The organism is Paenibacillus sp. WG02, assembly GCF_055396115.1.
This window is the reverse complement of record NZ_AP036016.1, coordinates 6,197,628-6,428,313: the sequence shown is the minus strand read 5'-3', so window position 1 is coordinate 6,428,313 and position 230,686 is coordinate 6,197,628. Positions and strand designations below refer to the sequence as shown.

Sequence of the window (230,686 nt, the reverse complement as noted above, 5' to 3'; positions counted from 1 at the left end):
AAATGAGCAAGAGCTATTACAATTTATCGTAGACAAAACGAAGGCTGATCCTAAGCAAATTCAATTGGTATTGAAGTATGAGAAGGATTTTATTGTCAAAGCAGAAGAAAATGCCAAGGGGGAAGTTGATATTGACAGCGATGAACTGATCGATCATATTTTAGGCAGACCTGATGTGAAATTGACAGAGCTTGCGGTAGATACCATTTTGGAAGCTGAGATGGACTATTTAATGAAAAAGGGATTTGCCGGATACATCGATTAACTATCTGATAAAAAGGAAATGGACACCTCTGAGATGAGGTGTTCTTTTTTTTGTGTAACTTGAATGTTAATTAAATAACGCATATTGACATTATGAGAGCTTGATATGATAATAATCTAAGAGTTATTCGTGTTATTTAGTTAACTTTTAAATTAATTATATGGAGGCAATGAATTCCGATGACCAACCAACCGCGAGCTGAGTACCCTAGACCTCAATTTGTAAGAGATAGCTGGATCAACCTGAATGGCGAATGGGAATTCGAATTTGATGATGATCGTGTTGGCAATAAAGAGAAGTGGCATTTGGGGAACAGAAAGTTATCCAAGACCATTCAAGTGCCCTTCGCTTTTCAAAGTAAATTGAGCGGCATTGGGAGCAATGAGTTTCACGATGTTGTCTGGTACCGCCGAGATCTAACTTTACCCGAAGCTTTCCAGAATAAGCGGATTCTGCTTCACTTTGGAGCGGTGGATTACGAAGCCTCAGTTTGGGTGAATGGCGTGCTGGTTGCTAAACACGAAGGCGGGCATACCCCTTTCCATGCGGACATCACGGATGCGCTTCAAGCTGGAACGAACAAGCTGGTTGTCAAAGCGGTCGATTATAGCAGAGATGTTACGCTGCCGAGAGGGAAGCAGTACTGGCATACGGATTCCGCAAGTATTTTCTATACAAGAACGACGGGCATTTGGCAAACCGTATGGATGGAAACGGTAGCTGCCGAGGGGTATTTGGAGAAAGTGAAAATTACCCCGGATATCGATGAGAAACAAGTCGAATTCCAGTTCTTTATCCAGGGTTCCGATTCCAATGCCAAGCAACAGCTGAAAGTAGAGATTTCTTTTAATGGAGAACTCGTTTCGGAAGATACGTATGGGATGAGAAGCAGCTCTGGGGCGAGAAAAATTTGTCTGAATGATTTCAACGATCATGGGCTGGGTGCATGGTGGACACCGGAGCATCCGAATTTATATGATGTCACGATTACGCTGCTGGTGGATAATAAAGCTGTAGATGTAGTAACTAGCTATTTCGGCATGCGCAAAGTATCCATCGAAGATGGTAAATTATGCTTGAACAACCGCCCTTATTTTTTAAAAATGGTTCTGGATCAAGGGTATTTCCCAGATGGCAATTTGACGCCTCCAAGTGATGAAGCGATCAAGCAAGATGTTGAGCTAACGAAGGCAATGGGCTTTAACGGCGCGCGGAAGCATCAAAAGCTGGAGGATCCAAGATTTCTGTACTGGTGCGATAAGCTCGGATTGGTCGTCTGGAGTGAGGCGGCGAATGCGTATGAGTATACAGAGAAGTATGTTAGTCGATTTACGAATGAGTGGATAGCTTCTATCGAGCGCGATTACAACCATCCTTCGATTATTGCTTGGGTTCCCCTCAATGAGAGCTGGGGAGTGCCTAATATTCAAATCGATAAATTGCAGCAGCAGCATGCCCTGACCATGTATCATTTGACTAAATCGCTTGATCCGATGCGTCCGGTTGTGTCTAACGACGGGTGGGAGTTAGTGAAAACGGATCTGTTCACTATTCATGACTATGAATGGCGTGAAGGTGTGCTGGAAGATCGCTACAGTTCTAGTGATAAAGCTGTTCATGCGATGCCATCGAATCGCCGCTTATTTGTTGAGGGCTTCCCTTATGAAGATCAGCCGATTCTTGTTACCGAATTTGGCGGTATTGCTTACAAGAAAAGCGAATGGGAGGGCTGGGGATATTCAGGGGCGGATAATGACGAGGATTATGAGAAAAAGCTGCGTGCCGTCATACGTCCACTGTTAAACTCCGGCGTTGTCCAGGGTTATTGTTACACGCAATTAACGGACGTTGAGCAGGAAATTAACGGCTTGCTCACGTATGATAGAAAGCCGAAGATCCCTGTTGAAATCATTAAAGCTATTAATGATCGTAAGTAATTGACTTATAAGGATTAAAAGCTAAGGGAATCCTTCGGGATTCCCTTGTTTGCTGTTGATAGAAGAAAATAATGGGAATGATTCCAGCCAAGGAAGCATACAGCAAACTTAAAGCAACTCGTTCAGAATGGGTAATTTCTTGAAGGCGTGGTGTGGGAAGTATCTACAGTAAATTAAAGAGGAGCTGGGAACTTGAAAAAGAAGAATAACAAAACGCTGAGGAATGTGATTATTTTCTCGCTTGTTGCATTAAGCTGCGGCTGGATCGGACGACTGGTTGATTTGCAGGCTGGAACGGATGCGAATGGCAGTCTGGGACAGTTGATTTGGATCGTATCTCCCCTCCTGACGATGGTCATTATGCGCAGTTGGATGGGAGATGGGTGGAAAGATTTCGGCATTAAACCTCGAGTCAAAGGAAACGCATTTCTCTATCTATTCAGCCTGTTATTCTTTCCCTTCATGACAATGGTGATTGTTGGTATCAGTTCAAGCTTAGGGTGGACGGATATGTCCCCCATGTCTTCTCACTATCTAACGGCAGTGGGCATAGCTCTTGTACCAAGCCTCATCAAAAACATTTTTGAGGAATTTGCATGGAGGGGCTATTTGGCTCCAAAGCTTTATACGCTTGGTTATCATCGTTTTATCGTTCATATTGCCGTTGGATTAATTTGGGGTATGTGGCATTTTCCTTATTTATTTCTATTCGTGGATACCACGGAGAGCATGATCACCTATATCCCTCGCATGATGCTTGGTGTGATCGTTATGGCGGTTCTGTATGGTGAGATTCTGCTAATGACTCGAAGCGTTTGGCCAGCTGTTCTCATGCATACTACAGGAAATGCCTTTATTGATACTTTGATTCTTAAAAAGTTCGTACTTGTGCATGCAGAATTTAGTTATGTGGCTATGCCTAGTCCGGAAGGAGTCATCGCCATTGTTTTAACGGCACTTGCCGGTTTATGGATGTATCAAAGAAGAAACAGAACAAAGCTTCGGCAAGGACCTCCTAGCTTCCAGACACAGCCGCAGCGTCCGGTGTAAAATTGCGTAGGTGTGGCTTTTTTTTCCTGCCTGGAAAGGCTAGAAGCTCAATCGCGTTGGAGGATTCTCAGATACGACGGGCCTCAGTGAGCTGAGCGAGTTGAAAACGACCGCTCGGCGGGTGAGGCCGCCCAGAATGTTCGTCGGCTGGTCTGAGAGGTTGCAAAACGACCGCTCAAAGTTGAAGCGGAAGAAAAAGTGAGCTGAGCGAGCCGAAAACGACCGCTCAGCTGAAAAGACGTATCGCCGTCACCTCGTTTAAGAGGCGAACGGCGATTTGTTTTTACCCTTTGACGGCGCCAATCATGACACCTTTGACGAAGTACTTTTGCACGAATGGATATAAGATCAGAATAGGCACCGAAGCCACCATGATCGTTGCATATTTAATCGTTTCCCCTATTTGAAATTGCTCGGCCGCATTCGCGCCAGACGACATGGAATCCGTATTATTCGCAATCAATATTTCGCGTATGGTGAGCTGAAGCGGGTACAGATCCCGCTCTCTCAGGAAGATAGAAGCATAGAACCAACCATTCCATTTCTCAACGGCATAGTACAAAATCATCACGGCAATGACAGGCATGGAGAGTGGAATGATGATGCGAAAAAGAATCACAAAATGATTGGCGCCGTCCATTTTCGCTGATTCCTCTAAGCTTTCAGGAACAGCCATGAAGGCTGTACGCATGATAATCAAATTAAATGTGTTTACGGCAAAAGGTAATATCGTCGCCCATAAAGAGTCAATGAGCCCGACGCCTTTAACAACGAGATAGAGGGGGATGAGTCCACCGTTGAAAAACATCGTAAGTACGACAATGAAAATGAATACACGATTCCACATGACATTTTTGCGGGAAAGGACATAAGCACCCAAAGAGGTTACAATTAGGTTCGTTATGACTCCGAATACGAGGATAAACAGCGTGTTTTGGTAGCCTTTTAGAATAGCAGGATTATGAAAAACGCTTTTGTAAGCTTCGATGCTAAAGCCCAGAGGCTTATATAGAAATCCTTTGTGCGTAATTAATTGGCCAGCGTCGCTGATTGAAGCGAAGGTGACATAGAGGAGCGGATACAAGGTAATAACGACAAGGATAAGCAATAAGACATGAATCAACGTAACGAATAATCGATCCGAATAACTCGCTCTCAAATCAGCACCTCCTTCATCACCATAAGCTGTTTTCACTTATCTTTTTACTTAGTTTGTTAGCTGCAATGAGTAAGGCTAAATTAATGACAGAATTGAACAAACCAACAGCGGAGCTGTAGCTCCAACCAAATTCGATAAGCCCTTTGCGATAAACGAAAGAAGAGATAACGTCCGCCGTATCGTAGGTGCTGGGATTATAGAGTAGAATAATTTTCTCAAACCCTACGTTCAATAAATTTCCCATGCGTAAAATGAACATAATCGCAATCGTCGGTAGAATGCCGGGCAAGGTGATATGCCAAATTTGCTTCCACCTGCTGGCGCCGTCCATTTTCGCCGCTTCGTACTGTTCTTGATCAATACTCATTAGGGCGGCTAAATAAATAATCGATTCCCACCCTATTTTTTGCCATATTTCAGATAAAATATAGATCGTTCGGAACAATTCAGGCTTCTGCAGCATGGCGGTGTCATTAGCACCAAAATAAGTGAAGAAGGTATTGATTAAGCCGCCGTTGTTCGTGAAATCTTTGACCATCCCGGCAATGACGATGAGCGAAATAAAATACGGCATGTAAGTGACGGTCTGAACGAAACGTTGAAAGCGTTTATTGGCTAGCTCGTTAATCATAATCGCCAGAGCGATTGGAGCAGGGAATTCAAAGCATAAGGAATATAGGGAAATGACGACGGTATTTTTGAGAATTCGCCAGAAATAATAGCTGCCGAAGAAATCCTTGAAGTGCTGGAATCCGACCCACGCACTGCCGAGAATACCCTTGTTGGGGGTATACTCTTTAAAGGCAATGATGGCACCATACATGGGGGCATAATGGAAGACCAAGTAGTAAGCGAGAACGGGAACCATCATCAGATATAAATATTTATTCAGTAGAAAATCGCGCTTGAAGCGTTTTTGGAAGGTGGCTTCCGCTGCATGACGCATGATATCTCTCCTTTCGCCACGGGGTTCTAGTAAAGCGGGGAGAGCTGTCTGCTGCTCTCCCCCAAGCGTCATCTATCTTTTGGAATAACGATCCAAAGATGCCTTTTTAATCTCAAGAGCGCGGCTTAGCTTAACGGATTTGAATTTATCCAAGTATTTATCAAAGCTATCAACGGGCTCTGTTCCTAAAATTATTTTAAGCGTCATTTCATCGACCAATGTATTGAGGTCTGTCATGATTTTGGCAAGCTCTGTGCTTTCTTCCGGTGTAGCGGTAATTGGCGGTAGTTTGTGTTTATCAACATCTGTTTTCTGCCATGTGGAAACAGCATCACGTTGTGTCTGCAAGGCAAGATATTGCTCAATATAACGTTTATCCTGCACGAAAGGTCCATTGTAGTTACCACGGATATAAAGGGAGAGAGCTTGCGCTGGAGCCAATTTATCCGGATTTTTCATGAGCAGATCCGTATATTTGGGGTAGCCGTTCTCTAGCTTGTAAGATACGCCCTCTGTTCCAAAATTGAAGAACATGTGACCTTCTTCGGAGTAGCCGTAGTCTAGAAGTTTCGCTGCGGTTTCAATGTTTTTGGAAGATGCTGTGATGGCCACCATTCCTCCCGCGCATTAGCCGGATCCTTTTGGCCGTACATCGCGATGTCGCCTTTTTTGAGAACCGGGTATGGAGCCCCGATGAGAACGCCTTTAGGATCTTTGGCTGTAACTAGCGGTTGCCATTTCCCGATGCCTCCACCGGCATTTTGTACGGTCACACCTGTAGCACCTGAGGCCATGTTGGCGTCTAAGGCTTTGCCATCTGCTGTTGCGAAGTTTTTATCAATCAGACCTTCTTCGTACCATTTGTGGAAGGTAGCCAGGAAATCTTTGTAGCCTTTTTCAGCTGGACCAAACTTAATTGTGCCATTGTCGATGAAGAAATCACGCGTCACACCGAAGGCGCCGGCAAAAGCGCCGTTTGCTAACTCGTTGAAAGGTCTAGGAACACTTACGACAGAGAAGGCCGCCGTTGCGCCTTTCTTCTCCTTAAAGGCTTTGAGTGTTGTGTACCACTCATCGATGGTTTGCGGAACAGGCAGTCCAAGATCATCGAGCCAATCCTTCCGTACGATGGGCCCCTGGAATACGCGCAGGTAATCATCACCCCGGATGAAAGGGAAAGAATAATAGCTGCCATTATCGGTTTTTACTTGTTTATCAACTTCTGGATGCTCTTTGAGGAATTTCTTCAAATTTGGTGCAAATTTATCTATCGTATCATTCAATTTAAGAATGTATCCGTCTTTGATTGCTTTTTCAGGTCCGCCTGGGAATGCACCCTGCCAATCAAACTCAATCATATCCGGCAGCTCTCCGGAGGCTAGCATGACATTTAGGGTTTGTGCAGCTTGATTCGTTGGCGGAGCACTGAACTTCAAATTGACGCCTGTCTTCTTCTGCCAATCTTGGAAGAAAGGGACATCCGCGTGAGCTGCTTTTACACCTGTTAAGTTGCCTGTTACTTCGCCCCAGTAGGTCAATGTTTTGTCCACTTTGAGCGGATAAGTAACAGCGGCTCCACTCGGAGCAGTCGTGCCCCCAGTCGTTGCTTTGGGACTAGCGCTGTTCACTGCTGTCGGGGTATTGGATGAGCAAGCAACGACTAAGCTCCCCATCAAAGATGTTGCAACCAGCATGGTGAACATTTTTTTTCTGTTCTTTTTCATAGGTTGACCTCCTAAGAGTTTTTCGCCAGAAAAACTGGCATCGAAGTGGTAGTGAGTTTTTCGTAGAAAAACGGGTGTTGAAGTGATACTGAGTTTTTCGAAGAAAAACGGGTGTTGAAGTGATACTGAGTTTTTCGTAGAAAAACTGGTGTTGAAGCGTTACTGAGTTTTTCGTAGAAAAACTGCAGTGTAAGTATTGCTGTGTCTAGAAACCTGGTATCGAAGTGTTACTGTGGTTCCCTGGAAAACAGTATGATTTGTGCGAGCTAAGGAACCTTATGTCTAACCTAACTATATGACAGCGCTTCCAATTCAACTATCAGCAAAATATCCAATTGGTTCTCTAATTCTGCGCGTAGACTCAACAAAATGTCCAATTGGTTCATCAAATTAGCCAATTTGCGCTTGTTGCACGGCATAATGTCGCATTAGGATACACGGCGTTGAGGGAATTTCTAGGGTAAGCAGTCACGTTTGCAACAAGCCTGTTTGCTTCCTAGTTGCAGCCAAGCTAATCGGCACTAGTCGGGCGATTGTTCTGGATGAATGAATCGTCTACTCTCGGTAGAAGATGTTGCAGAAAGTGCAACAATTGCTGCCTAGAACCCGCCTTTTTCCCTTAGTTGTTGCATAATGTACAACAATTTGGCTCTGTAAAGGCCATTTCGTAACAAATGGGTTAGAATTGTTGCAGAATCTACAACATTAGCTCGCAAAACAGCCTTTCTGCGAGTGAATTGTTGTAGAAAATGCAACATTGGCAGCCGCTATAGCCTATGTACCCTCGTGAAGCCGCATGAACGACTTTATTTTTGCGGTATGTTTACCAGTTGTGAGGAGGCGGGAGGCATGCAGCTTAGTGAGAACAATTCAACTAAATTGTTGTACGCTATACAACATTCCCTATGTTAAAAATGGGGCAACCCAATGGCTACCCCAATCCAATGTGTGCGTTATCGCATCACATCATTTATCAGCTCTTTGTATTTCCCGGTGTGATGCCCTCCACTTTTTTGAAAACACGAATAAAAGCATTAATATCATTGAACCCAACCCCGTAAGCCGCATCGCCGACTGATTGTTCTTGCCGCCCTAGCAGCTGCTTGGATTTCTCAATTCTGACTTTATTGATGCGATCGAGCAGCCCCTCTCCCACATAATCCTTGAATAGCTTCGATAGGTAGGTGGCTTTGCGGTTAAAGTGGCTGCCAATCATCGTGACATTCAAATTAGCATCTGTGTAATTATGTTCGATGTAGTCCGTCACTTCATTCACTAATTGCTGCAGTGCTTTTTGACGTGTAAGTGAAATCGTATGCTGCCGTTTGGCGGACGTATAGGCACACACTTGCTTGAGCATATCACTCAGCTGGAGCTGCATGTCTTGAACGGTTTTACTGCATAGAAGGCGGTCGAGGAGCTTAGGGTTGCGGATAAAGAAGCTTTCCTGGATATCACCGGTTTCGCTAATGCTTTTCATCATGGTGCTTACCAGATTGAGCATGAGGCACTTCGTTAAGGAGACCGAAATACCAGGATGATCAAAGTTTTTATTCATAATATCAGTAAGAATCAGCTGCGCTTCTTCAAGCTCCCCTAGCTTCACGGCATACATGAATTGCTGCTCAATCTGCGTTGGATAATAATAGCCGGTAGTAGACTCGCAAGTGACATTTGCCTGCAAATCGTCATAGGATAGAATCTCTGGTCCACCCATAACAAGCTTAAAGGCCATGGAATCTAAAGCTTCTAAGAAAGCTTGCGGTACATTAGTGATATGATCATGGATACTGCTAATTGAAATTGTAAGATGAATGTCGTAGGTGGAAGAGAGGAAAGTTTGCGCTTTGTCTGCGATTCTAAGTAACTCCAGCTTGGAGCTATTTCCATCTTCCATACTTAAATTGACTAGACAGGCAAGGGTATCATCAATCTCGGCTGCATAGCCGCGGTGCCGCTCCGATATGAGCTCCTCCACGACATTCATAATAATAAATTGAAGAAGCTTCCATTTATCCCCTTCAGACGTATGGTTAATTCGTTCAAAAAAAGGTGTACTCTTATCAACCACAAATAGCATGACGGCAAAATCCTGCCGATCTAATTTCATTTCAAAGGTCGTTAAAGCCTCATCGATAGGAAGCTGGCTGTCCAGTTTTCCTTTTAGCAGCTTTTCGATAAAGTGGGAGCGGACAATATACCGCTGCTGCTCCATTTTACTCTTGAAATTGGCAATTTCGATCAACGTACTGTCTACGGCTTCTTGTAAAAAGTGAAATTCATTATATCGTTTACGAGATTGTAAGGTTTGTTTTTTGGAAAATGCATGTACCAACTGACGAACGGGGTTGTAATTTCTTCTGAGAAATACGTAAGTCAGAATACCTCCGCCTAGCAAACTGATCCCCATGCTCATATAAGTGAGGTTACGGATGTGAGCGGCTTTTTTCCAATATACGGTGCTGGGCATCATAGACACATATTTTAGTTTGGAACGTGGTGATTGAATGTTGAAAACTTCATATTTTTCGCCACTAGAGTCCGTGTAAAAGAAGTTGGATGAGCCCTCTAATTGATCGAAAGGAAAATCGGCAGGAAGTGAGTTTGTAGAGTTGGAAGCCAGAATTTGATTTTCACTATTTAGGATGAGTACATGACCTTTGTTGAAAATTTCCATATTTTGAATGGCGCCAATAATGCGAGATTGATCGACCATAATGACATTGGTAGCAAGTGGTTTATTATGCTCTTCGGGGTATGTGCTGACGTAGGCTACCGTTTTTCGCAGCTTATTATCGTCGCCAATCCGGTACATAGGAATAAAGCCTTTGAAATTGCTTCGGGTCACAATAGCTTGCCATGCTGAGAACGAGAAAGCATCGCTCATATGTAAAGTTTCATAGGCAAAGCTATTTGTTCTAACGGTCGTAGGAAGAATAGCGGACTGATCATTATTCAAGTAAATATAAAAAGAATCGATCAAGGGATAGGAGGTTTTGTACATAGAAAGAATACGTGAGATTTGATAAGCGTCATATCTATATTCTTTGGGAAATGCTTCATACTTATTCGAATAGAGCAGCTCCTGGACGCTTACATTCCAAGTAATCTCGAAATTCAGCTGTTCCATGGTTTTAAACTGATTATCCATAATTTCCCGAACTTGTTTTAAAAGCGAATCATTGGCTTGCTGGATTTCTTCCTTCAGTGTTTTACTGGATTCCACATACAATAATAAGCCGATTGCCACGGGTAAAAGCAGAATGACGATATAGGAGATCATCCACGTTAAGACGATACTTTGTCCATTAAAGAAGATTTTATTCCGCATAAACAAATCCATCCCCTCACAATCGATCATCGATAAGGAGCACTAGGATCTTGAAATGAATGCGCTCTCATGTATTGTATTTCCTTTCCATCGTTTAAGTCAACGATAGAAAGAAGCATTTTTTTAGGCAGATTCCTCAACGGGTTTAAACCGATTTTTCCCGAAAAAGAAGTAGAATAAATAGGAGATTACTGTATAGACTACTGCTGTAATGCAGAACGCATATGCGTAGCCGTAGTAAGAGCCATAGCGGAAAACAAGGCCCGTACTTATTGGCGAAGCAAGGAACCAACCTAGATTAAAAACGGCTTCACCCGAACTGGACGCTAATCCCCGGAGCGATCGGTTGACGTAACTCATTTTGATCGAATTATAAAAAGGATTAGCAGCATTCATTAAGGCTTGCCGGAACAAGTATCCACCCGATGATAGGTAAAAGTTAGCAGAAAAAGCGGTTAGGAGGAGGAAAGGAATGGAACATAACTGCAGGTATACGACAGATTTAACTTCTCCGAATCTCTTCACAATCATGGGGCCAATCAGAAAAGCAATCGCAGTTGCGGCTTGACCTAAAGCTACCACGATGCCTATTGCGGATTTCGAAGCGTCAAAACGATCTTCAAAGTACACATTTAGATAGGGGACAATCATACCCCCGCCGATGGATGATAACAAGCCTAATAAACAAAAAATACCAATAACCTGTAAAGATGGTTTATGTACGCTCCACACTTGCTTCCACTTAAGTGATTCGCCACGGGGCTGTATTTCTTGCTCACTTTTCTCAAAAAAAGCGATAGGTATAAAACCAAGTGCTGCGATACCGACTCCAATTAATAAGGTAAATCTCAAGCTACGAATTTCGTCTAAACCGATAATAAATTGAAATAAGTCACTAAGAACGCCCCCCAGTGCAATACCAACTACATTCGCTAACATGACAAGAGCCATGTTAAAGCTGAACAGGTGAACGCGCTGCTGTGGGGTTGAGTTGTTGGCCATAAACGGTAGAATGGTTGCAGAAACAACAGCGAGAGCCATGCCGCCCAAGAATGATGAGAAGAGCATACCCTCTTTGACTTCAATTAGAGAGCGAACCGTCAATGCTACGATGGTAAAAATGAGACCAAATGTAATGACACGCTTAGGTCCGAATCGATCATTCATTAGACCAGCAGGAATAAGAATAATTGCCGCTGCCAGTGACGCCATGCCAACCATGCTGCCAACCGTTGTTTGGTCATAGCCAAGACTTCTGACATAAAGGTTATAGACGAGTCCAAACATACCTAAACCTAAGTTCCATACAAAATTAAACCAAAAGAAGAGCAGAATATTTCGGCTGTAGCCATGAAACTGTGACTTCCATTCACGTAATAAGTTTGTCATTTAGTATTCCTGCCTTTGTATTCTGTGTCTAAATTGTAACCGCCTTATCCATTCTACCACCGGTAAATAATTTTGAACACGGGAAAGACTTGATATTCGATCTGATCTGTATAATAATAAGTAGTCTAATCTACGAAGCAGGGAGCACATAATTGAAATGTCTACACCAACGAGTACCGTGACCGAAGATAACAAGCCAGAAGTCGAACAGATTGAAATTTGGAAATGTAAAGAGACAGATTGTAAAGCATGGGTTCGCAAAGAATTCGTTACGGAAGCTTTACCAACTTGTCCATTATGTAAAAATCCGATGGTGCGCAGCTATAAGCATGTGCCTGTGACAGCTAAAAAAGGAAATAAAAAGTTTTTAGTTGGAAAAAAACGATTCTAGTAAAAATTCAAAAGATCAATAGCATCTTCGACCTAGTGTGAAGAGAGATGCTCTTGGTCTTTTTTTTTGGAAAGAATAGTAGTGCTCAAGCATAGGATGGTAGAGAGGGGGAATGTCTAATGCAGTGGCCTGAGCTTAATCTAAGTGACGATGCGACCAAGATGCTTTATAAACTTCGGGATAGGAAGCAGGAATGGGACAAGCTCAAAAATACGCAGCCTTTATTCGCCATTCTAACAGGCGGACTGATTCTTTATTTTATGATCTCTTTCTATCGAAAGGTAATAGTAGTTTCAGGCGGCAATGCATTAGCCATCCTCGATTTGCTTATTTCTAATAAGCTTCTAACAGGTTCGCTTCTGGCTTGTATATCCTTGTTCCTATTTACACAAAATCGTGTGTCTAGGATTGAAAAAGCGAAGACAAAATACGAGAATTTAAGAATAGAAGTCATCGAGAAGTTTGACGCTTCCTGGCTAAAGGACGTGAAGTCGGAATCTCGGGATCAAATTTCTAGCTTTCTAGATAACGAATATGATATTAATATAGTGTACAAGAGTAAGTAGAGAGCGAGGATGACAGAACGGATGAGGTATGAATGCCGCTATGTTGATGCATTGAACGGAATTGTGAAATGGGAAGAGATCATAGGCAATGATTTAAGGGAAGTTGTCACGGGGGAGAAGCCTCGGCTCAAGACTCGCTTTCGCGCGTGTTGGACAGCCGATGCTCTTCATATCCGATTCGAATGTGAGGATGATCACGTCGTGGCAACGATGGAGCGGCGAGATGATCCTATTTATTTGGAAGATGTGGTTGAGGTGTTTCTCGATAAAACCGGTACCGGAGAGGTTTATTACGAGTTCGAAGTGAGTCCACGCAATGTCGTTTTCGATGCTTTGATCCACTACAATGGCGGGGATAAAGCGGTGGATGTTGCATGGGATGCGAAGGGATTTCACACCGAGGTTTTGGATGGTGCTGATGGATGGAAGACTTACGATCTAAGGATTCCTTTTGCTGATTTGGATTGGGAGTTGGAAGAAAACCGGACACCACATCATGGCACTGAGTGGCGTTGGAATTTATATCGAATTGATGATGATTTCGAAGGGAATCGACATTACTGGGCTTGGTCACCCACAGGTAAAGTCGATTTCCATATGCCGCATCGATTTGGGACACTTGTTTTTGTAAAAGAGTAGATAGTGCAGAATAGCCTGGGGGCTGTAACGATGTTTTTCATCGCTAAAGTGGCAGAGGCGCGCGGAAGTGGCTTCTTAACGATGAAAAAGAATCTAAAACAAATTAAAACAAAGCCCTCTAGCTTCAAAAAAAGCTAGAGGGCTTATTAGCTTATTCTACTTAATTGCTAAGCTTCACTCAGTACGTCATTGACTTGCTGCCAAGCCCAATCGAGCTCTTCCTTCGTAATCGTAAGAGGCGGTGCCAAACGTATTATGTGCTCATGTGTTTCCTTGCACAGGAGACCCTTCGCTTTCAGCTCTTCACAGAATGGACGAGCTGAAACCTTAAGGTCAATACCGATAAACAGCCCGCGGCCGCGAATCTCCGTAATCTGCGGAGATTGGATTTCCTGAAGTCGCTTCAGGAAATAAGTGCCAAGCTCATCCGAGTGCTCTGCGAGCTGCTCGTTTTCGATGACCTCCAGCGCCGCGATCGCGACGGCGCAGCCGAGCGGATTACCCCCGAACGTCGAGCCGTGGGAGCCCGGCTCGAAAACATCAAGAACCTCTCGATCGCCGGCGACCGCCGAGATCGGGAACACGCCGCCGCCGAGGGCTTTGCCCATGACGTACAGGTTCGGCGTTACGCCCTCCCAGTCGCAGGCGAAGCGGCGACCCGTGCGGCCGAATCCCGTCTGGATTTCGTCCGCGACGAACAACACGTTATTCGCCTGACATAGCTCATAACATTTCCGCAGGTAACCGGCCTGCGGTATCACTATACCAGCCTCGCCTTGAATGGGCTCGAACAGGAAACCCGCCGTGTTCGGCCCGATAGCCTCACGCAGCGCCGTCGCATCCCCATAGGGAATGATGCGGAACCCCGGCGTAAAAGGCCCGAAGCCACGCCTATATTCCGGCGACGATGAGAAGGAAGTGATCGTCACCGTCCGACCGTGGAAATTTCCTTCGCAGACAATAATTTCTGCTTGATCCTCCGGGATTCCTTTCACATCGTAGCCCCAACGACGAACGGCCTTTACAGCGGTCTCGACCGCTTCAGCTCCTGTATTCATCGGTAAAATCATCGGCTTACCGGTGTAATTCGCTAACTTCTCATAAAACGATCCTAATGTCTCGCTATGGAAAGCTCTAGATGTCAGTGTAACCTTCTCGGCTTGCTCATGAAGCGCTCTCAGAATATGAGGATGACGATGTCCTTGATTTAAGGCGGAGTAAGCGCTAAGCATATCCATGTAGCGGTTGCCTTCCGGATCCTCGACCCATACGCCTTCCGCTCTCGATATCACGATAGGCAGCGGATGGTAATTGCGGGCCCCGTATTTTTCCGTTTTTTCAATAATCATCGAACTCGTTGTATCCATAAGTATTCCTCCCTGATGTGCAGCTTGTAAGCCAAACTCGCCGGCATTCCCTGTATCTTTTTAATTGTTTCACATAGCGAGCTTGTATAATTCATTGTATTCTTCAACTCCTGAACGTTGCAATATAAATCCTATGAGGTAAATCCCTTTGCGTTTGTGCTGCCCCTAGCATATATAAATAAATAGCTTTAGACATTGATACAAGTCTTAGCCAATTTGGTCAAGTTCAATCAAGATGTGCAAAACCTTATGAGTTGTTGCATAGATGAGAAGACTTGAATTATCAAAATAGGAAATATTAAGAGAAGCGGTCAAAATTGATCAGTGGTCAAAAAAAATATTACAGAACGTGTTAGATATTGCAGGAATATTGAAAGCGGTCGCGAATTCTTCAGATGAGCGCTTATGAATGTCATTGCATGGCATGCAATGGGTCTAGCGGCAGAGAGTTAGAAGGATTTTCGAAACACCTACTTCGCAACATCGAGCTATATACTTTGTAGAAAAAAGGAATGGTGTCTACGATGACTCATCGCATTGAAAAAGACTTTATTGGAGAAAAACAAGTTCCAGCCCAAGCTTATTACGGCATTCAAACGATGCGTGCATTAGAGAATTTTCCAATTACGGGAGTTAAAATTCATGCAGAGCTCATTACAGCTTTGGCAGAAGTAAAGAGAGCAGCTGCAATAGCAAATATGGAAACACATATGCTGCCCAAAAAAATCGGCGAACAATTAGTCAAAGCAGCCGAAGAAGTGAGACAAGGTCAGTTACTTGAGGAATTTATTGTTGATTCTATTCAAGGCGGAGCGGGAACTTCGATCAATATGAACATGAACGAAGTGCTTGCTAATCGGACGTTGGAGCTGCTGGGCGAGGAAAAAGGCAATTATTTTCATTGTAATCCGAACAATCATGTCAACATGTCGCAATCGACAAACGACGTTATCCCTACTGCAATCAAAATTGCCGCCTACCGTTTATCTGAGCAATTGACAGAGACTATGACTTCACTCCAAAGTGCTTTTGCCCGTAAGGAAACGGAATTTGATGATGTTATTAAAATGGGGCGAACGCATCTCCAGGACGCAGTTCCTATTCGTATGGGCCAAGAATTCGGCGCTTATGCTCGTGTCATCCAGCGTGATATCAATCGTATCCGTCATGCTTCTAAAGGGCTCTTGACTGTAAATATGGGGGCTACTGCCGTAGGAACAGGGCTTAATGCGAAGCCTGAGTATGTGGAACGCGTAATGTTTCATCTAAAAGCGCAAGTGGGAATCCCCATTGAACTAGCCGAGCATTTGGTCGACGGCACCCAAAACATGGATGCCTACACGGAGCTATCCGCTTCCTTGAAAGTATGCGCCGTTAACCTTTCAAAAATATGCAATGATATCCGATTAATGGCTTCAGGTCCTCGCGTAGGCTTAGGGGAACTGAAACTGCCGCCGAGACAACCGGGATCTTCCATTATGCCAGGTAAAGTAAACCCTGTTATGCCTGAAGTTGTGAATCAAGTGGCGTTCCAAGTCATTGGCAACGATCATACGATCTGCTTGGCCTGCGAAGCAGGACAATTTGAACTTAACGTAATGGGACCCGTACTTGCGTTCAACCTTCTACAATCGCTGAAAATATTGCGGAACGCAGCAGACGTGTTCGAGCGCTTTGCGATTGAGGGCTTGGAAGCCGACCGCGAGCGCTGCGCAACTTATGTCGAGCAAAGCTTTGGCATTGTCACAGCTTTGAACCCGCATCTCGGCTACGAAGTCGCCGCGCAATTAGTGAAGGAAGCTGTGCGCACAGGCATGACGCTCAAAGAGCTTATCCTAGAGCGCGGGCTGCTAACTCCTGAGGAGATTGAAGAAATCCTCAATCCCATTCAGATGACCACGCCGGGTATCGCTGGCGAGAGATTGCTGCAGCCTGCCGACTAAGGCTGCTGGATGAAGTAAGCCTTGCAGTCTACGATAGTAGGCTAAAGCCTGCTCATAAAACGAACGCCCCCGACCCATCGATAGATGAGTTAGGGGCGTTTTTAACATTCGAGGACGAAGATGTAAAAAGTGCAGCAAATCTCAGTCTTTTTTTCATTTAGACGAGCGATGATGTATTATGTGCATCAAATATGCTCATTTTTAACCAATATTGTCTAAATGGTACCTGATTTGATGCACTTTTTGCAGTAAATCCAAAGAAAACGCTGAGAACTGCTTGGATTAGCTGCACTTTTTACATCAACTTCCTGTACCACCTGCGACGACTTAATCCAAACGGTCGCTCAACGATTCAAAAAAGGTTAGCTTATTCCCGAACGGATCCGTGACGCATACTTCTTTGGTATGCCATGGGTTCGTTTCTATACCGGGGCGAGAATACTTATATTCCTTTTTCAATAAGCCAGTATGAAATGCTGTTATGTCCACGATTTCAATTCGAACAGCTGCGCCCGGGCTGCAATCCCCATAATGCTCGGATAAGTGCAGCTTACACTCGCCTAATCGTACCTCCATGTAAAGCGGCATATCATTCTCAAAACGATGCTCCCACTCTAACGAAAAACCCAAGTAATCTAGATAGAATTCCTTCGCCTTCTTCTCATCGAACATTCTAAAAATCGGCGTGACGCCTTTAACAGTTGTTATAGCAATCATCTCCTTGATTTTTCGTTTGTGTTGTAAGGACTTGAATGTCTTGAGCTGCCTATGCTATTTACGAGTATATAAAAGGTTACGTAGACTGTCATGATAACAAATCCGACTAATAAGCAGAAAACGAAGGCTTCTTGATGCAGAGTTTCTCGCAGGATTTCCAATATTCTGTCCGCGTGTAAAGCGTCCCAGCTGTTTAAGCGGTATTCTCTTCCCAAAAGTATGCCGTACCCGCATAGCAACGCGGTCAATACCATGATCAACCATGAAACAAAGAGATTGAATCGCTCTTTCCATATTTTTTGAATGATGTACATGGAGCTGCATCCTAGCAATAGACCGTTCCATGCAAATAAGAAGATGACGAAAAAATCATACCAATAGGTAAAGGAGAGTGCTCCTTTTTCTACATAGGAGTCCTTCAAAATCGTTAAATGAATGAAATCCGTCAAGACATACGGAGAGTTAGGCAGGAATAACAACCAAGCTAAACCGACCGCGATTAAAATGATTTTTCTCAAAATCATATATTTACTAGTGTGTATAAATTGAGCTATCACGGCAAGGATGTACGGAATCCAAGCGAGAAATAAGTTCCAAATTAGAAATTCAAAATAGGTCTGGTTTTTGAACAAAAAGTAGACCCCAACTGTGGAAAGCGAGAGCAAGATCAGAAAGAGATGCAGGTACCATTGATTTAAGTTCTTCATTATAGGCTCCACACTTGGTCTATGTATTTGGCAGTGAGTGATGCTGCCCCATCCAAGATGATGTCTATATCTTACATTTATTTACTGCGTGTAACAAGCAAATAACCCGTTATCCTCGCAGTAAAGCGGAGAGTAACGGGTTATGTTTATTCGGACATTTGGTTAGCCTTGCCAATTCGTCTTTCGTCTTTCAAAAGTATCCACCTATAGAATCTGCTTGCCCAACAAGGAGCTAATTAAGCCGACGGCTAATTGGGATGTTTTGTTATTGTCGTCGAGAAGAGGATTCACCTCAACGAATTCGGCTGAAGTTATAATGCCTGCTTCGTGCAGCATTTCTACGGCCAAATGAGCTTCGCGGTAATGAAGTCCGCCTTTTACAATTGTGCCTGTTCCAGGTGCTTCAAGCGGATCTAGAGAATCGACGTCAAAACTAACATGTACGCCGTCTGTTTTACTGCTTATATAGTCAATAGCATCTTGCATAATGGAAGCCATCCCTTTGCGATCAATGTCATACATGGTATAGCATTTGATCCCCAAAGAGCGTATGAGCTTCTTCTCGCCCTCATCAAGGGAACGCGCTGCAATAAGGACGATATTCTCTGCTTTCACTTTGTCATGATTACCCATAATGCTGGTTAATAAGGGGTGCCCCATCCCTAGACTGACAGCCAACGACATGCCATGGATATTACCCGACGGGCTTGTATCGGCTGAATTTAAGTCGGAATGAGCATCGATCCAGATAACGCCTAAGTTTTGATAATGGCTGGATAACCCTGCTAATGTCCCGATCGCTATACTATGATCACCGCCGATGACGAGTGGAAAGTGTCCTTGCTCCACAACCTCAGAGACTTGCTCAGCGAGACGTGTATTTATCTCGATTACCTCCGCCAAATACTTGAGGTTGGTTTGATCAACTTCAGCTGCCAAGGGAGTCGCTGTATCGTTCGGCAGACGGATATCAGCAACATGATCGATCGTGATATCCATTTGCTGTAAACCTCGAATTAATCCTGCTTGTAAAATGGCTTTTGGCCCTTTGCTCGCTCCGCGTCGACCTGCTCCAAGATCAAATGGTACAGTAATCGCAGCAATTGTTGGCTTGGTTCTCATTCGATCAGCTCCTCTATTTCGGGCTTCAGATAAAGCTTCGCTTGTAATTAGATTATCATAACCTAGCTCATTATTGGAGATTTTTCATTTAGTTCCTGTGTCAATTGCTCCCGTAATCAACAGCTTAACTCATTTACCATCAAAATCAAAATGATGTAAGTAAACATAACATAATATAAAAAAAGAATGAAAAAAGCGAGTGGAAATCGTCATTATTTATCGTTAAAAACAAAGATGACGTGATATATTGTTTGATATTCTAAAAGATGGGGCTTTTAGTGTTATGTATATTGACATGAAAACCTATTTTCATTACGATCAGGGTGAATTAAACAATTCATCAGGGGATTGGAGAACAGGTCCTTATGCTACAAGCAAATGAATTAGATATGTATACCGCGATTAAGGATGCTATTATCGAACAAAAGCTGCGTCCCAATATGCAGTTAGTGGAAGAAGTGCTGGCAGAGTCTTTTGGAGTGAGCCGCACACCTGTACGCAATGTACTCCGCCGACTCGCAAGTGAGAAGTTGGTAACTGTCATTCCTTACAAAGGAACTTTTGTTGCTTGCCCATCCACACATGAGGCTAGAGAAGTTTTCGAAATGCGCAGAGTAATTGAAGCGGCGGCGATCCGCAAAGTGTGCGGTACGTTGACAGATGATCATTTTGGGCAATTGCAAATAATGCTGGATGATGAGCATGAAGCACATAAGCAGGGTGATTTACTGGGGGACTCTACGAATTACGGGTGATTTCCATCTCCGCATTGCTGAATTAGCGAGCAATTATTACTTCTATCGCTATTTAGAGGAGTTGATTGCTCTCACTTATGTGATTATCGCCTTTTATGGGATGAAGAAAAATAGGTATTGCCTTGATCATGAGCAAATTTTAGCGACCATTAAGCAGGGAGATGCGGATCTAGCTGAACGATTGATGGTTGAACATTTGAGTGAGATTGAAGCATCTTTGGATTTCGAAGAGCATGGTGCGAAGCCGCATTCACTTACTGATATATTCAAGTCCAGAAGTTATGCATCTGTCAAAAGATAAGGGAGTTGCGCCCATTTTTTTTACAGTAGATTGTATACAATCTTGTGTGTGATTTTTAGTGTTAATTGCATACAAACAAAGTTGAGAGCTATGGAGGGGGTGAGGGAATGAAATTAACGGCGAAGCAAGTGGGAAAAAGCTTTGGAGATCGCGTCGTGCTTAAACAAGTAGACTTGACGGTGTATTCTCATGAATTTATTTGCATCTTAGGGCATAGCGGCTGCGGGAAATCAACACTTTTGAATATGGTGGCCGGATATTTGCTCCCTGATGAAGGTGAAATAAAGGTCGATGGTGAGACGATTAAAGGCCCATCCAAATCAAGGGGAATGGTTTTTCAGGATCATGCTTTATTCCCTTGGTACAATGTTCTCGAAAATATTTCATTTGGGCCTGAAGTACAAGGCGCATCCAAGGCAAAAGCCAAAGAAATCGGCAAGGAATTCCTGAGTCTGGTTGGACTTGAGGCCTATGCGAATCATTATCCAGCCGAATTGTCTGGCGGTATGAAACAGCGAGTGGGAATTGCTAGAGCACTTGCGGGCTTCACCGGACATATTGTTGATGGATGAACCTTTCGGTGCTCTAGATATTTTGACCAGAGACATGATGCGTAGAGAACTTAGACGTATATGTGCAAAGCTAAGACCGACGATTCTATTTGTAACGCACAGTATTAGCGAAGCGGTCTATTTAGCTGATCGGGTCGTTGTGATGAAGGGCGGCGAAATTGCAGAGACGTTCTCCATCCAAATTGAGCATCCCCGTACGTTTGAATCTCCTGGATTTAGTGAAGCGATGAGCAGCATCGAGCGGATTCTGATGGATGATGAAACAGAGGAGGCAATCTGATGAGTAAAACATTGGTAACGGTCGTTGCTGAAAGGGATTTGCTTCCAACGGAGACTATGAGTGTCGAGCATCCGAAGAAGCGCATAAGGTTCAAAGAAAGTTTTATGCAGAGATGGAACATCATGCCGTTCGTTACCTTCTTCGTCCTTTGGGAAGTATTTTCTCAACTAAATGAGAGATTTGCTTGGTTTAATCCGATATTCCTGCCTCCGCCGTCCCTGATCGTGTCGGATGCGTGGTTACTGGCAAAGACAGGGATCGTTTTAGAAAGTCTAGTTTCCAGTTCTATTCGTATAGCTTTGGGATTCGTCATAGGCTGCTTATTCGCTATTTTGTTCGGGGTGTTAATGAGTAAATTCCGAACGTTTGAACGATGGATGTCGCCAATCCTCAATCTCGTAAGCCCGATTCCAGCCTTAGCTTTGCTGCCGCTATTCATCATCTGGTTCGGTATCGGAGAGTTTCCCAAAGTTCTGCTCATCGCTTGGACAACATTCGTTCCTGTGCTTGTTTATACGGTTGACGGTTTTAAGTCTGTGCCATCTACACTCATTCGATCTGCCCTTAGTTTAGGCGCTTCAGAGCGGCAAATCTTTACCCGGGTTATGATTCCGTCGGCGATTCCGAATTTTATTGTAGGTGCGCGGGTCAGTCTGGGTCTGTCTTTCTCGGCTTTAATTGTCTCGGAAATGATGGGCGCAAAATCAGGGCTTGGTTATATCATCGTGGATGCCAGAAATTATTTCAAAATTTCCAACATGTTTGTCGCCATTATTTTAATTGGCTTTTCATACAGTTTGTTTTCAGGATTAATGAAAATTGCGGAAAGGAGGGTCTTGGCGTGGCGTAAGGGAGGCATGAGAGATGCTGTTGAGAAATAAAAGCAAATGATGACCCCAAAAAAAAGAGAAGAAAAGTGGAGGGAAACACATGAAAAACAAAAGAATATGGGCTCAATCTTTCTTGGTATTCGTAACGGCAGCCATGGTAGTGACAGCATGTAGTTCCAAACCAACGACGACAAGTACAACGGCTCCCGCAGCAACAACAGCTGTTACAGCAACGACAGTACCTGCAGCTACAACTGCGGCCGCTACAATTCCGGAAGTGAAAGATATTACGTTAGTCGGCGTACGCGATGCACAGATTTCCTCTCAACAAATTATTGCAGATAAGCTTGGCTATTTCAAAGAAACTGGATTAAATGTGACCAGTCAACTGATTGAAAGCGGACCGGATATCGGACCGATGGTTGCTGGTGGCAGCGCGCCACTCTCAATTCAAACGAATTTTATGGATATTATTTTAAAATCATCGAATGTTCCTGTGAAAATTGTTACACCCCTAGCGCAAATTGCGGGTACGCAAGCTGTCGTCGGTTCCAAGAAATTAGAACTGAAGACATCTAAAGACCTTGAAGGCAAGACAATTGGGATCCCTAACGGAGCAGACGTGAAGATAGCAATTGATAATATGGGTAAAGAGCTTGGTGTAGATGTAAGTAATATAAAATACGTCAATATTGCGCCGAGCGATGCGGTAGTTGCTTTGCAAAAAGGTGATATCGATGCCCTGGCTTGTTGGGAACCGTTCATTACCAAGGCGATTCAAAGTGGAGGCAAATTCTTGTTCAGCGGAACGAAGAGTGAGCTGCCTGACAAAAAAGGCGACGTGAAATGGATGAGCGTTCATACAACGATGCAGGTTTCTGACGATTTTATTAAGAAAAATCCGAATACGATTAAAGCTGTACTAGCTGGTCTCAAAAAGGCGACAGATTATATTAACAAAAACCGCGATGAAGCGATCAAGATTCTTGCTCCTGAGCTTCACTTAAGCGTTGAAGAGCTTACACAAATTATGAGCCGAAATGTGTACTCGATGGAAGTAGATGATACTTACGTGAATGGCAGTAACGGTACGGCAGTAGGGGAATATCTAAAAGCTGTTGGTAATATTAAAACCGTTCCAAAACCAGATACTTACCATGATTTGAGCCTGTTGAAAGCCGTAGATTCTACACTAGTTAAAGTTGAATTTAAATAAGTAAGTACATGTTCAGGGCCGAGACAGCAAGCTTGTTTCGGTCCTGAAGATTATGAATGTGCGTACAGCCGAGGTGAACAGGGTGAGCGAACGATTAGATGTGATCATTCGAAACGGCTCCGTTGTTTTGCGAGATGAAGTCCGTTTATTGGATATAGGCATTAAAAATGGCAAGATTTCGCAATTGGATGAGCGGATAACGCTGGAAGCAGAGCAAGTTGTTGATGCTTCTGGCATGGTCATCATGGCTGGTATGATTGATGTTCATGTCCACTTGAATGAACCGGGTCTGGGGGATTGGGAAGGATTCGCCACGGGTTCTGCCGCATTAGCCGCAGGAGGTTGTACCACGTACATCGACATGCCGCTTAACGGTATTCCGCCAACCGTTACCGTCTCCGCGATGGAGATGAAGCTGGAAGCTGCCCGCGAGCAATCATCGGTCGATTACGCCATATGGGGTGGACTGGTGCCGGGGCATCTGGATGATTTGGAGCCTATGAGCGAATCTGGTGTCATTGGCTTCAAAGCCTTCATGTCTTCGCCGGGTGACCCGGGTGAGGAGGCATTTCGTGAAGTAGATGACCTCACATTGTGGGAAGGGATGAAACGCATTGCGCGAATGAACCGAGTGCTGGCGCTTCATGCTGAAAGCGAGTCACTTGTTTCACGCTTAGGGTGGGCGAAGCAAGCAGAAGGCAAAGTCACAGCTAGAGACTACACGTCCACACGCCCAATTCTTGCTGAGCTCGAAGCGGTGAATCGAGCGCTGTTCTATGCAGAGCAGACAGGGTGTCCGCTGCATTTCGTTCATATCAGCAGCGAGGCAGCTGTGATGATCATTATGGAGGCGAAGAGGCGCGGCGTTAATGTGACGCTTGAGACTTGTCCGCACTATTTAATCCTAACGGAAGATGACTTAGATCGGATAGGGCCTACGGCCAAATGTGCGCCTCCACTGCGTAGTGAAGAGGAGAAAGAGAGGTTATGGGAGGCTTTGCGCCTTGGTTATATTGATATGATTTCATCAGATCATTCTCCTTGTCCAAGCTCAATGAAGGAATCCCGCAATTACTTTGAAGCATGGGGCGGCATATCGGGAGCGCAAAGCTCACTAGAACTTATGATTGATGAAGGACATTTGAAGCGGGGGATCGGGCTTAGTCAGTTAAGTCGTATGCTGTCCTACGCGCCGGCTGAGCGATTCGGTCTTCTTCCTGACAAAGGAGAAATTTGCCTAGGCGCAGATGCAGATCTTGTCATGATTTCACTGAATACCCCCTATGTGCTGCAAACCGAGCACTTGTTGTATCGTCATAAGCATAGTCCTTATGTAGGGATGGAAGTGGGGTGCAAAGTGTGGGCTACCTGGAGCAGAGGGAATCTTGTTTATGAAGAAGCGAAGGGTATCCATGCTGTGAAGGCTGGCAAATGGTGTCGTTACAAAACAAAAGTAAACTTGACATTCAACGAAGTTGATGTGAAAATAAATTAACTGTATTTTAATTAACTTTAAATTCACTGACGAGAACGAGTACGCTATCCCCCTTGATTTCCAGAGAGTTGGCCATGAGCTGAAAGCCAATATTCAAGACTTAGCCGAAAATCCCCTCCGAGAAGGAAAGCTGAAGGATATAAGTAAGCTGACCCGGGATCCCGCCGTTACAAGGGCCGCGTATGATAGTACGTAGATCGAGAGCTATAATGATCATATTCTTATGATCGTTACGGAACTAGGGTGGTATCGCGAGATGTAATCTCGTCCCTTACGGGGCGGGATTTTTTGTTTTTCTTTAACATCGTTTCCCGACTAGCCTATCATTTTATTAGAGGAGTGTGTGACACATGAGAAAAATTGATGTGAAAGAAAAAGCGAGAACCCGCGAACTGCGCGTTTTAGAGCAATGGAAATTGAATGGTACGTTCCGCAAGTCGATCGACAACCGTAAAGGCAAACCGAATTTCGTCTTTTACGAAGGACCGCCGACGGCAAACGGATCACCCCATATCGGACATGTGCTTGGTCGTGTTGTGAAAGATTTCATCTGCCGCTATAAAACAATGTCCGGGTACCAAGTCATCCGCAAAGCTGGGTGGGACACGCATGGCTTGCCCGTCGAGCTAGGCGTGCAGAAGCAGCTGGGCATCTCGGGGAAACAAGAGATTGAAAAATACGGAGTAGCCGAATTTGTTGAGAAATGCAAAAGCAGTGTATTTGAATATGAAAAGCAGTGGCGTGAGCTAACGGAAGCCATCGCATACTGGACGGATATGGATAACCCTTATGTTACGCTCAATAACGGCTACATCGAGAGTGTTTGGCACATTTTATCCAAAATCCATAACAAAGGACTGTTATATAAGGGGCACCGTGTAAGCCCTTATTGTCCAGACTGCCAAACAACGCTCAGTTCTCACGAAGTGGCTCAAGGCTATGAAGATGTAAAGGATTTAAGCGCCACCGTGAAATTCAGAAGTAAAAATGCGAGTGAAATCTTTCTGGCTTGGACGACGACCCCATGGACGCTGCCTGCGAACGTAGCGTTGGCGGTAAATAAAGATTTGGATTACGTCAAAGTGAAACATAAAGGCGAAGTATACATCGTCGCCAAAAATCTCGCGGAAAAAGTCTTCAAAGAAGACTTCGAAATTTTAACTGTGCATAAAGGATTAGAATTCGTCGGCACGGCCTACGAGCCTCCTTTCGGCTATATAAGTCCAAACAGAGGGCATATCGTCGTAGACGCTGACTATGTTATGGATACGAGTGGTACGGGAATCGTCCATATAGCTCCTGCCCATGGTGAAGATGATTACCGAACAGTCCGCCAACACGAGCTGGATTTTGTGAATGTTGTGAACTTGGCAGGACGTTACAATGATCAAATCACTGACTTCGCCGGACGCTTCGTCAAAGATTGTGACGTTGATATCGTGAAAAACTTGTCGGAACGCAGCCTACTATTTTCCAAAGAGCGCTATGAGCATAGTTATCCTTTCTGCTGGCGCTGTAAATCTCCACTGCTTTATTACGCGATGGAGAGCTGGTTTATCAAAACGACCGCAATCAAAGAGCAGTTGATCGAAAACAACAGTAAAATCGACTGGTATCCTTCTCACATTCGCGAAGGGCGCTTCGGCAAATTCCTTGAAGAGCTTGTCGATTGGAACATCAGCCGCAATCGGTATTGGGGTACCCCGCTTAACGTTTGGTCATGCGGGGATTGCGGAGAAGAATATGCACCGGGAAGCCACCAAGATTTGCGGGAAAAATCAGTAACCCCAATTGACGAAAGCTTGGAGCTGCATAAGCCTTACATCGATGAAGTGAAACTGCGCTGCTCATGTGGCGGCATCATGGAAAGAACTCCTGAGGTGATCGACGTGTGGTTCGATAGCGGTTCTATGCCTTTTGCGCAGTATCATCATCCATTCGAAGATGAGACGTCGTTGTTTGGTGGGCAGTACCCAGCGGATATGATCTGCGAAGGGATTGATCAAACAAGGGGCTGGTTCTTCAGTTTACTTGCTGTTTCAACGTTGTATAACGGTAAATCGCCATACAAAGCCGTTCTTTCTACCGGACATGTGTTGGATGAGAATGGGCAAAAAATGTCTAAAAGCAAAGGCAACGGCATCGATCCATGGGAAATCATCGATGAATTTGGCACGGATGCGTTTCGATGGGCTCTGTTGTCGGACAGCGCACCTTGGAACAGCAAGCGGTTCTCTAAGCAAATTGTTGCCGAAGCGAAATCCAAAGTGGTAGATACGATCAATAACACACATGCTTTTTATGCGTTATATGCAACGATTGACCACTATAAGCATGAAGATCATCCGCCTCAAGAGCACGCGAACGAATTGGATCGGTGGATTTTATCAAGATTGAACAGCACGCTGCAAAATGTAGGTAAGGGCTTGGAAATTAACGACTTCTTAAACCCGGCGAAGCAAATCGAATTGTTTGTCGACGAGCTGAGCAACTGGTATATCCGTCGCTCTCGCGACCGTTTCTGGGGCAGTGAAATGACCGTTGATAAAGTGTCTGCGTATCAAACACTGCGTGAAGTGCTGCTGACAGTCTCGCGGATGATAGCGCCGTATGCGCCGCTCATTGCTGAGGACATATACGGTAACCTCGGCGGCGAAGGCAGCGTGCATTTGGCTGACTATCCGAGTGCGAACCATTCAGCTATCGATACAAAGCTCGAAGGCGAAATGGAAACCGCACGGCAGATCGTTGAGTTGGCTCGAACAATTCGGAATGATACGGGTATCAAGACTCGCCAGCCGCTCTCGGAGTTGATCGTTTCGCTAGATCGTCATTTCGACATAGGCCGTTTTGGAGAAATCATTAAAGATGAAATAAACATCAAGGAAATCCGCATAGAACAAAACGACAGCGGCTTTGTTGACTTCAACGTGAAGCTAAATCTTAAGGTCGCCGGGAAAAAGTATGGTAAATTCGTTGGTCCGCTGCAAAACCGCTTGAAGCAATTGTCTACAACAGAAACCAAGCGAGCGGTCGATAACGGTTTGCTTGAAGTAATGATCGACGGAGAGGAATTCCATATCACGCTTGATGAGATGCTAGTGGAAAAACTAGCCAAAGAAGGGTTTGCTTCGGCTTCCAGTAATCAGATCACGGTAGCCTTAAACACAGCAATAACAGAAGAGTTGGAACAGGAAGGACTAGTACGGGAAATCATACGCGCCATTCAGGATTACCGTAAAAAGCTGGAGCTGCCGATTGATAAACGAGTCCATCTTGTTCTCGATGTCAATTTAACGTTGAAAGAAGCGTTGGAGCGTTTTGATTATGTTCTGCAAGAAAACGTACTGCTTGCTAGTGTAAGATATGCGAAAGAAGAAAAAATGGAATCCATCTTGATTGGGGATAACCATTTACGCCTGCTTATAGAATAATCGAAAAATAGGGGCAGCACCTAGAGACATGATGATCATGACTTTCGGTACTGCCCCTTTTTCATTTCTAGAATGCCCAATTCCCCTTGCGGAAAATGGGTTCAATCGTGCCGTCTGCATGTTCGCCGTCAATATCCATTTCGGCAGAGCCGATCATAAAGTCTACGTGGATCAAACTGTTGTTAAGGCCGGCGCTTTCTTGCTCCTCCTTGGACATCGAAGTGCCGCCATCTATACATGTAGGGAAGGCTCTGCCTAGTGCCAAGTGATTAGAGGCATTCTCATCATACAGAGTATTAAAGAAGATCAAGTTGGAGTTCGAAATTGGTGATACGTGCGGCACAAGTGCGATTTCACCCAGATAATGTGCTCCTTCATCCATTTCGATCATGGCTTTAAGAGACTCGAAGCCTTGTTCAGCGGTGTAGTCAACAACACGCCCGCTTTCGAAAGTGATCGTGAAATTGTTGATTAAATTACCACGATAGCTTAAGGGTTTCGTACTGCGCACTTTACCCTGAGTACCCATTCGATGAGGAGAAATAAAGACTTCCTCCGTCGGGATATTCGGGTTGAAATCGAAGCCGCCAGTCCCATTGGTGGCGGAGCCGCCTCGCCAAATATGATTATTCGGAAGCTCGACAGTTAGTTCTGTGCCTGGGGCACGGTAATGAATCTTCCGAAATTGTTTCTCGTTAAGCTGTTCTCTTTTGCTCCGAAGCGTCGCGTTGTGATCGATCCAAGTCTGGATTGGATTTTCTTGATCGACGCGTGTTGCTCGGAAAATGGCATCCCATAGGGCGTTGATCGCGGCCTCCTCTTCCAAATAAGGAAACACTTTCTTCGCCCAAGCAGAAGAAGGTGCCGCGATGATCGACCATGTCATCCGATAGGAGGACATGCTTTCTCTCCATTTCTCTAATTTCGCGCCTGCGGCTTTGGAATTTGCGGAAATGCGAGCTGGATCGATATCCTTCAGCAATTCAGGATCATCGGCATCGATAAATAAATAGGCGCCGTTAGTATCGGCTAGCTCATCGAGCGCCTGCGCTCTCCATGATGGATATTCATGAAACGCTTCATCAGGAGCATAGGTATATTTAATTTGGGTGCAGATTTCGTCCTGCCATTCAATATGTACGTGTTTGGCCCCAGCTTGATAAGCTTTACGGGCAATGAGTCGAACGAATTCGGGATGATGAATGGGTGCGTTAATCCAAAGTGTTTGGCCGGATTGAATGTTCACGGCGACGCGGACGGTTAGCTCCGCATATTTATCAAGATTACTTTCAAAAGTCATAGGAAACCTCCTTTTTATTCTTGAACTTGCTAGCAGTTTATCCTGCCAAGAGTCAACTGTCAAATAAATTTTACCGTCGAAGCGCTCTGCCCAGTCATGATCAAAGGGTCCCTCTCGTCACATGTGGCAATTTACCACAAGTATATCAGGAAATAGCAGGATTGTATGAGTATTTAGCATCATCCTTACTTCAATGTCAATGGCGCTTTCGATATGATGATGTCATAAGGGAATACATCCTAACTTACTCGTGGAGGGGACCGATATGTCACGGACAATGCTTAAGCTTTCAAAAGAACAAAAACAGCACTTCGAATCAGAAGGATATTTAATTGTAAAAGGATTGTTTTCTGAGCAAAATTTGGCCGAAATCGATGATATTTTTGAGGGAATTAGCCATCATGCGGTACCAGGCTTTTTTGAGCCGGATTTACAAGCGGATGGATCTGATCCGTTAAAAAGATATCCGCGAGTTATGCATCCGCACCGCTTTAATGAAACGGCAAAGAAATATATGCTGCACCAGCCGGTCATGGAAGTGTTAGCAGATTTGTATGATGAAGAGGCCTTAGCCGCGCAAAGCATGTTTTATTACAAGCCGCCGGGCTCTCGCGGCCAAGCGCTCCATCAGGATAATTTCTACCTGCAGGTCGAGCCTGGTAATTGCATAGCGGCGTGGACAGCAATTGATGCCGCAGATGATGAGAATGGCGGCTTACTTGTTGTGCCCAAAACGAATACGTTTGAAATCGCCTGTCCGGATATCGCGGATGCCAATGAATCTTTCACAAATCACTACGTGAAGCCGCCGAAGGATGAAAAAGCCATGCCAGTCATCATGCAGCGAGGCGACGTTCTCTTTTTTAACGGGAATCTCATCCATGGCTCCTATCGAAACAAAACGAAGGACCGATTCCGTCGGGCGTTCATCTGCCATTATGTGAACGAATCGGCAACCCATATTAGCAATCACTATCGACCTTTGCATCGCCAGAATGGAACGACCGTAGATTTAGAGGTCAACCCTAATGGGGGGCCTTGCGGCGAAGAATTCCAAGCGGTTTATCCTCATTAATCTTTTCGTTTAGCCATAAGGGATCAGTCTAACATCCATGGATGTTGGCTGGTCCCATTTTACATAGTATGGAATCATTTCAATTGTTTACACTAGAGGAGGGGTGATTGAATGCATGAGTTATAGTTGGATAATGGGTTTGTTGCTTCTTGCGCAGCAGAGTGATGTACCATTTCGAATAACGAATGACAATATGGGTCATAGCATAGCAAATGTGCAGCGGGAATCGTATACGGTCAATCTTCTTGATGTACCGATCATTGATAACGAACGATTAGAGCGGCTTACGGACGTGATCGATAAGAATATGTATCGCAAACCGATTAATGCAACCATTAATGATGAGGGAGGAATCGTGAAGGAGATTGCAGGCGCAAGGCTGAATCGTCAAGCTTTTGTGGAGCAATTTTATGAACATTACTATCGAGAGGGTCCGATGAAATTTGAAGTGCCCCAGTTATCTGTATATCCCAAAGTGGACAGCGAGTTGCTAGCGAATATACGTGTGCGACCCATCGGTTATTATGTGACCTATTTTAATGCGAATAATAAATATCGCTTTACGAACATCAAGCTTGCCACCCAAGCGATTAATAATTATGTCGTTCAACCGAATGAGACGTTCTCCTTCAACCGTGTTGTTGGTGTTCGGACGCGAGGCAAGGGGTACATGCCGGCGAAGATCATTGTAAGGGGTGAATTCTCTGAAGGGATTGGCGGCGGCATTTGCCAAATTTCTTCTACATTGTTTAACGCAGTGGATCGCGCTGGTCTCAAAATCGTAGAAAGATATTCGCACAGCCGATCTGTCCCCTATGTTCCGCCAGGTAGGGATGCTACTGTGAATTGGGGAGGTCCTGACTTCAGCTTTAAGAACAACTACAATCAACCTATTTTGATAAGGGCTCAGGCTTTACCTGGCCGGGTTTTCGTTAGTATTTCGTCTTCCGATGTCATAAATTATAAGCCGCGGCATGTTCCGAGTGCATCTGATGATCTGCCAGAGGAAATACAAGCGGGGACCAATGTAGGTCAGCCTGTTCCATAAATGAGAAGCTCCGTTCCAACGTGATTGTTGGTGTATGGGGCTTTTTGTTTGCCTAGGATCGAGTTATGGCGAATTTGAGGTCAATATATGCATATTTTACAAAATGAAAGCAAAAAATCACAAGATTTTCGAGTCGCCTTTCGCTAGAATAGAGGGCAGATCATTCAGCTTGAGAAGGGTGGAATTTAGCTTTATGAAAAATTTTTTAGATGAGAATTTTATGCTTACGAACGATACCGCGGTTCATCTATTCCACGAATTTTCCAAAGATCTGCCGATTATTGATTATCACTGTCATCTAAGTCCTAAGGAAATTTATGAAAATAAACAATTCAATAACATCACGGAAGCTTGGCTGTACGGCGACCATTATAAGTGGAGAATGATGCGTGCCAACGGTGTGGAGGAAGCGAAAATCACTGGTGGCGCTAGCGATTACGAGCGCTTTTTGGCATGGGCTGGAACGGTTCCTATGGCTGTTGGCAACCCGCTGTACCACTGGTCTCATATGGAGCTTCGTACTTATTTCGGTGTTTATGACATCATTAACGAGCAGAATGCACCTGCCATCTGGGAAAAAGTGAACGCAAAGCTCGCAGAAGGCGGTTCCCGCGCTAGAGATCTCATTACGAATTCCAAAGTAACGGTCATTTGCACAACGGACGATCCGGTGGATTCGCTAGAATATCACATCAAAATTAAAGAGCTTACAGATTTTAACACACAAGTTCTGCCTTCCTACCGTCCAGACAAAGCGCTTGAAATCAATCGCGCCACTTTCCTTCCGTGGATCGGCCAATTGGAGCAATCCGCTGGCATCACGATTAGTTCCTACGATGACCTGCTGGCTGGATTAGAGAGTAGAGCGCTGTTTTTTGATTCAGTTGGCTGTAAGGTATCTGACCATGCCTTGGATTATGTGCCTTACGCTGCAGCTACCAAAGAAGAAGTAGATCAGATTTTTAAAGCAGCTCTGGCTGGCAACGCGGTTAGTTTGGAAGACGAGAAGAAATATAAAGCGTTCACGTTGTTGTTCTTAGGGGGCGTGTACAAGAAGCTGGATTGGGCGATGCAGTACCATATTAATGCTTCCCGCAATAATAATGGACGAGCTTTCGCTCAGCTGGGTCCTGACACCGGATTCGACTCTATTAATGATAGCCCGGTAGCAAGCGCCTTAACTGGTTTGTTATCCTCTCTGGCTGTTGCTGATTCGCTGCCTAGAACGATTCTGTACTCCTTAAATGCACGCGACAATGAAATTCTCGCTTCCCTCATGGGCAGCTTCCAAGGCGATGGTATTCCCGGCAAAATTCAATTAGGATCCGCTTGGTGGTTCAACGATACCAAAGATGGTATGGTTTCGCAGATGAAATCGCTGGCGAATTTTGGTCTGCTTGGCCGCTTCGTCGGTATGTTGACCGATTCCAGGAGCTTCTTGTCCTACACAAGACATGATTACTTCCGCAGAATCCTTTGCAACATGTTAGGGGAATGGGTCGAAGCGGGAGAATTCCCGAACGACGAACAGCTGCTGAAACAGCTGGTTCAAGGGATTTCTTATAATAATGCTAAGCAATATTTCGGGTTTTAAAATAAAGACCTTCGAGCAGGTTGTTGCCTGCTCGAAGGTTTTTTTTGAGATGTGACCTTCTGGAACATTCGAAACGTATTCTGCTTGAAATGAATACTTCCATTGGATTAATCCAATGGAAGTAGCATTCAGCCTTCGAAATTCTCAACCTGGGGGCTGAATTTCCCATATGGCATTTTGGACAGCCCCTTATTTGTTTGAGCGCTCCAGATTAAGATCGTTTTCCTCGCTTATTCAGCGTGGAAGCGCAGGATGGTCTGCTGAGAAGTCAATTTTCAGCTTCTCAGACTCTGTCGGCTCGGCGACTCTCACTGAAAGCGCGTTTTTCGCGCTTATTTGTTGTGGTGGAGACCTGGTTGGCTGCAGAGAGGTACATAGCTGGGCGTGAGATAAGCTCGGAAAACGAGCTTAAGTCTGGCGGCAGGTTGGAATAAGCGCGGAAATCGCGCTTACGGCGACGGTGAGTAGTGGGTGTAGGTGTCTAATCTCTTTTACACGCTATGGCGCATAAATTTGCGGCATTCCAGCGGTGTCTGTGTGGTCACTTGTTTGAACACGCGGCCGAAGTGAGCGACGCTATCGAAGCCGGATTGCTCAGCGATGTGAATGACTTTCAACTTCGTTTCCCGGAGCAGCCGCTGAGCTTCACGGATGCGAACGTTGTTCAAGTATTCGATGAACGAAAAGCCGGTCGTTTCTTTGAAAGTACGGCAAAAATAGCTTGGACTGATATGAAAGCTTTCGGAGATCGAAGTTAATGTCAGGCGGTTTCTATACTGTTCGTTGATATAAGCGACGATTTCGAATATTTTGGGATTGTGCGCTGGCGGGTTTTCCTGAGCGGAGCTTATCTTATCGGTGAGACGCGAGCAGAAAATGAGAAGCTGTGTTAGCAGGGCTTTGCTGTTCAGCTGCCAGCCGCCTAGGGCCTGTTGCTGTTCACGCAATAAGCTGAATAGAAGGTTCTCAACAAAAGTGCGATTCATACCTGTTAGGGAAAAGATATGCTGTTTCTGTTGAAAAGGAACAAGTAAATGTGTCGATGCGTCCTCATCGATAGAACGTATCCAACTATCATCAAAGCTAAGTAGAATGCGCTCGTGATGAAGTGCATCCGCATTTCGTGTTTTATGAAGCTCATTTTTATCAATAAAGACGAGGTCACCCTCTTGAATCAGATAGGAACGGTCTTGTATAAAATAGTAGCGTTTTCCACTGAGTAAATAATAAATTTCATAGTGATCATGAAAATGATTCACAGTCATAGAGTAGGGGCGATCTCTGCGCAGTCTTTCGATTTCGTAGAGTAGCAAAGTAAACACCTCTTCGTTCGATCTTTTATAACTTATTATAGCAAGATATGCAAGGAATAAAAGTCATTAAGCAAGATTTGATTAGAAACGCAACAAATATTGTATTAATCTTGAGGTAGGACATTCGAACATGAAAACATATCCATATACGCGAGAGGGGCTCACTTTTATGAAAAAGCGTTATGCACTAGTCGGTACCGGAGGAAGAGCGGAGTTTTTCTATGGCGCTATCGTGAAGGATTTTCAAGAAACATCAGAGCTAGTTGCGATTTGTGATATCAATCAAACGAGAATGAATTTCACGAATGGTTTACTCGTCAATAAATATGACTATAAAGCTGTTCCCACATATAAAGCGGATCAGTTCGAGGAAATGATTCGTAAAGAAAAGCCTGATTATGTCATTGTCACATCAGTTGATCGCACACATCATACCTACATTATTAAAGCGATGGAGCTTGGTTGCGATGTCATTTCTGAGAAACCGATGACAGTGGATGAAGAGAAATGTCAAGAAATTCTTTATGCGATTAAACGCACAGGGCGGCAGCTTCGCGTGACATTCAATTATCGTTACGCTCCGCATAATACGAAAATTCGTGAGTTAATTATGGATGGTGCGATAGGTGATGTGCATTCTGTCCATTTCGAGTGGCTGTTGAATACGGAGCATGGGGCAGACTATTTCCGCAGATGGCATCGCGATAAACGTAATGGCGGAGGCTTGCTTGTTCACAAATCAACGCATCATTTTGATCTCGTGAACTTCTGGTTAGGGACGCGTCCGGAGACGGTTTTTGCGATGGGCGGCTTGATGTTCTATGGCAGGGAAAATGCAGAGAAGCGCGGCGTGACCAACTTTTATCAACGTGCGACAGGGAATGAAAATGCGAAGGATGATCCTTTTGCGCTTCATTTGGATGAAAATGAACATCTCAAGGGTCTGTATTTGGATGCGGAACATGAGGATGGCTACCAACGCGATCAAAGCGTTTTTGGAGATGGAATTAGTATTGAAGATACAATGGGCGTTATGGTTCGCTATAAAAACAAAGCCATTCTCACCTACTCGCTTAATGCATATATGCCTTGGGAAGGCTTCAATGTGCAATTCAATGGCAGCAAGGGGCGTATTGAAATGAGAGTTGTCGAGAAATCATACGTCAATTCCGGTGGTCTTAAAGAGGACGAAGGTGCTTTGAAGGAAAAGACGATCAAGGTATTTCCGATGTTCGCGGCTCCTTATAAAGTTGAAATTGAAGAAGGCGTCGGCGGTCATGGCGGCGGGGATCCGGTCCTCTTGAAAGACATTTTTGATCAGCCATCCGATGATCGCTTCGAGCGAGCTGCTTCTCATGTTGACGGGGCAATGTCGATTTTGACCGGTATTGCAGGTAATATTTCCATGCGTACGGGGCAACCGGTTGCGGTGGATAAGCTTGTTACTTTTTAAACGATAGTTGGAGGTGGGGTTGGTTGTGGAATCCAGATTCAATCATGGAAAATCTCTATCATTCCTACGAGAATAAACGTCGGCAGCAGAAACGGGCCGAGAATGCCGAACAGACCAAGATTAGATTGAAGCAGCGCCTGATCAAATCGCTAGATATAGCTTTGGAAGAAAAGGATGAGCTTCGTCCTGTTCTCCTGGAGCGCATTGAGCTCGAAGATCATTTTCGAGAGCGTATCGAATTCGGCACGGTCTGGGGATTGCGAGTTCCGGCCTATGTGTTATTACCTAAAAGATTGACCGAGCGAACTGCAGCGGTACTGGCTCTGCATGGACATGGTTACGGTAGTCGCCAGATTGTTGGACTCCATCCGGATGGAACTGATAACACAGGTAAGCCGGATCTTCATGGCAATTATGCCTTGGAATTAGTGAGACGCGGCTTCATCGTGGTCGTACCCGAGATCATCGGATTCGGGGATCGAAGACTGGCTGCGGATCAGAAGGATGGGAAAGTCGGGAATTCATCCTGTCAAACACTTGCTTCACATCTGTTTTTATATGGCATCTCGCTGGCGGGGGTGCGTGTTCAAGAGGCGCGGCGGGCGCTCGATTATGTGTTGTCGCGAGAGGATGTGGATCCAGCAAGAGTGGGATCCTTTGGTTTCTCGGGAGGCGGGCTTATCGCCGCATATACCGCAGCGATAGATGAACGAATCAAAGCCACGGTACTCTGCGCCTTTGTAAATACGTTCAAAGGAAGCATTATGCATGTTCGTCATTGCATTGACAATTATTTGCCTGGTGTTTTGGAATATTCGGAACTCCCCGAATTACTCGGGTTACTTGCTCCTCGTCCGCTGTTCATTGCATCTGGCCAGCAGGATCCTATTTTTCCGATAGAAACAGTGGAAGTGGCGATTCAATATTTGCGGCAGGTGTACGATGAATCGGGTGCGGGTGAGAAGCTGGGGGTTCATCTCTTTGAAGGAGTTCATGAAGTGAATGGGAGTCAGGCCTACCCTTGGTTGGTTGAGGCTTTAGAATCTTAATCGTATAGAAAAAGAAGAGCTGCGGCTCTTCTTTTTGCGTTACTCACATGCTCGAAGTTTCTTTCTATCGAGGCATAACTATGCTAACCTGTTAGGTAGAGTCAACAAGGTGGTGTACCTCTTTTGAAACGAGTCTTAATAACGGGTTATAAAGCATCTGAGCTGGGCATTTTTTCTTTAAAGCACCCAGGCATTCCAATTATCAAAAAAGCGATCAAGAAGAGACTCATCGCACTTATGGAAGAAGGACTAGAGTGGGTCGTTGTCAGCGGACAATGGGGGGTTGAATTGTGGGCGGCTGAGGCTGTGCTTGAACTTCGAGATGGTGCCTATCCAGAGCTGAAATTAGCTGTCGTTACCCCTTTTCTTGAGCAAGAAGAAAAATGGAGCGATGATAAGAAAAATAGCTATAATAGCGTCATGGAACGCGCGAATTACGTGAACAGCGTGACGAAGACTAAATACGAAGGACCGTGGCAGTTCAAGGAAAGAGACAAGTTTCTGCTGCGTAATTCGGACGGCATCATTCTTGTTTATGATGAAGATACAGAGGGGTCACCCAAGTTTATGAAACAGCAGGCAGCTCAGATTGCAGCGAATCATGCCTACCCGATTATCACGATTAATGCTTATGATTTGCAAAATATCGCCGAAGATGAACAAGGTGACCAGTCGGGAGATCTTGCTGGTGACCTCGACTTCGCCGACAACGGTAACCATACGGATTTTGATGAGATATAAACAATAAATGGCCGTCTCAAAAGGTGATCGACCTTGGGAAACGGCTATTTCTCATAATTCACGATGTAATTTCTAATCTTCAAACAATATGATAAAATATACATATCATTGCACGGTTGTCGGGAGATTTTCGTATTTGGTCGTTCAGTCGTTAAGCATCAGGGGGTAAACACATGGCATTTTCCTGGAAACGTAATCTCATCACTTTATGGATCGGTGTATTTTTCTGCGGCATGGCGTATACGATTTCAGTTCCTTTCTTACCTATCTTCCTACATACGGAGTTCGGTATTGATAAAGGCCTGGAAGCATGGTCTGGTATTACGTTTGGCATCACCTTTTTGGCTAGTGCTTTAATTGCGCCTTTTTGGGGCTCTTTGGCGGACAAGTATGGCCGTAAACCGATGTTGATTCGCTCGGGATTCAGCTTAAGCGTGCTTTATTTTGCGACTTTTTTCGTTCATGATCCTTACATATTTCTTGTCGTCCGGATTCTTCAGGGGCTGCTTGCCGGTTTTGTTCCTGCTTCCATCGCTTTAGTGGCCACGAACACGCCTGAAAAAGAAGTTGGTTATGCGCTGGGGGTCATGTCAACGGCAGGAGCCGCCGGAAGTGTCATCGGTCCGCTGGTTGGCGGATTCGTCAGCCACTGGGTAGGGAACCGAGAATCGTTCCTGGTCTCTGGGTGTGTCGTCTTAGTCGCAGCCTTTATCGCGCTGTTTGGGGCGAAGGAAACGAACTTTAATCGCTCGGCTGTGAGGTCGGGCGTAATGGATGATTTGAAGTCGGCTGCTCATAATCGCCCCTTCATGATAATACTAGGGGTCACCATGCTGGTGGCAACTTCGGTCATGATTGTCGAGCCGCTGCTAACCATCTATGTGCTGCAAATGGGCGGCAGCAAAAGCTCAGCTTCGCTGAGCTCAGGCATTATTTTCTCTGCGGTGGGCATCGCAACCGTGATTGCAGCACCGAGATGGGGGAAACTCGGACAGAAAATCACCTACTCCAAAACCTTATTCATCGGCCTAATTGGCGGAGGAATAGGGAATCTGCTTCAGTTGGGTACTCACCATCTGTTAGCCTTTGGCATTCTGAGGTTTAGTTATGGGTTGTTTTTTGCTGCGGTCTACCCAGCGTTAAACGCGCTCATCGTGAAATATACGGACTCCAGCTTTAGAGGCCGGGCGTTTAGCTTAAATCAATCCGCTACACAGCTCGGGACCATGAGCGGTCCGATTATCGGCGGATTTTTGGGCGGCTGGATCGGTATTCCGCTCGTTTTTGCCATCAACGGCTTGGCGCTTATCTGTGTGGCTTTCTTCTTCAAATATCGCGGTCCCAAAGTGGCGGCTGTTCCATTATCTTCACCAGAGTAAGGCAGAAGGCTAAATATACTCCGTCATTCCTTTTTCCTTCAGCAGGTCGACGATATCTTTAACGGATTGCGCTTTGTCTTTGGGACATATTAAAAGTGCATCCCCAGTGTCCGCAATGATGAAGCCGTCAACGCCGATTGTTGTGATTAGTCTGCCATTCCCGTATATGATGGAATTTCGTGTATCTATGCCCATATGATTTGCTTTAATAATATTTCCTGATGGATCCGGAGGGAAGATCGCGCCGAGCGCATCCCAGCTGCCGATATCATTCCAGCCAAATTGACCAGACAAAACAACGACTTCATCTGACCGCTCAAGGATTCCGTAATCAATCGAAATGTTTTGAAGCGTTGGATAGATGTTATTAATGATTTCCTCTGCCTGATCCGTGCCCAGATAATCGCTGATTGGAAGCATTGTCTTATACAGTCGAGGCAGGTAACGCTTGAAATTATCAATAATGACGGAAGTTTTCCAAATGAAAATGCCGCTATTCCATAAATAATTACCGGATGACAGATAGCCTTGTGCTTTCTGAAAGTTCGGTTTTTCTACAAATTCAGCTACTTCGTATACGGCAACAGGATTTGAAGAAATGGATTCTTTATCAAAGGCGATATAACCGTACCCAGTCGATGGAAATGTCGGTTTAATTCCGATGGTAACGATTTTGTCCGTCTTCATCGCGACTGTACAGGCTTCGTCTAACGTAAGGCGAAATTGTTCTTCATCGGTTATATAATGATCGGAAGGTAACACAACCATCAAGGAATCACCGTGTGATTTTTCTATAGATAACGCTGCGAAAAGTATGCTTGCAGCCGTGTTTCTGGCAACGGGCTCGATCAAAATATTGCTTTTCGAAACACTGCTATGCATGATGCTCTCCAGAAGCACTGCTTGAGAGCGATTCGTAACAATAACGGTATTTTCTTGAGGGATAATGCCTTTGAATCGTTCGATCGTATCGTTTAGCATAATATCATTCCCGCTAATATTTAGAAGCTGCTTTGGAATCTCTTGTCTAGACAGCGGCCAGAAGCGGGTTCCGCCCCCGCCTGCAAGGATGGTAGCAAATTTATTCATGATGCATCACCAAATGGGCAATGTTGAAGGAAATGATGCTCTCAGAGCCTTGATTAAGGTTCAGCCCTGTGGCATGGATGCCATCATAACAAGCTCCTGTTTGAGGGTCAATGAGAGAGATTTGTAATGAATTATGGCCTAAATACCATTCATAGCATAGGGCAGCTTATCTTCAGATAAGCTGGGTCTTGGAGCACGATCGCGGCTTCTTTACAAGCAAGAAGCATTTCACATGCCTCAATCGGCTGTTCGTCGTAGAGAGCGGCCTTCTGGTCTCGCAACTGCCAGCCATGACTGCCAATCGGCTTATAATATCCTTCTTTAGCAAAGGTTTTGGATACTAGAAAATCCAGGCTTTCCTTAGCTGTTTTCTTCAAACTAGCGTTATCCGAGATATGTGATGCTTTTAAAAGTGCCCATGGTAGCATGGAGTTTCCGTAGGTAAGGCTGTCTTCAAACCAGTTCCAACCGTTTCCCTTATTGCGAACATATTGATCGTGCAGTCGGAGCGCTATTTTTTCGATCACATTGAGGATGAATGCTCTTGGTAGAAAAGCCTTTTCTTCTACGGTGCTTGGCGTGTGGAGATAGGGGAAGGAGTAAGTTAAAGCACCAGGGGTTTCTATTAAATAACTTAGACCGATTATGGCATAGGCTCCAGCACGAGGAGAACCTAGCTTTTCGATATGCGGTAATGCTTGATTGATTAAATAACGACAAGTATTAAGTACATTATCGGGCAGCAAAGAGGAATGGGCGAGCGCGAATCCTAATGCCCATAGTGTGCGTCCTTGACAATCTTCAGAGCCGCTATCCTCCGTGAATGAACGGTTATAATCCATGAAGTTTCTAAAATTTCCATCTGTATTCTGTGCATGGTGAATGAAGGAAACGTAAGTATGAATGAGGTCTAACGTGCTGGAATCTTTATTACTGCTGTACAATAAAACGGCTGCGATTAATGCCCGTGCGTTATCATCCGTCGTATAACCTTTCGAACGGTCGGGTACGCCAAATTTGGTATGTTGAAAGATGCCTGTATCATCCGTTATCCTGCGCATATAATCGGACTTAAACTGCCGTATCGTTTGTACTTGCATTAAATCACTCCTAAGTGTGTTACTTTAGCAAAACTGGCATCGTAAGCTTTTACTTTAGTAGACTCTGAATCTATTATTTTCTCTTGGAAGATGGCGGCATAGGTTTTGGCAATTTCGTTCCACAGCATGGTTCTTCCGAGTTCGAGCGTACGACTTTCCATTTCAGCTATTCTAATAGGGTCATTCAGTAATTGAAGGATGCAAGCTTCCAAAGAGGCTGAATCGCGGAAATTTGCAAGTAAACCCCTGCCCTCTGCCAACATTTCTTCGGCATATCGATAAGGTGTGGAGACAATAACCCTTCCATAGCCGACCCCGTATGCCAAAGTTCCGCTAACAGCCTGATCCTTGCCTAAATATGGAGTCATATAAATGTCTGACATGACCAGTGATTGAATGACTTCATCCTGCGTCAAAAGCTTGTCAACGAAGCGAACATTACGAGTTAAATCAAATTCTTCCACAAGACCCATCAGCTTTTGTCGGTATACCTCGCCTGTTTCTTGTTTAACGACCGGATGTGTTTTCCCCCAAATGATATAGAGAGAATCCGGATGTTTTTTGACCACCCCGCGCATGGCCTCAATGCTGTATTCAATTCCTTTACCAGGACTTAAAAACCCAAAGGTGGATAAAATTTTTCGATCTGCAAAGCCATATTGCTCTTTAAGCTCTGATCTTGATCTGGTTTGGACATGAGGTACGCCATGATGAATGAAAGCGATTTTGGCAGCATCAACGCTATATATGGAGATCAAATCGGTTACTGTAGATTGCGCCATCGTGACAACTTTAACACTCAGCTCTGCAACTCGATTCATGATGTGACGCTGCTTAGCAGAAGGTTTGGTTAACACGGTATGAAAAATGACGACATACGGAATAGTCAGTCTCTCGACGAATGGAATCAAGTGTTCACCGCTTTCTCCGCCGTAAATACCGAATTCATGCTGGATAACGAGAAGATCAACGTCTGACGAGCTAAGATAATCGGCCGTTTCTATATACTCGGATAGCTTATGTTGGTCAATTTCCCTCATCACTTGCTCCTGATAGTCGTAAGCTTCGTTGTTATTGATGGCAATGATACGAGGCTTGTTAAAGCCTTTGATGTGCTGGAGTTCATCTAATAAATCTTGTGTAAATGTAGCTATGCCGCATTCTCTCGGCAGGCTAGTACCTAGAAAAACGATATTCCGATTGCTGCTTGTATACTTCATATAATAAGCCTCCATGTTGGTTCGCGATTTTTGGAACACAAAAAAAAGAATCTAAAGATAGGTCTTTAATTCTTTTGGGGGAAGGGGTATTTTATTTTCAGAAAATTCCAAATTATTTCCTGTTTTCACTATACCATGACCATTTTTTCTTGTCAATTCATTGACTCTCCATCGCGTACCCTATATATTTATGGAGGGGGTGTATGTGTGTCAGTCATACGCAGTAAACTAAAAGAAGTCATGGAGAATCACGATCCTAAATTATCGATACGTAGGCTCGCTAAAGAGATTAACTACCACTTTGACTCCGTTCGTCGTATGTATAAGGATGAGATGGTACAGTATCCTAGGGATTTATTGCTAAAGCTTTGTCTGTATTTTAATGTCCAGCCTGGGCAGCTCATTGGCATCGAAATGGATGAGGAAAGTGATTGGACGATAGATGCATCGATGGATTATCAGGAGGACGTCAATGACAAGGAAATCGATTACAACGGAGAGCTGTAAACAGCTTCTAGAAACCTTTTATGCAAACCCTAGAATAACAAAAGTGCAGAAACTAACGTTCTCCGGGGTTGGAAATCGCGATGTATATAATATAACGGCCCCGTTTCAATACGACGGGGAGGAAGTCCTATTAGGAAGAGTTGAGGAACGGGATAGCGAGTTCTCTCAAGTCTTCTTTTTTACATGCAAGAATCAGGTTTGGAGTCCCCGTATACATACGCACACTTATAACTTGCAGGATCCATGTATGACCATCATCAAAGGTGAACTAATAATTGGTGGAGTTGAAGTCATTACGGCTGTCGATAATCCGAGTAAGATTGTGTCGTGGGTTACCCAATTTTATCGTGGTTTTCACATAGATTCATTATGTCACTTCGCTTCTGGACCTGGTACGATGAAAGATATTCGTATAATTGAGCTTAACGATGGTAGAGTAGGTGTATTTACTAGACCGCAAGGAGCAAGAGGTGGAAGAGGGCAAATCGGATTTACAATCATCAATTCTCTGGAGGAACTCAATGAGCAAACCTTCATCAATGCGGAAATTCTTACAGAGCAATTTGTCTCCGAAGAATGGGGAGGTGCGAATGAAGCACATTTACTGGGGAATGGTCATGTGGGCGTTCTGGGGCATGTAGCTTGCTTTGATACAGTAGGAAACAAGCATTATTATTCCATGGTCTTTGCGATAAACCCTGAGACCTGTGAGAAAACACCCATGAAAATTATTGCGGCTAGAAGTGATTTTCCAAGAGGTCCTGGTAAACGGCCTGATCTTGAAGATGTTATTTTTAGCGGTGGGCTTATAAGGTCAGGCAATGGTCGAGCCGTGCTTTCCGTTGGCGTTAGTGATGCAGAGGCTTATCAGATTGAAATCCCTGATCCATTTATGGAGTATGAATAGGAACGCGTGGGTTTTCATCAAAGTTTGACTAGATTTTATGGTCATGTTATAATTCGTTTGACAAGAATTTATGGTCAAAGAGAGCAGGAAACAAACAAATGAGTAAATTTATTCAATTGAACAAGCGCACTGGTGAAACAAAGTCCCACATGAATCAAGCAAGAAAACAGGGGCGCATCCCGGCTGTGATGTATGGGATTGGTAAAGATACTTTATCCGTAGAAGTAAATGAAAAAGAAATGCTGGATATTTTGAAAAAAAATCCACGAGCTATCCTGCAAGGCAACACATCCGATGAAAAAGTCATTCCGGTCATTGTTCAGAGCGTCCAAAGGGATGCGATGTCGGGCAATCTGCTGCATATCGACTTTCATCATGTAAACATGACTCAAATCATGGACAGTAAAGTTACTATCCAGTTTTCTGGAGAAGCAATCGGAGTCAAATCCGGTGGGGTTCTACAGATCGAAATCTATGAAGTAGAAGTCCGTTGTATGCCTGGTGATTTGCCGACTTCAATGGAAGTGGATATCAGTGGCCTTGATACGGGAGATAAGTTTCTCGTTTCCGACCTGATTTTCAAAGATGGCATTGAAGTGTTGACGGATGCGAATACGGTTATGATTCAAATCAAAACAGTGCATGAGGAAGTCGAAGCAACAGCCTAGTAGAAATCAATAAAAAAAATTAAATATAGAGTATGATTAAATCCCCTGCAAGTTAAGGTGTCTACGTTCTTGTAACTTAGATTCCTCAGCTTGCAGGGGATTTTTTGCTTTCCCTCAATATGCCAAATGAGGCAGAATAGAGAATTTTATCCCTACAGTCTCGAAATGTCAGACTATAATTTACCAGTCCCCATTTCTATAATCAAAGTGTAAGCAAATCGTTAACGAACTGTAGGAGGTCAAGAATGAAAAAGACGAAAAGTGCATTATTTTTGGCAATGGTTATGGCAATGGCAGCAACATCCGTAGCATGCGGTTCGGGCGGGGACACAAAGACAGCATCCGCTCCTGCTTCAGCTACTCCCGCTGCATCGGTTAAACCGGCGGAAACGGCAAAGCCGAAAGAATTCAAGATGGTACTGCGCCACATAGAAATCAAAGATACGGCGAAAGCGAATCTTGCTATCTTGCAGGATGTTGTAAAAGCAACAGAAGCTGAGATACCTGGATTGAAATTTGAGCTGGATGGCGTGGAAGATGTTGTCAACCGCGATACGAAGCTCAAAGCTGAGATGCAAGCGGGCAGCCCGCCGCCTATTTTTGACCTTTTCGGTGGAGCAGATACTCAGAACTATTCCAAAGCGGGTCGTCTTCTTGACCTGACGCCGATTCTCTCTGAGCTTGGATTGAAAGACAAATTCATGAACTTGAACGAGTTCACCGTTGATGGCAAGATCTATGGTCTTCCAAGAGCGGGATATGTTGAAGGTGTATTTTATAACAAAAAAATGTTCGCGGATGCAGGCGTACAGGTTCCAAAAACGTGGGATGAATTCTTGAAGGTTTGTGAGGCGATTAAAGCAAAAGGGATAACACCGATTGCCATGGCTGGAGGCGCTGGTGATGGCTGGGTCATTAACATGCTTGCAAACACGCTCTTCGTACGTCTGGGCGGACCACAAATTCAAGAAGGCTTCGCAGCAGGTAAAACGAAGTGGACGGATGCTCCTGTCGTCGAGGCATTCAAGAAGCTGGATGAGTTGAAACAAAAAGGTTATATCGATAAAAACGTGATCGCAACGAAATATTCGGACGGCCAAGCTAAATTCTACACAGGTCAAGCGGCAATGCTGTTCGATGGCAGCTGGGCTGCAGGTGGAATCATGGGTAAAAACTCCACGGTCGCTGCAGACGCAAGCTTCTTTAACTTCCCGAACCTGGGCGGTGCAGGGGACGATATGATCAACGGCGGTTGGTCAAACGGTTACGGTTTCTCTTCCAAGCTGAACGACAGCGAATTGAAAGCGGTTAAAGCGTTTATCAAAAACTTCTATACAGAAGCGAATCAGAAACGCGCTTTGAAAGAATCCGGCAACATTCCAGCCATGAAGCTAGGAGATATCGGAGATGCTTCAGGTTTAGTCGCAGAAGTCGTGAAAGGTCAGCTTTCCGCTAAGAAAGGCGCTTTCCCAGCATTCGACGCACTGGTTTCACCAGCTGTTAAGAAAACGCTGGAAGGTACAATGGAAGAGCTGATGGGCGGTAAAGTAACGCCGCAGAAAGCTGCAGAGAAAATGCAAGCGGCACAAGATGCTAAATCATAAAGATTGAATAAAAGCGCAGGGCACCACACGTAAGCGGTGGTGTCCTGATTTATGGTCATTGAAGCTGCGCCTCCGTGACAGATTAAGTCATTATTATCGAAAGATGGGGGATAACATGAATAAAGTATTACGCAATCCGCTTGCCTACGCGCTGTTCGTCGTTCCGGGCGTAGTGCTCTACATGATCTTTTACATCTTACCCATGGTCAGCTCCTTGAAGTACTCGGTAACAAGCTGGAACGGAATTAACGATCCGATCTTCAATGGCTTGGATAATTTCATGAAGGCTTTCCATGATGAGAAGTTTTGGATCGCCCTCAAGAACAATATTTATTTCGTCCTCTTTTCCGTGTTTGTACAAATCCCAATCATCATCTTATTTTCGATTTTGATTAGTGGAGCTCGCAGGTTTCTGGACTTCTACAAAACGACCGTTTTTTTGCCGAGCGTGCTTTCGACGGCCATTGTCGGCGTGATCTGGCAATTCATCTATCATCCTGATGCGGGTTTAGTGAATCAGTTGTTACGCGCGATGGGGCTTGAGAAATGGACACATCTATGGCTGGGTGAAGAAGGCTATTCGATGCTAGCCATTCTAGTTACGAATGCCTGGCAGTGGACCGGATTTTATATCGTTCTCGTTTTGGCTGCGATTTTTGCGATATCCAAAGATGTTCAAGAAGCAGGCGAGATCGATGGTGCTGTCGGTTGGTTGAAGGCGCGCCATATTACAGTTCCTCTTATACGTCCGGTCATTCTCGTTGTGTTGATGCTATCCATTACAGGTGCGATGAAAGCCCTGGATATCGTATTTATTATGACAAAAGGCGGCCCTTTCGGAAGCTCGGAGGTTATGGCTACTTACATGTACAAGCAGGCTTATTCCATGTCCTTATTTGGTTACGCCAATGCGATTTCAATCATCATTTTCGTATTCACTGTCCTGTTGACATTAATCTTCCATTTCATTACCAAAAGGTCAGAGGAGGTCGAATACTAAAATGAGAAGAAATGCATGCGGCATATTCCGGCATTTGATTCTTTTGGTTTACCTGCTTATCGTTTTATATCCGCTCTTATTTATACTCAATTCTTCATTCAAAAACAATTCAGAGGTTTTTCTTAATCCATGGGGCTTCCCGAAGAAATTCGAATTGACTAATTACATCGACGCATTCACAAGCTCTAATATTGGGATTTATTTTGTTAATAGTTTTTACGTGAGTACGATTTCAACAACGGTAGCTATTTTGCTGGCGACTTCCATCGCTTATGCCTTAACGAGAATGAATTTTTCTAGGGTGAGCAAAATCGTTTATGGTATTTTGTTGTTGTCGCTGCTCATATCGCCGGCGTCACTGCTCATTCCTTTGTATATCATGATCAAGAATATGGGGATCTACAATACGCCTCTTGCCTTGATTGTTCCTTATACAGCTTTCGGTATTCCACTCTCCGTGTTTGTCATTGCGGCATTTTTGAAGTCCATCCCCAGGGGGACTGGAGGAAGCAGGCATTATGGACGGACTTCGTGTATATGGCTTGCTTTCGCGCATCATCATGCCGCTTACCATGCCGACGCTTGTGACGGTATTTATTCTGAACTTTATGGGACACTGGAATGAATTTATTATGGCAAATCTGTTTTTGTCCAGTACAAACCTGCGGACCTTGCCTGTTGCGGTTGTTTCTTTCATGGATAAATTTCAAATGAACTATGGAGCTCTTACAGCGTCCGTGATGATCAGTGTCGTTCCGGTCATTGCGATTTATAGTGTTTTGCAGCGGCAAATTATTCAAGGTGTTACAGCAGGCAGCGTGAAGGGCTAACAAGTCGAAAAATCCTGTATATACTAATAGGAATGCAGATTTCCTGGCTTTTGAAGAAGGGAGATGTCTTTGATGTTGAAAGCACTGCTTATTGACGATGAAATTAACATTTTACGCAATTTTCAAAGTGTTATTCCATGGGAAGATATCGGGATTGAAATCGTTGGGTTAGCTGAGAATGGCGCCAAAGCATTGGAGGTAGTGGACATTTATAAGCCTGACATCGTGCTGTCGGACATCAGTATGCCTGTCATGGACGGTATCACCTTCGTTCAAAAGCTGCGAGAGCGAGACACTTCTTGTGAATGTATTATGCTGACAGGCTATCAGAGCTTTGAATATGCGAGATCGCTTATGCGCTACGGGGTCAAAGAATATTTGATGAAGCCTATTAATTATGAGGAGCTTGAGCGAGTAGTAAGACGTGTTGCGGAATCCATCCTTGAAAGACGACAGAAAGCTAGAAATGAGGAGAAGGCATGGGGGAACGTCGTCAGTCTGGTCTACGAAAAAATACTATATGACTATCTGATGAATTACACGTCCATTACAAACCATCCCCTTTTAACTGCGGAAGTACCTCATCTGGATGAGACGGAATACATGCTGCTTCTTGTTGATCTTGAGCACTATGCCAAGCTGTCTTTCGGTTGGGATGAGAAGGAACAGAGACTGTGGAATTTCGCGATCTGTAATGTGCTTCGGGAAGCGCTGATCTTGGAAAAGCGAACCTACACGGTCCTGCAAATGCGTCAGGGAGAATGGTGTTTGTTGATCGAACAAGCCCGAGGCGAGAAGTCGGATGTGGAGATCGATCAGGCCAAAAAATGGGCAAATCACATACGCGAGTGTGTTAAAAGCAATGTTAAACTGGAAGTAAGTGTAGGCATTTATTCGCATTGTTTACCCATTTCTGGTTTAGCGGCAGCATATAAGCGTGTTCAATGGGAAATTCACTTGTCTCCTGGCTGCAATACCATTGTGACATCAACGAATCCGAACTGTACAACGCAACTTCAGATTGATGTATTGTGGCAAATAACGGAGGATATGATCTCTGCGCTTAAACAATTCAACCGTGTTAAAACGGAAGAAGCGATGGAAGCGCTCAATGTTCATTTGAAAACCATACCCGATTCACTTATTCTGCGTGTACAGCAAATTTTGCATTATCTGGTACTCAATCTTCTTCGCGAAATGCGTGAATTCAACATGTTTAAACAGCTCGAAGAGGAGAGCATATGGGATAAGCTCAGTTACAGCATCAGTGCGAAAGACTTACTCGTTGTGATGAATGAAATGGTCAACCAGTGTCTGGACGTATTTGTCAGTAAAAAATCAAGCGTCGCTCTTATGGAGTCGGCCAAGGCTTATATCCATGAACGAATGGCCAAGGATCTTGGCATTGATGAACTTGCGAGCACGTTGGGCATCAGTAACAGTTACTTTAGTCTGCTATTCAAGCAGCATTTCGGAGTCACGTTTGTCGAGTATTTGACGAAGTTGAGAATGGAGACGGCCAAGTCCATGCTCGAAGAAAAGGAGCGCAGGGTCGCACAAATCAGCGAGTCTGTCGGTTACTTGGATGGTCGCTATTTCATTAAAATATTTCACAGATATACGGGAATGACGCCTTCCGAATATCGAGCCAGCAGGAAGAATATCGGCTGTTTCCACAGATGAAATGAATCATAGGGGTTGTTTCACAAATGAAATAAATCTTAGGGGCTGTTTCAAAAGTAGATAAATCTACTTGAGGACAGCCCTCTTCTATTTAAATTTGACGTGTCCTCAATAGCGGGGATGCAAGCCTATACAGGCCGGTATGTCTTCTCTTTTTGTAAGCAGCTGTTTTTCTAGAAGATTTTGGGGATGGAAAGATTACCCTAAAAAGCAACCCAACCCAACCCAACCCAACCCAACCCAACCCAACCCAACCCAAAGATCACTTTGACCAAGCCGCTTAGCTGGAATCGTCGAAGTCTTCGATTGTTCTTCATATCGTCAAAGACACTCTCGGGCTCAAGCATACGCCTTAGGAATGTGCAAAGCCATCCTCGCTCCGCAGGGCCTGATCCAAAAATAATAAATACATGGGATGGGTAGTTTCTTCATGGATACGTGCATCCATCTAACAATAGTAGGCTTCCGCTAAGGGAAGGGGAACGTAGTGACGCTATTTACGCGAAATATGTGCTAATTCAAGCAAACGCGGAACGTAGTGACGCTATTCCGTTGTTTTTAGCTGCTGATAGCTCAAATTTCATCAAATAGCGCCCTCACGTTCCGCTAATTTCAATTTTAGCTCATTTCATCCAATTTAGCGTCTTGTCGTTCCGTTAAGATCAACTTTGCCCCCAAAGGACCTCCCTTTATTGGCGGAAGTCCTCATGGATACATATAACCAATTTTAGGTAGATGCTCCTCAAGGTGTAAATAACCCTTTTGGAACAGCTCCTTTTTGCTTTTGTTTGAATGTAAGTTTCAAAGTCCGTTATGCTTTGTTTTGTATCTAAAACAAAAATAAAAATAAGTATTCAAAAATAAACAAAGATGTGTTACGATGAAACCATCAAGAACAAACACATACTCATGGGATTTATGCGGAGACTTTGAGCTACGCTGAAAGATCCCAAAGCGGAGAGACTTTGAGCTACGCTCAAAGATCCCTATATTAGGAGGATAAGTATGGTTGCGAATTTGTGGGAAGCGGAAAAAGCGAAGTCAGTATCAAAAGGCGTAGAGGAACTGGTGTACCGTTCCAATTTATTGGGGACAGATCGTGCAGTTGCCAACTGGGGCGGCGGTAACACATCGTACAAAACAATCGAGAAGGATTTCCGCGGTCGTGATGTAGAAGTGATGTGGGTAAAGGGGAGCGGTTCCGACCTTGCTACCATGAAAGCAAAGAATTTCACAGGTCTTCGCATGGAGGACATTCGTCCGTTGTTCGAGCGAGATGAAATGTCTGACGAAGAAATGGTTGCTTACCTTGTGAATTGTATGATCGACAGCAAACATCCGCGTGCTTCCATTGAGACGCTTTTACATGCATTTTTGCCTTTCAAAAATGTGGACCACACGCATCCTGATGCGATTATCGGTCTCTGCTGCGCACACAACGGCCGTGAGTTGGCGAAAGAAATTTACGGCGACCGTTTCGTTTGGGTTCCTTATGTACGCCCTGGTTTTACACTTTCTAAAATGATCGCGGAAGGCGTTAGAAACAATCCAAAGGCTGAACTCGTACTAATGGAGAAGCATGGTCTTGTTACTTGGGGCGAAACGTCCGAAGAGAGTTACCTCAAGACGCTCGCTATCATTCAAGAAGCAGAAAGCTTCATTGAAGCTCGTGTGAACGAGGGCAGCCTGTATGGCGGAGCGAAATATGAATCTCTCACTGAAACTGTACGAAACGATATATTGGCGCAAGTCTTGCCTATCGTTCGTGGAGCCGTGAGCAACGAGAAGAAAATGATTCTGACAACAGACAGTGCAGATGATGTATTGAAGTTTGTAAACAGCAGAGATGCTGCTGTGTTGTCCCAAGTGGGTGCAGCTTGCCCGGATCACCTGGTTCATACGAAAATGAAGCCACTTTATATCGATTGGAATCCAAACTCCGGCGATACAAATGCGTTAATTGATGCTCTTAAATCCGGTATAGCAGCTTACAAAGAAGAGTACAAGGCTTATTTTGACCGCAACAAAAATGAAGGCGACGTCATGAACGAAGCGGCACCTCGCGTGATCCTGATCCCAGGTATCGGGATGATCAACACAGGCAAAAGCTGGTCCAATGCCCAAGTTAGCGGAGCTCTCTATCACCGTGCAATTGCCGTAATGAGAGGCGCAACAGCTCTCGGTACGTTCGTTTCCTTAAGCGAAAATGAATCCTTCAATGTTGAGTACTGGCCTCTTGAACTTTATAAATTAACTTTGGCTCCGGCTGAAGCAGAGTTTTCCCGTAAAATTGCTTTCATCACAGGCGGCGCAGGTGGAATAGGGAGCGTAACGGCTCGTCAATTTTTAAAAGAAGGCGCGCACGTCGTTCTAGCTGACCTGAATCTTGAAGGCGCACAAAAATTAGCTGCTGAACTGAACGAGCAGTATGGCGAAAACAGAGCCATTGCCGTTAAAATGGATGTAACGAAAGAAGAGGAAGTGGAAGCCGCATACCGCGAATCGATTCTCAGCTATGGCGGTATCGATATTATCGTGAATAACGCAGGTCTTGCGACTTCTAGTCCTTTTGACGAAACATCACTCAAAGAGTGGAACCTGAACATGAACGTGCTTAGCACAGGTTACTTCCTCGTAGCAAGAGAAGCTTTTAAAATTATGAAAAAACAAAGCATCGGCGGCAGCATGGTATTCGTCGGCTCCAAAAACTCAGTATTTGCAGGCAAAAATGCCTCCGCATACTCGACAGCCAAAGCGGCTGAAATTCACTTAGCACGCTGTATCGCTGCTGAGGGCGGGGAATTCGGCATTCGCGTGAACTCGGTATTGCCAGATGCGATTCTTCAAGGCTCCGCGATTTGGAATTCCGGCTGGCGCAATGAACGGGCTGCAGCTTACGGTATTGAACCGGATCAGTTGGAAGAGCACTACCGCAAAAGAACGACGCTGCTCGTCAACATTTTCCCGAAAGACGTTGCGGAAGCCATCGTGTACTTCGCTTCTTCCAAAGCAGACAAAACGACAGGTTGTATGATCACAGTTGACGGTGGCGTTCCGGCTGCCTTCACACGTTAATTCACCTAATAGGAGGATACAAATCCGATGAGCGATAAAGCATATGCATGGTTTGAAGAGCAGCAAGCAAATAGAGGTATTGATTTGGCTACCGTAAAAGCTAAGATCAAAGCACTGAAAGTCGAAACCCCTTCATGGGGTTACGGCGATTCAGGTACCCGTTTCAAGGTGTATAAGCAAAACGGTGTTCCGCGTAATCCCTTCGAGAAGTTCGAGGATGCTGCGCAGGTTCACAAATTGACGGGTGCTTGCCCGTCGGTTGCGATCCACATCCCTTGGGACAAGGTGGATGACTATGCGAAGCTCAAGCAGCACGCGACTGATCTAGGCGTATCCATCGGTGCGGTGAACCCGAACCTGTTCCAAGAAGATGACTATATCTTCGGCAGCGTAACGAACTCCAACGCAGCGATTCGGCGTAAAGCAACGGATCATTTGCTTGAATGTGTAGACATCGCGAAGACCGTTGGCTCTGATGTATTCAGCCTCTGGTTCGCGGATGGCTCGAACTATCCGGGTCAAGTGGACATTCGCGCTCGCAAAACTTGGATGTATGAAGCGCTCAAAGAAATGTACGGAGCAATGACGCCAAGCATGCGTATGCTGATTGAATATAAGTTCTATGAGCCTGCATTCTATCACACGGATTTAGCGGACTGGGGAATGGCATTCAATTTGGCAAACAAATTGGGGCCGCAAGCTGAAGTGCTTGTGGATACAGGACATCACCCGCAAGGAACGAATATCGAGCACATCGTGACGTACCTGTTGGACGAAAATAAACTCGGCGGCTTCCACTTCAACTCCCGTAAATATGGAGACGATGATTTGATCGTCGGTTCTGTGAACCCGTATGAGCTATTCCTGATTTTCTACCAAATCATTGATGCAGCCAACGATAAAAACCCACAAATTCGTCAGGCATCTGACAATATTGCTTATCTGATCGATCAAAGTCACAACATCGAGCGTAAAATTCCAGCGATGCTGCGTTCCGTGCTTAACGTTCAAACACAGTATGCAAAAGCTTTGCTGATCAATCTTGATGAAGTTAGAGACGCTCAAGAGCGCCAAGACGTTCTAGGCGCAGAAGACGCAGTGCGTAAGGCATTCGAGTTCGACGTTACTCCGCTTCTGCAAGCTGTGCGTGAAGAGATTGGTGTACCTGTAGATCCGATGAAAGCCTACCTGGAAAGCGGCTACGACGAAAGCATTAATGCTCGTGGCAAAGGCGGTGCCAGCTGGTGAGTAAGCCCTCCTGCGTACTGGCCTTTGATTTGGGAGCAAGCAGCGGCAGAGCGATCGTCGGACGACTTGATTCCGAAGCGGGCATCGTTACGATCGAGGAAATTCACCGCTTCTCGAATGATCCGGTGAAGGTGGGCAACCACCTTCATTGGGACATTTTGAGATTGTTTCATGAATTGAAACAAGGCATTTTACAGATGAAGCATCTGGGTTATACGGATATCGAGAGCCTAGCCATCGATTCTTGGGCGGTAGATTTCGGGCTGCTTGCCGCAAATGGTGAGCTTCTCGGTAATCCTTATCACTATCGGGACCATCAAACGGACCATGTCATGGATAAGGTCTTTGATCTTGTTGGTCGTGAAAAGCTTTATGCCAAAACAGGTCTTCAGTTCCTTCAATTTAATTCGATTTTTCAACTATATGCGTTAAAAGAAAGAAATCCAGAGCTTCTGCAGCGCGCAGATACGTTCTTGATGATTCCTGACTTGCTCAGATACTTCTTAACGGGAGAAAAACATAGCGAGTACACCAATTCCACAACAACACAGCTTTTCAATGCGACAACGAAGACATGGGATACGGAGCTCTTAGAGCAGCTTGGTCTTCCTGGTGAGCTATTACTTAAACCGGTTTCGTCAGGTACTAGAGTTGGTGCGTTAACCAAAGAGATTTGTGATGAACTTGATGTTCCTTCGATTCCTGTCATTGCCGTGGGCGAGCATGATACAGCATCTGCTGTTGTCGCGGTTCCCGCTTTAGAAGAAGATTTCGCTTTCTTAAGCTGCGGTACTTGGTCACTTCTCGGAACGGAGACGTTAGCACCAGTGCTTAGTGAACAGGCATTAGCTTGGAATTTCACCAATGAAGGCGGCGTTTATGGTACGAACCGATTGCTTAAGAACATTATGGGCTTATGGTTAGTTCAGGAATGCAAGCGTACATGGGATAAAGAAGGCAAGAACATCAGCTTTGCTGAGTTAGTCAAACTTGCCGAGCAGGTGAAACCATTCCAAAGCTTCATCGATCCGGATGATGACATGTTCTTGAATCCTGAGCATATGCCGAAGCAAATTCAGCAATACTGCCGGGATACGGAACAGGTTGTACCGCAAACGGAAGGTGAGATAGTTCGTTGTATGTTGGAAAGCCTGGCTTTGAAGTATCGGTTTATTTTAGAAAGAACGGAACAGCTATCGGGGAAGAAATATCAAGGTCTTCACATCGTTGGCGGCGGCATCCAGAACGAACTGCTTTGTCAATTCACGTCAAATGCTACTCAGCGCGAAGTTTGGGCCGGTCCTGTTGAGGGTAGTGCCTTAGGTAACCTTGTAGTACAATGGATATCACTAGGGTATATCGCGAATTTGCGCGAAGCCAGAAAGCTGATTAGGAATTCGTTCCCGGTCAAAACGTACCTTCCTGAGGATGGAGCGGGTTGGCAGGAAGCGTATGTAATATTTTGTCAGGTGGCGTCCTGTAGGGCGGTGAAATGAGGGAATACGATGCTGGTAGCGGAAAGATGGCAGAGAATCGTTCAGTTGGTGAATGAAAGAGGAAGTATTCGTGTAACCGAACTAAGCGAGCTGTGTCAAGTAACGGAAGAAACGATACGACGTGATTTGGATCGGTTAGAAAGCGAAGGCAAGCTGATGCGCAGTCATGGCGGCGCTGTCAGCGTGAAGGAAGCGCAGTCGGAAGTCCCTTTCATGGAAAGGGAAACGGCGCAGTCTGATTTCAAGAACAGCATCGCGAAGGAAGCGGTATCGCATATTCAGGAGCATGATCGGATCATTTTAGATGCAAGTACAACGGCTTGGTATATGGCCAAAATTATTCCCGATATGCCGCTGACGATCATTACGAATTCGATGAAGGTTGCGCTTGAGGTGAGCGGTAAGGAGAAAATTCAGGTTATTTCCACAGGTGGACTCCTATCGCCAAAATCGTTGTCCTATGTAGGACCACTCGCGGAAAGATCCTTGGACATGTATCACGTTCATAAGCTGTTTTTGTCTTGCAAAGGGGTTCACATCCAACGTGGAATTAGTGAATCTAACGAGCTGCAAGCGCTCATTAAACGTAAAATGATCAGTATCGCTGATGAAACGTACCTGCTTGCTGACCATAGTAAATTCGGCATGCAATCTTTGACGCAAGTAGCCGGCTGGCCTGAGATCAAGCATTTGATTACAGACGGGCAAACCAACAAGGATGATGTGGAGCAGATTCGCGAAAAGGGTGTGCACGTCCTACAATTAGATAAAGATTAAAAAAGATTTCCTCCCATCACCAGTATGTTCTCTCGTACTGAGGATGGTTTTTTGTATAACCAATTGCCTCTGCGGAGGGAACGATTAAGGAAGGGAGTTAGCTGCAATCATGAAAGTATCCTTATTCATTACGTGCTTGAGCGACCTTGTTTATCCCAAGGTTGGTGAGTCTATGGTTCATTTACTTGCCAAATATGGCGTCAAGCTAGACTTCCCTGCGACTCAGACATGCTGCGGTCAGCCTGCCTTCAATAGCGGCTATTGGGATGAGGCCCGAGGTTCCGCGATGACACTGCTTCAAGCTTTCGAAGACAGTGATTTTGTGATATCACCTTCGGGTTCATGCACAAGTATGATTCATCATTATTATCCGAAGCTTTTTGAAAATGATCCTATCAATCTAGCAAGAGCGAACCGATTAGTAGAAAAAACGTATGAATTCACGCAGTTCCTAGTACAAGTATTGGGTGTGACTGATTTGGGGGCCGTGTTTCCGCACAAAGTTACCTATCATCCGTCCTGCCACGGCAGTAGATTGTTAGGCGTTAAAGAGGAACCGATGCAGCTGATGAAAAATATCCGAGATTTGGAGCTTGTCCCTCTTCCTCATGCGGAGGATTGCTGTGGATTTGGCGGGACTTTTGCGGTGAAAATGTGTGATATTTCAGGTGCTATGGTAACTGAGAAATCAGATCACGTGCTGGAAACGGAAGCAGAAGTGCTTGTTGGACTAGATATGGGATGTTTAATGAATATTGCAGGCAATTTATCCTACCGTGGAAAACCCGTGAAGGTCATGCATCTAGCGGAATTACTGGCCGAGGGAGTGAAGCTGGCGCATGAGCGATCATAAACCTAGTGGGACCGTCAAGGAAAGATCCAAAGTCGCGCTGAACAATGACTTTCTTCGCAATGCGGTGAAGTTCACGACCGAACGGCTGAAGAACGGGAAGCTGGCAGCGACTGAAGAGCATGGGAACTGGGAAGAGTGGCGTGAACGAGGCAGGCAAATAAGGCTGCATACGATTGCGCACTTGGACTACTATCTTGGCAAATTCATTGAAAATGCGAGAGCGCAGGGAGTTCATGTTCACTTCGCAGCTGATGCAGCTGACGCTGTTCGCTTGACGATGCAAATCGCCGAGCACAAGAAGGCTAAAAGTGTCGTTAAGTCCAAGTCGATGGTTTCCGAAGAATTGCATATCAATCATGCGCTGGAGCAAATAGGAGTCGAGGCGATTGAAACGGACCTTGGTGAATATATCATTCAGCTGGCCGGCGAGACGCCTTCGCATATTATTATTCCGGCGATTCACAAAAATCGCTACCAGATCGCCGATCTGCTTTCTGAGGATGCAGGCGAGAAGTTAGAGCCGGACACGGGGATATTAGCTGGCTACGTAAGAAGGAAGCTGCGCGAGAAGTTCCTTGAAGCCGACATTGGAATGACGGGCTGTAATTTTGCAATTGCGGAGACGGGATCTATTGTTCTTTTCGAAAATGAAGGCAATGCGCGGATGGTTAGTACCATCCCTAAGACACAGATCACTTTCATGGGTATGGAGCGAATCATTCCAACGTTGGATGATCTTGAAGTGATGGCAACCTTACTGCCGCGCTCAGCTACAGGACAGAAGCTTACTGTGTACATGTCTGTGATTTCTGCACCGCAGCGTGAGCAGGATGGTGATGGACCGGAAGAAATGCACGTCATTATTTTGGATAATGGACGTTCCTTGCAGCTCGGAGATCCGCAATTCCAGGAATTGCTGAATTGTATTCGCTGTGGGGCATGCCTGAACGCATGTCCGGTTTACCGTCACATCGGCGGCCACGCTTACGGCGGTGTATACAGTGGCCCTATTGGGGCTGTGCTTACGCCGGCACTGAACAAAAACGTCGACCAATGGGACGACATCGCGAGTGCTTCAAGCCTATGCGGTGCCTGTTATGAGGCATGCCCGGTGAAGATTCCCCTGCATGATATGCTTATTTATCTCCGTCAACGCAAAGTGGAACGAGGGTCGACGGATTTTGTGGAGAAGGTCGGCATGAAAGGCTTTAATTTCTTGATGTCGGACTCCAAGCGGGTTAAGGCGTTAATCAAACTCGGTCGCATTGGGCAGAAATTGTTAGTTCGCGATGGTCATATTAAAGCGAAGATAGGTCCGTTAAAAGGTTGGAATTCGTATCGCTATGCGCCAAGCATGGCGAAGAAGACATTCCGTGAGTCATGGAAGGACATCGAGCAGGGACTAGAAGGGACTTTCCCTGAACTTGATTCTGTGATGAAAGCTCGGATGGAGAAGCTTGTGGCGGATCGCAAAGACGGCGGAGGAGGACATCATCATGGCTAAATCAGATGCAGCATTTCTCCAGAAGCTTCACCAAGAAGCCCTGAAGGATCAGGAGGCCTTCTTTGCTAATATTGCTAACCGACTAGGCAGAGCTAAGCCATTGCAAACAACTCCTTCGCATAGCACGAAGGGTGCTCCTGAGTTCTGGGAGCAGGTGGATCTCCCGCTCGAACAGCGCATTCAGATGTTCATGACGAACTGGCAGAAGGCTGGGGGCCATACGAAGCGTCTTGCGAGTATGTCCGAAGCAGAGGATTTCATTGCAAACTTCATCGCAGAAACACAGGCAAAGCACTTGATCCTTCAAGACCAACCTGAGCTTGAGACGCTGCGTATCGCTCTTGCTGAGACGGAAACCAAGATCACGGTGTGGAACGCAGAAGGTGCTGATCCTGCTGCCAAAGATGAGCTTGTCGCGAAAGCGGTCTGGAGCGGACATCGGCATCGTGGCTGTTGAACATGCTGTCGCGTACACTGGTTCACTAGTGGTAACTTCAGATGCGACGAGAGGCAGAAGTGTCAGCTTGCTGCCAACCACGTTCATTGCCATCATCCCGGTTGATCGCATTAAAACAAAGCTAGGCGAAGTATTGCGCCCATTCGATGAACTTCCTGCCAAAGATAGACCGGCAGGCATTCATTTCATCTCGGGTCCGAGCCGATCGGCCGATATCGAAAATGATTTGACCATTGGTGTCCATGGACCCGGCATCGTATATGCACTTATCATTGAGTAACCAAAGAGTTGTGAGAGAATGATTTCTCTTGCGGCTCTTTTTTTATTATATAGTGAAGTATGCCAATGTTTTGCTTAGTTAGATGCGGATATTGCTGAATTGAGACTGTGGAGACATACACCATCACTTGGAAATTGATGGTTTTCGTGTTCTTTATTTGCTGGATTTTTGAGTGGGAGTGGGGAAGATGGAATTGTGGTAGTGGTGGAACTGATGGAACTGATGGAACTGATGGAAGTAAAGTGGAGGAAGTTGGAGAAGCAGAGAACAGTTGAAGTTGTACTCCGTACAACAATTTCCTTGATTTCTTCCTAGAAAGCTGAAGATGTTGTATGTTGTGCAACAATTTATCCGTATTTCCTGCTATTGAGCTACTTTCTCGTGAAATTGTTGTATTTTTTGCAACATTCGCGGTGAAAACGTGGATTAGCTTGCCAAATGTTGTACAAAATACAACTCCACACGTATGGAAGCATCGAATACAACGAATATTTAAACAAGTGTTGACCACCGCGCCAAACGGCGTTGCTACAACGTGTGCCCTCGACGTGTTTGAGAATTACCTTCGGTTGTAACTTGCTTTGCATCAACAATGAAAAAACACGCTCATCCAAGGATAGTGTAAGCCCATACAACACGCGGCTTAAAATGTTGTCAACATTGTTCATGACGAAAAGGGATTTTGATTTGATTGAATATGTAAGCGCTTTTGCATTACGATAAGAACATGAAACAGACAAAGGGAGGTTATCCTAATGAGTGCAATTGCTGCACAAAAGAAAGAAGCGTCCGGAGGATTCCGGGTAAAAGTACAAAGTTTCGGCCGTTTCTTGAGCGGTATGGTGATGCCTAATATTGGCGCATTTATCGCTTGGGGATTGATTACGGCTTTATTTATTCCGACTGGTTGGATTCCAAATGAATATTTGGCTAAGCTCGTTGGCCCCATGATTACTTACCTACTCCCTGTTCTAATTGGTTATACGGGAGGGACGATGATACACGGGACACGCGGCGGCGTCATCGGCGCTGTAACCACGATGGGGGTTGTCATTGGAACGGATATCCCCATGTTTCTTGGGGCGATGATTGTAGGTCCGTTCGCCGCTTGGGTGCTCAAGAAGTTCGACAAATCGATTGAAGGCAAAATTAAATCCGGTTTCGAAATGCTCGTCAACAACTTCTCCTCAGGCATCCTCGGCGCTATACTTGCCGTTCTTGCCTACACGGTAGTTGGTCCTGCCGTTCAGGTCGTGAGTAAAGCTCTTGCTTCGGGAGTTCAAGCACTTGTGAACGCAGGTCTGCTCCCCTTAGCGAACGTTCTGATTGAACCAGGTAAAGTTTTGTTCTTGAACAATGCGATTAATCACGGTGTGCTAAGTCCGATTGCTTTGGATCAAGCCTCCAAAACAGGCAAGTCGATCTTGTTCATGCTGGAGTCCAATCCGGGTCCAGGTCTTGGTATCCTGCTAGCGTATTGGTTGGTTGGACGCGGCGCTGCGAAGCTTTCCGCTCCTGGTTCTGCTATTATTCACTTCTTTGGCGGAATCCATGAAATCTACTTCCCGTACATTCTCATGAATCCGCGTCTGATCTTGGCAGTTATCGCAGGTGGCGTAACCGGTACGTTCACGTTCTCCTTGTTCAATGCAGGTCTGGTTGCTCCGCCGTCACCGGGAAGCATTTTTGCTTACATTGCCATGGCTCCTAAAGGCGGTATGCTGCCGATTTTCACTGGGGTTATCACATCTACGATTGTCTCTTTTGCAGTCGGTGCCTTGTTGTTGAAAACGACGAAGCAAACCGAGAACGAAGAAGATTTGGAGCAGGCTACTGCGAAAATGAAAGAAATGAAACAAGCGCCCGCTGCTGCGGCAGCTGAAAAAGTTAGCGCCTCAACGTTGACTCCAGCTTCTGAGGTACACAAGATTGTGTTCTCCTGTGATGCTGGCATGGGTTCAAGCGCGATGGGTGCTTCCATTTTAAGAAAGAAAATGAAAGAAGCTGATATCGATGTCATCGTGGTCAATACAGCTATTAGTGAGATTCCACCCGATGCAGATATCGTTATCACCCACAAATCATTAACCGATCGAGCGCGTAATAAGGCTCCAGAGTCTGAACACATTTCCATCGACAATTTCATGAAAAGTCCAGAATACGATGAACTTGTGAAACGATTATCTTAATATACCTTTCTAACGCTGGCTATTTGCCGGCGTTATCTCCATTTTGTTCGCGAGGAGAAATATCATGAGCCTGTCTAACAGGAATCGTCAAATCCTAGAGCTGTTAATGAATCGAACGGATGATATTACAGCAGGAGAAATCGCTGCCGAAATCAATGTAAGCACAAGAACGGTTCATAGGGAGCTGTCCGAGTTGGAGACGATTTTGGCAGCTTATGGATTAACGTTGCAAAAAAAATCGGGGAAGGGAATACATCTACAAGCAGAACCTGAAAAACTTGAGGCGTTTCGGCGCTTGTTATATGGGATGACGGACATTGAATTTTCTGCCGAGGATCGCAAAATCATGATTCTGTGCACCTTGCTGCAAGAAGATGAGCCTGTCAAACTATTCACTCTGTCTCATGATCTGGGTGTAACGGTTCCAACCATCACGCACGATCTCGATGAGCTGGATAGCTGGGTACAAAAGTCTGACCTAATCCTTGTACGAAAAAGAGGGTATGGTGTTGGGTTGAGCGGTTCAGAGGCGAATAAACGCAGGATGATTGCTCAGCTGGCCAAAAACGGTCTCGATGAAGCGGATCTATTTGGGAAACATGTGAATTCGCAATCGCCCGTAACACAAAGACTGCTGGAGCTCATTGGGAAAGAAAATTTTACTAAAGTGGAAGCCGCTCTTTGGCTTGCTGAAGATGAAGGCTTAAGTGAACTATCCGAGCAGGATTACACCAATCTGCTCATTCATATTTCGATAACTATTGCTAGAATTCAGCAGGGGAGACAGATTGAACTTCACTCTGAGCCTTACTCGCTTCGTCCTAATAAGCTGCTTACGCATACGATTGAACAGTTATCAAAGGTCATTCCAATAGAAATAACAACACCGGAAATTTTCTATATAGCCGATTTACTGGAGCCCAAGTCACTCAAACATCCGAATGAGCTGCTTCCTACGGAAGAACTAAGCTATATGGAAATTGTGTGGAAGCTCATCCGGTACATGGAGAGCAGTATTGCGGTCCGTTTCAGTGATGATCGTTCCTTACGAGAGGGGCTGCTTAGCCATTTGGAATCCGCTTTGAGGCGGCTACAAGCAGGAGCAACCATTCGTAATCCGCTTTTATCGCAAATCAAGAAAGATTATGAGGCTCTATTTGATGCTATACGAAGAGCTGTAGATAAAACGATAACCGAGATTGCTGTGCCAGATGAAGAAATTGGTTTTCTGGTCATGCATTTCGGAGCTTCAATCGAGAGACAAAAGCAGTTTAGGCGCAATGTAAAAGCGATTCTCGTATGTACAAGTGGGATCGGGACTTCCAAAATGCTGGCCGTAAGACTTACGAAAGAGCTTCCGCAAATTGATATAATCGGTCATGCATCTTGGTTTGAAGCAGCGCGCATCCCCGAAAAGGAATACGATTTGATCATATCTACGGTAGATCTGCCTTTGGATGAAGATCAGTACTTGAAGCTAAGCCCGCTGTTAACGAAGGAAGAAGCCGAGCGGCTAAGGCTATTTATTCAAAATGTGACGCTGCAAAAAGAAGCAGGGGAACGCAGTGAATCGCTTCAAGACACGGATTCAACGAACAGATTACATCGTATTCAACACTATATAAACGAAATTGTCAGCATCATCGATCAATTCACGGTGTATAACATCGAGCAAAGCTTTCACAGTTTGAGAGAAACTTTAGAGGTCATTTGTGGATATGTTAAACACTCGGGTGTGATCGACGATGTTGAACCCATTGTCAACCTGCTGCTTGAAAGAGAACGGTTAAGCAGTCAAGTGATCCCAGACACGGGCCTCGCTCTCTTTCACATTCGAAGCGAACAGGTTAAGAAGCCATCTTTCACCTTGTTTCGATTAAAGGAAGACCTGCTGTTAGACCAAGGTATGGGGTCAGATGTAAAGCATTTGCTTCTCATGCTTGGTCCGAAAGAGCTTCCGAAAGAAAGCCTAGAAGTGCTCAGTGAAATAAGTTCTTTTCTATTGATTCCAGAAATGATAGACCTGTTGAAATCGGGGACTCAGTCTGAGATCAAGCACTTTCTATCCCAGGAACTCGCTGCCTTTTTAGAAAATAAAAAATAAATTGGATATAGGGAGAGATAAACATGACTATCTTATCAACGAATAAAATTAAACTAAACGCTAAGCCAAAGGATAAATTCGAGGCCATTCGGATGGCAGGTCAATTATTAGTAGAAGCAGGTCATGTGTCAGCTGCTTACATCGATAAAATGCTGGAACGAGAACAAACTTTATCCACCTATATGGGGAATGGTTTGGCTATCCCGCACGGTACGCAGGATTCCAAATCACTGATTTTATCGACAGGATTGTCGATCGTACAAATTCCGGAGGGTGTGGATTTCGGCGAAGGCGAAAAAGCCAACTTAGTCATTGGTATAGCTGCCGCAGGGAATGATCATTTGGATATCTTAACGAATGTCGCGATGATTTGTTCCGAGGATGAGAACATGGAGCTGATCATGAAAGCGGCGACTCCGGAAGAAATGGTGAAAATTTTTGAAAGCGGGATGGCGTCATGAGGGCTGTCCATTTTGGTGCAGGAAATATCGGCAGGGGGTTCATTGGTTTAATTTTGTCCCAAGCCGGTTATGAGGTGATCTTCTCCGATGTGAATGATAGCTTAGTTGAGCTGCTGCAGGAGAGAAAGTCATATACCGTACGCTTAGCTAATGAGGAGCAAGACACGTTCACGGTTTCAAATGTTAAAGCGGTTAATGGGAAGAACTTGGAAGATGTAGCTAGAGCCGTTGCTGAGGCTGATCTCGTTACAACCGCAGTTGGCGTAAACATTTTGAAACATATTGCCGCTGGCATCGCCAAAGGGATTGAAATTCGGATCGAACGCGGCGCGGCGCCACTGCACATCATTGCTTGTGAGAATGCAATTGGTGGAAGTACGCAGCTCAAAGAACACGTGTACGCTCATCTTAGCGAAGATCTGCGTGATAAGGTAAATGCAAGCATTGCGTTTCCTGATGCTGCTGTTGATCGGATTGTTCCCATCCAACATAATGAAGACCCGCTGCAAGTGACAGTCGAGCCTTTCTACGAATGGGTTGTTGACGAGTCCCAAATGATGGAGGGCTTCCATCGCATTGATGGCATCCATTATGTGAAACATTTGGAGCCGTACATTGAGCGGAAGCTGTTTACTGTCAATACAGGGCACTGCAGCGCAGCTTATCTTGGATATTTACATGGCTTCACGACGATTCAAGATGCGATGGCGAACTCGCAAATTGCCTCGCTAGTGCGTCATGTGATGCATGAGACCGGTGCACTGCTTATCAAAAAGCACGGCTTCGATCTTGCTCAGCATGAGCAGTATATCGATAAAATTTTGAACAGATTCATAAACCCCTATTTGATCGACGAAGTTACTCGGGTAGGCAGATCGCCTATTCGTAAGTTATCCAGCAATGATCGTCTTGTTCGTCCCGCTTTGCAGGCCTATGAGCTTGGGATGAAACCGACCTATTTAGCGATGGCGATGGCCGCTGCCTTCTTATTTAAGGATCAGGAAGATCCTGATGCGGTAGAGATTCAAGCGGATTTGCAAAAGCTTGGAGTTGCCCAAACGATTACGAAGTATACGACCATTGGTGAAGATCACCTGATCCATGAGATGATTAAAACGCAATATGAACAATTACAGCAATCAGATCGATCTTGAGAAAGGGGAGTTCCCTATTGGCTAAAATGATGACAAAACGACTAACCGGCATTGCTGCTTCCCCCGGCATTGCGATAGCGAAAGCTTTTCGGTTGAACAACGATCATTACGAACCTGCCCGTGAGAAGGTGGCAGACGCTCTTATAGAAGTAGAACGTTTCCGAAAAGCTGTCGAGGAAGCGAAACTAGAGTTAGAAGTGATTAAAGATTTGACTGAACAGCGCATGGGTGCAGCAAAAGCTGAAATTTTTGAAGCCCATTTGATGCTTTTGGAAGATCCCGATTATATAGATGCCATTATCGAAGGTATTGAAGGCGAAGGCTTGAATGCTGAATTTAAGCTGCATGAAGTTGCAAGCAGCTTCATCGAAGTGCTTAGCTCTATGGATAATGAGCTGCTCCGTGAACGCGCTAGTGATGTGCGCGACGTCACAGGCCGAATCATGAGCAGGCTCCGTGGAGTCTCCTATGCGGCGATTGCGGCAATCAACGAGCCGTGCATTTTGATAGCGGAAGATTTGAAGCCATCCGATACCGCACAGTTAAATCTCGATTATGTGCTCGGCTTTGTAACGGAGATCGGCAGCCGTACTTCTCACTCGGCGATCATGGCTCGCTCGCTGGAGGTCCCAGCTATTGTTGGTGCTGGAGCAGCGGCAGCGGAAATCATAACAGGCACAATGATAATTATGGACGCTGTAGAGGGCACTGTACTTATCGCTCCAAACGATGAAGAGATGGAGACCTACCAGGCTCGTAAAGCAGCATACGATGAGCGAAGAATCGAACTGCACAAGCTGTTGGATCAACCTACGATCTCTTCTGATGGACGACGCGTAGAACTGGCTGCCAACATCGGCAGTGTGGAAGATTTACAGAAGGTGTTAGCTAACGGGGCGGAAGGCATCGGTTTGTTTCGGACGGAATTTCTTTATATGGGGCGCAGCGCTTTCCCTAGTGAAGAAGAGCAGTTCCAGGTTTATAAGCATGTGTTGGAACGAATGGACAATAAGCCCGTCGTTATACGTACACTCGATATAGGCGGAGATAAAGAGCTCCCTTACATGAAGCTTCCTGTTGAAAGTAATCCATTCCTTGGCTTGCGCGCGGTGAGATTATGTCTGAGCAAGCAGGATTTGTTCCGAACACAGCTAAGGGCGCTTCTCAGAGCAAGCAGCTATGGACAATTGAAGATCATGTTCCCGATGATTGCCGTTATGGATGAGCTGCTGGCTGCCAAACAACTGCTTCAAGAAGAGAAAGAGAAGCTAGCTCAAGAAGGCATTGCCGTGTCCTCTAAGATAGAGGTCGGTATTATGATTGAAGTGCCGGCTGCAGCGCTAGCAGCGGATTTCTTGGCGAAAGAGGCTGATTTCTTCAGTATTGGAACGAATGATCTTATCCAATATACAATGGCAGCTGATCGGATGAACGAAACGGTTTCATACTTATACCAACCCTGCCATCCAGCTATATTACGATTAATTCAAATGGTTATTAAGGCAGCTGCAAAAGAAGGGAAATGGGTTGGCATGTGCGGAGAAATGGCTGGTGACGAAACAGCTATACCGATTCTTCTTGGCATGGGACTCCATGAGTTCAGCATGAGTGCCAGCTCGATTTTGCCGGCGAGAGCTTTAATAAAACAAACTTCACATAGGGAGTGGGCAGGCTACACGGAGCAGATTTTATCCATGAGCAGTCAGACCCAAATTAAACAATTCGTAGAACAGAGAACAAGGAGTGATTTGAAATGATATCTCAAACATTTACTGTCCTTAATCCATCTGGTTTTCATGCCCGTCCGACGAAAGTATTCGTCCAGAAGGTTGGCACATTTCCTTGCAAAGTAAATGTGATCAAAGGCGATAAGAAGGTCAATGGCAAAAGCTCGCTTAGCATGCTCACACTTGGCATTCAACAGAATGACGAAGTCACTTTGGAAGTGGATGGCGAGCAAGAGGAGCAGGCAATCAAAGAGCTAGGGGCGCTTTTGACTCACATCTTCGAAGAATAAACGAGTGGCGAACTCAATCCATATCAATTGAAAAAGCCAGCAGGTTAGTGCCGATAATCGTGGCACTTAACTGCTGGCTTGTTTTATTTAATTACGAACGTACCATTCACCAGATACCCAATCGGTTGTTTTCCAACGCAAGACATCTGGCGTTGCAAGATGGGCAATCTCTTTGAGGAACTCGAGTTGCTCCAGCTCAGTCATTGGCTTGAAGTCTTCGCAATGGCCAGATTTTGTTCCAGCTGCGCCATGGATTCCATGCCGACAATCGCTGTAGATATCGGCAGCGAGAACGTATATTGGAGTGCTTTCTCGTACCAAGGAGCCAGCTTACCGAGTGCCATAACCTTCATCCCAATGACAGCGACACCTTTCTCGTTGGCTCTTGGCAAAAACTCATGAGCGAAACTGTAGATGAGATGATCCGCTGCGGATAAAGCAACAAGTGCGCTGTCGAACGGAAATCGTTCAATCGCTTCCAGCTGAACTCTAGGATTCGTGTGACCGCTGATCGAGATATGCTTGATTATTCCTTGTTCCTTCGCCTCAAGAAGCGCTTCTAGCGCTCCCCCTTTGGCGAAGCACTGATCAAGCTCCTCCGTGGTCATGATATTATGCAATCGCCATTCTTCGACATGATCCGTTTGCAGACGCTTTAGACTGGCTTCCAGCAGCTTCAGGGAACCGTCTCTGGTTCGATCATGCGTTTTGGTAGCAATCCATACCTCATTCCTTCGTCCATCGCGTGCTAATGCTTTGCCAAGCCGTTCCTCGGATTGTCCGTCCGAATAGCTAGGTGCTGTGTCGTAATAGGTGATCCCTTCGTCAATCGCACGATTCACAATTTGAATCGCTTCTGCTTCGGTACAATTGTGCTCGTCGACAATACGCTGAGCACCGAAGTCTAGGACAGGAAATTGCTGCCCGGTCGAACCAAACGAACGCTTCTCCACATGATTCACTCCTTGTATGTATAATGGCTAATTTCATTCTTTCCTATCGTTTCCAAAAGGGATACCAGGTCATACCAAATTTAAAAATGAAAGTTGTTTTCTTCACACTGATATCGGTTCAAGCAGGAATTCGTTCATCTCAAGTATAAAATAAGTAAGAGAAGGACGCTAGCATTCGTCAATTTGTTATCTGTATTCACAAAAAAAACATGACTTTAGTCCTAGTTTTCGACAAAAAACGATTGTATAATAATAAATATATTTATTATATGTACATATACCATTTTTTTGTTGAATTATCGGAGGGTCAATGACAACGGAACACGAAAAGCCTTATGACAGCCCAGGATTTCATCTGTGGCAGGTTACGAATCTATGGCAAAAAAATCTTCGTCATGCCCTGCATGAGTTGGATCTCACACATGTTCAATTTATTTTGCTGGCCACCACAGAGTGGTTAAATTCGCAATCCCCTTTAGGGGATGTGACACAGGTTCAAATTGCCATGCATGCGCACATTGATCCCATGATGGCATCACAAGTACTTCGTAACTTAGAAAAGAAAAGGTTCCTCATTCGCAAGGAACATCCGACGGACACGCGAGCCAAATCAATTTCTTTAACTCCAGCTGGAGAGAGACTGATAACCAAGGCGATAGATGTTGTCGAGCAAGCCGATCACCGCTTTTTTTCTAAACTGGGGGAAGAACAGGAAACGTTGACAAGCTTGTTGAGATCTTTAGGAACTATGACAACTCAGGAAAATTAAATCATTGGGAGAGGTGCCTCGAATATGGAGAAATCATCACTAATCGGAATCATTTTAGCTATTATATCCATTGGTGTGGGTATGGTATTGAAAGGGGCAAGCCTGGTAGCACTGCTGAATCCTGCTGCTGCCTTAATTATTTTTGGTGGTACGGCATCGGCCTTATTTATCGCTTTTTCAATGGAAGAAATAAAGAAGATTCCGACCTTGTTGAAAATTATTTTTACCGAACAGAAATTAATGCCTAAAAAAGAACTGATCGAAACTTTCATCGACTGGGTATCCATTACACGCCGTGAAGGGTTACTTTCCTTGGAGAAGCAAGCAGAAGAGCTGTCAGACCCTTTTATGAAAAGCGGCATGCGCCTCATTATTGATGGGAATGACGCAGATTTTGTACGTGACGTATTACTCGAAGATATTGCTGAAATGGAAACAAGACATAAGAAATTTGCAAGCATTTTTACGCAAGCTGGTACATATGCACCGACACTCGGCGTACTTGGAGCCGTAGTTGGACTCATCGCAGCTCTTGGTAATTTGAGTGAAGTAGAGAAACTAGGACATCTGATTTCAGCGGCATTCGTTGCAACGATGTTCGGGATTTTCCTTGGTTACGTTATATTTCACCCATTTGCAAATAAGCTGAAGCAGAAGTCTAAGAAAGAAGTGGAAATTAAGCTTATGATCGTAGAAGGGTTGCTCTCCATTCAATCCGGTGTATCTGCCAATTCCGTGAAGCAAAAAATGATGATCTTCGTTGCCAACAATGAACGTGCGTCGTATGACGAAGATTCGAAGGGGGCTGCTCCACAGTGAGTAAAAAGAAGAGGCATGAGGATCATGAAGAGCATATTGATGAAACGTGGCTCATTCCCTATGCGGATTTGCTTACCTTGCTTCTAGCCCTCTTTATCATTCTGTTTGCATCCAGTCAGTTGGATTCTAAGAAATACGACTCGATTATGCGGTCCTTGAACAATGCCTTCACCGGTGGAGAAGCGCCCTTTGCAATGTCAAACTTGATTCCAATTAATGATGCAGCGAATGCTACAAAAAACAATAATAAGAGCCAGAATCCTCCTACGAAAGAAGAGAGTAAAACTGACAGTCAGCTGGCTGCCAAGCTGCAGAAGGAAGAGAAGGATCTCAAAGAGTTAAAGCAAAGCATGGATGCTTACATCAAAGAAAACAACATGAGTGAGCAACTAACCACAAAGCTGGATAATGAGAAGCTGACCATTACGATTAGTGACCGTGCGCTATTTGATTCAGGATCGGCTACAATTAAACAAGAATCACAGAAGCTGGCTGTTTCAATGTCTAATTTGCTGGGCAGTTATCCAGGATATGAGGTTCAAGTAGCCGGTCATACGGATAATATCCCGATTCGCCGGGCGGACTTTGAAACGAACTGGGATCTAAGCGCCAAGCGTGCGGTCAATTTTATGAAAATACTTCTGAATAACAGTAAAATTGAGCCTGCTTCCTACTCTTCGGTCGGATTCGGTGAATACCGGCCGATCGCTGAAAATGATACAACAGAAGGTAGAGCAAAGAACCGCCGTGTCGAAGTGAGCATTTTGCGTAACATTAAGGCGACGGATGAGATTGCGAAATAAGTGCAAATACCTATAAGATTTATCATGAAAGATAGGCTAAGAGTCGCTGGACTCTGGCCTTTTTTTGTTCAGTAACGTATGACATAGCGAGAAATACGGAGTAATTTAACAGCGAAATGGGGAAAGTAATGTGGAATTTGCAATGACGAGGAGAGGTTTACTTGGAGATTATGGAGCATAAAGAACTTACATATGAGCATACGTATATCCCGCTAACGACATTATCCAGCGGTGAAGGCAAGGAGATAGCCATTGATATATACGGTTACTGCATTCAGATCGTGAATATTTGTTTCATTGGCAACCCAACAAGCAGAGATAAAGATTGGTGTTTAGTTGATGCTGGTATGCCGCAATCGGCAGATGAGATCATTCGTGTCGCTGAAGAGCGGTTTGGAGCACAGAGGAAGCCTACGGCGATCATTTTGACGCATGGACATTTCGACCATGTCGGGGCTATAGAGAGTCTTTTGGAATATTGGGATGTTCCGGTATATGCGCATGAGTTGGAAATCCCTTATTTGACGGGAAAATCCAATTATCCTAAAGGGGATTCTACCGTAGATGGCGGGCTAATAAGCGAATTGTCCCCCCTGTTTCCAAACCACGGTATTGACATAAGTAATCATGTTCATCCTTTACCTGCTAATGGTATTGTTCCAGGACTGACGGGATGGCAATGGATTCATACGCCTGGACACACCCCAGGACACATTTCTCTTTTTCGCGCCAAAGATGGTTCATTAATAGCCGGAGATGCTTTCGTTACCGTTAAACAAGAGTCGCTTTACAAGTTGTTCACACAAGAACAAGAAATAAGCGGACCGCCTAAGTATTTCACGACAGACTGGCAAGCAGCCGGGGATTCAGTTAGAAAGCTTCGAGATTTACATCCGTTATTAGCGATAACGGGACATGGCAAACCGATGAATGGTGAAGAACTAAGCAGAGAATTAGGCCGTCTTGCGGAGGATTTTGAGGAGTTAGCGATTCCTAAGGATGGTCGGTTTGTGCATTAGACTATAATTATTGGATTCCTGCAAGTGAAAGCCATTGAACCTTTAGTTAGCGGAACGTCGATCACTTATTTCGGAAATTCTGCTCATGAAATCGAATAAGAGGAACGTGAGTCCAAATAGCGAATCGACGTTCCCCACGGTATACTAGCTAATCTTTTCCTACGAGAGCAGGCTCTTTGTTTTCTTTCTTAGATTCGTCTTTCTTAGATTCACTTTTGTTCTGATCAACCGGCAATGTTTCAGCAGCTGATCTTTCCAGCTCAACTTCAAACAATTCCATTTCAGTTTGCGAAAGTACCTCATTGCTGTTATTGGTTGTCAAACCTTCGTCTGTAACTGTCAAAAGTTCATTATGTTGCGGCTTATGGCTGCTAACTTGATTATCTTCAAAAACCTCGAATTGCGCCACATTCTTGATCGGGGCTTGCTCCGATTGAAGTTCAAAACTCTCCTGATCATTCATCTCAGCAGTCTCACTAATCTGGAATTTGCTGATCTCCGCAAATAATTGCTTCGCAAGTTCAAGGATATCATCCGACTCTTCGGCGATACGGCGAATGGATGCATCTTGCTGAATCGAGGTTGAGCTAACTTCCTCGACACCGGCTGCTGTTTCTTGCGCAATGGCTGCCACGAACTGAACGGAATTTACTAATCGGTCATTCTTCGATTGTACCTGTTCAATTTTCACATGGATTTGTTCAATTTGTCCGATAATTCCTTTCATCGATTGCTCGATGCCCTCGAAAGAACCGAGTGTATCTGCTACTCGATGGTTTTGTGTAACTGCAGATTCGCGAGCTTCGATCAGTGAACTCTGTAAATCTTTGATTTGCTTCTGAAGCGCTTGAATGATGCCGCCGATTGTCTTGGAGGAATCATTCGTTTGCTGCGAAAGCTGACGAACTTCATCGGCAATTACCGAGAAGCCGCGGCCATGTGCGCCGGCTCTAGCTGCTTCAATTGCTGCGTTCAAGGCAAGCACGTTCGTCTGTGTCGAAATTTCCGTGATCGAGTGAATAATAGCGCCAATTTGCTTGGAGCTGTCAGACAAGGACAACATGGCAGTATCGACCTTCTGCAGGACAGCCTGGGACTGGTCTGACGAAGATTTCAGAGCTCTTACGGATGCTGTCCCTTGTAATGTGCCAGACGCAGCTTCTTCGCTGGAACGCTTCATTTCATATGTATAAGCTGAAATATCTCGAATCTCCGCTTCTAGTTCTGCTATGATCATAGAACTTTGTTCTGTTTTCATGGCTTGCTCATCAGCACCCGTCGATATCTCTGTTATTGCCTTCAAGATGTCCGTATTCGCTGATGCTGTAAGCTTGGAGAAGCGATGGAATTCATGGGAATGCTCTGATAACGAAGAAGCAATTTGCATGGTAGCACTCAGCATCTGACGAACCTGAATGATCATATGGTCGAAGCTGTTGCTTAGCCTTCCAAGCTCATCATTGGATTTGGAATTAATCGTATGGGACAAATCCCCAGCGGCAATGAGAGATACAGCATTTTGTAAAATTTTAATAGGACGTGTGAAGGAACTTATGATTAGAAAAGCAATAATAATGGTTACAATAACGACGATAGCAAAAGCAATCAACATCACCTTGCTGCTTTCATTGAGTGCTTTCGTTGATTGGGCTATTGCTTGTTCGGCGGAATCAGCATAAGTGACATAGAATTTATCAACTAGATCAAAAATCTTATCTTTCAAATCCTGAGACTCATTATAGAGGTAAAGGAGGTTAATTTGCAGATCCGTCGGTTTCAAGTTAGGATCTTGGACCATTTTGGCTGCAGAGTCGAAATTATTAATGTAATCAACGGATAGTTGAATTAATTGGCTTCGCCACTTCTTTTGATCTGTTGTGGAAGCCGTATCGCCAATTTTTTGAATGTAATCGTTATAAGGCTTTCGTTTTGCATTGTATTTCTCGATGTATTCCGGTTTCTTGGAAATCTCCAGACCTGAAGCAATGATATTCATATCCTGAACCATATTTTTAAGCTCCAACGCAAGTACCTTTAGTTCGACTTTATCGTTCTGATCCGTCATGTGATTCTTGATCTGATTAACTTGATTCAGATTAAACAAAGCAACGGAAAGAAAAATGAGAAGCACTCCGCTGAAGCTGGCAATTAATTTAAGGCGCATGGTCATTTTGATTTTGATTTTGATCTTCTTCATAAGACATTCCTCCTATACATGACTAGACAAAATTCGACTGTTTTCGTGTTGATACCTATTAATATAGGATACTTCTATTAACTAAAGCATCTAACTATGTTAGAGATATGTAAAATTACCCATACTTCTTACGAATTGAAAGAAAAAATAAAAGTTTTACATTACGTTTACGTTTCGTGGGTGTGGATTTTACATTCGGTTGTTACGATAGGTAAGTAAGTTAGTTCGACGGACAATCATGTGGGAATCGATACTAACATAACAAGTAACATACAAATCAAAGGAGGACATGCTAACTATGTTTAAGTTCATGTCGAAAAAAGGAATTACATTTACACTTTCCGCGGTATTAATGATGGGGTCATTGGTTGGTTGCGGCGCTAAAACAGATACTAAAAATGCTGCTTCTGCAACACCTGCTGCTAGTGCAGCTGCTACTGTTAAGCCAAGCGAAACTCCAAAAACAGAATTAAGCGGTACGGTTACAGCTTCCGGCTCAAGCGCGCTTCTTCCATTAGTTAAACAAGCAGCACAGGAGTTTATGGACAAGAACCCGAAAGTAACGATTCAAGTTACAGCTGGCGGTTCAGGTACAGGAATTAAAAACGTAGCAGACGGCACATCAGACATCGGTAACTCCGACGTTGAGCCAGCTGCTGAATATAAAGATAAAGATCTTAAAGATCATGTTGTTGCCATTGCTCCATTCGCATTGATCGTAAACAAGGATGTTAAAGTTGATAATCTTACAAAACAACAAGCTGCAGACATTTACATGGGTAAAGTAACGAACTGGAAAGAAGTTGGCGGCAATGACGCGAAAATCGTTCTTGTTCACCGTCCAGATAGCTCAGGTTCCCGTAAACTTGTTCAACAAATCATTCTTGATAACAAAGAATTTACAAAAGACGGTATTACACAAGAAAACAGCGGTGCAATGAAAACGGCTGTTGCTGGTCAGTCCAGCGCCATTGGTTATGTAGATACACCTTACATTGATGACACTGTTAAAGCGTTGAAAATTGATGGTGTAGCGTTCTCCGAAGATAACATCAAAAATGGTACTTACAAATTGTTTGGTGTTGAGCATATGTACACGAAAGGTGAAGCGAAAGATCCTGCTAAAGCATTCATCGCTTACATCTCAAGCAAAGAATTCCAAGGTAAACAAGTTCGTGACTTAAAATTCTTACCAGCAGACTTATTAGGTAAAAAATAATAAATAGAACAAACTAAGAGCGCTGGCATCCTATGCCGCGCTCTTTTTTTACCTTAAAAATCGAAACTTTTACATTCCCTTAACAATTCATTGATGATCCAATTACAATCATCCTCTATCATAAGAGTAATGTGTATTTAAGAGAAAGGGGAATTACCCATTGAATTCCGTAGCAGACAAACTAACGAACGCGAAATCAGACGAAAGTCGTCCAATCGTCACGAAATGGACCCAAGGACAACATAGACAAGATAACATCATGAGGTGGGTGTTTGTTGGAAGTGCTGCTCTCGTGTCTGCCATCATTTTTTCTATCATTGTATTTGTGGGAATGCAAGGGATCAAGACTTTTCAAGGAGTCAATCCTATAGAATTTTTCTTTTCAACGGATTGGACACCAGGTCAAAATAAATTCGGAGCTTTTCCTTTTTTATACAGCACGCTGCTCATGACATTGGTTGCGGTTGTGTTTTCAGTGCCGCTTGCTTTGTCAGGGGCATTATTCATGGCTAAAATTGCTCCGAAATGGATGCGTGAAATTATGCGACCTGCTACAGATCTGTTCGTAGGTATCCCTTCGGTTGTTTATGGACTTATCGGTATGACTGTTGTCGTCCCTGCGCTTGGTAAAATCACAGGCGGGGTTGGATACGGTATTCTACCAGCTTCCATTATTCTCGCTATCATGATCTTACCAACCATTCTCTCTATCTCAGAAGATGCGATCCGCGCATTGCCAAGCCGTCTGGAGGAAGCATCACTCGCATTAGGTGCAACACGTTGGCAAACGATGTGGCGTGTCCTTTTGCCTGCCGCTAGACCAGGTATTCTAACAGCAATCATCCTTGGCATGGGGCGTGCGATCGGTGAAACCATGGCTGTTTTCATGGTCATTGGTAACTCCCCGCAAATGCCGAAATCACTCCTTGACTCAACGACGGTATTAACGACCGCCATTGTGAAGGATATGGGGAATACGAATTACGGAAGTACTTGGAATAATGCGCTTTATTTGATGGCGCTATTATTACTCGTGATCTCCTTGTCCTTAATTCTTATTATCCGAATCGTAGCCAAAAGGAGTGAACTTAAATGAAAAGCAAAACGACAGATCGTTTGGCCACGTTGTATTTCTGGGCATCGGGAATTGTTATTATATTGATTTTGGCTTGGTTTCTATTCCGTATATTAGGTGATGGCATTCCGCATTTGTCATGGAATTTCATCTTTGGGAAGTCGGAAGAGATCAAAGCTGGCGGCGGTGTAGGTCCACAATTGTTCAACTCTTTCTACGTCCTATTCTTATCCCTTTTGATATCCATACCAATTGGTTTATTTTCAGGGATCTACTTGGCGATATATGCACAAAAAAATTGGTTCACTGATCTCGTTCGAATCTCTGTGGAAGCTCTGGCTTCTGTTCCTTCTATCGTATTTGGATTGTTCGGTTTCTTACTATTTGCCAATTTGTTAGGCCTGAAATTTTCCATTATTGGTGGGGCCGCGACGGTTGCCCTGCTTAATTTACCCGTTATGGTAAGGGTCACAGAGGTGTCTATCCGTACAGTTCCTGAATCGTATTGGGAGGCAAGCCTTGCACTTGGCTCAACCAGATGGCAAGCCATTCGCAAAGTGCTCATCCCTGCGTCGCTGCCAAGCTTAATTACGGGGATTACATTGATTGCAGGACGCGCATTAGGCGAATCTGCCATCCTAATTTACACGGCCGGCTTATCGGTTTCTCGCTTCTTTCCAGATTTCAATCCACTGAAGATGGGGGAAACATTATCTGTTCATCTGTGGTATGTTGGCGCTGAAGCGTTAGTTCCAGATGCCAAGGAAATTGCTAAAGGAAGTGCCGCGCTGCTCTTGATCGTCGTACTCATCTTTAACCTACTTGTCAGTATTCCAAGCCGAATTTTACAAAAAAGACTTTCCGGGGGGAAATAAATCGTGGCGACCAAGCATAAGATTAAAGCGGACAAATTAAATTTATTTTACGGAGATAATCATGCTCTCCACGATATTGAATTAGCCATTGAAACGGGTACAATCGCCGCTTTGATCGGTCCTTCAGGCTGTGGGAAATCCACCTTCCTGCGCACCTTGAACCGTATGAATGATCTCATTGATAGTGTACGAATTACTGGGAATGTAGCCGTGGATGGTCATAATATCTATGATTCTGATTCCGATGTTGTTTCACTCCGTAAGCGCGTAGGGATGGTATTTCAACGTCCGAATCCATTTCCGATGAGCATTTATGACAACATTGCCTACGGCCCTCGCATTCATGGCACGAAGAAGAAAGCGGTCCTAGACGAAATCGTAGAACGCAGTCTTGTACAAGCGGCTTTGTGGGATGAAGTAAAGGATCGTTTGCATAAATCCGCATTAGGCTTGTCAGGCGGACAACAGCAGCGTTTATGCATCGCCCGTTTACTAGCTGTAGAACCAGACGTACTTCTTATGGATGAGCCTACATCCGCGCTAGATCCAATCTCAACGCTCAAAGTTGAAGAGTTGACACAAACATTGAAAGAGAAATACACCATCATCATCGTTACGCACAACATGCAGCAGGCGGCAAGGATTTCGGATATGACTTCCTTCTTCCTAAATGGATACTTAGTGGAAACGGACAAGACAGATAAAATATTCACTAATCCTAATGATCAGCGTACGGAAGATTACATTACGGGAAGATTCGGTTAACCAACAACTGAGGGGAGAGACACGAAATGGATGCAAGACCTGGGTTTCATCAATCATTGTCAATTTTGCAAAAAGAATTGCAAGACATGGGGGAAATGGTTAAGGATTTAATACTCAAGTCCGTGGAGTCATTGGCCAAATTCGATGAGAATACGGCGCGGCAAGTTATTAAGAATGATGATCTCATTGATGATTATTTAACGAAAATCGATGAGCTTTGTCTTCGATTAATTGCTTTACAACAACCAATGGCAAGTGATCTGCGAATCATCGGTACCGCACTAAAGATTGCTACAGACTTGGAACGAATTGCTGATCATGCTGTAGACATCGCGAAGATTACGATCCGTCTCGCTGGAGAAGAGCTTGTTAAGCCGCTTGAAATCATTCCTGAAATGGCCGATATTGCCATTGAGATGCTGCATGAGAGCCTAATTTCTTATACGGAGCGCGATGTTCACAGGGCTGCAGCGCTTGCCGAGAAAGATGACCGCGTGGATAAGCTATACAGCTCGGTGATGCAGGAATTGATGGGAATGATGGGTTCGGATTTCAATCGTAACCGTCAGTTGACTCATTTATTGTTTGTTGCCCATTTCTTAGAGCGTGTAGCTGATCATACAACGAATATCGGTGAAGGTGTTATTTATATGGTGACGGGAAAGCGTAAGGATTTGAATGTATAGTTAAAAGCAATTGAAAAAGAAGCATATGCTATTTAAAAACAGATGTATTGGAAAACTGTTTTTGGATACATATGCTTTTTTACTTATGCAACTTTGATGCGGGCAAGAAAGACATAAACCATTCAAATTGTTCTTATGATTTCAAAAGTTTCAGTGAGTAAGAATGAACCATTCTATTTCATACTTCATACCCTGCCACTCTAAACAAGACAAGTGTATGGTTCAAAGTACAAATATAATGGGATTATTTATCAAATTCCTAAGATGTAAGAGTTTATAAATGTTCTATTGAACATTAAAGTTCTTAACAAATTCTTCTTTACTCAGAGTTTGTAGTTTTGTTGGAATTCCCCCTACTTTTGAGTCAATATTAATAATATTCCATTTATTTTGGTTATCTTTTTTTAATTGAATTATATGGTTTGTTTTATCATCTATAGATACATATACAAAAGAAACTTCATTTATAGGTTGATCTTTTTTTACAAAAACTCCAATAGCAGTATCACCACTTTTTGCTAATCCTGATTTATTATAAGTTTGATATAATAAGTATAAAAGTTCATTATTATCTTTCTCTGATAGCTCAACAATTTTTTTTTCATTCAGAAGATTATGGTAATAGTAATCATCCTTATCTAATTGATAAGTTCTGATTACATTTGCATGTAATTCCGATAGCCACAATTTGACTTGATCTTTTTGATATTCTTCAAAAGCAATATTTAATACTTCTTTCTCTTTGGTATGAAAATAATAATTAGTCCCTAAAATAACTAAAATTGTAGCAACTACAAATATAAGAATATATTTACGAAATTTGAACATAACTATTTTCCTCACAGACTTTTGAATTATAAAACATTAATACGGTATGAAGCCACGATAGAGAAAGAGTACCCTTTTGGATTTCCAGAAGAGTACTCTTTTTAGTTTAATGAAAATTAAAGATTTAGGGAATCTGAGCCACTGCTGTAATAGACGGCGCTAAAGTTTTCAAGTATCCAACCTGTAAGGTTTGCTTGAACTGTTTGACCTACAGAAGCAGTAAAAGTTGAATTTAAAAGACCTGGGTTATCTGTACCATTACGAAGTTGAACTGTAGTCTTTAAAACTCCTCCTACGTATACAGACATATTTCCTTCGATTTTTTGACTTGATGTTAAGGAACCGCCATTACCTTGGACTGACCCACTCACATTTACAGTTTTCATTCCGCCTGATGGGCCTGAAGCACTAATACTGACATAAGAGCTAGTACTTGTGGAGGCAAAAGCAGGTACTGCTAGTAATAATGCTGCACATGAAGCTAGTAAAACTGGAGTTACTTTTTTTGTAATTTTTTTCATCGAAATAACACATCTCCCTTAATTTGGTATGTAGTACATTTTTTATATTAATGATAGAGTGTTATCGGAGTGTTAAATTAAAGTTAATTTTTTGTAAACATTTTCCTTTTTATGAACTTTTATAGAAAATAAAGACAGAGTTGAAATGAATACTAGTTTGAGGATTGAGTGATGATGCATCGCGTCTTTGATCTAATCTTCTGGCTGATGACAATTCTGTACAAATAGAATCACATTAATAAATTGATAAAAGCTTAGGCACCACCTGATATGTTCACTTGTTGACTCCAATTCACGAGACAGAAGCATTGGGCTGCAATACTAGATAAGCAGTATGACCTTGCCAAAGGATTTATTGAATGGCAAGGTGAATTGCGTTTGTCATCGTAATCATCAATTTACCATTGTGCTGTTGGTTGTCCACTTTCATAATAGAATTGAAGTTCCCCAACAAAAAAAGCCGATCCTATTTAGAATCGGCGGCTTTCTCAGGAACGGGGAAGCAAATATAAAAGGTCGTACCCTCCGGACTGGACTGAACCTCAATCGAAGCCTGATGCCTGGCGGCAATACTGTAGCAAATAGCTAAACCGAGCCCTGTACCTTCGTCTTTGGTCGTGAAGAAAGGTCTTCCTAGCTTCTCTAGATGTTCTTCATTAATTCCTATACCTTCATCAGCAATAAGCAGGACGACGTGTTCTGCCTCCGTGTAGGTTTCAATTCTGAGCTTACCGCCGAGGCTCATGGCTTCCAGACCATTCATACACATATTCAATATGAGTTGACGCATTTCTTTATCGTCGAGTTGAATGACAGGACAATCCTTCAATTGGAAATGAACATGCTTGCCGAACATGACGGCTTCTGCTTGGATGAGGGGGAGGAGCATTTCGATAATTCGATTGATATTTTCAGGCTGTTGGTGGGACTGCTTATTTTTGGCTAGGGATAAATATTCGGTAATAATTTCGTTCGCTCGGTCCAACTCTTCTAGCATAATAGGAATGTATTCTTTTTGCATATGACGATCGTTCTCGCGAAATAATTGGAGGAAGCCGCGAATGGTCGTCATCGGGTTGCGAATCTCATGGGCAATACCGGCGGCCATTTCCCCAACTAGATTAAGTTGAGCTAGACGAGCCATTTCCGATTCAAACCGCAAGCTTTCCGTGATATCGACAGCAACTTCGAGCAAACAGCTTTCATTTTCGATATCAATGATTTCCGTTGAAAGCAGAGCTGTTCGAATTTCCTTGGACTTGGTTTCGTACTTGACCTTGCAATTATGGATGACATCATTAAAGTTCATTGAATCCCCAGCTTCCGCAGATAAGAGATCTAATGTGGTTCCAATGATTTCATCGCCGTACCCTGTATATTGTTTCCAGCTTTCATTAATTTCGAGATAGGTGAGGTCTGATAGACGACGGATGGCCATCAAAGAAGGAGAGAGCATGAACATTTTCTTGAAATGTTCTTGTGATTTTATCAGCTTTTCATGGGCGTCCACTAATTCGGAGGTTCGCTCTTCCACCCATTGCTCCAAAAGAAAATTTTGCTGCTTTAATTTCTCTTCCGCTTCAGCTAATTTGCGATTCGTCTCTTCGAGATCTAACGTTCGCTTATGCAGCAATTCACTTTGGTATTTGATTTTTTGATGATTGAGGTGCATGTTGACGAAGCCATCGACTTTCATGCGAAGCATTTTAGGATGAATAGGTTTGAATAAATAATCAATAGAGCCCACATGGTAACCCTTCAAAACATGCTCGATAGAGGTGCTGAGCGCTGTTAGGAAGATGATGGGAATATCCTGACAAGCTTTACGCTGCTTGATCAGTTCGGCCGTCTCAAAGCCGCTAAGTCCAGGCATTTGCACATCCATCAATATAACAGCGATGTGATCAGCGGGTTCTTTTAATAAATATCTCAGAACTTCCTCGCCTGATTGCAAAGAAATAACGTCATAGTTGGAAGAGGCCAGAATGCTATTCAGAGCCAGCAAGTTCTCGTAGCGGTCATCTACCGCCAAGATTTTTACTTGTTGTTCCATTTCAAATCCTTTCCGTGCTTGTACAAGCTTGTACGCACCTAACAATCCATCCCTCTCTTTTTCGGGAAAAAGATTGAATTCCCTCTTTTTTTTTTGAAGTCTTTACATACATTTTACATTTGGATAATAAAGCCAGTCATTTGGTTTAATAGACTAGAGAAATAAGTATATTCAGGTAAGGGATGATGGACATGAGTGCTCAGTCAGAAATGCTGGAACAATTCTATAAGATGATAGATAAAGAGTACATTTATTCCGTTTATCAACCTATTATCTCACTGCAGGATGGTGATGTAATGGGGTATGAAGCGTTAACGCGAGGTCCCAAAGATAGTCCCTTTCATTCACCTTTGACCATGTTTCAATTTGCTGAGCAGCAAGGTGAACTTTATATGCTTGAACAGCTTGCTCGTGAAAAAGCGATTAAAGGATCCATTTTGGAGCATCCTCAGCAATTGCTTTTTATCAATATTTCATCCCAAGTCCTTTACGATCCAGGGTTTGTTCCTGGTAAAACGCTTGAGATTTTACAGAAGTACGGACTTCGCCCAAGCAATGTCGTTTTTGAAATTACGGAAAGAAGTTCGATTGAGGATTTCTCCTTAGCTCAAAAGATTCTGGAGCATTACCGTAAACAAGGCTATCGAATTGCCATAGATGATGCGGGTGCGGGATATTCCTCCCTACAAGCCATTGCGGAGTTCAACCGGATTTTATTAAAATAGATCGTTCCCTCATAGAAAATATACATAAAAACAAAGTGAAAGAGTATATCCTTGAAACGTTCGTTACTTTTGCCCATAAAATGAACATTTCCCTTATTGCTGAAGGCATTGAACATGCGGATGAACTAACCAAATTAACACGGCTCGGCGTGCACTATGCCCAAGGCTATTTGCTTGGAAAGCCAAATGAATCTCCTGCGAAGGTGCAGGACATTCATAAAATGTTGATTTGGCAGCATCGCAAAGTACAAGGAGGCAGTATGACTTGGAGCATTGGCGACTTGAAAACTCCTGTGAAAGTGTTTGATAAGAAAAAACTGATTTCGGAAGTGGCAGATTACTTCAAAAAAAATCAAGAGGCAGTGGGTGCCGTCATCGTAGACGAAGATGTACCGGTTGGCCTCATGATGAGAGATCGTTTATTTCAACAGCTAACCGGGCAATACGCTTTCTCCTTGTTCTGGAATCGAACCATTGACAGCATTATGGACGAATCGCCGCTAATTGTGGACGAGTTTATGCCAGTTGAGGAAGTGTCGCAAATGGCTACTTCACGCGCAATAAACCACTTATACGACCTTGTCATCGTTACAAACAATGGGAAGATGGGAGGAGTAGCATCCATCCGAACGATTCTTGAGAGTATCACGAATGTACGGATGGAGTCTGCGCGTGTGGCTAATCCACTAACAGGACTGCCAGGGAATTTGCAAATCAATCGCGAATTGAATAAGAGGATAAGTGAGAAGAAACCTTTTCAGGTGGTTTATGCGGACCTGGATTACTTCAAATGGTTCAATGATCGGTTTGGATTTCAAAAAGGGGATCAACTGATTCAATATACAGCGGATGTCATGCAGCAATCTATCGCGGTTTGTGGGACACCGCATGATTTTGTCGGGCATGTGGGAGGCGATGATTTTATCGCGATCTCTGCCACTTTATCTCCAAAACAACTGTGTCAGGAAATCATTCGCCGCTTCGAACAGGGAGTGCAGATGTTCTATGAGGATGAGGAGTGGGAGTATGTATGGGATCGGAGCGGCAACAAGGTGAAGAGCGAGGGAGTAACGCTTTCGCTCTCTTTAGTCGTCTGTGAATGCGAATCTCCCATTTCACTCGAACACATTTCTCAAACGGCCGCTTTACTTAAAAAGAAAGCAAAAGCGCATCAAGGAAGTATTTATTATTTCGAAAAAATTGGCTCAAGTGGACTTGAACTAGAAAGTGTATAACAATTGTTTAAAAGAACGGATAATAATGACCTTCTGTTTGCCGATTCGGCGCTCGGAAATTTTCTTGATATTCCCCGGATGTATCCAGATCGCATCCATACCGCTTGACGCGGCCCCTACGACATCATTACGCCACGAATTCCCAACCATGACACTTTGGTTCGAGGCTGTGCTCATCGTCTTTAAAGCTCTTTCGAAGATAGCGGGGTGAGGCTTTCGCGGCCCATCCTTCTCCGAACTAAATAAACGATCTTGATCAATCCACCTGGTGAGTTTCATTTTCTCCAAATTGTTCAGCAGCCTTTTTCGATTTCCGTTACTAATAATAGCCAGTTTATAGTTATGTGATAGTGCCTCAAGTGTGTCTTCAACGCCGGGAAAGAGAGCAACGAAATTATCTTCTTGTTCTTCCACCTGTTCGAAAAAAGACCGTGTAAAAGCAGGTGTAACGCTTACTGGCATAGGCTGAAGAGCTTTACGCAAACAAATGTGGCGCAGCTCATCAGGGGATATGGGACTCCGGATCGGTGCCTTTCGGTGACGGCTCCACTCCATCTTATAGCTTTGTAGGGCTTCTTGGGAGGTAAAAAGCATTTCGCCTGGATCCCATCTCGCCGTAAAGTCGTTCATGACTTCAAGGAAGGCCGAATCAAAGCATTGTCTGCGATCCAGGATCGTATTATTCATATCGAAAAAAATAACCTTTTTGCGTATTGGTGAGAAAAAAGGGCTCATATGGAGAACCTCCTTCTGAAGACCTGCCCATTGAATAATGGATTCCATACATGTTTATGTGCGGAACCGTTTTTTTATTTTAATTTCGTATGCTATGATGAAGGAAGTATGTCAAAAATCGGGGTGCGAACTTATGGATAAGCTAATTATTATTGATGGTAACTCTATCGCGAATCGAGCTTTTTATGCTTTACCTTTGCTCAGTAATTCCAGTGGTTTACACACGAATGCGGTTTATGGATTTACAACGATGCTGCTAAAATTAATAGAAGAAGAAAAGCCTACGCATTTTCTCGTTGCATTCGACGCTGGGAAAATTACGTTTAGACACAAAGAATATACGGAATATAAAGGTGGACGTGCCAAAACGCCATCTGAGCTCTCCGAACAGTTTCCGCTGATCAAAGAGCTGCTTAAAGCGTTCAAGATCCCACAGTTTGAGCTAACAGGCTATGAGGCTGACGATATTATTGGAACCTTGACCAAAGCTGCCGATGAAAAAGGCGAGAAGGTGCTTCTCGTTTCGGGAGATAAGGATATGCTGCAGCTGGCTTCCGAGCATGTGACCGTTGCGATCACACGGAAAGGAATTAGCGAAGTTGATCTTTATAATCCTGAAGAAATAAAAGAGAAATACGGGCTTACGCCTGCGCAAATTATCGACCTCAAAGGGTTGATGGGAGATACGTCGGATAATATCCCAGGCATTCCGGGTGTTGGGGAAAAAACGGCACTCAAGATGCTGCATGAGTTTGGAACGGTGGAAGAAGTACTTGCTAATGCAGCAAGCCTCAAAGGCAAAATGAAGGAAAAAGTCGAGGAGCATGCGCAAAGTGCCATGATGAGTAAAGAACTCGCGACTATTTTCCGTGAGGTTCCGATGGAAACAGAATGGGACGTTTTCCGCTATGATGGCTTTGATGGACAAGCTTTATCCAGTATGTTCCGTAAGCTGGAATTCAAATCACTCCTGGAAAAGATGGATTTCGGCCCAAGCGTTGTCGAAGAGGGACAAGCTGTCGAAAGTTTGGAAGCAGTTGTTGTAACAGAAAACAACATGGAAGAGCTAATTGGCAAAATAGGCGATAACGCAGCCATCCATGTTGAGGCTATAGGGGAAAATCCGCATCAAGCTGTAATGGTTGGCGTTGTCTGGTTTACGTTTGATGGGGAAACAAATACATCTTACTTCGTGCCTATAGCGCTGCTCAAAAGTGAAGCGGGCGAGCCGTTGCGTACTTGGCTAAGTGATGATACCAAGAAGAAACAGCTCTTCGACCAGCACCGTGCCCAGCTGGTGCTCGCTTGGCAAGGCGTCCAACTCAGAGGTGTGGACTTCGATGCACTGCTGGCCGCTTACTTACTCGATCCGACAGAGTCGAATCTTAGCTTGAGCGGCTTAACGGGCAAGTACGGCCTGCCGGGCGTCAAGACCGACGAGGAAGTGTTCGGCAAGGGAGCGAAGTTTCGCTTGCCTGAGCTTGAAGCGCTTAGCGACCACTTGGGTCGCAAAGCGATGGCCATTGCGCGCATCGTGCCGGTGCTGCGCGAAGAGCTGGAGAAGAGCGAGATGCATAGCCTCTTCTACGAGCTGGAGCTGCCCCTCGCGGGCGTGCTCGCGGAGATGGAGCTGCGCGGCATTGCGCTGGATGCCGAGGGGCTTAAAGCGTTCGGCGTGGAGCTTGCAAGCAAGCTGGATGCGATCATGACCCGCATCTACAACCTCGCCGGCGTAGAGTTCAACATCAACTCGCCGAAGCAGCTTGGTGAGATCTTGTTTGAGAAGCTGGGGCTGCCAGCTTGGAAGAAGACCAAAACCGGCTACTCGACGGATGCCGAGGTGCTTGAGCGCCTTGCGCCCCACCACGAAGTGGTAGGGGAGATTTTGAACTACCGCTCGCTTGCGAAGCTGCAATCGACGTACGTTGAGGGGCTGCTCAAAGAGGTGCGGCCGGAGACCGGTAAGGTGCACACCTATTACCGGCAGACGATTGCCGCCACAGGCCGGCTCAGCAGCCAGTTCCCGAACCTCCAGAATATTCCTATTCGTCTGGAGGAGGGGCGTAAGATCCGCAAGGTATTCGTTCCATCCGAGCCTGGATGGTACATGCTTGCTGCGGATTACTCGCAGATCGAGCTGCGCGTGCTGGCGCACATCTCGCAGGATGACAATCTGAAGGAAGCGTTCCTTCAGAATATGGACATCCACACGAAGACGGCGATGGATGTCTTCGGGGTGGAAGAGAGCGCCGTCGATTCGAACATGCGCCGTCAGGCCAAAGCCGTCAACTTCGGGATCGTTTACGGCATCAGCGACTACGGCTTGTCCCAGAACTTAGACATTACCCGCAGGGATGCAGCGCAGTTCATTGAACAGTATTTTGCTGTTTTCCAAGGGGTACGCAAATATATGGATGAGATCGTGAAGGATGCTCGCAGAGACGGTTATGTCACGACCTTGCTGCAGCGCCGCCGCTATCTTCCTGAGATCACGGCATCGAACTTTAATCTGCGTTCCTTTGCCGAACGTACAGCTATGAATACGCCGATACAAGGTACGGCCGCAGATATCATTAAACTAGCCATGGTCCAGATGGCTGACCGTTTGAAACAAGATGGACTCAAAAGCCGCATGCTGCTTCAAGTACACGATGAGCTCGTCTTTGAGGTCCCTGAAGAGGAGCTTGAGACTATGCGGCGCGTCGTACCGGAAGTCATGGCTGGAGCTCTTAAGCTGGATGTCCCGCTGAGCGCAGATGTTGACTTCGGCCTTACTTGGTACGATGCTAAGTAAGTCATGGATCGGTCCGTAAGGTCTATGTTTGGAATTTGAAGTTTGATGTAAAAAGTACATCTAAATTACCCTGAATCGGCGTTTTCAAGAGAAATAATGCAAAAAGTGCAGCAAATAAAGCCAAAAGTACCTAGTTCCAGTTTAAATGCCAATATTTGATGTACAAAATGCAGTTAACATACCAACTGGAAGCAATTCAAGTAAAACTTGCTGCACTTTTTGCATCTTATTACATCACACAAAAAGAGGTGAACATCCGTGCCTGAACTACCTGAAGTCGAAACGGTCAGACGTACGCTGAACCAATTAATCACCGGAAAAACGATTGAGCATGTTCAGGTCAGACTGCCTCGCATTATCCAAAAGCCTGACGATATTCGTATGTTTGAGGTTTTGCTGCAAGGTCAAACGGTCGAGACGATAGAACGCAGAGGGAAATTCCTGCGCTTTATACTTACCGATTACGTCATGGTTTCGCATCTGCGAATGGAAGGGCGGTACGGTCTGTATGACGGTGAAGATCCGTTAGAGCCGCACACCCATGTGTTGTTCCGCTTCACCGATGGCAGCGAGCTTCGCTATAAGGATGTTAGACAATTTGGAACGATGCATCTGTTCCCCAAAGGCGAAGACCTGACGCAGCCTCCGCTCCATAAGCTCGGACTTGAACCGCTGGATGAAGGCTTCACCTTCGAGGCTTTTCGCGACAGGATTGCTCATCGTTCGACGAAGATTAAACCGCTGCTGCTCAATCAAGAATATATCGTAGGAATCGGGAATATTTATGTAGACGAGTCCCTTTTCTTGGCTGGCATCCATCCAGAGCGCGAAGCCTCCTCGCTAAGCAAGAAGGAGCTCGAACTCCTTCACTCCGCGATCATTCGCACACTTAGCGAATCGGTTGAAGTGGGAGGATCCTCCATTAAATCGTATGTGAATGGACAAGGCGAAATTGGCTTGTTCCAGCATCAACTGAACATCTATGGCCAACAGTCCAAGCCCTGTAAAATATGCGGGAGCGAGATCTACAAAACCGTTGTTGGCGGCAGAGGAACGCATATTTGCCCAACCTGTCAACCGTTAAAGCAGACGAGAACCCGAAAGAAGTTAGAGAAATAGGCACGTGAAGCCTGACCTCCCCATATGATAAGGAGTACTTAGCCTAGAGAATCGGCTTACAAGCTGGTTTCTAGGTAAAACTCTTAGGAGGGGTATTATGCTTCCTGTAGTTTCACTACTTATTCTTGCTTTCGCAGTTTCTTTGGACGGTTTCGGCGTTGGAGTGATGTATGGATTACGTAAAATAAGAATTCCGTTCGTATCCATTGCGATTATATCACTTTGGTCTGGTATCATTATCTACAGCTCGATGCAGATCGGTGTACTGATGTCTTCCTTCATGTCTCCCTTGGTAGCTAAGCGTTTCGGTGCTCTTATATTGATCGGGATTGGCATCTGGGCATTGGCACAAACGAGACAACAAAAGTCGCAAGAGCATCAGGAACGAGAGGGAACTTCCACTTTGGATCAAGCATCAATAAGCAGTGTTCTTCCTTCATCAGAGGGTAATCAACATGGATCTGGAGAGGTTCTCACATTTGATACTTTGCAGCGAACGAAGGAAATACTGAATATCGAACTGAAACGCTTCGGACTGGTTATTCAAATTTTGCGCACTCCATCCATTGCAGACGTTGACAAATCGGGTAATATTTCCGCTTCAGAAGCTACATTGCTTGGTTTGGCGCTATCTTTGGATGCGTTCGGAGCAGGCATAGGCGCAGCATTAATTGGTTTCGTTCCACTGCTAACAGCTACCGTCATATCGATATCCAGTGGTTCATTTATAGCGCTAGGTTTGCGGTTTGGTTTACGGTACGCGGGAATGAATTGGATGAAGAAACTGTCTGTTCTGCCGGGATGTGTACTCATTATTATGGGGCTTTTGAAAATGTTGTAGTACGTCCATTATGCAAAGAAATCATTCATTTCGTAAATCATTGGGATATGAGAAAGTTTTCCGAGTGGAAAACGATTAGGAGAGATCTGCCCATGAATATCGGGTTAACAGGAGGAATCGCTTGCGGCAAAAGCACGGTTAGCGCCATGCTGGTCAGCCGCGGCGCCCTATTAGTAGATGCGGATACCATAGCACGCGATGTTGTTGAGCCCGGCAGCCCTGTTCTTGAACAGGTTGCTGCACATTTTGGACAAGCCGTTCTTCAGGCAGACGGCTCGCTTCATCGCAAGAAGCTCGGAGAGATCATTTTTGGGAATACAGAGGCGCGCAAGCAGCTGGAAAGTATTCTGCATCCGCCAATTCGTGCACAAATACGTGAACAGATGGAAGCCTATGAACGGCAATTTCCGACTAAACTGGTTGTGGTGGATGTCCCTTTATTAATCGAATCTAATTTATCCTACCTGTTTGAAGAGGTTATGGTTGTTTATGTGCCGCGTTGGGTACAGTTGGAGCGGCTTATGCAACGCGATGGACTGACGGAAAGTGCGGCGAATAATCGCATAGAAGCTCAGATGTCCATTGAGGAGAAACGTAAATTCGCGGATGTTATCATTGACAATAGCGGTACATGGGAAGAAACGAACGCTGAAGTGGAGCGGTTTTGGCTAGACAAGGGGCTTTCATGATCTTTTTACGTAAAAAACGAGTCTTTGCCCTGCTTCTTGTCTGTTTTGTTCTGGTTCTCTTTATGAATAGTGATTTTATCGGAAGAAAGCTGTACCCGATCTACTTTGAGCAGGAAATTAGGCAGAGCGCGGCGAAACACAATATAGACCCATTTTTAATTGCTGCGATTATTAAGGTTGAGACGAATTACAAGTATCATTTGGAGTCAAGAAAAGGCGCGTTAGGCCTTATGCAGCTTATGCCTGACACAGCAGAGTGGATAGTAGAATCCACGAATTTAGGGCCTCACATGCAGGAAGATTTATTAAAAGTGGACGTAAATATTAATCTTGGTTCTTGGTATTTGAGCTGGCTTAAGAAGCATTATAATGGTAATTTAATTTATGCGATTGCGGCTTATAATGCAGGCCAAGGGAATGTGAATAAATGGAAGCAAAATAACGTTTGGGATGGTTCGGTAGCGCATATTAATCAAATTCCATTCGGAGAAACACGTCATTATGTTCAGCGGGTGCTCTATTATTACGAGAAATACACGATGCTTTATTCGGAACAATGGGGGGAATAAGAATTAGGATTCCTTCACTTCATAAACAAAGAAGCATTGGACTAGCTCCTTGTGGGGGCTTAGAGTCCAATACTTCCTGTTTTGGAGCATCAGTAACTAGGATTCAAGATTACTTGAATTGACCAGCCAAGGATTGCTCTGCAATTTGTACTAAGCGACGAGTGATGTTACCACCAATGGCACCAGCATCACGAGTAGCCATATTACCCATATAACCATCTTGTGGGATGGCGATACCAAGCTCTTGTGCTACTTCATATTTTAGCTGATCCAAGGCTGCGTTAGCTTGAGGAACAACTAAAGTATTGCTGCTACGGTTTTGTCCTGCGCCCATGTCTGTTCACCTCCTTGTCGTTTGGTAATAGTATTGTGTGCATATCTCCTAAGTTCATGACATGTAACATATGGTAATAGATCAAAAAAGAGAAAGGAGAGATAGCGAATGAAGTGTCCGTTCTGTGACTATTCCGGTACGAAAGTTCTTGATTCACGTTCAGCTAATGAAAACAAATCGATTCGTCGTCGTCGTGAATGTGAGAAATGTGCGAGAAGATTCACCACATTTGAGATGGTGGAAGAAACGCCGTTAATCGTGATTAAGAAAGATGGAAGTAGGGAAGAATTTAGTCGAGAGAAAATATTAAGAGGCTTGATTCGAGCTTGTGAGAAGCGCCCGGTATCGATGGAGAGGCTTGAGATGATGGTATCAGAAGTGGAAATGCAGCTTCGCACCACGGCTCATGCTGAAGTGGATAGTTTAAGCATTGGCGAAATCGTCATGGAACAGCTGTACCCCGTCGATGAAGTGGCGTACATTCGCTTTGCCTCCGTATACCGACAGTTTAAGGACATCAATATGTTCCTGAAGGAGCTTACGCAAATATTGGGAAAGCATGACACCGGACTGCTCCGGGATAAATAATGCCAAAATGAATAATTTAATCTGTAAATATGACAAAAAATAAGAAAAAGACAGCGGGATTCCCGTTGTCTTTTCTTATTTTTTCCGGTGAAATCAACAATCATGGGATTAAAATTTATTTGAAAAAAATAAATCTTTAGACATCAACCGACTGTATTTTTGTATGCTTTCGTGCATAATTCCTTTATTGAGTGCGTTTGTCCAGTTCACTCCTAAGAAAATGAATAAACCGAATAGCTTCATCTGGGGTTAAAACGTTGTTATCAAACTTAAAGGAGAACATGTTCAAAAGATCACTTTCTGGAAGATGCAAGTTATCTATTAATTGCTGTACATCCAAACTCATTCTACCATCCACTGTAATTTTTCCCATCATCTTTGTTCCCTCCTAGTCTTTCTACATATATCGGACGGAGGCGGTAGCTGGCTGACATTTTGGACATTCCTAGAATGCCATTTTAGTCCCTGTAGCTTTGCGTCACCACTTTTCAGTGGTTTTGCCTTTATCGTACCGATTTATGTTTGTAAGAAAACTATATCATATTTACGGTTTGAGTATCCATTTATTACATTATTCGAAGGATGGTTGAAGCATATGTCCGTCAAGTCCAATCAAATTCCAAGCATTTCTTATGAATTAGACATCGTAAAAGTTGCTAGCTCTCTCGGAATTGATCAAGATCGCTTATTGGCTTATGTGTATGCAAACTCGGACTCGAAGGAACAATATGAGGTAAAGGAAACCTTTCCAGATTATAAGAGTGGTTGATCGTATAAAAAAAAGCACTACAACGTAAGTTGTAGTGCTTTAATCGTATTAAACCATGATTTTGCAGATGTCGTTCGTGAATTCAACCGGATCTTGAAGGGGCAAGCCTTCGATTAAGAGTGCTTGATTGTACAGCAGGGCTGTATAAAGATTCAGCTTCTCTTTATCTTTGTCAAAAGCGTCTTTTAAGGATGCGAACACTTCATGATTGACGTTGATTTCCAGTACCTTCTCAGCCTTCACGTTAGGATTATTCGGCATTGCGTTTAAGATTTTTTCCATTTCGATGGTCACATCGCCGTCCGTCGATAAGCACACAGGATGCTTTTTAAGACGCTTCGATGCTTTGACGTTTGTAACTTTGCCTGACAACAGATTTTTCATATAATCGAAAAGCTCTTTGTTGTCATTTTTGTCAGCATCAGTTTCCGCTTGGCTGTCATCTACTTCAATACCAAGATCGCCGCTTGAAACGGATTTAAATTCTTTTTCTTTGTAAGTCATGATCATTTTGATCGCGAATTCATCGATATCATCGGTGAAATACAAAATCTCATAGCCTTTGTCGGTGACAAGCTCTGTTTGTGGAAGCTTATCGATTCTTTCCATCGATTCACCGGAAGCGTAGTAAATGTACTTCTGATCTTCCGGCATTCTTGCTACGTATTCGTCCAACGTAACCAGCTTTTTCTCCTTGGAGGAGTGGAACATCAATAGATCCTGCAAGATGTCCTTATGGCTTCCGTAATCGCTATAGACACCGAATTTGAGTTGTCTTCCGAAGGATTTGTAGAATTGCTCATATTTCTCTCTTTCGTCCTTCAGCAGGCTTTGCAGCTGGCCTTTGATCTTGCTCGAAATGTTTTTGGCAATCAGCTTCAATTGACGGTCATGCTGCAGCATTTCTCTGGAAATATTGAGCGATAGACTTTCGGAATCAACCATTCCTTTAACGAAGCTGAAATAGTCAGGAAGCAGGTCCGCACATTTGTTCATGATCAATACGCCATTGGCGTAGAGCTCCAAGCCTTTTTCGTACTCTTTGGAATAATAATCAAAAGGAATATTTTCCGGGATAAAGAGGATAGCTTGATAGACGACAGCACCATCAGCGCTAACGTGAATATGTTTAAGCGGCTTGTCGAAGCCGTAATGTTTCTCGTGATAGAACTTCTCGTAATCTTCAGGAGTCAGTTCGCTTTTGTTTTTTCTCCAAATTGGAACCATGCTGTTGACATGCTGCTCTTCTTGGTAATCCTCGAAGTCGCTTTCGCTGCCTTCTTTCAGCCTTTTTCCCGTGATGTCCATTTTAATCGGGTAACGGATGAAATCAGAGTATTTTTTGATGATCGCCTTTAAACGATACTCGTCTAAAAACTCATCGAAGTTCTCATCTTCCGTATTATCCTTAATTTTCAGGATGATCTCCGTGCCCACTTCGTTTTTCTCCGCTGTTTCGATCGTGTAGCCATCGGCGCCAGTGGACTCCCACTTGTAAGCAGTATCGCTGCCTAGAGCTCTACTAATAACCGTAACAACATCTGCAACCATAAACGCTGAATAGAAGCCAACGCCGAACTGGCCGATGATATTGTGACCGTCTTTTGCTTCATTTTCTTTTTTGAAAGCCAAAGATCCGCTCTTCGCAATGATCCCCAGGTTATTCTCCAAATCTTCCTTCGTCATACCAATACCCGTATCACGCAGTGTGAGGGTGCGATTCGGTTTTTCGGCAACCACTTTAATGAAATAACTATCTTTGTCAAATACCAACGTGTCATCAGTCAAAGCTTTGTAGTAAATTTTGTCGATAGCATCACTGGCATTGGAGATAAGCTCTCTTAGAAATATCTCTCTTTGCGTATAAATCGAATTGATCATCATTTCCAATAAACGTTTGGATTCGGCTTGAAACTGTTTCTTTTCCAATGGGAGATCTCCTTTCAAATATGTAGAAATTAGTCAGAGATGATTATTAGCACTCTTAGTTGCTGAGTGCCATTCCTTACTTTTATAACACTCCTTTATTTTATTGTCAATATTTCATTCGATATGAGCTTTTTGCAGCTATTTGCAACCATTCTGAGCCGTACATTTCGTTATTTCGTAATAATCCGCATGAGAATATCTACACTGGGGAACCCATATTCTTCATTGTGTTGTTCTTGCATAATCATGGAGCTACTAGGCTCCAAGCCAGTGTAAGGATGTTACGGCATTCCTCAGGACGGATACGATCCATTCGAATAATCATGAACGCTAAGTTTTGGAAGCTGTCTGGCATTTGATAAACATCGGGATCCATCATGGTGTAAGCTGCTCGATCCTCTTTGGTCGTTTTAATCACAAGTGACACGCCATCTGGTTGGATCACCGCGTAAATTTTACTGCGTACACGAAAGGAAGGTTTTTCCCAATGGTCATGCTCTTCCGTTTCCGGTAATGACAGCGCGATGCTTCTAATATCATCAGCAGTAACCATGATCTACTCCTCTCGTGATCGAAAGTCACCCGGTAGAGGCATAATATCCACTTTGGACAGCCCCACGTTTATATTGCTAATTTCTCAAATGAGATTGATATCACGGCCCTCAATGATTGATTTTGGATACCCTTGTTTGGCAATTTTGATCATTGCTCGTCCGATCTTCTCTGAAGTCGTAATCGAATTCGGGAACCATTTTTCTAACATTGGGTAGAGAGGCTTCGTTATGGTGTAAATGCTCTGGTACAGTTTAGTCTTGGACTTGACGCCATGCAGTGGAAGAATACCTCCTGGACGGAACATATAAGCCGCCTTAAATGGAAGCTTAAGCAAATCATTCTCCGTTTTTCCCTTCACCCGCGCCCACATACTGCGACCCTTTTCCGTACTATCTGTTCCCATTCCTGTTACATAAAAGAACGACATATTGGGGTTCAATCTCACTAATGTCTCAGCAACATGCATCGTAATATCATAGGTGATTGCCCGATAGCGGTCTTCGGTCATGCCCGCGGAAGAGACACCAAGGCAGAAAAAACAAGCGTCGAAGCCCGACAGTTTATGCTCAATGTCAGATAGATCCAGAAGATTAGCATGCACCTGTTCGTGCAATTTGGGATGATTCTGACCGGTGGTGTTTCTACCTACAGTCAGCACGCTTTGAACTTGAGGATCGAGGAGGCATTCGCGCAGTACACTCTGTCCGACCATGCCTGTAGCTCCGAAAAGAAGGACGTTCAAATCTATCACACCTTTCACTTCAATTGTATCGAATGTGCGTTCCGTCAATGAATATTCTACCATTAATCGTACAAAAGTAATCGATTATTCGATTTTATTATCCTAACATTTGCGCCAAGCGTGTTAAATAACTAACGGGAATCTAATAGTAATTAAACTTTTCATCCTGAAGACATTCGAGACATACACAGAGGTGACGGGAGGCATTGATATCAGCATTCCGTCGTAGAATTAGAAGCACAAATTTAGGTAGTTTCGGCATCTTCATAGCAGCTTTTAAGCGGTGCAGAGCAAATGATTATGGCTATGGATACCATTTACAATGACCGATCTTTCAGTGGTCGAGACTTGGGAGGAATTTGGCAGCTGGTGGGAACAAACTGTTAACGAGCTGGAGCAGGCATTTGGGGAGCAAGTGAGGATGTCCTACCGTAAGGAAGTTCAAAGCATGTGCCGCTTTAATCATGAAAATATGCTGAGGATATTCAAATTTTCGATCTTGCTGAGCGCGTGCAGCTACGTCCTACATCCTTCCTATGCGGGGCAATTGTTCAAGCAAGAGACCGGTGAGCATTTTACCGATTATTTATGCCGACACCGAATGAAGAAGGCCGAAGAACTGCTGACGCAGACAACGATGAAAATATATGAGGTGGCAGAGGCGGTTGGCGTAGACAATTATCGTTATTTTTGCAAGCTGTTCAAAGCTTATACTGGGTTTACGCCGACGGAATATAAAAAAAATCAATAGTTAGGAGACCATCCATCTTCATTTATGCTCACTTGAGATTGCCGGATGAATGGATCCATATTCTCTTTTTAAATGATGTTGTAAAAAATGCAACAATTGCTGCCTAAATCTCGCCTATTTCCCTTCGATGTTGCATAATGTACAACAATTTTGCCCAATATCGAGCATTTAGCAACAAATGGGCTCAAAATGTTGTACGATATGCAACTTCAAGATGCAAAATCGCCTTTTGGCGTGTGGATTGTTGTAGAAAATACAACATTGGTAACCACAATAACCCTTTACCTTCACTAAGTTTGTTGAAAGACTTAAAAATCGAATTTTAGCGTTATGCCTACCGGTTGTGAGTAGGATAATGCTTTCCATTCATGATAAACCCGGATCTGCTGCTGATAGGCAGTAAAACCGGGTTTTATGTTTTATTACTAAAGTTGCAAGTTTCTAAGACGTATGCGTTAGGCGTCGGGTTAATGCCCAAAAGAGCAGGGCCAAGGCGCTTACTGAGGCACCCAGCAAGCATACGCCGATCCAACCAGTATGCGCGTAGACAGCAGTTGAAGAAATTGAACCGACAGCACTGCCGATAGAATAGAAGATCATGTAGCCAGCAGTGAGACGGCTGCGTGCCTCTGGACGTAACTTCAAAATCATGCTCTGATTGGTGACGTGCACAGCCTGCACCGCGAGATCCAGAGCGACAACTCCGATAATCAATGCCCACAGCGAGTGCTCGGTAAAGCTAATAGGCAGCCATGATCCTAGAAGCAGAACGAGAGCTATACCGGTTGTTCGCTGGCCTAGTCCACGATCGGCGAGACGTCCAGCTCGCGCAGCTGCTAGCGCTCCCGAAACACCTGCTAGGCCAAACAACCCGATTACGGTATGTGAAAGAGATAATGGAGGAGCGCTGAGCGGCAGTACGAGCGAAGTCCATAAAATGCTGAACGCAGTAAAGATTAGCATACAGATGACAGCACGTATGCGCAGTATCGGTTCTTGGATGAACAGGGTGACCACGGAGCGCAACAATTGTGGATAGGATAGGGTAGCTTTTACTTTATCTTGGCGTGGCAGCATCCGAAATAAAGCGAGAGCCATTAAAAGCGTTATTGCCGCGGAGACATAATAGACGGCACGCCAGCCAGCGAGATCCGTCAGTACACCAGCGATGGTGCGCGCCAACAAAATGCCGATCACAACACCGCTTGTCACCAAGCCAACCACTCTGCCACGATCAGTCGGTGCAGCCAAAGTTGCAGCGAATGCGACAAGCACCTGTACCACGACGGCAAGCAGCCCTACCACAGCCATACCTCCCAAAAGCACAGTTATTGTAGGAGCAATGCTTACAGTGAAAAGTGCTAATACGGATAATAGCAGCATACTGACAACCAAACGACGTCGATCAAATAGATCGCCAAGCGGTACTAAAAGTAGAAGTCCCAAAGCATAGCAAATCTGAGTGATTGTAATAATTATGCCTATGAACGATTGACTAATGCTGAACTCCTTTGCTATAGTGTCGAGCAGCGGTTGTGCGAAATAGATATTGGCGACAGCCAGCCCGCTGGCGACAGCTAACAACAGCGTGGCCGAGCGTGAAAGTGATGAAGTGTGAATCAATTTGGATTCACCCGATTTGGATTCATCGGACTCGCTTTGTACTGTTTTCACTCCCACATCGCTTGCATCCCCGATAGTAACCACCATATTTTCTTCAAGCTTTTCCATTGTGCACTCTCCTCCTTGAATAAATCCTGTAATAACATACTGATCAGTAAGTTATTTAAATAAAAATATATGCTTAATAACTCTATTTTGTCAACTGTTTGACAATGAATAACCGGTAAGTATAAACTTATATCATACTGATCGTTATGAAAAGAGGGGATTAACATGGCGAGGCTCCGTGAATTTGATGAGCAAAAAGCATTAGACGCAGCTATGCATGTATTTTGGGAAAAAGGATTCGAGGCAACCTCGTTAAGTGATTTAACGTCCAAAATGGGAATCCAGCGTCCAAGCATTTACTCCGCATTTGGTGACAAAAAAGAACTGTTTGAAGCTGCGCTTCGTAAATATACGCAGTTTCACGCTTCTAATGTTAGAGCTCGACTTCAAAAAAAGTCATCCGTGAAAGAAGCATTTCGTTCTTATTTTGAAAGTATAGGGACTGAAGAATACGAGGGGGGGCTTAATCGGGGTTGTTTCTGCCTGAACACGATGGTGGAACTTGCACCTCACGACGCCAAATTTGAAATACTCACAAGAGAGCATCAGATGTATCTATCCGCTATATTTCAAGAAGCGATTGAGCGGGGCATACGATCGGGTGAGCTTGAGAACGTTACGAATGCATTAGCCTTAGCACAGACGCTTGTCGTATCGTTAATTGGGCTTACTGTCATGATGAAATCACGGCCAGATCGCTCATTTATGAATAATTCTATAGAACTCACACTTTCATTGCTTAAATAGGACGTAAAAAAACGGGCTTTCGCCCGTTTTGAAATCGTAATTTTCTAACTACAGCATTTATTTTTTAGTTACTGATGTGTACCACTCGTTGACTTCCTTCGTTGTCTGATCACCGCCATTAGCCTTCCAACTAGCGACGAATTCGTCAAACGCATTCACCGGCAATTTGCCATAGATGATTTTGTTGAATGTTTCCATTTCAGACTGACGCAGAAGGTTCCATTTGGAAATCATCGTCGGCGTTGCCGCACCAGTGAAATAGTTTTGCTTGCGAATGTCCATTTGTGACATGACGACTTTCGCGGCATACCAGTTCTCAGGTTTGCGGAATTCCGCAACTTGCTTCTCGTAAGGAGTTTCAGGCTTATTACCGTCTGCAAGCTTAACCAGCGTCTTCATATATAGATCCGGAATCCGCGCTGGTCCGGCTATGAAATGAAAGTCATTGGAGTAGTCCTTGATTTTGTCTTTATCGCTAGTTGGTTTTCCATCCACGATATCCCAGTCGTAACCTTGGGCAAAGCCGTATTCGAATTTGCTGCCGACTGGTGGATTGGCCAAGTTGTCAAGCATGTAGTTGTAATATATGAAAAATGCTTCCGGATGCTTGGCGTCTTTATTAATCATAAAGCTGCTGTTCACGCCGCTGTTTTGCCATTTCGTACCCGCCTGCCCATTTGGACCCGTAGGAACTGGGTAGGCTTTAAACTTCGATCCTTTTACGTTTTTCAGCAAATCCGGAGCTGGCCAGTCCGGAACCCAGTTTGCACCAGGTAGAACGCCCGCATTCCCTTTTGTCCAGAGTTCTGCTGCTTTCCCCTCATCCCACAAAGCCGCATCGGGATGAATATAGCCTTTGTTCATCCATTCTTGCAGTTTGGCGAGTGCTTGCTTAGCTCCTGGATTGACGGAACCGTATTCCAAATTACCATTGGCGTCCTTATTCCATTGCTCTTCAATCGTTCCGTACGCACCGAACAGCCAGTCCAGTCCGCCCATCCATGTGTTCGTATTGTTTTTCAAGGAAATCGCAAGCGGATAGACGTCCTTAGCAGCAAGCCCATCCGGGTTCTGATTCTTGAATTTGTCCATCACGTTCTCTAATTCCGCGATCGTTTTGGGAGGCGTAAGTTTAAGTTTTTCCATCCAATCTTCCCGCAGCCATAACAACGTATCGTCATTATCGGTATACTCAAGAATTGGCAGATTGTACTTCTTGCCATTCTTCGTGAAAGGGTACCATAGCTCTGGATGCTGAGTAGTATGGTCTTTCCAAGTTTTGTTTGCGTACTTTTCAAACAACGTGTCAATTGCAATAAACTGGCCGGAATCGATCAGTTGGTTGGTCAATACGGGGTCAGTTGGCACAAATACGAAATCAGGAAGCTTTTCTCCGGAAGCAATAGCTAACTGAAGCTTTTGCTTATATTGATCCGCGCCGGCAGGGTACCAAGTATCTTTGTGCTTGATACCGAACTGCTCCAGCATCCAACGGTCGTGGACATTATTTTCTTTGGTGTCGCCTTTAACATATTTCTTTGGCATCAATACGGTGCTAATATCAATCGGCGGATCGTATTTGCCTTTCTTGAATGCAGCATCGGATGCAGCGGTCTCATTCGACGCGGTATTGACTGGCTGCGCGTTCTCACCAGGCTTTGCGGTACAGGCCGTAACGACCATAAGTGCCGTAACTGCGAGCAGTATTAATGGTTTTTTGAATTTACTCATTTTTGATTTCCCCCTACGGTGAAAGATTACTACATGCTAACTCTACCAACTTATTGGGGAAGGTATCTATATGATTATTTTAGTTTTCGTAAGACTTTGTTAGGCAATTATATACCGTCTCTAAACTCTTGCGGCGTTACGCCGAACTGGCGTTTAAACACTTTAATAAAATAAGCGGGATCCAAATATCCGATTTCCATACTGATTTCATACACCTTTTTGTCAGTCGTCTTTAGCAAGTGGCAAGCGCGCTCCATTCGGAGCGAGGACATGTAATCGCTGATGCCTTGACCGGTTTCAATCTTGTAAATTTTGGACAAATGCGTTGGATGCAGATTAACATGGTCTGCCAGCGCGCGCAGGGAAACGTCAAGATGCAAGTTTTTCTCCGCAAAATCCTGAACTTTTTTCACATACAAGGAGCGAATATCTTTGACTTCATTCGACGTGCTTTCTTTGAGCTTGCCAAGCACGCCCAGAGACCACTTTCGAAGCTTGTTGATGGAGCTGAAAGCCTCTCCGCTCTGCAAGGGTTCAATATCAGATCCTAATAATTTGCCCAGCGCGTAGCCATTCCGATGTGTGAGATGGGTAAAGGAAGAGGCGATGACAAATCCAGCTTCCATACAGTGCTCCCAGGATTCGGACCATTTCTGTTCGAGCTCCGCAAATATAGCAGCCAATTTATCTTCAGCCGCTTCCCATCGCCCAGCCTCCAACAAGTTAATCAATGTGGGAGGCATTTGGATAGCGTCCAAGGTTCCCTGCGAAATATTCTGCTCCAATTCGCCAACCCGAAGCACGAATTCCCGCTCATCCCCTACAATTTGCCGGAAATAGGCCGCTGCCTGTCTGTAACGGTCCGGCAGCTGGTCTGGGAAGTGAAACCACTCCGTGATGACGATAGACAGAGAGCCTTTCAAGAACTGTTTCACTTTATACTGAAGCTGCATGGACAGCTTTTCTAGAATCGTTTCTTTCCCAGCGCGAGAACGATCTCCCTTTATCTGAAGCAGAAATGCAAGATACCCATGCTCCTCCTTAACACCCCAGACCTCGGTAAATTCTCCGATAATCTCTTCGGCCATATTGATGATCGCATATTCCATCAACTGCTGCCCATTGTTTGTATATTGCCCGAATTCTTCCTCCATTCGGACGAGCAGCAGAGCACAGTCGCCATAGTGAAACGGTAATCCGTAATTCTCCAGCTTCCGACTCCATTCGTCGGCGGGCATGCGATGACCCCGCAAGGCGTCAAGAAGAAGTTGGCCGCGAAGAAGCGGCAAGTTTTCACGAAGGGTGTACTGCGTGCGCTCATAGGAGCTGATGCTTTCCCATTCCGCATTCAATTGATCGATGGCAGCTTTGACGGCTCCGAACAATTCGTTGTCAGTCGGCGGTTTCAGCAGGTAATCCACCGCCTGGTTACGGACAGCTTCTTTCGTAAACTCAAAGTCGGAATGACCCGATAAAATAATGCATTTTATTCTTTTATCAAACACGCGAACGCGCTCGATGAGCTCTATGCCAGTCATTTCAGGCATGAGAATATCCGATATGACAATATCGATAGGGTGCATCTCGATGATTTGAAGCGCCTCATGCGCGGAATAAGCTTTATGAACCTGTTCGATGCCGAGTGTGTGCCAGGGTTTGTGCATGGATAGGTTGTCTACCCAGTGAGCTTCATCGTCTACGATGATCATCTGCATGTTAGCTGCCTCCTTGTATGAAGGGATGATGGCGATGTTCTTCTCCGGATGTTAGTTCCCAAATGAGTTCTGTCCGAAATCCGCCTAGATACGATTTTGTGAAAAAGAGATAGGACTTATCTCCGAATTGGTGCATGATCCGTTGGTTGGTATTCCAAAGACCGCAGCCCATTTTCTCTTGCAATGGCTCCTGCATTTTACGATTTAATGCTTGGTGCTGATCCTCCGTCATTCCGGGGCCGTCGTCATCTATATAAATTTTACAATAACCGTCTGACATCTCGCCGCTAATTCGAATCTCACCCGATGAATACGATTTCCCTACTCCATGAATGACGGCATTTTCTACGATCGGCTGCAGCATCAAGCGCGGGACTTGTTGGTTCAACATCTCTTCGGGTATATCGATATGATAATCAATTCTGCCGTTACGCAGTTTCTGAATGTCTAGATAGTTGACGATCAGTCGAATTTCTTCATCCAGACTAGCCGTTTCCCGCTCCATTCGGGTCGTGTAACGGTAGTATGCGCTTAGATTATACGCCATTGAAACGACAGCCTCTTCGTTCTTCATCTGGGCCATGTTCACAATGTAGCCAAGGCAATTGTAAAGAAAATGCGGATTAATCTGTGCCTGCAATTGCTTCAAAGTCGCATCTCGGGCCCGGAGTTTCTCATTCAATACGTTTTCAATTAACCCTTGAATTTGCTGAGACATATCATTAAATCGATAAAATAGGAAAGAAAACTCATTCGGCACGTTAGCGTTGATCCTTACTGAAAAATCCCCCCGTTGCACGCTCTGTAAGCCGCGGATCAGCTTTCTGATCGGACGTTGAACATTCTGGTATAGAAAGACCGAAGAAGAAATACCGACCACAAAAAGCAGAACCATCGCTAAATAGAATAGATTGCGGCTGAACGATATCGGTCCTAAGATTTGATCAAGTGGAACAATGTCAACCAGATACCAATCCAACTGAGGAGATTTCACAGCGCTAACCAAATAATTATTATTCTCCAACCTGACGACCTGCTGCGTCGTATCTGCGAGAGTCTGATCGTCCAAATAATGGATGAGGTCATTCGATAGCTGCGCGGACGCGCTGCGATTCAAGATCGGAGTCTCACCCTTGTGGTAAAATAAAGGATCTCCTTGCCCCCCTGACTTATACGTGTCCAGCATATTTTGAATATTTTCATGACCGAAGCTGGCTTCGACCACCAAATTACTTCCGTTAAGCGTATCATGTTGGCCGAATGAATCCGTATAGAACCAATAAAAGGACTTCGGACTTCCTTGGGTCATGCTTTCACCATCCCCATAAGTCCATTTTCCGGTCATATTCCTTTTCAAATAACTTTCATCATACTCGAACGTATTCGTGGAATTAGAAATGGCTTCTTTGTTCTGTTGGGAATAAACCGTGTATTTAACCGGCCATATGTTCATAATACCAGACTGCAGTACCATCTTTTCCTGGACCACGTATCTAGTCTGCATCCGATCATAGCGATCTTCCCAGATATTTAACCCATTGAATTTCTGAACATTTGGATCTTTCGAAAAGGTCATGACAAAGTCCATCATCTGATTGATCCTCGAGTCAATTTGACTGGATAGAAAAGAGAGTTGTTTGATGTTGGATGCCTGAAGTTCTTTATCTATAACATTGAATGCGATTCTATTGGAATAGGTAAATACAAGAATGATCGGGATGAATAAAATGACAATCAGACCGTTCATTTTGGCAAACAGGCTAAACCTGGAACTCATCCTTCTTTTAATTAACTCGATGCCTCTGCGCAGCTCCATAGCCGATCCCCCCAAAGATGTCCCTAACAAAACCCTATCAATCCTAACAATGTCTTATAGTTTAAGGATAGCGTTTGTTGATACTATATATATCAGGGTTTGTCAAAATACACAAATGAGTTTTTATGGAACGGGGTAGAGAGCTATGGAGGCGAATACAGATCTGCAAGTGACCCACAAGGCCACCGAACGCGTGAAAAGGAAAAGTAGCTACAAGCAGCCATGGATGCTTCACTTCATGGTGCTGCCGGCTGTCATATTGGTTTTCGTTTTTTCTTATCTTCCCATGTCGGGGATCGTCATGGCGTTTCAGGATTATAAATCAGGATTGGGAATAACCGGCTCCCCTTGGGTGGGCTTGAAGCATTTCCATTATATGTTGGCGAATGATTACTTTTTGAAAATTACGTGGAATACCCTGTTCTTTGCTTGTGCCAAGATCGTGCTGAACTTAATCATCCCATTTATCTTCGCCCTGTTATTGAATGAGGTAAGGAACATAGGGCTCAAAAGGTCGATCCAAACACTTGTCTACTTTCCCCATTTTCTTTCCTGGGTTACACTCGCAGGCATTCTGATTGATTTGCTTGCCCAGACTGGGCTTGTCAACCAGTTCCTTTCCAGTGTGTTTGGCATTAAGCCGATTTTCTTTCTGGGCGACGGCAGTTGGTTCCGATTTACCATTATCTTCAGTGATGTCTGGAAAGAATTTGGGTTCAATACGATTTTCTTCCTAGCGGCGCTTACGGCTATTAATCCAGCGCTGTACGAAGCAGCTGAAGTTGACGGAGCGAGCCGCTTCAAGCAAGCGTTTTATGTTACGATACCATCCCTTATACCGATCGCAATCGTAGTTGCAACTTTGGCTCTCGGCAATGTGCTGAATGCGAACTTCGACCAAATATTTAACTTGTATAGTCCTCTGATCTATCAGCAGGGAGATATTATTGACACGTTTGTGTATCGGGAAGGTCTCCTTAGTGGACAATTCAGCTTCGCAACGGCAGTCGGTCTATCTAAATCGCTTATCAGCTTAATCTTAATCATCATATCCTACCGTCTTGCTTATCGATTCGCTGGGTATCGAATTTTCTAAGCGAATGCTTACGAAAACTCAGTAACGCTTACGAAGCCAGTTTTCTTACGAAAACTCAGTAAGGATTACGAGGCCAGTTATCTGACGAAAACTTTAAGGAGGACAACATATGTACCACAAAACGTTATCTTATCGCATATTTACCGTGTTTAACAATACGCTGTTGATCATAATCTCTATTCTTTGCCTACTTCCGTTAATCCATTTACTGATGGTGTCTTTAAGCTCAAACGCTCCTGCCAACGCTGGGTTGGTTACGTTTTGGCCGATCGGTTTTACATTTGAAGCCTACGCAAAAACGTTTAACAATGCCCAATTTCTTACATCGCTTGGGGTATCCATTAAACGGACTGTCCTTGGAACGGTGCTTGCGATGTTCGTTAACGCCATTGCAGCTTACGCGCTCTCGAAAGATACTCGCGTCTTTCGTGCACGCACCGGCTATCTCTGGTATTTTGTCATTACTATGCTGTTCAACGGGGGCCTGATTCCCAACTATATACTTGTCTATAAGCTTGGTTTGATGAATACGCTGTGGGCGCTTATTCTGCCAGGAATGGTAGCAGTCTATAACCTCATTCTGCTTCTTAACTTCTTCCGTAACGTTCCTAAAGATCTTGAGGAAGCTGCCTTTATTGACGGAGCCGGACATTTGCGAACCTTTTTCATGATTTACTTGCCGATCTCATTACCAGCCATAGCGACGATTACCTTGTTTACGATGGTGGGACATTGGAACGCTTATTTTGACGGCTTGATCTATATGAAAGATGCTGAGCATCTCCCGCTTGCAAGTTTCATGCAAACCATCATTGTTCAAGCGGATATGTCCAAGATTGATCTGTCAGCGGTTGCCAATCAATCGCAACGAACGATTCGGGCATCTCAGATATTTATCGGCGTGCTGCCAATATTAGTGGTCTACGCCTTCCTGCAACGGTTCTTTGTTAATGGGATTTCCATCGGTGCCGTCAAGGAATGACTTGTCGGTTCAGGCATAAGCTATTACAAAATAAGAACACTGTAACCTACATGGCTACAGTGTTCTTATTTTATAATTATACATCTTTACTCCTTCGGCATCTTACTCATATCCATGTACAACACATTCCACCGATGACCATCCAAATCAGTGAATCCAGCGCCATACATCCAGCCCTGATCATGGGGCTCACCGTAAATTGTGCCGCCTGCCTTTACCGCTTTCTCCAACATCTCATCTACTTCTTCTTTACTCTCGGCATCAAAGGAAAGCAATACTTCTGTGCCTTGCTTAGTGTCCGCAATATCATTTTTTGTGAAACTTTTGAAAGTGGACTCCGGAAAAAGCATTACGATAACGTTGCTATTTCCAATTAGCAAGCCAGCAGCATCATCGCTATTGTGATGTCGCGGATGAAAAGAAAATCCAAGCGTCGTGAAAAACTCTTTTGACTTTTTGAGGTCTTTCACCGGCAGATTGAGCCAAAATTCTTTTGTCATCATTATTTCTCCTTTTTATTCGTAGTGACTGTACTGAGTACTTATGGTTAATTTTAGCATAAAAATGATGCAACATCTGTATTTAATGGGCCGCGGCTTCTCCTTGCTTCCGATGTTGGATCATAACAAAAATCCGCAACCTTAAAGGGTACGGATTGTCGGATTGGTTGTTGAGGGCTCGTAACTAGGATCCAAATAAACCGGTGATTAAACCGCTTTCAAATTATTTCACTTTTAACTATGTAAGGAAGAAGATCACAAGATATATCCGCTTTGAGATCAAGGATACATTGCAAAGCTTGCTTCTCATCAATACCCAGAATACTGGTTAAGTAAAATAGCATGTGATCATAGACTGAGCCGAATTTCTCTAGTTCGTTGGGGTTATCGGACAAATATTTTTGATGTTGCTTAACGAAATTCTCGGTGACAGGATTCAAAGTGATATACCTCCAACTGGTTATAAAATCAATCTATCACAATTGATTAGAGGTGAATAGGAATTTTTTTACCACATAAGAAAGTATAAGTTTTCGGTTCCCGAAAACCGCTTTCTTATTGGCGATAAAACCTAATATAGGGATCTTTGGTCGTAGACCAAAGTCTCTCCTCGTTAAACGCGGTCGCTCATCTTTGAATGGCCTCGATAAAGGGTATTCTCATATCTATGGATTACCATACATTTTCTTTATTTTTTTGAAAAACCAGAGATAGTAACCGTATGAAATTAATAGAGTGAAGGTTATGGTAATGAAACTCCAATACCAATCCCAATTTAAGTATTTAATCAGTTGAGTATACTTTACTAGAATGACTTCAATTATTGTAATAATTGTTGGAAAAATAAGGATGTAAATAGATTTAACAAACCATGATCTGTCTTTAGGAAAATGAACATTAAAAATGGCACTTACGGAAGGGAAGACGAAAAATTCAAAAGTAAAACTTGATTTGTAAACTATCTTTAGAAACCCTACAGGGTATTCGATCAATCCTTTTTGGACAACCCAAGCACCAAATAACCAACTGGGAATTTGCATGAATAAAAAACTTACTTGTGCTTTGATCGAATTTTTCCGATTAATAAATATCACCAGAAGAACAGCAGTAATGATCCAAACTGAGTAAAGAATGATCATATCCATAATTATCAGTCCCGTTATTTTAATACTTGAATTATCGTCGAAAGTGAAGAATTTTAATCTTAATTCAAAAGTATTGCTATTTTCGCTCTTTGATAAGTTCCTTAATTATGATTTCAATCGCGTGATTCAATTTGTGATCAAGGCGGCCCAATGATAAACCACCTAAATGGAAGTAGGACAGAGCCGCACGAGAAACTCGCCCGACTCTGTTTCAAATTTATTTGTTAGTCTGTTCTTCTCTATGCCCACCTTGCAAACCATGATAAGGCATTGGATAGTGATGTGGGTCAGTCAGCTTCACTATCCATTAACGATGAAATGCTGCTCAGTCGCATGTTAGATAGATATTGAAATAATTCTCATTCTCGTTATACTAACAATATAACATTGGCTGTGAAGCACACGCCGCTTTGACACATTCTCCACCTTCCTGGGTGAGATTGTGTCAAAGTGGTTTTTTTCGGTTCAGCGGCCAGTGTTAAGGAAGGAAGTGACAAATGATAACTAGATTTGACCAAGCCTATGAGGAATGGATGAAATCAGTCATTGCTCAAGAAGAAAATCACAGAAGGCGCGAATTATTGGAGAAGGGACTTGGCCATGGCACACGTGAATTTTTGCGTTCTGTCTGGTTTCCTGCTGTAAGAAACTTCAATGATTTATATCCCGAATGGGAGGTACGTGATTCTAACAATGGGTATCGTTATCTGGACTTGGCTTATATGCCTGGCGGCGATGTAAAGGGAGGAATCGAAATACAAGGCTATGGACCGCACGCAAGAGACCTCGATGTGCGTCGCTTTAAGGACTTATGTTGGCGGCATTGTTTATTAGCACTTGACGATTGGATCTTTATGCCGATTTCCTATCTTTCCATTACGGATGAACCCAAACGTTGCCAGCAGTTTGTTCTTTCCTTTATTGGGAAGTTCATTGCGATGGATGTACCTAAAAATTTGACCTGGCTTGAAGCTGAAACGATCCGTTACGCGAGACGGATACCTCGTCCATTTACGCCATCAGAGTTGTCCTCCCATTTACGAATTACAGACCAGCATGCAAGGCGAATTCTTCACAAGTTAGTTGAGCACCAACTTCTGTTTGTAGCCAGCGGTAGGCAACGTTATCGTTCTTACGCCTTACGAACTCAATAATTCTTATTTGATCAAAAAGCATAGATCTGGAGTTGCTACGAATTCAAGATGCGCTATTTTAAGCAAAAGATTAGTATTCAGCCTATATTCTACTCCATAACGTCACTGGAGTTCGTTAAATCAATCGAGAAGGCGTATTCTCATGTATAAGTACAATACGGTTCGTTAGCAATGACATTACAAGTGGGGCTGACGAAGAAAATTCGACGCAGACAACCTAGCGGTAGATTCAGACGCCGTGCTCCGTACTCAGCCCCACAAAGTGAAGCCAATGTTTCGAAGATTACTACGATTACTTTACAAGGGTACCAATTTCTAACGCTCCGTCCGCGCGGGCGAACCCTCCGGGGTTCTCTCCCCAAGATTCCAGGAAACAAAAAAAGCACATGACCATAAGTGGTCACGTGCTTTTTTGTTTCTAAATGGAATCAAGGGGGATCGAACCCCTGACCTCTTCGCTGCCAGCGAAGCGCTCTCCCAGCTGAGCTATGACCCCTCAATGTCGCTCAATTAATGTCGACTTTTCGTATTATACATGAATTATTCAGCCCAAGCAAGCCCTTCGTTAGAGAATTTTCTTATAGGAATTCTTCCATGCATCGCCATTTGACGTTTCTGTTGCAATGGGCGGCAAACGTTGTTTTCAGCCGGTTATTCATGCTAACCTATTAGAATAAACTAGTTGATCGTGTAGGAGTGACAGAGAGTGTCGAATGCAGTGTTGTATTGGGTTTTCTTAGGTGCGGCTTTTGTGATTCCGTTTGTGATCGGTGTGTGGTTAATGCGGAAAACGAATCGATTGGGATTCTCTTTTTGGATAACGACAGCTTTGAATATCGTTATGACGTTGGCTGCTGCGTTTTGGTGGAAGTCGGTGACGGATGATCCGTTCCGCATGATGTTTGGGATGGCCTTCTATGGGGTATCGGCAGTAAATCTGATGGTTATTGAATTTTTTGCTTTATTCAGCATTCGTAAGAAATTAAATCCTTAAGGGGAATTTTCACTCATGTCGAAATCATATTCAACATTTTATTATTATTTTTTCTTGACTGCTGCCGTCCTTTGGATGGCGTTTATTTTTTTAAAGTCGGCAGAATCGTATCAGCAGCAGAGCTTGCGGCCGTTGTTGGAATCCAAGCTTGCTGGGTTTCAACTAATGAGCATATTCCCACATTGGGAGTTCTCCTATGACCACCAAAAGATCTCGTGGCAAGACCCGATCGGCGCCATCGAGTTTTTCATAAGAAAAGCAGGGCATGTTAGCGAGTTCGCTATTCTTGCCCTGCTTTGGTCCTTAGCACTGCTGGCGAAGCCTGTAAAAGTAATCATAGCACTGCTCACCTCCTCCATCATTTCGTTAGTTTATGCGGCTTCCGATGAATGGCATCAAACTTTTGTAAAAGGTCGAACGGGACATGGGATTGATGTTGCGGTCGATGCCATAGGTATACTTCTGGCCATTCTCCTTGTCCTAGTGGTTCTTTGGGTAAGAACTAGGATTAAACGAAGAAGAATAAGTTAGTTAGAAGCATGTAGACTTTTCTTTTTTTAATCGATTTCCATTTCCAGTGCTCGCGAGCTTCGTTTTCCAAATCTTGCTGCTGCCATTGCATCAGCTTCTCGGATACGTATAGATCTGTAGGTTGCATAAGGTTCACCTTCCTTTCTTTTCCTGTTAGGTCTAGTTTACATCTAGAATAAGGGGAACAAAAAGAGTATAATTCACTTTAACGATTTCCCCTTTTATGGAAAGGAAGTTAGGTATGCAAATTTTGACTCATTTCTTAGAGCTTCGAGCCAGTTTTGAACATGGCGTAGAACATGAGCCACAGTCTATAACGTTAGAGGAATTAGCGAAAAGAATGTATTGCTCAACGCGTAATGTCAAGATTTTGCTTAAAAAAATGATGGAGCAAGACTGGATTTCTTGGAAGCCGGGCAGAGGTAGAGGTAATGTCTCTGAGCTTACGTTCCTAGTCACAGCGGAGGATATGATTTCGAAGCAGGCGATGGAGTTGGCGGGCAGAGGTGATTATAAAGGAACGATAGAACTGATTCACCAATTGGGCAGGGGAGAGGCGCTGCAGGACTCTTTCATCGACTGGTTATTCAGTTATTTCGGTTATCGCGCAGTCGAACAAGATGAGTGTTTCAAGGATACTTTACGGTTCCCCGTCTATAATTGGCTGGTGTCGTTGGATCCTGCACACTCTTTTTTTGCATTCGATTGCCAACTGATGAGTCAAATTTTCGATACGTTAATTCAATATAATCTACAAACAGCGGTAGTTGAGCCGCATTTGGCGCATTATTGGGAAGTTAGCCAGGATGGCTTGTATTACACGTTCTATTTGCGAAAAGGTGTGCTGTTCCATCATGGCCGAGAGATGACAGCGCATGATGTTTATTACACATTTTCGAGATTGAAGGAACTTGGTCTATCGGCGACTCAAGGTTGGATGGTCGAGAGCATTGAAGATATGACGGTACTGAACCGAAATGCAATTTCTATTGAGCTGAAACAGCCGAATGTGCTCTTTTTGCAGCAGCTGTCGCATTCCTCCATGGCCATCCTCCCAGAGGACATTTGCCGGGAAAACGAGGGGATTTTCGGGCGTATGCCGATTGGGACAGGTCCGTTCAGGCTTGAACGAAATGATGATTACATTTGCAAGCTGCGTGCTTTTGACTCTTATTTTGGGGTTAGGCCGCATTTGGATCAGGTGGAAATCTGGCTTTTGCCGCAGGATCTGTCTGAGGTTGGCCCTAGTTGGGATATGGTGCAAGTGCTTTGCGACCATACGAACTCCCGTAAACCAGTTGGTGCCGTCGGTAAAGATACGGAATGGCATCAGATTGAGAAGTCGATTCTGGGCTGCAGCCTGCTTACCTTTAATCGTAATAAAGAAGGGCCTCAACAGGATATACGATTCCGCAAAGCGATTGACCTTATTTTGGATCGCGATCGAATGATTATAGAGCTTGGAGGCTTAAGAGAGGCGCCTGCCAGCAGTTTCCTGCCTACGTTGGATCATAGAGGGGGAGCCTCTAATTATCGAACAGATTTCGAGGAGGCTAAGCGCCTGCTGGAAGAGATGGACTATACCGGTGAGCCGCTCCGTATGTACATCTATAGTTACAACAACGAAGATGCGCTTTGGATCTGTAAGCAGTGTGCCAAAGTGGGTGTCAGCATTGAAATAACCCCCCGGAGTAAGTCAGATATGATGAGGCTGGATACGATCCAGGAAGCAGATCTCATTTTTTATCACATTTGTATGGAAAGTGAATATGACCTTCATATTATTCAGACGCTTAAGCAAAGCAACAGCTATGTCCGTGCCCATTTAGACCATGAACGAATGGCTTGGGTTGATACAGAAATTGATCAAATTCTTGAAGATCCAAATCGCGAAGCGCGCATTTGCAGGCTAAACGAGTTGATTGAAGTGCTGCAGGAGGAGAAATCGTTCCTCTTTGTGCTTCATCGTTCTCAGCAAACCACGTATCATGATTCGATCAAGGGAGTGAGCATTAACGATTTGGGTTGGGTTGATTTTCGAAAAATATGGTTTACTCCTAGCGTTTGATAAATCCTATATAACTGGAAATACTCTTCTTTATGATAGGCAACATTAGGAGGGTATGACATGAGGGGAATTAAACAGGTGAACATTGTTCACTTCACGGAACGTAATGATGTTCGGTGCGCTGATGTCGAAGTTAAAGCAGATGGCATAAAGGGGAGTTTGCTAGTTGAATTCACGGCCACGAAAGATAACAACTTTGACATGAGACATGTGTATCGCAAAGACGCATCGAATGAAATCGACTGGTATGATAACAATTTGCATGAGGCGTTTGAAGACGTTTCTGAGGAATTGTTCAGCAATAAAGGACTTGATAAGGAGTGGGGCGAGCGCGAGGCATTTATTGAAGAGGTCCTGTCATTTGGTTCCATTCGTAAAGAGCTGGAAGAGCATTTTCGACGTACGCACACGGCTTCGCTTTTTCATACAGACGATGTGGAAGATCAGACCTTTTTACATTAATAAAAAAATAAACGACCGTTAAGGTCGTCTAGAATATGGTTCGTAGCGGCTTTCCATGGCGTGCCAGCGTGCGTTAGCCACGAAAAAACCGATGAAGACAAAGACGAGAAGACGAATCGGTACCCAAACCCAATTGAGCTGTTGAAAACTAAGAAATTCGATGACACTAAACAATAACGTGAGTCCGATGCCCCAAGGGAGCAGGCCGAACAGAATTAAATACTTGGATCTTCCTAGCTGTTTTCTTTTGTGCCAAACTTCTTTACGTGGATCGCTCATCGCTAAACTCCCTTTTTCTTTTCATTATAGCATTGCTTCCGAAAAATCTCGAATGAGTGATCCATCTTTCAGATAAACAGGAAATAGTGGGAAGCACTTGGCTGGAGGCTGAGTGCTTTTTCTTTGAATAGGGATGACCAAACTAGGAAGATTATGGTAGGATAAGGAAGTTGAAAGGAGGGTTTATCGTGCTTACCAAATTACTTGCTTTCGGTTTATTATGGCGTCTTGTTGGCAATCCGTTTCTTGCTCTTCTTATTTTATTAGTCATTCTGTACGTTCTGGACAGAAGATTTGTCGGGTTAACACCAAACATATTTAAGCCATTTCAATTAAGCCGCAGAGCATCTAGATTGCGAAGTGACTTGCACGCTAATCCGCATAATACGTCAGCTAAATTGGAGTTGGCCAGGATTCTAATTGAGCGCAAAAAATTCAGCGAAGCGCTTCTCTACTTGGAACAAACTTTGCCTATTATGGAAGAATCCGCAGATGTCCACTATGAGATTGGCCTTTGCCACCTTAAACTTGGGAATCTCATCCAAGGTGAAAGCTATATGCTCAAAGCCGTAGAATTAAATCCGCGAGTCAAATTTGGCGAAGCTTATTTACGGCTTGGTGAAGCTTTGGCTCCATCATCTCCTCAGAGAGCTGCTGAATTCATCGAGCAATTCCGCGACCTGCACTCTTCGTCGGTTGAAGCTTACTACCGTCTTGGCCAGCTGTACCAGCAGCTCGGCCGCGCAGAAGACGCCAAGCGCGCTTTCCGCGAAGCGCTTGATATTCACCGCGGCTTGCCGCGTTACAGCCGCAGACAGCAGCGGCGATGGGCGCTATTAGCCCGCTTTAAATGAAAGAAGGTTCCGCTCAGTTGGCGGAACCTTTTCTTTGTGCGCTCGCATATAACCGCACGAGCAGCCAAGAGCCAAGCAGCCCGATGAGAATCGCCGCGACCGTGTGTAGATCGTACAGCCAGAGGTGCTCCTGCACTGGCGCGATGTGATCCCAGAGCGTCAACAGCGCGGGATGCACGAGGTAGATACCGAAAGAAGCTCCGCCTAAGGCCGATAACACGGCGCCGAAGGGTGAGGCGCTTTGTAAAAGCTTACGCCCCCATTGGATGCAGCAAAGCGGGATAGCCATGCAATACAAGAGAAGTGCTAGCTCGAACCATGAATTTTCGATAGAAACAAGTCCATATTCGTTGAGTAATAGCATCCCAACAAAAGCGGCACCGGCCAAGAGCATGACGCTCCAAATCCACCCTTTATAGCGGTTAGACCAAGAAACAATCGCTGCATAATGAATGCCCATGAAAGCCCCGAATGCAAATAGGGCTGAATAGCTTAGAAACAGGGAAGCGTATTCTGGTAGAGGATACACCCAATGATGAAAGCAGTAGGCGGCTGTTTGAATCCCGATACCAATAGGAATAAGTCCTTGACGAAACCGATGAGACCGTCTAGCAGCCGTCATCATTAGAGGGAATAAGAGATAAAATTGAACAATAATGACCATATAATAGAGATGATAGCTGGCATTTCCCGACAAAAGGAGTTTGATTACGTATATAACGTCAAATCCAATGGTGCCATGGAATAGGAATTGGTTGAACAGGTAGTAAAAAAGGGACCAAAGCACATAGGGAATTAGAATTTTTCGCAACCGTTTCGTCCAGAAAATCCGCGACATTCCCGGCTCCCAGCGTTCGTAGTACGTATAAAATAAAACAACACCGCTGATCCAAATAAACAATGGAACGGTGAACAAACTGGCCTTGTTGAGGATGAAAAATACATCATGTGACCCAGTCCCTAACGGCAGCTGAGTCGCGTCCGAAGTACCATGAATGACGAGGACTGCAATAATCGCTATGGCACGTAATATGTCGATTTCGGTAAGCTTGGGTCTGGATGACATGTCTATGACTCTCCTTAATTTCACTTTTTTCACTCTATCATGAAAGAAAAGAGAGAACAATACAGTTTCCAAGAGAATCTTGCTTGGCTTGACGCTCCCCCGCACCCGCGATAAACTGGGAGTAGAATGAACTAAGTGAGAGTCAAGAGGGTGAATGAACGTGAGTTATGAATACGTCATGCAGGCTGTATTGTTAGTTTTTCTGGTTATTATTACTTTTTTTGCAATGATGATATGGACGAAATGGCGAAAAAGAGGACGGAGATAGCCCAATGTATTTTATTAATCATGAACAGATCAATCAAAGAATTCAGTTTCTGGCTGCTTTAGCTGATGCTAGCAAGCAATTAGAAGAACAGTGGGCGAAAGGCACCCATGATCTTGTATGGCAGCTTGCGCAGGAACGTGTTCTTCATTTAGCGATCGAAACAGTGACAGATATTGGGAGCTTGCTGATTGATGCTTTTATACTAAGAGATGCCAGCAGCTATGAGGATATCGTGGAAATTGTACATGGAGAAGGCGCCTATTCGGAATCGTTAACGGAGACGCTGCTTCAGCTCGTAAAGCTCAGAAAGCCTCTTGTCCAAGATTATGTGGACTGGAACCGCCAAGAATTGAACCCGTTAATCCCGAAACTTCCAGCTGCTTTTGAAGAATTTGCAGGCAGTGTTCGAGCTTTTATTAAGAGTGAATTGGAATAACATACATAGTTGTTTCTTAATTTACTTATTGTTAACAATGCTGTAAAATGAGACTTAAATGACAGTTCCGAGGTAGGTGAGAGCGTGAATCATACACTTGAGACATCCACGCGTAAAGTGATTCTTTCTATGCTCAAAACTCAGGGACCGCTTAGTGTCCATGATATTTCCAAACAGCTCGGGATTACGGAAATGGCAGTTAGGCGTCATATCCATACCTTGGAGAAGGATGATCTGCTCGAAACGAAGCTGGTTCGGCAAGCCATGGGAAGACCGACTAACGTCTATACATTAGCACCACAAGCCGATGAATTGTTTCCCAAGAAATATATGCAATTGACGCTCGATTTGCTAGATGAGTTATTAGAAGACGAAGGTCAAGAGAAGATCGAACGTCTTTTTGAAGGCAGGCAAGCTAAGCTGGAATCCCGGTATCAACCGCGGATGAGCGAGAAGAGCTTGGAAGAACGGGTAGCTGAGTTAGCCGCTATTCAGAACGACAATGGATACATGGTGGATTGGTCACAGCTTGGAGAGGACACGTATATGTTTAGTGAACATAACTGTCCGATTACACAGGTGGCGAATACATTTGCACAAGCTTGTCAGTGTGAGTTAGCCTTGTTTCGGAATTTGCTTGACGCGAACGTGGAGCGAACGGAATGTTTAGCGAAGGGTGCTAGCAAGTGTGTCTATATCATTAGTCAAAATAAATAACCATCAACCTCGTATCCGGAGGATGATGGTTTTTTTGTATGTCCTAACGCGAAGCAGCGAGGAGACTTGCAGCTTTATCTGTCACCCAATCGAAGCGGCCTGCTTCGATTTCTTTGAGATTAATTAAGGAGCCGCCGATGCCTAATCCGTAACAACCAATGTTTAGGAATTGTTTGATATTCTCCTCCGTTACCCCGCCGACGGCAATCAATGGAATTTGGTCTAGAGGTCCCATCAATTCTTTGATATAAGTGAGACCTAAGCTTGCACTCGGAAATACTTTAACAGCCGTAGCGCCTGCCTTCCATGCTTTGACGATTTCGGTTGGTGTCATTGCGCCTGGGAAAATCGGAATCCCCTCCGTACTAGCGTGGCGGATCACTTCCTCATCCATATTCGGAGTTACCAAGAACGAAGCACCAGCTTGGATTGCTTTCTTAGCATCCTCTAGATCTAGTACAGTACCAGCGCCAATAAACATGTGCTGCCCCGATTTATTCTGCAGCTCGCTAATCATACGAAGAGCCCCTGGTGTATTGAGAGTGACCTCCATTACGGTTATGCCGCCCTTAAGAAGTGCATCAGCTAAAGAAAGAATGTGAGCCTCTTGCACACCTCGAACGATAGCAATGATACGGGTGCGTTCGATTTCTTTGAGTCCTTGCTCTCTGTTCATCTTAATCCTCCAAGTGTTCTAGTTTGATTTGTTTTTTATTATGACAGGTCTCAGAAATTTTTCCAGCTTTTTTGTGTCAAAACAAGCTGCGCCTACCTATACTGTAGTAAATCATAGGCATTCGTCTAGAAGCCGCCATTCACCCTCACAGCTTTTAGGTCCAGGAGGTGCCCGTCATGACATGGATAGAGATAAGTATCGTCAGTTCTGCAGCTGCTTTTATCGTGCTCATCGTCTTTGCCATTCGCATGTTGATTACCATTGTGCAGTTATTAGGCAAATTAGGCGATACGGCTGCTCAAGCTAAGATAAGCTTAGCTGAGACAGCAGAGCAAGCGGAGCATTTGATGAAAAAGGTAGGGCTGCTCACGGAAGAGGTGCATATGCAGATACTTACACTTGAGCCGAGTATCCAATCAGTGGAGAAGGCAGGAGCAGCTATAGGGGATGTTGCTTCTGCGCTTCGCAAAGCCTCACGAATGATGAACGAATCGATTCATGGTGCGGAAAAGGTTGTACATACCCACCAGAAGCGAATCCATGACGCGATGGAGTGGGCAACGACGGGTTTAGAGCTGTGGCAAAGATGGAAAGCACATAGGAATGCCAAATCAGACAATTAAGGAGTGGATTTCTCATGTCCAATGAAAGAAAAGGTAAAGATCTTCTCATCGGTGCGGTTGTTGGAGGCATACTCGGAGCGGCGACGGCGCTTCTGTTCGCACCGAAATCCGGCCGTGAATTGAGAAGTGACATTGCGGAGCAAGCTCAAGTGGTTAGTGATAAAACGGTACAAATCGCAAACACTGTAAGCCAAAGAACGCAAGAAGTTGCGAAAACAGTAAGCACAACAACATCTGAGCTATATGGAAAAGCAAAAGACACAGCCGTAAACGTCGTGGATACGGTTCGTTCCTGGAAAGAGTCCAAAAGTGACGAAGAGCTGATCTCCCCGGAAGAAGAAGTTAGCGAGGCTGCGGAAGATTTGGTCATTCTAGGAAATCGTTAAAACAAAAAAGCAGGAAGCTCCGAGTCTAGAGCTTTCTGCTTTTTCCTTTACCACTTGGAAGGATCAATTTTACGAATATCAAGACCTTCCCAGACATTCTTAATGTTCGCCGTTTCTGGATGATCGAAGAGAAGCCAAGCTGTAGGGAGGAAACGTTCCCCATATTCACTTGATGGCTTGTTGATGATCTCATTGTTATGAACGAGTACCGTTGAGGCTCCGCCGTCTAAATTCGCAGCCGTTACAGCGCCATGCTCTAGGAAAATCTGCTGCACATCATACAGCGTCGCTCCGATGCTATGTTTCTGTCTGCCATCGATGATGGCAAATAGAATAGAGCCGTCCTTCGTCTGCGCCATGCTGGTCCGAGGAGCTATTCCCCAGCCATCGGCTTGGCTCTTGATCTGACCAACACCATTCACAATGAATCGAGGGCTGAAGGATACAGCTTCCTGAACGCCCATGTCCACAAGCTCGGAAACCTTGTATTTGCCTGCAATCATGCGGCCTTCTTTATCAATACCAACAACTTGCACGGTGCCGTTCATGCCTTTGTCATTATAAAAGATTTTTCCTCCGGAGATGACAATTCCTTCAGGCTGGAAGCCGTTTCCTTCCCAATTGGGATCGATAAAACCTCCGCCATTCACACCAAGAATTGCTCCAGTTCTTTTGACCATAGAGGAAACCTTCTCCCCTTTACCCGCTTTCTCAGGTACGGCAATTCGAAGCTTTTTCGGATCCGAAATCGTGACGAGCTGTCCTTTGAAATTGGTCCCCGAAATGGGTTCAATGGTGACCAACTCTTTCTTGGCAACAACTGGATCAAGTGGAGAGGTGTGATCAATTTCAACAAATCCTTTATCTTTCTCATCGCCCATTTCGTCAAATTTCTTCCAATAAGCTTCCACGCGCTTCTGCAGCTCTGTAGATCCTATCAAATATTTGGCCCACTCCCGGTGTTGGGTTGTAATCAAGGTGTCAGCCATCATTAATCTTACATTCGAACCAGAGGAAGTAAGGAAAAACCAACATAAGGACATCACAGAAAGTAAGGTAAACCCAAGTACCCCATACACGATAAAGCTCATTCCCGCAGATCTCTTTCGTTTAACTCTCGTTAGACGAGTAGACTGCTGGGAGGTGGTTTGTTGTACAGCCATGTTTTCTTTACCTATCCTCTCTGCCAAATAATCAATCTAACCATCCTTATAAATAAACGAAAGAAAAGGAGGAAAAGTTTCATAAATGACTGAACTTTTCTCCTTTTTTTGGTAAGTTATTCTTAAATAGGCTGCTTTAAAGTCTGGAAAAGTGAATCCGTTACGGTGTTACGGTCGTATTGAAACTCCAATCCCATTCCTGTGTTTTTCGCTACGCTGCGGATAATTAAATCATGGTATTTCTTCTGACGAATTGCTGCGATAACGACAAATTTGCTGACACCTAGAGGATCGAAATAGAGTTTTCCTTCTTTTTCGATATATTTCTGTACATGATTAAGGTTGACGAATAAGTCTGTATCCATCTTCTTAAATCCTTGTTCTTCAAGCTTATCTAGAAAATGACTGAAATCCAGTAATGAATTCACACTTCGGCTAACTTTGCCAATTCGCGTATGGTAAGTAATTTCCTTCGTACTGACTTCGATAAACAGTGTATCCGACATAGGGACCAGCTCCTGCTCATTATTGGCATGGACGTCCTCTTTCTCGAGATACCCGGCTTTCTCCATTAGTTCTGTATATGAAAAGTTGTAGGCATCCGACAGCTTTTTCAGCGTGACAGGAGAGGGTTTAATTTTCTCATTGGTCGAACGATTCCTCTCTAATTCAAGGTCTCTGATGTAAGCATGCGATAGTCCGCTTTTATGAGCGGCTTCACGCAAAGACATCTTGCCCCGCAAGCTTTCCAAAAATTTCCCGAATCCTTCTAATTGTTTCATAATAACGTATCCCTCCATATGGTTTAATTGTAAATGAATTCGATTGAAATGAACATCTTTAAGGCGCGAATTGGTGCCAATTACCTCAAATTCCAGCCAAGAACCGCTGCGTGCATATTTAAGCACTCAAATTGGTAAATTAGTAGCAATATCTTGGAAAGAGGCTGATGGCATGGCAAGAGATTTACCCATAGGAAACGGGAATGTGCTCATTAATTTCGACGCTGCTTATAATATTCGTGACATGTATTACCCTTTAGTAGGTCAAGAGAATCAATCTAGCGATCATCTTTCACATTTTGGCATTTGGTGTCCGGAAGGGTTCTTCTGGATTGACGATCCAGAGGTATCAAAAAAGCTCAATTATTTGGAAGATTCGCTTGTTACTAACGCTGATTGCGCCCATGAAAGGTTAGGTCTTAGCTTCGTGATTCGTGATGGGGTCGATGTTCAGCAGAATGTGTTTTTACGCAAGGTGAAGGTAGAAAACCGCTTCGATGTGGAAAGAGAAATTAAACTGTATTTTCATTTGGATCTCCAAATCTATGGAAATGGCGTCGGAGATACGATTTATTATGATCCTGAATTGACTTCCCTTTTATTTTATAAGGGTCATCGTTATATGTCATTATCTTGCTTGTCCCCTGACGCAGAGAAAGCAATGCCTAGCGGTTATGCAACGGGGCAAAAAGGGATTCACGGTTTGGAAGGAACATGGCGTGATGCTGAAGACGGTCATCTAGGGGGAAATGCTATCGCGCAGGGATCCGTTGATGGTGTGATTGAATTGACGATGAAACTACCGCCAAAAAGCACAAAAGATGCTTGGTTCTGGGTCTGTTTTGGGCGTACGAAACAGGAGGTAGAACGTTTAGAGCGATTACTTCGCACAGCAACCCCGCAAAAGTTATTACAACGAACTCATGATCATTGGGTGAAATGGGTGAATCAAGATGCCCACCAGCTATCCCTGCTGAAGCCTGATTTGGAATCATTTTATAAGCGATGCTTGTTGATTACCCGAACAAACGTCGACAATCGAGGAGCTATCATTGCGGCGAATGATTCGGATATTTTGAAATTTGCCAAAGATACATACTCGTATATGTGGCCGCGTGATGGCGCTCTGGTGTCACATGCGCTAGACCGGGCAGGGTATTATGAATTATCCAGGAAATTTTTTGATTTCTGTATCAAGGTGCTGACTCCGGAAGGCTATCTCATGCACAAATATAACCCTGATAGTTCGGTAGGCTCGAGCTGGCATCCCTGGGTGGATAGTCGGGGGAATAAGCAGCTTGCGATTCAAGAGGACGAGACAGCTCTCGTGCTCTATACGTTATGGCATCACCATAAGCTGGCTGGAACGATCGCGAACTCGCGTGAGGATTATGAGAAATTTGTGAAGCCCGCAGCGGATTTTCTCGTTCGTTACCGGGATGCCTCCGGACTTCCTTTGCCTTCCTATGATCTTTGGGAAGAGCGTTATGGTGTACTAGCCTTCACGGTGTCATCGGTATATGCCGGTCTTATAGCAGCAGCGCGGTTTGCCGAATATCATCAGGATAAAGTACGTTCCATCTACTATGCAGATATCGCAGGTCAAGTGAAGAAGGCAGCCGAACAGTATCTGTATGCGCCAGATCAGAATCGCTTTTTGCGGGCTTTATATTGGAATTATGAACAAAATACGTATGTGCCGGACTACACGCTGGATATGAGTATGTATGCTCTATTCGACTTCGGCTTGTTTGAGCTTGAAGATCCGCGGATTGTGGCAACGATGAAGATTCTGAAAGAGAAATTGTGGGTACAAACAGATATCGGCGGTATAGCACGCTATGAGAACGACTATTATCATCAAGTCACTAATGACGTAGCGAAGGTACCGGGCAATCCTTGGTTTATATGCACGCTTTGGTACGCAGAATGGCTTGTGGCGTCTGCCAAAACCGTTCAGGACTTGTTGGAAGCGGAGAAATTGATGCGTTGGGCTATTTTACATGCTGCACCTTCAGGGACGATGGCTGAGCAAGTGCATCCTTTCACGGGAGAGCCTATGTCCGTTTCACCGCTGACATGGTCTCATGCTTCGTTTATTAAGGTAACGCAAGAATATTTGTCGAAATTAAAGCTATTGACCTCGAAAGGAACGAAGCAGGCCGTTGATGCGAGTGAGGATAAAGTATTGGAACCCGTCGTTCATTAGTTGGAAGGAGAGGAAGTCATGAAGGCAATTCGCGTCAAGCAAGTTTCCACAGGGGAATCCGACTATTCAGCTTGAAAATGTGGAGAACCCCGTGATTGCAGGGCCTCAAGAAGTCGTTGTAAAGGTGCTGGCGGTTGGCTTAGACGGCACGGACAAGGAAATTCTACAGGAGAAATACGGCGTTCCTCCTGAGGGTGAAGACGATTTGACCACGGGGCACGAGTCGCTAGGGGTTGTGGCTGAAGCTGGGGCGGAAAGCGGATTCCAATTAGGTGATCTTGTAACCGCCATTGTAAGACGGCCTTGCAGAATTCAAAGTTGCGTCAATTGCCGCAATGGTCATTCGGATTTTTGCCAGACCGGTGAGTTTGTAGAACGGGGCATTAAAGGGGCTCACGGCTTCCTCTCTGAGTATTACAAAGAGGAAAGTCGATATTTGGTTCAGGTGCCGAAGGAACTGCTGAAGCATGGGGTGCTAGTCGAGCCACAGAGCATCGTGGAGAAGGTTTGGGACCAAGTGCTGCGTGTTCAGCAGCGATTGATTTGGGAGCCGAGAACTGCGCTGATACTCGGATCTGGACCGCTTGGTTTGCTCGCTGCCATGACCTGCCGCCTACTGGGGCTGGAAGCGTATGTCTGGTCCAAATCTCCGCAGGACAGTCTGCAAGCGCAGCTTGTGAAGGACAGCGGAGGTGTGTATAAGGAGGCTGGCACTGACAGCGGCAGCGCGGCGACTATGACGGCTTATGCCGATGGTCTCGGCAAGCCGATAGATCTGATCCTCGAATGCACGGGCTACAGCCCGCTAGCCTTCGAGGCCATGTCTGTGCTAGCGCCGAACGGTGTGTTGGCGCTGCTGGGTGTCACGCCAGCTGACCGTAAGCTGGAGATTTCGTCCGACATGCTCAACCAGAGCATGGTGCTGGAGAATAAGTGCGTGCTCGGCTCGGTCAACGCTTCGCGCAAAGATTTCGAGACCGCCATCTACCGGTTGCAGCAAATGGAGAAGCAGTTTCCAGGCTGGCTCGGCCGCTTGCTTACGAATCGGATGACTTTGGAAGACTTGCCAATGCTGGATTTTAACAGCATACCGATCAAAGCCGTTGTGGATATTGTTCCCGTGGAACAGTGGGATGAACTCGTGAAACAAACGAAAGAAGTGGTATATAGCTTCTCCGTTTAATGGGAGTGGCCAAGCTGGCTTGTTGATGCCTGCTTGGCCATTTTTTGTTCTTGTTAGACTTCCTTTGGCAATTTTTTTATAATAAGGAGGAAGGGGAGGACGAGTATTGATGTCAAACAAATGGTTACGAGACAATGGCATGCACCTATCATGGCTTCTAGCTTTAATTGCCACATTGGGAAGCCTGTATTTCTCAGAGATTATGAATTTTATTCCTTGTAAATTATGTTGGTATCAACGCATTCTTATGTATCCGTTAGTTGTCCTATTAGGGATTGCAGCCGTGCGCCGAGACTACAAATTAACCATTTATGTGCTGCCGTTGACGATCTGGGGAGCTTGTATTTCTATCTACCACGTTCTGCTGCAATCGGGTGTATTTCACGAATCAGCAACAAGCTGCGGCCCTATTCCATGCAATGTCGATTACTTGAACTGGTTGGGCTTCATCACGATTCCTATGCTTGCCGGAACGGCCTTTATCCTCATCACGATTCTTCAATTTATGACGTATCGAGCTACGAAATAACATCTTTTACCTAAAATAGGCAGGAAATTTGTCTAGCGCTGTCGAAATGAATACGTGAAGTATTCATTCCAAAACGAGGTGCAATAATGACGCCAATTCCCAAAAGTGCTGCACTACTGATCGTTCTAAGCGCATCATTGATCGGTTGTGCAGACAAAAGCCTGTTATCCCCAGACTTGAGTCAAGCCCAAAATTCTACACCGCAAGCAGCATCGAGTGCAGCGGCGACTCCTACTCCTAAATCAACAGTTAAACCCATATCTACACCTCAATCCACACCCACTCCAGTTCCCAGTGCGACACCGAAGTCAACAACTGCTTCTGAGCCAACCGCAACACCAAAGCCAGCAGTGGTAGGCAACTTTTCCAAAACCAAGTCAGTTACTGGCGATCATGTGCCTTATTCTTGGTATTACATGAAAAAGAAAACGGGGCAGGTTCCTGATTTTCCAAAAGAAACGAAATCCTTCACAGCGGACCAGAAAGCGGTTTGGGTTGGAACGGGTAAAAAGGTTTATTTAACAATCGATGCCGGAGGTCCCTTGATTGAGGTCGATCTCATGCTTAAATCGTTGAAAGAAAACGACGTGAAAGCGAATTTCTTTATTTCGGGCAATAACATTAAGAAAAATCCGGAGTATTTGAAAAAGGTTGTCGCTGACGGTCATTTCGTTGCGAACCATACGATGACACATAACGATTTTAATGACATGACGGATGACCAGATTCGCAAAGAAATTACGGATTTCGAAGCCTTATATACCAAAATTACAGGTAAAGAAGTCGAGAAATATTTCCGCTTTCCATTTGGGCATTACAATATGCATAATTTGAACTTAGTATCCAGTATGGGATATACCTCTGTGTTCTGGTCTACAGCTATGCGGGATTGGGAACCGAGAGCCAACGGGGCGGAAGATCCCTACAATGATATTATGAATAATTTGCATGATGGCAATGTGATATTGATGCATCAGGGATCTTTAGAAAATATGCAGGCGCTGTCCCGTATCTGTAAAGAGATCAAGAAGAAAGGCTATGAGTTCGGAATTGTTAATGAACTTCATTCCTGAAAAGCAGCTGTCCGAACGGAAATCTGAACGTTCACCTAGGTACCTTTCAGCTTGGACTCTCATATCCTATCCATGTGGTTACGTATTTCATTAACCGGCAAAGGAAGCGGATAGGTGTGCAGCAAGCGATAGCCGTACTGGACTCCGGAGTCGGAGGATTAACTGTAGTAAAAGAACTTATGAGACAGCTTCCGCAGGAAAAAGTGATTTATTTCGGAGATACGGCTCGAAGTCCCTATGGTCCCCGATCTGCTGGAGAAGTAAGAACCTTCACTCGGCAAATCGTCGAGTACTTAATTCAATTTAATCCTAAAATGATCGTTATCGCTTGTAATACAGCAACAGCAGTGGCCATTGAAGATATTCGTGAACGGGTATCCATTCCCGTGATTGGCGTTATTTCTCCTGGAGCGAGAGCCGCGATCAAAACGACGAGAAGCGGTGTTATTGGAGTTATCGGTACAGATGGAACGATTCGCAGCAATGCCTATGAATATGCGTTAAGGTTGATTTCGCCGAACATTCAAGTATATAGCGAAGCTTGCCCGCTGTTAGCACCGTTTGTAGAAAAAGGGCTTTATGGTGCGGAAAGTGCAAACGAGATTGTCGAGCAATCGCTTAGACACCTAATCGGCAAGCCGATAGATTGTTTAATCCTAGGCTGCACCCATTATCCCTTCTTAGCGGAGGCGATTTCCCGCGTCATGGGACCGGATGTGACCTTGATCTCTTCAGCAGACGAAACGGCCAGAGAGATCAGCACGATCCTTTACCACCGCGACATACTGGCAGCATCGGGGCAGCTGCCTATCCATCAATTTTTTTGCAGCGGTGAGCCAGAACTATTTAAGAAAATTGCACAGAATTGGCTGAAAGAGCAGATTTCTATAACGCCTGTCGTTTGGCAGGTGCATAATATTTTATAAGTGAATCGAATAGACCCTGTTGGGGTCTATTCTTTGTTTCTGGAGGAATCAAAGTTTCAAAGCGTGTAACAATTATCCTGGGTAACTCTAGAATAGATCATTCATTATGCTTCTTTACAACTAATTGGCGTACATCCATTATTCGATTTTAGAGTCATACAGCTTTCGTGAGGGTAGATGGGCTATAGTGGTTACCAATGTTGTATTCTCTACAACAATTCACATGGCAAAAGGCTATTTTGCACCTTGAAGTTGCAGTTTGTACAACATTTCGAGCCCATTTCTTGCGAAATGGCCTGTATAGGACCAAATTGATGTACGTTATGCAACAATGAAGGGAGAGAGGCGAGATTTAGGCAGAATTGTTGCACTTTTTACAACATCATTCACCCGCGAAGGGATTCATTTATCCGGCAACCACAAGTGAGTGTATATGAAGATGGATTCCGATTTAATACACCTCCAAGTAGAGGAAGATTGGATCAATGAATCGAGGGTCTCGTTTCCAACGTACAACATCACTCGTTCGTCCAGCATTCGCATCAGGTATCTCTGCACGAACCCGCATGATTCGAAGCCCGCGGGCATAATCATAGCCATACGAACTAAGTAAATGGGCTGTGAGGTGGTCGTGTGTTAGGATATGGGTATTGGACACTTTGTGAAGAACTGAACCGGCTCTGCAAGATATATCCTTTTCTTCATGTAGAAGAGATAGGCGCAAGTGTGATGGGGAAAAGCATACCAGCTCTGCGAATTGGTCAAGGTGCGAAAGAGATTCATTTCAACGCAGCAATGCATGCGAATGAATGGATAACGACACCGTTATTAATGCAATTCGTGGAAGACCTTGCTTGCTCCTATGCAAGAGGGACTGCATGGCATGGCAGCAACATTAGGCGGCTTCTATCGGAGTATTCACTTTGGGTTGTACCGATGGTGAATCCCGATGGAGTGGAACTTGTTCTGTCTGGTGTTACCGAGGAACATCCCTGCCAAGAGCAGTTGTTGAATTGGAATGAGAGCTCTCTTGATTTCAGGAATTGGAAGGCCAATATTCGTGGTGTTGATCTCAATGACCAGTTCCCTGCACACTGGGAAGATGAGGCATTACGTAGAGAGAAGACTGGACCTGGAGAGCGCGATTACGGTGGAGAGGCACCGTTAACGGAACCGGAGGCAGCAGTCTTAGCGCAATTTACTGAATGCCATGACTTTGAGCTTGTCGTGGCGCTGCATACCCAAGGTAGGGAGATTTATTGGAATTATCGCGACTATGAACCACCGGAATCTGAAGTATTTGCTGAGCGGTTAGCCCTAGCCAGTGGCTATCAGGCTGTTAAACTATCGGACAGTGACGCGGGCTACAAAGATTGGTTCATCCAACGATTTCGTAGGCCTGGGTTTACTGTAGAAGTAGGATTTGGGGTAAACCCCCTGCCTGTGGAATCCTTCGCAGCACTCTATGAGGAATTGGTTCCGATCCTATTGACAGCGATGGAATTTTAATAAATTTGCTATAGACAAGTATCACGAACTTGAGCATGCTTCCCAAGAACCGTTCCGCCCAGACTTCATATACTGAAGGAAGGAAACTGTTGGGAGGCGTGGATATGGCACCACCTAAAGGGAAAGGCAAGGCATCCAAGAAGAAAGAACTTTCATCCAGAGTTCAATACACGATGAGGCTTGTGGAGTCGTCCACATGTGCGGTTTGTAAGACACCGTGCACTAGAGGACTTCGGTATTTGGCCATGATGTCAGAGCCAGGAGCCGTTGGTAAAGGGGTTCCGTGTATTTTGACAAGAAGAAGAGTCAACTAATGTAAAAAGTCCACGCCCCGATATCAAAGGCGTGGACTTTCTTCATTGCGGGTTATGTTCGCTTGGAATGGAACACTTATTTTCTATAAAACGAATTTGATTCTCAAGTCGATTCCGATGCTCTTCTTGTTCTTTGTCGGAAGAGGCTGCTTGTCCTTGGAATTGTTCAAGTTCTTGTTTTAAACTATGCAGGTCAGAGCCCGCATTCGCACAGTCATAATTGCTTTCTAGCTGATCGAGCATATATCTGCCTCCTCATGTGGAAAATCGTTATTTCTTATTACCGTTCTTATTGCTTTTTTGATCATTTGTTCGTGTCGTTGTATTTTGTCTGGAATGCCCTTGCTGCTTATGACTTTCTGACATTTGATTGTTCACTCCTTAAGATGTAGGATTTTGGGCGGTGCGAGATTATTATAAGCATTCGGCTGAATTAACCTTTTTTATTGGTTTTCTGATCTTGTGCACGTGCCGTTGTATTTTTTTTGGATTGTCCTGTTTTTTTATGAGATTCAGACATGATTGTTCACTCCTTAAAATGTAGGATTTTTGCGCTGCGAGATTATTATAAGCAATCGGCCGAATTTGATGCGATGAAAATGAGATACCCGAACAATTCTTTCTGAAAGTAGAAAAAAGCCCCGCGAGCGATTAGAAATCGTTCGTCAGGGCTATGTGCGGTGAGTGCGTATGGATTAATGGTTAGGTGTCAATAATTTATCTTCTAAGGATTGTTTAACTTTCTTGATTGCATCTGTTTCTAATTTGTGGTTTTGGTTAAATTTAGTGCCTGTCAATGCAAGCGCTTCCTTAACCGTCATTTCCACACGAATCAATTCTTCGCCTTGCGGGATTTGCACGGAATTGTTTGGCATTTGTATCACTCCTATGTCAACTTTTTGAAGTGGAAACCTTGATTTGACGCACTTTTAATATAACACACCATGTCAGGTTAAGCAAGGGTTATTAAGACCTATTTTAGAAAAAAGAATGTCGGAGCCTTAGGTCAACATTTTGCTTTTTTCGGCAGCAAAGACGGTGTGTTTGAGCAGCATCGCGATGGTCACCGGGCCTATTCCAGCGGGCACAGGAGTAATTGCGCTAGCCTTTATATGACAAGCCTTATAATCAACATCGCCAATATTCCCAGCATTGTATCCAGCATCCAAAACGATTGCGCCTTCCTTAATCCATGCTCCTTGAATAAATGAAGGTTTACCGACTGCTGCAACGACAACATCGGCTAATCCGATGATTTGAGGAAGATTATTTGTTTTAGAATGGCAAATGGTCACGGTTGCGTTTCTATTCAGCAGCATAAGCGATATCGGTTTACCTAGTATAGGACTCCGACCAACGATTACCGCATGCTTGCCTTCAATAGGAAGCTGATAATAATCGAGAATGGCTAGAATGGCGGTCTGGGGTACAAGAAGGAAAGTTGGCCGTTCCAAAAGCATTTTGAGCAAAGCCCTGCATGGTAACGCCATCCACATCTTTGTCGATCTGAATGGCTTCAAACGCGGCCCTTTCATCAATATGAGGTGGAACCGGATGCTGCAGTAAAATACCATGGATCTGAGGGTCCTCGTTTAATTGTTGAATAACAGCAATAAGCTCCTCTGTTGTAGTTGCTTTATTTAGGTGGATCCGTCTGGAATCGATGCCTAGCCGCTTGCAAGCGCTGCTTTTCATACGCACATAGGTTTCGGAAGAAGGGTCATCGCCCACAAGTATCGTAGCCAAACAGGGAAGGATTCCTCTTGCAGACAGTTGGTTGATTCTTTCGACTAACGTTTCTTTAATGCTTTTCGCGACGCGTGTACCATCCAAAATTAATTTTTCTGAATTCATTTTACCCACAACCCTTCATATGTTTGTAAAAACACAAAGAGGCAAGGGGGATGAATCCCCCTTACCTCTGCCCAGGCGTACGGCTTTAACATCAATGTGCTTCCTCATGGGTATCCATGCTTCGCCAGTCACACATCAACTTTTAATTGATCTAATCATAATGGCAGGTTATGGAATATGCAACTCTTAAAATGATTTATGGGTGCTTTGGATTACCTTAAATCAACCATAACAACGGATTTCAACAATCTCTGCCCGTTCCGTCCCGTTCATCGCTTCAACGACCACACGAAGTCGATCAGTCGTTACAACTTCAGACAAAAGATGTACATGTTTGCGCATATGATTATCGAGCCCTTCAGCCACTGTGGTCCAGTCACCGCCGATGAAGGCTTGAAGTTTATAGTCTTTGACCAGTTCAGGAATGATCTCGAATTCCGTCCGATGATGATGCAGATTAATTAAATCTTCGTTCACGTCGTCATTGAAAGTGAGATGTACACTGCGAATTCGCACAGCCTCCGGCCAACTGGCTTCAAGCCATTCTGGCTGGGAGGCATCCATGCAAGCAGACGACCATAGATGAGGTCCTCCATAAGGACGTTTATACCCATCGGCGGCTTTATCGGCTGCGAATGCGGATGTTGGCGAGAGCAGACGGAAGCAAATTGGCTTCCGAATGAATGTTTTCGCACTCCAATCAATGACCGGCTGATGATGATGCATATCACCGAAATCTACGGCATCTTTTGATGCAGCATCATGCTTGAAGGAAAGCACACCCGTTTGTGGTCTGGCTGATAGATGGACCGAAAGCACCGGGTTGCTTCTGAGAATAATAAAAGCATTCTGAGCAGTTTCAGGATGCCAAGAGAGGGAAGCCCTTACCCACTGCTGAGAACCCTCGGCTACAGCTACTTGAATGGACGTCACCCGTGTATGGGGGACGTAGTTCTGCGGCTTCCCAGTGCTCCAGAGCTCGACTGTCAGCTCTGTAGCTTCCGAAGCATTCAGCAGCAGCTCGATGCCGTCAATGGACGGATCTGCCGGCACGAGAAGCGCCACATGAGCGGTGAGCGGCAGCACCGACGCAGATTGCTCAAGCGCAAGTCGCGTCAAGGTGCTGGACGCTGTTATCTCCGCGCGGAGCACGAGGTCTGCCGTGTCCGCGTTCTTCAGACCGAGGACGGCTGCATCCTGTCGAAGCAGCGTCTGCTGCAGCTCGATCAAGTGGCTGCTGTGCAGTCTCGCGGGGGGAGATGCCCTTTGCCGCGCAGAGCGCGGCTCCTGTGCCCGCGGCTTCGCCTATGACGGCACATGTCGCCATGACGCGCGTCGTGCCGAAGGCCACGTGGGATGCGCTGATGTTGCGTCCCGCCATCAGCATATTCGTCACGTTGACGGAGTAGAGAGAACGGAATGGGATATGGTAACTGCCATCCATATGCATATGTTTGGAGCCTTTAGCTGTGGCATACATTCCTTGTGGCGGATGTAAGTCAATGGACCAGCCGCCGAAGGCGACACGGTCTTCAAACAGCTCCTGTGCGATGATATCGTTCTGATTCAGCACGTAGTCCCCAACGAAACGACGATATTCCCTTTTCCCCGGAATGGAGCCGATCCATTCGAGCGTCAGATTTTCACTCTCGAATTTACCGGAATTTTTGATGTAATCCCAAATGCCATAAATGACAGAGGACAGCTCATCCCGGATTCGCTCATTTTCATGAACAACATCAAGCTCGCCGCCCCATTCAATCCACCAATAAGCGCATCCATTATCTCCGCTGCGAATGATGCGTTTCATGGGAATGGAGGTTTGTGTGATATCTTTCGCGAAGCTTGGTGCGATATATTTGACCGGCTGGCTGGCGTCTTTGGTATAGAACAGCAGGGTGCTTCCAAGTGTAATATCGTCCGCGACGAGTGGTGCCCATTCTTCATTAAACTCCTCTTGCGCTTCACGCCCAATGCGGTACTTCGCACCTGCGAGGAAACCGACTAACCCGTCGCCTGTACAATCGAGGTAAACACGACTATCGAAACGAATACGCCGTTCAGATCCCATCATCCAGCCTGTGACAGAACGAATCGTTCGACTAGTCTCGTCGCCATCGGCCTCTACCTCATGGACATCCGTGTTTAAAAACAGTGTGATATTCTTCTCCGCTTTGACTTTTTCAAGTACGATCAGGTCCCAGATATAAGGATTTCCGTCGATATTACGGTACTGGTTCTCCACAAATAGTTCACCCATGATGCCGGTTTCTCTCGCATTTCGATGAACACCGTGGGAGGTAGCGCCGCATACCCAGACTCGAACTTCGCTGCTGGCATTACCGCCAAGGACAGGACGATTTTGGACGAGAGAGACAGTTTGGCCTAACCGAACTGCAGCGATTGCCGCACAAACACCTGCTAATCCGCCGCCGACTACAGTTATGTCTGATTGAATGATTTCATGCTTCATAACATAGCACCTCACTGGGTTATAGGATATCTTTAATTTCATTGTAGAATATCCTATTTCCATTGAACATGCAGACAGTTACAATAGACATATACTTTATTTCAATATGGAAGGGGTGAGAGAGTGGCTTTCCGTGATGTGACCATTAAGCTCATCTCCCATGTTTATTGGCACCGTAAAGTGGCGTTTATGCTAGAGGAAGACGAGTATCCTTGTTGGACGATATTTGCCGTAGAAGGTGGCAGATTCTACTATCGAGTTGGTGAGCAAAAAGGTGAAGCGAAGTTCGGAGACTTTGTCATATGTCCACCCCATACCGTGTTTCAGAGGAAAACACTCGAACCACTTTCCTTTCACTTCCTACAGTTTGTATGGTTATCTGAACCTAGTATAGGCGATGAAGCCGTCTGGAAAGGGAAATTGACGATTAACGATACAGAACGTTTATCTTCCAATTATCGTTATTTGAGACAGCTTCCCGGCTGGGATGAAGAGAGCACGCTGCATAAACAGCATATGGTGAATGATTTATTACGTTTGGTCAAAATGGAGCGAGATCACAAAGATGACCCATCCACAGAAGTCGATTTGTTAATGGAGAAAGCCCGGAAATATATGACGGAATTTGCTTATGGAAGCTTATCCCTGTTGGATTTGGCGGTATCTCTGGGACTCACCCCCGTACAATTCACCCGTAAGTTTCGCAAGGCGTTTGGACTAACACCTTCTGAGTTTTTGAATGAAATGCGTCTCACAAAAGCTCGGCATTTGTTGGAGGGATCAACACTTACCTTGGATGCGATTGCCGAGAAATGCGGATTCGAAAATGGCTTTTATTTGAGCCGCGTTTTTACGCAAAAAATGGGCATAGCGCCATCGATATACCGAAGTAGGCATCGCGTATGAGAAAACCTCTATCGAGGCCATTCAAAGATGAGCGACCGCGTTTAACGAGGAGAGACTTTGGTCTACGACCAAAGATCCCTATATGAGGTTTTATCGCCAATAAGAAAGCGGTTTTCGTGAACCGAAAACTTATACTTTCTTATGTGGTAAAAAAGGCGTCAACTTTTCCTGAGGAAAAGCTGGCGCCTTTTTTCGTTGATATGAAGCTGGTTTTCAACCATTAAGGACCGCTATAAGGTAATTTACCTTGAACATACTCGTCCTCAGGCTTACGAATCCAACGTTGCAGGTAGCCTTGCGTATACAGAACTTTGATTAGAATGATCAGTACAGGCGAAAGGATGACCCCTGCAAATCCAAAGAGGGAAAGGGATACGATCATGAAAGCTAAGGTCGTAAAGGCCGATACTCCGAGTGATTCTCCAGTGATCTTTGGCTCCATAATTTGTCTGACAAGAATGACGACCAAGAGTATGGAACTAAGCCAGATTGCTAGGGTCGTTTGTCCAACAATAAACAGGTAGATGATCCATGGAATGAACAAAGTGGATACACCAAGAAGCGGCAGTACGTCGAATATGGCTGACAACAACGAGATAGAGAAAGCATTGCTGACGCCAAGGAGGAGCAATGAGAAAAATACAACAATAAACGTCAATGAGATAAGTTTGGCTTGCGCTTTTATGTAGGAGACGATACCCTTCACGACATTTTCTTTGAGAAAAAAGAAAACGGTTTTGAAGGTTTTTGGTGTTTTTTCACCTGCAAGGCGTTTCCAAGAATCAATTTCAATGCTAAGGAAGTAGGCTAAGATAATCCCGACGATGAAGTTGAACATGAAGGTTGAGAAGGATGTCAGTGAGGCTACTAATCCAGATAAAAAAGCAATGATAAACTTGGAGGCATTGCCGGCGAATTGCCCCGCATAATCCTTAGCTTTCGCAATAACATCAGGTGGCAGCGTTTGGAATTGGTTATTCAATTCGCTTATTTTCTGCACAATCTGATCGTTGAAAATCGCTTGATATTCATCCACCTTATCGACAAGACTCATGATTTGGCTGGTGAAAATGACAGCGGCACCGGTTAGTGCGCCAAGGATAATAAGGACGAATACTAAGGTCGAAATCGCAGATGCGATTGACTTACGCAGCCCTCTGCGATGCAAAAACCTAGCAAAAGGCTCGATCATCATGAAAATGATCAGAGCCAGAAAGATAGGGGTAGCGATGCGATACAGGTAACTAAATAACAGCATGAATAAATAAACGGTTAGAACAATGAGAGCAATGTCAAAGGCTGTCCTCCAATATTTCTTGTAAAAAGAAAGCATTCATGTTCCTCCGGTATCTTTATTGTTCGGTTAAAATAATCGGTCCTTGACTCGTAATGGCAATCGTATGCTCATATTGAGCAGATAAGCTGCCGTCATAAGTCCTTGCTGTCCATCCATCTTGATCTACTTTGGAATGGTATTTACCTACATTTAGCATCGGTTCAATCGTGAAGACCATGCCTTCTTTAATCCGCGGCCCTTTGCCAGCTGGCCCATAATGAGGCACTTGCGGTTCTTCATGCATCTCGGAGCCAATCCCGTGTCCGATAAAATCTCTTACAACGGAAAAACCATGCGATTCGGCATACACTTGGATGGCATGCGATACATCGCCGATACGGTTGCCGGGAACGGCTTGCTCAATTCCTTTGTAAAGAGATTCTTTCGTTACTTTCAGCAATTTCTCGGCAATTGGAGAAATGTTACCCACTGCATAAGACCACGCGGAGTCAGCCAACCAACCATCTATACGTACAACCATGTCGATGGTTACAATATCACCGTCATTCAGGGGCTCCTTCTTAGGAAAACCGTGACAGATCACGTCGTTGACGGATGCACAAGTAGCATATGGATAACCGTGATATCCTTTTTGCTCAGGAGTGGCTCCGTGCTTCGTCAGAAAGCCCTCTACGAATTGGTCGATTTCCCAGGAGGTAATACCAGGTCGAATCATTTTAGCGATTTCTTTATGGCAATCAGCCAGGATACGACCTGCTCTGCCCATTTTCTCAATTTGTTCTTTTGATTTAATTGTGATCATCAAGCTTCACTCCTCTGGTGATAGTCCCTAATTAGTCATTATGTCCACTTTGCTGACCATAACTTCATTTCTTTTATTATTTGATGCAAATCCTGGCCTTTCGGTGTCAAGGTATACTCGACCGTAACAGGAACAGTAGGGTAAGCCATTCGTTCCAAAACCCCATGTTCCTCGAGGTGACGAAGAATATCCGTTAATGATTTAGGGCTGACACCAGTTATCTGGCGCTGCAGCTCGCCGAAACGCTTCGTTCCGCAAAATAATTCGCGAAGCACGAGAAAAGCCCATTTTCCACCAATAACTTCAAGTGTTCTTTCCACTGAGCATTCGATTTCTTTGGGTACTTTAGGAACATAGTTGCTGAGTGGAGCGACTTTTTCATTCTCTAGGGTTGACATAAGATCGCTTCCTTTCAAATTTGGATTTATAGAACTAACTTTTATGTAAGTTAGTTTCTTCTGTGTAATTAGTGTTCTTTGTGCTCACTACTATCTATTTTAAAGTTCGTTTAGTGAATTAGCAAGAAGTAAGGGATGACTTGGGACAAAGGTTGATTTCGTGCCTTAGATTCTTTACAATAAGAAATAAAAATTAAAGTTTCAGGAGATGTGTACATATGAACGTCAAAATTTCTCGTAATGCTGCTAAAGTACTTCAATTGGAGCTTGATAAAGAAGAAAACAAAGGTTTATTGGTTCGCGTACAAGTGACTCATTCGCACGGTGACCATGCTCACTATGGTTTGGGTCTTGACGATAAATCAGAAAATGACGTCCTTGTAAGCACAGATAAAGGTATTGACGTTATTCTAGATAAAAATGAACCTTTGCTGGATGGCATCCGTATTGATTACTTCTACACACCAGAAGAAGGCTTCATGATTACGAACCCAAGCAAGGGGAATCACGGAGATCACTAATGCGCAATGATATTCGCATTTGTGATAAATGCAAACACATGAAGGTGAAGACTGCCCTTTCTAAGATAAGTGTCATTGCACCCGATGCTGAAGTCAAAGTTGCCTGCAAATCATATTGCGGTCCTTGTTCCCGATTTGCATTTATTTTTATTAATGGACGCTATGTGACAGCACCAACGGAAGACGAAGTGATTGAAAAGGTCAAAAAGTATGTAAAATAAAAAAAGCATCCGCCCATAATACGGGTTGGATGCTTTTCTTCATTCCAATAAAATTAAACATGTACAGCTGATTTCTCCAGCAGCTTGCGAATTTGGCTGTCAATTTTGCTTGGCGAAGTAGTGGGGGAGAAACGCTTAATCACATTGCCTTGCTGATCCACTAAAAACTTTGTGAAATTCCATTTAATGCTTGAACCGAGTAGACCTGAGGCCTGCTTTTTCAGGTATTGGTAAAGCGGATGGGCGTCTGCGCCGTTCACATTGATTTTGGAGAACAAAGGAAAGTTAACACCGAAATTAATTTGGCAGGCTTGCTCGACTTGCGCGTCGTCGCCGGGTTCCTGATCCTTAAACTGATTGCATGGAAATCCTAACACGCTAAAGCCTTGTTCCTTATAGGTGTCGTGGAGCTCTTGAAGTCCTGTAAATTGAGGAGCAAATCCGCACTTCGTAGCGGTATTCACAATAAGCAGCACTTGACCTTGGTAATCAGCAAGAGACTTTTCTTCATCGCGGATCGTGCGAACTGTAAATTGATGAACGTTCAAAAGGGTCACCCTCTTTGTTTTGTTTTATACAAATTAATTGTACACAACTTTAATGGGTTTGAACAGCTATTTTTAAAATTTACATTTTTTTCATATCCCAATGACACTCCACGAATATATAAACATTATGCTTATCACAGTGAAAGTTTATTAGATGATGGAGGGTTAAAAATGAAAAGATTACTCAGAAGAAGACGACTGCTTATTGTACTTGCGGCCATTTGTGCCGTTTCTACAACAACTGTCGTATACGCAGGACAAGCTGCTTTGGAGGCTATTGCTGTGAAGTTTCAAATAACCTCTGGTGGGAAAACGCTTACGCTTGATAAAGATCCCGTTGTCATTAACGGAAGCACATATGTTCCTCTTCGCACCATTGGTGAAGCGCTTGGTAAACAAATCGAATGGAATGAATGGAATCAATCCATCTCGCTCAAAGATATTCCTAAAGTGACTGGTAAATTTGAGTGGAAAAATGCTCCTGTGCTTGATAAAGGTATTCAAGAAGGCGGTTTTTCAGGTCTTATTCACTTACCTAAAGATGCTGCTGATACATTCTATACGTTGGCGGATCGCGGGCCAAACGGTGAAGTAGGTAAAGATAAACTTCGCACTTTCCCGATCGAGAACTATAATCCACGTATTTATAAATTCAAAATTACGAACGGAAACATTGAAGTCTTGGAGACGATCAAACTATCGCTTCCGGATGGTAAATTGGATAAAGTAAGCAATAGCAAATACATAACAGGTTTGCCGAACTTAGTTGGAATCGATGAAGTACCGTACGATGAGAAAGGTGTTACGAAGCTGGCTTATGATCCTGACGGTCTTGATCTGGAAGGTATCGCATACAGCCCTACTGACGATACATTCTGGGTTTCAGATGAATATCGCCCATCCATTCTTCAAGTGAAGCGTGATGGCACGATTCTAGGGCGTTACGTCCCTAAAGGCGCTAAAGACAAGCTCGTTCAAGCTGGAGCTCAAACGCCAATTTTTGATACACTGCCTGAGGTTTACAATACGCGTATTTCCAACCGTGGATTCGAAGGTGTGACTATTTCCCCAGACGGCAAATTCTTGTACACGTCCATTCAAAGTCCAATGGCAAATCCGGATAAGAAAACAGGCGAGTCTTCCAGAAATCTGCGTATCCTCAAAATGGATCTAGCCACGAAACAAATCGTAGGCGAGTACGTTTATGTGGCTGAACAAGCTGGCATGTTCGTCAAAGTGAACCAAAAAGATATCGTGATCAGTGATCTCTCCGCACTATCCAGTGATGTGCTGCTTGTTGATGAGCGTGATAAGAATGCAGGTGCAGACGCCCAAGCTGAAACGAATTTACAAATCCGATTTCTCTAAAGCGACGAATATTTTAGGAAAAGATGCAAGTAAAAACCTGGAAAGCCTATCCGTTCAACAGCTCAAAGACCAAGGTATTCAACCAGTGAGCAAAGAATTAATTGTGGATATTGCTAAACTAGGATACCCGTATGAGAAGATTGAAGGCTTGACGGTTGTTGACAAAAATACAATTGCGATTGTAAACGACAATGACTTCGGTGTTAGCTATGATGATAAAGGCGTATTAACACTAACAAATGCACCAACTCAATTACAACTTATTCAAGTTTCAGATGACTTATCCATGAAATAAAAGTAAACGAAAACCCAGCTCATCGAGGCGCACTCGGTGGTCTGGGTTTTTTTATTTATACAATATCAGCGAGGGCTTTGTCTACGAAAGAATACTTGAACGTAAAGCCATGCTCTAATAATACGCGGGGAAGAACTTTCTGACCTTCCAGAAGCAGGGTAGATAACTCACCGAAAATGACTTTTAAAATAAAAGCGGGAAGCGGGAATAGATTAGGTCTTCGCATCGCATTCGCTAATGCCCGTCCAAACTCTCTATTCGTGACCGGATTCGGAGCTGTCGCATTAACAGGCCCTTGAATCGCTTCGTTCTGAATGCAGAACTCGATAAGCCTCACCATATCAACGATGTGAATCCAGGAGAGCCATTGCTTGCCGCTGCCTATGGGACCGCCAACACCAAGTTTATATGGCAATGCCATTTTGGGAAATGCGCCTTCCTTGCCGTCTAGGACAAGTCCAACGCGTACTTTTACAATTCGTGTTCCCTGTATCAGATCAGCCGCGCTTTCCCACTGTTCGACAACCCTCGATAAGAAATCGACAGGGCAGTGCGGACTTCGCTCGTCAAAGGTTTCGGTTTCTGAGGTACCGTAAACAGACATTCCGGAAGCATTAACGACGACTTTCGGTTTCACTTCCATGTGTTCAATAAGCTGAGCCACTTGCTCAGCCGCCTTTAGTCGAGACCCAATAATTCGTTCTTTGGCCGCAGCTGTCCATCGCTGATTGATCGACTCACCAGCTAAATTTACTATGGCATCCATTCCTGCGAATGCGCTCGAATCCGTCTTAAGTTGATTCCAAGTGACGGTGCGTACATGCTCTGCAACAGCTCGAGGTGAACGCGAAATATTGATGACTTCATGACCTTGCTGCAGCAAATGAGAAATCAATCGATTGCCAATAAAACCGCTGCCACCGGTTACTGCTATTTTCATCCTGTAGCACCTCCTGCTTTTATTATAGGACCTTTATACAAAGTTTTCCAACTGACGTTATTCTTCTCTTTACATTACTGTGTTATATTGGAAATAGGGAGGGATGCCAAATGTTTCGTTTTTTATTCCGAAAATCACCCAAACCGTCCAAGAGAAGCCGCGTAGGGAATTCCAAACCGAACTTTCGAGCTTCAGATCTACCCCAAGGGCTTGGTTTATTAGAAGGTGTTCCGTTAGAACGTCTCGTTACTAAGCTGAATAGTTCACTTCCACTTGATTATGTAGAAAGACTCCAATATCGTGTAAAAGCAGGGAATCCATCTATGTCCGATGACGAGTTCGCCTGTAAATGGTTTGAATTAAAACGATTTTTCTTGATGAATCTTATTTTAAAAAGAACCCCGATGTTTAGCGCCGAAATCGATGAGATTTGGCATGAGATGCTGATGTTTACGAGAGAATATCAGCGCTTCGGAGATCAATTCGCTGGTGGCGTTATTCATCATGCCCCTGAACGTGAACCCAAGCAAATGCCGGGTGAACGAGCTTGGTTCGATTGGGTATATGCGCATCTGTTCGAGTTCGCTCCAACGAGTTCGCGGTGCTGGAACGGATTTTTCCGCAATCCGCTGGATGAGGAACGAACAGATTTGCTGCGCAGAGCGAATGAAGATGAACTCGCCAACCAATGTTTCGATATGGAACAGGCTAAGCGGTATCCAGAAGTTGCTGAGACGATCCGCATACTCATTAAGCAGGCGATTCATGAAGCCAGTCATTCAGCGAACAGCCGCAAGTTTGAGGATACAGGCTGGAAGGATTCAATTACAAACCCGAACAACATGGTGTACATGGCAGGAGCCATGATGTTCTTCTCCATTCAGGATAATAATAACTATACAAGCGGGATGAACTCACAGTGGCCTGAGGCTGGACTAGAATCGCAGAAATACAAGCAAAGCAGCTGTTCTTCATCGGGTTGTGGAGGTTCTGGTGGCAGTGGTGATAGTTCTGGAGATCAAGGCGGAGGAGGCAGCAGCTGCAGCTCTGGCAGCAGTTGCAGTTCCGGCTCGGGCTCTTCCTGCTCGTCAGGATCGAGCTGCGGGTCTGGTTGCGGCAGCAGTTAATGTTGGCTGTGGAAGCAGCATTCATTTCGTTCTTTGAATCACTTGTTCCTGGCTTGGCTTGATGCCGGGAAGCGGCGAATGGGCGTAAGGAACACTGAGAACACAGTAAACACGCTCGTTTGCACTCTCCGTCGGAGAGTGTTTTTTGTTTGAATATGGCAGGAGGAGGAGAATTTAGCTTCATATTTGAAAAGTGCAGCATTGCTGACTCCCAGCTTGACGGAACGTAGATGCCTTATTTTGCTCGAAAACGCATTTTTCATGGTTACGCGGAACGAGGATCCGCTAATTCACTTCACAGTGGCATAAAAACCTCAAAAACACCAAAATAGCGTCTCCACGTTCCGCATATTGGCTCAATATCGATATAATAACCGAAATAGAGGCTCCTCGTTCCCCGCGATCTTCAGAACAGGCTGATCGCCTTGCCGGTCATATTGCTTCTTTTGGCGGCAGAAGGAGGCTGAGGCTTGCCACCTTTCAGTAGTTGATCCCCGCCAGTTTCCACAAATGGTGATATCTCTTACGCCGGCCCCCACCATCTTACCCAAGAAGACATTCTAGCCTCCCGCAGTCTGTAACTTGATGCAAAAAGTGCAGGTATTTCTGCTAAAACTACCCCTTCGCTAGGCAGAAGCTGCAAAAACTACATCAAAATTAACCGATTCAGGCTCAAAAGCCAGATTCAGTCTGAATTTGATGTACAAAATGCATGATTACTCGCCCAAAGTGTCACTTTTAACAAATTTTGATGTACTTTTTGCATCAATGCTTGTCGCGAATCAACCCCAACCCCAACCATCCTGCCACGAACCCGAACGCCCAATCTCCACAGTTTCGAAAATTAGAATAAATTGGAGACACATATCGTCATTTTTCGTGTATAATTGAAATTCGGTGTCGATTTCTTTGACCTACGGTAAATTAAGCAGCGATAGGAGTCCTTTCAAATGAATCGGTTACGTGGTTTTCTAAGTTCTTATCATCCCATTGTACATACGTTAATTCTTGGAACCGTAATGGCTAGGGCTGCGTCCTCCATGAGCTTGCCTTTTCTCGCGATTTATTTATCTAGGCATACGTCGATGAGTGCGGTGATGATCGGAATTGTCATCGGTATGGGTTCCTTGGCTGGGACCGTAGGCGGTTTTATCGGGGGCACCTTGTCGGACCGATTCGGAAGGCGCATTATCATGCTGGCTGCTCTTTTTGGCTGGGCGTTCGTGTTCTTAGGCTTTGGCGTGGTTAAATTACCCATCCTGTTTATGCTGCTCAATATGCTGAACGGCTTGTGCCGCTCCTTTTATGAGCCCGTTTCACAGGCGTTGATGGCAGACCTTACAGAACCTGCGAAAAGACTTAAAGTATTTTCGATGCGGTATATGGCTATCAATGTTGGTGTTGCTGTGGGACCACTTTTGGGTGCTTTTTTCGCTACGATGAATGGTGCGCTGCCTTTTCTCATTACTGGAACCATTTATTTTATTTATGCGGTCACACTTTACGCACTGCTCATCGCTTTTGGCATCAAGAAAATCGAGGGTGAGAAGAAATCTTCGGTTACCTTTGGTTCTGCTTTGCGAGTGATTCGAAGTGATATGACTTTTCGCTTGTACATCCTTGGCGGTATTATTGGAGCAATCGGTTACTCCCAGGTGATGGTGACACTTTCGCAATATTTGGAGCGCAACTTTGTAGATGGTGTGAAAATGTTTGCGATCTTAATGAGTGTGAATGCCATAGTGGTTATTGCCATGCAGATTCCACTTACTCGTTGGGCCGAAAAGTACACGCCACTTACTGCCATTATTGTTGGCAACCTAATGTTTGCGTTAGGGGATGTTGGCTTTGCCTTTTCCCACTCGTTGGTATGGCTTATTATTTCGATGGGTATTTTCACCCTTGGCGAGATTCTAAATTACCCCGCTGCTAATATGTTGATTGACAAATTAGCTCCCGAGCATATGCGTGGCACATATTTTGGCGCTCAAACATTAACAAACATAGGCCACTTTATTGGACCTTGGGTAGGTGGGTTCTTGCTCGTTTCTTTTGGTGGAAATACGTTGTATGTTCTTATGGCCGTTCTTACGATTGCGGGATCCATTTTCTACTGGAAAGGCAATATTCGTCAAATATCAGTGAATAATACGTCGAAAAAAGAAAATTTTTGAAAAATATTGCAAAATTAGTTCTTAGGAACTATTCGATTTCAAAACGAGTTCCCGTATCCTTGAGAGTGTAGATATTTATTGCTCGTAGCTCTTCAGGCATTTAGTCAGACATCTCGACAAAGGCAAAGCTGGCGAAAGCCAGTGACGCAAAGCTAAAGGGGCTTCCTTGTCCTGCAAACCGGACTCGCAGCCAGCCAGCCGCCGAACGATTGGGTATCAACATCAGAACCCCTCCGATCGGTTCACTATGGTGGGGTTTTTCTCTGTCATAACAAATTTACGTAAAAATAAAAGGAGGATCCAGCAGCATGCAATCTGAAGGAATACTACAAGAAGAACAAAAAGTGACTTCGCTATGTGGTAATCATGTTGCCCGTTTGGTGCCTTCCACGGATGGACCAAAACTCATGATTAATCGGGAAGAATACGCGTTAAATGAAGCTTGTTGGGATGTAGAAATGTTTCACGGGAGAAACAATAGCATCTTGATTTTCTACTGGAAGGGCGAAGTTAAGCTATCTGTAAAAATGCCGCCGATGCCGCAAATTGAAGCATTTTTGACAAGGCTTTATCAATGTTTATCATCCAAGTTAAGAACAGTACAGCCTATCTAGGTGTACTGTTTTTTTTGTTTCTAGCTGTAAGGAAAATGTAAAGACAAAATCATTGTCACAAATTGACAAGTGCTGATATAATGGAATTCATAGATTTAAGTAGTGCTTAGGAACTATTATTAGGGGGATACATAGCATGAGATTAATCACACGTTCGGATTTTGACGGTTTAGTATGTGCGATGCTTTTCAAAAAGTTAAACATGGTGGATGAAATGAAATTCGTCCATCCCAAAGATATGCAGGACGGTTTGATTGAGGTTTCGGAAAACGATATTTTGGCCAATGTCCCTTATGTAGCGGGCTGTGGCTTGTGGTTCGATCATCATTCCAGTGAACTTGAACGGATGGGTGAGAAGGTTGAATTCAAAGGGGAGACCCGAATCGCGCCAAGTGCGGCACGTGTTGTTTATGATTACTATGGAGGATGGGAGACGTTCGGCGATATCGATGATATTATGCGCGGGGTGGATAAAGCGGATTCGGCACAATTCAGTAAAGAAGATATTTTGAATCCGAGCGGATGGGACCTATTATCTTTTATCATGGATGCTAGAACGGGCTTAGGGCGCTATCGCGATTATCGGATCAGTAATTATCAATTGATGGAAGAGCTTGTGGAGCACTGTGCAACGATGTCCGTTCATGAGATCATGGAATTGCCGGATGTGAAAGAGCGTGTGGCGCGTTATTTTGAATTAGATGCCTTATATCGTGATATGCTTCAAACCTATACGCGGACGGAAGGCAATGTTATTATTACAGACCTTCGTGATGTGGAGACCATCTATCCAGGGAACCGGTTCATGGTGTATGCGCTGTATCCGGAGCAAAATATCTCAATTTGGGTCGTCGATGGCCGAAATAAACAAAACTGCGTCTTTGCTTGTGGTCACAGTATTGTGAATCGTACGTCGAAAACGAATATTGGTAACTTGATGCTCCAAAATGGCGGAGGCGGTCATCATGCAGCTGGTACTTGCCAAGTTGACTATGTGCAGGCTGAGGAAGTTTTGAAGAAAATTGTTGAAACGATGAGAACAGACGGATAAAATGAATGCAACGGACCGCAGGATGGGGAGTTCCCGGAATGCGGTTTTTCACTAAATGGGGACAGGGGGGAATGGAGTGGAGTTAGCACAAATTCATCATGTGGCAATCATTAGCTCAAATTATGAGCGATCGAAACACTTCTATGTCGATTTACTTGGATTAACGGTCATACACGAAACGTATCGTGCAGAACGTGACTCCTATAAATTGGATTTGCGCATCGGGAAGACCGAACAGCAGATCGAGTTGTTTTCATTTCCGAACCCTCCGCTGCGAGTTAACCAGCCTGAGGCAAGGGGCCTTAGGCATTTGGCTTTTGTCGTACATAATATGGACCAAAGCGTTAAAGAACTAGAAAGTAAGGGCATTGCGGTAGAACCGGTGCGGATTGATCCCATTACCGGTGACCAATATACTTTTTTTGCAGATCCGGATGGGCTGCCCTTGGAGTTGGTGGAATATGCGAAATGATCACCAAGAAAGAACAGAACAGGAGCCGAAGCTGAGGTTTGCCAAAGGCTGCCTGTGGAGCATTATTGTGTCCATTCCATTATGGGCGTTATTGATTTGGTTTTTGTTTATCAAATAAAATCCCTCACTAGCTTGGTCTGACCGCTGCATGCATGCAGTTCGGTCGGATGAGCCGTTGAGGGATTTTTATTTATTATTTGTCTGTGTGTCTGCGCGGTGGCAATGGTCCAAGATACTGGAACAGGTTACATTCGATACGTCCATTAAATAGTTTGCGCTTCTTATCCGCGCGGCGGTTCATATAGTGCTCGAGCTGTGTGCTCGGGCTTAAGATAAACATGCTCCATGAAGGCATGGGAGCAGTGAGAGCACCGAGCTGGCGCAGCGCCACCTCGACATCTTGCGCTTCACCAAGCCGCTCTCCATAGGGAGGATTGGTGATCAAGCAGCCGTAGTCGCCGCGCGGGCGGGCTTTGGCTACTGGTTCCACGAGCAGCTTGAACTGCTTCGTCAAGCCGGCAGCCTTCGCGGCAGCCTCTGCCACTTCGATGGCAGAGGGATCGATGTCACTGCCGATGATGTTCAGCGGAACATCATCTTTAACAGCATCGAAGGCTTCGTCGCGAGCCTTGTCCCACAGCTTGCGCGGGATATTACCCCACGCCTCGCTAGGGAAGCTGCGCCGCAGTCCTGGCGCGATGTTCCACCCGATCATAGCAGCCTCGATCGGGATCGTCCCAGACCCGCAGAACGGGTCGTAGAGTGGTCTGTCAACCTTCCAACGACTGAGGAGGATCATCGCAGCCGCCATGGTTTCCTTCAGCGGCGCTTCGGTCACGAGCTTACGGTAGCCGCGCTTGTGCAGGCTGGCGCCGGTCGTGTCGATTGTTAGCGTTGCAATATCGTTCAGGAGTGCGACTTCGATGACGTAGCGTGCCCCGTTCTCAGGGAACCACTCTGTTCCGTAACGAAGCTTCAGCTTTTCGACAACGGCTTTCTTCACGATTCCTTGGCAAGCGGGCACGCTAGATAGTTGTGACTTATGGGAACGCCCTTCCACAGGGAATTCGGCATCGTTCGGAATCCAGTCCGGCCAAGCAAGCGCCTTGGTGCCTTCGAAAAGCTCATCGAAAGTAAGAGCCTTAAATTGGCCCATGAGTACCAAGATGCGATCGGCGGTTCTGAGCCAAAGATTGGCGCGGCAGATGGCCAGCTCGTCGCCAAGAAAACGGACACGTCCGTTCTCGACGGTGACCTCGTTGTAGCCAAGATCACGGATTTCGCGAGCAACGATAGCCTCAAGTCCCATTGGGCAAGTTGCGATTAGTTCAATTTGTTGTGGCATGTTTTAATTCCTTCCATCCGGGTTGTGCATCGCTCATAAAACTCATACAATTAACAAGTATAGGACAAATAGGTTACACTTACAAACTAAACACGCAAAGTGAATGCTTTGATGCTTTTCTAAGGAGGAAAAAACATGGAAACCATAACAGCCGAGAGCTATATGGAGGGTTTATACGCAGAAGATACAGTTCTAGAACGAGTGAAGGAAGTCATACGCACCCAGAATATGCCCGAAATATCGATTGCACCTGGATACGGCAGATTGCTTACTATGCTGGTCACGATGATTGGCGCAACGAAGGTGTTGGAAATAGGTGCTTTAGGCGGTTATAGCGGTATTTGTTTGGCGAGAGGATTGAAAGAGGGCGGCAAACTTATTTCGCTGGAGTTAAAACAAGAATTTGCGGATGTAGCCAAGCAAAATGTTACCGAAGCGGGCCTTGGCGAGCTTGTCGAGTACCGGATTGGCGAAGCCCTCATTCACCTGAATGAGCTTCTTGAGCAGGGAGAGCGATTTGATTTCTTTTTTATCGATGCGGATAAGGTGAATTATCCGAATTATTTGGAGCTCGCCATTAAACTGGCGAACCCTGGCGCTATAATTGCAGGAGATAACACGCTGATGCGAGGAAAAGTCGTCGACGCGAACCAAACCAAAGCCGCGGTCCAATCGATGCGTACTTTCAACCAGCTGGTCGCCACCGATCCGCGTTTGGAAAGCACCATCCTGCCAGCTTATGATGGCTTGGCTTTAGCTCGAGTGAAGTAGTACTGAGATTGTCTATTCATTCACTTGACCTACTCATAACTGGCAGACATAAATTCGATTTTTGTGTCTTTGAGCAGCTTCGTGAGGGTAGAAGGGCTATCGTGGTTATTAATGTTGTAAAATCTACATCAATTCACACGCCAAAGGGCTATTTTGCAGCTTGAAGTTGCAGTTTGTACAACATTTGCAGCCCATTTGCTGCGAATTGGCCTAGATTGGATCAAATTGTTGTACGTTATGCAACAATGAAGGGAGAAAGGCGAGATCTAGGGAGCAATTGTTGCACTTTTTACAACATCAATTGCGGATGCAAGACATATCGCTTCTAGAACTTCCTCTTTATAAGTAATAGGGGCTGTCTCAAAATGATTTTTCTCATCTTCGGCTCTACTCAATAAGGTAGCCCAAGTGAATGAACGAGTCCAAATGACATGCAAAAACGCCTCCAAAACCACTACACTAGTGGGGATGGAGGCGTTTTTGATAGGAAAATTCATGTCAGAGTAGGAGTTCGAAAATTCAAAAATGACTTTTGAGACAGCCACTTTTCATTGCTTTAAGATGCTTTTTGATCAGATATATGGAAGTCAGACTCGATTAATTTGCCAGGAGTAATTGGTTTTATTTGCGTTAACGGAGGCACTGGTTGGGAAGTGGTACTAGGGTGAGAGACTTCTTGCTTCTTGAAAGAAATAGCACTGATGCCGTTCCAATAAATAAATAATAACTCTGCACACACGACGATCAAAACAATTTTACGCCAGTTCAGGCTCATGGATGGCATCCTCACTTTCAATGATACGCCTATATTATCATATAGTGGAAGAAATTCCCATGATTAATTTTACCTGTTCTTATGCCTAATCCTCATTTATGAACCAGACCTGTAGTAATCTCTAGCTCATACCTATGACTTTCCGGCATTTGCGCAGAGTAAGCCAAGCGAACAGCACGTTCAATATCATAAGGCACACGTACGAATTGAATCGCAAACCCTGAATCCACATGGACTCCAGCTTCCCCCTCTACAACACAGTAGCAGGCTTGCGGAATACCGTCATACGGCGTTCCCACGCTCCCAACATTGAAGAGCATCAGACCGCTGCTGGCTTGCTTCACAGAGCGTTTCACCGATGGATTTTTGATGGTTATAAGATAGGGAATATGAATGTCACCATAGCCGACAATATCAGGCTGCTTCCCATCTTCAGATTGACCTGTCATCTCTGTATTTTGAAACATGGCGAGGCGTTCTTGCTTGGAGGCCTTGCGTTTCACTCTATGATAGACACTCTGCGCAGAAGCGTGGAACAATCGGAACAATTTGCCGCTTACATTCAAATCAACAGAGAAAGGCAGCTGTTTCAAGTAAGCAAGCCTATCCTCACCAAGCTGCTGCTGATGCCACAATCCGGCAGGCTGCTCCTGCGGGAGGGTAATCCCCAAATCCCAGTTTCCTTGAACAACGGATTCACATACCTCCATAACACGATCAACGACAGTAGCGGAATCGGGCCCTTTACCCACAAGGTCGCCCAAACATATAATACGTTTTATTCTTCGGCGTTTAATATCTAAAAGTACAGCTTCCAGTGCAGGTAAATTACCATGAATATCCGATATGATTGCGATTTTCTCCAACGTTTTCGTTCCCTTTCTCTGATAAACTCAAATGACCTTAGCTATGCTTCAGTTATACCATAAGGCTTATGAATGTGAAAATGAGAGTCTCTTACTATTACCCAACCAGGGATTCTTCTGCTATAATTTGTAGGGGGAAAGGGGAATGTTTTGATTGGAATCCAGACAAGATCGTCACCGTAAACCGAAAAAAGAACGCTCTACGAACAAGAAGACCCCGCTTAAAGTGATTGGGGGACTCACGCTTGCCGCAGCTGCTTGTTTCGCTATTGGCATAGGCGCTTCCTATTGGACATCGAACAGTAAATCAGCAGAAGAGCAAGATTCAGTATCATCACCAGTGGCTAGTGTTTCGCCTGTTCCAACCAAACCAACGAATACAGCTAGCATAGCTAGTGCGCAGCCTAGCGCAAAGCCTAACCCAGAGTCTACGGCAAAAGCCGTTATCCCGACTCCTGCACCTACCGCATCGAGTGAGCCCACGAGCAGTGGCGGGCAAGTGAAGTTAACTTTTGTGGGTGATGTGTTGATGGCCTCCAAAGTGGAAGATATTTTAAAACAAAAAGGCTATGATTATCCTTATACGAATGTAAAAGACTTTCTGAGCAAGCCCGATTATACGATTGCTAATTTGGAAACACCCATAACGACTAGAGGTACAGTTCAAAAAAAGGATTATGTCTATCGTTCTTCACCGATGGCGTTGCCTGCTTTGAAAGCTTCCGGAATTGATATCGTTAATCTAGCGAATAACCATGTGATGGATTATGGGACGGAAGGTTTGCTGGACACGATGGATGCCCTTGATCAAGAGGGAGTTAAGCGAGTTGGAGCGGGCAAGGATTTGGAAGAAGCCTACCGACCGGTCATCGTGGAAAAAGATGGCGTGAAAATTGCTTTCTTCGGCTTCAGTCGAGTCGTTCCAGATGCCTCATGGAAGGCAGGTCCTGGCCATGCAGGCGTAGCTGAAACCTATAGTTACAAGCTGCCAGTCGAAGCCATTCAGAAAGCAAAAGAAAGCGCTGACCTGGTTGTTGTCGTAACTCACTGGGGAGTGGAAAGAAGCGATAATCCGGATAATAATCAGAAAGACCTGGCTCATCGCTACATCGATGCTGGCGCTGATCTAATCGTAGGCGGTCATCCGCATGTCTTACAAGGCTTTGAGCAATACAAAGGCAAATGGATTGCTTATAGTTTAGGTAATTTCATTTTTACAACCAATGATACCCCGAAGACTTGGGAGACCGTTATTTTAGAAGCTGCATGTTCCAAAGATAAACAATGCGATATCCACCTTGTGCCAATTTTGACTAAAGCAGCACTGCCGACTCCGATGAGTACGGAAGATGGCGCAAAGCTCTTTCAGCGTTTGAGTAAAATCTCGATAGGCGCTCAAGTTGATGCGCAAGGAAATGTTAGCAAGAAATAAGATTAGGAGCAATCAATATGACAGAAGCTATTCGCAATATTTACTGTGTAGGTCGCAACTACCGGGCACATGCCGCAGAATTGGGGAATGATGTTCCGGATCAACCGATGATTTTTACCAAGCCGACACATGCACTTGCCCCAATGAATGGGGAAGAGTTGACGCTTCCAGGTAATCAAGGTGAGATTCACTACGAAACCGAGCTTGTTTTACATATCGCTAAGCCTTATACAGAAGGTATCCAAGTGGATGATATTGTCGACAAGTATGCACTCGGCATTGACTTCACGCTTCGGGATGTTCAGAACGTCATTAAGAAGAAGGGTCAGCCATGGCTGCCTGCCAAAGGCTTTCTGAATTCTGCACCGATCAGTACATTCCGACCATTCCCAGGAGCTTCAAAGCTGGCAGAATCGAATTTCCAGCTTCGCCAGAATGGACAGGTTGTTCAGAACGGCAATATCAGCAATATGATCTTCGATTTACAAACCATCATTGATTACATTGCCAAGCATTATGGTTTAGGAGCTGGCGATATCATCTTTACGGGTACTCCAGAAGGGGTAGGTCCTGTGCATCAGGGTGATCGTTTGGAGCTGTTGTGGGGAGAAGAAGTATTCGGAGCTGTGACGATTAAGATGTAACAAATCAAAGGGCAGTCTCTTAAGGTCATTAATGACCTGAGAGAACTGCCCTTTCTCATTCCTTGATCAAACTTCAGTTGGATCCTCTAAAGCAGCATCCGAATATTGATCACGAACTCGAAGTATGGAAGGCAATTGTTGGAAAAATGCATCAACCACTTTGGGATCAAAATGCTCGCCTTGCTCCTCTTTAAACAATTGCAAGATCCGATCGAGCTCCCAAGCTTTTTTGTAAACACGCTCACTGCCTAGTGCATCGAATACGTCTGCAATTGCTGTAATTCGGCCATAGATGTGGATCTCCTCTCCCTTGATTCCGCGTGGGTATCCGCGCCCGTTCCATTTCTCATGATGCTCGTAAGCGACAACAGCAGCCGTCTTCAAAATATGGCGATTGGAGTTTTTGAGTAAGTTATAGCCAATACGTGTATGATTCTGCATTAATTTGAATTCTTCATCCGTTAATTTGCCGGGTTTGTTTAACACACTATCAGGGATTGCCACCTTACCGATATCATGCATAGGCGAAGCCATTTTCAACAATTCAGCTTCTTCTTGGCTCATACCTAATCCTAAGGCTAGCAGATATGAATATTCTGCAACACGTTTCACATGATTTCCAGTCTCCTTGGACCTGCTCTCACCAATTTCCCCCATTCGGAAAATAATTTCTTTTTGCGTTTCCTCGATCTCATTCGTAAGCAAAGCAGATTCTAATGACTTACCCGCGTAGGAGGAAGCTAGCGTTAAATATTCCATGTCTTTATCTGAAAATTGTTCGCTTGCCGTCAGCTTATTAATAGCTTGGTAAGCACCCATAATTTCACCTTGGCTGTTTCGGAACGGAATAACCATGAGCGCTTTCGTACGATAACCCGTTTGTTGGTCCGTTCGAAGAGCTCCATTCAGAAGATAGGACTTATACTCTTCATTTGAATATGCGTCATGTATAAATACAGCTTTATCATTCGTTACAGCATAGCCGACAAGTCCAGCCGTACTAGGAATGCGAATTTCGTCGAGACCGTGAGCCACTTTGGACCATAACTCATTTTTGTTCGTATCAAGCAACCAGACCGTACATCGATCAGAGACAATCATTTCTCGTCCCATATCGGCCATCAGCATAAGTACATTGTCGAGGATTCTTTCGTTCGCAATTTTGGCTGCATAGTCAAAGATGACACGCAGCATTTCCTGAGGATCTAGGTCACTTTTTAACTGGGACGTTGTATTGGATTGATCGTTCTCCATGTCAGCCTCCTAACATTCACCGAACTTAGTTTATCATAAATTTCATAAAAATTGGTTGCATCCTGTCGAGTTAACCAAAATTTTAGATGAATTTGTCGTTCTTTACGAAAGGAATGTAAATGTATGGCCACGAATACGACTGTGTTACAATAAAAGAGATTTTTGAACGGTTAATAAAGGGGACGGAAGTAGAATAGGAGTGCTGCATGTGGTGTGGATTTGGGGTTTAGCTGGAAGCTTGATAATCGCAGGAGCGGCCTATTGGAAGCGATCCTTATCCTTATCCGGCTTTGCTGCTGCTGTGCTGCTCGGTACGTCGATGTTTGCATTGGGAAGCTTAGCTTGGTTTGGGACACTTATCGCCTTCTTCGTATCCTCTACCTTATTGTCTAAACTCAAGCATCAACGTAAATCCGCAGCAGAAAGCGGTTATGCCAAAGGTGGAAGACGCGATGCCGGTCAAGTTGCTGCAAATGGCGGTCTCGGTTTATTGCTATGTATAGGGAATGCGGTATGGCCCAATCCAGCTTGGTGGATTGTATTTGTTGGGGTTATGGCAACTGTCAATGCGGACACGTGGGCTACGGAAATAGGCGGAATGAGTAAATCAACACCGCGTTCAATCATTAACGGCAAGCGTGTTTCGGCTGGCACATCGGGTGGTGTAACGGGATTAGGACTGCTGGCTTCATTGCTGGGAGGAGCATTCATTGGTTTGGTTAGTGGATGGTTCAGTCAAATAGGCGAGTTCGGACATGAGGTAGGGACGCTTGCAGCACTAATCATACTGGGGGCATTATCAGGTTTGATTGGTTCTTTGGCTGATTCTTGGCTCGGGGCAACGTTTCAAGTGATGTATCGGTGTCATGTTTGCGGGAAAACCATCGAGAAACCATTTCATTGTGATCAGAAAGCCGCGCAGATTCGCGGTATGAGTTGGATGACCAATGATATCGTCAATGCCGTATCCTCGCTAGTCGGAGGCATGATGTGCTTAGCATTAAGTATTTGGCTACTTTAGAATAACTATTAAACAATGGGCTGTCCCAATAATGGTAAATACATTAGAGGGGCAGCTTTTTCATGGATACAAGCATTTATCTACCAAGAGTAGACTTCTGGATTAATGGAACCTCTTAAGGTCTATAACCCTTTTGAGACATCCCCTTGTTGTTTGCTTAATGAATCGTCGAACCACTTGGTTCGGTTTGGTCTTTATCATTCGCTGGTTGCGGGGGAGCTGGAGGGAACAAGGCGTCCTGCAGTTGTTTTTCCAACTGACGCACTTTGCGCTGCAGCTTGTACTGACGTACGATCCCGAAGAGGCCAACAATCAGACCGCCTAACAAGGTTGAGGTTAAAATGACAAGGATCAAGGGTGTAGATGTTTGAGCAAACATGAAATTGACTTGAACCGGTTCGACATTAATGACCGCAAAAACAGCCGTTATGAGGGCGAATACTAAAGCAGATATGAGAATCCATTGCATCTTCATCCATCAATCATCCTTTCACCTGAGAAAAGGTTGAAGGCGCACGCCCTCAACCTTTATCAGAACATTTACTTCGTTAACTCTTCCATTTGATCAAGCAGGGAGCTGAAGACACTCATCGCTTGCTTGATTGGTTCCGGTGTGGACATGTCGACACCTGCTTTTTTCAAGATGTTCAGCGAGTAGTCGCTGCCGCCGCTTTTTAAGAAGCCCAAGTAACGGTCTACGGCAGGCTGGCCTTCATCCAGAATTTGTTTCGAGAAGCTGGTAGCTGCCGAGAAGCCCGTTGCATATTTGTACACATAGAAGCTGTTATAGAAGTGAGGAATTCGAGCCCATTCCATCTCGATATCCTGATCCACGACCATGGCATTTCCATGATAAAGCTTATTCAAGCCATAGTAGATTTCACTGAATTCCTGTGGTGTCAGAGAATCTCCATTTTCTGATCTCTCATGTGTAATCATTTCGAATTCAGCAAACATCGTCTGACGGAATACCGTTGTTCTGAACTGATCCGCGTAGTAAGTAAGCAAGTAAAGCTTTTCTTTCGGATCGGTTACACGTTTCAATAAGTAATCCATGAGCAGTGCCTCATTAAGCGTTGAAGCGACTTCCGCAAGGAAAATCGTATACTGCGCATAACGGTACTCTTGGTTCTCATCAGACAAATAAGAATGAATGGCGTGACCCATTTCGTGTGTCAATGTGAACATGCTGTTTATGTTGTCCTTATGATTTAGAAGCACGTAAGGATGTGTGCCATAGGCACCCCAGCTATAAGCGCCGTTGCGCTTATTTTTGTTCTCATACACATCGATCCAGTGGTTATCAAAGCCGTCTTGAAGTATTTTTAAGTAATTTTCGCCCAATGGGGCTAAGCTTTTCTTAATTTCTTCTTTGGCTTGCTGGTAGGTGATGTCCATTTTAAACTCTTCAACCAGCGGAGCAAAGAGGTCATACATATGTAGTTCATCAACTTTAAGCAGCTTCTTGCGGAGCTTTAGATAACGCTGCAGCTGCGGCAAAGAATCGTGAATCGTGGAGATTAAATTCGTATACACTTCTTTCTTAATATTGTCCCCAAACAAGGTCGATTCAAGAACGGAAGGGTATTTACGTGCCTTGGCATAAAAGATATTTTTATTAATATTCGCGCTAAGCGTTGCGCCAATTGTATTCTTATTGTTGCGATAAGTTTCGTAGACAGCATGGAAGGCGTTTTTTCGAACTTCGGCGTCGCGGCTCTCTAGGAATTGAATGTAACTTCCATGAGTCAGTTCGACTTCCTCGCCTTTTTCGTTCTTAATTTTTGGGAATTTCAAATCGGCATTGTTCAGCATACCGAAAATGGTGCTAGGCGCTCCGGCCATGTTGCCCGCTTGAGCAAGCAGGGCTTCCTGATCCTTGGATAGCGTATGCGGCTTCTGGCGAATCATTTCCTCGAGTGTGTCCTTATAGAAAGATAAAGAAGGATCGTTCACCAGCTGCTGAAGCTTTTCATCCGATAAACTGAGAATTTCGGGTGAAATAAAGGAGAGTGCTTCGCCTACTTCGACACTAATTTTTTTTGCTTTATCAGATAAGGCCTGGTAGGTTGGTTCTGCTGTATCTTCATGGTGCTTCATGTTGGCATACACATACAGTCTTTCTGTTTTCACAGAGACTTCATCTTCCAACTGGAAACACTGCTTTACCGTAGCGGAATCGCTGAGTTTTCCTTGGAAGGCACTGATTTTGCCAAGCGAGTTTTTCACATTCTGAAATTCCTGTTCCCAAGCCTTCTGATCGGGAAATAAATCCTCCAGATTCCATCGGTGCTCGGCCGGTACTTGCTTGCGTTCCAATATTTGAGTCATCGGAGCCCTCCTGTCCTTGTTTTGAGATTGGGGTCTGTTATCCTTTGCATGTAATTCGGCTGCTGGGATCGAGCTTAGAAGAAGTCCCATAGCCGCAGTCACATAGATCCAGCGCATTACGGTCACGCTCCCGGCATATTCCCACATGGGACGTGCTTGCTAAAATCCCATAACATGGTTTTCACCTAGTATGACCGTTAACCCATTCATTTATGATTATATGAAAAAGCTGGAAGGAAGTAAATTTACTTTCCGGCTCCAAAGAAGCTAATTAAGATAAGTACAAACGATAACGAGACCATAACAATCGCCAGTAAGGCTAGGTATCGTTTCATTTGTGCCGGAAGGCTGTCTTTTTTCATAATCAAAATGATGGCTAGGCAGAAGGATACGAGTACAAATGTGATGATAGATCCGGAATCGGTCATTGTTGAATCATCCTTATCCCTATAGAGTATGACACTTGCTAACTATCGCATGTTAGTAACTTTCGCTGTTCAAATGAAAACTCCTTTTTCAGCCGGCATGCGGCATCGTTTCATCCGGATTTTCATCATCGTCATCAGTCTTGACGAGTATGAATTTGCCGCGAGAATCCATTTTGACAGTAAATCGATCTTCGGCAGCAATCTGTGCTTCTTCACTTAATTCCTTAGGAAGTGTCAGCTGACCGCTGTCCCCAACTTCGACCTGGTAGCCAATCATTTTCGACCATTTGCCTGCTGCAAGGACAACAACGATGAGTAAACCAATGAACAACCATTTGCCAAGCGGATTTGAGTTGAAATAAGGGGCAAGGAAATTCTCCCCAGTAATCATTTTTCCTGCGGTTAATACGAGCACACCTGCACCGATATAAAGGATCGACGGATACTTCTCAATCCATTTGATGAATAGCGTACTGCCCCAAACAACGATAGGCACACTTACCAGAAGTCCGATAATGACAAGTATGAAGTTACCGTGAGCAGCGCCTGCTACAGCGATGACATTATCGAGACCCATCACAGCATCTGCCACAATAATCGTACGAATGGCAGCCCAGATACCGTCTTTGGCCTTAATGTCTCCGTGATTCTTCTTTTCACTAAGCAGTTTATACGAAATCCAGAGGAGAAGGATACCGCCGGCTAGTAGAAGACCAGGAATTTTCAGAAGGGTAACTACGGCTACTGTTGCTAGAGCACGAATGACGATGGCGCCTATTGTACCCAAGAGGATGACTTGTTTTTGTGTTTCTTTTTTCAAATTACGAGCAGCCATACCGATAACGATTGCGTTATCTCCCGCAAGTACCAAATCAATGAGAATAATGCTGAGCAGTGAGACGAAGAAACCTGTTGATAACCAATCCATGAGCGAACACTCCCTTTAGCTGATTTTTGAAAAAAATAGAGCCTAGCACCGATGACCGGTGAAGGCTCTAACTCATCAAAAAAGACCTTCACCAATAAACATGGCAAAGGTCTTGCTAACAACGTTGTCGTTGCCAATAAAGCCGGGATCTGATGAGGATCCGAATTGACGACTTTACTGTATCAGCTACTCCCCTTTGGAGTAATACGTATGAACTTATAAATTAATTATAAGAAGGGGGGATGTGAAAGTCAAGGCATTTGGACCAAAGAATTAAACTTCTTTGAAAGCATCCATGATGGCTTGCCATTCTTCCTCTGTGCCTTCGAATTTGTCTTTGGCAAACCGTTCATTAGCCCAGTGTAACATAGCAGGCCGTCCGATGAAGGTGTGGCACTCTTCGCCCCATTGATCGGTGATTTCGGTTAATACGATTTTACTGCCTTGTACCTCGACATTCAGCATGTTCCATTTATCTTTTTTGTAAATAACGTGTTTCTTAAAAGGGTGATTTGACACTTGTTTTCCTCGTTTCTGCATTGAGCTCAAAGATATATGCAATCGTACCACAAAAAGTGGTGATTTCCAAACAGGCAGCGGTCAATTTCTTGTTGCCTCCCATCAGGTTCCCATGATAAAATCCTCCTAATCCTTTCCATAGGGAATGGGCTATGAGGCAGTTAGGCAAGAACAATGAGTCGAGCAGAGGAGAGATGAGCATGGAACAAAAGCGTGTTTATGAACAAGTTGGGGTTGCGATGACCTCAAGAACGTACGCCGAATATGAGAAAATGTTTATGTTGCTGACGGAAAATTTAATAGGTAAACGAGTCTTAGACGTTGCCGGCGGTGCTTCTTCGTTTACGGCAGAGACGCGGCAGCTAGGTGTATTCTCAGAAGCGGTTGATCCTTTGTATGAGAAATCAATCGAGGCGATTGCTGAGCATGGAATACAAGAGATCGAGCTAGTTGCAGCCAAGATGGAAAAGTTAGCAGATGTGTATGATTGGACGTATTATGGTTCTGTTGCCAAACATAAAGCTGGTCGCGTCAAAGGTCTCAAGCAGTTTGTAAATGATTTCTCTAGTAAAGATGCTGCTTCCAGGTATCATGCTGCTTGTCTTCCAACACTTCCTTTTGAAGAAGCGAGCTTTGACCTTGTTTTGTGCAGTCATTTTCTCTTTCTATATGAAGAACAATTCGACTACGCTTTTCATCAAGCGGCTGTGCGAGAACTGCTTCGTGTCTGTAAGCCAGGTGGCGAAGTGCGCATTTATCCCCTATTGAACTTTCAGCAAGCCGAATACAGCAAGCTGCCAGAATTAATAGATGAGCTCACAAATGAAGGATATTTGGTCCATAAATGGGAAGCGGAACTGCCTTTTTTGCCAAATTCTCATCAATATTTATGCATAATTAAACAGCCCTCTGCATAGTGGAAAACGTTGGTACATCAACAAATATTAGCTTATCCACCTTGTTTTTTTCGTTGATTTATCCCCTTGATAATGGTATAATTTCCTTATTCGTCATAGATGGCGATATTTTTAGGAGGTTGTTCATTTGAAGGGTACAGTTAAATGGTTTAATGCAGAAAAAGGCTACGGTTTCATTTCTGTTGATGGAGGCGACGATGTATTCGTTCACTTCTCCGCAATTCAGGGCGAAGGATTCAAAACATTAGAAGAAGGCCAATCCGTTGAGTTTGATATTACTCAAGGCAACCGTGGTCCTCAAGCAGCTAACGTCACCAAATTATAAGAAACTGGGAGTTCCCACTTATAAATAGAGTGTCATAGCACAAACAACAAAAGGCAGTGCCCATATCCACTCGGGACTGTCTTTTTTGCATTTTGACCGCTTTACGATTGAAGATAGCCTGTACACTTCCCAAGAGGAGATGTACAGGCTTGTTTGATTCTAATGAGCGGCCCAATATTATACGAACATATCGACGATCAGCACGGTTCCAAAGGCAATAAACGAGAGCAGTGTCTCGAGTACCGTCCACGTTTTAAACGTTTCTTTGACCGTTAACCCGAGATATTCTTTGACCATCCAGAAGCCGGCGTCATTGACGTGGGAGAGCATGAGCGATCCTGCGCCTGTCGCGATAACGAGCAGCTCCAGATTCACGCCGGACATATGCTCGACAATCGGTGAAACAATACCAGCCGCTGTCGTCAATGCGACTGTTGCCGAACCTGTCGCGACTCGGATTAATCCAGCAACCATGAAAGCTAGAACAATAGGAGAAAGGGAGATATTCTCGGCCATCTGAGCAATGGATGTACCGACGCCGCTCGCGATAAGGATCTGTTTAAACCCGCCGCCAGCACCGATAATCAAGATAATCGAACCTACAGGCAATAGGCATTCATGGGATAGCTTGCTGATATAGTTTTTGTTCATTCCTTGGCGGATGCCTAAGAAGTAGAAGGCTGCAAAACAAGAGATTAGAAGCGCAATCACCGAATTCCCAATAAAGACTAGGAATTTCATAACTCCGACTGGCAGTGATAGATAGGGTGCAACAACCGACAAAACCATCAATAAAACAGGCAATAAGATAATGAAAAATGAGATACCGGCTCCAGGCAATTTTTCAGGCTCTGTGCTTGCGCTTAGCAGCTCTGGTTCATTCTCGGGAACCACACGTTTATGCACCCATTTAGCAAACAACGGACCTGCAATAATCGCTGCTGGGATCGCAATGATGAGAGAGTAGATAAGCACTTTTCCGATATCAGCTTTGTAGATGCCGATGGCCGTCATAGCACCAGGATGCGGCGGCACAAGACCATGAACAATGGATAATCCGGCAATAACAGGCAGACCGATTAGCAAAATATTTTGTTTCGTTGATTTGTGAATAGAAATGACCAAAGGCAGCAACATGACAATCCCTACGTCAAAAAATACTGGGATCCCAATAATAAAACCGGAGAGCAGCATGGCCCAAGGCAATCTTTTTTCACCAAAAACCCGAATGAAGAAATTGGCTACTTGTGTGCCAGCGCCTGAATCTGACATCATTTTCCCTAAAATCGTACCTAGCGCCAATATGCCAACTAAATGGCCTAAAACGTTTCCAACTCCGGTTTCATAAGCACCCACGATTTTATCCATGGATAACCCGGCCATAATCGCTAAGAATAAACTGGCAACAGTTAAGCTAATAAACGCATGCCATTTCCACCAAGCTACTCCTAAAATAACAATCACAATCGCTAACAATGTAACCATTAATAGATACAAATTCATCTATAATCCCTCTTCTCCGTGGTGTAGTAAGCGTTATCAATCTGTAGACGAGAAAAGGAACTGCGTTTTCTCCGTGATTCTTAACTGTCGTAATTGACTACATAGTTGTGCATGACCGTGCTGTAATAACCTTTACTGAATTCGATCAGATCGCCTCGTTCATCATACGAATAACGCAATCTTTTCAATAGAGGGGTTCCTTCTTTGACATGCAAGATTTCTTCCACATAGGAAGGAGCAGTGGCAGCAGCAAACTCATCTCGATATTTTTCTAAGGCAATTCCGTGCTCCTCAAGCAATTCATACAAGGATTGATCAGTCAAATCGGATAGTTCGATAGTTGACATTTGCATGGATAGATAGTGGGAGTAGTGAATATAGGGTGTGTCATTCAAGTGATAAAGACGCTCGATGAATAAGCAGCGCTCCCCAAATAATTGATAAGGTTCTGTGCCAACTTCATTCATTACAACCTCGGTTCGCAACAATTGCTTGTGAATTTGATGGCCTTCTTCAACTAGAATTTCTGTGAAACGCTTCCATTTGGAAAGCTTGGATGTAGAAGCATTTCGTATAACCTTGGTCCCTTTGCCGCTGCTCTTTTCCAAATATCCTTCTTGTGCAAGCTCCTTGATGGCATTACGAATAGTGATCTTGCTGACATCGAATTCCTGCTCTAGCTGTGGCTCTGACGGTATATTCGTTCCTAAAGGATAAACACCGTGTAAGATGCGATCCTTCAGGATATTCATGATTTGTAAATATAAGGGTCTTTTATTGCGGGATAAATTCACCAATCCAATCACTACCTTTCTACATCGCCTACGGCTTCCGTCATCGCACGAAGAATATCGCTTTCTGATGACATTGGAGTATCGCCTACAATCGTATGCGCAAGCATGCCGGCGGCAGCTGCAAATCCGACTGTTTTCTCCGGTGAAAATCCTTGGATTTCTCCGTGTACGATACCGCTCGTGAAGGCATCTCCTGCACCAATTCTATCATAGATAGAAAACGTGAGCCGTTTAGAAAAGGTGAAGCTTTGGTCCTTAAAGATAAATCCCCGTAAGGAATGTGTATTATCGCCGTTGATGTTACGGTGTGTACCTGCGATGACCGAAATCTGATATTGCCCTGCAACCGCTGGAATCAGCTCCATCAATTGTTCTTGACTGTCTATCTGATCGGAATGCATGCCAAGGGTAAACATCGCATCTTTTTCGTTCATCATGACAATGTCAGCCAGCTGCAGCATTTCCTCATAATGCGGTTTCGCCTTCGCGTAGCCGCCTTCACCCCAATGGCCGGGGCGATAGTTACAATCGAAAACGACGGTGCCGCCATGCGCTTTAACTGCTCTCGCCAAATCTTTCATGTGCCGACGTACGTTATCATTCATGGCCAAGGTAATGCCGCAGAAATGGACGATATCGATATTTTTGGCAATTTCAGTAAAATTATAAGTACTTTCAGGTGCTGTGTTGAAGCTGCTCTCCTGACGGTTGGAATACGTCACGCGGCTGGGCCGCGCACCGAATCCATTTTCTAAAAAATACATGCCCAAGTAGTTACCGCCTCGAACAATGAACGATTGCATGATACCTAATTTTCGCAAATACGATTCCGCAGCATCGCCTACTGCATTAGTCGGCAATCGGGATATCAGGTACCCCGTGTACCCTAAGCGCGCCAGTGCCGAGCTTACATTCACGCCTGTACCGGAGAAAGAGTAATTCAAACTGCTGGCTTGGGATAAGAGTTCATATCCCGGCACCTGCAAGCGCATCATGACCTCTCCAAAAGCAGCAATTGTTTTAGCCATGTTGATCAACCAATTTCTTCATGATCTCCAGTAGTTCATGGACATCTTGGGCTCTCGTTTTTCCAGTCTCTTTGTCGATGATCGATGAATACACGTGAGGGATGACTTGTGGAACCTTAGCTTCCAGGGCGATGCGCAGAATGGTTTCGAAATTATCCATGTCGATGCCGCCTGTTGGTTCTAAAGCAAAACCTTCTTCTCCGCATGCTTGTGCGACAGCACGCAGCTCGTCTTCACAGCTTAAGCCATTCATCGGGAAAAATTTCAAGGCATTGCCGTCCATGTCGCGTACAAGCGCGATAGCTGTCTTTACAGGTACAATCGCATGCTCGGATTGAGCAGCGCTTACTGGACCTGTTGAGATATTGACATAGCCAACGCGTCCGGTAGGGGACACCAGGCTGTTAATCCAGCTATCTTGATCGCCTAGATTGGCGCGTGTTGCACCAACGGCAGGGAATACCTGGTTAATGTGGCTGCCAGGATAGTGCTTCGCAATAGCTGCGACAACGGCAGCTTGACGATTGTCGCCAGCGCCAAGTCCGATTGAGACAGCTTCGTCAATGGCTTTTCCGTATTCTTTCATCGCTTCTACAGCTAATTCAACCGTCGGATAGTCTTTGGAAAGTACGCCGACAAGTACGTAACCTTCTGCTGCTTCAAATATCTCTTTCGCATTTTCAACACTATTAGCCAATACATTCAATGCCGCGCGGTCTTTATAGAAACGTTTTGCAATGTTGGACATGTTAATTGCCTCCTACTAGTTTACGTATTTGTGCAGTGATAACTTCAATATCATCACCTTGAAGCGGACGTGGATCGATATCGAAATAGCCCTGTCTTACGCCATAATCGCGCGTGTAGATAGCAATCTCACCGGTTTGAAGTCCTGTTACAACTTCCTTGGCTGTAGTGCCTGCTAGCTCGGGATCAATTTGAATGCGTGCGCGGAAAATCGCACGGCCGGCTTCATCCTGTACAATGGTCACTTTTAAACCTTTGATTTCACTGAGAGGCATTAATACTTGCAAAGCAGCTTTTTCTTGCTCGCTTTTGTCTTCTTTAACGCCATATTCATCAAGCGCCTGAAGTAAGCCGAAAGTGGTTTCTTTGCCAACCTTCATACTGCGCCCAATACCATGCAGTTGTACTTTTACCCACTCGATAAAGGTTCGTTTTCCGCCAATAATCCCTGAAGTTGGACCTTCAATAGCTTTTGAACCGCTGTAGATGGCTAGATCTGAGTATTTTACGTACTTTTGAATATCTTCTTCTGCAGCTGCATCAACGATAAGGGGAACACCATTACGCTCTGCAATCTCCCAGGCTTCTTCAACAGAAATCATATTTTTTTGGACGGCATGATGGGACTTCACGTAAAGAATAGCAGCTGTATGTTCCGTAATCGCATCTTCGATATGCTCAGCTTTACCCTCATTGGCATAGCCAACTTCAACGAGCTTACCGCCTCCCAAGTAAATCATTGTTTCAACAGGTGCTCCGTATTGGACATTGTGACCTTTGAGCATGATGATTTCGCTTTTAGCAATAGGCTCTTGATGCAGACGTTCGCTCTTGCGGCGATTCCCTTTAGTCACAACAGCCGCGACAGAGAGTGCGATGCCGCTTGAGGCTGAATTGACGACAACTGCGGCTTCGGAACCAAGGATTTTGGCGATATAGTCGCCAGCTTTATCAACGAGATCCGCGATCTCAACGTAATTTTGCCCGCCATGCTTCATTGCTTCCATGACCGTATCTGTCGGAGCAGATACACCTAGAATGCTCATTCGTCCACTTGCATTAATGACACGCTTTAGACCATATTTAGCATTTAATGAGAGAGCCATTCACAACCACTCCTTTGGCTTGTATGATTTGATCTGCTATACGCTTGTCACCTTCAGAATCAACAAGAGTAGTTGGTTCATTTTCAACCGTAAACAGAGTTAGATTGGCAACGTCACCAATTTGAATTCGACCAAGTTCTGGCTTTTCAAGCCAATTTGCGGCATGTGTGGTGACAGCTGCGATGACCTCTTCAAGCGGGTAGCCTAAGTAAAGAAATTTCGTGAGTACATGGGACATACTATATACCGGGCCGTTCAAACGGTTCCCGCGGTAGATGTCTGTACTGATGGTATCTAAACCGATATGATGCTGTTTCGCTGCTTCCGCAACTTGAAAAGAAAAGCTTGCAGTGCCATGACCAACATCCAGATGCACACCTCTTTCAATTGCTTCCGTAAACGCCTGTAACGGTTTACCATCCTCATCAAAAAGATTATTAGCTTTCCCATTCAGATAGTGGGTAATGATATCTTTTTTCTGCAAAAGTGAAAGAATGTCTTCGATACCCGGCGGTCCAGAACCAATGTGAACCATTAAGGGGAGAGAGGTTTCATGAGAAAGTGCACGCGCAGCGATTAAAGGTTCAATGCCGCAGTCACGAACAACACTTTTGCTTATTCTTGCCTTTAAACCAACTATGAAATCTTTATATTGATTTGCAGCCTGTACAGCCTTTTCCTTATCGATCCATGCCATGTTGGACAGTTCATCGACTCTTTTCAAACCAATTCGTGAAATGTTCAAAAAGGCAAACAAGTTCGTTTGGGCTCGTTCCCTACTTGCCGCTAAGTCTGCAATTCGGTCCGCACCGCAGCTTCCAGCGTCTACAATCGTGGTTACACCTTGTTTGATTCCAATTTCATCGATTTCATCGCCGTAGGGATCGAAATCAGGAAAGGCATGGGTGTGCAGATCAATCCATCCACTCGAGACGTAAGCACCAGAATAATCAAAAGTCTGGTTCCCTTGTTCACTCCCGGATCTGGTCAAATCAGCGATCATTCCGTCCTCAACGACGATATCGAGATTTTCACCATTCAAGTGCTTTACATTGTGCAATACGAATCTCTCTTGCATGCTTGTCACCTTTTCTGGAAATCAAATTATTAACGCTTACATTTAAGGTTGCCTAGATATCTCCTCACATACGTAGGAGTAAATGTGTTAATTGTGTAAATGATATAACGTTATAATGTTACAATATCACAGAAAATTAGCGAAGTAAATATAACGTTATAATGTTTGAAATATTAAATTTTGCCAAGAAATCAAGAGGCAAAACAAAAGGAGCTGTCCGCAAATGCGGCAGCTCCTTATTCAATCCTATTAGTCAATAATTTGTAGAATATCATCGATTTCTTTGCGTGCGAGTTTGCCAGGACGATCCTTCGGATAACCGAGAGCGATGACCATATTAATCTGACATTCTTCTGGAATGTCCAGATAAGCTCGAATCTGATCTTGGGCGAGCAGGACAGGACCCGTCATCGGACAGGTTGCCAAGCCTCTTGCATGCGCGGCGAGCATCAGGTTCTGTGAGGCTAAGCAGGAGCTCTTAATGCCTTCTTCGGCCCAAACGGTGTCTTCGACGAGCTGAATCGGATCAAAAATACGATCACGGAACTTCGATTCGTAAGGCGTTGCTAAGCAAATGATAAGAACGGGAGCATCGGAGAATGCGGTAGCATAGGGACCGAAGGACTTCACCAATAGGCGGGCTTCTCGCGAAAGGCCTTTTTCCTCGGCAGCCGCCGCACGGAGATGGAGTTGGTCCCAGGTCAATTGTTCAATATGTTTAATTTTCTCTGTATTTCTTATCGCAATGAACTTCCATGTTTGGGAATTTGTATCGCTGGGTGCATATCTGGCGCAGTCGATAATTTCACGAATATCGTTGGTGGCAATTTCTTGTTCTGTAAAGTTTCGAACACTGCGGCGCTCGAGGACAATCGTCTTAAAATCTTCATAATTCATAAAAAATAACTACCTGCCTTTGCTGCTTGAATTGTGCATATTTTGTTACTTGGTACTAAGACGTTATCTTATTATAAATCAGTTGCTATTGCAGCACAACCGTATCGCCTTCATTCAACCCTTTTAGTACTTCGGTTTTCTCAGGAGTTTCCAACCCAATCTCGATATCACGTCGTTCTACGCCTTGAGCAGTCTGCAGCATCACGTAATAAACTTCTTTCTCGTGCAGCACGGCTAGCGTAGGTACGACAATGGCTTGTGGCTTTTTATCTGTTTCTATTGTTCCCGACAGGCTGAGACCGGCTATTAACTGCTCATTTGGTTCTAACGAAATAGTAACCTCGAATTGAGCTGAACTTGTGCCTTGGTCCGTGCCACTCTTGGCAAACTTGGATACTTTTTCAACCTTACCTTGAAGTTTCTTCTGTTTTAGCGCATCAACTTTTACTTGTACGAGCATGTCTGGCTTAATACGAAACACATCAAATTCACCAACTGTGCAAACCAACTGTAATTTCGTCAAATCTACGATTTTGCCGATACGCACGCTTTCCTCAACAGACTTAGGAATTTTGGAGGAGTCTTCGAATAAGAAGATGCCATTCTCTGGCGCAACGAAGGAAGCCTGTTCCACTTTTTCTTGTTTCTTAGCCAATTGCAATTGAATGGATTGATCATTGACCGCATTTAACTGCTCTTGAATTTTACGTCCTTCTGACGCGGCAAAGCGCTGGCGGGCATCATCTTCACTAACAGCACCTGCAGCTACACTATCCCCCCCAGGTCCAGCAGCTTTGAAATTGGCTAAGTCGGCTTCCAACTTTTGTTTCTTCAAGTTAGATTGCAGGGCAGCAATTTCACTTCTTAGCGGTGTGGCATCAAGCTCAAACAACGGCTGTCCCTTTTTCACTTGTGCTCCGTCTGTTATCTGCCAAGCTTTTATTTCACCGCTGAAAGGTGCATAAACGCGCGTCTCCTTCTCATAAGAAGATTTCCCTTTCACTTCAATGCTGTTAACTAGATCTTCTTTTGTAACTTTGAATTGTAAAGCATTGAAGGCAGCACCTGCGTCGGCATTTTTTGTTTTCATTTGGCTAGGATGGCTTGATATGTATAGAAAGCTGCTAATGCCGCAGACAATGACTGCCGTTAGAATTAGCATCCATGTTTTCTTTTTCCTCATGCTAAACAATCTCCTATTCTCGTTTAATTGCTGTTAGTGCATCGGTTCGAGAGGCTTTAACTGCCGGGTATAAACCCGAAAGAACGCCCGTCATAATCGCAAAAAACATACCGACTGGAAGAATCCATAGGCTTATAAATAAGATTTCAACAGGATCCCCTCGGTTATTGGAGCTAAATTTGATAATGATCAAATTAATTCCCCAGATGACCCAATACGAGAGCAATATACCAACAAAACCACCTAGCATGCCCAGAAGTGAAGATTCCACGATAAACATATTGCGGATTTGTTTCAAATTTGCGCCAAGTACTTTCATGATTCCGATCTGTCGCCGACGCTGATGAGTGGACATGGTCATCGCGACCACGATGGAAATGGAAGCTACGAAGAGTACAAAGAGGCCAACACCGGTGAGCAGCAACCTAACAATGGCGAACTCGCCTTTCATGCGATCTTCTTGATACAAATTAGTCTGCGTTGTGAGTTGTAGTTTTTTAATCATTTCATCTACTTGTTTTACATTCATACTGTTATCTACTTTGACTCTAACTTCTGAATACTGAACATGACTATTTGTTGAGGACTTATTTTGGGCTTGTAGGATTTTGAGACCTGTTTCAGGGGATACATAAGCGGTTTTGTTCCCTTGCAGCATGGATTCTGGTAATCCATCAGGCTTCTTCAGTACGCCAATGACACGAACTGTCACCTCATTTGGTTGGATGGTTTTCGGTCCTGACTGGTTCCCCGGTTGATCTTGGTTATTATTCGATTTTAGCGAGATTTGCTTTTGATAGAGGGGGTAAGGAATAGCACCCATCTGACGGTAAGTTTCGGACTGTTCCTTGCTAGGATTTTGCTGCATGAGTTTATTACGTACTTCCGCGGTCTTTATATCCAAAACGCCAAGCGTAGCCCCATAATTGAGAACAATATTATTGATCTGATCACTAGCCCCACCCTGTTGGAACTTAGCGTCGAAGTCCTCTAAAGTACTCAACTCCGTAGCCTTGAGGTCTAGGTAGCTTTCTTTGCCGTCATCGACAGTGAATCTGAATTGTCCTAAATTTTGAAAACTAGCTACCGATTTAACATGAGGAAAAGTACGAATGAGATCGAGCTTACTTGTCGTAACTTTAGAAGGACTGCTAGGATCGCTGTTTGGGTCAACGATGGTGATTTCATCGGTTTTGAGATAGAAGCTCATTTGCTTCTGGCTGTAGTGTTGTATCGATTCGCCAAAGCCAAGAGCAACCATAATGGAAGCCGAACCAATGGCAATTCCGACCGTACAAAGCGCTGTCACAACCTTGCGTCGCTGCAGTTGGTCCCAGCCTAGACGAAGGTAATCCTTAAGTTTCATCCAGCTTCACCTTCCTGCTCGTTTCCTTCCAGTAAATAACCATCGCGAAGCTGCAAAATGCGCTGCGTTCTGCGTGCAACTTCATGCTCATGGGTAACAATAACGAACGTAATGCCATTCTGGTTCAAATCAATGAGTAGATCGATGATCTCTTTCTCCGTTTTCGTATCCAGATTACCTGTTGGTTCATCAGCAAAGACGATAGCTGGATTCGTAATCAAGGATCGGGCAATACTGACACGTTGTTGTTGTCCTCCAGATAACTGTGAAGGAAACATATCAGATTTATCCCCGATACCAACTTGCTGCAGGAGAGCCAACGCTCTTTGTTTACGTTCATGACTTGCGACACTTTGGAAGACAAGTGGCAGTTCCACATTCTCGCGAACGGTTAAATGTGGTATTAATTCATAAGATTGGAAGATAAATCCGATATGAGTCCGCCGAAATTCCGCCAAGCGGTTTTCGCTCATTTTCTCTATGGCCTGTCCAGCGATTAAAATACTGCCACGGGTGGGCTTCATTAGGCCTGCCATTAAATTTAGCAGTGTTGATTTCCCAGAGCCTGAACTGCCGAGCAGAGCAACCATTTCTCCTTGCTCTACTCGGAAATTCAGCTCATGAAGAACGGGAGTTTCTTCTTGGCCTGTGCGGAAGCTGTGAGATAACCGTTCAATGGCTAACACGTGATCAACCCTTTCAATTTAAAACTTAGCGGCCACTTGGCATACTTTCACCTTCATCGTTTTGAAAAATATGAGTGCCCAGAAACCCAATAGCCGCGACGATCGATAAGCAAGCTGCAATGATATAGACAGTGCTTCCACCAGCTAAATCAAAAATCCAACCGCCCAACGTGCCGCTAATTAGTCCTGCAATACTTGACCATGCCACAGCGAAGATGGCTTGCCCAGAAGAGCGATATTCATCAGGAATAATTTGGCTAATATAGCGATTAGCCGTAAATAAGAAGATACCGAATGTTAAACTGTGTAACAATTGAACCCCAATGACCCAAGCGGGATCTTGAATAGAACCCATAATGAAGAAACGAACGGCATATATGATTCCGGCGAAGGCAAGCAGGGGTAATTCTTTGAACCTATGTCCATGTTTGCTTAGAAAGAAAAACACCGGAATTTCACTCAGTGCCGAGGTCATCCAAGCATAGCCAATCAGGGAATCAGATGCCCCAAGCTGGCGCATGTACAAGGCTAGGAATCCATCGTTGAAACGATGTGAAACGGACATAATAATAATTAATACTAAGAACCAGACGAACTTCTTGGATCGAATGATATCGAGCATGCCTCCGAATGCCATTTTCTTGCCGCCTTGGCGCGCATCTTTTAACAAGAAGATAATGACTAACGTGCAGCTGATGGTAAGCAGGCATAGTACTGGCGTTAGCCCTGTGCCGTAGTATCTAAGAATTAACCCAAAACCTCCGGCAGATACGGCGAAACCGATGGACCCCCAGACGCGGAAAGAGGCATAGCTTTTACCGCTATCTCGAATACTTAGCATTAACTGGCTGTCATTCAATGAATTTACGGGCTGCTGGAAGAAGAAAAACATCGCTAAACATATGTATAGCAAGGAGAACCAGCCTGCGGTAAATACCAAGATCGCAGTGATCAGCTGCCCAATAATCAGAATGATCATGATTTTCTTAACCGTTTGGAAGCGATCACTAAGAAATCCCCACAGCAAGTTGGTTGCTATCCCAATCAGTGGCCCTATGGCATATAGCAAACCGATTTGAAGCTTGGAATATCCTTTGTAATCAAAGTAAAGCGGGAAAAAAGTAACAACAATCCCCATTGTCATAAAAAAGGAAAACGTGAACAATTTGAGCAGATGGTCTTGTGGCTTTGTAGATATAGACGTTTTCATCAGTAGTTATCACTCGATTTCTTTACAAATTTTCTGTAGAAAAATTCGTTTGTCCGTTTTCGGACGTTCGTTTGAGTACAAAAAGCACGACTAGAAGCTCTGCAAGCATACCAACCGATTGCGCGAGAGCACCGATCAAGCCATTCCAACCGGGTGCATTGGCTATGACGATGAATAAGGTTAACACGGTAACGATAGCATTCGCAGTTTGAGAGAAAACCATGATTTTCGTTTGGCCTCTCAGCATAATAATGCCGTTCATGTAATCAAGCCACGGGAATACAATTGTCATGATCATAAATATACGCATGGCTAGTAAGCTTGCATGCATCAGTTCGGAATTAACACCCATGACATGTGTCATAAACCAAGGTCCGAGAGATGTATAGGCAAGAATTGCGATTAATGCTCCTGGTATAAAGCTAAGAAGGATTACGAAACGTACGACACTTCTGGCATCTTTGCGATAGAAATTCAAAACAATTTGATGAATATAAGAGAAGAAGCTCAAAACCAATTGCGTCAAGGAACCGGCAATCGCATAAGAAGATATCGCTAAATGAATATGCGTTGTTTTGCCTAATATGGCATTTATGGCGGGTCCAATGATGACGGCAATGATCGAAGAATATAAAAGGGGCTTATAGAAGCTGAAAATTTGTTGTTTGGTTTCAATCGGATGATTAGGGGCCTTTTCTGGTATGATGGTTCGAAGTAAGTTAGTTCCTTCCCATACAGCAACCATAGCTTCAATAATCATTCCCACTAAGAAAATAATGGCGCCAACACGGCCGCTAGAAACATGATTTGTCGTAATAAAATATAACGATAACAAATACATGGCGATGATTCGCACACACATACCAATGGTCAACCATTTGGTCCTCATATTAAAAATAATGATACCGTGAAATAAGCACCGCAGTCCTGAGAAAATGCTCACATACATCAAGATGCGATAAACACTAAGTGTAGTGTCTAACAGCTCACGTTCAACTCCAAAAAAATAAAGAAATACCCATTCCCCAACAGGTGTATAACATATAATGAGACCAATTAGGATGATACACGCGAATACATATGTACTAACTGCTGCCATGGCTCGAAATGAGATGCGGTCTCTTACAAGTGCTGAGCAAGCTTGCCGCAGCAAAACAACGGGTCTTTCGGTTAGGCCAAGTAAGCTTAAAGGCAGCGCATAGCTGGCAATGACCACTTCCGGATTATCGGCCCTGGCCAAGGTGCTGTTGATAATAACATGCGAGAGGGTAACTAGTGTTGCGGAAAGGCCGAGGGGGAGGAAAAAGGAGATAAGCTGTTTCCATGTGATGTTTTCTTTGATTGTCTTAGCGGTCATCCAAATCGCACTCCTTAGAGTTTTGCTCGAGCAAAACTAGCTTCGTAAGAGGAACTCTTACTAAATATTCCCTTTTAAAAACGTTATTTAAGTATACCAGAAAATGAAATCAGGTTGACATACAATTTTAACTGGAAACCCAAGGTTTGAAGTGATACATTTAAAGGTAGAATGTTTCTTGAACAAGTCGCAGCATGTTTTTACTGCAAGGAGGTTTAACAGAAGAATGAGCTGCTATTTCCAGTATGATGCCAGGCTCGGAATTGAGATTCCTGTGTTAGAAGAAGAGTGGGATTCTTATCCGCCCAGTGTGCGTGTCGATATTCTATTACATTGGGAACAAATTCGCGGTGCCATACCTGACCGTATTATGAAGTTAGAAACGACGATTATTTACAAACAAAATCAGCTGGACAAGGAAGACGATTTTCCCACATCATGTCGTTTGAATTCCGAAATTGCTGACGTAGCTTCTATCATAAATGATCTTCATCTTTGGTTCCGGGCGAATCAGGAATTGGAATCGAAAACCCACCAATAATGGTTGTCAATGAAGGGAGAATGACTGCATGCATAGCAATAAGGATGGGGATAACTGGCTGGAAGCTATTGCAAAGCCGCTCTTGGAGCATCTGCCTGCTTTATATCCAATTGAAGAATGGGATGGAAGCATGGATGCACGCATTGAAGCGCTTGTCCCAGCTATGATGACTCAAGGCAGTCCGGGGCAAGAGTCTTATGGATTGGCGATTAAAGCGGGTCTTTTTTTACTGAATGAGAGTTTAGATAAATCCCATGATATTGCCCAGGAAATCACGAATGCAACAGGCAGCTATTGGCATGCTTTGATGCATCGGATGGAGGGGGACTACAGCAATGCGAAGTATTGGTTCAACGATGTTGGTCATCATCCCATTTTCTCTAACTTACTACAATTTGTGAGTGAATATTTGACAGTAAAAGACTTTGCGGATTTGGACAATGAAGCCCTTCGTCAGAAGCTTGAAGTGCTGATTACTTCTCCGGAATGGATCCCTTGTGTCTTCATCGATATCGTCGAGTTACAAGTATCCCTGGTTCAAAATCCTATTGTTGATCAATGGTTGCGGCATATTCAACGATATGAAATGCAGTTATTGTTGCAGTATTGCTATGAACAAAGTTGTGGAGGAAGTCTGCTTGAAGCAATTGGACAGAAGTAGCACAAAGGTTCCACAAGGCCCAATACGATTAATGGTCAGGGTGTACCGATATATTTTACCGGACGTAAGCGATCAGCTTTCCATGTGGAAAGCAAAGGCGGAAAATATCCCAGATAGTGAGCTGCGTACCCAAGCACTTGCTAGCATCGCTACAAAACAATTTCATTGTCAAGGTGGCGCTGTTTATGCGGCTGCTAATTTATCGATGCGTCATGTACTCATCCCGCTCATTGTTGCGTTTCAAACGATTAGCGATTATTTAGATAATCTATGTGACCGAAGCACATCCTTGGATCCCCAGGATTTCCGTCAATTGCACCAATCGATGCTGGATGCTGTTGATCCCTCTAAGCCTTTGAACGATTACTATGCATACAGACAAGAGAAAGAGGACGGAGACTACTTAACAGATCTCGTCCAAAAGTGTCAGTCTTGTATTAGTCTGCTTCCGTCCTATAAACAAGTAGCCGATCAGGTGCGAGAATTCGTGGCCTTGTACTGCGATTTACAGGTGTACAAGCATATTCGCAAGGATATGCGGGAGCCTGAGCTACATCAGTGGTGGGATCAACATCATCATAGGTATAGCCAAATTTCTTGGAATGAATTTGCAGCAGCCACAGGTTCAACGTTAGGCATGTTTATGCTTTTCCTTGCGGCTTGTGATCCTCATTTGAGTGAAAAACAGGTCGATTCGATACGGGAGGCTTATTTCCCTTATGTGTGCGGGCTGCATATTCTACTTGATTATTTAATCGATCAGGAAGAAGATATTTTGGGTGGAGACCTGAACTTTTGCAGTTATTATGAATCTATGGAAGCAACCGTAGAGAGAATTGCCTTTATCGTGCAAGAGGCTCGCAGCAAAATTTTGTTCTTGGAACATCCGCGATTTCATCGTATGATAATCGAAGGTTTGCTTGCGCTCTATTTGTCGGATCCTAAGGTCAACGGCCAACAGCAAGTGAAGAAAGTATCGAAGCGTCTTATGAAAAATAGTCCGTTAACCCGGTTATTTTTCTGGCTAAATAGCATGTACATCCGTACGTCATCATGAATGACATTCAGAAGTAATTTGAAGGAGGAATTGAAATGTCAGCAGTAAAATCAATTGCCGTTCTAACAAGCGGCGGAGACTCTCAGGGAATGAATGCGGCCGTCCGTGCGGTTGTAAGAAGCGCATTATTCCATGGTCTCGAAGTTTATGCCGTACAACGTGGATACCATGGTTTAATTAACGATGATATTCGCCAAATGGATTTGCGCAGTGTTGGAGATATCATTCAACGTGGGGGGACCATTCTACAAACGGCTCGTTGTAAAGAGTTTTTAACGCCAGAAGGCCAACAAATTGCAGCCGATAACTTACGTAAGCGCGGCATCGATGGTTTAGTCGTTATTGGTGGAGATGGATCTTATCAAGGTGCCAATAAGCTAAGCAAGTTGGGAATCAAAACGATGGGTCTGCCGGGTACAATTGACAATGACATCCCATTCACTGACTTTACGATCGGTTTCGATACAGCAGTAAGCATTGTTGTGGATGCGATCAACAAGCTTCGTGATACGATGACATCGCATGAACGTTCATCCGTAGTAGAAGTCATGGGGCGTCATTGCGGTGAGATCGCACTATACGCAGGATTAGCTAGCGGTGCGGAAACGATTATCGTTCCTGAAGTTGAAGTCGACATTAATGAAGTGGCTAACCGTATGAAGGATAACTTCTCCCATGGTAAACGTCACAGTATTATTCTCGTTGCTGAAGGAGCGGGATCCGGTGATGGGATTGCTAAACAGATTAACGAGTATGTTGGTATTGAGCCTCGTGTAACTGTTCTTGGTCATATTCAACGCGGAGGAGCTCCTACTCACAATGACCGAATCTTGGCAAGCCGTCTTGGTGATTTCGCTGTACGTAAGCTCATGGAAGGCGATTCTTCCAAAGCATGCGGTGTGATCAAAGGTGAATTAGTAGCTACCGATATTGATTTAGTTGTAAATACAAAGCGTCCTTTCAATACAGAACTTTATGAATTGGCAAGTCGTTTATCCCAATAGGACTACATTGGAACAAACGCTATTGACCTGTATCATATCTTCGTTTATAATTTCGTTCAATATACAAAGCGACATTAGGTCTGTGAAGAGCATCCAACTCGGAGACGTTCATGATCGGTAAGGCGCAGAATACAACGCCTTACTCTAAATAAACCGGCACCGCCCGTTATCGCGGAACCAAGCGGATGATGACATGTTAATGTCGTCATCAAGTTGGGTGGCACCGCGAGCAGAACGCTCCTCGTCCCAATCGGACAGGGGCGTTCTTTGTCTTTTTCAAATCAAAGAAAAGGAAGCGGTGAGTGGTATGTTGGATATCAAATGGATTCGAATGCATCAGGACCAAGTGAAGGAAGCGGCTCAAAATAAAGGTGTAGAATGTCCACTGGATGAGCTGCTTGAGGTAGATGAGAAGAAAAGGCTGCTGCATCATCAAGTGGATCAGCTGCGCACAGAACGCAATCGTGCATCCGCTCAGATTGCCCAGTGTATGGCTGAGCAGAACAAGAGAGAAGCCGAGGCTTTAAAAGATCAGGTTCGCGGCTGGAATCGAACATTAACGGAGTACGAAGAGGAGCTTGCGAAACTGGAGGAGCGGTTCAAGGGACTAATGCTTACGGTACCGAATCTGGCTTCACCTGATACGCCACTCGGGGCTACGGATCAAGATAATGTTGTACAGAAAGAGGTGGGTCAGCCAACCTCGTTTAAATTTGAACCTCGTGATCATATGCAAATCGGGGAGGCGCTGGATTTATTCGATTTCCCTCGCGGAGTGAAGGTGGCTGGAAGCAGGAATTACTACCTCAAAGGGATGGGGCTATACTTACACAGGGCTGTTCAGCAGCTTGCTCTTGATTTGCTATCTGACCGAGGTTTTACGGTGATGGATGTTCCGCTGATGGTACGGGAAGAGACGCTGCAGAATGCTGGCTTTTTCCCAGCTGGGAAGGACCAGACCTACGAATTTCAGGATGAAAATAAATGGTTAGTTGGCACATCGGAAGCTCCATTGGTTTCGTATTATGCGGATGAAATTATTGATTTATCAAAAGGGCCGATACAACTGGCAGCCGTATCGAATTGTTTCCGTAAAGAAGCAGGTTCAGCAGGTAGAGATGTACGCGGATTATATCGTGTACATCAATTTGCCAAAGTCGAGCAGGTGATTCTTTGTGAGAATGATCCCACCACTGCAGATCAAATGTTAGATCAAATCACACGGAATGCGGAGGATATTCTAGGTTTACTTGAGCTTCCTTATCGTGTTGTTGCCGTATGTACGGGAGATATGGGCGCCAAAAACTACAAGCAATATGACATTGAGACATGGATGCCAAGCCGTAATGCTTATGGCGAAACACATTCGTCGTCAAGCCTTCTTGACTTTCAAGCTCGCCGCAGCGGCTTGCGATATCGAGATAAGAATGGTGAGCTTCGTTATTGCTATACCCTTAATAATACAGCTGTCGCCACACCAAGAATTCTAATTCCGTTACTAGAGAATCATCAGCAAGCAGATGGTTCGATTTATCTGCCAGCCGCACTGAGACCGTATATGAGAGGGCTCACTGCCATACCGAATAAATAAAATAACGTACCGCATCCTTAGAAGTTCAACTTTGGGATGCGGTACGTTATCGTATGTTAATAGCCTTCTGTTAAATCAACGACATTCATCATTTCGGTGCCATCTAAAATAGCTTTCAAATTATGATAAAAAATCGTGGAAACTCGCTCTGTATAGTGAATGGAAGCTCCAGCGATATGCGGAGTAAGAATAACATTATCCATGCTCCATAGGGGAGAAGTTAAAGGTAATGGCTCCTGCTCAAAAACATCGAGCGCAGCGCCTGCCAGCTTGCCGTCTTGCAGCGCATGGATCAAATCCTCTTCATCAATGACATCACCGCGAGCCAAATTGATTAAAAAAGCACTTGGTTTCATTAAGCGAAGATGTTCTTTGGTCAAGAAACCTCGCGTCTTAGCTGTGCTAGGAAGTAGAAGAACGACGAAATCACTTTGTGAAAGCAAAGACGTTAAACCTTCTTCTCCGCTGACCGTCGAATCAAAGGCAGGCCCAGGCGAACCGGAACGATTCAGCCCAATGACTGTCATATCAAAAGCCTTAGCTTTGCGAGCAACCGCTTCGCCAATAGCGCCAGCACCAATAATGCCAATTGTTTTACCATAAAGCTCACCGAAACTGACTTGGTTGTTCCATACTTTACTTTGCTGACGCTCATGGAGAAGATTCGCCTTACGAACCCATTGCAGCATGAGACTTAGCGTAAATTCACTCATCTGGATCGTATGTACCCCACGGGCATTGGTTAGTATGACATTACGCCGTGCTAACTCTTGGAGAGGAAGCTTATCAACGCCAGCCGATATGGTTTGCATCCATTTCAGCTTATCCGCCTTCTTGAGGATGTCAGGATTCATTAGGCCAGCCGTGATCATAACATCTGCATCTGCTATGTATTCCCCAGCTTCACTTGAAGATTTAAACCAATGAAATTGGCAGCGTTCCTTCAAGTCTTGCGGCATCTGCTTTTGCATGGAAGTCAAATCCATTCCAGTTATGGCGACAATATTCATTGCTTTTCAACTCCTTTTATGTCATTGAGAATAATAAAGTCAATCTATAAGATTCTTTGATTGTACATATCTCCGGTAATTCTGGTAACATGAATCCTGATTACATGATAAATCAAACCGAAAACGAAAGTAAACACCCCGAGAGCTCTTAGTGCTCCCAGGGTGTCTCCAAGTTAGTATTTTACATCAGGTGTGTAGTTGTTATTGGCGTTCCATAGCAGGAACTCATTGACGCCGTTTTCTTTCAAAGCCCGTATTTGTTCTTCCACTTCATGTTTGCCGTACTTGATATAACCAGGTACCCAAGAAGCGGTGAAATCTTGAATCCAAGGGCGAACTATCGGCTTCCAACCTTTTTTATCAATGGCTTCTAACTTCTTGGTTGTATCCTTAGATGCTCCATCGATAGTGACAAAAGGCGCAGCATCCGGCACTTTGGAGCCAAACCAGCCTGTGCTGTAATGACTTGGATAAATCATGGGAGCGATGACATCGACATTTTGAGAGATTTTCTCGAAATCTTGACCAATGCCTTCGGCTGCCGGAACAGAGGCCGCATAACCAAATATATCAACAGATACACGAACACCAAGTGGCTGCAATTGTTCTTTGGCATATTTGACGAAAGAAGCGACAGCATCAATACGTGAACGTTCATCTTTCGTATATTTGAGAATGTCAGCTCTTTTCTCGAAGCCTTCCGGGAATCGGACGTAGTCGAATTGAATTTCTTTAAATCCAGCTTTTACGGCCTCTTTTGCTACTGCGATATTGTAGTCCCATACTTCTTTGTTATACGGATTTACGAAGCTGTCCGGTGGGTTCTTACCGTTGCCCCACAGAGTTCCATCTGGATTGACGAAAGACCATTCTGGTTTCTTCTTGGCAAGAACCGTGTCCTTGAATACAACGATACGGCCGATTGGATAAATATGATGTTCATTCAAGGTACTCATTAAACCTGGCATATTACCAATAATTTTCTGTGTTGTTCCCATCGCCTCAAGCTCTGCGTTCCCTGTTTGCCATGTTATGTAACCCCAATCATCCTTAACATCGATAACCATGGAGTTAAGTTCCGTGTCGTCCAGAAGTTTTACAAGTGTGTTTAGGCGTGAACCTCCAGCGCTATGGGCTGTTACGTAAATACCTTTAACAACAGGGGCATCCTTCTGTGGGTCCTGTTTGTTGACTGGAGCGAGTGGATCCGTCTCTTGGGACGGATTGGGTTGAACAATCGCAACAGCATTCTTCGCATTCAGAGAAGCTTGCACGAGCTGTTCAAAGCTGGCATCCGGGTTAGCGGCTGTTACGTTGCCCCAGATTAGGGCGAGTGAAGCAAGTAATATTTCCATGATGTATAAGTCCTCTCCAATCATTGTTTCTAGCTTTTATTATAAAGCAAGCGGGAAACTACGCACAGAGGAAATTTGTAGAGGTTTGTAGAAAGAAGGTAGTCGTTCATTGAAACTTGATAAACAAATTATTTCATTATCTGGTGTGAATTTTTTTTACTATGCTTCTAGTGCCATTTTATTGCCCTATTTACCTTTATATTTGAATAGTAAAGGCTATTCAGCTAGTGAGATTGGACTCTTAATGATGATTGGTCCATTTATCTCCATTTTCGCTCAGCCATTTTGGGGATATGTCAGCGACCGGTTCAACTCCGTGAGGAACATCGTGTTTTTACTTTGGAGCCTTTCCTTACTGGGAAGTTTTGGATTGTTTTTAACAAAAGGCTTCGGGCTTACACTTGGATTTATTTTACTGCTTTACTTCTTCTTACTGCCATCCATTCCACTCATCGACAATTTGGTTGTTAAATCAACGGCGCAGCGTGGGATGTCGTATGGATCCGTACGATTATGGGGTTCTATTGGATTCTCGGGTGTTGCTCTAGTTTCAGGTCTTTTACTCAATGAATTAGGGGGAGTAGCCAACATACCTTATTTTTATTGGGCGTTGTGGATCTTCCCATTTCTATTGCTAGCTTTTATCAAAGACGAGAAGGGCAGCGGACAGCGAATAACATTAAGTGCGATCGGTACGATTTTCAAAAATAAAAACTTCTTATGGTTTATGATCATGGTTCTGATAATATCTATTCCGCATCGTATGAACGATGCACTATTAGGTTTATATTTGAATAAATTAGGTGCTACGGACTCAATGGTCAGCTGGGCTTGGGCCATTGCGGCATGCACTGAAATTCCGGTATTTGCGTATATCAATCGGTACATACATCGTTATCACGAACTGACCATCTTAGGTATCGTTTCAGTCTTATACACAATCCGTTGGTTACTCTACACGCTCTTCAGCGATCCATGGGTGCTAATTGGTTTACAGACAACGCATATGGTCACCTTTGCTGTTCTGTGGATCGTTGCGGTACAGTATGTCGTGCGTCTGCTTCCGGAGCAATTTGGCTCAACGGGTCAATCCATTCTTGCGATGGTGTTCATGGGGCTTGCAGGTATTATCGGCGGTTCAGTGGGCGGATGGTTGAGCGAGCAGTGGGGAGGCGCAAGCATGTATGTGTTTGCGTCAGTAATGTCGGCAATAGCAGCAGGTATGTTTTTCGGAACTCAAGCCGTAATGCGTAGAAAAAGCTAATAATAAAAAACACCCGGTAGCCAAATTAGCCGGGTGTTTGCACTTACTTGTGAACTTGTCCTGATTCTGTATTCGTGACCTCTGCAGGATTAATCTCTTTACGAACCGGTACTGGCTGATCATCGGCAGATGAATTACCGCCATTTCCATTCGTTGCATCTTTAAATTCACGAAACATTTTGCCAAAACCTCTGCCAAGTTCAGGCAGTTTATTAGGCCCAAACAAAAGAAGGGCAACAATTGCAATTAAGATGATGTGCCAAGGAGATAATGCTCCCATTCCAGACACCTCCATTAGTTTATCTTAGCTCTAGTATACCATGTTCTTATCATAACCTATATACCCTAATTATTACAAACTCAATAACATTATCTAAATAAAGTTGACCAGAAAAAGACGCCCCTTAATGATACAGGGCGTCTTTATGATGTTCCGTAATACTGAACTGAATAATTTCCATGACATCTTCTGCTTCGAGCGCCTCAATGCCAAATCGGAGGACGATCTCGGAGTCCAGCTCATAGCTGGTTAAGAAGGGATACAACTCGGGTGTTAATTTCATTACAATCCTGGATAATTTGACTGTCTCCACAAGCATCACCCTTCCAATCAAAAGATTAGAATAAGAACTACGCCTGAACCACTCACGATGAAACCAGAACTATATGAAATTAGTATCATTATAACACAATTCAACTTGGAATAAAGAGGCTGATTGCACGATTAATCATTTAAGCTTGCGGAATTCGCCGACGACACCAACGGTTTCCACGATATTCACGAATGCTTTCGGGTCTATCTTTTTAATAATTCGCTTTAATTCTACGAGTTCATAGCGTGTTGTGACGGTCATTAACATATCATGCTGCTGTTTCGTATAAGCGCCTTCCGTCTTAACTAAAGTAACACCTCTAGGCAGCAGAAGCAGCTCGTTAATCAACTCATCCTTTTGTTTCGTTACAATGAAGGCGGTCACTTTGACGTGGCGAATATGTATGGTATCGACAACTTTCCCGCTAATATAGATGGCAAGCATTGAGTAAAGAGCAAGGTCCCAATTATGCTTGAAATAGCCAAGTGCAACAATGACCACACCGTTCATGGCTGATAGAAGGGTACCGAGAGGGAAGTCAAATTTTCGGGTTAAAATCAAGCCAACAATATCAAAGCCTCCACTCGAGCCACCTATACGCAACGTGATACCGCTTCCTATACCGATAAGGACTCCCCCAAAGACAGCACCAAGCATGGAATCCTGAGCGACATAGCTTGTAGGCAAAATTTGCATAAGCCATACTGTTAATATGACCGACGCTACACTGATCATAATAAATCTACGTCCAATTGAAACCAATCCCCAGATCATCAATGGCAGGTTAAACAATAAATACAAGAAACCAATGTTAAAATTTGTGAAATAACCAATAATCATGGCAAATCCAGAAACCCCGCCGCTAAGCAGTTGGTGAGGAATGAGGAACATGTTGAAGCCGACTGCGACAAGCAGTGCGCCAACTAGAATGATGAAAGCATCTAGCGCCTTTTTCAAAAAAAATCACCTCTAAAATAGTATGCAGCATAAAGCAAGTATAATTCATTCTTCTAAAACTTCAATCTTAATTTACCTTTGGTAAATTAAATGGACTTTAATGGAAATAAGTTAATCCTTTAAAATGAAAAAAAGCTGTGTCCACTTTATGGAACACAGCTTTTTAGAGGAAAGAATCAGCGTCTTTTGAAAGAGCCCGTCTTTTTAGAAGTGCTTGGCGAATTAGTAGAAGGTTTCGTTACCTTATTCGTAGTTGAACCGTCGTTTTTACGTGTTGTGGAGCTGCTGCCTGAATTTGGTGTGCCTGTACCGCTCTTGAAGCTGCCCGTTCGATCTGACGTTGTTGGTTTCTTATCCTTCGAAACATCCGTTGTTGGCGTAGTCGCCTTACCGCTACCTGCATTATAAGTCGGTGTCCGGGTATAGCCTCTATAGTCGTCGTAAGGCCGTTTATTATTGAACCATCCTCCGCCGAATAAGGATTGAAGCAGAGTGGCTGTTAAATAACCTTGTAGGAACGAGGAGTCATAATGCGATTTGGCATATTCAATACTATCGATCTGAACAAGCGTGTTTTTACTATCGCTGGGGTCCTTTTGGACGTTAATGACTTTATCATTATAAACAAGGAACATTTGATCGTCGGATTCTTTGCTCTTTTCCTTCGGTGACTCTTTTGCCGCTAGCTCAGTTGCCACAGCAGGGACGCTTTTATTTTCAACTAAATAAACTTTGGAGAGATTGCTTCCTTTGCCGTCAACACTAACTAACGGATACTGATCTTTAATATAACGTCCGGCATCAGCGCCGCACGCGGTTAGAAGGGCGATGATCAATATGAAAGAAACCCATGAAGTCCATCTTTTCACTTTTCAGTAATCCCTCCTTTCCAAACATTACTAATGATAACATAGGTTGTCTAGGGCGTCGATTTCAAAAATTTGATCTGATTGCCCGGTGTGCGCTCTCCCTCAAGAGCAATAAATTTGCCATCCTGCCATTGGAGGAAGAAGAATCTACGGTCCGGTCCAAAATATCTCCAAAAGATGATGTCGTCTCCGCTGCGGAAGTCTGTATTTCCTTCAGTCCTAGAGACGTCATTGCGATGAAACTCCAAATCAAATGTAACATCTTCGTCAAGCTCCAAACGAGTAGGAACATCATTGGGATCATCAAGAGCACCTTCGACAAAGCTGCAAAGGAAGCAGTCGTAAGTTCGCCCTTTTTCCACAATCAAACACTGAATATTTTTGCCGTTTTGTAAATAATAAGCGTAACGATGTGGAGCAAACCCGCGGTCAAAATAAATGACCTTGCCGGATACAACATACTCCTCTAAATCTACATTAACAATATCTCCAACTCGAGCATCTTCAAGGGGATTACCTATAGGTGTTGTTGTTGGTTCTTGTTTTTGACTACGCAGGATGCTGCTGACTCGTTTAAATATGGACATTGGAAACTCTCCTCTATTCCGTTTATTGTTCTACCTAGTAATACGTATAGCTTATGCGTTAGGTTTCGTTCTCATTATGTAAGACGCCACTGGAAATGTGTGTATGACTTGTGCTATAATATTTTAGATGTTCTTAAGGGCGGCCAGTTGGATCATGGAAGATGTTAAATCAAAAGTGTATTCCACCAATAAAACTATAGACACGGATAGGAAGTCGTACTTAAGGGTAAAAAAGATACAAGGCATTAGCCTGCCCTGTACAAAAGGAGATTGAATATATTTGAAAACATTTCAGGAGTTTGGTTTAGAGCCGGCGATTTTACGCGCTGTTACGGAGATGGGCTTTGAAGAATCCACGCCAATCCAAGAAAAAACGATCCCATTGGCTATGGAAGGCCGGGATTTGATTGGTCAAGCACAAACAGGAACTGGTAAAACAGCGGCTTTCGGTATTCCGCTTATTCACAAAATCAATACAAAAGAAGAGCGCATTTCTGCTCTTATCATGTGTCCTACACGGGAACTTGCCATCCAGGTTGCGGAAGAGATTGAGAAACTCGGTCGTTTCAAAGGCATTCGTTCCTTGCCCATCTATGGTGGACAGGATATCGTTAAACAAATTCGTGCTTTGAAGAAAAAACCGCAAATCATTATTGGTACACCGGGACGTCTACTTGACCATATTAACCGTAAAACAATCAAATTAGACGATGTACAAACAGTGGTTCTGGATGAAGCGGATGAAATGCTTGACATGGGTTTCATGGATGATATCCAATCCATTTTGAAATTGGTTCCAGAAGAGCGTCATACGATGTTGTTCTCTGCAACAATGCCAACTAATATTCAAAAATTGGCACAACAGTTTCTTCGTAATCCTGAGCACGTATCGGTTATCCCGAAACAAGTTAGTGCTCCTTTGATTGACCAAGCATATATCGAATTGCACGAAAAACAAAAATTCGAAGCGCTTAGCCGTTTGATCGACATGGAAGCTCCAGATCTAGCCATCATCTTCGGTCGTACAAAACGTCGCGTTGATGAATTGGCAGAAGCTCTTCAAAAAAGAGGCTATGCAGCTGAAGGTCTTCATGGCGACTTGTCCCAAAATCAACGTGATAACGTGATGAGAAAATTCCGTGACGGCAGCATTGATGTCCTTGTAGCTACAGACGTTGCTGCGCGTGGTTTAGATGTATCCGGCGTTACTCACGTAATTAACTTTGACCTACCGCAAGATCCAGAAAGCTATGTTCACCGTATCGGTCGTACAGGCCGCGCTGGTAAAGAAGGTACAGCTTGGACCTTCGTAACACCAAGAGAAATCGATCACTTGCACTTTATTGAGAAAGTTACTCGTCACAAAATTAACAAAAAACCATTACCTAGCTTGGCTGAAGCCATTGAAGGTAAACAAAAAATGACAGCTGAGCGTATTCTTGATGTGCTTCAAAATGATACACAAGCAGAATTCAAAGGCTTAGCTATTCAAATGTTAGAACAATATGATTCCGTAAATCTCCTTGCTGCAGCTATGAAGCTGTTGACTGGTGACAAAAAGGAAACGAATATTGAGTTAACACCAGAAGATCCGATTCGTGCAAGAAAGAAAAAATTCGATGTACGTAGCTCAGGTAGACGAGTTGGCGGCGGCTATGGCTCAGGATCAGGAGAACGTCGTCAAGGCGGCGGTTACAGCTCAGGTACTGGTTCCAGCAGCTCGAACTCCCGTTACCCGCGTAAAGATAGCAGAGATTATGGTTCAAACAGAGAAGGTGGAAGCAGTTCATCTTCCAGAAACCGTGAGTACGGAAGCAACAACTCCGGTAACCGTGATCGTTCCAGAGCTCCTCGTAAGAGCGAAGATACGCTAGTGAATAAATAAGGTTATAACCCCAATAAAGAGAGGCGGAGATCCAGTAGGATCTTCGCCTTTTTAGCATGGTATATGTGATTTACAGTACGAAAGTGCAAGTGATGATTACAAGTAAGATGAAAAGCACCAAAATGACACCTGCGGGCATTCCCACTGGATGAGACACTAGTATCAACCTCCTGAAAATGATTTGGGGGTAGTTCTTTTTGACAATACTATACTATGTAAAAGAACCTAGAACGACTAGACGTCTACCTATATGTTGAAAAATAGGCTATAATTAAACCAATGAAAAAGTAAGACAACTTAAGATGTATGCGTTTTAACAATCAACGTAGAAAGTTTCCCAAAGGAAACGCTAAGGAGGAAGCAGTTTTGGAGTTTAGAGGAGTTATGGGAGGACTGTACAGAATATCGGAGTGGATTATGCGTTTATCCGTCATTAATCTGCTTTGGATGTTATGTTCGATTCCGGTTTTCTTTTTTGCTTTTATGGGGTTGGTGAGTCCATCGGTTGATGCATTGAAGGCATCGCTACCCATTATCGCCATTTTGGCACCGTTTACTTTATTTCCTGCAACTTCCGCGATGTTTGCTGTAGCTCGGAAATGGGTTACAGGTGAAGAAGATGTACCACTTTTGAAAACTTTTTTCCGTGGATATAAAGAAAACTATCTACAAAGCATGGTTGGTGGCATTTTCTTCGTAATCATTTTCGTTATCATTGCGGTGAACTACTTCTTTTATTTAAAGCAAGGAAGTTCACTGAAATTATTGGCCGTATTATTTATCGCTTTCACGGTCATTATTATCATTTCGTTGTTCAATTTCTTCTCGATTATGGTTCATTTGCATATGAAGGTTTTACAAATCTTGAAGAATGCCGTATTGATTACCATTGGGAATCCAATTAACTCGATTGTTCTGTTGCTCTGTAACGGAGCTATCCTTTACATTTGTGTGACCAAATTTAATTTCTTCCTTGTTGTTTTCTTTATGGGAAGTATTATGGCAACTTTCTCGTTCTGGCAGTTTAATCGCAGCTTCACCAAGCTCCAAACGAAGCAGCAAGAGCTAGAAGAGAAGGAACAACAGAGGCTGGCTGAAGCGCAAGAAGAGGAAGCTCAAAATCATGCAGAAGCTATAGCTGACGGTGAAGAAGACAGTAAGTCCGAAATTAGCTTGCATAAAAAAGATGAGAATGAAAAGACTAGAGACTAAACCTACCAGTTGATAATCAACCGGTACGGCACTATAATAAGAAATACAAAAGAATCCTGCGATGTTCGTAACGGTTTTAAGTTGTTTTAAACCAATGACTGTTTCTAGGGAGACCTACATTGAAGTGTGGTTGACATGCCCTCGAAAGGGGACCTCAAATACACCTCTGCGGACACCCACCTGCGAGAGCGGGTTTGAAGCACCAAAATCGGACGGCATAGGCGGGTTTTTTTGTATTAAAAAGAGGCTGATCAGGAGGATTCCTGTTCAACCTCTTTTTAATGTTCAATGACCAGCCAAATCACTTAGCTGATGGAATGTGTTCTGAAGAGTTCCATAAAGACCACGATATATTTGATAGTAGGCTTCATACTGTTTTTGATTATCAACATTTGGTTCTGCGCGATCGGTGACATGAATCCATTTCTCGCAGAGTGCAGCAATATCTTCTTGCAGTACGCCAGAAGCGGCCATAATCGCAGCGCCATACGCAGGGCCGTCTGTGGAATTAACGGTGACCACAGGGATCCCAAAGATGTCTGCGATCATTTGACGCCAGAACGGACTTCTGGCACCGCCGCCATTCACGCGAAGTTCAGTGACTTCAATGCCGGACTCGCGTATAAGTTGCAGCGAGTCGCGGAGCCCGAAGGTAATGCCTTCGAGAACGGCACGGGTGAGATGTGCTTTCTCGTGCCGTAGGTTGAGGCCGATGAAGGCGCCTCGAGCCTTCGGATCGGGGTGCGGCGTCCGCTCACCGGATAAGTAAGGCAGGAATAGCAAGCCTTCGCTCCCGAGGGGAGCTGTGGCTGCTGCAGACGTCAGGATCTCGTAGACGTCTTTGCCTTCCTGCTGCGCACGCTCAAGCTCCTCGTGCGCGAAGTGGTTGCGCCACCACTGGAACGAGCCGCCGGCGGCCAGCATGACCCCCATACGGTGCCACTTGCCAGGCACACCGTGACAGAAGGAATGAAGCCGATAAGCTTCATCCACTTGATACGTGTCGTCGTGAACGAAGACGACACCGGACGTGCCGAGCGCCACGGAGGCGATGCCTTGGCGTACAACGCCAACACCTACGGCGCCGCAAGCTTGGTCGCCGCCGCCAGCGACGACCGGCGTGCCTGCGGCTAGGCCGGTTAGGCTGGCTGCTTCCGGCAGCAGCTGTCCGGCCACGTCGCCGGACTCATAGAGCGGCGGCAGCCATTCCATAGGAATGTCCAGCCGCTCAGTGACGGTCTGCGACCAGCTGCGGTGCGCGACGTCCAGCAGCAGGGTGCCGCTTGCGTCGGCCATGTCCATGCCGAATGCTCCCGTCAGGCGCAGCCTGACGTAGTCCTTCGGCAGCAGCAGATGCCGAACGCGCGCGTAGTTCTCCGGCTCATGCTGCCGGAGCCAAATGACCTTGGGCGCGGTGAAGCCGGTCAGCGCCCGGTTGCCCGTTAGTCGACCAAGCTCGGCTTCGCCGACGGTCGACTCGATGTAAGCGCACTGCTCCGCGGTGCGCTGGTCGCACCAAAGCAGCGCAGGACGGATCACCTGCTGCGCTTCGTCCAGGAACACCGACCCGTGCATCTGGCCGGAGAAGCCAATGCCAGCGACGGCTTCGCCGGCGACGCTTGTTTTCTCTAACAGAGCGCGGATCCCCTTGACTGTGGCGTTCCACCAATCCTCCGGATGCTGCTCTGCCCATCCGGGGTGGGGCTGCTGAAGCGGATATTCAACGCTATGGCTGCCAATTACTTGACCGGAGTCATCGACAAGAATGCATTTGACTGCAGAAGTTCCTAAATCTATGCCCATGAAATATGACATAAAGTTTCCCCCTTGTTAAGCTGTAGTTGTTAAATTCTCTTTCTTCTTTGTTTGTTTAATAAATATACAAAGATTATTCATTATTATATTCGCACGATAGAACGGAATTCCTGCTTGAGGCGATATTTATTTCCATATTAAATTCATTTCATGCCACTGGATGCCAGCATGCTTAGAAGCTGAAGGAGCTTCATAAAGAAATCCATTTTTTTCGTAAAATGAAATTAAATGCTCTTCACACATTAAAACAATGCCCTTCAAACCCTCTTTTCTTGCTATTTCGATGATACGTTGCAGGAGTTCAGTGGCAACTCCGCGACGTTGGTGGGACGGGTGCACGGCGATGGTCAGAACACAGAGGTATTGTCCATCCTCAGCGTACTGTGTCACTTGCTTGATACTATCATCAGCTATTTCTTTATTAGAGATCTTTACGCTATTCGTTACGCCGATAATTTGATGGTCTAGCTCATTTTCTGCCACAAGAAAATAAGCCCCAAATAGTTGTTTTCTCATTTGAAAAGCTTCTAGTGCAGCAGCAACCTCTTTTGAAAAAACGGAAGTTTCGATTTCATAAGCCTTAATGATGTCTTGGTTACTTTCGACTGGGCGGATCAACATCCCTACATACCTCCTTGTAAAAACTTTCCTGAGGGAAAATTTTTTTTATATGCACATGTTTGTTTACCTATAGCATAAGATAGGGCTATATAGTATAATTACAAATAAAGTTTCCTTTGAACAACATTATTGGTCTTGCGAAAGATGAGGTAATCATATGGGAATAGCATATAAAAAAGTTGAGCAAGAGTCCAACGGATGGAAAGGCAAGTCACCAATGCCTAGTCTGCCTGAAGTTCATCAAAGTATGCGCGTGCCAAAGAAAGCGGGTTTTTTCCGTAAACTTCTTGCTTTTGTAGGCCCGGGCTATCTCGTAGCCGTAGGGTATATGGATCCGGGAAATTGGGCAACTGATTTAGCAGGTGGCTCCAAATTCGGATATACATTGCTTTCTGTTATTTTAATTTCAAATTTGATGGCGATTCTGCTGCAAGCATTGTCTGGCCGTCTAGGAATTGTTACAGGTCGAGACTTAGCGCAAGCTTGTCGTGATCATTATAGTAAGCCTGTTTCATTCGGACTATGGGTGTTATGTGAGCTAGCTATTGCAGCATGTGACCTGGCAGAAGTTATTGGTGCCGCGATTGCGTTACAGTTATTATTCGGTATACCGCTTATTTATGGCGTCATTCTTACTTCGTTAGATGTTCTTTTGGTTCTTATGCTGCAAAAGAAGGGCTTCCGATACATCGAGGCCATGGTAATTAGTTTAATCGCTCTAATTACTTTTTGTTTCGTGATGGAACTTATTTTCTCAAGACCTGATTTTGCTGCTGTTGCCGTTGGTTTTATTCCTAAAACAGAAATTGTAACGAACCCAGCTATGTTATATATCGCACTTGGTATTCTGGGAGCAACTGTCATGCCTCACAATTTATATTTGCATTCTTCTATCGTACAAACGCGCAAAATAGAGCCGACAGTAGAAGGTAAACGTGAAGCAATTAAATTCGCCACGATAGATTCGACTGTAGCTTTAATGTTGGCTTTGTTCGTCAATGCCGCGATTCTCATTCTTTCTGCAGCAGCCTTTCATTCGGCAGGTAAAGAGGTAGCGGAAATACAAGATGCTTATCACCTTCTGGGGCCTATGCTGGGCACGGGTGCTGCTAGTATTCTATTTGCAGTGGCGCTGCTAGCTTCAGGACAAAATTCAACACTAACAGGCACATTGGCCGGTCAGATTGTGATGGAGGGCTTCCTTAATATTAGACTCTCGCCTTGGCTGCGCCGATTAATTACACGATTGATCGCGATCGTGCCCGCAGTTATTGTTATTGGCATATATGGAGAGAGTGGCGCTACTGATTTACTCGTTCTCAGTCAGGTCATTTTATCTTTGCAGCTTTCCTTTGCCGTTATTCCGCTTGTTACGTTTACTTCGGACCGCAAGAAGATGGGTGAGCTTGTAACGCCTAAGTGGATGATTGTCCTAAGTTGGTTTGTAGCTATTTTGATTGCAGGCTTAAATGCTTACTTGCTTTACGCGACTTTTTTTGGGTAATAAAACAGGGCATACAAATGGAAAATCGGAGGAGCCATCCTCCGATTTTGATTTCCCCTCTTTTTCTTAAGCCTAAACAATGGTAAGATAGAGAGCAGTGTAGAGAAATAGCAAGTGGTCTATATGTACTCATTGAAGGGGGAAAAGGCTTTTGCTTAAGAGAACTTTAATCGGATTACTTCGCAGTCATGAAACGACCGGAGATAAAGCCAAAGATCCTTTGCTTAAAACAAGATATTATAAGCTTCCTAAAGAACAAGTATGGGAAGAAGTCACTGCCGTTCTGAAAAAAACGCCAGGCTATAAACTCCTTCACGAAGTTCAAAACGTAGGTGAAATTCTCGCGGAACGTAAAACAATGACTGGACGAACACAGGATGTTACGTTAACGCTATTTGGGATTAATCCCGTGAAAACCGCGGTAGACATTTATTCAGCATCCCGAGGCTCAATGGGGGATTTGGGTTCCAATTATCGTACTATTATAGATATTTATAAACAATTAGACAGAAAACTTGCTCCATATAAGATTGAAGGATAACAAAAACAGCAGGGAAGCTAGGCCTCCTTGCTGTTTTATTTTGTGCGGATTAAACTAATTTTTTGACAGCTTCTACAGCTGTTTCATAATTAGGGTGAGCCGTCATTTCGCCAAGGTACTCCACGTATTGAACGGTATCATTTGCATCGAGTACGAAAATGGCACGCATATCAAGTTGAAGCTCTTTGATTAATACGCCATAAGCTTCGCCGAAAGATTTTGTTTTGTAATCGGACAAAGTGATTACTTTGTCAATTCCAGCCGCACCACACCAGCGGGATTGTGCGAAAGGAAGATCAACGCTGATTGTAAGAACAGCAACATTATCGCCTAGACCTGCTGCTTCTTCATTGAAGCGGCGAGTTTGTGCGTCACAAACGCCTGTATCCAAAGATGGAACAACGCTGATCAGCTTTACTTTACCAGCATAATCTGAGAGGGAAACTTGAGTCATCAAATCTTTGTTGACTGTGAAGTTAGGTGCTTTGTCACCCACTTTAATTTCTGGTCCTACCAAAGTAATCGGATTGCCTTTAATGGTTGCAACACCAGTACGTTCTTGTGCCATATGAACTGTTTCCTCCTTTATTTTCCTGCTGAATAACAACTTAATTATTATAAGCTTTTTGAACTTAGGTTGTCCAATCGTTACTGTAAGGCTATAATTTAAAATGTTTAAAGATTTTGTAAGCTTGTAATTACGGAAGAAAAGTCGGGGGATTTATCCAAGTGGAATTAAGACAACTGCAGTACTTTGTAAAAGTAGCTAGAAAGCAGCATGTGACACAAGCAGCGGAAGAAATGCATGTTGCGCAGTCAGCTGTTAGCCGGCAAATTCATCTTTTAGAGGAAGAGCTGGGTATTAATTTGTTCGTGCAAAAAGGTCGTAATCTACATCTTACCTCCGTAGGTCATTTATTCTTAAGCAGGGTCGAAGGAATACTGACAGACTTAGAACGCGCTGTTGGCGAAATACATGAATTTCTTGACCCGGAAGCTGGGGAAATTCGTATTGGGTTTCCGCATAGCCTGGTCATCAATTTGCTCCCTGCTGTCGTTGCAGCCTTTAAAAAAGATCACCCTAACGTAAAATTCAGGCTGCGTCAAGGAACATATACGTCCTTAATCCGAGATGTCTCTAAGGGAGAGATCGATCTGGCTTTCATTTCACCGTTTCCAGAATCACATGAACATGTTGCGGGTGAAATTTTGTTAACCGAAGAATTGTATGCGATTATTCCCTCCAACCATATCCTTGCGGATTATACATCGATACGACTGGAACAATTAAAGAACGAGCCATTCGTTATGTTTAGAGAAGAATATACGCTGCGTACGATTGTGATGGAGGCTTGCTTGAAAGCTGGCTTCATTCCGAAGATTGAGTTCGAAGGTGAAGAAACAGATACCATACGTGGACTCGTAGCCGCGGGTATGGGGGTCAGTTTGCTTCCTTCCATGGCTTTAATGGAAAGCGGTCAGATGCAGCCGGTCAAGATTCGTGTGACTGATCCTGCGGTCACTAGAACTGTCGGTTTAATTTGTCGAAAAGATGAAAAGCTGCCTTTGGTGGCTGAAGTTTTCAGGCGGTTTCTATGTGAATATTTTCAATGAAAAAAAAGCTCATCTTGGGTGTGTGAATGACACCTTACAAGATGAGCTTTTTATGATTAGTCGTCACTATTACGGCCACTAAATATCATAATATATTTCACAAGTTCAAGAACGGAGATTAAGGCGGCGGCGACATACGTAAGAGCAGCTGCATTTAATACCTTAGCTACCCCGCGTTCTTCTTCATTAGAAATGAAGCCTTCTGCGACCATTAAATCTCGGGCTCTTGAGCTGGCGTTAAATTCTACTGGCAATGTAACTAATTGAAAAGCAACGGCTGCTGCGAAAAAGATAATGCCTAGACCGAGTAACCATGGGATCTGTTGGAATAAGAAGCCGGCTAGGATGAGCAAGGGAGCTACACCGGAAGCGAAATTAACAACCGGGAACATGTGATGCCTTGCGACAAGCATGGGATAATGAACTTGGTGTTGAATGGCGTGACCTACCTCGTGACAGGCCACAGCGACTGCAGATATGGAGCTTTGATAGTAGACTGGCTCAGATAAACGTACGACTCGGGCTGTCGGATCATAGTGATCGGATAGGGTTCCGGGTACAGCCTCAACAGGGACATCATACAGTCCATTGGCATCGAGCATGCGTCTTGCTGCCTGAGCGCCTGTCATTCCTGAATAAATGGGAACCTCTGACCACTTGTTGAATGTTCCCCGAACTCGAAACGAGGCCCACAACGAAAGTCCGAATGCAATAATAATGAGAAAATCCATGGGATGAAAAAACATTTTGACATTCCTCCGTATTTTCGTTACGAGAACGGATTTTTACCTAGAAGAACAATGAGCGCTTCAATACAGGCCGCTGTTGGCTGTGTAAGTATACGGGAAAGCTTCTTCATTTGATTTGGCTTCAACTGTTGGATGATGGGTCCCAGCTCTTTAGCTTCTTTCATTAACTGTTCTAGATGAAGCTGGATTGATGTCAGCTTATCTCTCACTGTATCATCTGGGGACACTTTACTCCATTGTTGTAAATTCGCTTTGATTTCTTCTAAGGTATATTTCTCGTTCTTCATAGATTCAATACGTTTAAGTCGAGTTAAAGTTTCATCACTATAAAGGCGGTAATTTGTATCTGATCTTTTCTCGGGCTCAATCAAGTTTAACTTGGTGTAGTAATCAATGGTTCGAGAACTGACATCGGCAAGTTTAGCTAGTTCTCCGATTTTATAAAGCTTCTCTTTCCCCAAATAAATTCACCTCTACTCCAATGTTATGTTTGATTTCTTCTATATATTAATGATACCTGATTACAAACCGTACAGTCAAACGTAATACTTTTCAAAGCTGACATTGCATTAAGGATAGGAATTGTAACATTTTGCTCGATCTATGAACGAAAACACGAATTATGCCTGTTTGATGTGAGGTTATTTTTCGCTTTTTTCAATTTATTAAAGAAAATCCTATTGTCAAACCCAATTAACCTGTATATAATGACATTAAGAGTTTCATTACATGTTATTTAATCTAACATTAAAAGGAAGTGGTCGTATGGTTAAGAAGTTGTTGTTAGCTTTCGGCGTTATGGCATTATTGTTCCCTACTCTCGCATTTGCTGCAGATGAAGCGACAGTACCCCAACTTCAAAGTGCAATCGATGCCGTTTGGGTTATGTTAGCTGCTATCTTGGTTATCTTCATGCAAGCTGGTTTTGCTTTATTAGAAGCGGGGTCTACTAGAATGAAAAATGCCGGTCACGTAGCCGGTAAAACAATTTTAACTTTTGGCTTATGCGCCATCGCTTTCTGGGCTGTAGGTTTCGGTTTCGCCTTCGGTGACGGAAATGCTTTCTTCGGAACGACAGGGTTCTTCGTTACAGGATTAGAAGATCAAGCGGCAGCGTCATTCGGCTCCCTTTCTTTCTCGGATGTTCCTATTGGTATTAAATTCTTGTTCCAATTAGCTTTCGCGGGTGTATCCTTAGCGATTGCATGGGGCGGATTTGCAGAAAGAGCAAAACTTCCCGTTTACTTCATCTTCGGAATTTTGTTTACAGTCGTGATTTATCCAATCGTTGCTCACTGGGTATGGGGCGGCGGCTGGTTGAGCAAGCTTGGTATGCAAGATTTCGCAGGATCAACGGTTGTTCACTTACAAGGTGCAACAGCAGCGCTTGTAGCTACTATCTTGTTAAAACCACGTATTGGCAAATATAATAAAGATAAAACGCCAAACTTGATTCCAGGTCACAACCAAGTGTTGTCTGTCCTCGGTGTTATCATTCTCTGGATCGGTTGGTTCGGGTTCAACCCAGGTAGTACACTAAGTGCAATGGGTGATGGGTTCTTTGGATATATCGCTCTGACAACGAACATGGCTGCTGCGGCAGGCGGAGTTGCGGCTTTGGTTATTTCTTGGATGTACTTTGGTAAAGCAGATATTCCTAGTATGCTGAACGGTGTTCTTGCAGCGCTTGTTGCCATCACTGCAGCTTGTGCTTTCGTAGACACGTGGGCGGCAATTGTCATCGGAGCGGTAGCTGGTATTGTTACATTCTTCACTGCTCAATGGTTTGAAAGAGCTGGCATCGACGATCCGATCTATGCGTTCTCTGTTCATGGTATTGCTGGTATCTGGGGTACACTTTCCACTGGTTTGTTCGCTACTCCTGAGCTTTCAGCGAAGGTTGGTGTTGGCGGTGCCGGATTGTTCTACGGTGGTGGTTTACACCAATTAGGTATTCAAGCGCTTGGGGTATTTGGAGCTCTTGCATTCGTACTTGTACTTTCCTTCATTATCCTTGGTATTCTGAAAGCTACAATTGGTCTTCGTGTAACAGAAGAAGAAGAAATTATCGGTCTGGATTTGTCTGAACATGGTTCATACGGATATCCGGAACAAATGAAAAAAGCAGCTCAAAACGGCGTGTCCGTTTAATCCTATAGACTTTCTACTAGAGCAAAGGGGATGCAACATGAATCATCTCTCAATGGAACAGATCCTGGAACGCATCTATCAATCGGAACAGTTCGATGAGATGCGAATAACCAGAGATCAGGTGCATGAGATGTTTCGGGAGCATCTCCTTTTCTCTCATTCACCTGAAATTGGGCGAAAAGTTAATGAAATTCACGATGCTTTTATTCACAGGACGATAGAACTTTCAGAACATATGTTGGAGGATGAAGGGTTCGGGAAACCGCCTGTTCCTTATGCATTTATACTATTGGGCAGTGGAGGAAGACGTGAACAAACGCTTTGGAGTGATCAAGATAACGGGCTTATTTATGAAGAAAGTGAAGATCACTCAGAGGAAGAATTAGATGACTATTTTATCAAACTTGTAGATTATATCCTTCGTGGTCTTGATATTTTAGGCTATCCGCCATGTGAAGGCAATGTGATTTCGAGCAATAAGCAATGGCGAAAGCCGATATCCATGTATATCGAGATGATGACAGCATGGTTTATGGAGCCGGATTGGGAAAATGTTCGTTACTTGCTCATCCTTGCAGATATGCGATGTATTTTCGGTTCCAAAGCTCTGGTAGATCGGCTCAAAGGCGAGTTTCTTGCTTATGTTCAGAAGCATCCGAGTATCTTGAAGTATTTGTTATCCAATACACTCCATCACAGAATCACATTGGGCGTATTCGGACATCTGATTACAGAAAGATATGGGGAGGATGCAGGTGGTTTTGACATTAAATATGGGGCTTATATTCCTATCGTTAATGGGATTCGTCTACTTGCTATTCAAGCGGGGATCATGCACTCATCTACATTGGAGAGAATTAGATTGCTGGAGGAAACCTCTTTCATCCCTAAGCAATTAGCGGTTGAGTGGAAGGCTGCTTTTGGGGTTGCGCTTAAGCTTAGAGATATGACACCTTATCAGCTTGCTGATGAGATGTATACGACAAGAGGTAAACTTAACGCTGAGCAGTTGACCAAAGAGATAAAGCAAGATTTAAAACATTGTTTACGTACTGGGATGGAGTTACAAAAGTATGTTAGAAAATCAATTGATTCACATATAGAGACAGAAAAAGGTTAGAAATAACGGGATTTAAGTTTCATTGGGCAGGGAGAGGTGATTCGAGATGAAAGATATGCGTCCGGCTGGCCGAATGTGGCATTTGTACAAAATGGGTGGTCTAACACCAGCGTTAACGTCCATGTTTGATGTGCAGAGTGCTCAGCAGATGGCTTTTATTCGTTCCATGTTGAAGGAGCAAAGGAAAGATTCTCTGTTTGATATACCGCTTCACTCGATGGAAATCGTAGTTTTTGATTTGGAAACGACGGGATTCTCTCCTTATAACGGTGATGAAATTATTTCGTTCGGAGGGGTCTCGGTCATTGGCGGTGAAGTGCAAAGTAATCATACCTTCTATAGTATGGTAAATCCAAAACGTAAGATTCCAGATGAGATTGTTAATCTAACCGGCATCACGAACGAAATGGCTGCTGATGCACCTGAACTAATAGGGGTGTTAAGTGACTTTTTGGAGTTTGTTGGGCAAAGAATACTGGTTGCTCATGCAACTGGTCACGATAAAAACTTCTTGAATTCGGCCCTATGGCGAACCTCAAAAGTGAGCTTATCACATCGTGTACTCGATATCATGATGATCGCCAAATGGCTAATGCCTAAGAGGAAAAATTTGAGCTTGGATTCTCTGCTTCATGCCTATGATATTCCAGTCACGAATCGTCATCATGCGCTTGATGATTCCCTTATGACTGCGCAGCTATGGTCTAGATTCATGGAGGAAATAAAATCAAGAAATGTAGATACCTTAGGTGATTTGTACGCCTTATTAAGCCATCACTGACCGATGACAAACGCAAGTTTGTGATAGGTGGTCTGTGGGGCTTTTTTTATTTGGTAAAGCTGCAGTTCGGGGTGCTGCGGTTGTTGTAAGGATAAGATCCAATAGGTAGGAATCGAATGCCAAAGTGTTTGTAGATCCTGTTCCGAAGGAAGGGGAGGAGCCGTAGGGTGCGTATGGAAAATGCCGATCACTGGATGATTGCTGTCCATTAGATAAGGAAGCATTTCTACGGGACTTATTTCAAAACGATTCCGTGGGTTACTTGCGATATTTCGTAAAGGAATGAAGGTACTCGCTTGCAGTTCTTTATTCTTGCCGTGGGCTTGTCCGCCGAGAATGAAGCCGCATGCTTCTTCAGGAAGTCGCTGAAAGCTGTAGGAGATAAGATCGTTGTATACCTCCGCATTTATAAATACGTTCATCCTCAATCCACCCCTTCTAATCAACGTGCATGTTAGAATGAGGTTAGTATATCATGCTTTTTTAGTCATTTCCCCTTTAGGCTTAATAAAGAAAAACACGAGTGCAAGCATAAGAAGCGCCATGGAAGATACGGTAATAAAGATGGTTTTGTGCGAAATGTTCATGAGCCATCCGAAAAGTGGGGGTCCGAAAGCCACGCCAATGAATCGGAGGCTATTGTACAAAGAAGTTATCATGCCGCGCTGCTCACGCTCTACCGAGCCAGTAATCAGTGTATTTAAACAAGGCAGCAGGAGCCCGGTGCCAATACCGCTGAGCGTAAGTAAGCCGATGAATATATAGAGATTGGCATTTAGAAAGATGGCTAAAGCTAGCGAAACGGTCATTAGGATAAGACCAATGTTCATTAACCATCGCATGAGTGTGCCGTTTTGTTTGATTATGGCGCCGGTCGTGTAAGAGGTGATGACCATACCGAGCAAGGGGATAGCAAGAACAAGTCCTTTGCGTATACCTTCAATGCTGTAAGGTGCTTCTTCTAATATTTGTGATAAGTAAAAGAGAACGCCGAACAATATAAAAAGTGTGACGGACCCAGCGAAAAACGCAGGGATGAGCCAGCGTCCTTTTTCTCGAAGAATCGTGCCAATTTGTTTCAAATATTGCTTGAGAGGCTCGGCTTCCTTCTCTTTGGGTGGTTCCTTAATCAGAAAGATAACAGCGAGCAGCGCCAAGATACAGAATATAGGAAAGGCGAAAAACGGGGCAAACCAAATGATCAAGGCTAATAATGAGCCTAAAATAGGACTCACAACTTTGCCTGTTCCGTTAGATGCCTCGATGAGTCCGAGTGCTTTACTGGCTTCCCCGCCTTTGTACAAATCACCGACAAGCGCCATTGCGATAGGGGCCGTACCTGCCGCACCTAGGCCTTGTATCGCTCGTGAGGCTATCATTATGGGATAGGAATTCCAAACGGCTGCGAAGCCTGCTAGAACGCCAGCAGAACCGTAAATGATCAAGGAAGGGATGATGACGGCTTTACGTGTGAAACGGTCTGATAAATAACCTGATACTGGGATGATGATTCCGGCTGTGATTGAAAATAAAGTGATGACAAGTGAACTCTGGAAACGGGATATGCCCATTCTTTCTTGCATATCAGGTAAGATAGGGACAAGCATGGAATTCCCTAGAACGAGAACTAATGGGATCGTTGCTAGAGCGACGTATTCCCAGATATGACTTTTTTTGTTTTCTGATTTGTTTTCGGGTTTATTTTTAGAATTGTCTGCTGATTTGTCTTCAAATATGTTTTTAGTAAATTTTTTGCCCGTGGCTGCTTTAGTAGTCATAATAATGAGAGTCCTTTCAGAACATGTTGTATGTTTACTTTTCCCATTTAGGTTAAAAGCATACTGTGAATTGTTCCTCGTTGAAAAGAATCGTATAAGTTTTGCGGCTCGTCCCCGTAGGACGACGGAGTTGTTTTATCCTAGAATGTTGGAATTTACGTGGATTTGGAGATAATATAGATAGAGTGGAGGTGGAAATGCTTTGAAAAGAAATGTGTTTGTAATCGCTTTGGTTGTTATATTAGCTGGCTTTGCTATTTATCAAAACGCCCAGCGCCAGAATAAAGCGACAATTATGCCTACGGAACAAGCGCCAAAAGTGAATTTCTTGGCCCCTTCGTTTACGTTAAAAGGGCTTGATGGGAAAGATTACACGATAGGTGGACCGCGCGAGAAGCCTTTGTTCGTTAATTTCTGGGCTTCATGGTGTGGTCCTTGTGAGGAAGAGGCGCCAGATTTGGTGAATGTGTATAACAAATATCAAGGGCAGTTTGATCTATATGCCGTTAATGTGACGCCTGGTGACAAAATGGAGAACATTACGAAGTTTGTGGAAACCTACAAATACCCATTCCCGGTGTTATTAGATAAGCAAGGAACGAACGCGGATGCCTATCGGGTAGTTGCCATTCCAACCAGTTTCTTAATCGATAAAAATGGAGTCATTCGTGAAGTCGTTCATGTACTCTCGCCTAAAGATCTGGATAAGAAAATTGCGAGTCTCATTAAAGAGTAAAAAGCTGCAAAAGAGCGCCGTTGGTTGGCGTACTCTTTGCAGCTTTTCTTGTATGTCCTTTTGAAAAACTTATCTCTAACGTGATCGCTCAACGTTGAGTAGCCCGATAGAGGTTACAAATCAATGGTTCACTAAGCCTAGTCGTTCTTGTTGATCTTTGTTTGTAGGCTCTACGCGTTTTCTTCCGATTAATGCATAGCGTAAACTATCTACGAGTGCGTACCAGCTGGCTTCAATAATATTACTGGACACTCCAAGCGTGTTCCATGTAGTGTTGAAGTCTGTTGATTCCATCAGAACGCGAACCTTACCGGCAGTAGCGCCTTTCACATCAAGGACACGTACCTTATAGTCGGAAAGATGGACATTTTTAATATCAGGGTAATATTGGATCAGTGCTTTACGCAAGGCATTGTCGAGAGCATTTACAGGACCGTTGCCTTCAGCCGCGGTATAGATCGTTTCCCCATGAACCTTCACTTTAACGATGGCTTCGGAGACTACCGATTGATTCGCGGACTTCTCAACCAGCATTTTGAATGATTCTAATGTGAAAATCTCTTCTAGACCTTCGAATGCTTCACGCAGCAAAAGCTCAAGCGTGGCATCGGCGCCTTCGAATTGATAGCCTTGATGCTCGAGATCTTTAATTTTCTCAATAACTTCTTTTGTTTTCTGATGTTCTTTATTGAAGTCTAGATTCAATTCTTGCGCTTTCACAAGGACATTGCTTTGCCCTGCAAGCTCTGAAACAAGAACCCGCTGTTTATTGCCGACAAGCTCAGGCTTAGTATGCTCATACGTACTAGCATCCTTGAGAATTGCTGAGACGTGAATACCGCCTTTGTGAGCAAATGCCGCATTACCGACATAAGGCTGATTAATAGGCATATGCATGTTGGCGATCTCGCTAATGTATCTCGAAACAGGCGTTAATGATTTCAGCTGCTCTTCGGAAATAACTGAATAACCAAGTTTCAACTGAAGGTTAGGGATAATGGAGCTAAGGTTAGCATTACCGCAGCGTTCTCCATAGCCATTGATGGTTCCTTGGACTTGTCCAGCTCCTGCTTGTACGGCAGCAAGACTGTTGGCTACGCCCAATTCACAATCATTATGAGCGTGGATACCAACTGGGGTGGTGATATTTTGTTTCACTGTAGTGACAATGGCTGTAATTTCTCCAGGTAATGAGCCGCCATTGGTATCGCAAAGGACAATCCAATCAGCTCCGGCATCCTGTGCCTTTTTGATCGTTTGCAAGGCGTACTCGGGATTATTCTTGTAACCGTCGAAGAAATGCTCGGCATCGTAGATGACTTCAAGACCGCAGCTTTTTAAATAAAGAACGGAGTCATAGATCATGGCGAGATTTTCTTCCAGTGTGGTTTGAATCGCTGTTGTGACATGGAAGTCCCAGGACTTACCGAAGATGGTTGCTACCTGAGCTCCTGATTCCACAAGTCTGTTCAGATTAATATCATCCGCAGCTATGGAATCTTTACGACGTGTGCTGCCGAATGCAGTGATCTTCGCATTAGTGAATTTCATATCGCGAGCGCGTTCAAAGAATTCAATATCTTTGCTGTTGCTGCCAGGCCATCCGCCTTCAATATAATGAACCCCAAGCTCATCGAGCTTGCGGGCAATTTTAATTTTATCCTCGACGGATAAGCTGATGCCTTCTCCTTGCGTACCGTCTCGTAGTGTGGTGTCGAAGATTTTGACTGATGTTGGCATAGGTTCCTCCTTCAAAAGCTAGCAAAGTGACTTCGGTGCTTGATGTGCAGGTGCTTGTGCTTGCTTTAAAGCGCTAATGTATAATTTACGATTATACCATAATAGTATGGGTAAAGACATCATAACGCAAAAATACGTTTGCTTGAAAGAATAATTTTTTGTATGCTGAAAATGGCTCTTAAAGTTGTTGTTTATCAATGGGAGGGAACATAAATGGTGACAACACAGCATCATTATCCCAAGCAAGGTAGAGTCATTCTGCATATAGATATGAATGCATTTTATTGCTCTGTTCATGAGGCTGTTGAGCCTGACTTATATAAAGGAAAGCCGATTGCTGTTGCTGGCAGTGTTGAGCTTCGTAAAGGGATTATTGTTACTTCATCTTATGCAGCGCGCGCTGTAGGGATCAAGACGGGCATGCAAGTTAGGCAAGCGCTGAAGCTGTGTCCGGATTTGATACTGATAAGACCTGATTTCGAACTATATCGCAGCTTCTCAAGACGGTTTATGCAGATAGCTTATAGTTATTCACCTATGGTGGAATCCATGTCAATCGATGAGTGTTTCGTCGATATTACAGGTTCCAAGCAATTTGGAACCCCACTTGAGATCGCGAATAACATTCAGCAGAAGATTATGAAGGAACTTAAGCTGCCCTGTTCGATCGGCGTAGCCCCCAACAAGCTGCTTGCCAAGATGGGCTCCGATATGAAAAAGCCGAACGGGATATCTGTGCTGCGTCTACGAGATGTTCCAACCGTATTTTGGGACAAACCGTGCAACTATTTATATGGAATTGGCAAAAAGACGGCGGATAAGCTGACTAGACTTGGTATCCACACGTTAGGTCAGCTAGCTGTAGGGGACGAGTTGCTGCTAAGTAAACACTTTGGCATCTTAGGTGCACATCTGAAGCGTTCGGCTAACGGGATTGACCATTCTCTGGTAAACCCTGAACAAGAACAGAGCAAGTCAATCGGGCATACGACGACGCTGCCGCAGGATTTTACCGATACCAAGGAAATTCATCGCGTATTCTTAAATTTGGCGGATCAAGTAGCTAGAAGACTTCGCAAGCAGGAGCTGATGGCATCCACGATCCAAATCACGATTCGCGATCCAGAGATGAGGACCATTACGCGATCCATCACTTTGCCAACTCCCACCGAGCATATGGATGATATTTATCGAACTTCGAGTCAGTTATTTGATCATGAATGGGAGGAAGGCAACCCTGTTCGGCTGCTGGGAATTACGCTGCAAAATCTGACGGTGAAGGAAGAAACATTCGTTCAGTTAGATTTATTCGATTATGAAAAGCAGCCTAAACGAGAAAATTTGAATCGTATTATGGACGGACTTCGGGATAAATTCGGAGAAAATGCGATTCTAACCGCGGGGATGATGGGCGATAATCCTTCAGCTATGATTAGAAATCATAAAACGAGAGGGACTTCCCTGCAAATGGACCATTTGAGGAACAATCCCCTTCATAAAGAAGAGGAGAAGTGACGAAAATATGGCACATTGTATGGGCTTTGCCGGCTATTCGAACAGCGGAAAAACGACGTTAGTGGCTAAGCTAATCGTAGAAATGAAGCAGCGCGGCCATCGGATAGCTGTAATGAAACATGATGCTCATGGACATTATAAAGAAGCAGCAGGGACGGACTCCGCGACTTTTGTAGAGTCGGGTGCAGAAGCGGTTATTACCCTTTCTCCAGATCAGATTCATGTGTTCGAGAAGAAGCGGAATCCAAGTCTGGAAGAACAGTTAAGTGCTTATGCGCATCTAGACTATGTTTTTATCGAAGGCTTCAAGAAGGAAAAGCATCCAAAGATTGCTGTTTTTCGTACAATAGAGCAAAGTGAAATTATTCAAGCACTTGAGCCAGAGCCGATTGCTATTGCAACAGATATGGACGATTTCAAATTTGGTTCAAGAGCTTTTCCTTCCTTCGATTTGAACAATATCTATGGTATAGCTGACTTTATTGAACAATATTTTGAGCGTAATTAATTTTAAGGTTTGAACTTTGTCCGTATTTATATTATATTTTACATTGAGGATAATTTGAGGAGGAGTTAGAAATCATGGCAAAGTATACATTTGTTGATAAAGATACTTGCATCGCTTGCGGCGCATGCGGAGCTACAGCTCCAGACATCTATGATTATGATGATGAAGGTTTGGCTGAAGTAATTTTTGATGGAGATGGCAACAAAGGGGTAACTGAAATCCCTGAAGATTTGTTTGATGATCTACAGGATGCACAAGATGGCTGCCCAACAGATTCCATTAAAGTAGCGGATACACCTTTTAACTAATCCGTATAAAACATAATTTTGTGATGTGATTCGCAGAATGTCGAAAGAGCTCAGTTCCTGTAAAGGAACTGAGCTCTTTTTTTGATACAAATTGTAGTAACTTGTAACTATTTATTGCCATTTTTTACTTGCCATCTTACAATGAAGCTAGTAAACATGGGGAGGATCTTATGGGTAAGAAGAAATGGATTCAAACTTTAGCGGTAGGACTTGTGTTGATGTTATTTTCGACATATTTCTACACGGTTAACTCTAGCGGCTTGTTTTATTTTATTGAAGGCCCCCTCCAAGATGTTTTGCGGAAAGCTAAATCTGTTGATGAGCGTCAGCCGGATGATCGCATCAAGATTGTTAAGATTGATGAGAAATCACTTAAAGCTATCGGAAAGTTTCCATGGGATCGAACGACCTATGCGCAGTTGATAGAGAAGCTTGAACAGTCAGGCGCAGCGGCAATTGGTATAGACGTCGTGTTAGCTGAACCATCGAAAAATCCCGCCGACGATAAAGCATTGGCTGATGTTTTGGCCAAGTATCATAATGTCATTATGCCCGTCCAAATTAACTATCCCTCCAAGCAAGAGCAAGCAGGCGAGCTTGTGCCTGAGAAAATCGACTACCCCACTCCAACACTAACAACCAGCAGGCAGCAAATGGCACATATTAATGTGTTTGTCGATAAGGATGGTAAGGCACGGAAGCTGCCAGTTGGGCTGCCGGATGAGAATGGAGCATACATACCTGCGTTCAGCGTTGCGCTTGCCAATCTAGTTCTCGAGGATAAGGACAAAGTGAAGCGAGATGAAGCAACAGGACAATGGAAGCGCGGCAATATCGTAATGCCAACGAACGAAAGAAATCAAGTGACGACCGAATTCTTCACACTGCCAAGGCAGAAAGTTGATGCAACTACTGGCTATGAATCGCTCTCTTTTATTGATGTTATTAATAGTAAAAGCCCCTTACCACTGCAAGGCAGCATTGTTCTGGTAGGACCGTTCGTAACGGCTATGCAGGATGAATATCCAACACCGATCAGCTCTGTTAAGATGTTTGGGATCGAAATACATGCGAATATGATTCAAACTATATTAGAAAGCAAGTTTTATAAAGATACTAGTAAGCCTTTTGGCGTAGGGATTATCTTACTTATATCTTTGCTGGCCATTTTCTTATTTCATAGATATAAAGGCAAGACAGCCCTATTTATTTTTCTAGGCATGTTTGTGATCTATGGAGGTGTATGGTTATCCTTCTATATTGTTGGCTCAACCTTCGCTCCACTTGTGTATCCGCAATTAGCTCTTGTTTTGATCTATATTTGGTCATTGGTGAGTCATTACCTGGAAGAACGAAAGGAGCGCAACCGCGTAACCGGTATCTTTGGAAGGTTTGTTTCCAAATCGGTTGTAGACGAGCTGCTGCAGTCAGGTGAAGATGTTAAGCTTGGCGGCAGTCGTAAAGATATTTCGCTTATTTTCGTAGATATTCGCGGGTTTACCCCTATGTCGGAGCGACTAGAGCCAGAGCAAGTTATTCAAGTATTAAATGAGTATCTGGACGTATGTACGAAAGCTATTTTCAAATTTAACGGAACGCTCGACAAGTTTATTGGTGATGGTGTCATGGCGATGTTCGGCGCTCCGATTGAATATGACAATCACCCGGAGATGGCTGTGCGTGCGGCTATTGAAATGAAGTCACAGGCTACTGTTCTTGAGCAGAGATTGATTGAGAAGTATGGAATCGGAGTGAAATTCGGGCTGGGTATTAATAGCGGACCTGCGGTTGTTGGAAACATTGGTTCCGAAGACCTGAGGCTGGATTATACGGCTATCGGAGATACGGTTAACTTGTCAGCTCGATTAGAAGCGAATGCGAAACCAGGTCAAATTCTAATTAGTGAACAGACCTATGCGAGGGTCAAAGACCTTTTTGAGATAGAATCTATCGGTGAAATTAAGGTAAAAGGAAAAGAAAAGCCCGTGGCGGTATATGAAGTTATCGGGAATCTCTAATAAATGAATGCTGGGAGGAATTCAGTGTGGGAATAACTAAGAAATCATTCGTGTCCTTATTCTTAAGTTTTTGTTTAGTGTTTAGTTTGGTCTCAGCGCTGCTTGTAAAGCCTGTAGACGCAAAAACCGTTCGGGTAGCTGTCATTGGAGCATTATCCGGTGATGTAACGATCAAGAAAGGCGGAGGCTCCAAATCGTACGATGCCTATGAAAGTATGAGTTTAAATCAAGGCGATACGGTTTACACTGGCGCTAGCTCATCTGTCACGCTTAATTTAAGCAATGGGGATGCAGACGTCATATTAGGCGAAAACGCTGAGATTAACGTGTCAGACTTAAACACCTCAGCTGGAAATAAGAAATCCAAACTTAAAGTATGGGCCGGATCCCTTTGGGTCAAGGTGAAGTCATTAGCTGGATCAAATGATGAATTTGAAGTTGAAACGCCAACCGCTGTTATGGGTGTTCGTGGAACGCAGTTCTTTGTTACTGTTGATCCGAAAACAGGCGCAATTAAGATGGCGGTTGGAGCTGGGAAAGTCTCCGCATCGACTGTGACGAACGGAGCGGACTCGACTCAAAAGTCTTCCATTACATACTTATATCCAACGCAACAAATTTCTTTGGATTCTAGGGATGAGACGGATGATGTGTCCCTTAAAGTTGATTTCCTTGATCTAAATGATTTTATCAAGAATGCATCGCCTGAAATCATTAAAGAGATTATCCTGAACAAAGCCGAAATCGATAAAGAAAATGAAGAGTTTATTGCTAACAAAAAGAAAGAAATTGAAGATGGCAAACTTGTGGATGATAAGACTTCTTTATCCGTGAAGGATCAAGCTGAATTAGATAAAGTGAAACAAAACTTAGATAACTTAATTGGTAATATTGCAAAGATGGCTCTCACAGAAAATAAGGTTGATAAAGAGTCTTTGAATAAAATCATTGAACAAGCAAATGCAAAAATCGATAAACAAGAAAAAAAATTAGATTTAAACAAAGTTAAAGAGTTGGATAAAACGGCTGGTGTCGACGCAGAAAAGGAAAAAATAAAGAAAGAAATGCTTCAAAAGCTTGAAGCAGAGAAGCTCAAAAAGCAACTTGAAGAAACGAAGAAGCAAGAAGAGCTCAAAATAAAGCTGGCAGCAGCGCTTAAAGCTTTGGAAGAGCAAAAGAAAAAGATTCTCGAAGCGGCGAAAGCAGCGGAAGAGAAGGCTAAAGCTGAAGCTGAAGCGAAACTGAAAGAAAGCTACACAGATAAAGAGAAAAAGGATTTTGATGATAAGAAGAATGGGCCGAATACTACAGCACCAGGAGGAAATCCGGGGAATTCAGGGGGGACAGACCCAGGGACACCCGTATTAACTCCAAGTATTAGTCTTGCACCCTCTGTAAGCAACCTCGGATTATTCAATTTAGATGTAAATCTGAGTGACTTTATCGGCAATAACACAATCTATGGTGTAGAAGTCCACTTATCCTATGATTCCAATATCGCTCTTAATGTTAATGAGGTGCACCCATGGGTAAGTAATTCGGATATTTTTAGCCAAACCAATAGTGCAGATCATATTAAAGAATATTCTAATGGTTTACAGAAAGAGCTTGTGTATGCAGTGACGAATTTCGGTGCAAATTCAAATAATGTTGAAGCGATAAATGGAACTAAAAAGTTAGTTACCATTCCGTTTTATGGTCATTCGGTGGGGGCAACTTCAGGATCATATAAGATTAAAGTCGAAAAAATCGTTATTGTTCATAAAAATGGTTTGGACGTTCAAAAAATAGAAGTTCCTTTGATACCAGATAGAACTGAGAAAACAGTCATTTTGCCTCCAAAAAATAAAGATTAATCATTTTAACATAGAAAAAAGGAGAAACCTATGAAACCCTTAAAACATATAATCGTTTCATCCCTAGTGGCCGCAACCTTACTGGGAGGTTCATCCGCATGGGCGGCAGGATTGTCGACGGATGCACTATTATCCAGCAATGGACAGATCCTTTCGGATGTCTCGACCTTCGCGGGGATCGGCGATTTTGAAGATAAGAGCGGGGATGCGCTTAGTTCGGCATTCCGTGCTCCGGGCAGCGTTGTTCAACTTTCAGATGGCAGTATTCTTGTTGCTGATACACGGAATCATCTCATTCGTAAAATTTCAGGCGGGAAAGTAACCACTTTCGCAGGCCCGGAAGTTGTCGTGACGAAGAATAACCAAGGCTTTCCTGCAGGAGGGCTTGTTAATGGGAAATCTTCTGAAGCTTTTTTCAATGAGCCGACAGGATTAGCTGTTGATGCTAAAGGCAATGTGTATGTAGCTGATTCGGCAAATAACGCTATTCGGAAAATAGATACGAATGGACAAGTTTCCACATTGGCTGGAAATGGCGTTCCTGGCCTTAAGGATGGAAAAGGTGCTGAGGCAAGCTTTAATCGCCCAAGCGATGTTGCTGCAGCTGCAGATGGAACTCTGTATGTCGCGGATTCGCTCAATCATGTTATCCGTAAAATAGCAGTTGACGGCAGTGTTTCTACTTTGAATGCAGCTGCGACTAGAGCTATTCAAATCCGTCCAGGTGAAGCTTCTTTCGCTGGTGAATTTCAAGATGGCAGCTTAGCCACAGCGAAGTTCAATGAACCCGCTGGATTGGTTTTAGATAGCAAAGGCAATTTGTTCGTAAGTGACACAGGCAACCAACGTATACGTTATATCGACCTCCAAGCAGGGACTGTGACTACGGTGGCTGGTTCGACACCCGAATTAAGCAATCATACCATTTATGATAAAAATGAGTTATATGCTGGTGGAGACTTTGCAGATGGAGATGCGCTTAAAGCGAAGTTTGACTTCCCTAAAGGGCTTGCCGTAACTTCCGAAGGTGGGGTTTTAATCTCAGATAGTCTGAATCATGTGATTCGTTATTTGCTGAATGGAAAGGTTTCAACGATTGCTGGAACAGTCCAAACGGGTGAAGCGGACGGCGTGGAGCAAGCTGCTGAGTTTTACAATCCGAGTGACGTTCTGGTAACCGCTCAAGGTAATATTGTGGTCGCAGACTCCTCAAATAACAAAATTCGTAAAATTGCTCCTTACCAGTTACCTGGAAATCTAGCAAACAATGATCAAGTAAAAGTGGTAAATGGGGATAAAGTGGTTTCATTCGATGCCCAACCTGAAATTCAGGGCGGCCGCACAATGGTACCTGTTCGTGCAATAAGCGAAGCATTTGGCTACGAAGTCAAGTATGTCGAGCAAGCTGGGAAATCAATCGTAAAACTTATCAAAGGTGATGTTACGGTTGAGCTAACGATTGGTGAAACAGGCATTGTACGCAAACAAGTGGGTCAAACAGACATCAAACAAGTGACGGATGCTTCTCCTTATGTGAAACAAGACCGTACGTATGTACCGGTGCGTTTCTTTGCAGAGCAAATCGGCTTGGATGTACAGTGGGATGCCGCTCACCAAACAGCCATTTTACGCACGAAATCATTTGTGAAATAAGCAATTCGCTAAACGAGCTTGGCAAGGGGAAACCTTTGTCCAAGCTCTTTTTTTTCATGACTTCATCTCTAGGTAATTTTTGCCGATATACGAAAAAGAGCTACCGTGTAATCGATAGGAGGTTTTCTAGATTGAAGGACAAGAATCGCATGGATCAGTTAGAACGATTTTTCCAACATAATCCGATCGAAGATCCTCTATATCTCAAAAAATATGTGAAAGAACATCCTGATCATAAAATGGCTTGGTACTTATTGGGCAGAGAATACGCAGCGCAAGGAAAGGAAGGCAAAGCAGCGTATTGTTTCGCGCAGTCTGGGGAGATCTATGAGGCTTTCGAACGTCAGAAAATAGCGATTGAAGGTCCTTTGCCTGCTTCATCTGCTTCAGCCTTACATAAAGGTGCCATGACAACTGTTAAAAGCAAGCCCAGCGGTAAAGGGAAATGGCTGCCGTTAATGGTCATTCTATTCCTGTTGGCAGTTCCCGCTGCAATGGATTTAGCGAAGAACGAGGATACGGGGAACGTCCCGAAGGAGACTTTTGCTGCAGCACCAGCGGCAGCTAATGCGCCGGCAACACCTAAACAGGATGCACCTTCTGGAGTGAAACTGTATTTCTCAAATGGAGATTGGGGCAACAAGCTTCAACAAGTACTGTCATCCTCAGGATCAGGAGTCTGGGGAATCTGTTATCATGGGAGTTCCCAGGAGTGAAGATGGTAAATGGAACGAGTGGAACAGGTCGGTGAAGCCTTTGATCAGCGTGGAGAGTCATGGTGGAGGCGGGGGTTCAGCAGCATTAAAATATTACCAGTCGCAGACATGCTCCTGCCAGGTCGCGGATAGCTCCAAGCTTGTTCCCGTCATAGCGAATTGGATGCATGATCGTGAGCAAGCTATTGTCTTACAAAGCGCAATCCAGGCCTTCCAAAAAAAGACGGGGACGCTGCCAGAGAAGCCTGAACAGCTTTCGAAGCCTTACCCGGATAATCTCTTGCCAGGACTCTCCCCCGAAATGCAGGAGGCGTTCCCTCAAGCTGTAAGTAAGGTTAATGAAATCGCAAAAGCGGGCAAAGCGCCGCAGGATCCGGTACAATCAACGGACAAAAACGAGCAGCCGAAACAAGAGCTCAAGGAACAGGCCGCGCCATCAAGTTCACAGCCGAAAGCTTCCGCAGACCCACTGCTTGAACCGCTTAGGATTGTTATAGATACCGATAAACATCGTTTAGCCCTTGTTAGTGGAGATTTCATCATTCGAAGTTATCCAGTTGGCTTAGGGGGAGAAAAGACGCCGCAAGGGGAGTTCTTCATTAGTGAAAAGGTGCGCAATCCGAATGGCAAATCGAATGGAGAGTTTGGCAGCCGAGGAATGACTTTGTCGGATACGCTTTATGCGATTCATGGTACAAATAAGCCTTCCAGCATCGGGAAAGATGAATCACACGGCTGCGTTCGGATGCAGCAAGCGGACATTGAAGAGCTCTATAACATGGTAACTCACGAAACGAAAGTGACAATTGGTAAAGGGGTATTACCACCTTCAAATCCGGACGGAGGACATGGTAATGGCGGCGAAAACCCGGGAGTAGGAGCCGGGGGAGGGAAACCAGATCAATCCTTTGGCCTTCCGCTGCAAACCGATGACAGCAACCCTGGTAAGAAATATAAATGGCTTGATTAAATGGAGTAGGAACATGACAAAACCGTCTGAATATGCTTCGGACGGTTTTGTCATGAAGTACGAGCGTTCCAATGTTTTACTCTTGACAACGTTGTAGAAAGCGATTACAATTCGAAATGTGATGAATTCAATCACTTCTTTCCTAATCATTTGTTCAAAATGATCAGTAATGTCATCGTAATGATGACAACAAGCATTATGGATCCTGTCCAAATGATCGCTTTCTTATTGACTTCTTCTTTGGCTCTACGATTGGACATCATCGGTTTACGTTTGGACATCGGAATCACCTTTTCCTTGGGGATTAAAGAATATGGTTTTATCATAGCATAAGTAGGGTCGATCATAGAATATGCATGTAAAAAAGATTTTAAAATCAAGTATTGACGACCATGTCATTTTATTGTAAGATTTAATCACACGAAACACCGATATCAACTGAATATGTCAGTTTTAATAACATGTTACCGTAAGGGCATTAGTTATTGAAGAATGTAAGATTTCTTCTATAACTATGCCCTTTTTATTTTTGCCAAAAATGATAAACCCTGAAGGGAGTTGGTAGCGCAAACTACAAGGAAAGTTAAATTTAGGAATACGCTACTTCATAAATAACCATCAGACTTATTAAAAAAGGGAGAAGATGAACACATGAATATGAAGAAATGGTCAACAATGGGCTTGGCTGCATCCATGGTACTTGTAGCAGCAGGCTGTGGTAAATCTGCACCAGTGGAAACAACAAAACCAGCTGCAACGGCGGCGCCGACGACAGCTGCTACAGCGGCTCCAACAGCTGCTGGTCCCAAAAAATTAACCGGCGATTTTGAAATCCAGTACTTTGTTGGCGGTTATGGCGACAAATGGTGGAAAAAAGTTATTGCTGATTTCCAAGCAGCTAACCCTGATCTGAAAATTAAAGAAAGTGCAGGACCAAAAATCAACGAACAAATGAAACCTCGTTGGATCGCAGGTACTCCACCGGATTTCGTATACATTGACGGACCTGAATTGTTCGATCGTCAAATGGTTACAGACGGACAGCTTGAAGATTTGACGGATTGGATTAAAGATGCTAAAAACGTTGACGGCGAGAAAATCATTGATTTGCTCGCTCAAAAACCACAAGAGTTTGATGGTAAAATCTACAATGTTCCTTTCGTAATGAGCTCATGGGGTATTTTCTACGATAAAGCCCTGTTCAAAGACAAAGGTTGGGCAGAGCCAAAAGATTTCGAAGAATTCCTAGCGGTAAGTGAGAAAATTAAAGGTGCTGGCATTAATCCTTTCATCCACACAGGTAAATATCCATACTACATTAACGGTGGCGTATTGCTTCCAGCTATCGTATCTGCAAACAATAATGACTACAAACTGCTGCAAGACATGTCAACAAATAATCTAGAAGCTTGGAAAAACCCAGCTATCATTAAAGGTCTTAATAAAATCGTTCAGCTTCGTGACAAAGGTTACATCGACAAAGCATCCGTACAAATCAACCACACGGATTCCCAATCCTTGTTCCTGCAGCACAAAGATGCTTTTATCCCGAACGGTCTGTGGCTGCCAAACGAAATGGCCAAAGACGTTCCAGCTTCCTTTGATTTCGGATTCATTCCATCCATCACACAAGATAAAGGCGGAAAAGTGGTAGCTAATACTTCGACTTCGACCTTTGCAATTGCGAAAAAGGCGAAAAACAAAGAAGCAGCAAAAGCGTTTATGCAATTCGTATTCTCAAAAACACAAGCTTCCCAGTGGGCTGAGTTGAGCGGTGCTCCTTCGAACGTAAAAGGTGACATCTCCTCCTCGAAAGCACCTAACTTTGTTAAAGATGCTGCGAAATTCTTGTCATCCCCTGATACAGTTGTAGTGCCAACAGTCTCCTTCGCGGCAGACGTTGATAAAGCCATGCAAGATGCAACAGTGGCATTGACGATTGGTACAATTACGCCTGAAGAGTGGGTCAAACGTGTATCTGATGTCGTAGCGAAACAAAAGAAATAGGAACTGAATGAAGCAGTGCGGAGAACTTGGAAGGCAATAGCCTTAGGAGTTCTCCGCCATTTTAATGATAGGACGGTGAGGATAGAATGAAGACCAACTCGAAAATGTGGAAACGGAATTTGTTCATCGCTTCATTCATCATTCCGACTTTTCTTTTCTTCTGTGTGTTTACGATATACCCTGTGATACAGGCTTTGCAGAAGTCATTCTATGATTGGTCAGGAATGTCAGAGAATAGCACGTTTATTGGATTTGATAATTTCGTCGAATTAGTTAAGGATCCCATTATACTTAGAGCCATCGGAAATGATTATTTTTTAGTAGTAGGTAAAGTCATTGGCATTATGATTCTGGCGACGTTCTTCGCAGTTGCTTTAACTCGTTTCAAGCTGAGAGGCTCTGGCTTCTTCCGCGCTATATTCTTTATCCCGAATGTGATTTCAGTCGTTGTTATTGGTGTTCTCTGGAACTTCATCTACAACCCGCAAATTGGATTCCTGAATGCGTTCTTGTCACTATTCACAGGAAATAAAGTCGATATTACTTGGTTAGGATTTCCACAGCATACGATCTGGATGCTATTACCCCCAACGATTTGGGCGGGTATCGGCTTCTATATGATCTTGATGATTGCTGCAATCGTGAATATTCCTGCTTCCTACTATGAAGCAGCTAATATAGACGGAGCTGGTCAATGGTCGCAATTCCGTCACATTACCATGCCGCTCATCTGGGAACAAATTAAGGTTTCCATTGTTAACATTGTCATTACGACACTCAATGGATCATTCGTCATTGTTCAATTAATGACAAATGGCGGACAGCCTGACAATACGACCCAAGTTATGGGATCTTATCTGTATCGGATGGCTTTTCAACAATATCATTTCGGTTATGGAGCAGCCATCGGTGTCATGATCTTAATCGTTTCACTGATTACTACCCTTGTTCTGCAGCGTATCATGCGCCAAGAAACAATTGAAATGCATTAAGGTCATCATAGATAAGAATACTGAAGGAGGGGGAACCATCGTATGGTCATCAAAAATCCGTTAGCCAAAATGTTTGTCTGGATCATTCTTCTTATTTGGAGCGTTGCCGTCCTGTATCCATTGATTTGGACATTGCTTGATGCGCTCAAAAATAATGAACAATTTTTCTTAAATGCCCCATGGGCATTGCCTAAATTCCCGCTGCTTTGGGCAAATTTCTCCTATGTTTGGAGTAAATATAATTTTAGCACCTATTTCATGAATTCCATTATTGTGACGGTTGGAAGTACTCTTTTGGGTATGATCCTTGCTGCAATGACAGCCTACATCCTGGCTAGGTATGATTTTAAAGGGAACAAAATTCTCTTAACGATTTACATATCATCCATGATGATACCGTTTGCGCTAGCACTGATCCCATTGTTCTTCTTATTAAATGATTTGCACTTAATCAATACGTGGTTAGGATTAATTCTTGTCTATGCGGCACTCAATCTTCCGTTTGGAATTTTCTTGCTTGTAGGGTTCTACAAATCACTGCCAAAAGAAATTGAAGAAGCAGCGATTATTGATGGGACCTCCCATTACGGTACGTTCTTCCGTGTTATGCTGCCTTTGTCTCAACCGGGTCTTATCACAGTGATGATTACAAACATGCTGAATAACTGGAACGAGTACTTCCTAGGGGTTGTCTTGACCAATGAACCAACCAAGTATACGCTTCCAATCGGTCTTGCGGTTATGCAGGCAGAAATGCAGTATAGAGTTGAGTGGGGACCGTTATTCGCAGGCCTGCTTATAACGACACTTCCAACGTTGATTGTGTATATGATCTTTCAGCGTCAAATCGCAAGTGGCATTACTGCAGGTGCTGTGAAATAACTGTATAATGGGTTGCATAGAAAAAACACCTTATCCTAGAGGATTTTATCCTTTCGGGAGGGTGTTCTTTCTACTATAATTGGGATAGGCAAGAGCAAACAAGATACGGCCAAACTTGTGGGCTTTTATAGGGGAACATGACATGAGAGCTATGTATATATTGCAGAAAATAGGACGTTCATTGATGATTCCGATTGCGGTGCTGCCGGCGGCATCCATTCTTTTACGTATTGGGAAAATGACGTTTAGTGATCCATTTCTTATGCAGGTGGCTCAGATTTTTGAGTTAGGCGGAAGTGCGATTTTTGATAATTTGCCATTCATATTTGCAATTGGTATTGCCATTGGACTAACGTCCGGAGACGGGATAGCGGCACTTGCGGCCGCGGTTGGTTATTTAGTGTTCGACAATGTCTTGAAGCATTTTCAAGTGGGGACTGACTCTGCGGAACGGCTGGATATGGGTGTTCTAGGCGGTATGCTCGTTGGCATGCTATCTGCTGCATTCTTTAACAGGTTCCAACATACACGGCTGCCCAAAGCGCTCGGATTTTTCGGAGGCAAGCGATTCGTTCCGTTAATTACATCTTTGGTCATGGTTTTCTTAGGGGTCTTGATGGGTTTCATCTGGCCTCCAGTTCAGAAGGGCATAAGTGTAATCGGGTTATGGATCGTTGATAATGGGAACATTGGCGTATTTATCTACGGAATAATGAACAGGCTTCTAATTCCAACGGGTTTGCATCATATTATTAATAATATCGCCTGGTTTCAAATCGGAGACTACACCACACCAACGGGTAAAGTGCTGCATGGCGATATCTCACGATTTTTTGCTGGAGATCCAGAAGCGGGACTATTCATGACAGGTTTTTATCCCGTGATCATGTTTGGGCTTCCTGCAGCAGCCTTAGCTTTAAGTAGAAGTTCGTCTTCTAACCGTCAGTTTGTTGTTCCTGTGATGCTTAGTGCAGCATTAACCAGCTTCCTTACGGGCATAACAGAGCCAATAGAGTTTGCTTTTATGTTCGTAGCACCAGGCTTATATCTCATACATGCCGTTTTAACTGGCTTTTCCATGGTGATCATGAATATGCTTCAGGTGAAAATGGGATTTGGATTCTCAGCTGGATTTATTGATTTCGTTCTTAGCTGGCATCAATCTACGAATCCTTTTTGGATTGTCCTTGTTGGCGTAGGGTACTTCTTCCTTTATTATGTGGTATTTCGGGCATATCTGCATTTCTTTCCATTTAAATTGCCCGCTCAGGACGAAGCTGCTCCGATTGAAACAGAAGATGCCCTGGAGGCTGTCAAAGAAACGAAAGAAGACCGTCCAACCAGCATTCTAAGGCATATTGGCGGACCTTCTAACATTATCTCGATCGATGCTTGCATTACGCGACTACGTTTGCTGGTGAGTGAAGAAAATTTAATCAAGGACAGCGAGCTTAAAGACCTTGGCGCAATCGGGGTTATCAGGCTGGGGAAAGGAAACGTACACATTGTTTTTGGTACGGAATCGGAACAAATTCGAGAAAGTATTAAACCCTTGCTGCACTTGCAAAAAGACAAATCAGGACAAGCCTAAATTTACCCCACAAAGTGACGTATGCCTTCGAAGTCTATTCCGATTACTTTGCGGGGACCCCGAAACAAAGATTAGGAGGTGTCTTATGATTGAACGGACAATCATTCATGTACTGTCCCATAATGTGGTGATGGCACATTTGACATCAGGGAAAAATTCCATTGCTTTCGGTAAAGGAATTGGATTCAAAAAAACGCCAGGCATGCTCATTAGCGAAGGCGAAATCACACAAGAATTTCTCCTGCATACATCCGAAGTTCTTAAAAACTACGAACAAATTCTGAATGCGGTCGATTTGAAAATTATCGGGATTACAGAGGAAGTCATCGCTTATGCGCAAAGCATGCTGGAGGGCGATTTCTCCGAAACGATTCACGCTTCGCTAGTCGATCATATCAACTTTGCCGTCGAACGACAAAAACGAGGTATTTTCATCACGAATCCATTCGCTTATGAAATTGGGTATATGTATCCGGAAGAATACAAAGTAGCCAAAAAGTCCGTAGATTTCCTCAATGCTCATTTGGATGTGAAATTGCCGGAGGATGAAGTTGCCTTCTTGGCCATGCATTTCAATGGCGCTCGTAAAAAAGAGCAAGCTTCTGATTCCTTAGCGGTAGTTAGAGTTGTGTCGCAGACGATTGAATCTGCCAAAGAATTAGGCTTTAATTTCGATGATTCATTCTCAACGCTGCGGTTCATTAGTCACTTGAAAGGTGTCATTGAACGTGTCAAACAAAGAAAGACGCTCCAGAACTCGCTGCTCGAAAAGATCAAAGAGGAGTATGGAGACACCTATGTAAAGGCGAAGGTGTTATCTCTCATGCTGAGTGATTCGCTTCAATTAGAAGTGCCTGATGATGAAACGGGTTACTTGACTATGCATCTGGAACGACTGCTGCAGCGTACCGAAGCCTAGGTTGTTAAATAGCTTTCTGGATTCCCTTGCAACCTTCATGGAGCAGGGATTTTTTGTTTGAAATAAAGGTGAAATGCCTTTCCGTGGATTGCATATTTGCACGTTGTCAGCTAAACTGACTGTTAGAGTCATTAGAGAACGGAGTGCATAGGACATGCTTTATAAGAAGTTAGCAAAACCAATCTTGTTCCGAATGGATCCGGAGAAGGCGCATCATCTTACGATTGACGGGCTAAGCGCAGTGGTGAGCTTCCCAGGTGGGAAACAACTGCTCAAATCGATGTATGGAGTGGCCAATTCACCACTCTTGGCCCAACAATTATGGGGACTACAATTTGCAAATCCAATAGGTCTGGCAGCTGGATTAGATAAAAATGCGAAGGCTGTTAAAGGATTCTCACAACTAGGCTTTGGTTTCATGGAAGTAGGCACAATTACACCAAAGCCACAACCGGGCAATGAGCTGCCGCGGCTATTTCGCCTTCCGGAAGACAAGGCGCTTATCAACCGAATGGGCTTTAATAATGTAGGTACGAATGAGATGGCCACAAACTTGATGAAGACAGGTAAACATGACATCCCCGTAGCTATTAACATAGGTAAAAATAAGACGACGCCGAATGAACAGGCCGAAGAGGATTATCGAGCTTGCATTCGGGAGTTATATACATATGGTGATTTCTTTGTTGTGAATATTAGCTCACCAAATACACCGGATTTGCGTAATTTACAGCATGGGAATGATTTAAAGCGATTGCTTGATGCCGTTACAACGGAAATGCAGCTGCAAGAGAAAAAGAATGGTCATTCAGGTAAACCTGTTTTGGTTAAAATTGCGCCGGATCTCACGGATGAAGAGCTTGAATTAACCGTACATACGATTAAGGATAGCGGCATTTCTGGGATCATCGCCACGAATACGACGCTCAGCAGGCAAGGGCTGGTGCACCCTAATCGCGAACAAGCAGGCGGACTTAGCGGAAAGCCACTGACGCAGCGAACGACGGAAGTTATTAGACGTGTCTATCAGCTGACGGAAGGCAAGCTGCCGATTATTGGGTCCGGCGGGATATTTACTGCCCAAGATGCCTATGACAAAATAAGGGCCGGAGCAAGCTTAGTTGAAGTGTATACAGGCTTTATTTATGAAGGCCCAGGGATGCTAGCAAGCTTGAATAAAGGTCTTCAAGATTTGCTGAGGAGAGATGGCTACACACATATTTCCCAGGCAATCGGCGCAGATCAGCACTGACTTCATTCAGAATGGAGGATAAAAGAATGGATGGACGAGATTGGAAAAAATTTCTCCTGCCTTACGAGCAAGCGGTGGAGGAGCTAAAAGTAAAATTCAAGACACTGCGTGGCGAACTCAAGAGCAGAGAAGAATATGCGCCTATTGAATTCGTAACGGGTCGTGTCAAAAAGATATCAAGTGTGTTGGAGAAAGCAAAGCGCTTGAGTGTGCCTATGGATCAATTAGAGTCTGGTATCGAGGATATTGCGGGGATTCGGATTATGTGTCAGTTTGTAGAAGACATTGATCGTTTGGCCGAGCTGATTCGCAGCAGACAGGATATGCAAGTAGTTTATGAAAAAGATTATATTGCCAATAAGAAGCCAAGTGGCTATCGCAGCTTTCATATTATTATTGAATATCCCGTTCAAACCGCTTTGGGAATGAAACGAATATTAGCTGAGGTGCAAATTCGTACGCTCGCCATGAATTTTTGGGCGACGATCGAGCATTCTTTGAATTATAAATATAAAGAACAATTGCCGTCTGAGGTTAGAGCACGACTTAGCAAAGCGGCCGAGGCTGCTTATCTGTTGGATCAGGAAATGTCCAGCATTCGTGGTGAGATTGTCGCCTCTCAGAAGATGTTTGAGGATAACTCGAATTTGGTAAACATAGTACTCAATAACATTCAGGAGCTTTATTTCTATCATCGAGTTCGGGAAGCCGCTCAATTTCAGCTGAGATTTAATGAGATATGGGAGACGGAAGAAGGTTTGAGTGATCTGTCATCCGATATTGAGGCTGCAATCGCCAGAGCGAAAAAAGGAGACAATAACTGATCTATGAGTACCTACGATCGTTTATATGTGGCTTACTTATACTATTTCAATGATCAGCGAGACTATTTCGAATGTCATGAAGTGATGGAGGAGCTTTGGCTGGAGGAAGGCCGAAGCCCCTTATACCAAGGTCTACTGCAGGTTGCAGTGGGCCTTTATCATCATGCCAATGGAAACGTAAGCGGTTCCATTAAGCTCTTTAACGCTGGACTGGACAAACTAGCCCCATACCCTGCACATACGCTCGGTATTGATTTGGAAAGATTGATCCGAGATAGTGGGGAGTACTTAAATAAGCTGATGCGTGTGGAGCAAGAACCGTTCGCTCCCTATGACCTCACGATTCAAATCCTAGATGATGAACTGGGTGAACTTCTTGCGAAATTGAAGCTAAACCCCCCTGGGCATAACGAGGAGGAAGGCCATGATTGAGGTTCGCCAGCTGAGCAAATATTACCAAGTACATGAGCGAGAGCCTGGATTCAAGGCATCTTTGAAAAGCTTGTTTCACCGCAAGTTCCGCACCGTGAAAGCGGTAGATGATATTTCCTTTTTCATACCGGAAGGTGAAATTGTTGCATTTTTGGGTCCGAATGGGGCTGGCAAGACGACGACGATGAAAGTTTTAACGGGACTGCTGCATCCTTCAGGTGGTGAAGTGAATGTGGGCGGTTTTGTTCCTTTTCAGCAAAAGAAAGAATTTAAGAAGCAGATTTCGCTCGTCATGGGACAGAAAAGTCAGCTCATCTGGGACATTCCTGCAGCGGAAACGTTTCTCGTTAATAAAGTCATTTATGAGATACCTGATCGGGAATATGAAGAAACCTTAGGAGATTTGGTGCAGCTCCTCCAGTTAGAAGAAGTCATCCGCAAACCGGTTAGACAGCTTTCGCTGGGAGAGCGGATGAAGTGTGAACTGGCAGCGGCGCTGCTGCATCGCCCGCGCATTGTATTTCTAGATGAGCCGACGATTGGCCTCGATGTGAATATGCAGGAAGTGATGCGCCGATTCATTCAGGATTACAGCCGTAAATATAAGGCGACCATTTTGCTGACAAGTCACTATATGGCGGATGTTACGGCGTTGTGTGAGCGAGTGCTGGTGATCGGAAAAGGCCGTCTCCTTTATGATGGTGCTATTTCTCAATTGGTTGATAAGTATGCACCTAATAAGCGTATTCGTCTTCAATTAGCAGAGCGGGTAAAGGAATCAGAGCTCATCAATGTAACCCAAGGGTTAGGGACGTTATTTCAATATGAGTTTCCAAATGTGGAAGTAGACGTGCCGAGAGAGCAAGTTTCTGAACTGTCAGCCCGATTATTAACCCACTTGACGGTATTGGATTTGACCATTGAAGATCCGTCCATGGAATCGGTGATCGCACAAGCGTTTGAAGCGGGAACCGGAGGGGGAAGTTAAGGACCATGAAGGCATTAGCTTTATTTTGGCAAAAATATCGCATGCTGCTTCGTGTTGAATGGGCGGTTATGTTTGCCTATAGGAGTGAATCGCTCATATGGATGATAGGAGCATTCATTCAACCTCTGGTCAGTATGGCAGTCTGGCTCTCGATAAGCGATAATAATTCCATTGGTGGCTATACAGCTCATGATTATATAGTGTATTTTCTTGGAGTACTACTTGTTGATCGATTGACGAGTACATGGGATGTGTGGGAGCTGGATGCCAGCATTCAGGACGGGTCTCTCTCCACTAAGATCGTACGCCCCTTCCATCCGGTTCATTGGAGTATCTCTCAAAACCTCGTTTATAAGTTGTTTTTTGCTGTTTTGCTAATCCCCGCATGGGCGATAGCTGCTGCATGTATCCCTATGCTCAGGATGACTATTTCCTTGGAAATAATTACACTCTCGTTCTTCGCTATTGTGCTTTCCTCTGCAATCCGTTTTCTAATCGGTTTTGAGTTTGGTCTGCTGGCTTTTTGGACGAACAGGGCAACTGCGATTTATAGCCTATATGAGGGTATACATTTGTTTCTTGCTGGTCGGTTAGCCCCGCTGAGTATGTTTCCTTCTTGGGTTGAAAAAACGGCAGCTTGGCTGCCCTTCTATGGAACCGTCGGGTTTCCAGTTGAGCTGCTGACAGGCAAGCTTGAGCTTGGATCATCCGAGATATTTCACAACTTTGCGATTCAGCTTATTTGGCTTATTGTCCTTCTTGTCATGTTTCGGTTCATGTGGAGACAAGGGATGAAGAAGTATGGCGCTGTGGGCGGATGAGGGAGGAACGGTGCGACAGTGATCAAATACTTACGACTATTTAAGGAGTTTATGCGGGCATGTTTAGTCGAAGAGTTCGAGTATAGAGCTAATTTTGCCGCGAATCTCTTATCCACGGTTTTTTGGCTATTCATGGCAATCTTGACCGTTCAATTATACTTTTATCGTACACAGGAAATTGGCGGCTGGGGTTTCTATGAGGTGCTAGTACTTCTAGGTATTTTTAACGCGGTACACGGATTTATTGAATTTATCCTACAGCCGAATATGTCTCGACTCGTCAGTCATATCCGTAAAGGGACATTGGATTTCATCCTGACAAAACCAGTTGACAGCCAATTTTACATTAGTTTTAGACATCTGGTTTTCTGGCGAGTAGCCGATATTATTCTAGGTTTTGGCTTGACGGCTTACGCACTCTGGGAACTGGACGCTATTCCAAGTATTGCGGGGCTTATACGCTTCGTCATTGTTTTCCTTGCATCGTTGGTTGTGGTCTATTCGCTTTGGATGGGCATGATGATGTTCTCTTTCTGGGCGGTTAAAGTAGATAACTTGTCCTATTTATTTAGTTCATTTTTTGAAACGGCACGGTTTCCAGTTTCGGTCTATAAAGGACTATTACGATTCACATTAACCTATATATTTCCGATTGCTTTCATAACGACATTCCCAGCTTCAGCGCTCATAGGTCGAATCAGTGGATGGGAAGTCGTTTGGAGTGTTGGGATTGCGATGGTTTGTTTCGGAATGACGAGGGTATTATGGAAGATCGCTTTACGCCATTATACCAGTGCGAGTAGTTGAGTTTTAGAGGCGAAAATAGAGAAGTGCTACATCCCTAGCGTTAGATGAATAACAAAAGCAGCGGAATCTCCGCTGCTTTTGTCGTAGGATTAACCTTTATACTTTTGGAAAAATGCTTTGAATGTCTCAGGTGTGTTACCGCCAGTTGCGCCTGCTTCTGGAACACCGCCAACAATTCGTTCGACTTCTACACCATTTTTGTAGTAGACGAGTGTAGGTGTGGATTCGATTTTATATTTCTGCCAGCCATCCTTGAATTCTTCCAAGTTGAACTGTTTGACGTCAATACCTAGCTCTTTTTCTATGGGAACAAGAACTGGGGTTGTTAATTTACAATGTGGGCAGGTCGAAGCGTAATAATATTGGAAAAATGTTTCTTTATTCTTCAGTCTTTGATCCAAATCCTTCGGTAGAATGAGGTTTTGATAGTTCGGATCAGTTAATTGTTTCACTGTTTCCGGATTTAATTTGGATGCAGCAACGCCATAGGGATTGCCAGCATTAGCTTTGTCCGAAGTTTTGGTAGACTGCTGATTAACGAAATATAAGCCTCCAAATAAAACAAGAACAATGCCAAGATAAATAAGCAGCTTCTTCATGAATGCACCTCTTTATAATGTTTACTTTCTACTATCTTCTTTAAAAAGTATAGCATATCCTGTTGATATTTTGAAAATAATTGGCTGTTTGGTGACAAGTCAGCTATAATACCGATAGGTTATTGGATGAAAGTGAAATGAAGGCTGATAATGAAGACAAGAGATTGAAAAGATAAAATACCAAAGATAAAATACCAAAGATAAAAGATGAAAGAGAAGATGTCTGAATGACGAAGCAGTTGCCTGCCCTTTTTAGAGAAAAGATGATTGATTTATTGGGTGAAAATGAATTTGAGCAATTTCTAGAATCGTATGACCAAGCGAGAACGTTTGGTCTAAGGGTGAACACGGTGAAGGTGGAAAAGGCGGATTTTTTGGCGAAAAGTCCGTTTGCTCTGAGCGCAGTGCCTTGGGCATCCGAGGGGTTCTATTATGAAGAAGGTGAACGTCCTGGGAAGCATCCCTATTATCATGCAGGGCTTTACTATATTCAAGAGCCAAGCGCGATGGCGCCAGTTGAATTGCTGCAAGTGCGTCCAGGGGAGCGTGTTCTCGATTTATGTGCTGCGCCTGGCGGGAAATCAACGCAAATAGCCGCTAAGCTTCAAGGCGAAGGGGTGCTTGTTGTTAATGACATTCATTCTGATCGTGTGAAGGCACTAGTGAAAAACCTTGAGCTATTGGGAGTTAGGAACGCTATCGTATTGAATGAGAAACCGGAGCGGATGTTAAAGGTCTTCCAAGGCTATTTCGATAAAATATTAATTGATGCACCTTGTTCGGGCGAAGGAATGTTCCGCAAAGAAGAAGAGATGATGCAGCAATGGGAGCGTCATTCGGTGCAGGAATTTGCCAGTATGCAGAGAGAGTTGCTTGGTCAGGCTGCACAAATGCTAGCACCCGGCGGAATGATTGTCTATTCGACTTGTACGTTTTCACCGGAGGAGAATGAAGCGCAGATCGCGGAGTTTTTGGACAAGCATCCAGCGTTTGATGTGGTCCCGGTAGAGGGTTTTGGCTCTGGAAGGTCGGATTGGCTGCGGGCGCCTTGGTGTGAGGAGGAATTTTCGGACCGCGCTCGGGAGGCTGTGGCTGGGACGGCAAGGCTTTGGCCGCATCGCCTGCGGGGTGAGGGGCATTATGTTGCGGTTTTGCGGCGGGATTCGGTTGTGGATGCCGGTGTGGAGGGTTTTGATGCTGACTTTGTATCAGCATCGGCATCGGGGAAGCGCAGCGGCCGTGAGGCGCTGCGGAAAGGGCGCGCGGAGATGTCGACTCGCGCGGCAGTGAGCTTGGAGCCGCTGGAGGCGTTCTCGGTCGAGCTGCTGCGCAGCGAGCCCTTCGCCCCTGCGCGGCTCGTGTGTTACGGCGAGCACGCGTATGCGTCGCCGGCTGGTTTGCCCGAGCTGCACGGACTGAAAGTCGTGCGGCCGGGCTGGTACATCGGCGCGCTGCACCGCGGCCGATTTGAACCGTCCCATGCGCTAGCCATGGGACTGCGCATGCGCGAAGCCAAGCGAGCGCTGAGCTTGGCTTCGAGCGACGAGCGAGCCCTTCGGTACCTGAAGGGCGAGACGCTCGAAGTCGCGGAGAGCGAGATTATCCGCGACCCGGAAGTGACTAAGGCAGCCAAAGGCTACTGCCTGGTCTGCATTGAAGACCATCCCGTCGGCTGGGGCAAATGGCACGACGGGATGCTGAAGAACGAATACCCGCCCGGCTGGAGGTGGACCTAAGCGGTCATGAAACAAACACAAAGGCTCGATAAAATACTCGCCCATGTGGGCATCGGCACACGCTCTGAACTCAAACGCCTCGCCAAAGAAGGCGCGATTTTCGTCAACGGTGTGAAAGTCAAAGACAGCGGTATGCAGGTGAACCCCGATACCGATATTATCACTGTAAACAGTGAATCGGTGCTATACCGTGAGTTCGTTTACCTCATGATGAATAAACCGCAGGGGGTCGTATCTGCCACAGAAGACAATCGCGACCGCACGGTTGTGGATCTTTTGGATAAGGCATATGCGCCATTCGAGGTTTTCCCTGTTGGACGCCTGGACAAGGATACAGAAGGCTTCCTTTTGCTAACGAACGATGGGAAATTGGCCCATAATCTTCTTTCTCCACGCAAACATGTACCCAAAACCTACTTCGCGAAAGTGGAGTGGGAGGTAAATGAATCGGACCGCGAAGCATTCTCCCAAGGTGTTACCTTGGACGACGGTTATGAAACACTTCCGGGTATTTTGAAAATTTTGCAGACCGGCAAAGAGTCTGAAAATGAGCCCTCGGAAATCGAGCTAACGATTATGGAGGGCAAATTCCATCAAGTGAAACGGATGTTTCAAGCCGTCGGCAAAAAAGTCGTCTACCTGAAACGAATTTCGATGGGGCCACTTGAGCTAGATCCAAGTTTAGCATTGGGTCAAGTGAGAGAGTTGAGTAAAGATGAACTTCTTGCTTTGCAGACTGCCACTTAAAAGACAAAACCTAGTAACACGCACAGTTACCGTTTGTACGAAACGGATTGTGCGTTTTTTATTTTAAATCTTGCTAACGCTCTTCCCATTTTTTTAAGATGGATGCAATAATCTCCTTTTTGGTTTCCTCAGCAAGTCCGTTCCTTAGCTCTGTGATAAATTCAATAAAGAGCAACGACAAAAGCTCATTCAGGTCCATATCCAATGGAATCTCATATTTACAATCCCAATCATCGAAAAATACGGCTATTCGGTTGACGTCTCTTGGATGGATGTCCACGTTAAGGGTCAAATAATCTCTTACACCGGTCATACTAGATACGTTAGACAAACTCCATTGAAACTTAGCAACTCTATTTATATCTCGCAGATTGTTACCTAAGACGTTGGTATTCATGTTTAAAAAATGACTAAAGGTTTCTCTCAAATCCAACAAGTAATCGTACAAATCTTTGCCTTGGCGTACGTGATCAAGAAAATTTTCAAATAATAATTTTACGAGAAATGTTATATTCATACCAAGCAGTTCTTCATTAGTGGTGTATTGGATATCTTCAATGAAAACTTCTGCTCGGTTAAAAAAATCGCGAGGTGCACGGACTTTAACGGTTTTATAAAAATCGGGCGTTTCCCTGTTAAATAAACTCGTCCAAGATTTTAAAGTCAGCATACAAGCGGTCCTCCTTTTCTTCTCTATTACTACTTATTCTAAATCTAGCACACATATGACAAGAGCCTGTGATCTGCCGTTTCAAATAAGAAACAAGCAGGCTCACAGGCCCTATATTATTGGCTTTTCAAAATGGATTATTCGCCCAAGGAATGCACGAACTGTTTGCCGAATTGACGGCATAGTGCTTTGTCATCTTTTGAAGGAGACAGTTCAATCTTTAAACCTTCCAGAGTTACTTCCGCTCCCAATTCTTTCAGCTTCTTCACTAATATATCAACGGCAGCCCCATATTCGGAATAGGAAGAATCACATGATCCGAACACTGCCGCTTTTTTCCCATCCAATTGAATGCCGTCCATCTCATCGTAAAAGTCGAGGAAGTCGTCTGCTAAATCTCCGTCTCCCCATGTATAACTGCCAAGTATGATACCGTCATAGTGGGTAATCTCCTTAGCATTCGTGTCGACTACATTCTTCACAACAGGCTCAATGCCTGCTTCTTGCAATCCTTCTGCAATCGCATCAGCCATCTCTTCCGTATTACCTGTCATGCTTGCAAACACGATAATGATTCTACTCAACCTAATTCCCCCTAATGGTTATGATTTCATATGCTGGCTTACGAAGATCTCCGGTTTGTAAATCATATAATGTCGATAGTTCTTGTACATTCATGGAGTTCGTATTCTCTTGAGAATATGTCCACTCCTGATCTCGGTGACTTTCCTTTTTTTTAACCATTTCAAATAAAAGTCCCACTTTAAACACTCCTATCTGATCAAAATTATACTGATAATGATTTTCATTTTCATTTACTAATATGAATGATAACGATTCTCATTTGAAATGTCAATGTATCTGGTACAATTTTCACAACTTTAAGTTCAAGGAGGGGGAAGCGAAGCGGAATCGCAACATTTTTAAAATTAGAGATTTACAAAACTACTAGTTTATGGTATTTTCAAACAAGAAGAATATGGAATGCGAGCGGAAGAACCGCCCATGTGTCGCTGTGTGCTAGGCGATTGCTGGGCGGTTTTTATATTTTGCGATACTTCCGATAAGGAGAAGTTACGTTTAATGAGTGACCAATAGAAAGAGGGGATTTTTATGAGAAAAAAGGTTTCAATTATTTTATGTTCGGTCTTATGCGCAGCGTCCATTGGGTATGATGCGATTAACTCCTCAGCCCAAAGCCCTATCAAGTTCGTGGACACATCTCAGCATTGGGCGGAACAGGCTATTCAAACTGCAGTGGAAAAGAAATACGTAGATGGCTATGACGATGGAAGTTTTAAACCGGATTTACTGATTAGCCGTGCAGAGTTTATCAAAATGTTATCTTCAGCAACAGGTGAAAAAGTAGAAAAGGTGGAGGGAAATGATTGGTTCGTTCCTTATGTTAAAAGGCTGAAGGAGTTAAGTGTTATTCCAGTGGAATTTCCGGAAAGATATAATGAGCCGCTTCAACGTTTTGAAATGGCTATGTTAAGCGCTCGGAGTGTGGATACAACTTTGAAGGGGTCAATGCTTGATGCTGTGAAAAAAGGGCTGATTCATGGTGTCAGCACGACTGACTTAGCGCCTTATGGAACAAGTACTCGAGCACAGGCGATTACGATTATTGAGCGTATCTTGTCGGCTAAAAAGGGTGAGAAATTACCGGTAGATAAGTATGCGATTAGTCAGGCTCTGATTGAGACGACGAATAGTAATGTCGAATATGTTCTTGGACTAAAACCGAAAAATATTGGCGAGACATGGAGTGCGGGGCAGGGTGCTACGGTGACTTTGGACGAGGTGATTATTGCAGATCCGTCGGATGAGAATGATCCTTATATGGTGAATATTGATGCTTCACATTGGAATTCAAGAGTGGATAAACAGCGGGATTTCGTGGTGTTAGCTAAATTCACAGTAAAAGTGGATGAACTGGCTGATGATAATTATAATTTATTCGTCAATCAATATATCACTTTATTTGATGGAACTGGAATTCTATCACTTTCGAAGAGTGGTTTACCAAGGACTATTCGGTTTGCTATCCCTGGAACTTATTCGGGTTATGTCGCTTATGGTGTAAAAAAAGATCATGCTAAAACAGGTTTAACTTTTGATGTGGTAGGCAATGAAGTTGGTATTGCAAAACCATAGGGGGTTCTCACATTGCGAAACTTTACTGCAAAAATATTGTTATTTTTATTAATAACTCAAATAATATCCCCTTTTATTGATAGTTTCCAAGCTGATGCTGCTAGCTCTAAAACACTGAATTATGATTATGAAGAAGGTCAGTTTAAAGAAACATCTGTCAATGTACAATATTCTGCTTCTGCAGCCAAACAGATAAATAAGGACATTAGTCCTTATTTATCTGGAAATATTACTTCCGTAAAAATCATCAATAATGGAACAGAAATAGCATGTTCGAGCTGTTTTTCGGGTTCTTTTATTAATATTACTTCGATAAGTGGTGAACAAATACATGTGTATGGTAAGTCTGAAACAAAGCCTGGACATCAAATATATAGACAACCTCAGGGAAAGATATGGGAGCATAAGGGTGAAGAAACACCTGCTGTTGAATTTAACGGTTTCTCTGGAAATCCTTCAACATACCCAGGATTAATACCAGTTCTTGGTAGGTATAGGTACTCAGTAACTTCATTCGATTACCGTGATGTAGGAGGTTCAAAAAATGGACCCGATTTACGGTATAGCTATGATTCAAATCAATACAAAATATCTGGAAAAACAAATTCCCCTGCAAGCGGAGATATTGAAAAAGACTTTGTTAAAGAAGGATGGGCAGTTACAACAGCTTATGAGGTCGATCGTCCAAATAGGTGGTTTATAGACGAGTCCTCTGTAGTACTTAAGGACGGATCACCTGAAATAACCGATGGCGATAAATTGTTACAAAGTTCCATCTCAATTGTCGGTGCTGAACAGCATCCATTATCTACAGCTATTCCTTTATCCTACGGGAGAGGGAAAATAGACGGCCAAGGGATGATCAGAACTATGTTAGCCCTTGACGGTTCAGTGGATCCTGTAGATTACGAGGAGCTCGATTCAATCACAGGTGGCCAAACACCACCATATGGCTTATTACGTAACTATCACATGTACGCCATCGGTAAATGGAAAGGCGAAACCTACAAATACCAAACCCGAATAGAAGTCACTTTTGTTCCACCGGATAAACCGGACCTAGCAGCCTTATCCATCGACGCAGGAACATGCGTACTTTCAAATGTTAGCACCAACCTCACCATCAAGTTCAAAAACTCCGGTGTATCCATTCCGAGTGGAACTTCTTTCCAAGTAACCCTAGCTGCCGACGGCACAGTGTTCAAAACTCTTTCCTACTCATCTGGATTAGCCTCAGGAGAGACCAAAACCGAGATCATCCCCTACACCTTCAGCAGTATGAAAAGTATTACGCTAACCGTTGACTCCAATGACGATATCTCAGAAACTACATCCTCGAATAATGTTTTTAGCCAGATCATTACACCTCAAGCAAGTTGTTCTGGAGGAGGAGGTTCTTATGATGGAACTACCTCAGCAGATAAACCCTCAATTCCATGGAAAGATTCCAACCTTATTAAAGCTGACTGGACGATTCCTTCTGGATGTACACCTGTTCAAGGGAGGTTCATTTTATCCCAAACTACGGGTGCATATATTCAATACGGTTGGAGTACACTCACAAGTACTTCAACAAGTGATATGTCTATTTTTGCCTATGGGATGATGGGGTTTACGGGTTATCCAGGCAATATTACAAGCGGAGAAGTGGTTATTGAATACAAGCTTGAGGATAGTTGTGGAGGAACTTCTTATTTCTATGAAGGCAAGTTTACAGTTGGTCCAAAACCGCCAAATAGACCACCTCAATTTGAGATTGGATGGTTTGCTGATGCGGATTACTATAGCAGGACACCTATATCCGATTCCATTGTTGGTGATAAATTAAATGTGAGGTTGTTGCCAGAAATTGCACCTAACCACTACGATCCTGACGATGATATTGTTACTTTCGAGTGGTTGTTCCCAAGCAGCTCAAGTAATTGGATTAAGAGCTTCCCTTCTATGGGTTATCTAAAGGGTGAGGATAAGCTTACGTGGCTAACAGCATCAACAGCTGGAGACCATTCAATTACTGCAAAAATGTGTGACGATAAGGGAGCTTGTACGCAAAAGGATGCAACAATATCTATCATGCGTCCTGAGCCTTTACCCTGTATTAACATACCAAATCGCGTTGTACAAAACCGCCCTCTTGCAGCTAATGCGATTAATGGAGCATGCAGTAAACCAGCTAAAAACAGAACGATAACGGAGTATTTCTGGACGAATAATCTGCCGGTTTATCCGAATGTTGGTATAGAGACTGTAACCTTAGAAGTAAAGGACAATTACGGAGTACGCAGCTTGCCAGAAAACATAGCAATTAAGAACATAAACGTTGTTGAGGATAAACCTCCAGTAGCTGTTATCAATTTACCTATCTTTGCCGTGAGAGGAAATGTTCTGTTTAGGGATTTATCTTACAGTCCCGATGGGGATGTAATCGTAGAAACGTCTATTACCTATGTGTACGATAGCAATGACGATGGAATTTT

220 protein-coding genes, 1 tRNA gene, 1 other RNA gene, 4 pseudogenes, 3 riboswitches and 1 other annotated feature (2 of these 230 only partly in view) are annotated in these 230,686 nt (G+C 44.2%); of the genes and pseudogenes, 137 read left to right on the top strand and 89 right to left on the bottom strand.

The window, feature by feature from the left end; all coding sequences use genetic code 11:
• From ACBP55_RS29165 to ACBP55_RS29155, 3 genes are all read left to right on the top strand, one after another.
• Nucleotides 1-265 carry the 3' portion of a hypothetical protein gene (locus tag ACBP55_RS29165; RefSeq protein ID WP_464646627.1) on the top strand. 14 nt of this gene lie to the left of the window's left edge, so 265 of the gene's 279 nt are visible here — the last part of the coding sequence; its start codon lies off the left edge, out of view; its stop codon occupies nucleotides 263-265.
• A gap of 179 nt (nucleotides 266-444) precedes the next feature.
• The gene (locus ACBP55_RS29160) at nucleotides 445-2,202 is read left to right on the top strand and encodes a glycoside hydrolase family 2 protein (RefSeq protein WP_464646625.1); all 1,758 of its coding nucleotides are present in this window, start codon (nucleotides 445-447) and stop codon (nucleotides 2,200-2,202) included.
• Between the two features lie 192 nt (nucleotides 2,203-2,394).
• Complete coding sequence (locus ACBP55_RS29155; RefSeq protein WP_464646623.1) at nucleotides 2,395-3,252, top strand: CPBP family glutamic-type intramembrane protease; 858 nt, start codon at nucleotides 2,395-2,397, stop codon at nucleotides 3,250-3,252.
• 283 nt (nucleotides 3,253-3,535) lie between these two features.
• Here ACBP55_RS29155 and ACBP55_RS29150 read toward each other — a convergent pair whose 3' ends face one another.
• The 6 genes from ACBP55_RS29150 to ACBP55_RS29125 all read right to left on the bottom strand — a co-directional run bounded on the left by ACBP55_RS29150 (nucleotide 3,536) and on the right by ACBP55_RS29125 (nucleotide 11,801).
• Nucleotides 3,536-4,411, bottom strand: coding sequence for a carbohydrate ABC transporter permease (locus ACBP55_RS29150; protein ID WP_464646621.1), 876 nt, complete (start codon nucleotides 4,409-4,411; stop codon nucleotides 3,536-3,538).
• 16 nt (nucleotides 4,412-4,427) lie between these two features.
• Nucleotides 4,428-5,357 (bottom strand): ABC transporter permease, encoded by a 930-nt coding sequence (locus ACBP55_RS29145; protein WP_051253615.1) that lies wholly within the window; start codon nucleotides 5,355-5,357, stop codon nucleotides 4,428-4,430.
• 72 nt (nucleotides 5,358-5,429) lie between these two features.
• A complete protein-coding gene (locus ACBP55_RS29140) occupies nucleotides 5,430-5,972 on the bottom strand; it encodes a type 2 periplasmic-binding domain-containing protein (RefSeq protein WP_464646618.1) in 543 nt (180 codons plus the stop codon).
• Complete coding sequence (locus tag ACBP55_RS29135; protein ID WP_464646616.1) at nucleotides 5,918-7,081, bottom strand: type 2 periplasmic-binding domain-containing protein; 1,164 nt, start codon at nucleotides 7,079-7,081, stop codon at nucleotides 5,918-5,920. Before ACBP55_RS29135 ends, ACBP55_RS29140 begins: the two co-directional genes overlap by 55 nt.
• Nucleotides 7,082-8,054: 973 nt before the next feature.
• Complete coding sequence (locus ACBP55_RS29130) at nucleotides 8,055-10,412, bottom strand: helix-turn-helix domain-containing protein (RefSeq protein ID WP_464646614.1); 2,358 nt, start codon at nucleotides 10,410-10,412, stop codon at nucleotides 8,055-8,057.
• A 123-nt stretch (nucleotides 10,413-10,535) separates the two neighbouring features.
• Complete coding sequence (locus tag ACBP55_RS29125; RefSeq protein WP_464646612.1) at nucleotides 10,536-11,801, bottom strand: MFS transporter; 1,266 nt, start codon at nucleotides 11,799-11,801, stop codon at nucleotides 10,536-10,538.
• Between the two features lie 157 nt (nucleotides 11,802-11,958).
• Between ACBP55_RS29125 and ACBP55_RS29120 the strand changes: the two genes are divergently transcribed.
• The 3 genes from ACBP55_RS29120 (at nucleotide 11,959) to ACBP55_RS29110 (ending at nucleotide 13,397) form a co-directional block, all read left to right on the top strand.
• Entirely contained in the window at nucleotides 11,959-12,192 is a 234-nt protein-coding gene (locus ACBP55_RS29120; protein ID WP_051253614.1) for a cold-inducible protein YdjO-related protein, read from the top strand.
• Nucleotides 12,193-12,311: 119 nt separating this feature from the next.
• Nucleotides 12,312-12,758 carry a DUF2663 family protein gene (locus ACBP55_RS29115; protein ID WP_464646610.1) on the top strand — a complete coding sequence of 149 codons (447 nt, stop codon included), beginning with the start codon at nucleotides 12,312-12,314 and terminating at the stop codon, nucleotides 12,756-12,758.
• 21 nt (nucleotides 12,759-12,779) lie between these two features.
• Nucleotides 12,780-13,397 (top strand): carbohydrate-binding family 9-like protein, encoded by a 618-nt coding sequence (locus ACBP55_RS29110; protein WP_464646608.1) that lies wholly within the window; start codon nucleotides 12,780-12,782, stop codon nucleotides 13,395-13,397.
• A gap of 167 nt (nucleotides 13,398-13,564) precedes the next feature.
• Here the strand turns inward: ACBP55_RS29110 and ACBP55_RS29105 are convergent, their stop codons facing one another.
• Nucleotides 13,565-14,764 (bottom strand): ornithine--oxo-acid transaminase, encoded by a 1,200-nt coding sequence (locus ACBP55_RS29105; protein ID WP_464646606.1) that lies wholly within the window; start codon nucleotides 14,762-14,764, stop codon nucleotides 13,565-13,567.
• A gap of 524 nt (nucleotides 14,765-15,288) precedes the next feature.
• Here ACBP55_RS29105 and ACBP55_RS29100 point away from each other — a divergent pair.
• Complete coding sequence (locus tag ACBP55_RS29100) at nucleotides 15,289-16,707, top strand: aspartate ammonia-lyase (protein ID WP_464646604.1); 1,419 nt, start codon at nucleotides 15,289-15,291, stop codon at nucleotides 16,705-16,707.
• A gap of 327 nt (nucleotides 16,708-17,034) precedes the next feature.
• Here ACBP55_RS29100 and ACBP55_RS29095 read toward each other — a convergent pair whose 3' ends face one another.
• The 3 genes from ACBP55_RS29095 to rocF all read right to left on the bottom strand — a co-directional run bounded on the left by ACBP55_RS29095 (nucleotide 17,035) and on the right by rocF (nucleotide 19,253).
• A complete protein-coding gene (locus tag ACBP55_RS29095; protein ID WP_464646602.1) occupies nucleotides 17,035-17,424 on the bottom strand; it encodes a glyoxalase superfamily protein in 390 nt (129 codons plus the stop codon).
• Complete coding sequence (locus ACBP55_RS29090; RefSeq protein ID WP_464646601.1) at nucleotides 17,421-18,131, bottom strand: DUF1361 domain-containing protein; 711 nt, start codon at nucleotides 18,129-18,131, stop codon at nucleotides 17,421-17,423. Before ACBP55_RS29090 ends, ACBP55_RS29095 begins: the two co-directional genes overlap by 4 nt.
• A gap of 204 nt (nucleotides 18,132-18,335) precedes the next feature.
• A complete protein-coding gene (rocF, locus tag ACBP55_RS29085) occupies nucleotides 18,336-19,253 on the bottom strand; it encodes an arginase (protein ID WP_464646599.1) in 918 nt (305 codons plus the stop codon).
• A gap of 365 nt (nucleotides 19,254-19,618) precedes the next feature.
• On the opposite strand from rocF, the gene ACBP55_RS29080 reads away from it, so the two are divergent.
• From ACBP55_RS29080 to ileS, 7 genes and pseudogenes are all read left to right on the top strand, one after another.
• A complete protein-coding gene (locus ACBP55_RS29080) occupies nucleotides 19,619-20,008 on the top strand; it encodes a GntR family transcriptional regulator (RefSeq protein WP_464646597.1) in 390 nt (129 codons plus the stop codon).
• A complete protein-coding gene (locus ACBP55_RS29075; RefSeq protein WP_464646595.1) occupies nucleotides 19,956-20,309 on the top strand; it encodes an FCD domain-containing protein in 354 nt (117 codons plus the stop codon). The genes ACBP55_RS29080 and ACBP55_RS29075 overlap by 53 nt, the downstream gene beginning before the upstream one ends.
• 107 nt (nucleotides 20,310-20,416) lie before the next feature.
• A pseudogene (locus tag ACBP55_RS29070) lies at nucleotides 20,417-21,161 on the top strand (ABC transporter ATP-binding protein).
• Entirely contained in the window at nucleotides 21,161-22,042 is an 882-nt protein-coding gene (locus tag ACBP55_RS29065; protein WP_464646594.1) for an ABC transporter permease, read from the top strand. The pseudogene ACBP55_RS29070 and the gene ACBP55_RS29065 overlap by 1 nt, the downstream one beginning before the upstream one ends.
• Before the next feature lie 103 nt (nucleotides 22,043-22,145).
• On the top strand, nucleotides 22,146-23,207 hold the full coding sequence (locus ACBP55_RS29060; protein WP_464653437.1) for an ABC transporter substrate-binding protein: 1,062 nt from the start codon (nucleotides 22,146-22,148) through the stop codon (nucleotides 23,205-23,207).
• A gap of 82 nt (nucleotides 23,208-23,289) precedes the next feature.
• Nucleotides 23,290-24,702, top strand: a complete 1,413-nt coding sequence (locus ACBP55_RS29055; protein ID WP_464646592.1) for an allantoinase — start codon at nucleotides 23,290-23,292, stop codon at nucleotides 24,700-24,702.
• Between the two features lie 17 nt (nucleotides 24,703-24,719).
• Nucleotides 24,720-24,977: a binding site (T-box leader), on the top strand.
• Between the two features lie 75 nt (nucleotides 24,978-25,052).
• A complete protein-coding gene (ileS, locus tag ACBP55_RS29050) occupies nucleotides 25,053-28,136 on the top strand; it encodes an isoleucine--tRNA ligase (protein WP_464646591.1) in 3,084 nt (1,027 codons plus the stop codon).
• A gap of 67 nt (nucleotides 28,137-28,203) precedes the next feature.
• On the opposite strand, the gene ACBP55_RS29045 is transcribed toward ileS, so the two are convergent.
• Entirely contained in the window at nucleotides 28,204-29,436 is a 1,233-nt protein-coding gene (locus ACBP55_RS29045) for an aminopeptidase (protein WP_464646589.1), read from the bottom strand.
• Nucleotides 29,437-29,701: 265 nt separating this feature from the next.
• Here ACBP55_RS29045 and ACBP55_RS29040 point away from each other — a divergent pair, with 265 nt between their 5' ends.
• The 3 genes from ACBP55_RS29040 to uxaC all read left to right on the top strand — a co-directional run bounded on the left by ACBP55_RS29040 (nucleotide 29,702) and on the right by uxaC (nucleotide 33,153).
• Complete coding sequence (locus tag ACBP55_RS29040) at nucleotides 29,702-30,511, top strand: phytanoyl-CoA dioxygenase family protein (RefSeq protein ID WP_464646587.1); 810 nt, start codon at nucleotides 29,702-29,704, stop codon at nucleotides 30,509-30,511.
• A 115-nt stretch (nucleotides 30,512-30,626) separates the two neighbouring features.
• Complete coding sequence (locus ACBP55_RS29035) at nucleotides 30,627-31,559, top strand: VanW family protein (RefSeq protein WP_464646585.1); 933 nt, start codon at nucleotides 30,627-30,629, stop codon at nucleotides 31,557-31,559.
• A gap of 193 nt (nucleotides 31,560-31,752) precedes the next feature.
• Nucleotides 31,753-33,153, top strand: coding sequence for a glucuronate isomerase (uxaC, locus tag ACBP55_RS29030; protein ID WP_464646583.1), 1,401 nt, complete (start codon nucleotides 31,753-31,755; stop codon nucleotides 33,151-33,153).
• 491 nt (nucleotides 33,154-33,644) lie between these two features.
• Here uxaC and ACBP55_RS29025 read toward each other — a convergent pair whose 3' ends face one another.
• Complete coding sequence (locus ACBP55_RS29025; RefSeq protein WP_464646581.1) at nucleotides 33,645-34,466, bottom strand: helix-turn-helix transcriptional regulator; 822 nt, start codon at nucleotides 34,464-34,466, stop codon at nucleotides 33,645-33,647.
• Between the two features lie 169 nt (nucleotides 34,467-34,635).
• Between ACBP55_RS29025 and ACBP55_RS29020 the strand changes: the two genes are divergently transcribed.
• The 4 genes from ACBP55_RS29020 (at nucleotide 34,636) to ACBP55_RS29005 (ending at nucleotide 39,088) form a co-directional block, all read left to right on the top strand.
• The gene (locus ACBP55_RS29020) at nucleotides 34,636-35,919 is read left to right on the top strand and encodes a Gfo/Idh/MocA family protein (protein WP_464646580.1); all 1,284 of its coding nucleotides are present in this window, start codon (nucleotides 34,636-34,638) and stop codon (nucleotides 35,917-35,919) included.
• Between the two features lie 23 nt (nucleotides 35,920-35,942).
• Complete coding sequence (locus tag ACBP55_RS29015) at nucleotides 35,943-36,968, top strand: dienelactone hydrolase family protein (protein WP_464646578.1); 1,026 nt, start codon at nucleotides 35,943-35,945, stop codon at nucleotides 36,966-36,968.
• A gap of 123 nt (nucleotides 36,969-37,091) precedes the next feature.
• A complete protein-coding gene (locus ACBP55_RS29010; protein ID WP_064743508.1) occupies nucleotides 37,092-37,709 on the top strand; it encodes an SLOG family protein in 618 nt (205 codons plus the stop codon).
• Between the two features lie 173 nt (nucleotides 37,710-37,882).
• Nucleotides 37,883-39,088 carry an MFS transporter gene (locus tag ACBP55_RS29005; protein ID WP_464646575.1) on the top strand — a complete coding sequence of 402 codons (1,206 nt, stop codon included), beginning with the start codon at nucleotides 37,883-37,885 and terminating at the stop codon, nucleotides 39,086-39,088.
• Nucleotides 39,089-39,097: 9 nt separating this feature from the next.
• On the opposite strand, the gene ACBP55_RS29000 is transcribed toward ACBP55_RS29005, so the two are convergent.
• From ACBP55_RS29000 to ACBP55_RS28990, 3 genes are all read right to left on the bottom strand, one after another.
• Nucleotides 39,098-40,177, bottom strand: coding sequence for a mannose-1-phosphate guanylyltransferase (locus ACBP55_RS29000; RefSeq protein WP_464646573.1), 1,080 nt, complete (start codon nucleotides 40,175-40,177; stop codon nucleotides 39,098-39,100).
• 149 nt (nucleotides 40,178-40,326) lie between these two features.
• On the bottom strand, nucleotides 40,327-41,277 hold the full coding sequence (locus tag ACBP55_RS28995) for a glycosyltransferase (protein WP_464646571.1): 951 nt from the start codon (nucleotides 41,275-41,277) through the stop codon (nucleotides 40,327-40,329).
• The gene (locus ACBP55_RS28990) at nucleotides 41,277-42,497 is read right to left on the bottom strand and encodes a glycosyltransferase family 4 protein (protein WP_464646569.1); all 1,221 of its coding nucleotides are present in this window, start codon (nucleotides 42,495-42,497) and stop codon (nucleotides 41,277-41,279) included. Before ACBP55_RS28990 ends, ACBP55_RS28995 begins: the two co-directional genes overlap by 1 nt.
• 207 nt (nucleotides 42,498-42,704) lie before the next feature.
• Here ACBP55_RS28990 and ACBP55_RS28985 point away from each other — a divergent pair, with 207 nt between their 5' ends.
• The 22 genes from ACBP55_RS28985 (at nucleotide 42,705) to ACBP55_RS28880 (ending at nucleotide 67,311) form a co-directional block, all read left to right on the top strand.
• Nucleotides 42,705-43,004 (top strand): helix-turn-helix domain-containing protein, encoded by a 300-nt coding sequence (locus ACBP55_RS28985; protein ID WP_312876086.1) that lies wholly within the window; start codon nucleotides 42,705-42,707, stop codon nucleotides 43,002-43,004.
• On the top strand, nucleotides 42,970-43,911 hold the full coding sequence (locus ACBP55_RS28980) for a DUF1861 family protein (protein WP_464646567.1): 942 nt from the start codon (nucleotides 42,970-42,972) through the stop codon (nucleotides 43,909-43,911). Before ACBP55_RS28985 ends, ACBP55_RS28980 begins: the two co-directional genes overlap by 35 nt.
• A gap of 98 nt (nucleotides 43,912-44,009) precedes the next feature.
• On the top strand, nucleotides 44,010-44,579 hold the full coding sequence (locus tag ACBP55_RS28975) for a 50S ribosomal protein L25 (RefSeq protein WP_464646565.1): 570 nt from the start codon (nucleotides 44,010-44,012) through the stop codon (nucleotides 44,577-44,579).
• Nucleotides 44,580-44,824: 245 nt separating this feature from the next.
• Nucleotides 44,825-46,183 carry an extracellular solute-binding protein gene (locus ACBP55_RS28970; protein WP_464646563.1) on the top strand — a complete coding sequence of 453 codons (1,359 nt, stop codon included), beginning with the start codon at nucleotides 44,825-44,827 and terminating at the stop codon, nucleotides 46,181-46,183.
• A 115-nt stretch (nucleotides 46,184-46,298) separates the two neighbouring features.
• The gene (locus tag ACBP55_RS28965) at nucleotides 46,299-47,183 is read left to right on the top strand and encodes a carbohydrate ABC transporter permease (protein WP_464646561.1); all 885 of its coding nucleotides are present in this window, start codon (nucleotides 46,299-46,301) and stop codon (nucleotides 47,181-47,183) included.
• Between the two features lies 1 nt (nucleotide 47,184).
• The gene (locus tag ACBP55_RS28960) at nucleotides 47,185-47,808 is read left to right on the top strand and encodes a carbohydrate ABC transporter permease (protein WP_464653581.1); all 624 of its coding nucleotides are present in this window, start codon (nucleotides 47,185-47,187) and stop codon (nucleotides 47,806-47,808) included.
• Nucleotides 47,702-48,013 carry an ABC transporter permease subunit gene (locus ACBP55_RS28955; protein WP_464646559.1) on the top strand — a complete coding sequence of 104 codons (312 nt, stop codon included), beginning with the start codon at nucleotides 47,702-47,704 and terminating at the stop codon, nucleotides 48,011-48,013. The genes ACBP55_RS28960 and ACBP55_RS28955 overlap by 107 nt, the downstream gene beginning before the upstream one ends.
• 72 nt (nucleotides 48,014-48,085) lie before the next feature.
• Nucleotides 48,086-49,696 carry a response regulator transcription factor gene (locus ACBP55_RS28950; RefSeq protein WP_464646557.1) on the top strand — a complete coding sequence of 537 codons (1,611 nt, stop codon included), beginning with the start codon at nucleotides 48,086-48,088 and terminating at the stop codon, nucleotides 49,694-49,696.
• A 1,005-nt stretch (nucleotides 49,697-50,701) separates the two neighbouring features.
• The gene (locus ACBP55_RS28945) at nucleotides 50,702-52,771 is read left to right on the top strand and encodes a bifunctional aldolase/short-chain dehydrogenase (RefSeq protein WP_464646555.1); all 2,070 of its coding nucleotides are present in this window, start codon (nucleotides 50,702-50,704) and stop codon (nucleotides 52,769-52,771) included.
• Between the two features lie 27 nt (nucleotides 52,772-52,798).
• Nucleotides 52,799-54,019: an L-rhamnose isomerase gene (gene rhaI / locus ACBP55_RS28940; RefSeq protein ID WP_464646553.1), complete on the top strand. Its 1,221-nt coding sequence runs from the start codon at nucleotides 52,799-52,801 to the stop codon at nucleotides 54,017-54,019.
• Nucleotides 54,016-55,515 carry a rhamnulokinase gene (gene rhaB, locus ACBP55_RS28935; RefSeq protein WP_464646551.1) on the top strand — a complete coding sequence of 500 codons (1,500 nt, stop codon included), beginning with the start codon at nucleotides 54,016-54,018 and terminating at the stop codon, nucleotides 55,513-55,515. The genes rhaI and rhaB overlap by 4 nt, the downstream gene beginning before the upstream one ends.
• 9 nt (nucleotides 55,516-55,524) lie before the next feature.
• Complete coding sequence (locus ACBP55_RS28930; protein WP_464646549.1) at nucleotides 55,525-56,292, top strand: DeoR/GlpR family DNA-binding transcription regulator; 768 nt, start codon at nucleotides 55,525-55,527, stop codon at nucleotides 56,290-56,292.
• Nucleotides 56,293-56,401: 109 nt separating this feature from the next.
• Entirely contained in the window at nucleotides 56,402-57,145 is a 744-nt protein-coding gene (locus ACBP55_RS28925) for a (Fe-S)-binding protein (protein ID WP_464646547.1), read from the top strand.
• Nucleotides 57,132-58,649 carry a LutB/LldF family L-lactate oxidation iron-sulfur protein gene (locus ACBP55_RS28920; RefSeq protein ID WP_464646545.1) on the top strand — a complete coding sequence of 506 codons (1,518 nt, stop codon included), beginning with the start codon at nucleotides 57,132-57,134 and terminating at the stop codon, nucleotides 58,647-58,649. The genes ACBP55_RS28925 and ACBP55_RS28920 overlap by 14 nt, the downstream gene beginning before the upstream one ends.
• On the top strand, nucleotides 58,642-59,106 hold the full coding sequence (locus ACBP55_RS28915; protein WP_464646543.1) for a hypothetical protein: 465 nt from the start codon (nucleotides 58,642-58,644) through the stop codon (nucleotides 59,104-59,106). Before ACBP55_RS28920 ends, ACBP55_RS28915 begins: the two co-directional genes overlap by 8 nt.
• Nucleotides 59,096-59,386 carry a LutC/YkgG family protein gene (locus ACBP55_RS28910; RefSeq protein WP_464646541.1) on the top strand — a complete coding sequence of 97 codons (291 nt, stop codon included), beginning with the start codon at nucleotides 59,096-59,098 and terminating at the stop codon, nucleotides 59,384-59,386. The genes ACBP55_RS28915 and ACBP55_RS28910 overlap by 11 nt, the downstream gene beginning before the upstream one ends.
• Nucleotides 59,387-60,141: 755 nt before the next feature.
• Nucleotides 60,142-61,575 carry a PTS mannitol transporter subunit IICB gene (locus tag ACBP55_RS28905; protein ID WP_464646539.1) on the top strand — a complete coding sequence of 478 codons (1,434 nt, stop codon included), beginning with the start codon at nucleotides 60,142-60,144 and terminating at the stop codon, nucleotides 61,573-61,575.
• 64 nt (nucleotides 61,576-61,639) lie between these two features.
• Entirely contained in the window at nucleotides 61,640-63,679 is a 2,040-nt protein-coding gene (locus ACBP55_RS28900) for a BglG family transcription antiterminator (RefSeq protein WP_464646537.1), read from the top strand.
• A 23-nt stretch (nucleotides 63,680-63,702) separates the two neighbouring features.
• Nucleotides 63,703-64,140 carry a PTS mannitol transporter subunit IIA gene (locus tag ACBP55_RS28895; protein WP_029199311.1) on the top strand — a complete coding sequence of 146 codons (438 nt, stop codon included), beginning with the start codon at nucleotides 63,703-63,705 and terminating at the stop codon, nucleotides 64,138-64,140.
• Nucleotides 64,137-65,294, top strand: coding sequence for a mannitol-1-phosphate 5-dehydrogenase (locus tag ACBP55_RS28890; RefSeq protein ID WP_464646535.1), 1,158 nt, complete (start codon nucleotides 64,137-64,139; stop codon nucleotides 65,292-65,294). The genes ACBP55_RS28895 and ACBP55_RS28890 overlap by 4 nt, the downstream gene beginning before the upstream one ends.
• 29 nt (nucleotides 65,295-65,323) lie before the next feature.
• Nucleotides 65,324-67,051, top strand: a complete 1,728-nt coding sequence (gene ptsP, locus ACBP55_RS28885) for a phosphoenolpyruvate--protein phosphotransferase (protein WP_464653436.1) — start codon at nucleotides 65,324-65,326, stop codon at nucleotides 67,049-67,051.
• Entirely contained in the window at nucleotides 67,048-67,311 is a 264-nt protein-coding gene (locus ACBP55_RS28880; protein WP_029199314.1) for an HPr family phosphocarrier protein, read from the top strand. The genes ptsP and ACBP55_RS28880 overlap by 4 nt, the downstream gene beginning before the upstream one ends.
• 200 nt (nucleotides 67,312-67,511) lie before the next feature.
• On the opposite strand, the gene ACBP55_RS28875 is transcribed toward ACBP55_RS28880, so the two are convergent.
• A complete protein-coding gene (locus ACBP55_RS28875; RefSeq protein WP_464646533.1) occupies nucleotides 67,512-68,264 on the bottom strand; it encodes an aldo/keto reductase in 753 nt (250 codons plus the stop codon).
• A 310-nt stretch (nucleotides 68,265-68,574) separates the two neighbouring features.
• On the opposite strand from ACBP55_RS28875, the gene ACBP55_RS28870 reads away from it, so the two are divergent.
• The 4 genes from ACBP55_RS28870 to ACBP55_RS28855 all read left to right on the top strand — a co-directional run bounded on the left by ACBP55_RS28870 (nucleotide 68,575) and on the right by ACBP55_RS28855 (nucleotide 71,674).
• Nucleotides 68,575-69,033, top strand: coding sequence for a MarR family winged helix-turn-helix transcriptional regulator (locus ACBP55_RS28870; RefSeq protein WP_464646531.1), 459 nt, complete (start codon nucleotides 68,575-68,577; stop codon nucleotides 69,031-69,033).
• Nucleotides 69,034-69,057: 24 nt separating this feature from the next.
• Nucleotides 69,058-69,852, top strand: a complete 795-nt coding sequence (gene motA / locus ACBP55_RS28865) for a flagellar motor stator protein MotA (RefSeq protein ID WP_464646528.1) — start codon at nucleotides 69,058-69,060, stop codon at nucleotides 69,850-69,852.
• On the top strand, nucleotides 69,849-70,655 hold the full coding sequence (motB, locus tag ACBP55_RS28860) for a flagellar motor protein MotB (protein WP_464646526.1): 807 nt from the start codon (nucleotides 69,849-69,851) through the stop codon (nucleotides 70,653-70,655). Before motA ends, motB begins: the two co-directional genes overlap by 4 nt.
• A gap of 170 nt (nucleotides 70,656-70,825) precedes the next feature.
• On the top strand, nucleotides 70,826-71,674 hold the full coding sequence (locus ACBP55_RS28855; protein ID WP_464653435.1) for an MBL fold metallo-hydrolase: 849 nt from the start codon (nucleotides 70,826-70,828) through the stop codon (nucleotides 71,672-71,674).
• 148 nt (nucleotides 71,675-71,822) lie between these two features.
• Here ACBP55_RS28855 and ACBP55_RS28850 read toward each other — a convergent pair whose 3' ends face one another.
• Nucleotides 71,823-73,871, bottom strand: a complete 2,049-nt coding sequence (locus ACBP55_RS28850; protein WP_464646524.1) for a methyl-accepting chemotaxis protein — start codon at nucleotides 73,869-73,871, stop codon at nucleotides 71,823-71,825.
• 298 nt (nucleotides 73,872-74,169) lie between these two features.
• Here ACBP55_RS28850 and ACBP55_RS28845 point away from each other — a divergent pair, with 298 nt between their 5' ends.
• From ACBP55_RS28845 to phoU, 5 genes are all read left to right on the top strand, one after another.
• Nucleotides 74,170-75,090, top strand: coding sequence for a phosphate ABC transporter substrate-binding protein (locus tag ACBP55_RS28845; protein ID WP_464646522.1), 921 nt, complete (start codon nucleotides 74,170-74,172; stop codon nucleotides 75,088-75,090).
• A 160-nt stretch (nucleotides 75,091-75,250) separates the two neighbouring features.
• On the top strand, nucleotides 75,251-76,186 hold the full coding sequence (pstC, locus tag ACBP55_RS28840; RefSeq protein WP_464646520.1) for a phosphate ABC transporter permease subunit PstC: 936 nt from the start codon (nucleotides 75,251-75,253) through the stop codon (nucleotides 76,184-76,186).
• Nucleotides 76,183-77,040, top strand: coding sequence for a phosphate ABC transporter permease PstA (gene pstA, locus ACBP55_RS28835; protein ID WP_029199321.1), 858 nt, complete (start codon nucleotides 76,183-76,185; stop codon nucleotides 77,038-77,040). The genes pstC and pstA overlap by 4 nt, the downstream gene beginning before the upstream one ends.
• The gene (gene pstB, locus ACBP55_RS28830; RefSeq protein WP_036635822.1) at nucleotides 77,041-77,805 is read left to right on the top strand and encodes a phosphate ABC transporter ATP-binding protein PstB; all 765 of its coding nucleotides are present in this window, start codon (nucleotides 77,041-77,043) and stop codon (nucleotides 77,803-77,805) included.
• A gap of 26 nt (nucleotides 77,806-77,831) precedes the next feature.
• Nucleotides 77,832-78,491 carry a phosphate signaling complex protein PhoU gene (phoU, locus tag ACBP55_RS28825; RefSeq protein ID WP_464646518.1) on the top strand — a complete coding sequence of 220 codons (660 nt, stop codon included), beginning with the start codon at nucleotides 77,832-77,834 and terminating at the stop codon, nucleotides 78,489-78,491.
• A gap of 285 nt (nucleotides 78,492-78,776) precedes the next feature.
• Here the strand turns inward: phoU and ACBP55_RS28820 are convergent, their stop codons facing one another.
• The 3 genes from ACBP55_RS28820 to ACBP55_RS28810 all read right to left on the bottom strand — a co-directional run bounded on the left by ACBP55_RS28820 (nucleotide 78,777) and on the right by ACBP55_RS28810 (nucleotide 81,893).
• The gene (locus tag ACBP55_RS28820) at nucleotides 78,777-79,319 is read right to left on the bottom strand and encodes a hypothetical protein (RefSeq protein ID WP_464646516.1); all 543 of its coding nucleotides are present in this window, start codon (nucleotides 79,317-79,319) and stop codon (nucleotides 78,777-78,779) included.
• A 116-nt stretch (nucleotides 79,320-79,435) separates the two neighbouring features.
• Nucleotides 79,436-79,840, bottom strand: coding sequence for a hypothetical protein (locus ACBP55_RS28815; protein WP_464646514.1), 405 nt, complete (start codon nucleotides 79,838-79,840; stop codon nucleotides 79,436-79,438).
• Nucleotides 79,841-80,306: 466 nt separating this feature from the next.
• A complete protein-coding gene (locus tag ACBP55_RS28810) occupies nucleotides 80,307-81,893 on the bottom strand; it encodes an ATP-binding response regulator (protein WP_464646512.1) in 1,587 nt (528 codons plus the stop codon).
• 182 nt (nucleotides 81,894-82,075) lie between these two features.
• On the opposite strand from ACBP55_RS28810, the pseudogene ACBP55_RS28805 reads away from it, so the two are divergent.
• Nucleotides 82,076-82,743, top strand: a pseudogene (locus ACBP55_RS28805) (EAL domain-containing protein); the annotation flags it as partial.
• A 96-nt stretch (nucleotides 82,744-82,839) separates the two neighbouring features.
• Nucleotides 82,840-83,853: a GGDEF domain-containing protein gene (locus tag ACBP55_RS28800; protein WP_464653434.1), complete on the top strand. Its 1,014-nt coding sequence runs from the start codon at nucleotides 82,840-82,842 to the stop codon at nucleotides 83,851-83,853.
• Here the strand turns inward: ACBP55_RS28800 and ACBP55_RS28795 are convergent.
• On the bottom strand, nucleotides 83,839-84,588 hold the full coding sequence (locus tag ACBP55_RS28795; RefSeq protein WP_464646511.1) for an HAD family hydrolase: 750 nt from the start codon (nucleotides 84,586-84,588) through the stop codon (nucleotides 83,839-83,841). The genes ACBP55_RS28800 and ACBP55_RS28795 overlap by 15 nt on opposite strands.
• 133 nt (nucleotides 84,589-84,721) lie before the next feature.
• Between ACBP55_RS28795 and polA the strand changes: the two genes are divergently transcribed.
• From polA to ACBP55_RS28770, 5 genes are all read left to right on the top strand, one after another.
• Nucleotides 84,722-87,382: a DNA polymerase I gene (polA, locus tag ACBP55_RS28790; protein ID WP_464646509.1), complete on the top strand. Its 2,661-nt coding sequence runs from the start codon at nucleotides 84,722-84,724 to the stop codon at nucleotides 87,380-87,382.
• Nucleotides 87,383-87,640: 258 nt separating this feature from the next.
• Nucleotides 87,641-88,501: a DNA-formamidopyrimidine glycosylase gene (gene mutM, locus ACBP55_RS28785; protein WP_464646508.1), complete on the top strand. Its 861-nt coding sequence runs from the start codon at nucleotides 87,641-87,643 to the stop codon at nucleotides 88,499-88,501.
• Nucleotides 88,502-88,598: 97 nt separating this feature from the next.
• A complete protein-coding gene (locus tag ACBP55_RS28780; protein WP_464646506.1) occupies nucleotides 88,599-89,342 on the top strand; it encodes an MntP/YtaF family protein in 744 nt (247 codons plus the stop codon).
• A 92-nt stretch (nucleotides 89,343-89,434) separates the two neighbouring features.
• Nucleotides 89,435-90,031, top strand: a complete 597-nt coding sequence (gene coaE, locus ACBP55_RS28775; protein WP_464646505.1) for a dephospho-CoA kinase — start codon at nucleotides 89,435-89,437, stop codon at nucleotides 90,029-90,031.
• Nucleotides 90,028-90,600, top strand: a complete 573-nt coding sequence (locus ACBP55_RS28770; protein WP_464646504.1) for a lytic transglycosylase domain-containing protein — start codon at nucleotides 90,028-90,030, stop codon at nucleotides 90,598-90,600. Before coaE ends, ACBP55_RS28770 begins: the two co-directional genes overlap by 4 nt.
• 109 nt (nucleotides 90,601-90,709) lie before the next feature.
• Here the strand turns inward: ACBP55_RS28770 and ACBP55_RS28765 are convergent, their stop codons facing one another.
• Nucleotides 90,710-90,934, bottom strand: a complete 225-nt coding sequence (locus tag ACBP55_RS28765) for an alpha/beta-type small acid-soluble spore protein (RefSeq protein ID WP_056835439.1) — start codon at nucleotides 90,932-90,934, stop codon at nucleotides 90,710-90,712.
• A gap of 108 nt (nucleotides 90,935-91,042) precedes the next feature.
• On the opposite strand from ACBP55_RS28765, the gene nrdR reads away from it, so the two are divergent.
• Complete coding sequence (gene nrdR / locus ACBP55_RS28760) at nucleotides 91,043-91,522, top strand: transcriptional regulator NrdR (RefSeq protein ID WP_029199331.1); 480 nt, start codon at nucleotides 91,043-91,045, stop codon at nucleotides 91,520-91,522.
• Between the two features lie 184 nt (nucleotides 91,523-91,706).
• On the opposite strand, the gene ACBP55_RS28755 is transcribed toward nrdR, so the two are convergent.
• Nucleotides 91,707-91,898, bottom strand: coding sequence for a hypothetical protein (locus ACBP55_RS28755; RefSeq protein ID WP_029199332.1), 192 nt, complete (start codon nucleotides 91,896-91,898; stop codon nucleotides 91,707-91,709).
• Nucleotides 91,899-91,937: 39 nt separating this feature from the next.
• Nucleotides 91,938-92,034: riboswitch (cyclic di-GMP riboswitch) on the bottom strand.
• 83 nt (nucleotides 92,035-92,117) lie between these two features.
• Between ACBP55_RS28755 and ACBP55_RS28750 the strand changes: the two genes are divergently transcribed.
• Nucleotides 92,118-92,291 carry a hypothetical protein gene (locus ACBP55_RS28750; protein ID WP_464646502.1) on the top strand — a complete coding sequence of 58 codons (174 nt, stop codon included), beginning with the start codon at nucleotides 92,118-92,120 and terminating at the stop codon, nucleotides 92,289-92,291.
• Nucleotides 92,292-92,339: 48 nt separating this feature from the next.
• On the opposite strand, the gene htpG is transcribed toward ACBP55_RS28750, so the two are convergent.
• From htpG to ACBP55_RS28735, 3 genes are all read right to left on the bottom strand, one after another.
• A complete protein-coding gene (gene htpG / locus ACBP55_RS28745) occupies nucleotides 92,340-94,220 on the bottom strand; it encodes a molecular chaperone HtpG (RefSeq protein WP_464646500.1) in 1,881 nt (626 codons plus the stop codon).
• 244 nt (nucleotides 94,221-94,464) lie between these two features.
• On the bottom strand, nucleotides 94,465-94,773 hold the full coding sequence (locus tag ACBP55_RS28740) for an MmcQ/YjbR family DNA-binding protein (protein ID WP_464646498.1): 309 nt from the start codon (nucleotides 94,771-94,773) through the stop codon (nucleotides 94,465-94,467).
• 84 nt (nucleotides 94,774-94,857) lie between these two features.
• A complete protein-coding gene (locus ACBP55_RS28735) occupies nucleotides 94,858-95,517 on the bottom strand; it encodes an NAD-dependent epimerase/dehydratase family protein (RefSeq protein ID WP_464653433.1) in 660 nt (219 codons plus the stop codon).
• A 322-nt stretch (nucleotides 95,518-95,839) separates the two neighbouring features.
• On the opposite strand from ACBP55_RS28735, the gene ACBP55_RS28730 reads away from it, so the two are divergent.
• Complete coding sequence (locus ACBP55_RS28730; RefSeq protein WP_464646497.1) at nucleotides 95,840-96,268, top strand: helix-turn-helix domain-containing protein; 429 nt, start codon at nucleotides 95,840-95,842, stop codon at nucleotides 96,266-96,268.
• 441 nt (nucleotides 96,269-96,709) lie between these two features.
• Here the strand turns inward: ACBP55_RS28730 and ACBP55_RS28725 are convergent, their stop codons facing one another.
• Entirely contained in the window at nucleotides 96,710-97,999 is a 1,290-nt protein-coding gene (locus tag ACBP55_RS28725) for an MFS transporter (RefSeq protein WP_464646495.1), read from the bottom strand.
• A gap of 165 nt (nucleotides 98,000-98,164) precedes the next feature.
• Here ACBP55_RS28725 and ACBP55_RS28720 point away from each other — a divergent pair, with 165 nt between their 5' ends.
• Nucleotides 98,165-98,746, top strand: coding sequence for a TetR/AcrR family transcriptional regulator (locus ACBP55_RS28720; RefSeq protein WP_464646493.1), 582 nt, complete (start codon nucleotides 98,165-98,167; stop codon nucleotides 98,744-98,746).
• A 57-nt stretch (nucleotides 98,747-98,803) separates the two neighbouring features.
• On the opposite strand, the gene ACBP55_RS28715 is transcribed toward ACBP55_RS28720, so the two are convergent.
• The 3 genes from ACBP55_RS28715 to ACBP55_RS28705 all read right to left on the bottom strand — a co-directional run bounded on the left by ACBP55_RS28715 (nucleotide 98,804) and on the right by ACBP55_RS28705 (nucleotide 104,008).
• The gene (locus tag ACBP55_RS28715; RefSeq protein WP_464646491.1) at nucleotides 98,804-100,477 is read right to left on the bottom strand and encodes a type 2 periplasmic-binding domain-containing protein; all 1,674 of its coding nucleotides are present in this window, start codon (nucleotides 100,475-100,477) and stop codon (nucleotides 98,804-98,806) included.
• Between the two features lie 107 nt (nucleotides 100,478-100,584).
• Nucleotides 100,585-102,192 (bottom strand): response regulator transcription factor, encoded by a 1,608-nt coding sequence (locus ACBP55_RS28710; RefSeq protein ID WP_464646489.1) that lies wholly within the window; start codon nucleotides 102,190-102,192, stop codon nucleotides 100,585-100,587.
• A 1-nt stretch (nucleotide 102,193) separates the two neighbouring features.
• Nucleotides 102,194-104,008: a sensor histidine kinase gene (locus ACBP55_RS28705; protein WP_464646487.1), complete on the bottom strand. Its 1,815-nt coding sequence runs from the start codon at nucleotides 104,006-104,008 to the stop codon at nucleotides 102,194-102,196.
• Between the two features lie 145 nt (nucleotides 104,009-104,153).
• Here ACBP55_RS28705 and ACBP55_RS28700 point away from each other — a divergent pair, with 145 nt between their 5' ends.
• The gene (locus ACBP55_RS28700; protein WP_411829407.1) at nucleotides 104,154-105,104 is read left to right on the top strand and encodes an ABC transporter permease; all 951 of its coding nucleotides are present in this window, start codon (nucleotides 104,154-104,156) and stop codon (nucleotides 105,102-105,104) included.
• 109 nt (nucleotides 105,105-105,213) lie between these two features.
• Nucleotides 105,214-106,086 (top strand): carbohydrate ABC transporter permease, encoded by an 873-nt coding sequence (locus tag ACBP55_RS28695; RefSeq protein ID WP_464646485.1) that lies wholly within the window; start codon nucleotides 105,214-105,216, stop codon nucleotides 106,084-106,086.
• Between the two features lie 86 nt (nucleotides 106,087-106,172).
• Here ACBP55_RS28695 and ACBP55_RS28690 read toward each other — a convergent pair whose 3' ends face one another.
• Both ACBP55_RS28690 and ACBP55_RS28685 read right to left on the bottom strand, forming a co-directional pair.
• Nucleotides 106,173-106,586, bottom strand: a complete 414-nt coding sequence (locus ACBP55_RS28690; RefSeq protein WP_464653432.1) for a VOC family protein — start codon at nucleotides 106,584-106,586, stop codon at nucleotides 106,173-106,175.
• A gap of 665 nt (nucleotides 106,587-107,251) precedes the next feature.
• On the bottom strand, nucleotides 107,252-107,725 hold the full coding sequence (locus ACBP55_RS28685) for a CBO0543 family protein (RefSeq protein ID WP_464653431.1): 474 nt from the start codon (nucleotides 107,723-107,725) through the stop codon (nucleotides 107,252-107,254).
• A 506-nt stretch (nucleotides 107,726-108,231) separates the two neighbouring features.
• Here ACBP55_RS28685 and ACBP55_RS28680 point away from each other — a divergent pair.
• Nucleotides 108,232-108,885, top strand: coding sequence for a transcriptional regulator (locus ACBP55_RS28680; protein ID WP_464653430.1), 654 nt, complete (start codon nucleotides 108,232-108,234; stop codon nucleotides 108,883-108,885).
• Nucleotides 108,886-109,308: 423 nt separating this feature from the next.
• On the opposite strand, the gene ACBP55_RS28675 is transcribed toward ACBP55_RS28680, so the two are convergent.
• Nucleotides 109,309-109,381 (bottom strand) — tRNA-Ala (locus ACBP55_RS28675).
• 210 nt (nucleotides 109,382-109,591) lie between these two features.
• Between ACBP55_RS28675 and ACBP55_RS28670 the strand changes: the two genes are divergently transcribed.
• Both ACBP55_RS28670 and ACBP55_RS28665 read left to right on the top strand, forming a co-directional pair.
• Entirely contained in the window at nucleotides 109,592-109,879 is a 288-nt protein-coding gene (locus ACBP55_RS28670) for a hypothetical protein (protein ID WP_171690102.1), read from the top strand.
• Between the two features lie 15 nt (nucleotides 109,880-109,894).
• Entirely contained in the window at nucleotides 109,895-110,410 is a 516-nt protein-coding gene (locus ACBP55_RS28665; protein WP_464646483.1) for a VanZ family protein, read from the top strand.
• On the opposite strand, the gene ACBP55_RS28660 is transcribed toward ACBP55_RS28665, so the two are convergent.
• Nucleotides 110,388-110,537 carry a hypothetical protein gene (locus ACBP55_RS28660; protein ID WP_173185497.1) on the bottom strand — a complete coding sequence of 50 codons (150 nt, stop codon included), beginning with the start codon at nucleotides 110,535-110,537 and terminating at the stop codon, nucleotides 110,388-110,390. The genes ACBP55_RS28665 and ACBP55_RS28660 overlap by 23 nt on opposite strands.
• Nucleotides 110,538-110,651: 114 nt before the next feature.
• Between ACBP55_RS28660 and ACBP55_RS28655 the strand changes: the two genes are divergently transcribed.
• Both ACBP55_RS28655 and ACBP55_RS28650 read left to right on the top strand, forming a co-directional pair.
• Nucleotides 110,652-112,478, top strand: coding sequence for an ABC transporter substrate-binding protein (locus ACBP55_RS28655; RefSeq protein WP_464646481.1), 1,827 nt, complete (start codon nucleotides 110,652-110,654; stop codon nucleotides 112,476-112,478).
• A gap of 60 nt (nucleotides 112,479-112,538) precedes the next feature.
• Complete coding sequence (locus ACBP55_RS28650) at nucleotides 112,539-112,940, top strand: hypothetical protein (RefSeq protein WP_464646479.1); 402 nt, start codon at nucleotides 112,539-112,541, stop codon at nucleotides 112,938-112,940.
• An 18-nt stretch (nucleotides 112,941-112,958) separates the two neighbouring features.
• On the opposite strand, the gene ACBP55_RS28645 is transcribed toward ACBP55_RS28650, so the two are convergent.
• Entirely contained in the window at nucleotides 112,959-113,219 is a 261-nt protein-coding gene (locus ACBP55_RS28645; protein ID WP_173185500.1) for a hypothetical protein, read from the bottom strand.
• Nucleotides 113,220-113,407: 188 nt separating this feature from the next.
• Between ACBP55_RS28645 and ACBP55_RS28640 the strand changes: the two genes are divergently transcribed.
• Nucleotides 113,408-114,073 (top strand): tetratricopeptide repeat protein, encoded by a 666-nt coding sequence (locus ACBP55_RS28640; RefSeq protein ID WP_464646477.1) that lies wholly within the window; start codon nucleotides 113,408-113,410, stop codon nucleotides 114,071-114,073.
• Between the two features lie 13 nt (nucleotides 114,074-114,086).
• Here the strand turns inward: ACBP55_RS28640 and ACBP55_RS28635 are convergent, their stop codons facing one another.
• On the bottom strand, nucleotides 114,087-115,139 hold the full coding sequence (locus ACBP55_RS28635; protein ID WP_464646476.1) for an acyltransferase: 1,053 nt from the start codon (nucleotides 115,137-115,139) through the stop codon (nucleotides 114,087-114,089).
• 272 nt (nucleotides 115,140-115,411) lie between these two features.
• Between ACBP55_RS28635 and ACBP55_RS28630 the strand changes: the two genes are divergently transcribed.
• Together ACBP55_RS28630 and ACBP55_RS28625 are read left to right on the top strand one after the other, a co-directional pair.
• A complete protein-coding gene (locus ACBP55_RS28630) occupies nucleotides 115,412-115,843 on the top strand; it encodes a DUF86 domain-containing protein (protein ID WP_464646474.1) in 432 nt (143 codons plus the stop codon).
• A gap of 84 nt (nucleotides 115,844-115,927) precedes the next feature.
• A complete protein-coding gene (locus ACBP55_RS28625) occupies nucleotides 115,928-116,560 on the top strand; it encodes a helix-turn-helix transcriptional regulator (RefSeq protein WP_464646472.1) in 633 nt (210 codons plus the stop codon).
• A gap of 43 nt (nucleotides 116,561-116,603) precedes the next feature.
• On the opposite strand, the gene ACBP55_RS28620 is transcribed toward ACBP55_RS28625, so the two are convergent.
• Complete coding sequence (locus ACBP55_RS28620) at nucleotides 116,604-117,236, bottom strand: bifunctional 4-hydroxy-2-oxoglutarate aldolase/2-dehydro-3-deoxy-phosphogluconate aldolase (protein WP_464646471.1); 633 nt, start codon at nucleotides 117,234-117,236, stop codon at nucleotides 116,604-116,606.
• Nucleotides 117,237-117,412: 176 nt separating this feature from the next.
• Between ACBP55_RS28620 and ACBP55_RS28615 the strand changes: the two genes are divergently transcribed.
• Nucleotides 117,413-117,859, top strand: coding sequence for a DUF948 domain-containing protein (locus ACBP55_RS28615; protein WP_464646469.1), 447 nt, complete (start codon nucleotides 117,413-117,415; stop codon nucleotides 117,857-117,859).
• A 14-nt stretch (nucleotides 117,860-117,873) separates the two neighbouring features.
• On the top strand, nucleotides 117,874-118,245 hold the full coding sequence (locus tag ACBP55_RS28610; protein WP_464646467.1) for a YtxH domain-containing protein: 372 nt from the start codon (nucleotides 117,874-117,876) through the stop codon (nucleotides 118,243-118,245).
• A 47-nt stretch (nucleotides 118,246-118,292) separates the two neighbouring features.
• Here ACBP55_RS28610 and ACBP55_RS28605 read toward each other — a convergent pair whose 3' ends face one another.
• Entirely contained in the window at nucleotides 118,293-119,408 is a 1,116-nt protein-coding gene (locus tag ACBP55_RS28605; protein ID WP_464646465.1) for a phosphodiester glycosidase family protein, read from the bottom strand.
• Nucleotides 119,409-119,530: 122 nt separating this feature from the next.
• The gene (locus ACBP55_RS28600) at nucleotides 119,531-120,190 is read right to left on the bottom strand and encodes a helix-turn-helix domain-containing protein (protein ID WP_464646463.1); all 660 of its coding nucleotides are present in this window, start codon (nucleotides 120,188-120,190) and stop codon (nucleotides 119,531-119,533) included.
• A gap of 172 nt (nucleotides 120,191-120,362) precedes the next feature.
• On the opposite strand from ACBP55_RS28600, the gene ACBP55_RS28595 reads away from it, so the two are divergent.
• The 7 genes from ACBP55_RS28595 to ACBP55_RS28565 all read left to right on the top strand — a co-directional run bounded on the left by ACBP55_RS28595 (nucleotide 120,363) and on the right by ACBP55_RS28565 (nucleotide 127,933).
• Nucleotides 120,363-122,399: a glycoside hydrolase family 15 protein gene (locus tag ACBP55_RS28595; RefSeq protein WP_464646461.1), complete on the top strand. Its 2,037-nt coding sequence runs from the start codon at nucleotides 120,363-120,365 to the stop codon at nucleotides 122,397-122,399.
• 91 nt (nucleotides 122,400-122,490) lie between these two features.
• On the top strand, nucleotides 122,491-123,582 hold the full coding sequence (locus tag ACBP55_RS28590; RefSeq protein ID WP_464646459.1) for a glucose 1-dehydrogenase: 1,092 nt from the start codon (nucleotides 122,491-122,493) through the stop codon (nucleotides 123,580-123,582).
• 109 nt (nucleotides 123,583-123,691) lie between these two features.
• The gene (locus ACBP55_RS28585; RefSeq protein WP_464646458.1) at nucleotides 123,692-124,111 is read left to right on the top strand and encodes a disulfide oxidoreductase; all 420 of its coding nucleotides are present in this window, start codon (nucleotides 123,692-123,694) and stop codon (nucleotides 124,109-124,111) included.
• Between the two features lie 86 nt (nucleotides 124,112-124,197).
• Complete coding sequence (locus tag ACBP55_RS28580; protein WP_464646456.1) at nucleotides 124,198-125,184, top strand: polysaccharide deacetylase family protein; 987 nt, start codon at nucleotides 124,198-124,200, stop codon at nucleotides 125,182-125,184.
• A 116-nt stretch (nucleotides 125,185-125,300) separates the two neighbouring features.
• Nucleotides 125,301-126,110 (top strand): glutamate racemase, encoded by an 810-nt coding sequence (gene racE, locus ACBP55_RS28575; protein WP_464646454.1) that lies wholly within the window; start codon nucleotides 125,301-125,303, stop codon nucleotides 126,108-126,110.
• A gap of 633 nt (nucleotides 126,111-126,743) precedes the next feature.
• The gene (locus ACBP55_RS28570; protein WP_464646452.1) at nucleotides 126,744-127,619 is read left to right on the top strand and encodes a M14 family metallopeptidase; all 876 of its coding nucleotides are present in this window, start codon (nucleotides 126,744-126,746) and stop codon (nucleotides 127,617-127,619) included.
• A 104-nt stretch (nucleotides 127,620-127,723) separates the two neighbouring features.
• Nucleotides 127,724-127,933, top strand: coding sequence for a hypothetical protein (locus ACBP55_RS28565; protein ID WP_464646450.1), 210 nt, complete (start codon nucleotides 127,724-127,726; stop codon nucleotides 127,931-127,933).
• A 42-nt stretch (nucleotides 127,934-127,975) separates the two neighbouring features.
• On the opposite strand, the gene ACBP55_RS28560 is transcribed toward ACBP55_RS28565, so the two are convergent.
• The 4 genes and pseudogenes from ACBP55_RS28560 to ACBP55_RS28545 all read right to left on the bottom strand — a co-directional run bounded on the left by ACBP55_RS28560 (nucleotide 127,976) and on the right by ACBP55_RS28545 (nucleotide 132,260).
• A complete protein-coding gene (locus ACBP55_RS28560) occupies nucleotides 127,976-128,176 on the bottom strand; it encodes a DUF2524 domain-containing protein (RefSeq protein WP_464646448.1) in 201 nt (66 codons plus the stop codon).
• Nucleotides 128,177-128,628: 452 nt separating this feature from the next.
• Nucleotides 128,629-128,808, bottom strand: a complete 180-nt coding sequence (locus tag ACBP55_RS28555) for a hypothetical protein (RefSeq protein WP_029199365.1) — start codon at nucleotides 128,806-128,808, stop codon at nucleotides 128,629-128,631.
• 126 nt (nucleotides 128,809-128,934) lie between these two features.
• Nucleotides 128,935-129,787 (bottom strand): annotated as a pseudogene (locus ACBP55_RS28550) (bifunctional 5,10-methylenetetrahydrofolate dehydrogenase/5,10-methenyltetrahydrofolate cyclohydrolase).
• 62 nt (nucleotides 129,788-129,849) lie between these two features.
• A riboswitch (ZMP/ZTP riboswitch) is annotated at nucleotides 129,850-129,929 on the bottom strand.
• An 80-nt stretch (nucleotides 129,930-130,009) separates the two neighbouring features.
• Nucleotides 130,010-132,260 (bottom strand): annotated as a pseudogene (locus ACBP55_RS28545) (FAD-dependent oxidoreductase).
• Between the two features lie 123 nt (nucleotides 132,261-132,383).
• Here ACBP55_RS28545 and ACBP55_RS28540 point away from each other — a divergent pair.
• Nucleotides 132,384-133,166: a helix-turn-helix domain-containing protein gene (locus tag ACBP55_RS28540; protein ID WP_464646446.1), complete on the top strand. Its 783-nt coding sequence runs from the start codon at nucleotides 132,384-132,386 to the stop codon at nucleotides 133,164-133,166.
• 220 nt (nucleotides 133,167-133,386) lie between these two features.
• Here ACBP55_RS28540 and ytvI read toward each other — a convergent pair whose 3' ends face one another.
• Genes ytvI through ACBP55_RS28525 form a run of 3 tightly spaced genes read right to left on the bottom strand, consistent with a single transcriptional unit; the run spans nucleotide 133,387 to nucleotide 135,663 of the window.
• Nucleotides 133,387-134,499 carry a sporulation integral membrane protein YtvI gene (gene ytvI, locus ACBP55_RS28535; RefSeq protein ID WP_464646444.1) on the bottom strand — a complete coding sequence of 371 codons (1,113 nt, stop codon included), beginning with the start codon at nucleotides 134,497-134,499 and terminating at the stop codon, nucleotides 133,387-133,389.
• A gap of 19 nt (nucleotides 134,500-134,518) precedes the next feature.
• The gene (gene map, locus ACBP55_RS28530; protein WP_173185515.1) at nucleotides 134,519-135,265 is read right to left on the bottom strand and encodes a type I methionyl aminopeptidase; all 747 of its coding nucleotides are present in this window, start codon (nucleotides 135,263-135,265) and stop codon (nucleotides 134,519-134,521) included.
• A gap of 38 nt (nucleotides 135,266-135,303) precedes the next feature.
• Nucleotides 135,304-135,663: a winged helix-turn-helix transcriptional regulator gene (locus ACBP55_RS28525; protein ID WP_029199371.1), complete on the bottom strand. Its 360-nt coding sequence runs from the start codon at nucleotides 135,661-135,663 to the stop codon at nucleotides 135,304-135,306.
• A gap of 218 nt (nucleotides 135,664-135,881) precedes the next feature.
• On the opposite strand from ACBP55_RS28525, the gene ACBP55_RS28520 reads away from it, so the two are divergent.
• Nucleotides 135,882-136,184 carry a heme biosynthesis protein HemY gene (locus ACBP55_RS28520; protein ID WP_029199372.1) on the top strand — a complete coding sequence of 101 codons (303 nt, stop codon included), beginning with the start codon at nucleotides 135,882-135,884 and terminating at the stop codon, nucleotides 136,182-136,184.
• A complete protein-coding gene (locus tag ACBP55_RS28515; protein ID WP_029199373.1) occupies nucleotides 136,184-136,405 on the top strand; it encodes a YuzB family protein in 222 nt (73 codons plus the stop codon). The genes ACBP55_RS28520 and ACBP55_RS28515 overlap by 1 nt, the downstream gene beginning before the upstream one ends.
• Nucleotides 136,406-136,458: 53 nt before the next feature.
• On the opposite strand, the gene ACBP55_RS28510 is transcribed toward ACBP55_RS28515, so the two are convergent.
• Nucleotides 136,459-136,953, bottom strand: coding sequence for a glutathione peroxidase (locus ACBP55_RS28510; protein ID WP_464646441.1), 495 nt, complete (start codon nucleotides 136,951-136,953; stop codon nucleotides 136,459-136,461).
• Between the two features lie 171 nt (nucleotides 136,954-137,124).
• Between ACBP55_RS28510 and ACBP55_RS28505 the strand changes: the two genes are divergently transcribed.
• Nucleotides 137,125-138,321, top strand: coding sequence for an esterase-like activity of phytase family protein (locus ACBP55_RS28505; RefSeq protein WP_464646439.1), 1,197 nt, complete (start codon nucleotides 137,125-137,127; stop codon nucleotides 138,319-138,321).
• Nucleotides 138,269-138,616 carry an esterase-like activity of phytase family protein gene (locus tag ACBP55_RS28500; RefSeq protein WP_464646437.1) on the top strand — a complete coding sequence of 116 codons (348 nt, stop codon included), beginning with the start codon at nucleotides 138,269-138,271 and terminating at the stop codon, nucleotides 138,614-138,616. Before ACBP55_RS28505 ends, ACBP55_RS28500 begins: the two co-directional genes overlap by 53 nt.
• A gap of 55 nt (nucleotides 138,617-138,671) precedes the next feature.
• On the opposite strand, the gene ACBP55_RS28495 is transcribed toward ACBP55_RS28500, so the two are convergent.
• Complete coding sequence (locus tag ACBP55_RS28495; protein ID WP_464646435.1) at nucleotides 138,672-139,556, bottom strand: TIGR01777 family oxidoreductase; 885 nt, start codon at nucleotides 139,554-139,556, stop codon at nucleotides 138,672-138,674.
• A 110-nt stretch (nucleotides 139,557-139,666) separates the two neighbouring features.
• Here ACBP55_RS28495 and ACBP55_RS28490 point away from each other — a divergent pair, with 110 nt between their 5' ends.
• Nucleotides 139,667-140,683, top strand: a complete 1,017-nt coding sequence (locus ACBP55_RS28490) for a glycine-rich domain-containing protein (RefSeq protein ID WP_464646434.1) — start codon at nucleotides 139,667-139,669, stop codon at nucleotides 140,681-140,683.
• 356 nt (nucleotides 140,684-141,039) lie between these two features.
• Here the strand turns inward: ACBP55_RS28490 and ACBP55_RS28485 are convergent, their stop codons facing one another.
• Nucleotides 141,040-141,234 (bottom strand): hypothetical protein, encoded by a 195-nt coding sequence (locus ACBP55_RS28485; protein WP_464646432.1) that lies wholly within the window; start codon nucleotides 141,232-141,234, stop codon nucleotides 141,040-141,042.
• A 399-nt stretch (nucleotides 141,235-141,633) separates the two neighbouring features.
• Here ACBP55_RS28485 and ACBP55_RS28480 point away from each other — a divergent pair, with 399 nt between their 5' ends.
• The 4 genes from ACBP55_RS28480 (at nucleotide 141,634) to gloA2 (ending at nucleotide 144,994) form a co-directional block, all read left to right on the top strand.
• Nucleotides 141,634-142,857: an MDR family MFS transporter gene (locus ACBP55_RS28480; RefSeq protein WP_464646430.1), complete on the top strand. Its 1,224-nt coding sequence runs from the start codon at nucleotides 141,634-141,636 to the stop codon at nucleotides 142,855-142,857.
• 111 nt (nucleotides 142,858-142,968) lie between these two features.
• Nucleotides 142,969-143,063: riboswitch (cyclic di-GMP riboswitch) on the top strand.
• A 102-nt stretch (nucleotides 143,064-143,165) separates the two neighbouring features.
• Nucleotides 143,166-143,471: a hypothetical protein gene (locus ACBP55_RS28475; protein ID WP_464646429.1), complete on the top strand. Its 306-nt coding sequence runs from the start codon at nucleotides 143,166-143,168 to the stop codon at nucleotides 143,469-143,471.
• 136 nt (nucleotides 143,472-143,607) lie between these two features.
• Nucleotides 143,608-144,522: an exopolyphosphatase gene (locus tag ACBP55_RS28470; RefSeq protein ID WP_464646427.1), complete on the top strand. Its 915-nt coding sequence runs from the start codon at nucleotides 143,608-143,610 to the stop codon at nucleotides 144,520-144,522.
• A 76-nt stretch (nucleotides 144,523-144,598) separates the two neighbouring features.
• Nucleotides 144,599-144,994: an SMU1112c/YaeR family gloxylase I-like metalloprotein gene (gene gloA2 / locus ACBP55_RS28465; protein WP_464646425.1), complete on the top strand. Its 396-nt coding sequence runs from the start codon at nucleotides 144,599-144,601 to the stop codon at nucleotides 144,992-144,994.
• 193 nt (nucleotides 144,995-145,187) lie between these two features.
• On the opposite strand, the gene ACBP55_RS28460 is transcribed toward gloA2, so the two are convergent.
• Nucleotides 145,188-146,339: a THUMP domain-containing class I SAM-dependent RNA methyltransferase gene (locus ACBP55_RS28460; protein WP_029193401.1), complete on the bottom strand. Its 1,152-nt coding sequence runs from the start codon at nucleotides 146,337-146,339 to the stop codon at nucleotides 145,188-145,190.
• 135 nt (nucleotides 146,340-146,474) lie between these two features.
• Between ACBP55_RS28460 and ACBP55_RS28455 the strand changes: the two genes are divergently transcribed.
• Nucleotides 146,475-147,110 (top strand): O-methyltransferase, encoded by a 636-nt coding sequence (locus tag ACBP55_RS28455; protein ID WP_464646423.1) that lies wholly within the window; start codon nucleotides 146,475-146,477, stop codon nucleotides 147,108-147,110.
• Nucleotides 147,111-147,666: 556 nt separating this feature from the next.
• Here ACBP55_RS28455 and ACBP55_RS28450 read toward each other — a convergent pair.
• On the bottom strand, nucleotides 147,667-147,885 hold the full coding sequence (locus tag ACBP55_RS28450) for a hypothetical protein (RefSeq protein ID WP_464646421.1): 219 nt from the start codon (nucleotides 147,883-147,885) through the stop codon (nucleotides 147,667-147,669).
• Between the two features lie 92 nt (nucleotides 147,886-147,977).
• Nucleotides 147,978-148,751 (bottom strand): metallophosphoesterase family protein, encoded by a 774-nt coding sequence (locus tag ACBP55_RS28445; RefSeq protein WP_464646419.1) that lies wholly within the window; start codon nucleotides 148,749-148,751, stop codon nucleotides 147,978-147,980.
• Nucleotides 148,752-148,905: 154 nt separating this feature from the next.
• On the opposite strand from ACBP55_RS28445, the gene ACBP55_RS28440 reads away from it, so the two are divergent.
• Both ACBP55_RS28440 and ACBP55_RS28435 read left to right on the top strand, forming a co-directional pair.
• The gene (locus ACBP55_RS28440) at nucleotides 148,906-150,183 is read left to right on the top strand and encodes a CapA family protein (RefSeq protein WP_464646417.1); all 1,278 of its coding nucleotides are present in this window, start codon (nucleotides 148,906-148,908) and stop codon (nucleotides 150,181-150,183) included.
• A gap of 17 nt (nucleotides 150,184-150,200) precedes the next feature.
• A complete protein-coding gene (locus tag ACBP55_RS28435; protein ID WP_464646415.1) occupies nucleotides 150,201-150,827 on the top strand; it encodes a fumarylacetoacetate hydrolase family protein in 627 nt (208 codons plus the stop codon).
• A 66-nt stretch (nucleotides 150,828-150,893) separates the two neighbouring features.
• On the opposite strand, the gene ACBP55_RS28430 is transcribed toward ACBP55_RS28435, so the two are convergent.
• On the bottom strand, nucleotides 150,894-152,081 hold the full coding sequence (locus ACBP55_RS28430; protein ID WP_464646413.1) for an HD domain-containing phosphohydrolase: 1,188 nt from the start codon (nucleotides 152,079-152,081) through the stop codon (nucleotides 150,894-150,896).
• A 208-nt stretch (nucleotides 152,082-152,289) separates the two neighbouring features.
• Between ACBP55_RS28430 and ACBP55_RS28425 the strand changes: the two genes are divergently transcribed.
• On the top strand, nucleotides 152,290-153,102 hold the full coding sequence (locus ACBP55_RS28425; RefSeq protein ID WP_464646411.1) for a DUF92 domain-containing protein: 813 nt from the start codon (nucleotides 152,290-152,292) through the stop codon (nucleotides 153,100-153,102).
• Between the two features lie 157 nt (nucleotides 153,103-153,259).
• On the opposite strand, the gene ACBP55_RS28420 is transcribed toward ACBP55_RS28425, so the two are convergent.
• The 5 genes from ACBP55_RS28420 to ACBP55_RS28400 form a co-directional block, all read right to left on the bottom strand.
• Nucleotides 153,260-153,577, bottom strand: a complete 318-nt coding sequence (locus ACBP55_RS28420) for a LapA family protein (RefSeq protein WP_029193408.1) — start codon at nucleotides 153,575-153,577, stop codon at nucleotides 153,260-153,262.
• 65 nt (nucleotides 153,578-153,642) lie between these two features.
• Nucleotides 153,643-155,433: an oligoendopeptidase F gene (gene pepF, locus ACBP55_RS28415; protein WP_464646410.1), complete on the bottom strand. Its 1,791-nt coding sequence runs from the start codon at nucleotides 155,431-155,433 to the stop codon at nucleotides 153,643-153,645.
• Nucleotides 155,434-155,678: 245 nt separating this feature from the next.
• Nucleotides 155,679-155,861 (bottom strand): hypothetical protein, encoded by a 183-nt coding sequence (locus ACBP55_RS28410; protein ID WP_029193410.1) that lies wholly within the window; start codon nucleotides 155,859-155,861, stop codon nucleotides 155,679-155,681.
• Nucleotides 155,862-155,949: 88 nt separating this feature from the next.
• Complete coding sequence (locus ACBP55_RS28405; protein WP_268615160.1) at nucleotides 155,950-156,789, bottom strand: TerC family protein; 840 nt, start codon at nucleotides 156,787-156,789, stop codon at nucleotides 155,950-155,952.
• Between the two features lie 273 nt (nucleotides 156,790-157,062).
• Nucleotides 157,063-157,254 (bottom strand): hypothetical protein, encoded by a 192-nt coding sequence (locus tag ACBP55_RS28400; RefSeq protein ID WP_244279997.1) that lies wholly within the window; start codon nucleotides 157,252-157,254, stop codon nucleotides 157,063-157,065.
• Between the two features lie 254 nt (nucleotides 157,255-157,508).
• Between ACBP55_RS28400 and ACBP55_RS28395 the strand changes: the two genes are divergently transcribed.
• Nucleotides 157,509-158,225 carry a class I SAM-dependent methyltransferase gene (locus ACBP55_RS28395; RefSeq protein ID WP_464646407.1) on the top strand — a complete coding sequence of 239 codons (717 nt, stop codon included), beginning with the start codon at nucleotides 157,509-157,511 and terminating at the stop codon, nucleotides 158,223-158,225.
• A gap of 127 nt (nucleotides 158,226-158,352) precedes the next feature.
• On the top strand, nucleotides 158,353-158,550 hold the full coding sequence (locus ACBP55_RS28390) for a cold shock domain-containing protein (RefSeq protein WP_028556542.1): 198 nt from the start codon (nucleotides 158,353-158,355) through the stop codon (nucleotides 158,548-158,550).
• Nucleotides 158,551-158,727: 177 nt separating this feature from the next.
• On the opposite strand, the gene ACBP55_RS28385 is transcribed toward ACBP55_RS28390, so the two are convergent.
• The 12 genes from ACBP55_RS28385 to ACBP55_RS28330 form a co-directional block, all read right to left on the bottom strand.
• Nucleotides 158,728-160,053: a GntP family permease gene (locus ACBP55_RS28385; RefSeq protein ID WP_173185535.1), complete on the bottom strand. Its 1,326-nt coding sequence runs from the start codon at nucleotides 160,051-160,053 to the stop codon at nucleotides 158,728-158,730.
• 80 nt (nucleotides 160,054-160,133) lie between these two features.
• Complete coding sequence (locus ACBP55_RS28380) at nucleotides 160,134-160,847, bottom strand: GntR family transcriptional regulator (RefSeq protein WP_464653429.1); 714 nt, start codon at nucleotides 160,845-160,847, stop codon at nucleotides 160,134-160,136.
• A gap of 11 nt (nucleotides 160,848-160,858) precedes the next feature.
• Complete coding sequence (locus ACBP55_RS28375) at nucleotides 160,859-161,875, bottom strand: sugar kinase (RefSeq protein WP_464646404.1); 1,017 nt, start codon at nucleotides 161,873-161,875, stop codon at nucleotides 160,859-160,861.
• Complete coding sequence (gene dagF, locus ACBP55_RS28370; RefSeq protein WP_464646402.1) at nucleotides 161,868-162,623, bottom strand: 2-dehydro-3-deoxy-phosphogluconate aldolase; 756 nt, start codon at nucleotides 162,621-162,623, stop codon at nucleotides 161,868-161,870. The genes ACBP55_RS28375 and dagF overlap by 8 nt, the downstream gene beginning before the upstream one ends.
• 1 nt (nucleotide 162,624) lies before the next feature.
• Entirely contained in the window at nucleotides 162,625-163,728 is a 1,104-nt protein-coding gene (locus tag ACBP55_RS28365; RefSeq protein WP_464646400.1) for a DgaE family pyridoxal phosphate-dependent ammonia lyase, read from the bottom strand.
• Nucleotides 163,706-164,806 (bottom strand): amidohydrolase/deacetylase family metallohydrolase, encoded by a 1,101-nt coding sequence (locus tag ACBP55_RS28360; RefSeq protein WP_464646398.1) that lies wholly within the window; start codon nucleotides 164,804-164,806, stop codon nucleotides 163,706-163,708. Before ACBP55_RS28360 ends, ACBP55_RS28365 begins: the two co-directional genes overlap by 23 nt.
• Before the next feature lie 249 nt (nucleotides 164,807-165,055).
• Nucleotides 165,056-165,703 carry a nitroreductase family protein gene (locus tag ACBP55_RS28355; protein WP_268615147.1) on the bottom strand — a complete coding sequence of 216 codons (648 nt, stop codon included), beginning with the start codon at nucleotides 165,701-165,703 and terminating at the stop codon, nucleotides 165,056-165,058.
• A gap of 85 nt (nucleotides 165,704-165,788) precedes the next feature.
• A complete protein-coding gene (locus ACBP55_RS28350; RefSeq protein WP_464646396.1) occupies nucleotides 165,789-166,886 on the bottom strand; it encodes an efflux RND transporter periplasmic adaptor subunit in 1,098 nt (365 codons plus the stop codon).
• 13 nt (nucleotides 166,887-166,899) lie between these two features.
• Nucleotides 166,900-168,252, bottom strand: coding sequence for an ABC transporter permease (locus tag ACBP55_RS28345; protein ID WP_464646394.1), 1,353 nt, complete (start codon nucleotides 168,250-168,252; stop codon nucleotides 166,900-166,902).
• A complete protein-coding gene (locus ACBP55_RS28340; protein WP_464646392.1) occupies nucleotides 168,249-168,938 on the bottom strand; it encodes an ABC transporter ATP-binding protein in 690 nt (229 codons plus the stop codon). Before ACBP55_RS28340 ends, ACBP55_RS28345 begins: the two co-directional genes overlap by 4 nt.
• A gap of 25 nt (nucleotides 168,939-168,963) precedes the next feature.
• Nucleotides 168,964-170,148 carry an MFS transporter gene (locus ACBP55_RS28335; protein WP_464646391.1) on the bottom strand — a complete coding sequence of 395 codons (1,185 nt, stop codon included), beginning with the start codon at nucleotides 170,146-170,148 and terminating at the stop codon, nucleotides 168,964-168,966.
• A gap of 22 nt (nucleotides 170,149-170,170) precedes the next feature.
• A complete protein-coding gene (locus ACBP55_RS28330; protein WP_464646389.1) occupies nucleotides 170,171-171,505 on the bottom strand; it encodes a multi antimicrobial extrusion protein MatE in 1,335 nt (444 codons plus the stop codon).
• A gap of 226 nt (nucleotides 171,506-171,731) precedes the next feature.
• Between ACBP55_RS28330 and ACBP55_RS28325 the strand changes: the two genes are divergently transcribed.
• The 5 genes from ACBP55_RS28325 to serS all read left to right on the top strand — a co-directional run bounded on the left by ACBP55_RS28325 (nucleotide 171,732) and on the right by serS (nucleotide 176,359).
• Nucleotides 171,732-172,046, top strand: coding sequence for a hypothetical protein (locus tag ACBP55_RS28325; RefSeq protein ID WP_464646387.1), 315 nt, complete (start codon nucleotides 171,732-171,734; stop codon nucleotides 172,044-172,046).
• 28 nt (nucleotides 172,047-172,074) lie between these two features.
• Nucleotides 172,075-172,707 carry a hypothetical protein gene (locus tag ACBP55_RS28320; protein ID WP_173185547.1) on the top strand — a complete coding sequence of 211 codons (633 nt, stop codon included), beginning with the start codon at nucleotides 172,075-172,077 and terminating at the stop codon, nucleotides 172,705-172,707.
• Between the two features lie 31 nt (nucleotides 172,708-172,738).
• Nucleotides 172,739-173,764, top strand: a complete 1,026-nt coding sequence (locus ACBP55_RS28315) for a tetraprenyl-beta-curcumene synthase family protein (protein ID WP_464653428.1) — start codon at nucleotides 172,739-172,741, stop codon at nucleotides 173,762-173,764.
• A gap of 35 nt (nucleotides 173,765-173,799) precedes the next feature.
• The gene (pfkA, locus tag ACBP55_RS28310; RefSeq protein WP_464646384.1) at nucleotides 173,800-174,768 is read left to right on the top strand and encodes a 6-phosphofructokinase; all 969 of its coding nucleotides are present in this window, start codon (nucleotides 173,800-173,802) and stop codon (nucleotides 174,766-174,768) included.
• Between the two features lie 307 nt (nucleotides 174,769-175,075).
• Complete coding sequence (gene serS / locus ACBP55_RS28305) at nucleotides 175,076-176,359, top strand: serine--tRNA ligase (RefSeq protein WP_464653427.1); 1,284 nt, start codon at nucleotides 175,076-175,078, stop codon at nucleotides 176,357-176,359.
• 56 nt (nucleotides 176,360-176,415) lie between these two features.
• On the opposite strand, the gene ACBP55_RS28300 is transcribed toward serS, so the two are convergent.
• Both ACBP55_RS28300 and ACBP55_RS28295 read right to left on the bottom strand, forming a co-directional pair.
• Nucleotides 176,416-177,369: a D-2-hydroxyacid dehydrogenase gene (locus ACBP55_RS28300; RefSeq protein ID WP_464646382.1), complete on the bottom strand. Its 954-nt coding sequence runs from the start codon at nucleotides 177,367-177,369 to the stop codon at nucleotides 176,416-176,418.
• Nucleotides 177,370-177,542: 173 nt separating this feature from the next.
• Nucleotides 177,543-178,724, bottom strand: coding sequence for a putative glycoside hydrolase (locus tag ACBP55_RS28295; RefSeq protein ID WP_464646380.1), 1,182 nt, complete (start codon nucleotides 178,722-178,724; stop codon nucleotides 177,543-177,545).
• 109 nt (nucleotides 178,725-178,833) lie between these two features.
• Between ACBP55_RS28295 and ACBP55_RS28290 the strand changes: the two genes are divergently transcribed.
• Nucleotides 178,834-179,988: an MFS transporter gene (locus tag ACBP55_RS28290; protein ID WP_173185550.1), complete on the top strand. Its 1,155-nt coding sequence runs from the start codon at nucleotides 178,834-178,836 to the stop codon at nucleotides 179,986-179,988.
• Nucleotides 179,989-180,031: 43 nt separating this feature from the next.
• On the opposite strand, the gene ACBP55_RS28285 is transcribed toward ACBP55_RS28290, so the two are convergent.
• The 5 genes from ACBP55_RS28285 to ACBP55_RS28265 all read right to left on the bottom strand — a co-directional run bounded on the left by ACBP55_RS28285 (nucleotide 180,032) and on the right by ACBP55_RS28265 (nucleotide 182,994).
• Nucleotides 180,032-180,268 (bottom strand): Sec-independent protein translocase subunit TatA/TatB, encoded by a 237-nt coding sequence (locus tag ACBP55_RS28285; RefSeq protein ID WP_464646377.1) that lies wholly within the window; start codon nucleotides 180,266-180,268, stop codon nucleotides 180,032-180,034.
• A gap of 124 nt (nucleotides 180,269-180,392) precedes the next feature.
• On the bottom strand, nucleotides 180,393-180,587 hold the full coding sequence (locus ACBP55_RS28280; protein ID WP_029193437.1) for a hypothetical protein: 195 nt from the start codon (nucleotides 180,585-180,587) through the stop codon (nucleotides 180,393-180,395).
• 129 nt (nucleotides 180,588-180,716) lie between these two features.
• Nucleotides 180,717-181,538: a YitT family protein gene (locus tag ACBP55_RS28275; protein WP_464646375.1), complete on the bottom strand. Its 822-nt coding sequence runs from the start codon at nucleotides 181,536-181,538 to the stop codon at nucleotides 180,717-180,719.
• 176 nt (nucleotides 181,539-181,714) lie between these two features.
• The gene (locus ACBP55_RS28270; RefSeq protein ID WP_464646373.1) at nucleotides 181,715-182,407 is read right to left on the bottom strand and encodes a DUF4247 domain-containing protein; all 693 of its coding nucleotides are present in this window, start codon (nucleotides 182,405-182,407) and stop codon (nucleotides 181,715-181,717) included.
• A 50-nt stretch (nucleotides 182,408-182,457) separates the two neighbouring features.
• Entirely contained in the window at nucleotides 182,458-182,994 is a 537-nt protein-coding gene (locus ACBP55_RS28265) for a DUF4178 domain-containing protein (protein ID WP_464646371.1), read from the bottom strand.
• A gap of 280 nt (nucleotides 182,995-183,274) precedes the next feature.
• Between ACBP55_RS28265 and ACBP55_RS28260 the strand changes: the two genes are divergently transcribed.
• The 3 genes from ACBP55_RS28260 to ssrS all read left to right on the top strand — a co-directional run bounded on the left by ACBP55_RS28260 (nucleotide 183,275) and on the right by ssrS (nucleotide 186,323).
• Nucleotides 183,275-184,879 carry a DEAD/DEAH box helicase gene (locus ACBP55_RS28260; RefSeq protein WP_464646369.1) on the top strand — a complete coding sequence of 535 codons (1,605 nt, stop codon included), beginning with the start codon at nucleotides 183,275-183,277 and terminating at the stop codon, nucleotides 184,877-184,879.
• 366 nt (nucleotides 184,880-185,245) lie between these two features.
• Nucleotides 185,246-186,091, top strand: a complete 846-nt coding sequence (locus ACBP55_RS28255) for a YesL family protein (protein WP_464646367.1) — start codon at nucleotides 185,246-185,248, stop codon at nucleotides 186,089-186,091.
• A 50-nt stretch (nucleotides 186,092-186,141) separates the two neighbouring features.
• Nucleotides 186,142-186,323, top strand: a non-coding RNA gene (gene ssrS / locus ACBP55_RS28250) — 6S RNA.
• Nucleotides 186,324-186,376: 53 nt separating this feature from the next.
• Here ssrS and xylB read toward each other — a convergent pair.
• Both xylB and ACBP55_RS28240 read right to left on the bottom strand, forming a co-directional pair.
• A complete protein-coding gene (xylB, locus tag ACBP55_RS28245; protein WP_464646365.1) occupies nucleotides 186,377-187,906 on the bottom strand; it encodes a xylulokinase in 1,530 nt (509 codons plus the stop codon).
• Nucleotides 187,907-188,032: 126 nt separating this feature from the next.
• The gene (locus ACBP55_RS28240) at nucleotides 188,033-188,527 is read right to left on the bottom strand and encodes a GNAT family N-acetyltransferase (protein WP_464646363.1); all 495 of its coding nucleotides are present in this window, start codon (nucleotides 188,525-188,527) and stop codon (nucleotides 188,033-188,035) included.
• Between the two features lie 157 nt (nucleotides 188,528-188,684).
• Here ACBP55_RS28240 and ACBP55_RS28235 point away from each other — a divergent pair, with 157 nt between their 5' ends.
• Together ACBP55_RS28235 and ACBP55_RS28230 are read left to right on the top strand one after the other, a co-directional pair.
• The gene (locus ACBP55_RS28235; protein ID WP_464646361.1) at nucleotides 188,685-190,031 is read left to right on the top strand and encodes an Nramp family divalent metal transporter; all 1,347 of its coding nucleotides are present in this window, start codon (nucleotides 188,685-188,687) and stop codon (nucleotides 190,029-190,031) included.
• Nucleotides 190,032-190,182: 151 nt separating this feature from the next.
• The gene (locus tag ACBP55_RS28230; protein ID WP_029193446.1) at nucleotides 190,183-190,572 is read left to right on the top strand and encodes a DUF1499 domain-containing protein; all 390 of its coding nucleotides are present in this window, start codon (nucleotides 190,183-190,185) and stop codon (nucleotides 190,570-190,572) included.
• A gap of 49 nt (nucleotides 190,573-190,621) precedes the next feature.
• Here the strand turns inward: ACBP55_RS28230 and tpx are convergent, their stop codons facing one another.
• Nucleotides 190,622-191,140, bottom strand: coding sequence for a thiol peroxidase (tpx, locus tag ACBP55_RS28225; RefSeq protein WP_029193447.1), 519 nt, complete (start codon nucleotides 191,138-191,140; stop codon nucleotides 190,622-190,624).
• 161 nt (nucleotides 191,141-191,301) lie between these two features.
• On the opposite strand from tpx, the gene ACBP55_RS28220 reads away from it, so the two are divergent.
• Nucleotides 191,302-192,186 (top strand): LysR family transcriptional regulator, encoded by an 885-nt coding sequence (locus tag ACBP55_RS28220; RefSeq protein ID WP_029193448.1) that lies wholly within the window; start codon nucleotides 191,302-191,304, stop codon nucleotides 192,184-192,186.
• Between the two features lie 56 nt (nucleotides 192,187-192,242).
• Here ACBP55_RS28220 and ACBP55_RS28215 read toward each other — a convergent pair whose 3' ends face one another.
• Nucleotides 192,243-192,932, bottom strand: coding sequence for a zinc metallopeptidase (locus ACBP55_RS28215; protein WP_464646359.1), 690 nt, complete (start codon nucleotides 192,930-192,932; stop codon nucleotides 192,243-192,245).
• A 23-nt stretch (nucleotides 192,933-192,955) separates the two neighbouring features.
• Nucleotides 192,956-193,396: a MerR family transcriptional regulator gene (locus ACBP55_RS28210; RefSeq protein ID WP_029193450.1), complete on the bottom strand. Its 441-nt coding sequence runs from the start codon at nucleotides 193,394-193,396 to the stop codon at nucleotides 192,956-192,958.
• Nucleotides 193,397-193,700: 304 nt separating this feature from the next.
• Between ACBP55_RS28210 and ACBP55_RS28205 the strand changes: the two genes are divergently transcribed.
• The 3 genes from ACBP55_RS28205 to ACBP55_RS28195 are packed head-to-tail and all read left to right on the top strand — an operon-like array spanning nucleotide 193,701 to nucleotide 196,987.
• Nucleotides 193,701-195,086 carry an ammonium transporter gene (locus ACBP55_RS28205; RefSeq protein ID WP_173185558.1) on the top strand — a complete coding sequence of 462 codons (1,386 nt, stop codon included), beginning with the start codon at nucleotides 193,701-193,703 and terminating at the stop codon, nucleotides 195,084-195,086.
• A 37-nt stretch (nucleotides 195,087-195,123) separates the two neighbouring features.
• Nucleotides 195,124-196,206, top strand: a complete 1,083-nt coding sequence (locus ACBP55_RS28200; RefSeq protein WP_464646356.1) for a DUF294 nucleotidyltransferase-like domain-containing protein — start codon at nucleotides 195,124-195,126, stop codon at nucleotides 196,204-196,206.
• Between the two features lie 46 nt (nucleotides 196,207-196,252).
• On the top strand, nucleotides 196,253-196,987 hold the full coding sequence (locus ACBP55_RS28195) for an exonuclease domain-containing protein (protein WP_464646354.1): 735 nt from the start codon (nucleotides 196,253-196,255) through the stop codon (nucleotides 196,985-196,987).
• Here the strand turns inward: ACBP55_RS28195 and ACBP55_RS28190 are convergent.
• Both ACBP55_RS28190 and ACBP55_RS28185 read right to left on the bottom strand, forming a co-directional pair.
• Nucleotides 196,981-197,409, bottom strand: a complete 429-nt coding sequence (locus tag ACBP55_RS28190; RefSeq protein ID WP_464646353.1) for a M67 family metallopeptidase — start codon at nucleotides 197,407-197,409, stop codon at nucleotides 196,981-196,983. The genes ACBP55_RS28195 and ACBP55_RS28190 overlap by 7 nt on opposite strands.
• A 51-nt stretch (nucleotides 197,410-197,460) precedes the next feature.
• Nucleotides 197,461-198,765, bottom strand: coding sequence for an MFS transporter (locus ACBP55_RS28185; protein ID WP_464646351.1), 1,305 nt, complete (start codon nucleotides 198,763-198,765; stop codon nucleotides 197,461-197,463).
• A 202-nt stretch (nucleotides 198,766-198,967) separates the two neighbouring features.
• Here ACBP55_RS28185 and ACBP55_RS28180 point away from each other — a divergent pair, with 202 nt between their 5' ends.
• Nucleotides 198,968-199,501, top strand: a complete 534-nt coding sequence (locus tag ACBP55_RS28180; RefSeq protein WP_464646349.1) for a TlpA family protein disulfide reductase — start codon at nucleotides 198,968-198,970, stop codon at nucleotides 199,499-199,501.
• Between the two features lie 120 nt (nucleotides 199,502-199,621).
• Here the strand turns inward: ACBP55_RS28180 and cimA are convergent, their stop codons facing one another.
• The gene (cimA, locus tag ACBP55_RS28175; protein WP_464646347.1) at nucleotides 199,622-201,241 is read right to left on the bottom strand and encodes a citramalate synthase; all 1,620 of its coding nucleotides are present in this window, start codon (nucleotides 201,239-201,241) and stop codon (nucleotides 199,622-199,624) included.
• A 213-nt stretch (nucleotides 201,242-201,454) separates the two neighbouring features.
• Here cimA and ACBP55_RS28170 point away from each other — a divergent pair, with 213 nt between their 5' ends.
• The 8 genes from ACBP55_RS28170 to ACBP55_RS28135 all read left to right on the top strand — a co-directional run bounded on the left by ACBP55_RS28170 (nucleotide 201,455) and on the right by ACBP55_RS28135 (nucleotide 210,785).
• Complete coding sequence (locus ACBP55_RS28170; RefSeq protein WP_464646345.1) at nucleotides 201,455-202,756, top strand: DNA polymerase IV; 1,302 nt, start codon at nucleotides 201,455-201,457, stop codon at nucleotides 202,754-202,756.
• Nucleotides 202,757-202,763: 7 nt separating this feature from the next.
• Nucleotides 202,764-203,264 (top strand): molybdopterin-guanine dinucleotide biosynthesis protein B, encoded by a 501-nt coding sequence (gene mobB, locus ACBP55_RS28165; protein ID WP_464646343.1) that lies wholly within the window; start codon nucleotides 202,764-202,766, stop codon nucleotides 203,262-203,264.
• Between the two features lie 74 nt (nucleotides 203,265-203,338).
• Nucleotides 203,339-203,572: a ferredoxin gene (locus ACBP55_RS28160; protein ID WP_029193460.1), complete on the top strand. Its 234-nt coding sequence runs from the start codon at nucleotides 203,339-203,341 to the stop codon at nucleotides 203,570-203,572.
• A gap of 170 nt (nucleotides 203,573-203,742) precedes the next feature.
• Nucleotides 203,743-205,590, top strand: coding sequence for a CHASE2 domain-containing protein (locus ACBP55_RS28155; RefSeq protein ID WP_464646341.1), 1,848 nt, complete (start codon nucleotides 203,743-203,745; stop codon nucleotides 205,588-205,590).
• 26 nt (nucleotides 205,591-205,616) lie between these two features.
• Nucleotides 205,617-207,446, top strand: a complete 1,830-nt coding sequence (locus tag ACBP55_RS28150) for a FecR family protein (RefSeq protein ID WP_464646339.1) — start codon at nucleotides 205,617-205,619, stop codon at nucleotides 207,444-207,446.
• 30 nt (nucleotides 207,447-207,476) lie between these two features.
• Nucleotides 207,477-209,099 carry a stalk domain-containing protein gene (locus tag ACBP55_RS28145; RefSeq protein ID WP_464646337.1) on the top strand — a complete coding sequence of 541 codons (1,623 nt, stop codon included), beginning with the start codon at nucleotides 207,477-207,479 and terminating at the stop codon, nucleotides 209,097-209,099.
• A 131-nt stretch (nucleotides 209,100-209,230) separates the two neighbouring features.
• The gene (locus ACBP55_RS28140) at nucleotides 209,231-209,815 is read left to right on the top strand and encodes a hypothetical protein (protein WP_464646335.1); all 585 of its coding nucleotides are present in this window, start codon (nucleotides 209,231-209,233) and stop codon (nucleotides 209,813-209,815) included.
• A complete protein-coding gene (locus ACBP55_RS28135; protein WP_464646333.1) occupies nucleotides 209,796-210,785 on the top strand; it encodes a L,D-transpeptidase in 990 nt (329 codons plus the stop codon). Before ACBP55_RS28140 ends, ACBP55_RS28135 begins: the two co-directional genes overlap by 20 nt.
• Before the next feature lie 146 nt (nucleotides 210,786-210,931).
• On the opposite strand, the gene ACBP55_RS28130 is transcribed toward ACBP55_RS28135, so the two are convergent.
• Nucleotides 210,932-211,066 carry a hypothetical protein gene (locus ACBP55_RS28130; RefSeq protein ID WP_268615096.1) on the bottom strand — a complete coding sequence of 45 codons (135 nt, stop codon included), beginning with the start codon at nucleotides 211,064-211,066 and terminating at the stop codon, nucleotides 210,932-210,934.
• A 370-nt stretch (nucleotides 211,067-211,436) separates the two neighbouring features.
• Between ACBP55_RS28130 and ACBP55_RS28125 the strand changes: the two genes are divergently transcribed.
• The 11 genes from ACBP55_RS28125 to ACBP55_RS28075 all read left to right on the top strand — a co-directional run bounded on the left by ACBP55_RS28125 (nucleotide 211,437) and on the right by ACBP55_RS28075 (nucleotide 222,300).
• Complete coding sequence (locus ACBP55_RS28125) at nucleotides 211,437-212,792, top strand: ABC transporter substrate-binding protein (RefSeq protein WP_029193465.1); 1,356 nt, start codon at nucleotides 211,437-211,439, stop codon at nucleotides 212,790-212,792.
• 86 nt (nucleotides 212,793-212,878) lie between these two features.
• On the top strand, nucleotides 212,879-213,784 hold the full coding sequence (locus tag ACBP55_RS28120) for a carbohydrate ABC transporter permease (protein WP_268615092.1): 906 nt from the start codon (nucleotides 212,879-212,881) through the stop codon (nucleotides 213,782-213,784).
• 42 nt (nucleotides 213,785-213,826) lie between these two features.
• Nucleotides 213,827-214,666, top strand: coding sequence for a carbohydrate ABC transporter permease (locus ACBP55_RS28115; RefSeq protein ID WP_029193467.1), 840 nt, complete (start codon nucleotides 213,827-213,829; stop codon nucleotides 214,664-214,666).
• Nucleotides 214,667-214,808: 142 nt separating this feature from the next.
• Entirely contained in the window at nucleotides 214,809-216,257 is a 1,449-nt protein-coding gene (locus ACBP55_RS28110; RefSeq protein WP_464646329.1) for a PTS transporter subunit EIIC, read from the top strand.
• An 85-nt stretch (nucleotides 216,258-216,342) separates the two neighbouring features.
• A complete protein-coding gene (locus ACBP55_RS28105; protein WP_029193469.1) occupies nucleotides 216,343-217,176 on the top strand; it encodes a PRD domain-containing protein in 834 nt (277 codons plus the stop codon).
• A gap of 154 nt (nucleotides 217,177-217,330) precedes the next feature.
• Complete coding sequence (locus ACBP55_RS28100) at nucleotides 217,331-218,428, top strand: quinone-dependent dihydroorotate dehydrogenase (RefSeq protein WP_464646327.1); 1,098 nt, start codon at nucleotides 217,331-217,333, stop codon at nucleotides 218,426-218,428.
• A gap of 26 nt (nucleotides 218,429-218,454) precedes the next feature.
• Nucleotides 218,455-219,252 (top strand): GTP diphosphokinase, encoded by a 798-nt coding sequence (gene yjbM, locus ACBP55_RS28095; RefSeq protein WP_029193471.1) that lies wholly within the window; start codon nucleotides 218,455-218,457, stop codon nucleotides 219,250-219,252.
• 3 nt (nucleotides 219,253-219,255) lie between these two features.
• On the top strand, nucleotides 219,256-219,684 hold the full coding sequence (locus tag ACBP55_RS28090; protein ID WP_464646325.1) for a DUF309 domain-containing protein: 429 nt from the start codon (nucleotides 219,256-219,258) through the stop codon (nucleotides 219,682-219,684).
• A complete protein-coding gene (locus tag ACBP55_RS28085) occupies nucleotides 219,677-220,672 on the top strand; it encodes an ABC transporter ATP-binding protein (RefSeq protein ID WP_464646323.1) in 996 nt (331 codons plus the stop codon). Before ACBP55_RS28090 ends, ACBP55_RS28085 begins: the two co-directional genes overlap by 8 nt.
• A 5-nt stretch (nucleotides 220,673-220,677) precedes the next feature.
• A complete protein-coding gene (locus ACBP55_RS28080; protein ID WP_464646321.1) occupies nucleotides 220,678-221,493 on the top strand; it encodes an ABC transporter permease in 816 nt (271 codons plus the stop codon).
• Between the two features lie 18 nt (nucleotides 221,494-221,511).
• Nucleotides 221,512-222,300 carry an ABC transporter permease gene (locus ACBP55_RS28075; protein ID WP_464646319.1) on the top strand — a complete coding sequence of 263 codons (789 nt, stop codon included), beginning with the start codon at nucleotides 221,512-221,514 and terminating at the stop codon, nucleotides 222,298-222,300.
• Nucleotides 222,301-222,389: 89 nt separating this feature from the next.
• Here the strand turns inward: ACBP55_RS28075 and ACBP55_RS28070 are convergent, their stop codons facing one another.
• Nucleotides 222,390-222,899: a thioredoxin family protein gene (locus ACBP55_RS28070; RefSeq protein WP_029193477.1), complete on the bottom strand. Its 510-nt coding sequence runs from the start codon at nucleotides 222,897-222,899 to the stop codon at nucleotides 222,390-222,392.
• Between the two features lie 227 nt (nucleotides 222,900-223,126).
• On the opposite strand from ACBP55_RS28070, the gene ACBP55_RS28065 reads away from it, so the two are divergent.
• Nucleotides 223,127-224,635 carry an RsmB/NOP family class I SAM-dependent RNA methyltransferase gene (locus ACBP55_RS28065; RefSeq protein ID WP_464646318.1) on the top strand — a complete coding sequence of 503 codons (1,509 nt, stop codon included), beginning with the start codon at nucleotides 223,127-223,129 and terminating at the stop codon, nucleotides 224,633-224,635.
• Nucleotides 224,636-224,641: 6 nt separating this feature from the next.
• Nucleotides 224,642-225,382: a pseudouridine synthase gene (locus tag ACBP55_RS28060; protein ID WP_464646317.1), complete on the top strand. Its 741-nt coding sequence runs from the start codon at nucleotides 224,642-224,644 to the stop codon at nucleotides 225,380-225,382.
• A gap of 73 nt (nucleotides 225,383-225,455) precedes the next feature.
• On the opposite strand, the gene ACBP55_RS28055 is transcribed toward ACBP55_RS28060, so the two are convergent.
• The gene (locus tag ACBP55_RS28055) at nucleotides 225,456-226,052 is read right to left on the bottom strand and encodes a hypothetical protein (RefSeq protein ID WP_464646316.1); all 597 of its coding nucleotides are present in this window, start codon (nucleotides 226,050-226,052) and stop codon (nucleotides 225,456-225,458) included.
• A 137-nt stretch (nucleotides 226,053-226,189) separates the two neighbouring features.
• Nucleotides 226,190-226,636, bottom strand: a complete 447-nt coding sequence (locus ACBP55_RS28050) for a flavodoxin (RefSeq protein WP_464646314.1) — start codon at nucleotides 226,634-226,636, stop codon at nucleotides 226,190-226,192.
• Between the two features lie 529 nt (nucleotides 226,637-227,165).
• Here ACBP55_RS28050 and ACBP55_RS28045 point away from each other — a divergent pair.
• Nucleotides 227,166-228,209, top strand: a complete 1,044-nt coding sequence (locus ACBP55_RS28045; RefSeq protein ID WP_464646312.1) for an S-layer homology domain-containing protein — start codon at nucleotides 227,166-227,168, stop codon at nucleotides 228,207-228,209.
• A gap of 12 nt (nucleotides 228,210-228,221) precedes the next feature.
• On the top strand, nucleotides 228,222-230,686 hold the 5' end (the start) of the coding sequence (locus tag ACBP55_RS28040) for a PKD domain-containing protein (RefSeq protein ID WP_464646310.1). Its footprint extends 4,516 nt past the window's final position; the window shows 2,465 of its 6,981 coding nt (coding positions 1-2,465); it begins with the start codon at nucleotides 228,222-228,224; the stop codon falls past the right edge of the window.

What these genes read in the sequence shown, in the direction of transcription:
- ACBP55_RS28560 (WP_464646448.1), bottom strand. Translation starts at nt 128,176, where the DNA reads ATGCTCGATCAGCTAGAAAGCAATTATGACTGTGCGAATGCGGGCTCT.
- ACBP55_RS28740 (WP_464646498.1), bottom strand. Translation starts at nt 94,773, where the DNA reads ATGGTTACTGCTGATGATATTAGAAGCATCGCGCTGTCATTACCGGAA.
- ACBP55_RS28070 (WP_029193477.1), bottom strand. Translation starts at nt 222,899, where the DNA reads ATGAAGAAGCTGCTTATTTATCTTGGCATTGTTCTTGTTTTATTTGGA.
- ACBP55_RS28915 (WP_464646543.1), top strand. Translation starts at nt 58,642, where the DNA reads ATGGCTAAATCAGATGCAGCATTTCTCCAGAAGCTTCACCAAGAAGCC.
- ACBP55_RS28280 (WP_029193437.1), bottom strand. Translation starts at nt 180,587, where the DNA reads ATGCTTGTGGAGACAGTCAAATTATCCAGGATTGTAATGAAATTAACA.
- ACBP55_RS28665 (WP_464646483.1), top strand. Translation starts at nt 109,895, where the DNA reads ATGTCGAAATCATATTCAACATTTTATTATTATTTTTTCTTGACTGCT.
- ACBP55_RS28920 (WP_464646545.1), top strand. Translation starts at nt 57,132, where the DNA reads ATGAGCGATCATAAACCTAGTGGGACCGTCAAGGAAAGATCCAAAGTC.
- ACBP55_RS28125 (WP_029193465.1), top strand. Translation starts at nt 211,437, where the DNA reads ATGAATATGAAGAAATGGTCAACAATGGGCTTGGCTGCATCCATGGTA.
- ACBP55_RS28060 (WP_464646317.1), top strand. Translation starts at nt 224,642, where the DNA reads ATGAAACAAACACAAAGGCTCGATAAAATACTCGCCCATGTGGGCATC.
- ACBP55_RS28115 (WP_029193467.1), top strand. Translation starts at nt 213,827, where the DNA reads ATGGTCATCAAAAATCCGTTAGCCAAAATGTTTGTCTGGATCATTCTT.
- ACBP55_RS28765 (WP_056835439.1), bottom strand. Translation starts at nt 90,934, where the DNA reads ATGGGCGCAGGACAAAACCGTAGCAGCAATACTTTAGTTGTTCCTCAA.
- ACBP55_RS28810 (WP_464646512.1), bottom strand. Translation starts at nt 81,893, where the DNA reads ATGGAACAACAAGTAAAAATCTTGGCGGTAGATGACCGCTACGAGAAC.
- ACBP55_RS28515 (WP_029199373.1), top strand. Translation starts at nt 136,184, where the DNA reads ATGCGCAATGATATTCGCATTTGTGATAAATGCAAACACATGAAGGTG.
- ACBP55_RS28870 (WP_464646531.1), top strand. Translation starts at nt 68,575, where the DNA reads ATGACAACGGAACACGAAAAGCCTTATGACAGCCCAGGATTTCATCTG.
- ACBP55_RS28930 (WP_464646549.1), top strand. Translation starts at nt 55,525, where the DNA reads ATGCTGGTAGCGGAAAGATGGCAGAGAATCGTTCAGTTGGTGAATGAA.
- ACBP55_RS28990 (WP_464646569.1), bottom strand. Translation starts at nt 42,497, where the DNA reads ATGAAGTATACAAGCAGCAATCGGAATATCGTTTTTCTAGGTACTAGC.
- ACBP55_RS28265 (WP_464646371.1), bottom strand. Translation starts at nt 182,994, where the DNA reads ATGTCCATATTTAAACGAGTCAGCAGCATCCTGCGTAGTCAAAAACAA.
- ACBP55_RS28295 (WP_464646380.1), bottom strand. Translation starts at nt 178,724, where the DNA reads ATGGAAATATTACTTGCTTCACTCGCCCTAATCTGGGGCAACGTAACA.
- ACBP55_RS28435 (WP_464646415.1), top strand. Translation starts at nt 150,201, where the DNA reads ATGACAGAAGCTATTCGCAATATTTACTGTGTAGGTCGCAACTACCGG.
- dagF (WP_464646402.1), bottom strand. Translation starts at nt 162,623, where the DNA reads ATGTCCAACATTGCAAAACGTTTCTATAAAGACCGCGCGGCATTGAAT.
- ACBP55_RS28195 (WP_464646354.1), top strand. Translation starts at nt 196,253, where the DNA reads ATGAAAGATATGCGTCCGGCTGGCCGAATGTGGCATTTGTACAAAATG.
- ACBP55_RS28925 (WP_464646547.1), top strand. Translation starts at nt 56,402, where the DNA reads ATGAAAGTATCCTTATTCATTACGTGCTTGAGCGACCTTGTTTATCCC.
- ACBP55_RS28725 (WP_464646495.1), bottom strand. Translation starts at nt 97,999, where the DNA reads ATGGAAAAGCTTGAAGAAAATATGGTGGTTACTATCGGGGATGCAAGC.
- ACBP55_RS28815 (WP_464646514.1), bottom strand. Translation starts at nt 79,840, where the DNA reads ATGAAAAAAATTACAAAAAAAGTAACTCCAGTTTTACTAGCTTCATGT.
- motA (WP_464646528.1), top strand. Translation starts at nt 69,058, where the DNA reads ATGGAGAAATCATCACTAATCGGAATCATTTTAGCTATTATATCCATT.
- ACBP55_RS28950 (WP_464646557.1), top strand. Translation starts at nt 48,086, where the DNA reads ATGTTGAAAGCACTGCTTATTGACGATGAAATTAACATTTTACGCAAT.
- ACBP55_RS29075 (WP_464646595.1), top strand. Translation starts at nt 19,956, where the DNA reads ATGAAGCACATAAGCAGGGTGATTTACTGGGGGACTCTACGAATTACG.
- rocF (WP_464646599.1), bottom strand. Translation starts at nt 19,253, where the DNA reads ATGAGAACCAAGCCAACAATTGCTGCGATTACTGTACCATTTGATCTT.
- ACBP55_RS28660 (WP_173185497.1), bottom strand. Translation starts at nt 110,537, where the DNA reads ATGCAACCTACAGATCTATACGTATCCGAGAAGCTGATGCAATGGCAG.
- ACBP55_RS28190 (WP_464646353.1), bottom strand. Translation starts at nt 197,409, where the DNA reads ATGAACGTATTTATAAATGCGGAGGTATACAACGATCTTATCTCCTAC.
- ACBP55_RS28500 (WP_464646437.1), top strand. Translation starts at nt 138,269, where the DNA reads ATGCAGGTGCAGACGCCCAAGCTGAAACGAATTTACAAATCCGATTTC.
- ACBP55_RS28610 (WP_464646467.1), top strand. Translation starts at nt 117,874, where the DNA reads ATGTCCAATGAAAGAAAAGGTAAAGATCTTCTCATCGGTGCGGTTGTT.
- ACBP55_RS28430 (WP_464646413.1), bottom strand. Translation starts at nt 152,081, where the DNA reads ATGGAGAACGATCAATCCAATACAACGTCCCAGTTAAAAAGTGACCTA.
- ACBP55_RS29005 (WP_464646575.1), top strand. Translation starts at nt 37,883, where the DNA reads ATGGCATTTTCCTGGAAACGTAATCTCATCACTTTATGGATCGGTGTA.
- ACBP55_RS28975 (WP_464646565.1), top strand. Translation starts at nt 44,010, where the DNA reads ATGAGTAAATTTATTCAATTGAACAAGCGCACTGGTGAAACAAAGTCC.
- ACBP55_RS28630 (WP_464646474.1), top strand. Translation starts at nt 115,412, where the DNA reads ATGTATTTTATTAATCATGAACAGATCAATCAAAGAATTCAGTTTCTG.
- ACBP55_RS29110 (WP_464646608.1), top strand. Translation starts at nt 12,780, where the DNA reads ATGAGGTATGAATGCCGCTATGTTGATGCATTGAACGGAATTGTGAAA.
- ACBP55_RS28285 (WP_464646377.1), bottom strand. Translation starts at nt 180,268, where the DNA reads ATGGGAGCATTATCTCCTTGGCACATCATCTTAATTGCAATTGTTGCC.
- ACBP55_RS28710 (WP_464646489.1), bottom strand. Translation starts at nt 102,192, where the DNA reads ATGCAGATGATCATCGTAGACGATGAAGCTCACTGGGTAGACAACCTA.
- ACBP55_RS28580 (WP_464646456.1), top strand. Translation starts at nt 124,198, where the DNA reads ATGACGCCAATTCCCAAAAGTGCTGCACTACTGATCGTTCTAAGCGCA.
- ACBP55_RS28980 (WP_464646567.1), top strand. Translation starts at nt 42,970, where the DNA reads ATGACAAGGAAATCGATTACAACGGAGAGCTGTAAACAGCTTCTAGAA.
- pfkA (WP_464646384.1), top strand. Translation starts at nt 173,800, where the DNA reads ATGTCAGCAGTAAAATCAATTGCCGTTCTAACAAGCGGCGGAGACTCT.
- ACBP55_RS28700 (WP_411829407.1), top strand. Translation starts at nt 104,154, where the DNA reads ATGGAGGCGAATACAGATCTGCAAGTGACCCACAAGGCCACCGAACGC.
- ACBP55_RS28780 (WP_464646506.1), top strand. Translation starts at nt 88,599, where the DNA reads ATGCTTCCTGTAGTTTCACTACTTATTCTTGCTTTCGCAGTTTCTTTG.
- ACBP55_RS28330 (WP_464646389.1), bottom strand. Translation starts at nt 171,505, where the DNA reads ATGACCGCTAAGACAATCAAAGAAAACATCACATGGAAACAGCTTATC.
- ACBP55_RS28345 (WP_464646394.1), bottom strand. Translation starts at nt 168,252, where the DNA reads ATGAAACTTAAGGATTACCTTCGTCTAGGCTGGGACCAACTGCAGCGA.
- phoU (WP_464646518.1), top strand. Translation starts at nt 77,832, where the DNA reads ATGGATGCAAGACCTGGGTTTCATCAATCATTGTCAATTTTGCAAAAA.
- ACBP55_RS29095 (WP_464646602.1), bottom strand. Translation starts at nt 17,424, where the DNA reads ATGATTGCTATAACAACTGTTAAAGGCGTCACGCCGATTTTTAGAATG.
- ACBP55_RS28185 (WP_464646351.1), bottom strand. Translation starts at nt 198,765, where the DNA reads ATGACTACTAAAGCAGCCACGGGCAAAAAATTTACTAAAAACATATTT.
- ACBP55_RS28955 (WP_464646559.1), top strand. Translation starts at nt 47,702, where the DNA reads ATGGACGGACTTCGTGTATATGGCTTGCTTTCGCGCATCATCATGCCG.
- ACBP55_RS28205 (WP_173185558.1), top strand. Translation starts at nt 193,701, where the DNA reads ATGGTTAAGAAGTTGTTGTTAGCTTTCGGCGTTATGGCATTATTGTTC.
- ACBP55_RS28880 (WP_029199314.1), top strand. Translation starts at nt 67,048, where the DNA reads ATGATATCTCAAACATTTACTGTCCTTAATCCATCTGGTTTTCATGCC.
- ACBP55_RS28405 (WP_268615160.1), bottom strand. Translation starts at nt 156,789, where the DNA reads ATGGATTGGTTATCAACAGGTTTCTTCGTCTCACTGCTCAGCATTATT.
- ACBP55_RS29115 (WP_464646610.1), top strand. Translation starts at nt 12,312, where the DNA reads ATGCAGTGGCCTGAGCTTAATCTAAGTGACGATGCGACCAAGATGCTT.
- ACBP55_RS28350 (WP_464646396.1), bottom strand. Translation starts at nt 166,886, where the DNA reads ATGAGGAAAAAGAAAACATGGATGCTAATTCTAACGGCAGTCATTGTC.
- ACBP55_RS28475 (WP_464646429.1), top strand. Translation starts at nt 143,166, where the DNA reads ATGCAATCTGAAGGAATACTACAAGAAGAACAAAAAGTGACTTCGCTA.
- coaE (WP_464646505.1), top strand. Translation starts at nt 89,435, where the DNA reads ATGAATATCGGGTTAACAGGAGGAATCGCTTGCGGCAAAAGCACGGTT.
- ACBP55_RS28080 (WP_464646321.1), top strand. Translation starts at nt 220,678, where the DNA reads ATGAAGGCATTAGCTTTATTTTGGCAAAAATATCGCATGCTGCTTCGT.
- ACBP55_RS28525 (WP_029199371.1), bottom strand. Translation starts at nt 135,663, where the DNA reads ATGTCAACCCTAGAGAATGAAAAAGTCGCTCCACTCAGCAACTATGTT.
- ACBP55_RS28645 (WP_173185500.1), bottom strand. Translation starts at nt 113,219, where the DNA reads ATGAGCGATCCACGTAAAGAAGTTTGGCACAAAAGAAAACAGCTAGGA.
- ACBP55_RS28970 (WP_464646563.1), top strand. Translation starts at nt 44,825, where the DNA reads ATGAAAAAGACGAAAAGTGCATTATTTTTGGCAATGGTTATGGCAATG.
- ACBP55_RS28325 (WP_464646387.1), top strand. Translation starts at nt 171,732, where the DNA reads ATGAGCTGCTATTTCCAGTATGATGCCAGGCTCGGAATTGAGATTCCT.
- pepF (WP_464646410.1), bottom strand. Translation starts at nt 155,433, where the DNA reads ATGACTCAAATATTGGAACGCAAGCAAGTACCGGCCGAGCACCGATGG.
- pstA (WP_029199321.1), top strand. Translation starts at nt 76,183, where the DNA reads ATGAAAAGCAAAACGACAGATCGTTTGGCCACGTTGTATTTCTGGGCA.
- ACBP55_RS28090 (WP_464646325.1), top strand. Translation starts at nt 219,256, where the DNA reads ATGAGTACCTACGATCGTTTATATGTGGCTTACTTATACTATTTCAAT.
- ACBP55_RS28605 (WP_464646465.1), bottom strand. Translation starts at nt 119,408, where the DNA reads ATGGCTGTACAACAAACCACCTCCCAGCAGTCTACTCGTCTAACGAGA.
- ACBP55_RS29105 (WP_464646606.1), bottom strand. Translation starts at nt 14,764, where the DNA reads ATGGATACAACGAGTTCGATGATTATTGAAAAAACGGAAAAATACGGG.
- ACBP55_RS28100 (WP_464646327.1), top strand. Translation starts at nt 217,331, where the DNA reads ATGCTTTATAAGAAGTTAGCAAAACCAATCTTGTTCCGAATGGATCCG.
- yjbM (WP_029193471.1), top strand. Translation starts at nt 218,455, where the DNA reads ATGGATGGACGAGATTGGAAAAAATTTCTCCTGCCTTACGAGCAAGCG.
- ACBP55_RS28620 (WP_464646471.1), bottom strand. Translation starts at nt 117,236, where the DNA reads ATGAACAGAGAGCAAGGACTCAAAGAAATCGAACGCACCCGTATCATT.
- ACBP55_RS28215 (WP_464646359.1), bottom strand. Translation starts at nt 192,932, where the DNA reads ATGTTTTTTCATCCCATGGATTTTCTCATTATTATTGCATTCGGACTT.
- ACBP55_RS28690 (WP_464653432.1), bottom strand. Translation starts at nt 106,586, where the DNA reads ATGACAAAAGAATTTTGGCTCAATCTGCCGGTGAAAGACCTCAAAAAG.
- ACBP55_RS28410 (WP_029193410.1), bottom strand. Translation starts at nt 155,861, where the DNA reads ATGACCGATTCCGGATCTATCATCACATTTGTACTCGTATCCTTCTGC.
- ACBP55_RS28300 (WP_464646382.1), bottom strand. Translation starts at nt 177,369, where the DNA reads ATGAATATTGTCGCCATAACTGGAATGGATTTGACTTCCATGCAAAAG.
- ACBP55_RS28480 (WP_464646430.1), top strand. Translation starts at nt 141,634, where the DNA reads ATGAATCGGTTACGTGGTTTTCTAAGTTCTTATCATCCCATTGTACAT.
- ACBP55_RS28450 (WP_464646421.1), bottom strand. Translation starts at nt 147,885, where the DNA reads ATGAGCCTGAACTGGCGTAAAATTGTTTTGATCGTCGTGTGTGCAGAG.
- ACBP55_RS29160 (WP_464646625.1), top strand. Translation starts at nt 445, where the DNA reads ATGACCAACCAACCGCGAGCTGAGTACCCTAGACCTCAATTTGTAAGA.
- ACBP55_RS28460 (WP_029193401.1), bottom strand. Translation starts at nt 146,339, where the DNA reads ATGCCACAACAAATTGAACTAATCGCAACTTGCCCAATGGGACTTGAG.
- ACBP55_RS28135 (WP_464646333.1), top strand. Translation starts at nt 209,796, where the DNA reads ATGGGAGTTCCCAGGAGTGAAGATGGTAAATGGAACGAGTGGAACAGG.
- ytvI (WP_464646444.1), bottom strand. Translation starts at nt 134,499, where the DNA reads ATGCTTTCTTTTTACAAGAAATATTGGAGGACAGCCTTTGACATTGCT.
- polA (WP_464646509.1), top strand. Translation starts at nt 84,722, where the DNA reads ATGGATAAGCTAATTATTATTGATGGTAACTCTATCGCGAATCGAGCT.
- ACBP55_RS29145 (WP_051253615.1), bottom strand. Translation starts at nt 5,357, where the DNA reads ATGCGTCATGCAGCGGAAGCCACCTTCCAAAAACGCTTCAAGCGCGAT.
- ACBP55_RS28400 (WP_244279997.1), bottom strand. Translation starts at nt 157,254, where the DNA reads ATGCTGAATGTCGAGGTACAAGGCAGTAAAATCGTATTAACCGAAATC.
- ACBP55_RS29090 (WP_464646601.1), bottom strand. Translation starts at nt 18,131, where the DNA reads ATGAAGAACTTAAATCAATGGTACCTGCATCTCTTTCTGATCTTGCTC.
- ACBP55_RS28170 (WP_464646345.1), top strand. Translation starts at nt 201,455, where the DNA reads ATGGTGACAACACAGCATCATTATCCCAAGCAAGGTAGAGTCATTCTG.
- ACBP55_RS28600 (WP_464646463.1), bottom strand. Translation starts at nt 120,190, where the DNA reads ATGAAACAATTAGAAGGATTCGGGAAATTTTTGGAAAGCTTGCGGGGC.
- ACBP55_RS28495 (WP_464646435.1), bottom strand. Translation starts at nt 139,556, where the DNA reads ATGAAAATAGCAGTAACCGGTGGCAGCGGTTTTATTGGCAATCGATTG.
- rhaI (WP_464646553.1), top strand. Translation starts at nt 52,799, where the DNA reads ATGAGCGATAAAGCATATGCATGGTTTGAAGAGCAGCAAGCAAATAGA.
- ACBP55_RS29035 (WP_464646585.1), top strand. Translation starts at nt 30,627, where the DNA reads ATGAGTTATAGTTGGATAATGGGTTTGTTGCTTCTTGCGCAGCAGAGT.
- ACBP55_RS28800 (WP_464653434.1), top strand. Translation starts at nt 82,840, where the DNA reads ATGTTGATTTGGCAGCATCGCAAAGTACAAGGAGGCAGTATGACTTGG.
- ACBP55_RS28720 (WP_464646493.1), top strand. Translation starts at nt 98,165, where the DNA reads ATGGCGAGGCTCCGTGAATTTGATGAGCAAAAAGCATTAGACGCAGCT.
- ACBP55_RS28650 (WP_464646479.1), top strand. Translation starts at nt 112,539, where the DNA reads ATGAGGGGAATTAAACAGGTGAACATTGTTCACTTCACGGAACGTAAT.
- ACBP55_RS28085 (WP_464646323.1), top strand. Translation starts at nt 219,677, where the DNA reads ATGATTGAGGTTCGCCAGCTGAGCAAATATTACCAAGTACATGAGCGA.
- ACBP55_RS28850 (WP_464646524.1), bottom strand. Translation starts at nt 73,871, where the DNA reads ATGAAGAAGATCAAAATCAAAATCAAAATGACCATGCGCCTTAAATTA.
- ACBP55_RS28105 (WP_029193469.1), top strand. Translation starts at nt 216,343, where the DNA reads ATGATTGAACGGACAATCATTCATGTACTGTCCCATAATGTGGTGATG.
- tpx (WP_029193447.1), bottom strand. Translation starts at nt 191,140, where the DNA reads ATGGCACAAGAACGTACTGGTGTTGCAACCATTAAAGGCAATCCGATT.
- ACBP55_RS29020 (WP_464646580.1), top strand. Translation starts at nt 34,636, where the DNA reads ATGAAAAAGCGTTATGCACTAGTCGGTACCGGAGGAAGAGCGGAGTTT.
- ACBP55_RS28730 (WP_464646497.1), top strand. Translation starts at nt 95,840, where the DNA reads ATGACCGATCTTTCAGTGGTCGAGACTTGGGAGGAATTTGGCAGCTGG.
- ACBP55_RS28890 (WP_464646535.1), top strand. Translation starts at nt 64,137, where the DNA reads ATGAGGGCTGTCCATTTTGGTGCAGGAAATATCGGCAGGGGGTTCATT.
- ACBP55_RS29135 (WP_464646616.1), bottom strand. Translation starts at nt 7,081, where the DNA reads ATGAAAAAGAACAGAAAAAAAATGTTCACCATGCTGGTTGCAACATCT.
- ACBP55_RS28900 (WP_464646537.1), top strand. Translation starts at nt 61,640, where the DNA reads ATGAGCCTGTCTAACAGGAATCGTCAAATCCTAGAGCTGTTAATGAAT.
- ileS (WP_464646591.1), top strand. Translation starts at nt 25,053, where the DNA reads ATGAGAAAAATTGATGTGAAAGAAAAAGCGAGAACCCGCGAACTGCGC.
- ACBP55_RS29125 (WP_464646612.1), bottom strand. Translation starts at nt 11,801, where the DNA reads ATGACAAACTTATTACGTGAATGGAAGTCACAGTTTCATGGCTACAGC.
- ACBP55_RS28145 (WP_464646337.1), top strand. Translation starts at nt 207,477, where the DNA reads ATGAAACCCTTAAAACATATAATCGTTTCATCCCTAGTGGCCGCAACC.
- ACBP55_RS28685 (WP_464653431.1), bottom strand. Translation starts at nt 107,725, where the DNA reads ATGATCATTCTTTACTCAGTTTGGATCATTACTGCTGTTCTTCTGGTG.
- ACBP55_RS29040 (WP_464646587.1), top strand. Translation starts at nt 29,702, where the DNA reads ATGTCACGGACAATGCTTAAGCTTTCAAAAGAACAAAAACAGCACTTC.
- mobB (WP_464646343.1), top strand. Translation starts at nt 202,764, where the DNA reads ATGGCACATTGTATGGGCTTTGCCGGCTATTCGAACAGCGGAAAAACG.
- ACBP55_RS28795 (WP_464646511.1), bottom strand. Translation starts at nt 84,588, where the DNA reads ATGAGCCCTTTTTTCTCACCAATACGCAAAAAGGTTATTTTTTTCGAT.
- ACBP55_RS28120 (WP_268615092.1), top strand. Translation starts at nt 212,879, where the DNA reads ATGAAGACCAACTCGAAAATGTGGAAACGGAATTTGTTCATCGCTTCA.
- ACBP55_RS28965 (WP_464646561.1), top strand. Translation starts at nt 46,299, where the DNA reads ATGAATAAAGTATTACGCAATCCGCTTGCCTACGCGCTGTTCGTCGTT.
- ACBP55_RS29065 (WP_464646594.1), top strand. Translation starts at nt 21,161, where the DNA reads ATGAGTAAAACATTGGTAACGGTCGTTGCTGAAAGGGATTTGCTTCCA.
- nrdR (WP_029199331.1), top strand. Translation starts at nt 91,043, where the DNA reads ATGAAGTGTCCGTTCTGTGACTATTCCGGTACGAAAGTTCTTGATTCA.
- ACBP55_RS28595 (WP_464646461.1), top strand. Translation starts at nt 120,363, where the DNA reads ATGGCAAGAGATTTACCCATAGGAAACGGGAATGTGCTCATTAATTTC.
- ACBP55_RS28615 (WP_464646469.1), top strand. Translation starts at nt 117,413, where the DNA reads ATGACATGGATAGAGATAAGTATCGTCAGTTCTGCAGCTGCTTTTATC.
- uxaC (WP_464646583.1), top strand. Translation starts at nt 31,753, where the DNA reads ATGAAAAATTTTTTAGATGAGAATTTTATGCTTACGAACGATACCGCG.
- ACBP55_RS28130 (WP_268615096.1), bottom strand. Translation starts at nt 211,066, where the DNA reads ATGTCCAAACGTAAACCGATGATGTCCAATCGTAGAGCCAAAGAAGAA.
- ACBP55_RS28655 (WP_464646481.1), top strand. Translation starts at nt 110,652, where the DNA reads ATGCAAATTTTGACTCATTTCTTAGAGCTTCGAGCCAGTTTTGAACAT.
- ACBP55_RS29120 (WP_051253614.1), top strand. Translation starts at nt 11,959, where the DNA reads ATGTCTACACCAACGAGTACCGTGACCGAAGATAACAAGCCAGAAGTC.
- ACBP55_RS28945 (WP_464646555.1), top strand. Translation starts at nt 50,702, where the DNA reads ATGGTTGCGAATTTGTGGGAAGCGGAAAAAGCGAAGTCAGTATCAAAA.
- ACBP55_RS29130 (WP_464646614.1), bottom strand. Translation starts at nt 10,412, where the DNA reads ATGCGGAATAAAATCTTCTTTAATGGACAAAGTATCGTCTTAACGTGG.
- ACBP55_RS29060 (WP_464653437.1), top strand. Translation starts at nt 22,146, where the DNA reads ATGGTAGTGACAGCATGTAGTTCCAAACCAACGACGACAAGTACAACG.
- ACBP55_RS28855 (WP_464653435.1), top strand. Translation starts at nt 70,826, where the DNA reads ATGGAGCATAAAGAACTTACATATGAGCATACGTATATCCCGCTAACG.
- ACBP55_RS29080 (WP_464646597.1), top strand. Translation starts at nt 19,619, where the DNA reads ATGCTACAAGCAAATGAATTAGATATGTATACCGCGATTAAGGATGCT.
- ACBP55_RS28755 (WP_029199332.1), bottom strand. Translation starts at nt 91,898, where the DNA reads ATGATGGGAAAAATTACAGTGGATGGTAGAATGAGTTTGGATGTACAG.
- ACBP55_RS28895 (WP_029199311.1), top strand. Translation starts at nt 63,703, where the DNA reads ATGACTATCTTATCAACGAATAAAATTAAACTAAACGCTAAGCCAAAG.
- ACBP55_RS28715 (WP_464646491.1), bottom strand. Translation starts at nt 100,477, where the DNA reads ATGAGTAAATTCAAAAAACCATTAATACTGCTCGCAGTTACGGCACTT.
- ACBP55_RS29140 (WP_464646618.1), bottom strand. Translation starts at nt 5,972, where the DNA reads ATGGTGGCCATCACAGCATCTTCCAAAAACATTGAAACCGCAGCGAAA.
- ACBP55_RS28320 (WP_173185547.1), top strand. Translation starts at nt 172,075, where the DNA reads ATGCATAGCAATAAGGATGGGGATAACTGGCTGGAAGCTATTGCAAAG.
- ACBP55_RS28315 (WP_464653428.1), top strand. Translation starts at nt 172,739, where the DNA reads ATGGTCAGGGTGTACCGATATATTTTACCGGACGTAAGCGATCAGCTT.
- ACBP55_RS28375 (WP_464646404.1), bottom strand. Translation starts at nt 161,875, where the DNA reads ATGGCTAAAACAATTGCTGCTTTTGGAGAGGTCATGATGCGCTTGCAG.
- ACBP55_RS28470 (WP_464646427.1), top strand. Translation starts at nt 143,608, where the DNA reads ATGAGATTAATCACACGTTCGGATTTTGACGGTTTAGTATGTGCGATG.
- ACBP55_RS28155 (WP_464646341.1), top strand. Translation starts at nt 203,743, where the DNA reads ATGGGTAAGAAGAAATGGATTCAAACTTTAGCGGTAGGACTTGTGTTG.
- ACBP55_RS29000 (WP_464646573.1), bottom strand. Translation starts at nt 40,177, where the DNA reads ATGAATAAATTTGCTACCATCCTTGCAGGCGGGGGCGGAACCCGCTTC.
- ACBP55_RS28045 (WP_464646312.1), top strand. Translation starts at nt 227,166, where the DNA reads ATGAGAAAAAAGGTTTCAATTATTTTATGTTCGGTCTTATGCGCAGCG.
- ACBP55_RS28635 (WP_464646476.1), bottom strand. Translation starts at nt 115,139, where the DNA reads ATGTCATCCAGACCCAAGCTTACCGAAATCGACATATTACGTGCCATA.
- ACBP55_RS28585 (WP_464646458.1), top strand. Translation starts at nt 123,692, where the DNA reads ATGTCAAACAAATGGTTACGAGACAATGGCATGCACCTATCATGGCTT.
- ACBP55_RS28355 (WP_268615147.1), bottom strand. Translation starts at nt 165,703, where the DNA reads ATGAATTATGAAGATTTTAAGACGATTGTCCTCGAGCGCCGCAGTGTT.
- ACBP55_RS28420 (WP_029193408.1), bottom strand. Translation starts at nt 153,577, where the DNA reads ATGAAGATGCAATGGATTCTCATATCTGCTTTAGTATTCGCCCTCATA.
- ACBP55_RS29100 (WP_464646604.1), top strand. Translation starts at nt 15,289, where the DNA reads ATGACTCATCGCATTGAAAAAGACTTTATTGGAGAAAAACAAGTTCCA.
- ACBP55_RS28705 (WP_464646487.1), bottom strand. Translation starts at nt 104,008, where the DNA reads ATGGAGCTGCGCAGAGGCATCGAGTTAATTAAAAGAAGGATGAGTTCC.
- ACBP55_RS28065 (WP_464646318.1), top strand. Translation starts at nt 223,127, where the DNA reads ATGACGAAGCAGTTGCCTGCCCTTTTTAGAGAAAAGATGATTGATTTA.
- ACBP55_RS28565 (WP_464646450.1), top strand. Translation starts at nt 127,724, where the DNA reads ATGGCACCACCTAAAGGGAAAGGCAAGGCATCCAAGAAGAAAGAACTT.
- ACBP55_RS28750 (WP_464646502.1), top strand. Translation starts at nt 92,118, where the DNA reads ATGTCCGTCAAGTCCAATCAAATTCCAAGCATTTCTTATGAATTAGAC.
- ACBP55_RS28905 (WP_464646539.1), top strand. Translation starts at nt 60,142, where the DNA reads ATGAGTGCAATTGCTGCACAAAAGAAAGAAGCGTCCGGAGGATTCCGG.
- serS (WP_464653427.1), top strand. Translation starts at nt 175,076, where the DNA reads ATGTTGGATATCAAATGGATTCGAATGCATCAGGACCAAGTGAAGGAA.
- ACBP55_RS28845 (WP_464646522.1), top strand. Translation starts at nt 74,170, where the DNA reads ATGTTTAAGTTCATGTCGAAAAAAGGAATTACATTTACACTTTCCGCG.
- ACBP55_RS28490 (WP_464646434.1), top strand. Translation starts at nt 139,667, where the DNA reads ATGTTTCGTTTTTTATTCCGAAAATCACCCAAACCGTCCAAGAGAAGC.
- ACBP55_RS28555 (WP_029199365.1), bottom strand. Translation starts at nt 128,808, where the DNA reads ATGCCAAACAATTCCGTGCAAATCCCGCAAGGCGAAGAATTGATTCGT.
- ACBP55_RS28960 (WP_464653581.1), top strand. Translation starts at nt 47,185, where the DNA reads ATGAGAAGAAATGCATGCGGCATATTCCGGCATTTGATTCTTTTGGTT.
- ACBP55_RS28520 (WP_029199372.1), top strand. Translation starts at nt 135,882, where the DNA reads ATGAACGTCAAAATTTCTCGTAATGCTGCTAAAGTACTTCAATTGGAG.
- ACBP55_RS28110 (WP_464646329.1), top strand. Translation starts at nt 214,809, where the DNA reads ATGAGAGCTATGTATATATTGCAGAAAATAGGACGTTCATTGATGATT.
- ACBP55_RS28395 (WP_464646407.1), top strand. Translation starts at nt 157,509, where the DNA reads ATGGAACAAAAGCGTGTTTATGAACAAGTTGGGGTTGCGATGACCTCA.
- xylB (WP_464646365.1), bottom strand. Translation starts at nt 187,906, where the DNA reads ATGTCATATTTCATGGGCATAGATTTAGGAACTTCTGCAGTCAAATGC.
- ACBP55_RS29045 (WP_464646589.1), bottom strand. Translation starts at nt 29,436, where the DNA reads ATGACTTTTGAAAGTAATCTTGATAAATATGCGGAGCTAACCGTCCGC.
- ACBP55_RS28695 (WP_464646485.1), top strand. Translation starts at nt 105,214, where the DNA reads ATGTACCACAAAACGTTATCTTATCGCATATTTACCGTGTTTAACAAT.
- map (WP_173185515.1), bottom strand. Translation starts at nt 135,265, where the DNA reads ATGATCACAATTAAATCAAAAGAACAAATTGAGAAAATGGGCAGAGCA.
- ACBP55_RS28820 (WP_464646516.1), bottom strand. Translation starts at nt 79,319, where the DNA reads ATGTTCAAATTTCGTAAATATATTCTTATATTTGTAGTTGCTACAATT.
- ACBP55_RS28200 (WP_464646356.1), top strand. Translation starts at nt 195,124, where the DNA reads ATGAATCATCTCTCAATGGAACAGATCCTGGAACGCATCTATCAATCG.
- ACBP55_RS28360 (WP_464646398.1), bottom strand. Translation starts at nt 164,806, where the DNA reads ATGCAAGAGAGATTCGTATTGCACAATGTAAAGCACTTGAATGGTGAA.
- cimA (WP_464646347.1), bottom strand. Translation starts at nt 201,241, where the DNA reads ATGCCAACATCAGTCAAAATCTTCGACACCACACTACGAGACGGTACG.
- ACBP55_RS28505 (WP_464646439.1), top strand. Translation starts at nt 137,125, where the DNA reads ATGAAAAGATTACTCAGAAGAAGACGACTGCTTATTGTACTTGCGGCC.
- ACBP55_RS28770 (WP_464646504.1), top strand. Translation starts at nt 90,028, where the DNA reads ATGATCTTTTTACGTAAAAAACGAGTCTTTGCCCTGCTTCTTGTCTGT.
- ACBP55_RS28995 (WP_464646571.1), bottom strand. Translation starts at nt 41,277, where the DNA reads ATGCAAGTACAAACGATACGGCAGTTTAAGTCCGATTATATGCGCAGG.
- ACBP55_RS28235 (WP_464646361.1), top strand. Translation starts at nt 188,685, where the DNA reads ATGGGAATAGCATATAAAAAAGTTGAGCAAGAGTCCAACGGATGGAAA.
- ACBP55_RS28240 (WP_464646363.1), bottom strand. Translation starts at nt 188,527, where the DNA reads ATGTTGATCCGCCCAGTCGAAAGTAACCAAGACATCATTAAGGCTTAT.
- ACBP55_RS28455 (WP_464646423.1), top strand. Translation starts at nt 146,475, where the DNA reads ATGGAAACCATAACAGCCGAGAGCTATATGGAGGGTTTATACGCAGAA.
- ptsP (WP_464653436.1), top strand. Translation starts at nt 65,324, where the DNA reads ATGACAAAACGACTAACCGGCATTGCTGCTTCCCCCGGCATTGCGATA.
- ACBP55_RS28055 (WP_464646316.1), bottom strand. Translation starts at nt 226,052, where the DNA reads ATGCTGACTTTAAAATCTTGGACGAGTTTATTTAACAGGGAAACGCCC.
- ACBP55_RS28385 (WP_173185535.1), bottom strand. Translation starts at nt 160,053, where the DNA reads ATGAATTTGTATCTATTAATGGTTACATTGTTAGCGATTGTGATTGTT.
- ACBP55_RS28335 (WP_464646391.1), bottom strand. Translation starts at nt 170,148, where the DNA reads ATGAAAACGTCTATATCTACAAAGCCACAAGACCATCTGCTCAAATTG.
- ACBP55_RS28365 (WP_464646400.1), bottom strand. Translation starts at nt 163,728, where the DNA reads ATGGCTCTCTCATTAAATGCTAAATATGGTCTAAAGCGTGTCATTAAT.
- ACBP55_RS28160 (WP_029193460.1), top strand. Translation starts at nt 203,339, where the DNA reads ATGGCAAAGTATACATTTGTTGATAAAGATACTTGCATCGCTTGCGGC.